192 protein-coding genes, 1 tRNA gene, 3 other RNA genes, 4 pseudogenes and 1 riboswitch (2 of these 201 cut by a window edge) are annotated in these 230,686 nt (G+C 64.8%); of the genes and pseudogenes, 84 read left to right on the top strand and 116 right to left on the bottom strand.

Annotation, left to right across the window (positions count from 1 at the left end):
- Window positions 1–57 carry the end of an SAM-dependent methyltransferase gene (locus ACCQ15_RS06880; protein ID WP_372165619.1) on the top strand. 1,014 nt of this gene lie to the left of the window's left edge, so only the last 57 of its 1,071 coding nucleotides appear in the window; its start codon lies beyond the left edge, outside the window; its stop codon occupies window positions 55–57.
- A 156-nt stretch (window positions 58–213) separates the two neighbouring features.
- On the opposite strand, the gene ACCQ15_RS06875 is transcribed toward ACCQ15_RS06880, so the two are convergent.
- On the bottom strand, window positions 214–561 hold the full coding sequence (locus ACCQ15_RS06875) for a RidA family protein (RefSeq protein WP_008578235.1): 348 nt from the start codon (window positions 559–561) through the stop codon (window positions 214–216).
- 10 nt (window positions 562–571) lie between these two features.
- Window positions 572–1,450 carry a DUF998 domain-containing protein gene (locus ACCQ15_RS06870; RefSeq protein ID WP_318658815.1) on the bottom strand — a complete coding sequence of 293 codons (879 nt, stop codon included), beginning with the start codon at window positions 1,448–1,450 and terminating at the stop codon, window positions 572–574.
- Between the two features lie 92 nt (window positions 1,451–1,542).
- Here ACCQ15_RS06870 and mprF point away from each other — a divergent pair, with 92 nt between their 5' ends.
- Window positions 1,543–4,107, top strand: a complete 2,565-nt coding sequence (gene mprF / locus ACCQ15_RS06865; protein WP_031421814.1) for a bifunctional lysylphosphatidylglycerol flippase/synthetase MprF — start codon at window positions 1,543–1,545, stop codon at window positions 4,105–4,107.
- A gap of 292 nt (window positions 4,108–4,399) precedes the next feature.
- Here the strand turns inward: mprF and ACCQ15_RS06860 are convergent, their stop codons facing one another.
- From ACCQ15_RS06860 to ACCQ15_RS06830, 7 genes are all read right to left on the bottom strand, one after another.
- Window positions 4,400–5,773 (bottom strand): virulence factor, encoded by a 1,374-nt coding sequence (locus ACCQ15_RS06860; protein ID WP_372381360.1) that lies wholly within the window; start codon window positions 5,771–5,773, stop codon window positions 4,400–4,402.
- Between the two features lie 69 nt (window positions 5,774–5,842).
- On the bottom strand, window positions 5,843–6,037 hold the full coding sequence (locus tag ACCQ15_RS06855; protein WP_008578230.1) for an oxidoreductase-like domain-containing protein: 195 nt from the start codon (window positions 6,035–6,037) through the stop codon (window positions 5,843–5,845).
- 63 nt (window positions 6,038–6,100) lie between these two features.
- A complete protein-coding gene (locus tag ACCQ15_RS06850; protein ID WP_136732508.1) occupies window positions 6,101–6,706 on the bottom strand; it encodes an HD domain-containing protein in 606 nt (201 codons plus the stop codon).
- Between the two features lie 36 nt (window positions 6,707–6,742).
- Complete coding sequence (gene thpR, locus ACCQ15_RS06845; protein ID WP_136732507.1) at window positions 6,743–7,345, bottom strand: RNA 2',3'-cyclic phosphodiesterase; 603 nt, start codon at window positions 7,343–7,345, stop codon at window positions 6,743–6,745.
- A gap of 270 nt (window positions 7,346–7,615) precedes the next feature.
- On the bottom strand, window positions 7,616–8,071 hold the full coding sequence (locus ACCQ15_RS06840; protein WP_014089716.1) for a PA2169 family four-helix-bundle protein: 456 nt from the start codon (window positions 8,069–8,071) through the stop codon (window positions 7,616–7,618).
- A gap of 219 nt (window positions 8,072–8,290) precedes the next feature.
- Window positions 8,291–8,461: a hypothetical protein gene (locus ACCQ15_RS06835; protein WP_014089715.1), complete on the bottom strand. Its 171-nt coding sequence runs from the start codon at window positions 8,459–8,461 to the stop codon at window positions 8,291–8,293.
- Between the two features lie 162 nt (window positions 8,462–8,623).
- Window positions 8,624–9,835, bottom strand: a complete 1,212-nt coding sequence (locus ACCQ15_RS06830) for an MFS transporter (RefSeq protein WP_031421810.1) — start codon at window positions 9,833–9,835, stop codon at window positions 8,624–8,626.
- 219 nt (window positions 9,836–10,054) lie between these two features.
- Here ACCQ15_RS06830 and ACCQ15_RS06825 point away from each other — a divergent pair, with 219 nt between their 5' ends.
- A complete protein-coding gene (locus tag ACCQ15_RS06825; RefSeq protein ID WP_031421809.1) occupies window positions 10,055–11,173 on the top strand; it encodes an alkene reductase in 1,119 nt (372 codons plus the stop codon).
- Between the two features lie 546 nt (window positions 11,174–11,719).
- On the opposite strand, the gene ACCQ15_RS06820 is transcribed toward ACCQ15_RS06825, so the two are convergent.
- Complete coding sequence (locus ACCQ15_RS06820; RefSeq protein WP_011346848.1) at window positions 11,720–12,055, bottom strand: zinc ribbon domain-containing protein YjdM; 336 nt, start codon at window positions 12,053–12,055, stop codon at window positions 11,720–11,722.
- 114 nt (window positions 12,056–12,169) lie between these two features.
- On the opposite strand from ACCQ15_RS06820, the gene ACCQ15_RS06815 reads away from it, so the two are divergent.
- From ACCQ15_RS06815 to ACCQ15_RS06795, 5 genes are all read left to right on the top strand, one after another.
- Window positions 12,170–13,219: a cation diffusion facilitator family transporter gene (locus tag ACCQ15_RS06815; RefSeq protein ID WP_071117412.1), complete on the top strand. Its 1,050-nt coding sequence runs from the start codon at window positions 12,170–12,172 to the stop codon at window positions 13,217–13,219.
- A gap of 342 nt (window positions 13,220–13,561) precedes the next feature.
- Window positions 13,562–14,035: an FKBP-type peptidyl-prolyl cis-trans isomerase gene (locus ACCQ15_RS06810; RefSeq protein ID WP_014089711.1), complete on the top strand. Its 474-nt coding sequence runs from the start codon at window positions 13,562–13,564 to the stop codon at window positions 14,033–14,035.
- A gap of 152 nt (window positions 14,036–14,187) precedes the next feature.
- Window positions 14,188–15,564, top strand: a complete 1,377-nt coding sequence (locus tag ACCQ15_RS06805) for an Hsp70 family protein (RefSeq protein ID WP_029818993.1) — start codon at window positions 14,188–14,190, stop codon at window positions 15,562–15,564.
- A 189-nt stretch (window positions 15,565–15,753) separates the two neighbouring features.
- On the top strand, window positions 15,754–15,939 hold the full coding sequence (locus ACCQ15_RS06800; protein WP_008578219.1) for a hypothetical protein: 186 nt from the start codon (window positions 15,754–15,756) through the stop codon (window positions 15,937–15,939).
- A 425-nt stretch (window positions 15,940–16,364) separates the two neighbouring features.
- Entirely contained in the window at window positions 16,365–16,958 is a 594-nt protein-coding gene (locus ACCQ15_RS06795) for a mechanosensitive ion channel family protein (RefSeq protein ID WP_029818992.1), read from the top strand.
- A 183-nt stretch (window positions 16,959–17,141) separates the two neighbouring features.
- Here ACCQ15_RS06795 and ACCQ15_RS06790 read toward each other — a convergent pair whose 3' ends face one another.
- Window positions 17,142–17,408, bottom strand: coding sequence for a DksA/TraR family C4-type zinc finger protein (locus ACCQ15_RS06790; RefSeq protein WP_011346842.1), 267 nt, complete (start codon window positions 17,406–17,408; stop codon window positions 17,142–17,144).
- A gap of 172 nt (window positions 17,409–17,580) precedes the next feature.
- Here ACCQ15_RS06790 and ACCQ15_RS06785 point away from each other — a divergent pair, with 172 nt between their 5' ends.
- On the top strand, window positions 17,581–17,835 hold the full coding sequence (locus ACCQ15_RS06785) for a DUF2789 domain-containing protein (RefSeq protein WP_008578215.1): 255 nt from the start codon (window positions 17,581–17,583) through the stop codon (window positions 17,833–17,835).
- A gap of 158 nt (window positions 17,836–17,993) precedes the next feature.
- On the opposite strand, the gene ACCQ15_RS06780 is transcribed toward ACCQ15_RS06785, so the two are convergent.
- Entirely contained in the window at window positions 17,994–18,167 is a 174-nt protein-coding gene (locus tag ACCQ15_RS06780; protein ID WP_003489471.1) for a DUF1328 domain-containing protein, read from the bottom strand.
- Between the two features lie 278 nt (window positions 18,168–18,445).
- Between ACCQ15_RS06780 and ACCQ15_RS06775 the strand changes: the two genes are divergently transcribed.
- The 4 genes from ACCQ15_RS06775 (at window position 18,446) to ACCQ15_RS06760 (ending at window position 21,785) form a co-directional block, all read left to right on the top strand.
- On the top strand, window positions 18,446–19,075 hold the full coding sequence (locus ACCQ15_RS06775; protein WP_218506932.1) for a YgjP-like metallopeptidase domain-containing protein: 630 nt from the start codon (window positions 18,446–18,448) through the stop codon (window positions 19,073–19,075).
- A gap of 102 nt (window positions 19,076–19,177) precedes the next feature.
- Window positions 19,178–19,255, top strand: a non-coding RNA gene (locus tag ACCQ15_RS06770) — sX9 sRNA.
- Window positions 19,256–19,271: 16 nt separating this feature from the next.
- Window positions 19,272–20,528: a 2OG-Fe(II) oxygenase gene (locus ACCQ15_RS06765; RefSeq protein WP_031421806.1), complete on the top strand. Its 1,257-nt coding sequence runs from the start codon at window positions 19,272–19,274 to the stop codon at window positions 20,526–20,528.
- A gap of 156 nt (window positions 20,529–20,684) precedes the next feature.
- Entirely contained in the window at window positions 20,685–21,785 is a 1,101-nt protein-coding gene (locus ACCQ15_RS06760; protein ID WP_005924809.1) for a Glu/Leu/Phe/Val dehydrogenase dimerization domain-containing protein, read from the top strand.
- Window positions 21,786–21,883: 98 nt separating this feature from the next.
- Here the strand turns inward: ACCQ15_RS06760 and ACCQ15_RS06755 are convergent, their stop codons facing one another.
- Window positions 21,884–24,721, bottom strand: a complete 2,838-nt coding sequence (locus ACCQ15_RS06755) for a S8 family serine peptidase (RefSeq protein ID WP_372381359.1) — start codon at window positions 24,719–24,721, stop codon at window positions 21,884–21,886.
- Window positions 24,722–24,874: 153 nt separating this feature from the next.
- Here ACCQ15_RS06755 and ACCQ15_RS06750 point away from each other — a divergent pair, with 153 nt between their 5' ends.
- The 12 genes from ACCQ15_RS06750 (at window position 24,875) to pdeM (ending at window position 36,396) form a co-directional block, all read left to right on the top strand.
- Window positions 24,875–26,050, top strand: a complete 1,176-nt coding sequence (locus tag ACCQ15_RS06750; protein WP_122273136.1) for a thiolase family protein — start codon at window positions 24,875–24,877, stop codon at window positions 26,048–26,050.
- Window positions 26,051–26,172: 122 nt separating this feature from the next.
- The gene (locus ACCQ15_RS06745; RefSeq protein WP_040231499.1) at window positions 26,173–26,505 is read left to right on the top strand and encodes a hypothetical protein; all 333 of its coding nucleotides are present in this window, start codon (window positions 26,173–26,175) and stop codon (window positions 26,503–26,505) included.
- A gap of 229 nt (window positions 26,506–26,734) precedes the next feature.
- Entirely contained in the window at window positions 26,735–27,061 is a 327-nt protein-coding gene (locus tag ACCQ15_RS06740; RefSeq protein ID WP_011346837.1) for an XAC1346 family secretion chaperone, read from the top strand.
- Between the two features lie 107 nt (window positions 27,062–27,168).
- Window positions 27,169–28,878: a diguanylate cyclase gene (locus tag ACCQ15_RS06735; RefSeq protein ID WP_014089702.1), complete on the top strand. Its 1,710-nt coding sequence runs from the start codon at window positions 27,169–27,171 to the stop codon at window positions 28,876–28,878.
- A 233-nt stretch (window positions 28,879–29,111) separates the two neighbouring features.
- Window positions 29,112–29,669: a bactofilin family protein gene (locus ACCQ15_RS06730; RefSeq protein ID WP_008578206.1), complete on the top strand. Its 558-nt coding sequence runs from the start codon at window positions 29,112–29,114 to the stop codon at window positions 29,667–29,669.
- Window positions 29,666–30,031 carry a hypothetical protein gene (locus tag ACCQ15_RS06725; RefSeq protein WP_008578205.1) on the top strand — a complete coding sequence of 122 codons (366 nt, stop codon included), beginning with the start codon at window positions 29,666–29,668 and terminating at the stop codon, window positions 30,029–30,031. Before ACCQ15_RS06730 ends, ACCQ15_RS06725 begins: the two co-directional genes overlap by 4 nt.
- Before the next feature lie 61 nt (window positions 30,032–30,092).
- A non-coding RNA gene (locus tag ACCQ15_RS06720) (sX9 sRNA) lies at window positions 30,093–30,167 on the top strand.
- 243 nt (window positions 30,168–30,410) lie between these two features.
- On the top strand, window positions 30,411–31,433 hold the full coding sequence (locus ACCQ15_RS06715; RefSeq protein WP_014089699.1) for a ligase-associated DNA damage response exonuclease: 1,023 nt from the start codon (window positions 30,411–30,413) through the stop codon (window positions 31,431–31,433).
- Complete coding sequence (locus ACCQ15_RS06710) at window positions 31,430–31,663, top strand: hypothetical protein (RefSeq protein ID WP_029818981.1); 234 nt, start codon at window positions 31,430–31,432, stop codon at window positions 31,661–31,663. The genes ACCQ15_RS06715 and ACCQ15_RS06710 overlap by 4 nt, the downstream gene beginning before the upstream one ends.
- Window positions 31,660–33,264 carry an ATP-dependent DNA ligase gene (locus tag ACCQ15_RS06705; RefSeq protein ID WP_372381358.1) on the top strand — a complete coding sequence of 535 codons (1,605 nt, stop codon included), beginning with the start codon at window positions 31,660–31,662 and terminating at the stop codon, window positions 33,262–33,264. The genes ACCQ15_RS06710 and ACCQ15_RS06705 overlap by 4 nt, the downstream gene beginning before the upstream one ends.
- The gene (locus ACCQ15_RS06700; RefSeq protein WP_372381357.1) at window positions 33,261–35,762 is read left to right on the top strand and encodes a ligase-associated DNA damage response DEXH box helicase; all 2,502 of its coding nucleotides are present in this window, start codon (window positions 33,261–33,263) and stop codon (window positions 35,760–35,762) included. Before ACCQ15_RS06705 ends, ACCQ15_RS06700 begins: the two co-directional genes overlap by 4 nt.
- Window positions 35,752–36,396, top strand: a complete 645-nt coding sequence (gene pdeM / locus ACCQ15_RS06695) for a ligase-associated DNA damage response endonuclease PdeM (protein WP_071117335.1) — start codon at window positions 35,752–35,754, stop codon at window positions 36,394–36,396. Before ACCQ15_RS06700 ends, pdeM begins: the two co-directional genes overlap by 11 nt.
- A 25-nt stretch (window positions 36,397–36,421) precedes the next feature.
- Here the strand turns inward: pdeM and ACCQ15_RS06690 are convergent, their stop codons facing one another.
- The 10 genes from ACCQ15_RS06690 to rlmD form a co-directional block, all read right to left on the bottom strand.
- A complete protein-coding gene (locus ACCQ15_RS06690) occupies window positions 36,422–37,693 on the bottom strand; it encodes an FAD-dependent oxidoreductase (RefSeq protein WP_029818977.1) in 1,272 nt (423 codons plus the stop codon).
- 94 nt (window positions 37,694–37,787) lie between these two features.
- A complete protein-coding gene (gene cspE, locus ACCQ15_RS06685; protein ID WP_003488188.1) occupies window positions 37,788–37,994 on the bottom strand; it encodes a transcription antiterminator/RNA stability regulator CspE in 207 nt (68 codons plus the stop codon).
- Between the two features lie 87 nt (window positions 37,995–38,081).
- The gene (locus ACCQ15_RS06680; protein WP_011346828.1) at window positions 38,082–38,834 is read right to left on the bottom strand and encodes an S-methyl-5'-thioinosine phosphorylase; all 753 of its coding nucleotides are present in this window, start codon (window positions 38,832–38,834) and stop codon (window positions 38,082–38,084) included.
- Window positions 38,835–38,921: 87 nt separating this feature from the next.
- Window positions 38,922–39,476 carry a hypoxanthine-guanine phosphoribosyltransferase gene (locus tag ACCQ15_RS06675; protein WP_218488365.1) on the bottom strand — a complete coding sequence of 185 codons (555 nt, stop codon included), beginning with the start codon at window positions 39,474–39,476 and terminating at the stop codon, window positions 38,922–38,924.
- Window positions 39,476–40,480, bottom strand: a complete 1,005-nt coding sequence (gene nagZ / locus ACCQ15_RS06670) for a beta-N-acetylhexosaminidase (protein WP_008574267.1) — start codon at window positions 40,478–40,480, stop codon at window positions 39,476–39,478. Before nagZ ends, ACCQ15_RS06675 begins: the two co-directional genes overlap by 1 nt.
- A 109-nt stretch (window positions 40,481–40,589) precedes the next feature.
- Entirely contained in the window at window positions 40,590–42,230 is a 1,641-nt protein-coding gene (locus ACCQ15_RS06665; RefSeq protein ID WP_372381356.1) for a cryptochrome/photolyase family protein, read from the bottom strand.
- Between the two features lie 117 nt (window positions 42,231–42,347).
- Window positions 42,348–43,382, bottom strand: a complete 1,035-nt coding sequence (locus ACCQ15_RS06660; protein ID WP_372165599.1) for an NAD(P)/FAD-dependent oxidoreductase — start codon at window positions 43,380–43,382, stop codon at window positions 42,348–42,350.
- Between the two features lie 16 nt (window positions 43,383–43,398).
- Window positions 43,399–44,082, bottom strand: a complete 684-nt coding sequence (locus ACCQ15_RS06655; RefSeq protein ID WP_218489310.1) for a DsbA family oxidoreductase — start codon at window positions 44,080–44,082, stop codon at window positions 43,399–43,401.
- A 221-nt stretch (window positions 44,083–44,303) separates the two neighbouring features.
- Window positions 44,304–44,801: a CYTH domain-containing protein gene (locus ACCQ15_RS06650; RefSeq protein WP_031421786.1), complete on the bottom strand. Its 498-nt coding sequence runs from the start codon at window positions 44,799–44,801 to the stop codon at window positions 44,304–44,306.
- A 79-nt stretch (window positions 44,802–44,880) separates the two neighbouring features.
- Window positions 44,881–46,215: a 23S rRNA (uracil(1939)-C(5))-methyltransferase RlmD gene (gene rlmD / locus ACCQ15_RS06645; RefSeq protein ID WP_008574275.1), complete on the bottom strand. Its 1,335-nt coding sequence runs from the start codon at window positions 46,213–46,215 to the stop codon at window positions 44,881–44,883.
- Window positions 46,216–46,373: 158 nt separating this feature from the next.
- Here rlmD and ACCQ15_RS06640 point away from each other — a divergent pair, with 158 nt between their 5' ends.
- A complete protein-coding gene (locus ACCQ15_RS06640) occupies window positions 46,374–47,096 on the top strand; it encodes an Hpt domain-containing response regulator (protein ID WP_008574276.1) in 723 nt (240 codons plus the stop codon).
- Window positions 47,097–47,496: 400 nt separating this feature from the next.
- On the opposite strand, the gene recO is transcribed toward ACCQ15_RS06640, so the two are convergent.
- The 10 genes from recO to rpoE all read right to left on the bottom strand — a co-directional run bounded on the left by recO (window position 47,497) and on the right by rpoE (window position 57,286).
- The gene (gene recO / locus ACCQ15_RS06635; RefSeq protein WP_014089687.1) at window positions 47,497–48,219 is read right to left on the bottom strand and encodes a DNA repair protein RecO; all 723 of its coding nucleotides are present in this window, start codon (window positions 48,217–48,219) and stop codon (window positions 47,497–47,499) included.
- Window positions 48,220–48,356: 137 nt separating this feature from the next.
- On the bottom strand, window positions 48,357–48,884 hold the full coding sequence (locus ACCQ15_RS06630) for a hypothetical protein (protein WP_506187853.1): 528 nt from the start codon (window positions 48,882–48,884) through the stop codon (window positions 48,357–48,359).
- A 275-nt stretch (window positions 48,885–49,159) separates the two neighbouring features.
- Window positions 49,160–50,062: a GTPase Era gene (era, locus tag ACCQ15_RS06625; RefSeq protein WP_011346819.1), complete on the bottom strand. Its 903-nt coding sequence runs from the start codon at window positions 50,060–50,062 to the stop codon at window positions 49,160–49,162.
- Entirely contained in the window at window positions 50,059–50,739 is a 681-nt protein-coding gene (gene rnc / locus ACCQ15_RS06620) for a ribonuclease III (RefSeq protein WP_031421783.1), read from the bottom strand. Before rnc ends, era begins: the two co-directional genes overlap by 4 nt.
- Window positions 50,729–51,136 (bottom strand): DUF4845 domain-containing protein, encoded by a 408-nt coding sequence (locus ACCQ15_RS06615; RefSeq protein ID WP_016850781.1) that lies wholly within the window; start codon window positions 51,134–51,136, stop codon window positions 50,729–50,731. Before ACCQ15_RS06615 ends, rnc begins: the two co-directional genes overlap by 11 nt.
- Entirely contained in the window at window positions 51,137–51,937 is an 801-nt protein-coding gene (gene lepB, locus ACCQ15_RS06610) for a signal peptidase I (RefSeq protein ID WP_007970507.1), read from the bottom strand.
- A gap of 105 nt (window positions 51,938–52,042) precedes the next feature.
- On the bottom strand, window positions 52,043–53,833 hold the full coding sequence (gene lepA / locus ACCQ15_RS06605) for a translation elongation factor 4 (RefSeq protein ID WP_008576898.1): 1,791 nt from the start codon (window positions 53,831–53,833) through the stop codon (window positions 52,043–52,045).
- A gap of 252 nt (window positions 53,834–54,085) precedes the next feature.
- Window positions 54,086–55,663 carry a DegQ family serine endoprotease gene (locus ACCQ15_RS06600; RefSeq protein ID WP_218495774.1) on the bottom strand — a complete coding sequence of 526 codons (1,578 nt, stop codon included), beginning with the start codon at window positions 55,661–55,663 and terminating at the stop codon, window positions 54,086–54,088.
- Between the two features lie 109 nt (window positions 55,664–55,772).
- A complete protein-coding gene (locus tag ACCQ15_RS06595) occupies window positions 55,773–56,669 on the bottom strand; it encodes an RseA family anti-sigma factor (RefSeq protein ID WP_372381354.1) in 897 nt (298 codons plus the stop codon).
- Window positions 56,666–57,286, bottom strand: coding sequence for an RNA polymerase sigma factor RpoE (gene rpoE, locus ACCQ15_RS06590; protein WP_372381353.1), 621 nt, complete (start codon window positions 57,284–57,286; stop codon window positions 56,666–56,668). The genes ACCQ15_RS06595 and rpoE overlap by 4 nt, the downstream gene beginning before the upstream one ends.
- A gap of 236 nt (window positions 57,287–57,522) precedes the next feature.
- Here rpoE and ACCQ15_RS06585 point away from each other — a divergent pair, with 236 nt between their 5' ends.
- Window positions 57,523–59,601 (top strand): 3-hydroxyacyl-CoA dehydrogenase NAD-binding domain-containing protein, encoded by a 2,079-nt coding sequence (locus ACCQ15_RS06585; protein WP_014089681.1) that lies wholly within the window; start codon window positions 57,523–57,525, stop codon window positions 59,599–59,601.
- Window positions 59,602–59,816: 215 nt separating this feature from the next.
- On the opposite strand, the gene ACCQ15_RS06580 is transcribed toward ACCQ15_RS06585, so the two are convergent.
- From ACCQ15_RS06580 to ACCQ15_RS06555, 6 genes are all read right to left on the bottom strand, one after another.
- Window positions 59,817–60,782 carry a cation diffusion facilitator family transporter gene (locus ACCQ15_RS06580; protein WP_008574302.1) on the bottom strand — a complete coding sequence of 322 codons (966 nt, stop codon included), beginning with the start codon at window positions 60,780–60,782 and terminating at the stop codon, window positions 59,817–59,819.
- 215 nt (window positions 60,783–60,997) lie between these two features.
- The gene (mmsB, locus tag ACCQ15_RS06575; RefSeq protein ID WP_031421779.1) at window positions 60,998–61,900 is read right to left on the bottom strand and encodes a 3-hydroxyisobutyrate dehydrogenase; all 903 of its coding nucleotides are present in this window, start codon (window positions 61,898–61,900) and stop codon (window positions 60,998–61,000) included.
- Between the two features lie 150 nt (window positions 61,901–62,050).
- Window positions 62,051–63,238, bottom strand: coding sequence for an enoyl-CoA hydratase/isomerase family protein (locus ACCQ15_RS06570; RefSeq protein ID WP_122273571.1), 1,188 nt, complete (start codon window positions 63,236–63,238; stop codon window positions 62,051–62,053).
- The gene (locus tag ACCQ15_RS06565; RefSeq protein WP_011346809.1) at window positions 63,238–64,035 is read right to left on the bottom strand and encodes an enoyl-CoA hydratase; all 798 of its coding nucleotides are present in this window, start codon (window positions 64,033–64,035) and stop codon (window positions 63,238–63,240) included. Before ACCQ15_RS06565 ends, ACCQ15_RS06570 begins: the two co-directional genes overlap by 1 nt.
- Window positions 64,032–65,213 carry an acyl-CoA dehydrogenase family protein gene (locus ACCQ15_RS06560; RefSeq protein WP_219196783.1) on the bottom strand — a complete coding sequence of 394 codons (1,182 nt, stop codon included), beginning with the start codon at window positions 65,211–65,213 and terminating at the stop codon, window positions 64,032–64,034. The genes ACCQ15_RS06565 and ACCQ15_RS06560 overlap by 4 nt, the downstream gene beginning before the upstream one ends.
- 10 nt (window positions 65,214–65,223) lie before the next feature.
- Window positions 65,224–66,729: a CoA-acylating methylmalonate-semialdehyde dehydrogenase gene (locus ACCQ15_RS06555; protein WP_136733454.1), complete on the bottom strand. Its 1,506-nt coding sequence runs from the start codon at window positions 66,727–66,729 to the stop codon at window positions 65,224–65,226.
- A 138-nt stretch (window positions 66,730–66,867) separates the two neighbouring features.
- Between ACCQ15_RS06555 and ACCQ15_RS06550 the strand changes: the two genes are divergently transcribed.
- The 4 genes from ACCQ15_RS06550 to galA all read left to right on the top strand — a co-directional run bounded on the left by ACCQ15_RS06550 (window position 66,868) and on the right by galA (window position 75,421).
- A complete protein-coding gene (locus ACCQ15_RS06550; RefSeq protein WP_218506807.1) occupies window positions 66,868–68,253 on the top strand; it encodes a helix-turn-helix domain-containing protein in 1,386 nt (461 codons plus the stop codon).
- Between the two features lie 517 nt (window positions 68,254–68,770).
- Window positions 68,771–71,464 carry a TonB-dependent receptor gene (locus tag ACCQ15_RS06545; RefSeq protein ID WP_372381352.1) on the top strand — a complete coding sequence of 898 codons (2,694 nt, stop codon included), beginning with the start codon at window positions 68,771–68,773 and terminating at the stop codon, window positions 71,462–71,464.
- A gap of 184 nt (window positions 71,465–71,648) precedes the next feature.
- Complete coding sequence (locus ACCQ15_RS06540; RefSeq protein ID WP_372381351.1) at window positions 71,649–72,860, top strand: glycoside hydrolase family 53 protein; 1,212 nt, start codon at window positions 71,649–71,651, stop codon at window positions 72,858–72,860.
- Window positions 72,857–75,421, top strand: a complete 2,565-nt coding sequence (gene galA / locus ACCQ15_RS06535) for a beta-galactosidase GalA (RefSeq protein WP_372381350.1) — start codon at window positions 72,857–72,859, stop codon at window positions 75,419–75,421. The genes ACCQ15_RS06540 and galA overlap by 4 nt, the downstream gene beginning before the upstream one ends.
- Before the next feature lie 236 nt (window positions 75,422–75,657).
- On the opposite strand, the gene ACCQ15_RS06530 is transcribed toward galA, so the two are convergent.
- Both ACCQ15_RS06530 and ACCQ15_RS06525 read right to left on the bottom strand, forming a co-directional pair.
- On the bottom strand, window positions 75,658–76,011 hold the full coding sequence (locus ACCQ15_RS06530; protein ID WP_136733451.1) for a hypothetical protein: 354 nt from the start codon (window positions 76,009–76,011) through the stop codon (window positions 75,658–75,660).
- A 166-nt stretch (window positions 76,012–76,177) separates the two neighbouring features.
- Complete coding sequence (locus tag ACCQ15_RS06525) at window positions 76,178–78,106, bottom strand: alpha-L-fucosidase (RefSeq protein WP_109290624.1); 1,929 nt, start codon at window positions 78,104–78,106, stop codon at window positions 76,178–76,180.
- A gap of 175 nt (window positions 78,107–78,281) precedes the next feature.
- Here ACCQ15_RS06525 and ACCQ15_RS06520 point away from each other — a divergent pair.
- The 5 genes and pseudogenes from ACCQ15_RS06520 to ACCQ15_RS06500 all read left to right on the top strand — a co-directional run bounded on the left by ACCQ15_RS06520 (window position 78,282) and on the right by ACCQ15_RS06500 (window position 82,023).
- A protein-coding gene (locus ACCQ15_RS06520; RefSeq protein WP_372166127.1) for an IS3 family transposase occupies window positions 78,282–79,384 on the top strand; the annotation gives its coding sequence in 2 pieces (ribosomal slippage) (window positions 78,282–78,540 and window positions 78,540–79,384; 1,104 coding nt in all).
- 30 nt (window positions 79,385–79,414) lie between these two features.
- Window positions 79,415–79,657 (top strand): annotated as a pseudogene (locus ACCQ15_RS06515) (hypothetical protein); the annotation flags it as partial.
- 181 nt (window positions 79,658–79,838) lie between these two features.
- Window positions 79,839–80,189, top strand: a complete 351-nt coding sequence (locus ACCQ15_RS06510; RefSeq protein WP_372381349.1) for an HNH endonuclease — start codon at window positions 79,839–79,841, stop codon at window positions 80,187–80,189.
- Window positions 80,183–80,740 carry a hypothetical protein gene (locus ACCQ15_RS06505; RefSeq protein ID WP_218505364.1) on the top strand — a complete coding sequence of 186 codons (558 nt, stop codon included), beginning with the start codon at window positions 80,183–80,185 and terminating at the stop codon, window positions 80,738–80,740. The genes ACCQ15_RS06510 and ACCQ15_RS06505 overlap by 7 nt, the downstream gene beginning before the upstream one ends.
- 47 nt (window positions 80,741–80,787) lie before the next feature.
- Entirely contained in the window at window positions 80,788–82,023 is a 1,236-nt protein-coding gene (locus ACCQ15_RS06500) for an HNH endonuclease (RefSeq protein ID WP_372381347.1), read from the top strand.
- Window positions 82,024–82,034: 11 nt separating this feature from the next.
- Here ACCQ15_RS06500 and ACCQ15_RS06495 read toward each other — a convergent pair whose 3' ends face one another.
- The 6 genes from ACCQ15_RS06495 to ACCQ15_RS06470 all read right to left on the bottom strand — a co-directional run bounded on the left by ACCQ15_RS06495 (window position 82,035) and on the right by ACCQ15_RS06470 (window position 90,691).
- Window positions 82,035–82,661: a hypothetical protein gene (locus tag ACCQ15_RS06495; RefSeq protein WP_218505454.1), complete on the bottom strand. Its 627-nt coding sequence runs from the start codon at window positions 82,659–82,661 to the stop codon at window positions 82,035–82,037.
- A 64-nt stretch (window positions 82,662–82,725) separates the two neighbouring features.
- Window positions 82,726–86,685, bottom strand: a complete 3,960-nt coding sequence (locus ACCQ15_RS06490) for a hypothetical protein (RefSeq protein ID WP_372381346.1) — start codon at window positions 86,683–86,685, stop codon at window positions 82,726–82,728.
- A 37-nt stretch (window positions 86,686–86,722) separates the two neighbouring features.
- Complete coding sequence (locus ACCQ15_RS06485) at window positions 86,723–87,361, bottom strand: DUF1629 domain-containing protein (protein WP_039431892.1); 639 nt, start codon at window positions 87,359–87,361, stop codon at window positions 86,723–86,725.
- A 128-nt stretch (window positions 87,362–87,489) separates the two neighbouring features.
- On the bottom strand, window positions 87,490–87,951 hold the full coding sequence (locus ACCQ15_RS06480) for a hypothetical protein (protein WP_372381345.1): 462 nt from the start codon (window positions 87,949–87,951) through the stop codon (window positions 87,490–87,492).
- A gap of 72 nt (window positions 87,952–88,023) precedes the next feature.
- Window positions 88,024–89,126, bottom strand: a protein-coding gene (locus tag ACCQ15_RS06475) for an IS3 family transposase (RefSeq protein WP_372166127.1) whose coding sequence is annotated in 2 segments (ribosomal slippage) — window positions 88,024–88,868 and window positions 88,868–89,126 — 1,104 coding nt in all. Because the reading frame shifts where the segments join, the coding sequence is not laid out codon by codon here.
- Window positions 89,127–89,170: 44 nt separating this feature from the next.
- Window positions 89,171–90,691 carry a DUF4011 domain-containing protein gene (locus ACCQ15_RS06470; RefSeq protein ID WP_372381344.1) on the bottom strand — a complete coding sequence of 507 codons (1,521 nt, stop codon included), beginning with the start codon at window positions 90,689–90,691 and terminating at the stop codon, window positions 89,171–89,173.
- Window positions 90,692–90,830: 139 nt separating this feature from the next.
- Between ACCQ15_RS06470 and ACCQ15_RS06465 the strand changes: the two genes are divergently transcribed.
- Entirely contained in the window at window positions 90,831–91,580 is a 750-nt protein-coding gene (locus tag ACCQ15_RS06465) for an abortive infection family protein (protein WP_218505964.1), read from the top strand.
- Window positions 91,581–91,815: 235 nt separating this feature from the next.
- Here ACCQ15_RS06465 and ACCQ15_RS06460 read toward each other — a convergent pair.
- Window positions 91,816–91,959: pseudogene (locus ACCQ15_RS06460) on the bottom strand (transposase); the annotation flags it as partial.
- Between the two features lie 180 nt (window positions 91,960–92,139).
- Window positions 92,140–92,832, bottom strand: a complete 693-nt coding sequence (locus ACCQ15_RS06455; RefSeq protein ID WP_218505963.1) for a hypothetical protein — start codon at window positions 92,830–92,832, stop codon at window positions 92,140–92,142.
- Between the two features lie 197 nt (window positions 92,833–93,029).
- On the opposite strand from ACCQ15_RS06455, the gene ACCQ15_RS06450 reads away from it, so the two are divergent.
- The gene (locus tag ACCQ15_RS06450) at window positions 93,030–93,233 is read left to right on the top strand and encodes a hypothetical protein (RefSeq protein WP_218505962.1); all 204 of its coding nucleotides are present in this window, start codon (window positions 93,030–93,032) and stop codon (window positions 93,231–93,233) included.
- Window positions 93,234–93,238: 5 nt separating this feature from the next.
- Here ACCQ15_RS06450 and ACCQ15_RS06445 read toward each other — a convergent pair whose 3' ends face one another.
- From ACCQ15_RS06445 to ACCQ15_RS06435, 3 genes are all read right to left on the bottom strand, one after another.
- Window positions 93,239–93,754, bottom strand: a complete 516-nt coding sequence (locus ACCQ15_RS06445) for a hypothetical protein (protein WP_218505960.1) — start codon at window positions 93,752–93,754, stop codon at window positions 93,239–93,241.
- A gap of 145 nt (window positions 93,755–93,899) precedes the next feature.
- Entirely contained in the window at window positions 93,900–94,646 is a 747-nt protein-coding gene (locus ACCQ15_RS06440) for a nucleotide-binding protein (protein WP_218555442.1), read from the bottom strand.
- Window positions 94,639–96,540: an integrase gene (locus ACCQ15_RS06435; RefSeq protein WP_347134920.1), complete on the bottom strand. Its 1,902-nt coding sequence runs from the start codon at window positions 96,538–96,540 to the stop codon at window positions 94,639–94,641. The genes ACCQ15_RS06440 and ACCQ15_RS06435 overlap by 8 nt, the downstream gene beginning before the upstream one ends.
- A gap of 202 nt (window positions 96,541–96,742) precedes the next feature.
- On the opposite strand from ACCQ15_RS06435, the gene mutS reads away from it, so the two are divergent.
- From mutS to katG, 3 genes are all read left to right on the top strand, one after another.
- Window positions 96,743–99,298 carry a DNA mismatch repair protein MutS gene (mutS, locus tag ACCQ15_RS06430; RefSeq protein WP_343230689.1) on the top strand — a complete coding sequence of 852 codons (2,556 nt, stop codon included), beginning with the start codon at window positions 96,743–96,745 and terminating at the stop codon, window positions 99,296–99,298.
- Window positions 99,299–99,585: 287 nt separating this feature from the next.
- On the top strand, window positions 99,586–100,200 hold the full coding sequence (locus ACCQ15_RS06425) for a DUF937 domain-containing protein (protein ID WP_011346797.1): 615 nt from the start codon (window positions 99,586–99,588) through the stop codon (window positions 100,198–100,200).
- Window positions 100,201–100,632: 432 nt separating this feature from the next.
- Window positions 100,633–102,879, top strand: coding sequence for a catalase/peroxidase HPI (gene katG, locus ACCQ15_RS06420; RefSeq protein ID WP_372381343.1), 2,247 nt, complete (start codon window positions 100,633–100,635; stop codon window positions 102,877–102,879).
- 81 nt (window positions 102,880–102,960) lie between these two features.
- Here katG and ACCQ15_RS06415 read toward each other — a convergent pair whose 3' ends face one another.
- The 3 genes from ACCQ15_RS06415 to ACCQ15_RS06405 all read right to left on the bottom strand — a co-directional run bounded on the left by ACCQ15_RS06415 (window position 102,961) and on the right by ACCQ15_RS06405 (window position 105,003).
- Window positions 102,961–103,368, bottom strand: coding sequence for an RNA-binding S4 domain-containing protein (locus ACCQ15_RS06415; RefSeq protein WP_029818945.1), 408 nt, complete (start codon window positions 103,366–103,368; stop codon window positions 102,961–102,963).
- 224 nt (window positions 103,369–103,592) lie between these two features.
- Complete coding sequence (locus tag ACCQ15_RS06410; RefSeq protein ID WP_277574935.1) at window positions 103,593–104,249, bottom strand: glutathione S-transferase family protein; 657 nt, start codon at window positions 104,247–104,249, stop codon at window positions 103,593–103,595.
- Window positions 104,250–104,307: 58 nt separating this feature from the next.
- Complete coding sequence (locus ACCQ15_RS06405) at window positions 104,308–105,003, bottom strand: helix-turn-helix transcriptional regulator (RefSeq protein ID WP_031421633.1); 696 nt, start codon at window positions 105,001–105,003, stop codon at window positions 104,308–104,310.
- A gap of 390 nt (window positions 105,004–105,393) precedes the next feature.
- Here ACCQ15_RS06405 and ACCQ15_RS06400 point away from each other — a divergent pair, with 390 nt between their 5' ends.
- Window positions 105,394–106,887 (top strand): MATE family efflux transporter, encoded by a 1,494-nt coding sequence (locus ACCQ15_RS06400; RefSeq protein WP_372381342.1) that lies wholly within the window; start codon window positions 105,394–105,396, stop codon window positions 106,885–106,887.
- 268 nt (window positions 106,888–107,155) lie between these two features.
- On the opposite strand, the gene rplS is transcribed toward ACCQ15_RS06400, so the two are convergent.
- The 7 genes from rplS to ffh all read right to left on the bottom strand — a co-directional run bounded on the left by rplS (window position 107,156) and on the right by ffh (window position 112,866).
- Complete coding sequence (gene rplS, locus ACCQ15_RS06395; RefSeq protein WP_003484215.1) at window positions 107,156–107,563, bottom strand: 50S ribosomal protein L19; 408 nt, start codon at window positions 107,561–107,563, stop codon at window positions 107,156–107,158.
- Between the two features lie 145 nt (window positions 107,564–107,708).
- Window positions 107,709–108,467: a tRNA (guanosine(37)-N1)-methyltransferase TrmD gene (gene trmD, locus ACCQ15_RS06390; RefSeq protein ID WP_014089658.1), complete on the bottom strand. Its 759-nt coding sequence runs from the start codon at window positions 108,465–108,467 to the stop codon at window positions 107,709–107,711.
- A gap of 65 nt (window positions 108,468–108,532) precedes the next feature.
- Complete coding sequence (gene rimM / locus ACCQ15_RS06385; protein WP_008571121.1) at window positions 108,533–109,045, bottom strand: ribosome maturation factor RimM; 513 nt, start codon at window positions 109,043–109,045, stop codon at window positions 108,533–108,535.
- 43 nt (window positions 109,046–109,088) lie between these two features.
- A complete protein-coding gene (rpsP, locus tag ACCQ15_RS06380; RefSeq protein WP_003484223.1) occupies window positions 109,089–109,346 on the bottom strand; it encodes a 30S ribosomal protein S16 in 258 nt (85 codons plus the stop codon).
- A 97-nt stretch (window positions 109,347–109,443) separates the two neighbouring features.
- Complete coding sequence (locus ACCQ15_RS06375) at window positions 109,444–110,241, bottom strand: aminotransferase class IV family protein (RefSeq protein ID WP_008571120.1); 798 nt, start codon at window positions 110,239–110,241, stop codon at window positions 109,444–109,446.
- Window positions 110,232–111,302, bottom strand: a complete 1,071-nt coding sequence (locus ACCQ15_RS06370) for an NAD(P)H-dependent flavin oxidoreductase (protein ID WP_122272230.1) — start codon at window positions 111,300–111,302, stop codon at window positions 110,232–110,234. The genes ACCQ15_RS06375 and ACCQ15_RS06370 overlap by 10 nt, the downstream gene beginning before the upstream one ends.
- Window positions 111,303–111,489: 187 nt before the next feature.
- Complete coding sequence (ffh, locus tag ACCQ15_RS06365; protein WP_008571118.1) at window positions 111,490–112,866, bottom strand: signal recognition particle protein; 1,377 nt, start codon at window positions 112,864–112,866, stop codon at window positions 111,490–111,492.
- 370 nt (window positions 112,867–113,236) lie between these two features.
- Here ffh and ACCQ15_RS06360 point away from each other — a divergent pair, with 370 nt between their 5' ends.
- Window positions 113,237–114,028, top strand: coding sequence for a cytochrome C assembly family protein (locus ACCQ15_RS06360; protein WP_008571117.1), 792 nt, complete (start codon window positions 113,237–113,239; stop codon window positions 114,026–114,028).
- Between the two features lie 264 nt (window positions 114,029–114,292).
- Here ACCQ15_RS06360 and ACCQ15_RS06355 read toward each other — a convergent pair whose 3' ends face one another.
- Window positions 114,293–115,342, bottom strand: a complete 1,050-nt coding sequence (locus ACCQ15_RS06355; protein ID WP_011346786.1) for an aldose epimerase family protein — start codon at window positions 115,340–115,342, stop codon at window positions 114,293–114,295.
- 237 nt (window positions 115,343–115,579) lie between these two features.
- Here ACCQ15_RS06355 and ACCQ15_RS06350 point away from each other — a divergent pair, with 237 nt between their 5' ends.
- A complete protein-coding gene (locus tag ACCQ15_RS06350) occupies window positions 115,580–117,163 on the top strand; it encodes an alpha-N-arabinofuranosidase (protein ID WP_122272229.1) in 1,584 nt (527 codons plus the stop codon).
- Between the two features lie 224 nt (window positions 117,164–117,387).
- On the opposite strand, the gene ACCQ15_RS06345 is transcribed toward ACCQ15_RS06350, so the two are convergent.
- Together ACCQ15_RS06345 and ACCQ15_RS06340 are read right to left on the bottom strand one after the other, a co-directional pair.
- Window positions 117,388–117,756, bottom strand: coding sequence for a response regulator (locus ACCQ15_RS06345; protein WP_014089653.1), 369 nt, complete (start codon window positions 117,754–117,756; stop codon window positions 117,388–117,390).
- Window positions 117,749–118,912, bottom strand: a complete 1,164-nt coding sequence (locus ACCQ15_RS06340; RefSeq protein WP_372381341.1) for a PAS domain-containing hybrid sensor histidine kinase/response regulator family protein — start codon at window positions 118,910–118,912, stop codon at window positions 117,749–117,751. Before ACCQ15_RS06340 ends, ACCQ15_RS06345 begins: the two co-directional genes overlap by 8 nt.
- 159 nt (window positions 118,913–119,071) lie before the next feature.
- On the opposite strand from ACCQ15_RS06340, the gene ACCQ15_RS06335 reads away from it, so the two are divergent.
- From ACCQ15_RS06335 to trxC, 6 genes are all read left to right on the top strand, one after another.
- Entirely contained in the window at window positions 119,072–122,245 is a 3,174-nt protein-coding gene (locus ACCQ15_RS06335) for a response regulator (protein ID WP_218195469.1), read from the top strand.
- On the top strand, window positions 122,218–123,066 hold the full coding sequence (locus tag ACCQ15_RS06330) for a CheR family methyltransferase (RefSeq protein ID WP_372381340.1): 849 nt from the start codon (window positions 122,218–122,220) through the stop codon (window positions 123,064–123,066). Before ACCQ15_RS06335 ends, ACCQ15_RS06330 begins: the two co-directional genes overlap by 28 nt.
- Window positions 123,063–123,647: a chemotaxis protein CheB gene (locus ACCQ15_RS06325; protein WP_372381339.1), complete on the top strand. Its 585-nt coding sequence runs from the start codon at window positions 123,063–123,065 to the stop codon at window positions 123,645–123,647. The genes ACCQ15_RS06330 and ACCQ15_RS06325 overlap by 4 nt, the downstream gene beginning before the upstream one ends.
- Window positions 123,644–124,774, top strand: coding sequence for a hybrid sensor histidine kinase/response regulator (locus ACCQ15_RS06320; protein ID WP_008571106.1), 1,131 nt, complete (start codon window positions 123,644–123,646; stop codon window positions 124,772–124,774). Before ACCQ15_RS06325 ends, ACCQ15_RS06320 begins: the two co-directional genes overlap by 4 nt.
- Window positions 124,775–125,140: 366 nt before the next feature.
- Window positions 125,141–125,506, top strand: a complete 366-nt coding sequence (locus ACCQ15_RS06315; protein WP_008571105.1) for a DUF1428 domain-containing protein — start codon at window positions 125,141–125,143, stop codon at window positions 125,504–125,506.
- A gap of 173 nt (window positions 125,507–125,679) precedes the next feature.
- Window positions 125,680–126,126, top strand: coding sequence for a thioredoxin TrxC (gene trxC / locus ACCQ15_RS06310; protein ID WP_029818931.1), 447 nt, complete (start codon window positions 125,680–125,682; stop codon window positions 126,124–126,126).
- Between the two features lie 117 nt (window positions 126,127–126,243).
- On the opposite strand, the gene ACCQ15_RS06305 is transcribed toward trxC, so the two are convergent.
- Complete coding sequence (locus ACCQ15_RS06305) at window positions 126,244–128,613, bottom strand: TonB-dependent receptor (protein ID WP_372381338.1); 2,370 nt, start codon at window positions 128,611–128,613, stop codon at window positions 126,244–126,246.
- Between the two features lie 257 nt (window positions 128,614–128,870).
- Here ACCQ15_RS06305 and ACCQ15_RS06300 point away from each other — a divergent pair, with 257 nt between their 5' ends.
- Window positions 128,871–130,556, top strand: a complete 1,686-nt coding sequence (locus tag ACCQ15_RS06300; RefSeq protein ID WP_372381337.1) for a glycoside hydrolase family 43 protein — start codon at window positions 128,871–128,873, stop codon at window positions 130,554–130,556.
- 92 nt (window positions 130,557–130,648) lie between these two features.
- Here the strand turns inward: ACCQ15_RS06300 and ACCQ15_RS06295 are convergent, their stop codons facing one another.
- From ACCQ15_RS06295 to ACCQ15_RS06255, 9 genes are all read right to left on the bottom strand, one after another.
- Complete coding sequence (locus ACCQ15_RS06295) at window positions 130,649–132,604, bottom strand: response regulator (protein WP_014089647.1); 1,956 nt, start codon at window positions 132,602–132,604, stop codon at window positions 130,649–130,651.
- Window positions 132,594–133,469: a sensor histidine kinase gene (locus ACCQ15_RS06290; protein WP_008571099.1), complete on the bottom strand. Its 876-nt coding sequence runs from the start codon at window positions 133,467–133,469 to the stop codon at window positions 132,594–132,596. Before ACCQ15_RS06290 ends, ACCQ15_RS06295 begins: the two co-directional genes overlap by 11 nt.
- Window positions 133,466–134,464, bottom strand: a complete 999-nt coding sequence (locus ACCQ15_RS06285) for an ATP-binding protein (RefSeq protein ID WP_372381336.1) — start codon at window positions 134,462–134,464, stop codon at window positions 133,466–133,468. The genes ACCQ15_RS06290 and ACCQ15_RS06285 overlap by 4 nt, the downstream gene beginning before the upstream one ends.
- A 2-nt stretch (window positions 134,465–134,466) precedes the next feature.
- Window positions 134,467–134,862, bottom strand: coding sequence for an ATP-binding protein (locus ACCQ15_RS06280; protein WP_008571097.1), 396 nt, complete (start codon window positions 134,860–134,862; stop codon window positions 134,467–134,469).
- Window positions 134,859–135,221: an STAS domain-containing protein gene (locus ACCQ15_RS06275; RefSeq protein ID WP_003484273.1), complete on the bottom strand. Its 363-nt coding sequence runs from the start codon at window positions 135,219–135,221 to the stop codon at window positions 134,859–134,861. Before ACCQ15_RS06275 ends, ACCQ15_RS06280 begins: the two co-directional genes overlap by 4 nt.
- Before the next feature lies 1 nt (window position 135,222).
- Window positions 135,223–136,065: an STAS domain-containing protein gene (locus tag ACCQ15_RS06270; RefSeq protein WP_014089644.1), complete on the bottom strand. Its 843-nt coding sequence runs from the start codon at window positions 136,063–136,065 to the stop codon at window positions 135,223–135,225.
- 660 nt (window positions 136,066–136,725) lie between these two features.
- Entirely contained in the window at window positions 136,726–139,050 is a 2,325-nt protein-coding gene (locus ACCQ15_RS06265; protein ID WP_372381335.1) for a tetratricopeptide repeat protein, read from the bottom strand.
- 25 nt (window positions 139,051–139,075) lie between these two features.
- Entirely contained in the window at window positions 139,076–140,944 is a 1,869-nt protein-coding gene (locus ACCQ15_RS06260; RefSeq protein ID WP_008571094.1) for an ATP-binding protein, read from the bottom strand.
- A gap of 211 nt (window positions 140,945–141,155) precedes the next feature.
- Complete coding sequence (locus ACCQ15_RS06255; RefSeq protein WP_017156588.1) at window positions 141,156–142,511, bottom strand: helix-turn-helix transcriptional regulator; 1,356 nt, start codon at window positions 142,509–142,511, stop codon at window positions 141,156–141,158.
- 904 nt (window positions 142,512–143,415) lie between these two features.
- Between ACCQ15_RS06255 and ACCQ15_RS06250 the strand changes: the two genes are divergently transcribed.
- Window positions 143,416–144,207: a response regulator transcription factor gene (locus ACCQ15_RS06250; protein WP_011346768.1), complete on the top strand. Its 792-nt coding sequence runs from the start codon at window positions 143,416–143,418 to the stop codon at window positions 144,205–144,207.
- A gap of 524 nt (window positions 144,208–144,731) precedes the next feature.
- Here ACCQ15_RS06250 and ACCQ15_RS06245 read toward each other — a convergent pair.
- From ACCQ15_RS06245 to murJ, 13 genes are all read right to left on the bottom strand, one after another.
- Complete coding sequence (locus ACCQ15_RS06245) at window positions 144,732–145,118, bottom strand: DUF805 domain-containing protein (protein ID WP_008571090.1); 387 nt, start codon at window positions 145,116–145,118, stop codon at window positions 144,732–144,734.
- Between the two features lie 411 nt (window positions 145,119–145,529).
- A complete protein-coding gene (radA, locus tag ACCQ15_RS06240) occupies window positions 145,530–146,921 on the bottom strand; it encodes a DNA repair protein RadA (protein ID WP_008571089.1) in 1,392 nt (463 codons plus the stop codon).
- Between the two features lie 240 nt (window positions 146,922–147,161).
- Entirely contained in the window at window positions 147,162–149,042 is a 1,881-nt protein-coding gene (locus tag ACCQ15_RS06235; RefSeq protein WP_372381334.1) for a M61 family metallopeptidase, read from the bottom strand.
- Window positions 149,043–149,210: 168 nt separating this feature from the next.
- Entirely contained in the window at window positions 149,211–149,546 is a 336-nt protein-coding gene (gene cyoD, locus ACCQ15_RS06230) for a cytochrome o ubiquinol oxidase subunit IV (RefSeq protein WP_003484294.1), read from the bottom strand.
- The gene (gene cyoC / locus ACCQ15_RS06225; protein ID WP_008577121.1) at window positions 149,546–150,178 is read right to left on the bottom strand and encodes a cytochrome o ubiquinol oxidase subunit III; all 633 of its coding nucleotides are present in this window, start codon (window positions 150,176–150,178) and stop codon (window positions 149,546–149,548) included. The genes cyoD and cyoC overlap by 1 nt, the downstream gene beginning before the upstream one ends.
- Entirely contained in the window at window positions 150,175–152,175 is a 2,001-nt protein-coding gene (gene cyoB, locus ACCQ15_RS06220; RefSeq protein ID WP_003484298.1) for a cytochrome o ubiquinol oxidase subunit I, read from the bottom strand. Before cyoB ends, cyoC begins: the two co-directional genes overlap by 4 nt.
- Window positions 152,175–153,110 carry a ubiquinol oxidase subunit II gene (cyoA, locus tag ACCQ15_RS06215; RefSeq protein WP_011346764.1) on the bottom strand — a complete coding sequence of 312 codons (936 nt, stop codon included), beginning with the start codon at window positions 153,108–153,110 and terminating at the stop codon, window positions 152,175–152,177. Before cyoA ends, cyoB begins: the two co-directional genes overlap by 1 nt.
- Window positions 153,111–153,470: 360 nt before the next feature.
- Window positions 153,471–153,546: transfer RNA gene (locus tag ACCQ15_RS06210), tRNA-Thr, on the bottom strand.
- 90 nt (window positions 153,547–153,636) lie between these two features.
- Window positions 153,637–154,587 (bottom strand): 4-hydroxy-3-methylbut-2-enyl diphosphate reductase, encoded by a 951-nt coding sequence (gene ispH, locus ACCQ15_RS06205; protein ID WP_011346754.1) that lies wholly within the window; start codon window positions 154,585–154,587, stop codon window positions 153,637–153,639.
- Window positions 154,588–154,653: 66 nt separating this feature from the next.
- A complete protein-coding gene (gene lspA / locus ACCQ15_RS06200; RefSeq protein ID WP_057680962.1) occupies window positions 154,654–155,172 on the bottom strand; it encodes a signal peptidase II in 519 nt (172 codons plus the stop codon).
- Window positions 155,173–155,250: 78 nt separating this feature from the next.
- Window positions 155,251–158,082, bottom strand: coding sequence for an isoleucine--tRNA ligase (gene ileS, locus ACCQ15_RS06195; protein ID WP_218488356.1), 2,832 nt, complete (start codon window positions 158,080–158,082; stop codon window positions 155,251–155,253).
- 6 nt (window positions 158,083–158,088) lie between these two features.
- Window positions 158,089–159,141: a bifunctional riboflavin kinase/FAD synthetase gene (locus ACCQ15_RS06190; RefSeq protein WP_372184237.1), complete on the bottom strand. Its 1,053-nt coding sequence runs from the start codon at window positions 159,139–159,141 to the stop codon at window positions 158,089–158,091.
- A gap of 186 nt (window positions 159,142–159,327) precedes the next feature.
- Window positions 159,328–160,920: a murein biosynthesis integral membrane protein MurJ gene (gene murJ / locus ACCQ15_RS06185; RefSeq protein WP_008577111.1), complete on the bottom strand. Its 1,593-nt coding sequence runs from the start codon at window positions 160,918–160,920 to the stop codon at window positions 159,328–159,330.
- A 116-nt stretch (window positions 160,921–161,036) separates the two neighbouring features.
- Between murJ and rpsT the strand changes: the two genes are divergently transcribed.
- The gene (gene rpsT, locus ACCQ15_RS06180; RefSeq protein ID WP_003484323.1) at window positions 161,037–161,306 is read left to right on the top strand and encodes a 30S ribosomal protein S20; all 270 of its coding nucleotides are present in this window, start codon (window positions 161,037–161,039) and stop codon (window positions 161,304–161,306) included.
- A gap of 91 nt (window positions 161,307–161,397) precedes the next feature.
- On the opposite strand, the gene obgE is transcribed toward rpsT, so the two are convergent.
- The 3 genes from obgE to rplU form a co-directional block, all read right to left on the bottom strand.
- Window positions 161,398–162,465, bottom strand: a complete 1,068-nt coding sequence (gene obgE / locus ACCQ15_RS06175; protein ID WP_011346750.1) for a GTPase ObgE — start codon at window positions 162,463–162,465, stop codon at window positions 161,398–161,400.
- A 246-nt stretch (window positions 162,466–162,711) separates the two neighbouring features.
- Window positions 162,712–162,972: a 50S ribosomal protein L27 gene (gene rpmA / locus ACCQ15_RS06170; RefSeq protein WP_003484326.1), complete on the bottom strand. Its 261-nt coding sequence runs from the start codon at window positions 162,970–162,972 to the stop codon at window positions 162,712–162,714.
- A 12-nt stretch (window positions 162,973–162,984) separates the two neighbouring features.
- Window positions 162,985–163,305, bottom strand: a complete 321-nt coding sequence (gene rplU, locus ACCQ15_RS06165; RefSeq protein ID WP_003484328.1) for a 50S ribosomal protein L21 — start codon at window positions 163,303–163,305, stop codon at window positions 162,985–162,987.
- Between the two features lie 292 nt (window positions 163,306–163,597).
- Here rplU and uvrA point away from each other — a divergent pair, with 292 nt between their 5' ends.
- Both uvrA and ACCQ15_RS06155 read left to right on the top strand, forming a co-directional pair.
- Window positions 163,598–166,564, top strand: coding sequence for an excinuclease ABC subunit UvrA (gene uvrA / locus ACCQ15_RS06160; protein ID WP_008574733.1), 2,967 nt, complete (start codon window positions 163,598–163,600; stop codon window positions 166,562–166,564).
- Window positions 166,564–166,968, top strand: a complete 405-nt coding sequence (locus tag ACCQ15_RS06155; RefSeq protein WP_007967522.1) for an acyl-CoA thioesterase — start codon at window positions 166,564–166,566, stop codon at window positions 166,966–166,968. The genes uvrA and ACCQ15_RS06155 overlap by 1 nt, the downstream gene beginning before the upstream one ends.
- 113 nt (window positions 166,969–167,081) lie before the next feature.
- On the opposite strand, the gene ACCQ15_RS06150 is transcribed toward ACCQ15_RS06155, so the two are convergent.
- Window positions 167,082–167,510: a copper chaperone PCu(A)C gene (locus ACCQ15_RS06150; RefSeq protein ID WP_014089634.1), complete on the bottom strand. Its 429-nt coding sequence runs from the start codon at window positions 167,508–167,510 to the stop codon at window positions 167,082–167,084.
- A 65-nt stretch (window positions 167,511–167,575) separates the two neighbouring features.
- Between ACCQ15_RS06150 and ACCQ15_RS06145 the strand changes: the two genes are divergently transcribed.
- From ACCQ15_RS06145 to ACCQ15_RS06125, 5 genes are all read left to right on the top strand, one after another.
- Complete coding sequence (locus ACCQ15_RS06145) at window positions 167,576–168,319, top strand: enoyl-CoA hydratase/isomerase family protein (RefSeq protein ID WP_372381333.1); 744 nt, start codon at window positions 167,576–167,578, stop codon at window positions 168,317–168,319.
- 69 nt (window positions 168,320–168,388) lie between these two features.
- Window positions 168,389–169,294: an acyl-CoA thioesterase II gene (gene tesB / locus ACCQ15_RS06140; protein WP_372381332.1), complete on the top strand. Its 906-nt coding sequence runs from the start codon at window positions 168,389–168,391 to the stop codon at window positions 169,292–169,294.
- Between the two features lie 233 nt (window positions 169,295–169,527).
- Complete coding sequence (locus ACCQ15_RS06135; protein ID WP_011346745.1) at window positions 169,528–170,040, top strand: putative signal transducing protein; 513 nt, start codon at window positions 169,528–169,530, stop codon at window positions 170,038–170,040.
- Between the two features lie 109 nt (window positions 170,041–170,149).
- Window positions 170,150–171,343, top strand: coding sequence for an RNA polymerase sigma factor (locus ACCQ15_RS06130; RefSeq protein WP_303400633.1), 1,194 nt, complete (start codon window positions 170,150–170,152; stop codon window positions 171,341–171,343).
- A 259-nt stretch (window positions 171,344–171,602) separates the two neighbouring features.
- Entirely contained in the window at window positions 171,603–172,088 is a 486-nt protein-coding gene (locus ACCQ15_RS06125) for a hypothetical protein (protein ID WP_008574722.1), read from the top strand.
- Between the two features lie 167 nt (window positions 172,089–172,255).
- On the opposite strand, the gene ACCQ15_RS06120 is transcribed toward ACCQ15_RS06125, so the two are convergent.
- Window positions 172,256–172,846, bottom strand: a complete 591-nt coding sequence (locus tag ACCQ15_RS06120) for an EF-hand domain-containing protein (protein ID WP_277574924.1) — start codon at window positions 172,844–172,846, stop codon at window positions 172,256–172,258.
- 40 nt (window positions 172,847–172,886) lie between these two features.
- Between ACCQ15_RS06120 and ACCQ15_RS06115 the strand changes: the two genes are divergently transcribed.
- The 4 genes from ACCQ15_RS06115 to ACCQ15_RS06100 all read left to right on the top strand — a co-directional run bounded on the left by ACCQ15_RS06115 (window position 172,887) and on the right by ACCQ15_RS06100 (window position 177,037).
- Entirely contained in the window at window positions 172,887–173,801 is a 915-nt protein-coding gene (locus ACCQ15_RS06115) for an arginyltransferase (RefSeq protein WP_127170706.1), read from the top strand.
- The gene (locus ACCQ15_RS06110) at window positions 173,755–175,086 is read left to right on the top strand and encodes an endonuclease/exonuclease/phosphatase family protein (RefSeq protein ID WP_372381331.1); all 1,332 of its coding nucleotides are present in this window, start codon (window positions 173,755–173,757) and stop codon (window positions 175,084–175,086) included. The genes ACCQ15_RS06115 and ACCQ15_RS06110 overlap by 47 nt, the downstream gene beginning before the upstream one ends.
- Before the next feature lie 255 nt (window positions 175,087–175,341).
- Entirely contained in the window at window positions 175,342–175,956 is a 615-nt protein-coding gene (locus ACCQ15_RS06105) for a hypothetical protein (RefSeq protein WP_011346740.1), read from the top strand.
- Window positions 175,957–175,984: 28 nt separating this feature from the next.
- Window positions 175,985–177,037 (top strand): XVIPCD domain-containing protein, encoded by a 1,053-nt coding sequence (locus ACCQ15_RS06100; RefSeq protein ID WP_011346739.1) that lies wholly within the window; start codon window positions 175,985–175,987, stop codon window positions 177,035–177,037.
- Window positions 177,038–177,167: 130 nt separating this feature from the next.
- Here ACCQ15_RS06100 and purT read toward each other — a convergent pair whose 3' ends face one another.
- Entirely contained in the window at window positions 177,168–178,370 is a 1,203-nt protein-coding gene (purT, locus tag ACCQ15_RS06095; RefSeq protein ID WP_277574922.1) for a formate-dependent phosphoribosylglycinamide formyltransferase, read from the bottom strand.
- Window positions 178,371–178,653: 283 nt separating this feature from the next.
- On the opposite strand from purT, the pseudogene ACCQ15_RS06090 reads away from it, so the two are divergent.
- The 4 genes and pseudogenes from ACCQ15_RS06090 to ACCQ15_RS06075 form a co-directional block, all read left to right on the top strand.
- Window positions 178,654–179,364: pseudogene (locus ACCQ15_RS06090) on the top strand (SPFH domain-containing protein); the annotation flags it as partial.
- A gap of 156 nt (window positions 179,365–179,520) precedes the next feature.
- Entirely contained in the window at window positions 179,521–179,805 is a 285-nt protein-coding gene (locus ACCQ15_RS06085; protein WP_008574709.1) for a hypothetical protein, read from the top strand.
- Window positions 179,802–179,984 (top strand): type II toxin-antitoxin system antitoxin, encoded by a 183-nt coding sequence (locus ACCQ15_RS06080; RefSeq protein WP_008574708.1) that lies wholly within the window; start codon window positions 179,802–179,804, stop codon window positions 179,982–179,984. The genes ACCQ15_RS06085 and ACCQ15_RS06080 overlap by 4 nt, the downstream gene beginning before the upstream one ends.
- 126 nt (window positions 179,985–180,110) lie before the next feature.
- Window positions 180,111–180,908 (top strand): M15 family metallopeptidase, encoded by a 798-nt coding sequence (locus ACCQ15_RS06075; protein WP_039418947.1) that lies wholly within the window; start codon window positions 180,111–180,113, stop codon window positions 180,906–180,908.
- Window positions 180,909–180,990: 82 nt separating this feature from the next.
- Here ACCQ15_RS06075 and ACCQ15_RS06070 read toward each other — a convergent pair.
- From ACCQ15_RS06070 to ACCQ15_RS06050, 5 genes and pseudogenes are all read right to left on the bottom strand, one after another.
- Window positions 180,991–181,656, bottom strand: a pseudogene (locus ACCQ15_RS06070) (DNA-3-methyladenine glycosylase family protein); the annotation flags it as partial.
- Window positions 181,657–181,658: 2 nt separating this feature from the next.
- The gene (locus tag ACCQ15_RS06065; RefSeq protein WP_008574702.1) at window positions 181,659–182,045 is read right to left on the bottom strand and encodes a DUF423 domain-containing protein; all 387 of its coding nucleotides are present in this window, start codon (window positions 182,043–182,045) and stop codon (window positions 181,659–181,661) included.
- Window positions 182,046–182,126: 81 nt separating this feature from the next.
- Complete coding sequence (locus ACCQ15_RS06060) at window positions 182,127–183,308, bottom strand: polyketide cyclase (RefSeq protein WP_011346734.1); 1,182 nt, start codon at window positions 183,306–183,308, stop codon at window positions 182,127–182,129.
- Window positions 183,309–183,658: 350 nt separating this feature from the next.
- Complete coding sequence (locus tag ACCQ15_RS06055) at window positions 183,659–184,300, bottom strand: response regulator (protein WP_008574699.1); 642 nt, start codon at window positions 184,298–184,300, stop codon at window positions 183,659–183,661.
- Window positions 184,300–185,496, bottom strand: a complete 1,197-nt coding sequence (locus ACCQ15_RS06050; RefSeq protein WP_008574698.1) for a sensor histidine kinase — start codon at window positions 185,494–185,496, stop codon at window positions 184,300–184,302. The genes ACCQ15_RS06055 and ACCQ15_RS06050 overlap by 1 nt, the downstream gene beginning before the upstream one ends.
- Before the next feature lie 236 nt (window positions 185,497–185,732).
- Between ACCQ15_RS06050 and ACCQ15_RS06045 the strand changes: the two genes are divergently transcribed.
- The 5 genes from ACCQ15_RS06045 to ACCQ15_RS06025 all read left to right on the top strand — a co-directional run bounded on the left by ACCQ15_RS06045 (window position 185,733) and on the right by ACCQ15_RS06025 (window position 188,747).
- On the top strand, window positions 185,733–186,332 hold the full coding sequence (locus ACCQ15_RS06045) for a GNAT family N-acetyltransferase (protein ID WP_008574695.1): 600 nt from the start codon (window positions 185,733–185,735) through the stop codon (window positions 186,330–186,332).
- A 3-nt stretch (window positions 186,333–186,335) separates the two neighbouring features.
- The gene (gene minC, locus ACCQ15_RS06040) at window positions 186,336–187,082 is read left to right on the top strand and encodes a septum site-determining protein MinC (protein WP_372381330.1); all 747 of its coding nucleotides are present in this window, start codon (window positions 186,336–186,338) and stop codon (window positions 187,080–187,082) included.
- A gap of 35 nt (window positions 187,083–187,117) precedes the next feature.
- The gene (minD, locus tag ACCQ15_RS06035) at window positions 187,118–187,927 is read left to right on the top strand and encodes a septum site-determining protein MinD (protein ID WP_005930297.1); all 810 of its coding nucleotides are present in this window, start codon (window positions 187,118–187,120) and stop codon (window positions 187,925–187,927) included.
- 2 nt (window positions 187,928–187,929) lie between these two features.
- A complete protein-coding gene (gene minE, locus ACCQ15_RS06030; protein WP_003484370.1) occupies window positions 187,930–188,187 on the top strand; it encodes a cell division topological specificity factor MinE in 258 nt (85 codons plus the stop codon).
- A 68-nt stretch (window positions 188,188–188,255) separates the two neighbouring features.
- Window positions 188,256–188,747 carry a hypothetical protein gene (locus tag ACCQ15_RS06025; protein WP_184422268.1) on the top strand — a complete coding sequence of 164 codons (492 nt, stop codon included), beginning with the start codon at window positions 188,256–188,258 and terminating at the stop codon, window positions 188,745–188,747.
- A gap of 170 nt (window positions 188,748–188,917) precedes the next feature.
- On the opposite strand, the gene ACCQ15_RS06020 is transcribed toward ACCQ15_RS06025, so the two are convergent.
- Window positions 188,918–190,234 (bottom strand): sensor histidine kinase, encoded by a 1,317-nt coding sequence (locus tag ACCQ15_RS06020; protein WP_372381329.1) that lies wholly within the window; start codon window positions 190,232–190,234, stop codon window positions 188,918–188,920.
- Window positions 190,200–190,916, bottom strand: coding sequence for a response regulator transcription factor (locus ACCQ15_RS06015; RefSeq protein ID WP_003484375.1), 717 nt, complete (start codon window positions 190,914–190,916; stop codon window positions 190,200–190,202). Before ACCQ15_RS06015 ends, ACCQ15_RS06020 begins: the two co-directional genes overlap by 35 nt.
- Before the next feature lie 216 nt (window positions 190,917–191,132).
- On the opposite strand from ACCQ15_RS06015, the gene ACCQ15_RS06010 reads away from it, so the two are divergent.
- The 4 genes from ACCQ15_RS06010 to ACCQ15_RS05995 all read left to right on the top strand — a co-directional run bounded on the left by ACCQ15_RS06010 (window position 191,133) and on the right by ACCQ15_RS05995 (window position 197,527).
- Complete coding sequence (locus ACCQ15_RS06010; protein WP_218195457.1) at window positions 191,133–192,866, top strand: ArnT family glycosyltransferase; 1,734 nt, start codon at window positions 191,133–191,135, stop codon at window positions 192,864–192,866.
- A gap of 99 nt (window positions 192,867–192,965) precedes the next feature.
- Window positions 192,966–193,730, top strand: coding sequence for a phosphatase PAP2 family protein (locus ACCQ15_RS06005; RefSeq protein ID WP_029818899.1), 765 nt, complete (start codon window positions 192,966–192,968; stop codon window positions 193,728–193,730).
- Window positions 193,727–195,394 (top strand): phosphoethanolamine transferase, encoded by a 1,668-nt coding sequence (locus ACCQ15_RS06000; RefSeq protein ID WP_372381328.1) that lies wholly within the window; start codon window positions 193,727–193,729, stop codon window positions 195,392–195,394. Before ACCQ15_RS06005 ends, ACCQ15_RS06000 begins: the two co-directional genes overlap by 4 nt.
- Window positions 195,395–195,508: 114 nt before the next feature.
- Window positions 195,509–197,527 carry a M2 family metallopeptidase gene (locus tag ACCQ15_RS05995; RefSeq protein WP_372381327.1) on the top strand — a complete coding sequence of 673 codons (2,019 nt, stop codon included), beginning with the start codon at window positions 195,509–195,511 and terminating at the stop codon, window positions 197,525–197,527.
- A 483-nt stretch (window positions 197,528–198,010) separates the two neighbouring features.
- Here the strand turns inward: ACCQ15_RS05995 and ACCQ15_RS05990 are convergent, their stop codons facing one another.
- The 5 genes from ACCQ15_RS05990 to raxST all read right to left on the bottom strand — a co-directional run bounded on the left by ACCQ15_RS05990 (window position 198,011) and on the right by raxST (window position 204,250).
- Window positions 198,011–198,415: a hypothetical protein gene (locus ACCQ15_RS05990; RefSeq protein ID WP_003484384.1), complete on the bottom strand. Its 405-nt coding sequence runs from the start codon at window positions 198,413–198,415 to the stop codon at window positions 198,011–198,013.
- 16 nt (window positions 198,416–198,431) lie between these two features.
- Entirely contained in the window at window positions 198,432–199,685 is a 1,254-nt protein-coding gene (locus ACCQ15_RS05985) for a multidrug effflux MFS transporter (protein WP_031421558.1), read from the bottom strand.
- A gap of 278 nt (window positions 199,686–199,963) precedes the next feature.
- Window positions 199,964–202,123, bottom strand: a complete 2,160-nt coding sequence (gene raxB, locus ACCQ15_RS05980) for a peptidase domain-containing ABC transporter RaxB (RefSeq protein ID WP_277572830.1) — start codon at window positions 202,121–202,123, stop codon at window positions 199,964–199,966.
- On the bottom strand, window positions 202,120–203,466 hold the full coding sequence (locus ACCQ15_RS05975; RefSeq protein WP_078537057.1) for an HlyD family secretion protein: 1,347 nt from the start codon (window positions 203,464–203,466) through the stop codon (window positions 202,120–202,122). Before ACCQ15_RS05975 ends, raxB begins: the two co-directional genes overlap by 4 nt.
- Window positions 203,447–204,250 (bottom strand): RiPP modification sulfotransferase RaxST, encoded by an 804-nt coding sequence (raxST, locus tag ACCQ15_RS05970; protein WP_372381326.1) that lies wholly within the window; start codon window positions 204,248–204,250, stop codon window positions 203,447–203,449. Before raxST ends, ACCQ15_RS05975 begins: the two co-directional genes overlap by 20 nt.
- A 422-nt stretch (window positions 204,251–204,672) precedes the next feature.
- On the opposite strand from raxST, the gene raxX reads away from it, so the two are divergent.
- The 6 genes from raxX to ACCQ15_RS05940 all read left to right on the top strand — a co-directional run bounded on the left by raxX (window position 204,673) and on the right by ACCQ15_RS05940 (window position 215,259).
- Entirely contained in the window at window positions 204,673–204,852 is a 180-nt protein-coding gene (gene raxX, locus ACCQ15_RS05965) for a RaxX family RiPP (RefSeq protein ID WP_014089614.1), read from the top strand.
- Window positions 204,853–205,104: 252 nt separating this feature from the next.
- Window positions 205,105–205,219: riboswitch (glycine riboswitch) on the top strand.
- Window positions 205,220–205,309: 90 nt separating this feature from the next.
- A complete protein-coding gene (gene gcvP, locus ACCQ15_RS05960) occupies window positions 205,310–208,183 on the top strand; it encodes an aminomethyl-transferring glycine dehydrogenase (protein ID WP_372381325.1) in 2,874 nt (957 codons plus the stop codon).
- Window positions 208,184–208,361: 178 nt separating this feature from the next.
- Entirely contained in the window at window positions 208,362–209,996 is a 1,635-nt protein-coding gene (locus ACCQ15_RS05955) for a carboxylesterase/lipase family protein (protein ID WP_372381324.1), read from the top strand.
- Window positions 209,997–210,053: 57 nt separating this feature from the next.
- Window positions 210,054–210,908, top strand: a complete 855-nt coding sequence (locus ACCQ15_RS05950) for an aldo/keto reductase (protein ID WP_372381323.1) — start codon at window positions 210,054–210,056, stop codon at window positions 210,906–210,908.
- Window positions 210,909–211,115: 207 nt separating this feature from the next.
- On the top strand, window positions 211,116–213,224 hold the full coding sequence (locus tag ACCQ15_RS05945) for a catalase (RefSeq protein WP_372358173.1): 2,109 nt from the start codon (window positions 211,116–211,118) through the stop codon (window positions 213,222–213,224).
- A gap of 799 nt (window positions 213,225–214,023) precedes the next feature.
- On the top strand, window positions 214,024–215,259 hold the full coding sequence (locus tag ACCQ15_RS05940; protein WP_372381545.1) for a type III secretion system effector protein: 1,236 nt from the start codon (window positions 214,024–214,026) through the stop codon (window positions 215,257–215,259).
- A 325-nt stretch (window positions 215,260–215,584) separates the two neighbouring features.
- Here the strand turns inward: ACCQ15_RS05940 and xopP (ACCQ15_RS05935) are convergent, their stop codons facing one another.
- The 4 genes from xopP (ACCQ15_RS05935) to ACCQ15_RS05920 form a co-directional block, all read right to left on the bottom strand.
- On the bottom strand, window positions 215,585–217,735 hold the full coding sequence (xopP, locus tag ACCQ15_RS05935; protein WP_372381322.1) for a type III secretion system effector XopP: 2,151 nt from the start codon (window positions 217,733–217,735) through the stop codon (window positions 215,585–215,587).
- A gap of 116 nt (window positions 217,736–217,851) precedes the next feature.
- Window positions 217,852–219,996, bottom strand: a complete 2,145-nt coding sequence (gene xopP / locus ACCQ15_RS05930; protein ID WP_372381321.1) for a type III secretion system effector XopP — start codon at window positions 219,994–219,996, stop codon at window positions 217,852–217,854.
- 675 nt (window positions 219,997–220,671) lie between these two features.
- Window positions 220,672–221,397: a PAS domain-containing protein gene (locus tag ACCQ15_RS05925; protein ID WP_372381320.1), complete on the bottom strand. Its 726-nt coding sequence runs from the start codon at window positions 221,395–221,397 to the stop codon at window positions 220,672–220,674.
- Window positions 221,398–221,528: 131 nt separating this feature from the next.
- Window positions 221,529–221,990, bottom strand: coding sequence for a hypothetical protein (locus ACCQ15_RS05920; RefSeq protein WP_136733009.1), 462 nt, complete (start codon window positions 221,988–221,990; stop codon window positions 221,529–221,531).
- A gap of 284 nt (window positions 221,991–222,274) precedes the next feature.
- Here ACCQ15_RS05920 and ACCQ15_RS05915 point away from each other — a divergent pair, with 284 nt between their 5' ends.
- Window positions 222,275–222,700, top strand: a complete 426-nt coding sequence (locus ACCQ15_RS05915; RefSeq protein WP_372174231.1) for a hypothetical protein — start codon at window positions 222,275–222,277, stop codon at window positions 222,698–222,700.
- A 226-nt stretch (window positions 222,701–222,926) separates the two neighbouring features.
- On the opposite strand, the gene ACCQ15_RS05910 is transcribed toward ACCQ15_RS05915, so the two are convergent.
- The 6 genes from ACCQ15_RS05910 to ACCQ15_RS05885 form a co-directional block, all read right to left on the bottom strand.
- Window positions 222,927–225,047: an alpha/beta hydrolase family protein gene (locus tag ACCQ15_RS05910; protein ID WP_218195449.1), complete on the bottom strand. Its 2,121-nt coding sequence runs from the start codon at window positions 225,045–225,047 to the stop codon at window positions 222,927–222,929.
- Window positions 225,048–225,200: 153 nt separating this feature from the next.
- Window positions 225,201–225,275: non-coding RNA, sX9 sRNA (locus tag ACCQ15_RS05905), on the bottom strand.
- A 61-nt stretch (window positions 225,276–225,336) separates the two neighbouring features.
- A complete protein-coding gene (locus ACCQ15_RS05900) occupies window positions 225,337–226,173 on the bottom strand; it encodes a transporter (RefSeq protein ID WP_008571897.1) in 837 nt (278 codons plus the stop codon).
- Window positions 226,174–226,878: 705 nt separating this feature from the next.
- Window positions 226,879–228,849, bottom strand: coding sequence for an OPT family oligopeptide transporter (locus ACCQ15_RS05895; RefSeq protein WP_372381319.1), 1,971 nt, complete (start codon window positions 228,847–228,849; stop codon window positions 226,879–226,881).
- 430 nt (window positions 228,850–229,279) lie between these two features.
- A complete protein-coding gene (locus ACCQ15_RS05890) occupies window positions 229,280–230,098 on the bottom strand; it encodes an HDOD domain-containing protein (protein WP_014089602.1) in 819 nt (272 codons plus the stop codon).
- A gap of 209 nt (window positions 230,099–230,307) precedes the next feature.
- Window positions 230,308–230,686, bottom strand: partial view of an alpha/beta hydrolase family protein gene (locus ACCQ15_RS05885; protein ID WP_372381544.1) — the final stretch only. The gene runs 1,214 nt beyond the window's last position; the window shows 379 of its 1,593 coding nt (coding positions 1,215–1,593); its start codon lies beyond the right edge, outside the window — the gene reads right to left on this strand; it ends in the stop codon at window positions 230,308–230,310.

Raw genomic sequence — 230,686 nt, 5'->3', positions numbered from 1 at the left:
GGCTACGACCACGGCCGCGAGTGGGGCGTGGCGCATTACCGCTTCGTCAAACGTTGATTGCACCGCCGGCAGCCGTTGCGAACATGACTGCCGGCCACCATGCACCGCGCGTGCTTGCGCGCACTGCGACAACCGCGCAGCAGTCACCTGGTTGCGCTGAAGCGCTGCGTGCCATCGCGCGCACCGCTTCAAGCGCCGCACCCAGTGGCGCGATCAGCCCGCCGCAGCGGTCACCACGATTTCCACTTTCCACTCCGGCCGCGCCAACTTGGCTTCAACGGTGGCGCGGGCAGGCGTGAAGCCGTGCGGCACCCACTCGTCCCAGGCCTTGTTCATGCCATCGAAATCGGCGATGTCGGCGAGGAAGATCTCCGCACGCAGGATCTTGGTCTTGTCGCTGGCCGCCAGCGCCAGCAGCTTGTCGATCTCGCCCAGCACCTGGCGGGTCTGCCCGGTGATGTCCTGGCTGGTGTCCTCGGCAATCTGGCCGGCCAGGTAACACACGCCGGCATGGACGGTCATTTCGGACATACGCGGACCCGCATCGAATCGCTGCAGCATTTCAGGCTTCCTAGGGTTGATTGACCCCTGCATTGTCCCGCGAATGCGGCAGACGTGCAGCCCCGTCGCGCTCGCAGCGCGCCAACACGGTGCCCGCGCGCACCATCCAGGCCACGATCAGCACGATGGCGATCTTCTGGCTGATGCCCAGGGGTGCGCTGGTCACGGTGACATGGAACAGCAACACCGCAAACGCTGCCCAGCCCAGCAGGAAGGCCGAAGGAAAGTGTGCACGCCACCGCACATCGGCCCGGAAGTACCACGCCTGCAGCAATACCGCGGCAATCACGCACAGAAACGTCGTATCCGCCGACAACACATGCACCATCGCGGCCGCCTCCGGCGCCAGCTCGGGCATCCAGCTGTCTCCGATCGAGACCATGCACAGCCCCACTGCCGCCATCCAGAACAAGCCCAGCACGGTGCGGCTGCGCGCGGCCGGCGCCAACGCCGCATACAGCCCCAGCGCCAGCCACGCCATGCTGGCGGCCAGCAGGCAGTAGGCGGTGCGCAGCAACAGGCCATACGGACCGTGCAGATAGGCGCTCAGTTGCGCATCCACCCACCAGAGATCGCGGCGCAGCCATTGCAACACCAGCACCAGCCCGATGAAGACCATGCCAGCGGCGGCGGCGATGCGGCCGGCGTGGCCGCTCCAGCGCGGCGGCATGGCCCGCGCGTGCGGCGCAAACGTTGGGGAATCGGGTGGAGTGCGCATCAGCAGCCTGTCTGCCTTCCAACTGTCATGGCTGTCCTGTCGTGTTCGTTCGGCACGCGTGTGCGGCTTTGCCCTATGATGCGCGCGGCCGGCCCGCACGGACACTGTGTCGGTACGATCGAACCACGCGTTCACTGGATGTCGGCACCTTCGCAACCACGCTGCATGCACCCTCAACCCGACCGGCCCATGCATTGCAAACGCGCGCGCGGCACACCTCGTGCATGCACCCTCCTTCCCTTTCAGCAGATCCCGTTGCCCTCATGACGGATACCCCCGCGTCTTCCGAAACGTCCGCCAGCGGTTGGCGTCGCGCCTTGCCGGTCATCATCAGCCTGGCGATCCTGGCGATGGCCCTGCATGCGCTGTCGTCGCAGTTCACCGACCACGGCTACCGCCAGATCCGGCATGCGTTCCGTGCGCTGGGCGCGGGGCAGATCGCACTGACGCTGCTGCTCGGCCTGAGCAGCTACGCGTGCCTGGTGGGCTTCGACTGGGTGGGGCTCAAGCGCACCGGCAAGCAGCTGCATCCGGCACGGGTGGGCATCACCGCCTTCATGGCGCATGCGGTCGGGCAGACATTGGGCTTTGCCGCACTCACCGGCGGCGCCGTGCGACTGCGCGGCTACGGCAGCGTGGGCCTGACCCTGGCCGAGATTGGCCAGGTGGTGCTGATGAGCACCCTGGGCTTCATCTTCGGGGCCTGGGTGCTGCTGGGTCTGGCATTGCTGCTGGAACCGGAAGCGGCCGCGCGCGCGTTGCCGATCACTGCGCAGGCCATCCGCATTGCCGGCATCGCCCTGCTGGTCGGCTACAGCGCCATGCTGGCGCTGGTCGGCAAACAGGGCCGCGAGTTCGGCATCCGCACCCACCGGTTCTGGTTACCGGACCGCACCACGGTGCTGGGCGTCACCGCACTGAGCGTGGTGGAACTGGGCCTGGCCGCGGCCGCGTTCTACGTGCTGCTGCCGCCGGACCCCGGTACCGGCTACTTCGGCTTCATCGGCATCTGGCTGGTGGCCGTGGTGGCCGGGCTGATCTCCACCGTGCCGGCCGGCCTGGGCGTGTTCGAGTGGAGCCTGCTCAAACTGCTGCCGCACGTGACTCCCGCCGCGGTCCTGGCCGCGGCGCTGGCCTACCGCGTCACGTACTACATCGTGCCACTGCTGATCTCGGTGGCCATGGCGGCCGCCTCCGGGCTGCGCGCGCCGGTACGCGTCGGCGCCAGCACCGCGCGCACCGTGTGGAAGACCCTGCGCCCGTGGCTGCCGCAGATTCTGGCGTTGGCGGTGTTTGCAGTGGGTGCCGCGCTGGTGATCGACGGCACCCTGCCGACACCGCGCGCGCGCCAGGAAGTGGCGCCGCTGCCGCTGATCGAAACCTCGCACCTGCTGGTCAGCCTGGGCGGCATGATGCTGCTGCTGATCGGCCAGGGCCTGCAGCGCCGCAGCCATGCGGCCTGGGTGCTGGCGCTGGGCGTGTGCTTGCTGCTGCCGCCGTTGGCGCTGCTGCGCGGCAGCCATATCTCGGTGTCGTTGTCGGCGGCGCTGGCAGCGGTTGCGCTGTGGGCGGCGCGACGCGAGTTCTATCGCCAGGGCGCGCTGCTGGACGAAGCCTGGTCGTGGCGCTGGCTGAGCAACCTGGGCCTGGTGCTGGTGGCCACGTTCTGGCTGCTGTTCTTCGTCTACAGCCATGTCGAATACAGCAACGATCTGTGGTGGCAGTTCGCCACCTCGGCCAATGCGCCGCGTGCATTGCGCGCCGCGCTGATCCTGTGCGTGGGCGTGATCGTGTTCGGCATGGCGCGCCTGCTGCGTGGTGGACGCAGGCCGATGCCGGCGGCCGATGCGCAGACGCTGCAAACGCTGGCACCGATCCTGGCCACCAGTACCGATACCCAGGCCTGCCTGGCGCTGACCGGCGACAAGGCGTTTTTGTTGGATGAGCAGCGCCGTGGCTTTGTGATGATGCAGCGCTATGGCGGTTCGTTGATTTCCATGGGCGACCCGGTCGGCCCGCCGGAGGTGGCGTGCGCGCTGATCTGGCGCTTCCGCGAAGAGGCCGACCACATGGGCCTGCGCCCGGTGTTCTACCAGGTCGGCGAACGGTACTGGCAGACCTATCTCGACATGGGCCTGACCCTGGTCAAGCTGGGCGAAGAGGCGATCGTGCCGCTGGAGGGTTTCACCCTGGAAGGCCGCGACCGTGCCGACCTGCGCCAGGCCTGGAACCGCGGCAAGCGCGGCGGCCTGAGCTTCCGCATGCTGCCGCCCGAACAGGTGGAGGAGGTATTGCCGCGCCTGGCCGAGGTGTCGGAACAATGGCTGGAAGAAAAATCCGGCGAAGAGAAAGGCTTCTCGCTGGGCAGCTTCGATCCGGATTACCTGCGTCGCTTCCCGGTGGCGGTGGCCGAGGTCGAAGGCCAGATCGTGGCATTTGCCAACGTGTGGTGGGCACCGGCCGGCGGCGAACTGTCGGTGGACCTGATGCGGCACAGCGCGCAGGCACCGAAGGGCACCATGGACTTCCTGTTCATCGAGTTGTTCCTGTGGGGCCAGGCCAACGGCTACACGCGGTTCTCGCTGGGCATGGCGCCGTTGTCGGGCCTGGCCGAACATCGCCTGGCCGGGCGCTGGAACCGCTTCGCCAGCCTGGTCGCGCGGCACGGCGAGCGTTTCTACGGATTCAGCGGTCTACGCCGCTTCAAGTCGAAGTTCGCCCCGACCTGGCGTCCACGCTACCTGGTCGCCCCCGGCGGCATGCATCTGCCGGCCGCCTTGCTGGATGTCACCCGCCTGATCTCGGCCGATCCTGGGCGGCAGGAGTAAGCCCGCGCGCGACGCTGGCGCCGAACATGCAGGTCCGGCCGCCTTTGCTGGCGCCCACCGGAGCGGATTGACAACGCAGGAGCACGCCGTTTCCGGCAATCCTGGTGTGCGGAGCAGCGGTCGCAGACCGTGAAAGCGCGGTGCCACCTCCGCGGGCCAGCGCATGTGGGGCGGCATGGATGCCGCCATCGAGCTTCCAAGGATGGATTCACAGCGTGTCGCGATTCCGGACCCGGCACCGTGCCGCCGACCAGGACACGGTCGGCGCACTCAGATCAAACACTGTCCGGCCTTACGGCTTCGACAGCGTGTGCAACTGGTCCATGATCGTCTTGGCCAGGGTCGTGTAATCGCCCTTGAAATGGTGATCGCCTGGCAGTGCGACCCGCTTGGCCACGTTTGCGGGCAGGTTCGGGCAAAGCGCATCGTCGTCGTCCTGGCCGTAGATGCACACCGTCGTGCCGGCCGGCAGACGCTGGATCTCCGGCGCGATCGGCAGGCCCTCGTCGTCCGAGCCCAGCCAGTTGCTGACGTGGAACTCGTAGTCGGCCAGCTTGCCGACCGACAGCAGCGCCGTCATACGCAGGTTCTGCTTGGTCGCAGCGGGCAGTTTATTGATGGCCGCCGGCAGCACGTCGGAGCCCTGCGAAAAGCCGATCAGTACCACGCGCTGGCGATCCCAGCGCTGCGCATAGATGCGGGCAATGCGATCCAGGTCGTCGGCAAAGCCTTGCGGGGTGCGTTCGGTCCAGAAGTAACGCAGCGAATCCAGGCCGACCACCGGAATGCCTTGCGCGGCGAGTGCATCGGCCACCTCTTCGTCCAGGCCTGCCCAACCGCCATCGCCGGACACGAAGATCACGAAGGTGTCGTCGTCGCTGTCGCCATCGGGCTTGGCCGGCAGTTCCACCACCGGCAGATCCGCCAGACCGCCCGGCGGCGGCGGCAACGCCACGCCCTTCTGCTCGCCCAGCGAACGCACCGCGGCGCGCAGGCCGGGCAGGATGTCGCCTTTGGCAGAGCGCCGGAAGGTTCGCGCCTGCGGCACCTGCTTGAGGAAACCCTCTTCGGCAGCCGCCGGGCAGCGTTTGTCCTGGCTGGCGGCAAGCACCCAGGGAATCTGCAACGGCACCGGCAACAGCGTGTTGGTCCCGGGGCGTACACCCGGCTGGCAGATTGCCTGGTTGGACACGGTGGCCGGGCAGAGCCCGTCGGTGAGCACGCCGGCCAGGACGTGCGGCTTGGCCTGAGCCGCGATCGCGTAGGCCAACGCGGCGCCCTCGCCATCGCCCACCAGCAGCGGCAGACGATAGGTGGGGATGTGATAGAAGGCCTGCACGTAACGCGAGAAATTTTCCACGTCGCCGACCGAGAACGTGCAGGTGCCGCCAGCCTTGCGCAGCACTGCGTACAGGTGCGCGGTGTCCACCACCGCCACCATCGCACCGTCGGCGCGCAGGCTTTCTGCCTGGGCCTGGCGCTTGGCGGCATCGCCCGCACCGGCCAGCCAGATCACCACCCGTTGCGGCTCGCCCTTGGGCATCAGCACCGGCACCTGCTCGAAACGGCCGTGGCTGACCGGTTCCGGCGCCTGCGCGGCGGCCATGCCCGACAGCGTCAACATCGCCGCGCCGCAGAGCGCGCTCCACATTTCAAGTCGTCGCATGTCGCACCATCGGGAAAAGTGGTTCAAAGATAATCGTTCCGGACTGCAGCGCGAAGCGCAGGACCTGGCTCATTGCGCCTCGGGGCGGCTGACCGCCGGCTGGCGCGCTTCCCACGCTGCCAGGGCCTGGCGGTAACGCGTCAGCTCCTCGGCATACAGATCGTGCACGCACAGCGGGCAGCCGCTCTCACAGCATTCGTTGGGCGCAGGCGGCTGCGGGGCGATCGGGCGTGGGTCTGGGCGGGAAGCAGCGCTGTCGTGCATGCGGCCATTGTAGCGTGCGCATCGGACTCAGCCGGACATGCAGCCGGGCCGGGGCATGGCCGCTCAGCGCCCCAGCCGCCGGCGCAGATTGGCGCGCGCCGCGGTGTCGTAATGGGTATGGAAGTAGTCGCTCAGGAAGATGCGCGGCTGCTTGAGCACACCGGCCAGGAACCGGCGGCGATTGACCCGGAACAGCACGCTGGGCACGTGCCCGCGATACTCCTCGGCGATGGCCTGATCGTAGGCATCGAATACAGCCGCGGGCGCGGCCAGGATCGCCATGTCGCAGTCCAGGAACAGCGCGGCGTCTTCATCCACGTCCTGCGGCTGCACTTGCCCATGCCGGGCCGTGAGCAGGATCAGCGCCTGCACCCGCTCGACCTCCACCCGCGCCTGCGGCCACCAGCGCGGGATGGCTTCGGCCGCCATCAGTGCCGATTGCGCCTCGTTGTCACGGCGTCCGGGCTGATACACCGCATCATGGAACAGCACCGCCAGCCAGACTTCTGTCGGCTGGCGCCAGCCCGGCCCGGCCGCGACCTCGGCGTAGTGCTGCAGCACCGCGCGAACGTGGCCGAAGTGGTGGTAAGCGCGCGGCGGGGCGGCATAGGCCTGTTCGAGCGCGGCCAGGTGGTCGGCGTGCAATGGCAGTGGCGTGGCGATGTCCATGTCCGCATGGCTACCGCGTACGCGCGGCCATGCACATCAGCGCAGCGACCAGCGGCCTTCGATCTGGTAGCGCGACTGGCCAAGAAAGCTGCGCACCAGCGCGAAGTCGCGCACGGTCCAGGCAAGCGCATCGCAGCGCCGCTGCGGCACCGCCTGATTGCAGTACAGCAGCGTCATGTGCGGCGTGTATTGCGCATCGCCGGCAATGCCCACATGCGCCAGCTGCTTTCCCAATGCGCCCTGCAGCTCGTAAAGCCCACGCACCTGCTCTTCGCCACGCAGCACGCAGGGAAGTTGCGAGCGCCTGCCGCCGAAGGTGCCGACGCGATCGAACTCCACCTCGAACGCGTCCATTTGCACGCGCGTCGCGGCCTGGCTGGCGCGGCTCACCAACGATGGCGGCAGACCACCGGCGTAATCGCCCAGATGATGCAGGGTCACATGCAGCCGTTCGCGCGCAAGCGCCTTGCCTTGGGCGTGCCCGCCTTGCAACAGGCGGTCGGCAATGCGCGCTGCATGCTCGGCAGTGGACGTATCGGCCATCACCGCGAAAAACAGACGTTCGGTGGTCTTCTCTTCTCCAAGCCCGAGCGACAGCTGTGCCTCGGCCGATGACAGATACAGGAACTGTTGCTTCATGGGTGGATGCCACGACCGCGCAACGCGGGCCTGCCTGAAGAAGGGCGGCGGATACTAGCAGACCCAACGCGTGCCGGACATGCCGGCATGCATGCGCGGGTGTGGAACCTCTTGCATTGCGTGGAACTGCGATTGCGGCCTTGCGCCATGCATGCGCGCCTGCGGCGACACACAAAGAAACGGGCAGCATGCGCTGCCCGTTTCCGCCTTTATCGTCTTACTCCGGAGCTGCATCGGATCGGTGACGATGCACTCGGTTCAACGCGCAGCTTATGCGGCGCTCTTCATCGCATGCTTGCGGTTGCGCATGACGTCATGGCAAGCGCGTACCTCAGGCAGCAGGCGCAGCGCGGCTTCGCGTGCAGCGGCCGGGGTGTCCTGGTCGGCGATGGTTTCGTCGAACGCCTTCAACAGACGGTCTTCGGACTCTTCCAACTCGGCCACATAGCCGTACTTGGTGTCGCCCAGGGTTGCGCGAACCTTGCCGTAGAACTGCTGCATGCTGCCCACCATGGTGCCGTGCTGTTCCGGCGTGCCACCGGCGGCGGCGACCACACTGCTCAGGCTGCTGACGATGTCGGTCTTGACGCCGGCGATGCGGCGGAACAGCGTCGCGAGCTCCGCGTCGCCCACCTTGGCCGCGGCTTCTTCGTAGAAGTCCTTGCCGTCGCGCGAGATGGCGATGAGGTCGTTGAGGCTATGCTCAGTTTTGCTCTGAATGCTCATGTGTGGCTCCTTGTTTGGATGGACCGACGCCGCGCGGTGCGATGACTGCGCGTGCGGCGGGTTGAGTCAATCGATGGGTTGATTGCAGTGCCGTCGCGTTGTGTACGGCCTCATCCTCGCGTCGCCCGCATAATCGATATGTGAGCGATGTGGGCATCGTCCTCACGCCATCATGCAGGCGATGAATTGCAATTCATCCATGCCAACAGCGGGTCAAGATCACTTCGGCTGGCGACTGGCCCACATGTTGTCGACCAGATTCGGATACGGCCGCCCTGCCTCTTCGGCGCGTTGCTTGGCGGCTGCTTTTTGCGCATCGGTCAACGGTGTCGACTTCGCCTTGCCCTTGGGATTGGAGCGCTTCCACGGCGGTGGAGTGAACTCGTTCATGGCACTGTTCGGTCCGCTTGATGGAGCACGAAGTCTCGCCGGCGCCCCGTGAGATGGCTGTCGTGATGGCACATGGGCCGTGCGAATCGCTGCATGGCGGCGCAAGCTGCCACCGGAGCGAAACGGCGCCGCGGGCGCTTGACGCATCGCGGCACCGGCAACTCAGCAATTCGTCAGCACCGCACGTTGCTGATGGCGTTCCTGCCACACCGCCGCTGCATAGACCAGCAACCCGCCGAGCGCGGTGGCCGCGCCGACGTAGCCGGTGGAGGTCCAACCCCAGCCTGCCGTGATCGCCATGCCACCCAGCCATGGACCCAATGCATTGGCCGTATTGAACGCTGCATGGTTGGAGGCTGCGGCCAGGGTCTGCGCTTCTGCCGCCACGTCCATCAAGCGCGTCTGTAAGGCCGGCGCCAACGCCCCCATGGTGCCGACCGCCACAATCGAGACGAACACCCACACGCCTGACTGCGCTGCCAGCGGAAACGTCAACATCACCACCACCGACCACAGCAGCAACACCGGTACGGCGCGGAACTGCATGCGATCGAACAACCAACCGCCCAGGATGCTTCCCAGCACCCCGCCCACGCCGAACGCCACCATCGCCAACGGGATGCGTGCTGCGGTCACGCCGGTCACCGCAGTCAAGGTCGGCGCAAGGTAACTGAAGACGCAGAACATGCCGGAAAAACCCACCGCCCCGATCGCCAACGCCAGCCACACCTGCGGCTGATTGAACGCGCGCAATTCGCGCAGCGGCTGCTGGCGCGGCTCCTCCGGCTGCGGCGGCAACAGGACCGCCACAGCGGCGACCGTGCCCAGCGCAATCACCGACACCGACGCATAGGCCCAGCGCCAGCTCACGATTTGCCCCAGCCAGGTTGCCAGCGGGTTGCCCACCAGCAGCGCAACGCTCAGACCCAACAACACGCGCCCCACTGCAGTGGCACGTTGATTGGGCGGGCTGATCGATGCGGCCACCAGCGACGCAACGCCGAAGTAGGCGCCATGCGGCAGTCCGGCGATAAAGCGGCACAGCAGCATGGCGTGGTAGCTCGGTGCCAATGCGCTGGCCACGTTGCCCAGCGCATAGAAGACCATCAACAGCAGCAACAAGGTGCGCCGTGGCCAGCGCGCGCCCAGGATCGCCAGCAAGGGCGCACCCACCACCACGCCCAACGCATACGCGCTGATGACGTGACCGACCTGCGGCTCGGTGATCTGCAAGCCCTGCGCAATCTGCGTCATCAGGCCCATGGTGGAGAATTCGCTGATGCCGATCGCAAAGCCGCCCATCGCCAGCGCAAGCAGGATCAGCACGTAATCGCGCCGGGACACGCGTGGCGAAGAAAGGTCGGTATCGGTCATGCCCGACTCCAGAGTGGCGGGGCGGCCTATTATTGTGCAATGCAGCACAGCAGGAAAGCGCGACACCAGGGGCGGTTCAGCGCCAGCGCCCACTCCATCACAGTTGCAGCGCGTTGGACGCGACAGGGACGCTGTGTCCTATCTACATCGCTCGAATCTGCTTGAGTCCGCCACCATCGCTACCGGGCACCGCGATCGGCGCGGCGTCGCGCCTGGCGCGTGATCAATTTCGACTGGTTGCTGATGTCCAAATCCACTCAATCCCCCTTGTTCTCGCCGGTGCGCCTGGGCGCGCTGGAGCTTGCCAACCGCGTGATCATGGCCCCGCTGACGCGCAACCGCGCGGTCGCCGGCCAGGTGCCCTCGCCGCTTGCCGCTGAGTATTACGGCCAACGCGCCACCGCCGGCCTGATCGTGGCCGAAGGCACCCAGATCAGTCCGCTGGGCCAGGGCTACCTCGATACGCCCGGCATCTACACCAAGGAACAAATCGAGGGCTGGCGCGCCGTCACTGACGAAGTGCATCGCCGCGGCGGCAAGATCGTGCTGCAGCTGTGGCACGTTGGCCGCGTCTCGCACACCAGTGTGCTGCCGCCGGGCGAAGTGCCGGTTGCGCCCAGCGCCATTCGCGCGGAAGGCAAGACCTTCACCAAGAACGGATTCGAGGACGTGTCCGAGCCGCGCGCGCTGGCATTGGATGAAATCCCCGGCTTGATCGAGGACTACCGCATCGCGGCGCGCAACGCGATCGATGCCGGCTTCGACGGCGTGGAAGTGCATGCGGCCAACGGCTATTTGTTGGACCAGTTCCTGCGCGACAGCTCCAACCAGCGCACCGATGCCTACGGTGGCGATATCGAAAACCGTACCCGCCTGCTTGCCGAAGTGGTGCAGGCGATTGCCGATGAAATCGGCGCCGAGCGCACCGGCGTGCGCTTGTCGCCGGTGACCCCGGTGTACGGCGCGCACGACTCCGACCCGCAGCCGCTGTTCGAACGTGCGGTCGAGCGCCTGAACCTGATCGGCGGGCTGGCCTTCGTGCACGTGATCGAGGGCGCCACCGGCGGCCCGCGCGACAACATCGCCTTCGACTATGCCGCGCTGCGCGCCAAGTTCGACGGCGCCTGGATCGCCAACAACGGCTACGACCGCGGCATGTCCGAACAGGCCATCAGCAGCGGCTACGCCGATGCGATCGCCTATGGCCGCCCGTTCATCGCCAATCCGGACCTGGTGCGTCGCCTGCGCGAGAACGCGCCGCTGGCCGAGATCGACCAGGCCACCATGTACGGCGGCGGTGCCAAGGGTTACACCGACTACCCCGCTTTGCCGGAGTAATCGCCTGATCAGCCGCTGACCAGGCGACCGCACCTGCCGGCTGGCACGGTGCGGTCGCCGTGGGTGACGCCGATGCACTGCATGCTTGCTGTTGGCCGATAAGCAGCGACCGGTCTTGCATGCGCGCCGCTGGCCATGCGGCCGCTCGGTGATTGCCAGGCGGACCGCTGCCGGCATCCTGCACATCGCCTGCGCGCACCTGGTCGTGCGTTATTGGCATCGAGTTTTTTGCCGGTTGCCATGCGCGCCCGACACTCGTCACCCTGCATCATCTGATCCGCAACGCCACCCCATCACCACACGTGATTTCGCAGCGGCGCATGCGCGCTAACCGTCGCGATTGCCAGTACGCCAACGCTGCCGAGGATGCAGCTATCTCATTGCCAAGGCTCTCGCGCATGCGACAGGGCTGCATGGTGGCGGCGGTGTATCCGCGCGATTAGCGCAACGGGCCTGCACTGCCCTATCCGCAGGTGCGCTGCGCATTGGGGCGAGCGCGCCCCGGCTTCCGCCAACGCACACTGCCGCGCCACGGGGTCACCGCGCTTACGCCTTGCGCAGGAAACAGGTCTTCAACACCAGGCCCTTGATCTTTTCCGAGTTGCCCTCGATGTGCTCGGCATCGTCTTCGACCAGGCGAATGTTGCGGATCACCGTGCCCTGCTTGAGCGGGATCGAAGAGCCCTTGACCTTGAGATCCTTGATCACGGTCACCGTGTCGCCGGCCTGCAGCACGTTGCCGTTGCTGTCGCGCACCACCGTCGTGTCTGCCGCGGCATCGCCTGCGCTCCATTCGAAGCCGCAGTCGGCGCAGATCGACATCGCGCCATCGGCATAGGTATTTTCCAGTCCGCATTGCGGACAGGCGGGGACGGTAGGCATGCAATTCCTTGATCGAAGCGGGCGTGGATTGTAGCCGCCCGGGTGCGCGATCACGCACCCGGCACGGGGATGGGGCGATAGTGCGGCGCTTGTCGAATGCCCCGCAGGTCGCGCGTGTCCAATCAGCCAGTGTCCACTCCCCCGCGCACAACGCCGCCCTCCCCTCACACCCAACAAAGCGACCCCGCCGCCAGCGACAATGGCCCAGGCAAGCCCAAGGGTTCGCACGTGGTGGTGTACGTGGCACTGGCGGGCAATCTGGCCATTGCCGTGGCCAAGTTCATCGCCGCCGGCATTTCCGGCAGCTCGGCCATGCTCAGCGAAGGCGTGCATTCGCTGGTGGACACCGTCAACGAAGTGCTGCTGCTGTATGGCTTGCGCCGCGCTGCGCAGCCGCCCACCCCGACCCATCCGTTCGGTTACGGGCGCGAGCTGTATTTCTGGAGTTTCATCGTCGCCCTGCTGGTCTTCGCGATGGGTGCAGGCGTGTCGCTGTACGAAGGCATCGTGCATTTACGCAACCCCGAGCCGGCCAAGAGCCATCTGATTGCCTACTGCGTGCTCGGCGTATCGATCGTGTTCGAAGGCATTTCATGGGTGGTGGCGGTGCGCGAATTTCGCTCCAAGAAAGGCCGCATGGGCTATTTCCAGGCATTTCGCCAGAGCAAGGACCCCACCACCTTCACCGTGTTGCTGGAAGACAGCGCTGCGTTGATCGGCCTGCTGATGGCACTGCTCGGCCTGGCCGGAGCGCAATTGTTCGACATGCCCGAACTCGACGGCATCGCCTCGATCGGCATTGCCGGCGTGCTGGCGTTTACCGCGTTCCTGCTGGCGCGCGAAACCAAGGGCCTGCTGATCGGCGAGCCGGCGCATGCGCATGTTACCGACTCGCTACTGCGCATCGCCGCCAGCGACCCGGACGTGCGTGCGGCCAATGGCGTGCTCACCATGCAAATGGGCCCCAACCAGGTGGTGGCGGCGTTGAGCGCCGAGTTCGAAGACAGCCGCACCACACCGCAGATCGAGGCCTGCGTCGGGCGGATCGAAGCCGCCGCCAAGCAGCAACATCCCGAACTCACCGCACTGTTCATCAAGCCGCAGACCCCGGAAACCTGGCGTGCACGGCGTGCGCAGATCGAGAGCGGAGCAGCGCCGGACTGAGGGAGACCGAAGCGTGCGGCATGCAGATGTCGTGAAGCATGCCCGTGGGTCACCGCGTCGCTGCGCGTTGGTCCATCGAACGCAGCGCCAACGCCGCAATCGCCGATCGCGCCGCGGACGGTCGGCCCAACGCACTCCACGCTCCACTCCGTCTTCGCGCTGAGGCAGCCGGCGCGAGCCTGGTCGTGGCGGTCGTGCCGCCAAGCTGATCCCCGCCTCAACCGCAAACCTGGCTGCGGTTGCATGATCCGGTGCGATTGCCTACGGTGTGCGTGCGGCACCTCTTCGCATCGTGAATCAGCCGATGCATTCCCCTCGATCACCCATTCATGGAGGTTTCCAATGGAAATCAGCCAGGGTCGCGTTGCGACCATCCACTACACCCTTTCCGACGACAACGGCCAAGTGCTGGACCGCTCCACGCCCGACACTCCGCTGAGTTATCTGCATGGCGCCGGCAACATCGTGCCCGGCCTGGAGCAGGCACTGGAAGGCAAGCGGCTGGGCGATACGCTCACCGCCGACGTCGTGCCCGAACAGGGCTATGGCCCGCGCCACGAGCAGCTCATCCAGCAGGTGCCGCGCGACGCGTTTCCGACCGATGTCGACGTGGTACCCGGCGTGCAGTTCGAGGCGCGCACGCAGCAAGGCCCGGTCCTGGTCACCGTGACCGCGGTTGGCCCCGATCAGGTCACCGTGGACGGCAACCACCCGCTCGCCGGGCAAACCCTGCACTTCGCGGTCGAGGTGGTGGCAGTGCGCGAGGCCACCACGCAGGAATTGAACGACGGTCACGTGGCCGAGCTGGCCGCCTGACCCGGCGCGCGCCGCGCGCCCTCCTGGCTGCGGCGCGGGCCAGTGCGTAACACAGCGCTCGCGCTGGGCCATGGCGTCACCGACGCTGCCGATCTCGACGGCAGGTGCGGCGGGCGTAGTAAAGTGCGCGGCCCGCTCCCAGACCTGTCTGCATGAAACTCGGCATCGACTTCGGTACCAGCAACTCCGCCGCCGCGGCGATCGTCGATGGGCAAGTGGTGCCGGTGCGCTTCGGCGAGGCCTTGCAGTTCCGCACCACGGTGTATTTTCCCGAGACCATGCGCGACCCGGACGATTTCAGCCTGACGCCAGCTCTGGAGTACGAGGTAGAGCGGCTCATTGACTCGGGCCGGCGCGATGCATTGGCCGCCGGCGGCACCCCCAACACCGACCGCCTGCGCCGCGATGCGATCCGCATCGTGCGGCGGCAGTGGATGGAAGAGCAGGTGCGTGAGCCACGCAGTTCCGCCGCCCTGCTGCAAAACGCCGTCTACGGCGACGAAGCGCTGGATGCGTATTTTCTCGAAGGCGAAGGCAGCCTGGTGCAAAGCCCCAAGTCGATGCTGGGCTACAACCTGCATCCGCGCGCACGCCAGACCATTACCGGCATCGCCACCCATGTGCTGGAACACATCCGGCTGACAGCCTCGCGCCAGTTCGACATCAACATCCGTCACGCCACGCTGGGCCGGCCGGTGCAATTTCGCAGTTCGATCGGTGAGGCCGGCAATGCGCAGGCGCTGGAGATCCTGCAGACCGCCGCGATCGCCGCCGGTTTCGACAGCGTGGACTTTCTCGAAGAACCTGCAGCGGCGGCGATGCATTACCACGTCAGCCACGACAGCCGCCACGACACCGTGGTGGTGGATATCGGCGGCGGCACCACCGACATTGCCCATGCCAGCGTCGGCGGCAGCGCTGCGCCGCAGGTACACCGTGCCTGGGGCATCGCGCGTGGCGGCACCGATATCGATCTGGCGTTGAGCCTGGCGGCCTACATGCCCCTGTTCGGCCGCGGCATCACGCGCGTGCCCACCCACCATTACGTGGAGGCGGCGATGGTGCAAGACATGACGCGACAGCGCGAATTCCGCCTGCACAAGTACCAGGACGTGCCCGCCCCCTTCGACAAGCGCCTGCAGGCCTTGCAGGACACCGGCAACACCGCGCGCCTGTATCGCGGCGTGGAAACCTGCAAGATCGCGCTCAGCGAGCTGGATCGGCACCAGGCCGCGCTCGACTTCATTGAGCGCGGCCTGGGCGTGGAGGTGCACGCCAATGCATTGGTTGCGTCCGCTTCCAGTTATCTGGGCGAACTGGCAGGGCTGCTGGCACAGGTGCGCGCCGACATGGCCGCCGCACCGACGACGGTGTTCCTCACCGGCGGCATGTCGCGGGCGGGCTACATCCGCGAGACCGTGGCCGCTGCGTTCCCCGAATCGCGCCTGGTGCATGGCGATCCGTCATTCGGTGTGGTCCAGGGATTGGCCTGGGCTGCCGCGCAGGTAGCCCACTCGTCGGACGATTAACACGCGCTGCAACGTCATCCCCTATAATGCACGGTTGCTGCTCGACGCCCAGCCGTCTTGCCTGCAACGGCACGTACACCGTGCCGCCGCGACGGCGCACCGAACGCCGCCGCACTCTCGACACCGCTTCCGCGCGCGCCACCCTAGCCGCACGCGGTGTCACCGCACTTGCCCGCTACAGGAGGCCACATGGCACGTCCCGCGACCAAGCAGAAATCCCAGCCCAGCATCGCTCGCAGCGAAGGTAAGTCGCAGCCGCTCAGTCGTGAGCGCATCGCTGCCGACATCGCCGCGTTCCGCAAGACCGGCGGCCGGATCGAAGTGCTCACCACCAACTTCGGCCCGGCGCGCAACGACGGCGACAAGAGCGCCTAACGCCACCAACACCGCGGCAGGTTGCAATGCATGTTGCCGCGAAGTTGCATTGGTGTACCAACATGCCACCGCAAGGTGGCATGTTTGTGTCTGGCTTCCGCCGATGTCATTCATACGCATCGCGCAGGACTGCAACTCCAATGCGGCCTCGTGTCGCTTCTGGCGATGACCCGCACAATGACTTCGCACAGGCCGCCGATGCGTGGCAACCGAACGCTGCGGACGCGTCGGCGCCTTGCGCTGCATCCGCGCAAAAACTCCAGGCGTGTACCCACGACTCCATCCGCATGCGCGCGTAGGCATGCATTGAACGCATGCAATCTGCCGCACTTCTGCGTTCGCAGACGAGCATGCATTCACTCTGCACACCGACAGCGCAGAGTTGGCCCGCTACAATGGATTCCCCTTTGATTCTGCACGCCGTGATGCCTGCCTCCGATGCGTTGCCCGCCATGATCCGCAGCCTGTTGCCCCATTGGAATCCCGAATGGCTGGCGATTGCGGTACCGACGGTCAAGATCGTGCTGATCCTGGCAGTTGCCGCGTTGGTCCGCCTGCTGCTCCGGCAGTTGCTGCGGCGGCTGTGCACGCGTTACAGCGTGCCCGCCGAAATGATGATCGGCATCCGCCGCGTCGGCAGCTTCGTCATTTCGGTCAGTGCCTTGCTGATGGTGCTACGGGTCATCGGCGTCTCGGGCGGCACGTTGTGGACCGCATTCACCGGGTTCGCAGCCGTCGGCGCAGTGGCGTTCTTCGCTGCATGGAGCGTGCTGTCCAATATCTTCTGCACATTCCTGATCATCACCACGCGGCCATTTCGCCTGCACGATCACATCGAGGTTCTCGAAGGCGGCGACAAGCCCGGCTTGAAGGGACGTGTGATCGATATCAACGTGATCTACACCACGCTGGAAGAAACCGGCGAGCGTGCCGGCAGCGTACTGCAAGTTCCCAACAGCCTGTTTTTCCAGCGCACGACGCGTCGCTGGCGCGAGACCGGCAGCTTCAACGCCAACTAGGCGCAAGGCCAAGACGCGGTACTGCGGCGAGTTCGCCAGTGGCAGAACCCATACACGGCGATATCGGCAAGCGGCAACCTTCGACGACCGCAGTAGGCTCCACTGCGGCGCACGCTTGCGATAGCGGCGCCGTCTGCGGGGATTGCAGTCGCGGTCGCATCGCGGGCATGACCCATCAGCCACTCAACGCAGCTGACTGTCCTTGCTGCCGCGACGGTTGTAGCCGCTTTGCCCAGCCTGCTCCAGGTCATGCGCCTCTTGGCAGTGCACGCACAAGTGCACGCCGGGCACCGCCTTGCGGCGCGCCTCGGGAATCGGTGCCTCGCACTCTTCGCAGTGCGTCAGGCTCGGGCCGTGATGCAACTGACTCCGCGCGCGCTTGATCGCATCGTCGACAGTGGCATCGATCTGGTCCTGTACCGCTCCATCACCCGCCCATCCGGTCGCCATGATCGCCATACCTCGCTGGTCTGGACACATATATGGTCACTCGCGCAGGCAAATCCAAGCCGCGTGTGCACAGTACGCTCAAGCTGGTTGAACTAGCATCAAATCAACACCGCCGGCCGCCGCGCGCGGCAGTGACCAGTACTCCGCCATCCGCACCCACGAAGGAACAGCAATGGAACAGCCCGTCCACCCGTTTTCCGAACTCTTCGCCCAGCTTGGCCTGCCGTCCGACGAAGCCAGCATTCGCAGCTTCATTGCCGAGCACTCCCCGCTGCCGGGCGATATGCGCCTGGAAGAAGCGCCGTTCTGGACGCCTGCCCAATCCCAGCTATTGCGTGAAGAACGCCTCGACGATGCCGACTGGATCGTGACCATCGATCAGCTCAATATCGCCCTGCATACCACTGCCGACGATACCGGCGTTTGAGCCAGGCACGAGCTCGCGTGCGCCACGCTTGAGATCGCCTGCGGCTGACATGCTTGCCAGCGCATTGGTGAAAAAAAAGGAGCGGCCAATGGGCCGCTCCTTTGCATCGCAGGCAGGACAGCGGGCAGCCACGCGCGTGCCCGGCCGTGCAACCTGCGTCAGGTCACTTTCTTGGCAATCGTCATGCCCAGCACGAACAGCACGATGGCGATGATGATGCCCGCCCAGAACAGGAACTTGGCGATACCCATCGCCGCGCCGGCCATGCCGCCGAAGCCCAGCGCACCGGCGATCAAGCCGATAATTGCGAAAATAATGGCCCACTTGATCATGATGTTGTCTCCTCATCGGCACCGTGCCGTTGTTCGATCGTGTGCTTGCGGCGCAGCGCCGCAGAACATGCACCGCACGCTACCGATTCGAATGTGCCGCACTCGTGAATACGCCTGACACACACTGCAATACACGCGTTGCATTCAGAGAGTAAGCGCCGTGTCCACGCGAGCGCACGCGCCCCTGGAGGGATCATCGCAGCTGCGCGCGGGGCCGTCCTTGCACGACGAAACACCACATGCGCATGGCATCGTGCAAGCCGCACTGGGCGCAACAGATGCACGCGCTTGCCACGTCGACTCTCAGCGCGCATGCGCGACTGGTTCGTAGTCACGCATCTGCACGGATGGATTGGTCAGTGGCCGACACATCGGCGATCATGCGCGCCTGCCCGCGACAGATCGCCATGGACACTCTTCGCTACCTCACCGGCTACCCGCCCGCCGTCCTGGATCAGGTGCGCGAGCTGATCGCCCAGGACAAACTCGCCACCGTACTGGCGCGACGCTACCCCGACCGGCACGCGATCCGCACCGATCGCCATCTCTACGAGTACGTCAAGGCGATGAAAGAGCGCTACATGCGCTCATCGCCGACCCTGCACAAGGCGACGTACGACAATCATCTGCACGTGGTCAAGCACGCCCTGGGCACGCATACGGCGATCTCCCGCGTGCACGGCGGCCGCCTGAAGGCCAGCCGCGAGATCCGCATCGCATCGGTGTTTCGCGACGCGCCGGAGCCGTTCTTGCAGATGATCGTGGCGCACGAACTGGCGCACCTGAAGGAGGCCGATCACAACAAGGCCTTCTACCAGCTCTGCAACCACATAACCCCGGACTACCATCAGCTGGAATTCGATCTGCGCCTGTATCTGACGCAATTAGCCCTGTCTGCCGATCGCTGAGCGTGCAGGACACGCGCAGGACTTGGCGCGGCTGACCGAACCACTGCGCTCACCGACAGGCGGGCGCGCACGCCATCGGTGCCCGGAATCGGCAAGTCTCCTTCGCACACTCTCGTACACTGCAGTTCCGAGCGCGCCGCCCACCTCCACCTGACGACCGCTCGCCACGTGGTGTTGGCCACTTTAGGATGCGCGCATGCAGCCCTCCTCTTTTGCAGACCTCACCCGCGCGGCGCAACGCCAGCAACCCGGCGCGATCAACGCGCTGGCCCAGGCGCTGGTGCGTGCCGGCCAACCGGAAGAAGCGCTTGTCTGGTATTTGCGCAGCGCGGCCGCCGGCGATGCGCTGGCGCAGGTCGAAGCCGGGCGCATGCGGGCCTATGGCGTCGGTTGCGAGGTGGACGTCGGTCAGGCGCGTGCGCACTGGGAGCTGGCCGAGCGGCAGGGCGCGGCAGCAGCACGCTATTTGCTGGCGACCCTGGCTGTGGGAGAGCAGCCGCTGACCCTGGCCGGCACTGCGCAGGATCGACTGCAGTCGGCAGCCAATGCCGACTACCCGCCAGCACTACGCGCCATCGCCATCCAGCACGGACGTGTGGCGCATCCGGAGCGGCAACGGCAGTGCGTCGCCTTGCTGGAACGCGCGGCGGCCGGCGGCGATGCCGTGTCGGCCGCCCTGTTGGCCGAGCGCCTGCTGCGCGGCGAAGGCGTGCCGCCCCAGCCCGATGCCGCTGCACAGCTCTTGCAGCAGTTGCAGCCCCTGGGCATGACCGCGCTACCGCCGGTGGACGTCGCGCCGCCGGACCCCGCAGACGACACCGCCGGTCACCGCATCGCATTCGCGCCGCGTGTTGGCCCGGTGCGACGCCACACAGCCCCACGCATCGAAGAATATGCCGCAGTCCTGTCGGCCGACGAATGCCGCTTGCTCATGCTGCTGGCGCGACCCCATCTGCGTGCCTCGAAGGTGATCGATCCCAACGATGCCAGCACCGGGCGCGCGCCGGTCCGCACCAGCCACGGCGCGACATTGGACCCCATCATCGAAGACTTCGCCGCGCGTGCCGCACAGTCGCGGTTGGCGGCCTGCGCGCAGCTCCCGCTCGCCCACGCAGAACCACTCTCGGTGTTGTGTTACGCACCGGGCGAGCAGTACCGCGCGCACCGTGACTACCTGCCGCCCGGAACGATCGCCGCCGACCGCCCCACCGCCGGCAACCGCCAGCGCACCGTCTGCGTCTATCTCAACGACGTCGGCGCCGGTGGCGAGACCGAATTCCCGGTCGCCGGCGTTCGCGTGCGGCCACGTCCCGGCACACTGGTCTGCTTCGACAACCTGCATGCCGATGGCCGCCCGGACGCCGATTCGCTGCACGCCGGCCTGCCGGTCACGGCAGGCAGCAAATGGTTGGGGACGCTGTGGTTCCGCCAGCAACGCTACCGGGATTGGTGAACAGATTCATACACACCCCCCTGCCGACGTGGTTTAAAATGTTGCAGCGCGACGTGATCGGACAGGATCTGCAAACGTCGCGTTTTTTGTTTCCCACGGCACGGGTGCACGCCCGGCTTCAGGGAAGGCACATCACGCAGCCCCGCGGAGCCTTCGATGCTTTTCGAAACCCTCGATACCACCGGCCACGAGCAGGTGATTTTCTGTCACAACCGCGACGCCGGGCTCAAGGCGATCATCGCCCTGCACAGCACGCGCCTTGGGCCAGCGTTGGGTGGCGTGCGGATGCGCCCCTATGCCAGTAGCGAGGCGGCACTCAACGACGCGCTGCGGCTGAGCCGCACCATGACCTACAAGAACGCCCTGGCCGGCCTGAATGTCGGCGGCGGCAAGGCGGTCATCATCGGTGACCCTCGGACCGACAAGACCGAAGCGCTGTTCCGCGCGTTCGGCCGGTTCGTCGATACCCTCGGCGGGCGCTACATCACCTCCGAGGACGTCGGCACGGACGTCAATGACATGGAGCAGATCTACCTGGAAAGCGAGTACGTCACCGGTGTGCACCAGGTGCACCGCGGCTCCGGCGACCCTGCCCCGTTCACGGCCTACGGCGCCCTGCAGGCACTGATGGCCTCGCTCAACCGCAAGCTCGGCCACGAAGAAGTCGGCAAGGCCAGCATTGCGATCCAGGGGCTGGGCCATATCGGCATGGAGTTGGTGAAGCTGCTCAAGGAGCGCGGCGCAAAACTCTATGTGGCCGACCTGAATCAGGCGCTGGTGGACCGCGCAGTGGCCGAATACGGCGCAGAAGCGGTGCGCCCGGATGAAATCCATCAGGTATCGGCCGACGTATTTGCTCCCTGCGCGCTGGAAGGCGCCATCAACGAAGACACGCTACCGCAGCTCAAGGCCAAGATCATCTGCGGCACCGCCAACAACCAGCTTGCCAGCGCCGCCATCGGCGAAGAGCTGCACCGACGCGGCATTTTGTATGCACCCGATTACGTGGTGAATGCCGGTGGGGTGATGAATGTGTCGCTGGAGATCGACGGCTACAACCGTGAGCGTGCGATGCGGCTGATCCGCAGCATCTATCACAACCTGGAAAAGGTCTTCGATCTATCCACGCAGCTGGACGTTTCGCCGCAGCAGGCGGCCGATCAGATTGCCGAAGCGCGCATTGAGGCCATCAGCAAACTCAAGCTGCCGCTGGGTCGTACTGCGCCGCGCTTCCTGCACAAACTACGCGGCGAGTAACTGGCAACAGATAGATTGGGCGTAGCGATCAGCGCAGTACGAGATTGCCGCTGAAAACGCCACGCCCGGGCATTGCGCCCGGGCGTCATGCACGCCGATCAGAAATCGGCGCTGTACTTCAGGCTAAACGCACGGTCGTCGCCGCGCTCGCCCACCCGCTGGTCGTAACCGAAACGCAGCTGGCTCTGCTGGCCAAGCGGTGCTGCAGCGGTGATGCCGAACAGACCACCCGAACGTGCCGGTTGCATGCCACGCAGCGGTGCCCACGCATCCACCCCCACGAAGCTGGCATCTAGCGTCAAGCCATCGCTGCTCAGCGCCTGCTGCCATTCCGCATAGCCGCCCAGCTGGATACCGCGCCAGCGATACGCCGATCGCACACCGGCAAGCGCCTGCGTGCGCGATGACGTATTCGCGTCGGCACGCAAGCCGAAGCCATCGCCGCCGCTTTCGCGGAAACCGTCGCTGCGCAAACGCACGTAATCCAGGCCCATGTACGGCGTCAGGCTTGCATGCGCGCCACCCAGGCGGTACCCGGTTTCCAGATTGCTGCTGAGGTAACTGCCGCTGTAGTCGCTGAAGGCGCTGCTGCGGTCTTCGCCCAGCTGCAGGATGCGCTCGATCTGCCGATTGACGTTGCCAAAGCCCACTTGGCCCAGCGTGTACGCAGCGCCCAATGTCGTGCCCCAATACAGCTTCGCCTGCACCTGACGATCGCGCCCGCGTGCCCCATCCAGGTCGCCCAGGCTGCTGGAGCGCGTTTCGCCGAACGCAAAACCGGTGGCCGCACCGGAAGCCAGACGCACATCGTTGCCCATCATCCAGCCGGAGGTGGCAAAGCCCGAAGTGGTTGCACCGCCCTCGCCCGGCCCGCCGAGTGCCCGTTGCCAGTTGCCCAACAGACGCGGCTGTTGCGAGAGCCCATCGAAATGCGCTGCCAGCGCGCGGCGACCCAGATCGATGGTGTCGAAGGTCATCGCCGCAGAGTCGGCATGCGCACGGCCGGATAGGCTGCGCAGCGAATCCGCCGCGGCCTTGGCGGTTGGCGATTGTTGCAAGGCAGCTGCAGCGCGAATGAAGCCGCCGCTGAGCGCACCATTGCCCTGGAACTGCTGCGCATCGACCTGCTGGAACGCCTGCTCGACGCGGATGGCCGAATCCATCGACGCGGTGCCGATCGCGCCCAGCGACGCAGCGACCGCGGTGACATCCATGCGCTGCAGCGACACATACGCGGTGTTGGCGTCGTAGCTGCGCGTGGCGCTCAGAAAGGTCACCGCCGGCCCGCTGCTCAGCGTGTCGAATGTGCCTTGCAAACCATTGGTCGCCTGCAGCACCGCGTAGGTCGTGTTGTTGGCGACGTAGTCGCGCCGACCGAGCAATTGCAGGTCGCCGGCGATGGTCGCCGTGCCCGCGACATTCAACCGGTCACCCACATTCAGTGCCAGGCGACCATTGCTGGCCTGCGTGTAGTTGCCGGCAATGGAGGCGGTCGCGCCGTTGACCTGCAAGGTCCCGGCGTTGTCGACCCGACCACCGATGTTGCCCGCGCCAACCAGGCGCGCGCCATTGGCGACGCTCACTCGCGCGCTCTGCAAACTGGCGGTCTGCAAGGTGCCGCCAAGGACCTGGGTGTCGCCGCTAAAGGTATTGGCCGTGCTGCTCAATACCAAGGTGCCGGTGCCGCGCTTGGTCAGGCCGCCGGTGCCACTGATGTCGTTGGCCCAAGTCGAACGCAGGGTCGTGACATTGACATCCACCGTGCCCCAATCAAAGCGTGCCGGCCCCAATACTGCCTTGCCGACGTTGAGCAGGCCGTAGCCGAAGACCGGATCCACGCCAGCAGCCCCCAAGTCGGTGGCGGTTCCCAGCAAGGTCTGGCGCACCAGATCATTGTTGAAATACGGAAATGCCTGCCACACCAGCGCAGCCGCACCGGAGACCAGCGGCGCTGCGAACGAGGTGCCGCTGCCGTAGAAATAACGGATGTTGCCGGCAGTGGCGTCCGGGTCGATGAACAGCGAAGTGCCTGGCGCGACCAGGCAGTAGCGCATCGCCACACCACAGGCGTTGGAGTACGACGCCAGTTGCGTCGGGTTGGCGGTATCCAGCGCGCCGACCACCAACCAACCGCGCTCCAGATCGGCCGCCGGTAGCGTCCCGTTCGGGCCAGGCTGACTGGGCAGCGCCGCCGTATCGGAGGGCTGCGAGCGCGATTCATTGCCCGACGCGAACACCACCAGCCCATCGTTGCTGAGGATGAAAGGGCGGTATTCCTGGGCAATCTGATTGGTCACCGTCGGGTCGTTCCAATACAGGCCGCCCCACGAATTGTTCATGATGCGCACACCGGCACTGATCAGATCGGCATGCACCGGCCCCAGACCGAGCGGTCCATCGACCTCGTTGCCGTCGCCGCTGCCGTCATCGTCCGGCGCACGGTCGCTGATGATGCGCGCAGACACCAGGCCCGCACCCGGCGCGATGCCGCCGGGCCATTGCCCGACCGCACGCCCGGCGGCCAGCTCGGCCACCGCGGTCCCGTGCCCGACCACATCGCCCACTGCGGTGTTGTTGGTGCGTGGATCCACATAGATGAAGCTGTCGCTGACGCGTCCCTGCAACGCCGGATGATTGGCATTGATGCCGGTATCGATGACACCGATGCGGTACCCCGCGCCGGTAAAGCCAAGCGCCTGAGCCGCACGCGCGTTGGTCAGCGCCAGATGCGCATCGATCGCCGGCTCCGGCGTCGTTGGCGTTGTCACCGGTGGCGGCGGTGATGTTGGCGGCGGAGGCGGTGGTGGCGAGGTCACCGGCGGTGCGGCCGGGGTGCTTGGACGGATACCACCTCCGCCACCACCACCGCCACACGCGGTCAACGCAACAGCCAGCGCCGAGGCCAGCACGGTCCTGGCGACGTCTTGCTTCTTCATTGGTGTTCTCCCCGAACCCATTCCATGGATGGGGCCCAATCGGGCCCGAATAACGCTTTGCTTACTTTAATCGGAAAGCGTGCGCGTGGGGCGCGTGCTGGCGCGGCGCCGCCATGAGGCAGATAATCGTTTCACTTTAAACGGTATCTGCTCATGTCCGACATCGTCATCGTTGCTGCCAAACGTACTGCCATCGGCTCGTTCCTCGGCCAATTCAACGCGGTGCCGGCACCCACGCTTGCCGCGGCTGCCATCCGGGGGGCGCTCGCGCAATCGGGTATCGCGCCTGCCGATATTTCCGAAGTCATCGTCGGCTGTGTGCTGCCGGCCAATCTCGGCCAGGCACCTGCGCGCCAGGCCGCGATTGCCGCAGGCATTCCTACCTCGACCGGCGCCACCACCATCAACAAGGTGTGCGGCTCGGGCATGAAGGCGATCATGTTGGGACACGACCTGATCAGGGCCGGCTCGGCCAGCATCGTGGTGGCCGGCGGCATGGAGTCGATGAGCAATGCCCCGCATCTGCTGCCCAACTCGCGCACCGGCAACCGCTACGGCAATTTCCAGGCGGTCGATCACATGGCCTGGGACGGCCTGACCAACCCGTATGACGGCCAGGCCATGGGCGTATTCGGCGAAGCCACTGCGGAGAAGCTCGGCTTCAGCCGCGCCGACCAGGATGCGTTCGCGATCGCCTCGGTGGAGCGCGCGCAGGCGGCGCAGCGCAGCGGCGCGTTTGCCGACGAAATCGTGCCGGTGACGGTCGCCACGCGCAAGGGCGAAGTCGTCGTGGACAGCGATGAGCAGCCGGGCAAATCCGACGTGGCCAAGATTCCGACGTTGAAGCCAGCCTTCAAGAAGGACGGCAGCGTGACCGCGGCCAGTTCCTCGAGCATTTCCGATGGCGCGGCAATCACCGTACTGATGAGCGCGGACGACGCGCAACGCCGCGGCGTGACGCCGCTGGCGCGCATCGTCGGCCATGTCACCCACTCGCAGGAGCCGGAATGGTTCACCACCGCACCGGTCGCTGCGATTCAATCGCTGCTCGGCAAGCTCGGCTGGCAATTGGACGATGTGGACCTTTTCGAAATCAACGAAGCCTTCGCCGTCGTGGCGATGGCGCCAATCAAGCAACTTGGCATCGCGCACGGCAAGGTCAATGTGCATGGCGGCGCCTGCGCACTGGGCCATCCGATCGGCGCATCCGGCGCGCGTTTGGTGGTGACATTGGTGAACGCGTTGCGCAGCCGCGGAGGCAAGCGCGGAATCGCAACGCTATGCATCGGCGGCGGCGAAGCGACCGCCATCGCTATCGAATTGATTTAATTATCTTTAACGGCGATTTTGCAAAACTGAATGCGCGTGCGCTTGACACTCGTCTTGTGGCCGTCATCATGTCGGGGGCGCGCAATAGCGCGTTGCCTAATCTAACGACGAGGATTGAAACAATGACCATCAACAAGCTGCTGATCGCAATGGCTCTGGGCCTGGCCCTGACCGCTTGCTCGAAGCCGGAACAGGCTCAGGACGCTGCTGCTTCGGCTAACGAAGCTGCTGCCGACGCTCAGACCGCTGCCGACCAGGCTGCTGCCTCGGGCTCGCAGTCGGCTGACGCCGCTCAGGCTGCTGCCAACACCGCTGCTGCTTCGGCCGACACCGCTGCTCAGGCTGCTTCCGGCGCCGCGACCGACGCTGCTGCTGACCAGGCTGCCGACGCTGCCAAGACGGCTGAAGACACCGCCAAGGCTGCTAAGGACACCGCAGAAGAAGCCAAGAAGTAATCACTTCTTGACTCCAAGCGAGTTCGGAAAAAGCCGCTGGTTTCCAGCGGCTTTTTCTTTGCCTGCGGTGCAAGCCTTGCACGCCGTACCTGCCGGCAAGACCACCGACAACCTGCACGATTGCGTCTGTCTCCCCGGCGGCTGAATGGCCAGCCACGCATTGACGCAGACTGCATCGCCTCCTACATAAGCTCCGGCTTCCAACACCGGAACAGGAACAGGACCACCCATGAAGACGATCCGCATGCTGTCGTTGAGCGCCATCGCCGCCCTCACCCTTGCTGCCTGTCAGGGCCCGGATGCCGAGCAGGCGCGCCGCGATGCCGCTTCTGCCGCCAAGCACGCCGCCGCCGCGACCGAACAGGCCGCCGACCGTGCGGCAGTGGAAGCGAAGGCCGCAACTGCCGATGCACGCGTGGCTGCGCGCGAGTTGGCCGCAGACGCCAGCCGTGCCACCGCCAATGCGGCCGATGCCACTGCCGACAAGACGCGCGAAATGGCCAACAAGGCCGAACAGAACGCCGACAAGCACGACGCCGACCACGCGCAGCACTGAGTCGCTCCCCTCTCACAGCACCCGCAACGCGCCGGCCATGTGCCGGCGCGCTTGTCTCGGCCGACGGGTGGCTCGTGTTGTCGAGGCCGGCAGGCTAGCATTCGCATATGTCCTCTTCTTTTACGTCGCGCCGGCGCAACCAGCTGGCGCTGATTTTTTCTGCGCTGATCTTCGTCGTCATCGGAATCGGCATCTTCGTCGGTGCCCGCCGTTCGCTGGCCGATGCCGCGCTGGTGTCGCACACCCACGAGGTGATCGGGCGGGTCGACGAGATCCAGGCGCGCCTGCTCGATGCCGAGTCGGCGCAGCGCGGCTTCCTGCTCACCGGCAACGACGCCTACCTGCTGGGCTACCAAACCAGTGTCGAACGTCTGCCGATCCTGCTGGACAACCTGCGCCGCCTGATCGTCGACAACCCCGCACAGGAGCAGCACCTGGCGCAGTTGCAACGGCTGGTGGAAACCCGCCTGCGGCAGATTCAGCACGTGCTCGACATTTATACGCAAAGTGGGCTGGAGCCGGCACGTGCCGACATCCGGCAGAGCGCCTTCCGCACCACCAGCGCGATCCGCGAGCTGGCATTGGCGATGGTGCAGCGCGAACAGGAGCTGCTGGCACAACGCGCGCGAAGCAGCGAACAAAGCGCCAACCTGTTGCTGGCACTGGCATTGGCCGGCATTCCGTTCGGGCTGTTGGTGGTGGGCATGGTCTATGCGCTGTTGATGCGCGAACTGCGCCACCGCGCGCAGGCAGAACAGCTGGCGGCGCAGGCCAATCGCGAGTTGGGCGAGAGCATCGAGGCACTGCAGCGCAGTACCGCCGATCTCAACCTGCTCAGCCGTTACACCGGCCTGCTGCAGAGCTGCATCAGTGCCGAAGAAGCGTTGATGGTCAGCAGCCGTACCCTGGCCGGCCTGCTGCCGGGCGTGGCGGGAAGCGTGTACCTGCTGCGCGCCTCGCAGGACCGCGCCGAGGCGATCAGCCACTGGGGCGAGCCGCTGGTGCGCAGCGCGCCGCATCTGTCGCCCGAGCAGTGCTGGGCGCTGCGCCGCGGCCAGCCGCATATCGTCCAAGACCTGGGCCGGGATGCGCTGTGTGCGCATATCGAAGAACCCGCACACGATGCATCCGTCACCACCGCGTGCCTGCCGATGTCGGCGCAAGGCACCCAGCTCGGGTTTCTGTTCCTGTCTGCCGCCGGCCCGGGGCCGATGCCGCGGCTGGAAATCGCCGAGGCGGCCGCCGAACAGTTGTCGTTGGCGCTGAGCAACCTGCGTCTGCGCGAGTCGCTGCGCCGGCAGTCGATCCGCGATGCGCTGACGGGGCTGTATAACCGCCGCTATCTGGAAGAATCGCTGAGCCACGAGTTGGCGCGGTGCGCACGGCGTGGTCTGCCGTTGTCGGTCTTAATGCTGGACGTGGACCATTTCAAGCAGTTCAACGACAGCCAGGGCCATGCCGGCGGCGACCTGTTGCTGGCAGCGGTGGGCGAATTGCTGCTGACCCGCCTGCGCGCCGAGGACGTGGCATGCCGCTACGGCGGTGAGGAATTCACCGTCCTTCTGCCCGAAGCCGATGGCGAAGAAGCCATGCGCGTGGCCGAGCAGATTCGCAGTTACATCGCCGCGCTGGCGGTCAGCGACGGTGCGCGCGCCTTGCCGAAGGTGACGGCCTCGATCGGCGTGGCCAGCTTCCCTGCCGATGGCGAACAGGGTGCGAGCCTGATCCAGAAAGCCGACGCAGCGCTGTATCGGGCCAAGCATGCTGGGCGCAACCGGGTCGAGCGATACGGTGCTGCTACGGACAGTGCGGACTGAAGGTAGCTGACAAGGCCACGGCGGGCAGCCAGGCGCGGCCGCGCCCGAAGCCGGGAGGTAGCACGCGGAGACTGCGGCCCTGGTGCGCCGCGCGCACCCACTTGACGGCTGCTCGCAGCGTTTGCCGACAGCTTCGGCACGCGCGCCGCCCATCCCGGTTTGCGGAGTCCGTCACACAAAAGATCCAGTTGCGCAGCGATAGTCGGCCTCGACCCCTAAAGCGAGGCAGTCCGATGTCGATGTGGCGCGATCAAGGTCCCAACAAGAAAGACGGCGTTCCGGTCACCCCCGAGGTTCCTGCGGCCGATGGCAGGCTCTTCACCGCCGAGGCCAGCCCCACACCGCCGGTGCCCGCCGCCGCAGCGCCCAGCGTCGCGCCGGCAGCTGCGGCCACGCAGCGTCACAGCGAAGCGAAAGAGTCGCTGATCGCTGCCGACATCAGCATCGAAGGCAAGATCGAGGGCGCCGGCCACGTGCGTCTGGCCGGCCGCTTCAAGGGCGATGTCAACGTCAAGGGCGATCTGACCATCGAACGCGGCGCCAAGCTCAATGGCGGCGTGCGCGCCAACAAGGTGATCATCGCCGGCGAGCTGGAGGGCAACATCGAATCTGCCGCGCAGGTCGAACTGCAGACGTCCGGTGTGTTGGTCGGCGACGTCAAGGCTGGCAGCCTCACGGTGGCCTCGGGTGCGCGCATGCGCGGCCAGGCCGATTTCGGCTGGGGCGATGATGGCGGCAAGCCGGTCACTGCCAGCAAGCCGTTGGTCAGCGGAGACAGCGACGCCACATGAGTGCACCTCGCCCGGGCACGCCCGGCGCCACGCGCAGCTGCCCGCACTGCAAGGCGACGATCCTGGAAAGCGCCAGCGTCTGCCCTGCGTGCAAGCACCACCTGCGCTTCGATTCAGCGGCTGCGCAACACGCGCAGCCGGCGCCGATCGTGCCGCTCAAGGTCGACGGCACCATCCGCCACCCGGCCGACGGCGATCCGTGGGAATACACGGTGGTGGTGGTGGTGCGCAACGGGAAGGGCGAGGAGATCCGTCGCCAGGTGGTCGATGTCGGCGCCATGCACGGCGGCGAAGAACGCGGCTTCACCCTGGCGGTGGAAGCGAGCGCGGTGCGTTCGCCCGGGCGGCGTACGCGGCATTAAGAACAGCTAACAAAACGACTGCGCAGCGGCCAGGCGGGCGCGGCCGGTGCTCGGAATCGGCATGTACCACGCGTACACCGCGGCTCCTTCGTAGCGTCCACGCCACCTGACGGCCGCTCGCTACGTTTTGTTGGCCGCTCTGAGGCGTCCACGATCCACGCGGCCGCCAACACTCTAAACGCGCACTGCCGGACGAACGTGGCGGTGAGTTCATTGGTATGTGCCACGTGCACCCGTAGCCTCCTCGCACCGTCCACGCCCGTCCGGCGGCTGCTCGCGAGGGAGTGGCACCTGCCGGTAAGCGCGCGCCGCGCGAAGGCACCGCCGCACGCGGTTCCCATTCTCAGGATCTGCACACCGGCTTGGCCAGAGTTGCCGCATGCGCAACGGCAACGATGAGACATCTCACACACGCGGCGATCTGGTGGTGCTCGGGCCGGAGGGCCTGTATTGCCCGCAAGGCGATTTCCATATCGACCCGTGGCGGCCGGTGCCGCGCGCGGTGATTACGCATGGTCACGGCGACCACGCCCGCAGCGGCATGGGCGAATACCACTGCACGCGCGAGAGTCTGTCCATCCTGCAATGGCGCCTGGGCGAACAGGTCTATCACACGCATGCGGACGGTGAAGCGTTTCAGTTGGGGCGTGCGCGCGTGTCGCTGCATCCGGCCGGACACGTGCTGGGATCGGCGCAGGTGCGCATCGAAGTGGATGGCGAGGTCTGGGTCGCCTCCGGCGACTACAAGCGCCAACCCGACCCCACCTGCAAGCCGTTCGAAGTGGTGCCATGCGACACCTTCATCACCGAAGCGACCTTCGGCCTGCCGGTGTACCGCTGGCCCGACACCTCCCAGGTTGCGGCCGATATTTCTGCCTGGCGCCGCGAATGCGCCGAACGCGGCGAAGCGGCCATCCTGTACTGCTATGCGCTGGGCAAGGCGCAGCGCGTATTGGCCGAATTGCGCGCGTGGGAGACGCAGCCGGCATTGCTGCATGGCGCGGTCGCGGTGGGTGTGGAGGTCTATCGCCAGGCGGGCATCCCGATGCTGGATACCCAGCCGGTCAGCGAGCATGCGCGCGGCGCCGACTATGCCGGGCAATTGGTCATCGCGCCGCCATCGGCGGCCGGCAGCGCCTGGATCCGCCGTTTTCGCAGCGCACAGCAGGGTTTTGCCTCGGGCTGGATGCGCATCCGCGGCAATCGCCGCAGGCGCAATTACGATCGGGGCTTTGTGGTCTCCGACCATGCCGACTGGCCCGACCTGCTGCGCACCATCGAAGAAACCGGCGCACAGCGCGTCATTGCCACCCATGGCAATACCGATGCATTGATCCAACACTTGCGGGAACGGGGCGTCGCAGCAGAAGCCTTCCGCACCGATTTTGGAGCCGAGGAATGAACCCGCTGCCCGCACGTCGTTATGTTCGCGCGCGTCCGCGCATTCGCTTGAGCGGCGCGCTCGCGTTCCGCCGTCATGCCTTGGCGTTTTGCGTGCATCGCAACGCGCCAGCGGCCACCATCGGCCCACCGCGACCGCTGCGGCGCCCACGCGTGCTTGCCGCGTTTACCCGACGCGCACTGGAGCTGCGTGCTGCCGACAGGCGCGCAGCGACACAGGCGCTGCCGTGAAGCGTTTCGCGGCGTTGTACCGCACCCTGGACCGCAGCACCGGCACGCTCGACAAGCGCGCTGCGCTGGTCGCGTATTTCCGCGATGCGCCCGCGCTGGACGCGGCATGGGCGCTGTATCTGCTGGCCGGTGGCAAGGTAGCCAGCGCGCGCATGCGCATTGCCAGCAGCGGCGAACTGCGCGAATGGATCACCGACACCGCCGGCGTTGCCGATTGGCTGGTCGCCGACAGCTACGACCATGTCGGCGATCTGGCCGAAACCCTGGCCTTGCTGCTGGACGACCCGGTCGCCGAGGCGGCCGATCTGCCATTGGCAGAATGGATCGAACAGCGGCTGCTGCCGATCGCCAACCAGGACGTGCAAGTCCGCAAGGCCTGCATCGTGCAGGCGTGGCGCAGCCTGGCCTTCGACGAGCGGCTGGTGTTCAACAAGCTGCTGACCGGCGCATTGCGGGTTGGGGTGTCGCAACGGCTCGTGCAGCAGGCGCTGGCCGAATTGTCGGGGGTGGATATCGCGCGCATTGCGCAGCGCATGCTCGGCAGTTGGCGGCCGCATCCCACCTATCTTGCAGACCTGTTGACCAGCGAAGAACTGCCCGGCGACCGCCAGCAGCCCTATCCGTTCTTTCTGGCATCGCCGCTGGAAGCGGAGGTCGACACGCTGGGCGCCATCGACGACTGGCTGCTGGAATGGAAATGGGACGGCATCCGCCTGCAGCTGATTCGCCGCGCCGGCGAAGCGGCGCTGTGGTCGCGCGGCGAAGAGCGTCTGGATGGACGTTTCCCCGAAATCGAACACGCCGCACTGCAATTGCCGGACGGCACCGTCATCGATGGCGAGCTGCTGGCCTGGCAACCCGAACAGCCCCTGCCAATGCCGTTTACCGCGTTGCAGACGCGCATCCAACGGCTCAAGCCCGGGCCCAAGACCTTGGCCGCCGCACCTGCGCGCGTGGTGGCCTACGACCTGCTGGAACTGGCGGGCGAAGACCTGCGCGAGCGCCCGTTGCAGGAGCGGCGCGCACTGCTGGAAGGCGTGCTCGCCACGCTGGCAGATCCGCGCATCGTTGCCTCGCCGCTGGTGCAGGTCAGCGATTGGCAGGCCGCAGCGCAGGTGCGCGTGGAAGCGCGCGAACGCGGCGTGGAAGGGCTGATGCTCAAGCGCGCCAGTTCGGTGTATCAATCCGGTCGCCGTCGCGGCGATTGGTGGAAATGGAAGATCGACCCACTGACCATCGACGCGGTGCTGCTGTACGCGCAGGCCGGCCACGGCAGACGCAGCACGCTCTACACCGACTACACCTTCGGGCTATGGCACGAGGGCCAACTGGTGCCGATCGCCAAGGCCTATTCGGGCCTGGACGACAAGGAAATTCTTCAACTGGATCGCTGGATCCGTGCCAACACCACCGAGCGCTTCGGCCCGGTGCGCGCGGTCACCGCCCATCATGTGTTCGAGCTGGGATTTGAAGCGGTGAACCGCAGCGCGCGGCACAAGTCCGGCATCGCGGTGCGCTTCCCGCGCATCCTGCGCTGGCGTCACGACAAGCCGATGGCCGAAGCCGATCATCTGAGCACCCTGCAGGCACTGGCGCGGTGAGCGTCACGCAGCACACGTATGGCACGCCACTGCAACAGTGGCGTGCCTGGTTCGCGCAGCGCGGCTGGGCGCCACTGCCGTTTCAACGCGATGTGTGGAAGCGCTATCTCGACGGCGAATCGGGCCTGCTGCATACGCCCACCGGCAGCGGCAAGACGCTGGCGGCATTTGGCGGGCCGTTACTGGAGGCATTGGCCGCGCGTGGGCGCAAATCCCCGCGCAAACCGGGCAAACCCACCTCCCCTGCGCGCCGCCAGCCGCAACGCAATCTGCAAGTGTTGTGGATCACGCCGCTGCGTGCACTGGCCGCCGACACCGCACGCGCGCTGCGCGAGCCGGTGGACGCATTGGGGCTGGATTGGCAGGTGGGCCTGCGTACCGGCGATGCCAGCGCGCGCGACAAGCGGCTGGCACGCAGCGGCAAGCTCGACGTGCTGGTCACCACGCCCGAATCGCTGGCCTTGCTATTGTCGTATCCGGATACCGCGCCGCAGCTGTCGGCATTGCGCTGTGTGATCGTCGACGAATGGCACGAGCTGCTGGGCAACAAGCGCGGCGTGTTGCTGCAATTGTGTCTTGCGCGCTTGCGCGGATGGACGCCGCACCTGCGCATCTGGGGGCTGTCGGCGACGCTGGGGAACTTATCGCAGGCACGCGATGTGCTGTTGCCGCATCGCCCCGAGGCGGCGCTGGTCTCCGGCGTCAAACCGCGCACGATGACGCTTGAAACCTTGCTGCCGGACAGTGGCGAGCGCTTTCCCTGGGCAGGCCACCTTGGTCTGGCGCAACTGGCGCGCGTGCTGCAAAAGATCATGCAACAGCGCACCAGCCTGGTGTTTACCAATACGCGCGCGCAGGCCGAGTTGTGGCATCAGGCTTTGAGCGCGGTGTGGCCGGAGGAGTTGGCCACGCTGGCGCTGCATCACGGCTCGCTGGATCCATCGCTACGCGCGGCCGCCGAACGCGGGCTGGCCGACGGCAGCCTGCGCTGCGTGGTCGCCACCTCCAGCCTGGATCTGGGCGTCGACTTCCCGGCCGTGGATCAGGTGCTGCAGGTCGGCAGCCCGAAAGGCATCGCGCGCCTGCTGCAACGCGCCGGGCGCGCACGCCATCGTCCCGGCGAATCCGGGCACGTGGTGTGCGTGCCTTCGCATGCGCTGGAATTGGTCGAATACGCCGCGGCACGTCGCGCGCTGGTGCACGGCCATATCGAAGCGCGTCTACCGCCACGGTTGTCGCTGGACGTACTGGCGCAGCACTGCGTCACCCTCGCCCTCGGCGGCGGCTTCCACGCCGATGCGTTGTTCGAGGAAGTGCGCGGTACCGATGCCTTCGCCGCGCTGGAGAAAACCACCTGGAACGCGGTGCTGGATTTCATCGTGCAAGGCGGCAGCGCGCTGGCGCATTACCCGGACTTCCACAAGGTGGTGCGCGACGACGAGGGTCTGTACCGCGTGATCGACCGACGCGTCGCGCTGCGGCACCGGCTGTCCATCGGCACGATCACCAGCGACGGCAGCGTGCGCGTGCAGTTCCTGCGCGGCGGGCGGCTGGGCGCGGTGGAAGAACAATTCATCGGCCGCCTGCGCCGCGGCGACCGCTTCCAGTTCGCCGGCCGCCTGCTGGAACTGGTGCGCCTGGAAGACATGACCGCCTACGTGCGCGTGGCCAAGGGCGGCAGTGGCGTGGTGCCGAAATGGATGGGCGGGCGCATGCCGTTGTCGTCGGCGCTGGGCCGCGAGGTGGAAGCGGTGTTCGCCGACCCTGGCGATGCGCCGGAGATGCAGGCACTGGCGCCGTTGCTGCACCTGCAGGCGTCGCTTTCTTCGCTGCCTGGGCCGGACCATCTGCTGGTGGAAAGCGTCAAGGCGCGCGACGGCCGCCACGTCTTCGTCTACCCCTTCGCCGGCAGGCAGGTCAACGAAGGCCTGGCCGCGTTGCTCGCGGCACGCTGGGGCCGGCGCCAACGCAATACCTTCAGCTTCGCTGCCAACGACTATGGATTTGTGCTGTCGCCGGCGCAGGATGTCGACATCGACGCCGATGTACTGCAAGCCCTGCTCTCGCCGGTGGGCCTGTTCGACGATCTGCGCGACAGCCTCAATCTGGGCGAGTTGGCGCGCCGGCAATTTCGCGAGATCGCGCGCGTGGCGGGATTGTTGTCGCCCTCGTTGCCTGGGCGTGCGCCGCGCAGCCTGCGTCAGCTGCAGGCCTCCAGCGGCTTGCTGTACGACGTGTTGCAGCGCTTCGACCCCGATCATTTGCTGCTTGCGCAAGCCGAACGCGAAGTGTTCGAAGGCCAGCTCGAACTGGCGCGGCTTGCACATGCGCTGGAAGACTGCGCGCGCCGCGCGTTGCGCCTGTGCAAACCGCGCAGCCTCACACCATTATCGTTTCCGCTGTGGGCAGAACGCGTGCGTGGGCAACTGAGTACCGAAGACTGGAAGGCCCGCGTCTTGCGCGCTGCCCAACAACTGGAGCGCAAGCATGGGCGATAGCGTGCAGCTGCAGCTGGCCGGCGAAACCGTGGAATTGCTCGGCGAACGCGCGTTGTATCGGCCGGCACAACGTGCGCTGTTGATCGCCGATCTGCATCTGGGCAAGGCCGATGTGTTCCGACGTGCCGGCATCGGCTTGCCGGCCGGCGGCACCGCGCACGATCTGGAACGGCTGGATGCGTTGCTCGATCAACGCGATGTCCAGGCGCTATGGATTTTGGGCGACCTTTTGCACGGCCCTGCCCCACGCGCGGCCTGGCACCGACGCTGGAGCGCATGGCGCGAACGGCATTGCGCGTTACGCGTGATCGCCATTCGCGGCAATCACGACCGCGCCCTGGCCGGTGCGGAGTTGCACGTCGAAGCGGCCGGCGAACAGGTCGAAGATGGCCCGTTCGTGCTGCGCCACGACCCGTTGCCGCATCCCAGCGGCCACGTGCTGTGCGGGCATCTGCATCCATTGGCCAAGCTACCGGGGCTGTCACGGCGCTGGCCGGCGTTCTGGTTGCGCGAGCGCGTCACCATCCTGCCGGCGTTCTCGCAGTTCACCGCAGGCATCGTGCCGACGCTGGCCGAAGGCGAGCGCCTGGTTGCCTGCGTGGAAGGCGATGCGCTGGCACTGCCGGTGCGTTAGCCAATGACGCACGCACCGGCCGAAGCTACGACTGCGCAGCTGCTTCGGCGTTAGCGTCGGCCAGCCGCGCGACTGGTCGCGCCAAAGCCTCGACGAATTCCGGCGCCAGCGCCAGCTTGCCGAACCAGCCATGCTGGGTGCCGCTGAGCACGCGCAGCATGTGCCCGCGCCCGCCCGGCACGCGCCCCATCGGGCGTAGCAGCAGGTCGCGGCCATGTGCCCACAGATCGCGTTCGGACTGGAACAGCGGCGTCAGCCAGCGGCTCCAGCGGTGATAGATCGCCACGTGCGCCTGGCGTTCGCGCTGGTAGCGCTGCAAGGCAGCGTCCAGATCGGCGCTGGCGCGCAAGGCATCGCGCATCGCCAACGCATCCAGCAGCGCCATGTTCACGCCCTGCCCCAACTGCGGGCTCATCGCATGCGCGGCATCGCCTGCAAGCACGAAACGGCCGCGATGCCAGCGCGACACCACCGCATCGCGATAGCTCGCGCGCGCCAGAGCACCATGCACCTGCACCGTGGCAAGCCGCGCATGCGCCTCTGGCCACATCTGCGCCACCTCATCGCGCCAGGCGGCAATGCCGCGCTGTTCCCACGCAACGAAATCGCTGCACGGCAGGCTCCAGAAAAAACTCAGCCGCGGCGTGTCGTCGCCCGGGCGCGTGCCCACCGGCAACAGGCCGATCATCTTGCGTGCGCCGATATAGCGCTGGCGCAATTCGTCTACAAACGGCCAGTCTTCGCGCGGCAACAGGCACCACAGCGCCCCCCATGGATACACCCGATCCAGCTGCGTTCCCTGTGCCTGCGCACGCAACGTGGAAGCCGAGCCATCGGCGGCGATAATCAGATCGAAGGGGCCATGCCACTGCCCACGTTGATCCTGCACGCGCACGCCCGCGTGATCGATCGCGGTGATCTGCGTATCCACATGCAGTTGCGCGTGCTGCGGCCAGGCCTCGCGCAGCAGCGTAAACAACGCGCCGCGCTGCATGCCCACACCCATCAGGCGCGTATCCAGATCGCGGTACTGCATGTCCATCACCGCGCGCCCGCACGGCGTGTCGCCATACAAGCGGCGCACCGGCGCGCCATGCGCGAGCGCCTGCGGCAGCAAGCCCATGTTCCAGAGCACCTGCAACCCGCTGGGTTGCAGCAGAAAACCGGCGCCCACCGGCCCGGGTGCAGCTGCGCGCTCGAATACCTCCAGCTGATGCCCATCGGCGCCCAGCAGCACGGCCAATGCCTGCCCCGCGGTTCCGTAGCCCACCACTGCAATACGTAATGCTCGTTGCATCGTCCCTGCTCTGTTTGGCTATTGCTGCCCGCGCACAACCGGCGCAAAAAAACCCCGCCGTGGCGGGGTTTTTCAACCGCACAATCGAGTCAGATTACTCGACCGGCGTGATGTTCGAAGCCTGGGCACCCTTGGGGCCCTGGGTCACGTCATAACTGACGCGCTGGCCTTCCTGCAGGCTGCGGAAGCCCTTGGAATTGATCGCGGAGAAGTGCGCGAAGACATCGGCGCTGCCGTCCTCCGGTGAGATGAAGCCAAATCCCTTGGCGTCGTTGAACCACTTGACGGTACCGTTCGGCATGGTGATGCGAGACCTTTGCAATAATTAATGGGTGGTGTACGGCGGTGCGTACGCGCCGAGTATGCAAAGCTTATGCCCCGATGACAATCACCCGCGTGCAAGTTCGCCAATCAGCTCGGGCAGCCCGGACGACGCCGCATCGACGTTGGCCAAGACTTCGGCCATGGTGATTTCCAGCGCGTCGCCACAGCCGGCCGCCCAGTTGGCCACGATCGCCAAACACGCATATTCCAGGCCTTTTTCGCGCGCCAGGCCCGCTTCGGGCATGCCGGTCATGCCCACCAGATCGCAGCCGTCGCGACGCATGCGTGCGATCTCTGCAACCGTTTCCAGTCGTGGTCCCTGCGTTGCGCCGTAGCAGCCGCCGGCCACCAGCGTGACGCCGGTCACCTTGGCTGCCGCAATGACCTTGCTGCGAAACATCGGCGAATACGGATGGCCGAAATCCACATGCTGTACCTCGCTGCCGGGCTCTTCGCAGAAGGTGGACACGCGGCCCCAGGTGTAATCGATCAACTGATCCGGGCACGCCAACACGCGCGGGCCAAACTGTTCGGTGATACCCCCCACGGTGTTGAGCGCCAGCACGCGCGAGGCGCCGATTTGCTGCAATGCAGCGATGTTTGCGCGGTAATTGACCTTGTGCGGCGGCAGCGAGTGGCCTTCGCCATGGCGTGCCAGGAAGGCGACGCGATGGCCGAGCAGCATGCCGACGCGGATCGGCCCGGACGGCGCGCCATAGGGCGTTTCGACGTCGTGCGACTGCACATCGTCCAGCTGCGCGAGCTTGTAGACACCAGTGCCGCCGATGACGGCCAATGCGATGGAATTTGCGGACACAACCGACCTCTGCAGCGAAAGACATGATGGGGCGCGCAGGCGTGCGCGCCGATCTGCCCGCAACGATGCGGGCATGGATTTGCAGCGTTACTGCTTCATCGCATAGATGGCAGGAATGCCGCGCAACTGCTCGTTGACGTCCATGCCGAAGCCGAACACGTAACGGTCGGGCACTTCCACGCCCACGTAGTCGGCAGTCACGCCCGGCACGCACCGGTCGTGCCGCTTGACGGTCAACACCGCCACGCGCACGTCGGTGGCGCCCTGCTCCAGGCACCACTGGCGCACGCCCTGCAGCGTGTAACCCTCGTCGAGAATGTCGTCGACCAGGATCACGCGGCGGCCGAACAATGCGGTGGCCGGGCGGTGCTTCCACACCAGTTCGCCGCCGGTGGTTTCGCCGCGGTAACGGGTGGCATGCAGGTAATCGAACTGCAGGTCCTGGCCACGTGCGCCCAGCTCCAGCGCCAGCTGGCCGGAGAACGGCAGCGCACCGTGCATGATGGTGAGATACACCGGCACTTCGCCGGCATAGTCGCGTGCGATCGCATCGGCGATGGTGGCAACGGCGGCATCGACGGCCGGACGGTCGACCAGCAGATCGGCTTGGGCCAGGGCCTGGGAAATGGTGAGCGTGGACATCAGGCAGTTGTTCCGAAATGGGCAGAAGGAGGAGTGGTAAATGAGGCGTCGGTGCCGGCGAGCAGGCCATCCCAGCCTAGTGCGCCGCGGCCGATCAGGCCGATCAATGCAGCGGTATTGAGGCTGCGGCCCTGCACGGCCTGCAGCGATTCGGCGACCAGCTCCGGATGGCACACCAGCACCACGTCGCAGCCGGCATCCAGATGCGCATGCACCCGGCCCGCCACACCGCCGGCACTGAACGAGGCAGCCATGCCGATGTCGTCGGAAAAGACCACGCCGCGGAAGCCCATCTGGCCGCGCAGGATCTGCTCGATCCAGCGCTGCGAATAGCCGGCCGGCTCCGGCGCGACCTGCGGGTAGACCACGTGCGCCATCATCACGGCGTCGGCGCCGGCCTCGATCCCCGCCACGAACGGCACCAGGTCTTCGGCCTGCAGCACCTCCAGCGGCCGCGGGTCGCTGGCGTGGTCGACATGGGTGTCTTCCAGCACGGTGCCGTGGCCGGGAAAATGCTTGAGCGTGGCGGCCATGCCGGCGCCGTGCAGCGCCTGCACATAAGCACGCGTGAAGGTGGCCACGATCTGCGGGTCGTCGCTGAAGGCGCGATCGCCGATGGCGCGGTTGCCGCGCCCCAGGTCCACCACCGGGGCAAAGCTCAGGTCCACGCCGCTGGCGCGGACCTCGCTGGCCATCAACTGCGCATGCGCGCGCGCGGCGGCCAGTGCAGACTCCGGGTCATGCGCGTACTGCGCACCGAAGCTTTGCAGCGGCGCCAGCGCGCTGAATCCTTCGCGAAACCGCTGCACGCGCCCGCCTTCCTGGTCCACGCAGACCAGCACCGGGCGTGGCGCGGCGGCGCGAATGGCAGCCGACAGCTCGGCCACCTGGGTGCGCGAGGCGAAGTTGCGCTTGAACAGCACCACGCCGGCAACCGCATCGTGCTGCAGCCAATCGCGTTCCTGTGCGCTGAGTTCGGTACCGGCAACGCCGATCAGAAGCATGTTGGGGGGACTCCCGGGCCAGGCGCCACGGTGGCGCAGCGCGGCATTGTCGCAGATGCGCGTGGCAGCGTCAGATCGCGCATTCAGCTGCGCGACCCTGCGGGCAGGCTTACAGCACCTCGAGGTGGGCGCGCCAATGCGCGGCCTGGGCCTGCACCTGTGCCAGCACTTCGGGGGCCATACCGTCGAGCTGGCGGTACGGCAGCGCCAGGCGTTCGTTGACGCCCAACAGCGGGCGCTGGCGCTGCAGAAAGTCCCAGTACAACGCATTGTACGGGCAGGCGTTCGGCCCGACCCGCAACTTGCGCTGATACCGGCAGCCACCGCAGTAATCGCTCATGCGATCGATATAGGCCGCACCGCTGATATACGGCTTGCTACCGAGCAGGCCGCCATCGGCGAACTGGCTCATGCCCACCGTATTGGGCAGCTCCACCCACTCGAAGGCGTCGATATACACGCCCAGGTACCAGCGATGCAGCGCCTGCGGGTCCAGCCCCGCCAGCAGCGCGAAATTACCGATCACCATCAGCCGCTGGATGTGATGCGCATGCGCATTGGCCAACGAATTGCCGATCGCATCTGCCAGGCAGCGCATGCCGATCTGCCCGTCCCAGAACCAGTGTGGCAGCGCTGCATGCTGATCGAGATGATTCGATTCCGCGTAGCCGGGCATCTGCGACCAATACACACCGCGCACGTACTCGCGCCAGCCCAGAATCTGCCGAATGAAGCCTTCCACCGCCGCCAACGGCGCATGCCCTTGCCGCCATGCAACTTCGGCGCGCGCGATCACTTCGCGCGGGTGCAGCATCTTGACGTTGAGCGCGAATGAAAGCAGCGAATGGAACAGGCGCGGGCTACGCGTGCTCATCGCATCTTCGTAGCGGCCGAAATTGGGCAATGCATGCGCGATGAAAGCGTCCAGATGCTGCAAGGCTTCGTCGCGATCCAGCGGCCATGGCAGTGCGTGCGCATTCGGTGCGCCAAAACTGCGCACCCCGGCGGCTTCGATCGTGCGCCACAGCGCGCTGTGGTCGTGGGTCGTGCGCCAATCCTGTGGGGCAGGCGGGTCGCCCGGCCACGGCGCACGGTTGTCGCGATCGAAGTTCCAGCGCCCACCTTCCGGCTCGCCCGCGGCATCGAGCAGGATGCGATGCTGGCGCCGCATGCGCCGATAAAACACTTCCATGCGCCACGGGCTGCCGGCGCGAAAACAGCCGGCGACTTCACTGCGTGCGGTCAAAAAATGTTCGCTGCCGACCATGCGCGTGGCAAAGGGCTGCGCGGCGCTCCAGTGCTGTAGTGCTTCGTCCAGCCGCCATTCGTCCGGGGCCTGGTATTCCAGATGGCCGGCGCGGTAATGCGCCATCAACGCCTCGAGGTTGTGCGGGATCGACTGCCGGTTGCTGGCATTGTCGATGGTCACATAGCGCACCCGATGCCCGGCACGCCGCAGGCCCGCAGCGAACGCGCGCATGGCCGCGAAGATCGCCAGGACCTTCTGCGCGTGATGCAGCACGTAGTCGGTTTCCTGCCGCACTTCCATCAATACATAGACCACGCCTGCATCGCGCGTCGCGAACCAGCTGTGTTGCGGATCGAGCTGGTCGCCCAGAACCAAACGCAGCGTATGGGCCGGCGTTTGTGGGGTGGTTTGCGCGACAAGTGCGCTGGAATCATGCATCAAAGTGACGCCCGATGATGCGGGGCGCATGGGCGCGTCCGTGCCGACGCGGCGCGTGGGCATGTCTTGGACCCGAAAAAAACACTCGAATCACCGGCAACGCATGCACCAACGACTGCCATGACCGCGGTATGGACTTGCATCGCACTGCCCTTTAGTTCTGCGCTGCCTGGCACAGCGTCAGTGGCCAGCGCTGTACAGCACATCGCCGGCAGACACGCGCCGGGCCAACGCCATTGCGCTCTGCCATGCGCCCTCCACCTTGCCGCCGGCCAGCCAGTCGCCGCACATGCCCAAGCCCAGCTGCGCATCCCAGACGCAGCCAAGCTGCAATGCCGGGTCGCTGCTGGCAACCTTCCAAAAAAAAGCATCGCAGGACTGCGGCACTGGCAACCCGAGCGCTGCAAGCTCCGGCACCAGGCTGGCGCTGACGTGCCCAGGCATGGCATCGCACTGCGCCTGGCTCCACTCGGCCGTTGCATGCGCCAGCCAGGTCTCCGCACCCGCACGCGCGGGCTTGCTGGAGTTGCGCGCCACCCAGCGTAACGCGCCGGCATTGACGAACAGCGCATCGTAGCCCGGATCGATGGGCGCATCGAAGTGCGCCATCACCGCCCACGCAGGCTGCATGCGCACCTGCTCGGCAATCGTCGCCAACGCAGGCGCAGCCTGCGCGAGTAACCCAGCCGCACTCGGCGCCGGGACGGCCAGCAACACCGTATCGAACAGATGCTCTGCAGCGGCTTGCGACACCGACAGGCGCCATCCCTGCCGGCTGCGCCGCAGCGCGCGCACCTCGGCACTCAGACGCGTATCCAGCTGCGCGGCAAGCGTACGCGCGGGCGCGGTCATCTCGGGCACACCCACATAGCGCATCAGCGCGCTCTGGGATCGGCGCAACTGCGTGCCGTCCCAGCTTGCGATGCGCGCCTGCCAGGGCGCGGCAATACCGGCATCGATCCAGGCATCCACGACCGCTGCAAATGCAGGATCGCGCGCAGTGAAATACTGCGCTCCGTGATCGCATTGCCACTGCTCGGCGCTGTAGTGGCGCATGCGGCCGCCCGGGTTCTGCGCCTGATCGAACACCGTCACTGCATGGCCTTCCATCTGCAGTTGCTGCGCGCAGGCCAACCCGGCCAGCCCGGCGCCGATCACGGCGATCGTCTGTGCGCGGTCGGGCAGTGTCATGCCATCGCGCACGTGCCGGGGCATGCGGCAGGCATGCGGGTCACACCGCGCAGCCGTCAGGCCCGCAGGCATCGGGCCCGCCGACTGGCGTCGATTCGGCCGCCAATTGCAGCAGCGCCTGCGCAAAACTTTCCGGCGGTTGCGCGCCCTGGATCAGCGCACGGCCGTCGATCACGAAACTGGGCACTGCACGGATGCCCAACGCGGCGGCCTGCGCTAGCTGCGCTTGCACCTCGACGGTGCCTTCGCCCGATTCCAGCATCGCCTGCACACGCGCCGCCGTAAGGCCACCGGCCTCACCGGCACGCACCAGCGTGTCGGGCGCGCCCACGTTTTGGCCTTCGGCAAAATGCGCATGGAACAGCGCTTCCATGACCGCATCCACATCGCCCTCGTGGCTGGCCAGCCAGATCAAACGATGCGCACGCAGCGTGCTGACCTGCACCTGCCCACGGCCGAAATCCAGCGGCAAGCCTTCCGCCTGCGCGGTGGCCTGGGTCTGCGCCAGGATCTGTTCGACGCGTGCCGTACCGCCGAACTTCGACGCCAGGGCCGCGCGCAATGGCGTGGGCTCCAGGCCGGCATCCGGATCAAGCTGGAACGCGTGGTAATGAATGTCCAAGGCTGGCGCCTGCGGGCCAAGTGCCGCAAGGGCGGCCTGGAAACGGCGTTTGCCGATCCAGCACCAGGGGCACACTACGTCGGACCAGATGTCGATGCGCATGAGCTGGGATTCGTTTGTGGGATTGGGATTGGCAGAGCATAGACGGGATTCTGCAATCGCAAAGCGTTTGCCAATGCCGAAACCGGGGAGCGATGATCAAGCGTTGCAAGGCGGCCTGGCGCCGCGCACTCATCTGTTCTACGCATCAGCGATCCACCTCACGCATCAGGCCTCCAAGGCACCGGGCTGCGTGTCCGCCTTTGCGAGTCCCAGATCCCGCATCACAAATCCTCTTTCCACTGCTTGAATGGATGCGAGGCCAGGGCCAGGTTGTAATAGCGCACGTCGTCGGTGACTTCGGCCCCAATCCATTCCGGCGTGGCGAATGCTTCGTCGGAGCGTTCGAGTTCGATCTCGGCCACGATCAGGCCGGCGTTGTCGCCGATGAATTCGTCCACTTCCCACACATGTCCCTGGTAGGCGACCAGATGCCGGCGTTTGTCGATCAGGCCGCCTACGCACAGCGCCAGCAATGCGCGTGCATCAGCCAGTGGAATCGGATATTCAAACTCCTGCCGCGTATGCCCTACCTCGCGCGATTTCAGATTGAGAAATGCGCTTTCGCCCTGAATCCGTACCCGTACCGAGGCATTTTGCGTGCCACTGCGCAGCGCCGCCTGGTCGTTGATATAGCCCTGCACCATCGGAATCACCGCATGCGCGGCGTCGCGCCAGCCATCGCCGGTAACCAGGAATTTGCGTTCTATCTCTACAGGCATGGGAATCGGGAATCGAGAGTCGGGAATGGCAAAAGCATAAGCCGTTCGCCGTTACGATTCCCGATTGCCTCCTCCCGATTCACCGCCTCTCAAACACCGCGATGCTTTCCACGTGCGCGGTGTGCGGGAACATGTCCATCGCGCCTGCCGAAACCAGCGTGAAGCCCTGCTCGTTGACCAGATAGCCGGCGTCGCGCGCCAGCGAGCCCGGGTGGCAGCTCACATAGACGATGCGATCGAACGTTTTCAACGGCAGCTGCTGCAGCACTTCCAGGGCGCCGGAGCGCGGCGGGTCCAGCAGCAGCTTGTCAAAGCCCTGGCGCATCCAGGGTGCGCTGCGCTGATCCTGGGTCAGGTCGGCGGCGTGGAACTGCGCATTGTCCAGGCCATTGCGCTGGGCGTTCTCTTTGGCCCGTGCCACAAGTCCGGCGTCGCCTTCCACCCCCACCACCTCACGCACCACGCGCGCCAGCGGCAGGGTGAAGTTGCCCAGGCCGCAGAACAGGTCCAGCACGCGGTCGTCGGGCTTGGCCTCCAGCAGCGCAACCGCATGGGCGATCATCTTCTGATTGAGCGACGCGTTGACTTGAATGAAATCCAGCGGCCGGAACGCCAGTTCCACCTCCCACTGCGGCAAGCGGAACGATAGCGGCACGTCCTGCGGCCACAGCGGATGCACGCTGTCCACCCCGCCGGGCTGCAGGAAAATCGCAAAGCCGTGCTCCTGGGCAAAGGCGACCCAGGCCTGGCGATCGCGCTCGCTGAGCGGCTGCATATGCCGAATGGTCAAGGCCACCGCATCGTCGCCGGCGATGAATTCGATCTGCGGAATGTCGCGCTTGCCGTCCATGCCTTCGATCAGCGCGGCAAGCAAGGGGATCTTCTCGCCGATCTGCGGAATCACCGTGTAGCAGATCGACAGATCGGCCACGAACCGCGGGTCCAGCTCACGAAAGCCGACCAAGGTCTTGTCCTTCTTCTCGACGCGACGCACCGAGAACCTGCCCTTGCGCCGATACCCCCAGTTGTCGCCGGTCAGCGCGGGCAGCACGGCTTGCGGAGTGACGTGACCGATACGTTCCAGGTTGTCCATCAGCACGCGCTGTTTGGCCACGATCTGCTGCGACTCCTCCAGATGCTGCAACACGCAGCCCGCGCAGACGCCAAAGTGCGGGCAGCGCGGGGTGACCCGCTGCGGCGAGGCCTCCAGCACCTCCACGGTCTTGGCCTCATCGAAATGCCGGCTACGGGCGGTGGGTTCGGCGCGCACCAACTCGCCCGGCAAGGCGCCGCTGATGAAGGTGACCTTGCCGCCCTCGCCGTCGCGGCGGGCGACCCCGCGGCCGTCATGGCTCAGGTCGGTGACCGCGGTCTGGAAGGGGGTACGGTCGAGACGGTTTCTGGTTCTGGCCACGTGGCGACAAGCTGCGGGCAAAAAGGGTGCGTATTGTCGCAGATGCGACCGACGGAGGCCGCGCCGGTCAGCGCAACAATTGTCGCGCCCCGCAAACACAGGCAAACTTCCGCTGCGCGCGACAAATCAGGACGCGGCATCGCTGACAAGGAGGCAGCATGAACATGGCCACACGCCAGGAACCCCACCCACGCCTACTGCTGGTGGAAGACGACCCGATCAGCCGCGGGTTCTTGCAGGCTGTGCTTGAAAGTCTTCCGGCCACGGTCGACTGTGCCGATTCCCTTTCTTCCGCACTCGACCGCGCGCGCGAACGTCGCCACGACCTCTGGCTGATCGACGTCAACCTCCCCGATGGCACCGGTAGCGGGCTACTGCGTGCATTGCGCCTGCTGCACCCGGACGTGCCGGCACTGGCGCACACCGCCGACGCGACCATGTCGATGCAGCACAGCCTGCAGTCCGACGGGTTCCTGGAAATGCTGGTCAAACCACTGACCTCCGAGCGCCTGCTGCAGGCGGTGCGGCGCGGCCTGGCACGCGGTCGCTATAGCGTGGCCCCGGTGGGCGTGCTGGACATCGCCGCCAGCGACTGGGACGAGACCGCTGCGCTGAGCGCGCTCAACGGCCAGCAGCATCATCTCAATGCCCTGCGCGAGCTGTTCCTGGCCGAGCTGCCGGGCACCCGGGATGCGGTGGATTCGGCCTTGCAGATCAGCGACGAACAGGCACTGCGCAGCCATCTTCATCGGTTGCAGGCCAGCTGTGGCTTCGTCGGCGCGGCGCGGCTTGCCGGCGCAGTGCGCCTGCTGCGCGGCGACCCGCACTCGCGGACCGCACGCACCCAATTCCACGCGGCGGTGGCTGCATTGCTGCATTGAGCGAATCGAGCGCAGCACCTCCTTGCCAGACGAGGTGTGCCAGACGCCGGCGCCGGTGCGCTTCCGGCTCGCCGCCGCGGTCGATGCATCGTCGTCCTGTCGATCGAGCTGCGTATGGCAGGCAGCACCGGCTCCAGTTGCTGGCGATTGACTGCCTGGATGATCTACAGCTCGACGCAGGGCGTATGCAGTTGCTGCTCGCCCGGTCCATGTCGGTGACGAGAGTAGCGCTCGTGGTCGAGGGCAGGCGAAGGGCTTTCTAAACCGACGGGCACGGGTGCTGCCTGCCGGTTTTCCGAGCGCCCGCTTCGCTCAATTCGCTGCTGGCTCGTGGGATCGCCGGTCGCTGCTGGACTTTTGTCCAGCGCTATCACGCATGGGCCTCCAGCACTCCGCGCCATTAGCGGCGGCGCGCCAGGTCCTCGAGCATTTCCCAGGATTTCAGACCACGCCCGCCCAGATGGTGCAGCAGTACCCCGCGCATGCTGCGCCGCAGGCCTGGCATGTCGTCGGCATCCGGCATGACGTCTTCGCCCAGCGCCAGCAGCGCCGCACCGGTGACGGTTTCGCGGCGGTCCTGGGCTAGCCGTTCGCTCAACACACGCAAGGCACCCTCCTGCGGATCCAGCCGATACCGCGCCGCCGGGTCGATCGGCTGCCCGTCGCTGTCATGCTGCAGATCGAAGGCGAACCCCAGCCCGTCCAGCACGTCGCGCTCGAACCGGCGCAGCCCCCACGCCAACGGCAGATCGGACGCCAGGTAAGTACGTGCCTGCGCATAACAGGCATAAAGTTCGGGCACCGGATCGTTACGCGGGGCCAGGCGCAGCAGCAATTCGCTGATATAAAAACCAGCCAGCATGGTGTCGCCGACCAGTCGCGGCGCGGTGTCCAGCGCTTCGGCCTGGCGCAGCTGGGCCAGCTCGCCGCGCTGCACGGCACTAAACTGGATCAGCTGCAAGGGCTGCAAGGCCGCGCGCAGCGCCTGCTTGCGCGGCCCCTGCACACCGCGCGCCAGCAGTCCCACCCGCCCGTGCTGCTCGGTCAGCACTTCCACCAGCAGGCTGGTCTCGCGCCAGGCCCGTACGTGCAAGACGAACCCGCGCTCGTGCTCGATCAGCATCTTAGGTCCATGCGTTGCAGCCCTCGATCAGCCGAAGCCGTGCAGGACCATCCCATTCCCAGGAACCAGGGTCCTCACGCAGCCGTACGTCCCACATGCCGAAGACGGTCAAGAAGGACACACGACACAGGATTCCGCTACGACATGCCATCTGCAGCAATACACTGCCTCAATCGATCTCTGGCTTGATGACCATCGTGCCACTCGATTTCGAACACCTGCTTTTTATCGATAAGTAATTTGTAATGCGCCTTATCCTCTATCCCGCCAAGCAATCCCTCGGCACTGGGGACTGCGAACGCAATCGTGGCTAAATCCGTGCCTGGAGTGAGGTAGTGAAACGCGCGCACGGTTTGCGGCCTTCCGTCGCCATCGTCCAGAGTGACTTTGATCACACCGTCTTTCTTAGGCTGCGGTAACCCGGCTCCAGTGAACGCCATCGTTGCACGGCGATAGTCACCCGCAGGGCCGGCCAGGGTCACGACGCCCTGCAGATTACCGTAGGCCGCAACGCAGTTATCGCCAGGTTTCGAACCTGCATGGGGCTCGAAATGCTGCCAATAGCCATCACGGAAACGCCGATAATTCGGATCGCTCGCGAGCTTGGCTTTCTCGCTCAATAGCATCTGAGCCATACCCAGGGCAGCGGTTGCCCGTGCCTTCAACGGATCAGGTTCTGGCTGCGCCGCAGCTGTTGAGGCGGCATCGTCACGAACACATAGAGGTGTAGGCGCGACACCAGGCCCACCCGGTGCCATCCCCACCCTTCGCTCACCTGATCCGGCCGAATTTGAGCATGGAAAGGTCTGTGCGTGACTGGCAAACGGCAGCAACAACAAAAACAGCGCCGCAAATAGCGTCCGACTCGCACCACAGGACTGCACACCGCAAAAGTTCGTCTTACTGCACCACATTGTGAACCTCCTTGTTTTTACCGAAATTATTCGCTGTAGCCGAACGCCTTCAGCGCAGCCTCGTCGTCCGACCAGCCTTCGCGCACGCGCACCCAGGTTTCCAGGAACACCTTGGCACCGAACAGGCGCTCCATCTGCAGGCGCGCCTTGCCGCCGATTTCTTTCAAACGGGTGCCGCCCTTGCCGATCACGATGGCCTTCTGGCCTTCGCGCTCGACCCAGATCACCGCACCGATGCGCAGCAGCGCCCCATCTTCGGCGAAGCGCTCGATCTCGACGGTGGTGGCGTACGGCAGCTCTTCGCCGAGCTGACGCATCAGCTGTTCCCGCACCAGTTCGCCAGCCAAAAAGCGCTGGCTGCGGTCGGTGATCTCGTCTTCGCCAAACATCGCCTCGGCTTCGGGCACGAGCTTGAGCAGGTCGCCGACCAACGCGTCCAGGCCCTTGCGCTTGAGCGCGGACACCGGATGCACGGCGGCGAAGGTGCGCCCCTCGCTGACCTGGGCCAGGAACGGGAACAGCGCGGTCTTGTCCTTGAGCCGGTCGACCTTGTTGACCACCAGCACCACCGGCACGCCGGCGTCGCTGAGCACGCGGAACGCCAGCGTGTCTTCCTCGTCCCAGCGGCCGGCTTCAATCACCAGGACCGCCGCGTCCACGCCCTCGAGCGAGCCGCGCGCAGCGCGATTCATCACCCGGTTCATTGCGCGCTTCTGCTCGCGGTGCAAGCCCGGTGTGTCGACCAGCACCAGCTGCCCTTCCGGGAAGGTGGCGATGCCCAGCAACCGATGACGCGTGGTCTGCGGCCGGTTGGAGACGATGCTGACCTTCGCGCCGACCAGGGCGTTGGTCAGGGTGGACTTGCCGACGTTGGGCCGGCCGATCACCGCAACGCTACCGCTGCGGTGGGGGGAAGAGGTTTCGCTCACGTGTTTGAATCCAGTTGTGCGATGACAAGAGTCGCCGCCTGTTGCTCTGCGAGGCGACGCGAAGTGCCCTGGCCCTCGGCGCGGGCGATGGGCTGCTCCAGAATGCAGGCGACGTGGAACTGCTTGGCATGCTCGTCGCCGCTCTCGCTGATCAGCGCGTAGGTGGGCAGCGGCAGTTGCCGTGCCTGCAGCCACTCCTGCAGCCGGGTCTTGGGATCCTTTTCTGCCTTGCCCACCGGCAATGCCGCCAGCGACGCTTCGAACCACGGCAGCACCACTGCACGGCAACGCTCGAAACCGCAGTCCAGATAGATGGCTGCGACGATCGCCTCGACCGCATCGGCCAGGATCGAATCGCGCCGGTGACCTCCGGATTTCAGCTCGCCTGGCCCCAGCGTGAGGCGCTCGCCGAGGTTTAACGTGCGTCCGATCACTGCCAGCGCACCTTCGCGCACGAGCTCGGCACGTGCACGGGTCAATGCGCCTTCGTCGGCCTTGGGCCACCGTTGATACAGCGCCTCGGCGATCAGCAGGTTGACGATGCCGTCGCCGAGAAATTCCAATCGCTCGTTATGCGGCGTCCCGGCGCTGCGATGCCGCAGCGCCTGGGCGAGCAGAGCCGGATCGGCGAATGCGTGCCCGATCGGATCACCGCGTTGGAAGGTTCTATTCGACACCGCGCTTCGTCAGATCCTGTGCCGTATCGAACTTGCCGACCACATCCAGATTGCCAACCAGCTCGCGGCGGACTTCGTAATTGACCTTCATGCGCCAGCCGCCTTCGATCCGCTCGAACTTGACGTCTTCCTTTTTGACATTTTCAGAATAGTTGATGTACAGGCGCTTGAAGAACATGTCCTGCAACTTGGACGGATCCATGTCGGAAGTGCCTGCTTCATTTGCCAAGCCCTTCATCGACGTACGCACTGCGTAATATTCCTGATACATCGGGAACAGCTTCATCCCGATGTACAAACCGAACCCCACTACCGCCAGCACCACCACGAACGACGTCAACGTCATACCGCTTTGCTTGCGCTTCATTGTGCTTCCCCTGGCACGCCGTGCGTGCATTTACTGGATTCCAGTCCCGATCCGCGATGGATCGAAACTCCCCTTGCAGAACCACCCTTCGCAATTGAGCCAGATCAGGAACGCCTTGCCGCGCAGATTGGCTTCCGGCAGAAAGTGCGTCTGGGTCCAGAACCGGCTGTCCTCGCTGTTGTCGCGATTATCCCCCATCACGAAATAGCTGTCCGCCGGCACGGTCCAGTCGCCCTGCCCGGCCGGCATGTTGCGGTCCAGCCATTCCAGCACGGTGTGCGTGCGGCCCGGCAGGTCCTCGACCAGAAGCGTGGTGCCGGTCATCTCGGCGCCCTTGCCCTTGCCGATGTACTCGCCCTTGACCGTGTAATGCATCGGCTTGTCGTTGATGTACAGCGTATCGCCGTGGAAGCCGATCTTGTCGCCCGGCAGGCCAACCACGCGCTTGATCCAGTTCTGGTCCGGCGCGTGCGGCGGCTTGAACACCACCACGTCGCCGCGCTTGGGCTCGCCGGTGGGAATGAACTTGGTATTGGTGATCGGCAGACGGAAGCCGTAGGCGAACTTGTTGACCAGGATGAAATCGCCGATCAGCAGGTTGGGCATCATCGAGCTGGACGGAATCTTGTACGGCTCGGCCACGAAGCTGCGCAGGATCAGCACCACCGCCAGCACCGGGAAAAAGGCGCGCGAGTAATCGATGATCGCCGGCTCGCTGTCCAGCAACCCGGCACGCGCCGCACGGCGCTTGGCCAGAAACAGCTTGTCCAGCAGCCAGATGAAGCCGCTGCCCAGCGTCAGGACAACCAGGATGATTTCAAACCATTTCATTGATGTTCCTTCGGAACGGGATTCGAGATTTGAGATTGGGGATTAGTAAGAGCAAGAGGATGGGCAAGCCGTTGCCAATCCCGAATGACGAATCCCGAATCCCTGCTACTTGTCCATCTGCAGGACGGCCAGGAAGGCTTCCTGTGGAATCTCCACGCGGCCGACCTGCTTCATGCGCTTCTTGCCTTCCTTCTGCTTCTCCAGCAGCTTTTTCTTGCGCGAAACGTCGCCACCATAGCACTTGGCCAGCACGTTCTTGCGCATCGCCTTGACCGTGGAGCGCGAGATGATCTGCGAGCCGATCGCGGCCTGAATCGCCACGTCGAACATCTGCCGGGGAATCAGGTCTTTCATCTTTTCGCACAGCTCGCGGCCGCGACGATCGGCGTGGCTGCGGTGCACGATCAACGACAACGCGTCGACCTTGTCGCCGTTGATCAGCACGTCCACGCGCACGAACGGGCCGGCATCGAACCGCACGAAGTGGTAATCCAGCGAGGCATAGCCACGGCTGACCGACTTGAGCTTGTCGAAGAAGTCCAGCACCACTTCGGCCATCGGCAGCTCATAGCTGATCTGTACCTGGCTGCCCAGGTAGTTGATGCCGATCTGGGTGCCGCGCTTTTCCTCGCACAACTTGATGATGTTGCCGATGTACTCCTCGGGCGTGAGGACGTTGGCGCGAATGATGGGCTCGCGGATTTCCTGCACCAGGTTCAACTGCGGCAACTTGGCCGGGTTGTCCATGTTGATGACCGTGCCATCGGTCTTGAGCACCTCATACACCACGGTGGGGGCGGTGCTGATCAGGTCCAGGTTGTACTCGCGCTCCAGGCGCTCCTGCACGATTTCCATGTGCAGCATGCCCAAAAAGCCGCAGCGGAAGCCGAAGCCCATCGCTTCGGAGCTTTCCGGCTCGAAGCGCAGCGCGGCATCGTTCAAGCGCAGCTTGTCCAACGCTTCGCGCAGATCCGGGTAATCCTCGGCATCGACCGGAAACAGGCCGGCGAACACGCGCGGCTGCATTTCCTGAAAACCGGGCAAGGCGTGCGGCGCCGGGTCGGCCGCCAGGGTCAGCGTGTCGCCGACCGGTGCGCCGTGCACGTCCTTGATGGACGCGTTGATCCAGCCCACTTCGCCGGCGCCCAGCGCGGGCAGCTCCTTACGCTTGGGGGTGAACACGCCAACCTTGTCGACCAGATGGGTGCGCCCGGTAGACATCACCAGGATCTTGCTGCCGGGCTTGATTTCGCCCTGCATCACGCGCACCAGCGAGACCACGCCCAGGTAGTTGTCGAACCAGGAATCGATGATCAACGCCTGCAGCTTGTCGGTCTCGCGCGGCTTCGGCGGCGGGATGCGATGCACGATCGCTTCCAGCACCAGATCGATGTTCAGACCGGTCTTGGCGCTGACAGCGACCGCGTCTTCGGCATCGATGCCGATCACCGCTTCGATCTCGGCCTTGGCGCGGTCGACATCGGCGGTGGGCAGGTCGATCTTGTTCAGCACCGGCACCACTTCCAGCCCCTGCTCCACCGCGGTATAGCAGTTGGCCACCGACTGCGCTTCCACGCCCTGCGCGGCATCCACCACCAGCAGCGCACCTTCGCATGCAGCCAGCGAGCGGCTGACTTCGTAGGAGAAGTCGACGTGCCCGGGGGTGTCGATGAAATTCAGGTGGTAGGTCTGCCCGTCCTTTGCCGTGTACGGCAGGGACACCGACTGCGCCTTGATGGTGATGCCGCGTTCGCGCTCGATCGGGTTGGAGTCGAGCACCTGGGCTTCCATCTCGCGCGCCTGCAAGCCGCCGCACAGCTGGATGATGCGGTCGGCCAGGGTGGATTTGCCGTGGTCGACGTGGGCAATGATGGAGAAGTTGCGGATATTCCGCATTGAATCAGAGGACATTGAGGTGGGCGCCGGCGCAGCCGTCGTCAGGGTAACGCAGCATTATCGCACGGCCGACCCCTCTGGGGCCGGGAATTGGGAATTGGGAATTGGGAATTGGGAATTGGGAATTGGGAATTGGGAATTGGGAATTGGGAATTGGGAATCGGGATTCGGGAATCGCAAAAGCAGGGGGGCCGCGTAGCGCGGACCCGCTGCTGCCAATCCCGAATCCCAAATCCCCAATCCCGGCCGCCCTTAGCCGCCGGCCTTCAAGGCCACGTAGCTGGTCGCCTTGCCGTCAGTCACCAGCAGCATGACCACGTCACCCTTCTTGTAGCTGGACAGGGCGCGGTTGAGTTCGGCGACGCTGCCGACCTTGGTCCGGCCAACGCGGGCGATGACCAGGCCCGGCGACAGCGGCGGCTGGGTGCTGCGCGCCGCCGCGCCGGTGACCGCCGCAATGCGCACGCCCTCGCCCGCCTCCAAGCCCAGACGGCTGCGCTCGGCGGCGGTCAGGTCGGCAACTTGCAGGCCGAGCAATTCCACGCTGGCCGGGGCGCTGGGCTTGGCCTCATCGGCGGCGGTGCGCGGTGCGGCGTTCTCGCCGCCGTCCTGCAACGGTGCAAGGGTGACCGTCACCTTGCGCGGTTTGCCGTCGCGCAAGACGTCCAGGGTTACCTTGGTGCCAGGCGCCATCAGCCCGATCATTGGCGGCAGATCGCTGGCGACGTCGATCGACTTGCCGTTCACTGCACGGATCACGTCGCCCACCTCGATGCCGGCCTTGGCTGCCGGGCTGCCGGCCGGGATGTCGTTGACCAAGGCACCACGGCTGTCCGGCAAGCCCAGACCCTGGGCCTTGAGCGAGTCGATCGGGCCGACCTGCACACCCAGCATGCCGCGACTCACGTGGCCGGTGGCCTTGATCTGCTCGGCCGCGCTGAAGGCCAGGTCGATCGGGATCGCAAAGCTAATGCCCATGTAGCCGCCCGACGCGGAGAAGATCTGCGAATTGATGCCGACCACCTCGCCACGCGTGTTGAGCAGCGGGCCGCCGGAATTACCCTGGTTGATCGCCACGTCGGTCTGGATGAACGGCACGTAGCGCTGGTCGGCGTAGGGATTGCTGCGGCCGGTGGCGCTGACGATGCCGGCGGTGACCGAGTGATCCAGGCCGAACGGCGAGCCGATCGCCACCACCCACTGCCCCGGCTTGAGCGTGTTGGAATCGCCCAGGCGCACGGTCGGCAGGCCCTTGGCCTCGATCTTCAGCAGCGCCACGTCGTATTGCTCGTCACTCCCCACCACCTTGGCCTTGAATTCGCGGCGATCGGTGAGCTTGACGGTCACCTCGCTGGCGCCATCGACCACGTGGTGATTGGTCAGCACATAGCCATCGGCCGAGATGATGAAGCCCGAGCCCATCGACTTGCCGGCGATGCCGCCGTCGTCATCGCCGCCACCCGGCCCCTGCCGCGGACCGCCCGGCATCTGGAAATCCGGCCCGAAGAAGCGGCGGAAGAATTCCGGCATCTGATCGTCATCCGGCATTGCACCGCCACCGCGACCACCCGGGCCGCTGCGCTGCTGACGCGCCATGGCGTCCTTGCGGGTGATGGTGGTTTCGATATTGACCACGCCCGGGCCGACCTGCTCGACCAGATTGGTGAAGTCCGGCAGCCCCGCCACCAGCTGCGGCGCCGGCGTGGCACTGCGGTTGGCGGCAATCGGGGCGAGGTCCTTGGCAGCAGGTGCGGGCTGCTGCGCGCAGGCGGCCAGCGGCAGGGTCATGGCGATCAGGCCGAACATCTGGTTGCGGATGCGATGGTTCATCAGGTTGCCTCCGATGGCAGGGCGACAGGGGCCAGAACCCGCGTAGCAACACGGGCCCGGCACGATAACGGGAGGGAGATTGCCGAACGGATGAAGGCCGGCGACAGGGTCAGTCCTGCGGGGCCTGCGCCGGCGCCGGCCGGTTCGGCGCCGGGCTGGTAACGGCCTGTGGCGCGGGTTCGAACGGATAGAACGCCGTGCCGGGCTGGCTCTGGCGGAAGCTGGCATTGAGCGAGCTTTCGCCAGCCCCGGACAAGGCCGCGCGCGGCCACGGGCGTGCTTGCAGCGTGGTATCCGGATGCGTGAACGGGTTGGACGGCGTCGCCGCAACCGCAGGTGCGGTGCCCGTGGATGCCGGTGCTGCCGCAGCGACCATACGGGTCGGCGCCTGCTGCTGACGCGCAGCCGCACTGCGTGCGACTTGCTGATTGCGGGTTGCCGCGCCGCGCCGAGTAGACGCCAGCGCAGCGGCAGGCACGGCTGCAGCAAGCGCGGCCACCTCATCCGGCGTCCCAGGAGCCGGTGCGGCCGGCACCTTCGGTGCCTCAGGTCCCTGCGGCGCTTGCGAGGCGGGCGGAAGCTGCGCAGCGGTGGCATAGACGGGGGTTGTTGCAGCACCCGGCGCGGTGGTGTCGGGCAGGCGCTCGCGCGCCAGGAACAAGGCAATCGCCGCGACCGAGGCGGCAATCGCTGCACCGCCGCCCCAGCGCCAACGTGCACCAGGGCGGGTCGCCGGTTGCGCTTGCGGTGCCGGCTCCTCGGCAATGGCGCTGCGCACACGCGCCGCAAAATCCAGCGGCGCCGGCGCACTGGCCGCACCGCGCAGCACATCGCCGCACAACTGCCAGCGCTCGTGGCAGCCGGCCAAGTCTTCGTCATGGGCCAGACGGCGCAGCAGGAAGCGCGACTCGTCGGCGCTCAACTCGCCGTCGACCAGCGCAGACAGCTGCTGGCGATAGTGAAGCTCGAATTTGTCGGTGGTGGACATGGCAGGGTTCTGGTTCATACGCGGTGTCGCTCACGGGTAGCGCTTTCGGTCTCCAGCAGAGGCCGCAGCTCGATGTCGATGGCCTCGCGCGCCCGGAAGATGCGCGAGCGCACCGTTCCGATCGGGCAATCCATCTTTTGCGCGATTTCGTCGTAGCTCAGGCCCTCCACCTCGCGCAGGGTGATGGCCAACCGAAGTTCTTCCGGTAGCGCTTGGACCGCGCGCATCACCGTTTGTTCCAGCTCCTGTCGCATCAATTCACGCTCCGGGGTATCGGTGTCGCGCAACCGGGTCGCTCCATCGAATTGCTCGGCATCGCTGATCTCGATGTCGTCGGTGGGCGGGCGGCGGTTGTGCGCAACCAGATGGTTCTTGGCAGTGTTGACGGCAATGCGGTGCAGCCAGGTGTAGAACTGGGCGTCGCCACGAAAACTGTTGATCGCGCGGTAGGCGCGCACGAACGTGTCCTGGGCAACGTCCTGGCATTCGCTCCAGTCGGCGATGTAGCGCCCGATCAAGGTAACGATCCGATGCTGGTATTTGCGCACCAGCACATCGAACGCCGCGCTTTCGCCGCGCTGCACGCGCCGGACCAGTTCCAGGTCCAGCTCCTGAGGTGTATCGACTTCGGCCATGTCGGGCCGCACTCCTGTCAGCCCACCGAAGTCGGGCAATGAGACCGCCATTGAAAAGAAAAGTTCATACCGATCCGTACGACCGTCACGCATCAGGGTAGCGGCAGCGATGCACCGCTGGCGACGCCGCGCGCAACGCACGGATCTCCCCTGTCGACAGGTATGGGTATTTGACGTGAAGGAAACAACCTCTGGATGATAACGACCTTTCCTTCTATTGCCGGACGGCCAGACGCATGCTTCCAGGTTTCGACGGGCTCCGATTCAGCCATTGGCAGGCCGATCTGCGCGAGGACGGCGTGGTGGTGCTCAGCCTCGATCGGCAGGGCGCACCGGTCAACGCATTTTCGCAGGAGGTGCTGCTGGAGCTGGGCGCCGTGGTCGAGCGGCTGGCACTGGATCCGCCAAAGGGCGTGGTGCTGCGCTCGGGCAAGCCCAACGGCTTCATCGCCGGCGCCGATCTGAAGGAATTCCAGGAATTCGATCGCAAGGGTACGGTCAACGATGCCATCCACCGCGGGCAGCAGGTCTTCCAGAAGCTGGCCGAACTGCCCTGCCCGACCGTCGCGGCGATTCATGGCTTCTGCATGGGCGGCGGTACCGAAATCGCGCTGGCCTGCCGCTACCGCGTGGCCTCCGATGACGGCAGCACCCGCATCGGGCTGCCGGAGACCAAGCTGGGCATCTTTCCCGGCTGGGGCGGCAGCGCCCGCTTGCCGCGCCTGATCGGTGCGCCGGCCGCGATGGATCTGATGCTCACCGGCCGCACGGTATCGGCCAAGGCTGCGCGCGCGATGGGGCTGGTCGACAAGGTCGCCGCGCCTGCCGTGCTGGTGGATGTGGCAGCCAGCCTGGCGCTCGCCGGCACCACGCGTGCGTTCAAGCAGCGCGCCACTGCGTGGGCCACCAATACCTTGCTCGCGCGCAAACTACTGGCGCCGCAGATGCGCAAGCAGGTGGCGCGCAAGGCGCGCAAGGAGCATTACCCGGCGCCCTACGCCCTGATCAACGTCTGGGAGCGGGCGGGCGGCAGCGGCATCCAGGCGCGCCTGGCGGCCGAGCGCAAGGCGGTGGTCAAACTTGCCAGCACGCCGACCGCACGCAACCTGATCCGCATCTTCTTCCTGACCGAGCGCCTGAAAGCGCTGGGCGGCAAGGACGCAGCCGGTGCGGCGGCCCCGATTCGCCATGTGCATGTGATCGGCGCCGGCGTCATGGGCGGCGACATCGCGGCGTGGGCGGCTTACAAGGGCTTCGAGGTCACGTTGCAGGACCGCGAGCAGCGTTTTATCGATACGGCGCTGACGCGCGGCGGCGAACTGTTCGCCAAGCGCGTCAAGGACGACGCCAAGCGGCCGGCCGTGGCCGCGCGCCTGCGCGGCGATCTGGCCGGTGCGGGTGTGACGCAGGCCGATCTGGTGATCGAGGCGATCATCGAAAACCCGCAGGCAAAGCGCGATCTGTACCAATCGATCGAGCCGCAACTCAAGCCGGATGCCTTGCTGACGACCAATACCTCGTCGATTCCGCTGACCGAATTGCGTGGCCACATCCAGCGCCCAGCGCAATTTGCCGGCCTGCATTACTTCAACCCGGTGGCGATGATGCCGCTGGTGGAAATCGTGCAGCACGATGGTCTGGATCCGGCCAACGTCGCGCGCCTGGCTGCGTTCTGCAAGGCCTTGGACAAGTTCCCGGTGCCGGTGGCTGGCACGCCGGGATTCCTGGTCAACCGGGTGCTGTTCCCCTACCTGCTCGAGGCGGCCACCGCGTATGCCGAAGGCATTCCTGGCCCGGTGCTGGACAAGACGGCGGTGAAGTTCGGCATGCCGATGGGGCCGATCGAACTGATCGACACCGTGGGCCTGGATGTGGCGGCGGGCGTGGGCGCGGAGCTGGCGCCGTTCCTGCGTTTGCCCATCCCGGCGGCACTGGCGACCGTGGAAGCCGGCAAACGCGGCAAGAAGGACGGCCAGGGCCTGTACAAGTGGGAGAACGGACGCGCCGTCAAACCCGAGGTTGCCAGCGGCTACACCGCACCGGCGGATTTGGAAGACCGCCTGATCCTGCCGCTGCTCAACGAAGCGGTGGCCTGCCTGCACGATGGCGTGGTGGCCGACGCAGACCTGCTGGACGCCGGGGTCATCTTCGGCACAGGTTTCGCACCTTTCCGTGGCGGCCCGATCCAGTACATCCGCAGCGTCGGCGCAGACGCGCTGCTGGAGCGCCTGCACGCGCTGCATGCACGCTATGGCGAACGCTTCGCGCCGCGCCCGGGTTGGGACTCGCCGTTGTTGCGGGAAGCGGTGGCCTGAGGCCGGCAGGCATCTATCGACAAGTCTGATTTGCAAGAAGGCTGCCGTTGGCAGTCTTCTTTTTGCGTCAGGGCCGCAGCGTGCAGATGCTGGCACCGATTACCTGGCAGTCGGAGTCGATCTGGATATGTCGCGCCAGGGCCGGACAGGTGCGGTGGATTGCGCAGGTCGAAACGCGCTGATTCGATGACCTGCCGACCTGCTGCTACCAGAGGTTAATGATGGGAATGCCCATGCGCATGCCTGTGCCCATGGTGCGCGTCATGGCCAGCGTCTGCAGCCGGCTTTGGTGTGCCGCAGGGTTCAGTGCCGCAGTGGCCGCTTTCCACCTGCAAGGTGACGTGGGCGATGTCGAAGCGGTCGTGCAACAGGGCGCCGAGCGCATCACGCAGGCGGTCGCGGTCGGTGGCCTCATTGACCACCACGTGCGCTGTGAGCGCGGGCGTGCTGGAGGCCAGCGCCCAGACGTGTAGGTCATGCACGTCTTCGACGCCGGGATGGCTGGTGAGTGCCTGCTGCACCTGGGCCAGGTCGATCCCCTTGGGCACGCCTTCGAGCAACACGTTGATCGCCTCGCGCAGCAACACCCAGGTGCGCGGCAATACCCACAGGCCGATCAGCACGGCCAGCACCGGGTCGATCCATTGCCAACCGGTCCAGCGGATCAGCAGGGCACCGATGATCACTGCCACCGAGCCGAGCATGTCGCTCCAGACCTCCAGATAGGCACCCTTGACGTTAAGGCTTTCGCCGCTGCCGGCGTGCAGCAGCTTCATGGCGACCAGATTGATCACCAGGCCGAAGCCGGCGATCAGCAGCATGCCGCTGTACGCGATGTCCTGCGGAGCGCGGAAGCGTTGCGCGGCCTCCCACAGGATGTAGCCACCCACTACGAACAACAGCGCGCCATTGGCCAGTGCGCCAAGCGCTTCGAGCCGCACATAGCCATAGGTGCGACGCGCGTCGGCCGGACGACGACTCAAGCGCACCGCGACCAGCGCGATCATCAGGCCGACGGTGTCGGTGGCCATATGCGCAGCGTCGGACAGCAGCGCCAGGCTGTTGGTCACGAATGCGCCGATGATCTCTGCCAGCAGGAAAGTGGCGGTCAACCCCAGTGCCCACCACAAGGGGGCTTCGTGACGGATTTCGCTGGGTGCGTGGTTGTGGTCGTGTCCCATGGGTGTCGTGGCCTGCTGCAATGCGCGCACCTTAGGCGCACGCGATGGCGGAGACTATTACACCTGCGCGTAATGACATCACATCACGCGAGCCGTGCGGCGGGCCGCACAAGGCGCAGTGGTTGCGCTATTTGCGGGGCGAAAGAAGTCACGCTCTGGAAGCATGCCCCCTCGCACCGCCAATCCAACACTCCGCGGCGCGAGCGGATCGCCTGTTATATCTTGGCGACCAGCTTGACCACGCTGGAAAAATCCAGCGCCCCGTTGCCTGCCTGGCTGTTCATCGCATACAGGTTGCGCGCCAGCTCACCGAGCGGAATCGAGACGCCGGCCTGCACCGCCGATTCGGCAACCAGGCCCAAATCCTTGAGCATCAGGTCGTTGCCGAAGCCGCCGCTATACCCACGCGACGCCGGCGCATTGGGCAGCACGCCGGGCCACGGGTTGCACACCTCGGTGGCCCAACTGCGCCCGGTACTGACCGCCATCATCTGCGACAGCACCGCAGGGTCCAGGCCCTGCGCGACGCCAAGCGCCAGCGCTTCACCGGTGGCGGCCATGATCACGCCCAGGGCCATGTTGTTGCATAGCTTGGCGACCTGCCCTGCCCCGTTGTCGCCGACATGGAAGATGTTCTTGCCCATGGCCTGCAGCACCGGGCGGGCGCGCTCCAGCGCATCGGCAGCGCCGCCGACGATGAAGGTCAGCGTGCCGGCTGCAGCCCCGGCCGTGCCACCGGAGACCGGGGCGTCGAGCATCGTCAGGCCACGCGCCTTGGCCGCATCGGCCACCCTGCGCGCAGACACCGGCGCGATGGTGCTGCAGTCGATGACTAGGGCGCCATCCGGGATCTGCGCCAGGATGCCGGATTCGCCCAGGTACACACCTTCGACGTGGCGGCTTGCAGGCAGCATCGAGATCACGACCTCGGCATCGGCCAGCGTGTCCTGCGCGGAGCTGGCAGCATGCGCACCAGCCGCCGAGGCAGCCTCCAGGGCGGCCGGTGCGAGATCGAATACCCGCAGCTGATGCCCGGCCTTGATCAGATTGGCAGCCATTGGCCCGCCCATATTGCCCAGGCCGATAAAAGCGATCTTGCTCATGGTGTCGGTTTCCAAAATAGGACCATCTTCAACAGATGGCCGGGATCATCGCGGATTGCGCGCGCGGAGCCACCGCCGGTTTTCAGCTGCGATGACGCAGGTCAGAGATGGCAACCGCACTGCAATCCGGCGTGAGCCGAACGCGCTTCGCAAGTTGCCAGCCACTCACTGCACACCCAGCTCGCCTGCCCCCAGATCGGCAAGCGGATGCGATGTAGGCGACCAGGGCGCAACAAAGAAGGCTGCGGCCCACTGCGCATCGGCTGCTTCCAGCGACGCCGGTTGCCAGTGCGGTTGACGATCCTTGTCGATCAACAGCGCGCGGATGCCTTCGGCAAAATCGCCGTGCGCCGCCGCATGCAATGCGACCACGTATTCGGTACGGAAGGTGTCGGCCAGCGTCGTGGTGCCCGCATGGCGATGCAGCTCCCAGGCAAGGCGTGCCGAGCCCGGAGCACCCGCGGCCAAGGTGGCACGTGCAGCCTGCAGCCAGCCGTCTTCGCTTTGCAGCGCCAGGATCGCAGCGACAACGTGCTCCAGTGATTCGCCGGCCACCAACTGTTCGATCAACTGTGCGTGGACTTGTAGCGGGCCCGGCTCGGTCGGTTGCGCGATGCCATGCAGAAATGCACTGAGCTGGTTGCGGTCGTAGTCCGCATTGCCTGTCCATGCGTGCGCGCTCAGCGCATCCAGCACTGCTGCGTACTGCGCATGCTCCAGGCGTACATCTGCCAGCCCCGCGTAAATGGCATCACTGGCATCCAGCGGCGCGCCAGTCAGCGCCAGAAACAGGCCGGCCCCCTGGGGCACGCGGCGTAACAGCCAGCTGCCACCCACATCGGGAAACAGCCCCACGCTGATCTCCGGCATGGCAAGTCGCGAGCGTTCGGTGACCACGCGATGGCTGGCGCCGGACATCAAGCCGATGCCACCGCCCATCACGATGCCGTGGCCCCAGCACAGCAGTGGCTTCGGATAGGTATGGATGCGGTAGTCGAGCCGGTATTCCTCTTCGAAAAATGCGGCCGCCTGCGCGTTGGCCTGCGGCGCTGCGCGTCGCGTTGCACTGTCGGGCACTGCATCGCGGTGCGCACGCATGCTCTGGTACAGGCCATGCAGATCGCCACCAGCACAGAACGCTTTTTCGCCGGCGCCACGCAACACCACGCACGCGATCTGCGCGTCGTCGGCCCACGCGCGCAACTGCGTCTCCAGTTGCCGGGTCATCTGCAGCGACAGGCCGTTGAGCGTCTTGGGCGCATTCAAGGTGGCAATGCCGATGCGATGCCCATCGGCGCACGCACGCTGCTCGAACAGCACCGGTGCCTCGTCGGTTGCGCTGACCTGCCCCATCAGCGGTTGCTCCACTGCGGCGCGCGCTTGTCCAGAAACGCGGCCACACCTTCGGCCTGATCGGCGTGCTCGAACAGATCGACGAAGGCTTCGCGCTCGGCAATCAACGCCGCTGCGTGGGTGCCATGGCGCGTGGACTGCACCAGCTGCTTGCACGCCGCCACACTGACCGGGCTCTGCTTGCCGGCACGTTGCGCCCAGGCAACCGCCAGCGCGCGCGACTCGCCCTTGCCGACCACCTCTTCCACCAGGCCGATGCGCTGCGCGGTTGCCGCATCGATACGTTCGCCCAACAGGATCATGCGCTTGGCCCAGCCCTCGCCCACCAGACGCGGCAGGTTCTGGGTGCCACCGGCACACGGCAGCAAGCCAACGCTGGCTTCGGGCAACGCGAGCTGTGCATGCTGCTCGGCAATGCGCAGATCGCAAGCCAATGCGCACTCCAGCCCGCCGCCCATCGCATAGCCGTTGATGGCGGCAATCGACACGCCGCGGAACGCACTCAAGGCTTCGAATGCTTCGCCGAACCGGCGCGCGGCCTGGCGTGCATTGGCCTTGTCGCCATCGGCGAACTGCTTGAGATCGGCCCCGGCGCTGAAGAACTTCTCGCCTTCGCCGGTGATCACCAGCGCATAGATGCTGCGGTCGGCATCCAGTGCGCGCACCAGGTCGCGCAGGGCCGCCAGGCTGTGCACGGTCCAGGTGTTGGCCGGTGGGTTGCTCAAGGTCACGATGGCCACGTGCCCATCGCGCTCGACCTGCAGACCGGTATGGAGACGTCCTTCCCAATCGCTCATCGCAATTCCTCCTCGCCATTGAGCAGGTGACGCGCCACGATCATGCGCATCACCTCGTTGGTGCCTTCCAGAATGCGGTGCACGCGGCTATCGCGCAGCAAACGCTCGATCGGGTATTCGCGGATATAGCCGTAGCCGCCATGGATCTGCAAGGCATCGTCGCAGATGGCAAAGCCGGCATCGGTGGCGAAGCGCTTGGCCATCGCACACCACACGGTGGCGTCGTGGCTGCCGGCATCGAGCTTGCGCGCGGCGGTGTGCACCATCTGCCGCGCGGCCACCAGCTGCGTGGCCATGTCGGCCAGCTTGAACTGCAATGCCTGGAAATCGGCCAGTTTCTTGCCGAACTGGCGCCGCTCGCCCATGTAGCGACGTGCGGCATCCAGCGCGCCTTGCGCGGCGCCCAACGAACATGCGGCGATATTGATGCGGCCACCATCCAGCGCCTTCATCGCCATCTTGAAACCTTCGCCTTCCCTGCCCAGCAGGTTCTCGGCCGGAATACGCACGTTTTCGAAGCTCACACCGCGCGTCGGCTGGCTGTTCCAGCCCATTTTCTCTTCCTTGCGACCGTAGCTGATGCCAGGCGCATCGGCCGGCACCACGAAGGCGCTGATGCCACGCGCACCGTCTTCGCCGGTGCGTGCCATCACCACCAGCACGTCGGTTGCGCCAGCGCCGGAAATGAAGGCTTTGCTGCCATTGAGCACATAGCTGTCGCCGTCGCGCTGGGCGCGCGATTTCAGCGATGCCGCATCCGAGCCGCTGCCCGGTTCGGTCAGGCAGTACGAGCCCAGCTTGGCGCCGCTGGTCATCGCCTGGCCCCACTGCGCGCGCACCGTCTCGGTGCCGTAGCTGGCGATCAACCAGGTGGCCATGTTGTGGATGCTGATGAACGCCGAGGTGGACGGATCCACCGTGGCCAGTTCTTCGAACACCACTGCGGCATCGAGGCGGCGCATGCCCAGGCCGCCCACGCCTTCGTCGGTGTAGAGACCGCAAAAGCCAAGCTCGGCGGCCTTGGCGATGGCCTCGCGCGGGAAGTGACCTTCTGCGTCCCACTGCGCTGCATGCGGGGCGAGTTCCTTGTCGGCGAAGTCGCGCGCGGCAGCGCGGAAGGCTTCCTGCTCGTCGTTCAAATCGGCCGCGTTGGGGTGGAGCTGGATGGCTGCATTCATGGCGATCGGGTCACTTGAGGGAGATGGTGGTGTTGACGCCATGGGCCAGCGTCTGATCGTCGAACCAGCGCGCGGTCACGGTCTTGGTCTGGGTATAGAACATCACCACCTGCTTGCCGTACGGGCCCAGGTCGCCGAGCTTGGAAGCGCGCGAGCCGGTGAAGGAAAACAATGGCACCGGCACCGGAATCGGCACGTTGATGCCGACCTGACCTACATCGATGTCTTCCTGGAAACGCCGCGCAGCCGCGCCGGATTGGGTGAACAGCGCCGTGCCGTTACCGTTGGGGTTGGCGTTGACCAAGGCAATGGCCTCGTCCAGCGTGGCGGCTTCCAGAATCACCAGCACCGGCCCGAAGATCTCTTCGTCGTAGATCCGCATGCCGGGTTTGACGCCGGAAAAGATGGTCGGGCCAACAAAGTTGCCCTGCTCGAAACCCGGCACCTGTGGCGCGCGGCCATCCAGTTCCAGGGTGGCGCCCTGCTCCACGCCGGAGGCGATCAAGCCTTCCACCCGCTCGCGTGCGGCGCAGGAAATCAGCGGACCGACCTCGGTGCCCGGCGCGTTGCCGGCGCCGATCTTCAAACTCTTGGCCTTGGCCACCAACTCCGGAATCCAGGTACGGGCGTCACCGACCAGGACCAGCGTGGAGGCGGCCATGCAGCGCTGCCCGGCGGCGCCGAACGCGGCACCGACCATCGCATTGAGCGTCTGCTCGCGGTTGGCGTCGGGCAGCACCACGGCGTGATTCTTGGCGCCCATCATGCATTGCACGCGTTTGCCGGCCAGCGAGGCACGTCGATAAACGTGCGTGCCCACCTTGGTGGAACCGACAAACGACAACGCCTTGATGTCGGGGTGATCGCACAGCGCATTGACCACTTCCTCGCCGCCATGCACGACGTTGAGCACGCCCTTGGGAATGCCGGCTTCCAGCGCAAGTTCCACCAGCCGCATGGTCACCATCGGGTCTTGCTCGGAGGGCTTGAGCACGAAGGTGTTGCCGGTCGCAATCGCCATCGGAAACATCCACAGCGGAATCATGGCCGGGAAGTTGAACGGGGTGATGCCCGCGCACACGCCCAACGGCTGCAGCAGGCTATAGGTATCCACGCCGGTGGCGACATTGTTGGCCAGCTCGCCCAGTTGCAGGTTGCCGATCGCCGCGGCGTGCTCCACCACTTCCAGGCCACGGAACACATCGCCTTCGGCATCGGCCAGGGTCTTGCCCTGCTCGGCGCTGAGCAGCGCAGCCAGTTCGGGCATGTGTTCCCGGATCAGCTGCTGGTATTTGAGAAAAATACGCGCCCGGGTGCCAATCGGCGTCTTGCGCCAGGTCACGAAGGCGCGGCTGGCCGCCGCCACTGCGGCATCCACTTCGGCGGTGGTGGCGAACGGCACCTGGGCCAACACCGATTGGTCGGCCGGGTTGACCACGTCCTGCCACTGCGTGCTGGCGGACGCCACCATTTCGCCATCGATCAACAGGGAGACGCGGGGGACGGACTGGCTCATTGCAGGGCTCGCTTGTTGAGAAGGACATCGGGCCGTTGCAGGCCAATACTTCGCATTGTTTGCATCGACACCCTCCATTCCCAGCCCGCGATTGCTTAATCGCGCTAAGCTGGCGACACAATTTTGCGAATCTTGCGAATGCCCCAGTCGCACGCTCAACTCCGCCACCAGCTTGGGCTGCGCCTGCAGCGGCTGCGCCAGCGCCATGGCCTGACCCAGGCCGAGCTGGCGCGCCGGCTCGAACTGTCGCCGAGCTATCTCAACCAGATCGAGCGCAATCAGCGCCCGCTCACCCTGGCCATCCAGCAGCGGCTCAAGAGCGCGCTGGGCGACCTGGACGGCCTGCTGGACCTGGACGACCCGGCCGCACTGGTCGAGCCGCTGGACGCATCGCTGCGCAGCCTGGGCCATACGCTGTTGCCGGCCGAGCTGCGTGCGCTGACCGGCAATCTGCCGCAGGTAGCGCAGGCGCTGCTGGACCTGCACCGCGCCCATCAGCATCTGCTCGAACGCAACGCGGCGCTGGAACTGCAGATCGGGGTCGAGCACGCGGCAATCCCATCGCTATCGCCCGGCGAGCAGGTGCGCGACTACTTCAACCGCGCGCACAACTATCTGCCCGAACTGGACGAGCGCGCCGAAGCGCTTTACGCCGAACTCGGGTTGACCCCGGAAAATCTGCCGCTGCGGCTGCGCCAACGCCTCGCCGATCGCCACGGCCTGCTGGTGCAGGATGCCGCCGATCTGCACAGCGACAAACGCAGCATGGATGCGCAAGCCCGTGTGCTGTGGCTGCCGGCGCACTTGCGGCCGGGCCAGCAGGCATTTCAGATGGCCGCACAGCTGGCCTTGCTGGAATGCGCGCCGCTGCTGGACGCGCGCATTGCCGATGCCGGTTTCGAGGACGCCGAGCGCATCGCGCTGTCGCGGATTGGCCTGTCGAACTATTTCGCCGGCGCGCTGGTGATGCCCTACAGCGCGTTCCTGCACAGCGCGCAAACCTCGCGCTACGACATCGAATGGCTGGCCGACCGCTTCGACGTGGGCTTCGAAGCGGTGTGTCACCGGCTCAGCACCTTGCAGCGGCGCGGGGCAGCCGGTCTGCCGATCTTCTTCATGCGGGTGGACCGCGCCGGCAATGTCTCCAAGCGCCACTCGGCCACCGATTTCCATTTCTCGCATGTCGGCGGCGCCTGCCCGCTGTGGATCGTGTACGAGGCGTTCAACCAGCCTGACCGCATCCTCACCCAGATCGCGCGCATGCCCGACGGCCGGCGCTATTTCTGGCTGGCCCGCCAGGTCAGCAGCGGCCCGCCCGGGTATGGCCGCCCGCGCAAGACCTTTGCCCTGGCAATGGGCTGCGACCTGCGCCACGCCGATCAGTTGGTGTATGCGCGGGGTTGGGATCTGAACGCGGTCGACGATGCGGTACCGATTGGCCCGGGCTGCCTGACCTGCGAACGCAGCGACTGCGTGCAGCGCGCGTTTCCTGCGCTGCCGCGCCTGCCGGCGCGCGCGCGTTAGCGAGTTGGCGGAAGTGGATCTGGTCGTCGGACGTAGCCGTGCGTCGGCCCGCGATCGCAATGACAGACCCAATGCACCTGAGTTGGTTGCATTGGCCACTCTGGCGCTCCCGCCGCGTGCACAAGCGGCAACAGCCTTGGGCAATCGCATCAGTCCACGTCAGCCAAGCACCCGCCCCGATCCCAAAGCTTCTGCCGCATCACCGCCTTACCTTCAGGGGCCAAGCAAGCGCGAGTGCCGCAGCGCAGCATTCCAAGCCGAGATAGCTGCCGCAAAATGCTTCATTGGAATGGAATGGCTTGCGCTTCTACCCTGAAGCGGACACATGCAAGACAGGGGGGACGCCAGCGCGCCGCAGCGCGCGTGCGGCGTCACGCACCGAACGACCAACAGCGATCACGCAGCACAGCACCACTGGCCACACACCCGCGCAGATGCGCCCGCCCCGCTCCATGCGGCTGGCCGCACCCGCAGCTACCACCGTATTCGGTCACTTTGTCCTGGGAGGGATCAACCGATGCCTGTTCACCATACCGGCCACCCGGCCAGTCGGCGCCTGCGCCGCACGCCCGTTCGCGCCATCCTGTGCACCACCATCGCTTGCGTGCTGGCCACCGCGTTCGGCGCGCATGCACAGGACACTGCACCCGCCGCGCCGCCGGCCAACGACACCAGCAGCGCCGCCAGCAATGGCCAGGCGCCGGTCACGTTGGACAACATCACCGTGATCGGCCAGCGCGCCAGCCTGAATCAGGCGGTGCAAGCCAAGCAGATGTCCGATCATGTCGTGGAAGTGATTTCCGCAGACAACATGGGCCAGATGCCCAACGTCACCGTGGCCGAGGCGCTGGTGCGGCTGCCCGGCGTCAATGGCACCCGCGACCGCGGCAACGAGAGCCTGGCCACCGTGCGCGGGCTGGGCCCGCGCATGACCATGGGCACCGTCAACGGGCGCGAAATCGCCTCGTCCGAGCCCAACCGCGCAGTGCGTTGGGAGGTGTTCCCCACCGAGATCGTTTCCACCGTCAAGGTCTACAAGACCCAGTCGGCGGATCTGGTCGCCGGCGGTCTTGCCGCCACCGTGGACATCTCCACCATCAGCCCGCTCGACTACACCGGTCCGGGATTCGTCGGCACCGCCGGCCCCGTGTTCTACGACCACGCCAAGGATGTGGACGGCTACAGCCCGTGGGGCAGCCGCTTCGGCGCCAGCTGGGTGCACAAGCTCAACGACAACCTGGCGGTCGCCTTCGGCGCCACCTACCAGAAGCAGAAGAACGCCAGCTCGTCGATCGGCAGCTGGGGCTATACCGATGCCACCACCTCGCGCGATGTGGATGGCGACGGCACCGTGGACCCGACCCCGTGGGGCGCGGCCGACCAGCTCAAGCTGATCGACCAGACCCGCACCGGCGCGATGGGCACCGTGCAGTGGCGCTCGGGCAATCTCGAATTGAAATTCGACGGCCTGTATTCGCGCATCGAAATCGACGAAGACCAGTTGCAGAACTGGTTCAACGGGCTGGCCTTCAGCACCTTCTCCGGCAGCACCAATCCATACACCACGCCGGGCTCGTCCTACACCATCGTCGATGGCGATGTGGTGGCCGGCACGCTGGCCAATTCGAACCTGCAGGTCGACCATGTGGTCAGCCACTACAACGAGGTCAAGACACTCACCGCCGGCGGTTTGAACGCCAAGTGGAGCGGCGATGTATGGACCTTGGGCAGCGACCTGTCGTTTTCGCAGGCCAAGCGTGACAACACCTGGCAGGCGGTGCGTTTCGGCAGCAACCCGGACACCATCTCGTTCGATTTCCGCCGCAGCGTCACCCCCACCATCCGCACCAGCTCGGACACGCCCGAATACGGCATTGCCGGGCAGACCGAGCCGCAGGCGCTGCGCGACAAGATCGCTGCGCTGGCACTCAACGCCAGCCGCGCCGTGGATGCCGGCCCGTTCACGTCGCTGGAACTGGGCGCACGCGTCGCGCGTCGCGAAAAGCAGAACCGTCGCTTTCTCAGCAACCAGTCCGGCTACGATCAGCCGATCTCGGCGTATCAGGACCTGATCTACCCGGTCACCATGCCCGACTTGAACGTGCCCACGCTGACCGGCGGCAACATGGCCGAGATCGCACGCATCGGCTTTGGCGGGTTCGATCCGAGCACGCTCGACGAACAACTGCTCGACCATTGGAACGTCAAGGAAGACGTGCGCGAAGCCTTCGCCAAAGCTGTCTTCAGCTCGCAACTGTTCGGCACCGATGTCACCGGCAATGTCGGCGTGCGCCTGGTCAACACCAGGACCACCAGCGAGGGTTTCGATTCGGTCGGCAGCACCATCCAGCCCAGCACCGGCAGCAAGGAATACACCGACGTGCTGCCCAGTGCCACGCTCAATTTCCTGATCGACGACCAGCGCATCCTGCGCTTTGCGGTGGCCAAGGTCATCGCGCGTCCGCCGCTGGACGAACTGCGCACCGGCCGCCGTCTGGACGACCCCAGCGTGACCGTTGGCCAGCTCACCGGCAGCGGCGGCAACCCGCAGCTGGACCCGTTCAAGGCCACCCAGGTCGATGTCTCTTACGAGTGGTACTTCCACACCGAAGCGCTCGCCGCCCTGGCGGTGTATCGCAAGGAAGTGGATTCGAGCATCGGCTACCGCACCGACCGCGAAACGATCAACGGCCTGGATTACCTGGTCAGCGCGCCGTTCAATGGCGGTGGCGGCTACATCAATGGCGTGGAGCTCACCTTCCAGACGCCGTTCTACTTCATCCCGCACATGGAAAACTTCGGCGTCTACTCGAACTATTCGCTGGTCGATTCCAACCTCAAGGAATTCTCGCCGGAAGACAACCCGCTGCCGTTGAGCGGGCTGGCACGCAAGACCGGCACCTTCGACCTGTGGTACAGCAACGGCACCTTCGAAGCGCGCGTGGGCTACAAGTACCACAGCCCCTACACGGTGGTGTACGGCTGGAATGCCGCACGGCTGGCGCGCCTGCAAAGCGAAGGCACGGTGGATCTGAGCTTGAACTGGCAGTACAGCAAGCAGCTCGGCTTCCGTTTCCAGGCCAGCAATCTCACCAACGAGCCGTTGCGCGCCTATACCGACAACAAGCCCAACCGGCTGGCCAATCAGGACGATGGCGGCTACCAGGTATTCGGTCGCCGTTACCAGTTGGAAGCAACCTACAAGTTCTAGGCGTCGCTTGATCGGCTGCACATGCTGCTGCGCAGCCGATCTGATTGCACCTGCATAACACCGCAGCTACTAGGTGGAATCCAATCTGCAAGCCACGTTTGGACTCTGCACAGCGGCCGTGCAGCAGCACGGCCGCCTGCGGCATGCTGTCACCCGCTCCACGTTGTCTCTGTCGAGGAATTGCATGCGCTCACCACGCCGTCTCTGGACACCCGCGCTCCTGGCGCTGGCCATTTCCACCTTCGCACACGCCGCCCCGGCTCCGGCCACGTTGTATCTCGGCGCGGACCTGTCCTACGTCAACGAGATGGAAGAATGCGGTGTGCAATACCGCGAGAACGGCGTGGTCAAAGATCCGTTCGAACTGTTCCATGCGCACGGGGCCAATCTGGTGCGCGTACGCTTGTGGAACGATGCGCGCTGGACCCGCTACAGCGACCTGTCGGACGTCAAGAAGACCATTGCACGTGCACGCGCGCAAGGCATGCAGGTGTTGCTGGATCTGCACTACTCCGACGATTGGGCCGACGGCGAAAAGCAATTGATCCCCAAGGCCTGGGCCAGCATCACCGACACCGATGAACTGGCACGCACGCTGTACGGCTTCACCTATGACACGCTCAGCGCGCTCGACCGTGCCGGTCTGATGCCCGAGCTCGTGCAAGTGGGCAACGAAAGCAATTCCGACCTGATGGACAGCACGCCCTGGGACAAAAAGCGCCCCATCAACTGGCAGCGCAATGCCAAGCTGTTCAACGCCGGCATCAAGGCAGTGCGCGACATGAGCGTACGCTCGGCGATCAAACCGCGGGTGATGCTGCATATCGCCCAGCCGGAAAATGTGGAGCCGTGGTTCGCCGACGCCACCAAGGCCGGCGTCACCGATTTCGATCTGATCGGCATCAGCTACTACCGTAAATGGTCCACGCAATCGATGGCCGAGCTGGGCAAGACCATCAGGCGTTTGCGCGGCCGCTACGATGCCGATGTGGTGGTAGTGGAAACCGCGTACCCGTGGACGCTGGACTCCGGCGACACCTCGCACAATCTGCTCGGCGAGGATTCGCTGATTGCCGGCTACCCGGCCACGCCGCAAGGCCAGGCGCGCTACATGGTGGACCTCACCCAACTGGTCATCGATACCGGCGGCGCCGGCGTGGTGTATTGGGAGCCGGCATGGACCAGCAGCCATTGCAAAACGCGTTGGGGCACCGGCTCGTCGTGGGAAAACGCCAGCTTCTTCGACTTCAAGCACGGCAACGAGGTGTTGCCGGCGATCGACTTCATGCGCCACCCGTATACCGGTGTGCCTGCATCGCGTGCATCCGACGCGGGCAAGCATGATGCGAGCGCGCCAGAGAGTTCGGTAGATGCCGGCAAAAGGACGCAGCCATGAGTGGTATCAATCGACGCGAGTTGCTGCGCGGCATGCTGGCCAGTGGGGTAAGCGCCGCACTGCCGATGGGCGCAGCCGGCACTTTGGCATCGCCTGGCGCGATGGCTGCACCTGCGGCCAAAAACACCGTATCGACAGCAGCGCTAGGCGATGCAGCGCTGGCACCGCGGGAGCGTCTGCTGTTCGACTTCGGTTGGCGCTTCCACCTGGGCCATGCCAGCGATGCCGCGCGCGATTTCGAGTTCGGCACCTTCCAGCGCACCTTCGCCAAGGCCGGCAAGGACACCGCGACCGCCGCGCAACTGGCATTCGACGATAGCGCCTGGCAGCAGGTGGACTTGCCGCACGACTGGGCCGTCGGTTTGCCATTTCGGCAGGAGCCGATCTCGGCCTTCATGACCGAGGAAGACCCGGCCGCCGCGCACGGCTACAAGCCGCTGGGCACGAGTTTCCCGGAGAACAGCGTGGGCTGGTACCGGCGCACGCTGCAGATTCCGGCAAGCGATCTGGGCAAGCGCATCAGCCTGGTGTTGGATGGCGTGTTCCGCGAGTGCATCGTGTTCTGCAATGGCCACATCGTCGGCCGTCATGCGAGCGGTTACTGCGGCTTCGAAGTCGACCTCAGCGAAGTGCTCGACTACGGCAAGCCCAACATCATCGCCATCCGCGTGGATGCCACGCTGGGCGAAGGCTGGTTCTACGAAGGCGCCGGCATCTACCGGCATGTGTGGCTACAGAAGACCGACCCCCTCCACATTCCGCAAGACGGTGTGTTCGTACGCGGCAGCGTGCAGGACGGCAACGCCACTGCGCAGCTCTCCACCGAAGTGCGCAACGACGGCACCGCGCCACGCCAGTGCGTGGTGCAGGCGCGCATTGCCGCACCGGATGGACGCACCGTGGCGCAGGCGGCCAGCGCAGCGATCACGGTCGCGCCCGGCCAGGTGCAGGTGGTCGAACAGACCTTGCCGCTCGGGCAGGCGGCGCTGTGGTCGATCGACACCCCGCAGCTCTACAGCCTGACCACCAGCGTGCACAGCGACGGCACCGCGCTCGATGCGCTGGTGACGCCGTTCGGCGTGCGCAGCATCGCCTTCGATGCGCAACGCGGTTTCCTGTTGAACGGCGCACCGCTCAAGCTGCATGGCACCAACAATCACCAGGATCATGCCGGTGTCGGCACCGCCATTCCGGACGCCTTGCACGCCTGGCGCCTGCGCCAGCTCAAGTCGATGGGCTGCAACGCGTATCGCAGCTCGCATAATCCGGCCACGCCGGAATTGCTCGCGCTGTGCGACCGCCTCGGCATGTTGGTGATCGAAGAAACCCGCCGCATGTCGACCGACCCCGAAGCGATGGGCGAACTGGAAACGATGGTGCGGCGTGGCCGCAATCATCCCAGCGTCATCCTGTGGTCGCTCGGCAACGAAGAGCCGCAGCAAGTGACCGAACGCGGTGCACGCATCGTGACCCGCATGCAACAACGTGTGCGCCAGCTCGATCCCACCCGCCCCACCACCTTCGCGATGGACAAGGGCTTCGGTGATGGCGTGGGCCAGGTGGTGGATGTGGTCGGCTTCAACTACCGCACCAGCCAGATGGATGGCTTCCATGCGCAATATCCCAACATCCCGATCTACGGCAGCGAAACCGGCAGCACCGTGTCAGTGCGCGGCAACTATCAGCGCGACGACCAACGCGGCTATACCCGTGCCTACGACCTGGACCACCCCTGGTGGGCCAGCACCGCCGAAGCCTGGTGGAGCTATGTCGCGCAACGCCCATACATTGCCGGCGGCTTCATCTGGACCGGCTTCGACTATCGCGGCGAGCCCACGCCCTACAACCGCTGGCCGAATGTGGCTTCGCAATTCGGCGTACTCGATAGCTGCGGTTTTCCGAAAGACAACTACTGGTACTACCGCGCGCAGTGGACCAGTGAACCGGTACTGCATCTGTTCCCGCACTGGAACTGGGACGGCTTGCTGCAGCCCGACGACAACGGCCGCATCGCGGTCTGGTGCCACAGCAATCTCGAGGCGGTGGAACTGCTGGTCAACGGCGTCAGCCAGGGCACGCAGCAGGTGCCGGCCTACGGCCATGTCGAATGGCGTGTGCTCTATGCGCCCGGCATGATCGAAGCGCGCGGCTATCGCGGCGGCAAGCTGGTGCTGAGCGAGCGTCGCCAAACCACGGGCAAGCCGGCGGCGATTCGCTTGAGCTGCGATCGCAACACGCTACGTGCCGATGCCGAAGACGTCGCAGTGGTCAAGGTGGAAATCGTCGACGCACAAGGCCGCCTGGTACCGACTGCCGACAACCTGGTGCAGTTCGCGCTGCGCGGACCTGCACGGCTGATTGGGGTCGGCAATGGCGATCCCAGCAGCCACGAAGACGACAAGGCGCCGCGGCGCAAGGCATTCAACGGCCTGTGTGCGGCGCTGCTGCAAACCACGCGCAGCAGCGGCGACATCGTGCTGCAGGCCACCGCGCCTGGCCTGACCGCATCCACGTTGCGCCTGCCTGCCGAGCCCACCCGAGCGCGCGCGTCGGTGGCTTGAAACGCAGTCGCTGCGCACGACAACGGAACGTGCTGCGTTACCTGGGCCAGTGGTGGCCTCGGTAGCGTCGCGATGCCATACGCGAGTCGAAGGCCAGCCATCGGCATGTGTGCTGACGGGGATGGCCGAGCAGGTGATCCCAGGTAGAAGATCGCATGCGGGCGTTGGCCGCGGCCAGAACATCGTCGGCAGTGCTGACCGGTCAGCTCGCGACCGTTCGCGTGATACCGGCAACCTCAGGTCTGCGCACTTCCGGCAGCCGGGTCGCGCGGAAAATAGCGGTTGAGTTTTTCTTCCCACGCGCGGAATTGCTCCAAGGTCTGGGCATCCATCGGACGCGGGTCGTCGGCCAGCGCCTTCTTCTGCGCCACATAGGCGATGCGCTGGGACGACAGTTCATCCCACGCCTTCCTGAGCATGACCGGATCCGGATGCGAGACCAGCATCGCCTCCAGCAGCGTGGCCTGGGCCACGCGCGCGGCCAGCAGATCGCTGAGCGCCTCGGTCACGGCCTGCATCCACTCGTGTTGTTTCTGTTCCATATCCAGCCAGCTCGCTTGCGTAATGCGCCGCGCACCATAGCGCCTGATCTGGAACGGCGGCGTGCAAGGCAGGTTGAAGATTCAGATCACCGCGTGGTGCGACTGCGGCCAGCGCCCTCTCCATCGCTTCGCTTGACGTATTTCGACGCACGAAACTGTCGCCACCCAGCAATCCCCTCCCACGCGACGCACGGCCGCGCGGGAGTGCAGGCTCTCATCGCAAGCGTGAGAACGCGCCGATCCCTGCGATCGCCAGCCGCTCGGCGGGCACGGCCGTCTCCGCGAACGACAGCCGCAGATAGCGGATCTGGCGGACTTCGGGGAAATTCAGCCGCTGGGTCGAGAGCGCATAGGCGATGTTGGAGAGCTCGCCCGCGCCGGCCGGCTGCCAGTGCTGGCCATCTTCGCTGGTTTCTGCGCGATAGCCCTTCGGCGGCGCCGCACCGGTCATCACTGCGCGCGAGGGCGTGAGGCTGAACCCGGCAACCTGACGCGAGCCGCCGAGGTCGATGGTTACCTGCACGGGATGGCCCGGCGTCGGTGCGGGCGTGATCCAGATCGTGCTGGCATCGTCGTCGAGCAACGTCTCCGCCCCTGGCGCGCTCGCCTCGACGATGCGCCAGCCGGCGGTGGACAGCACGTCCGGCGCTGTCGCCGTCGGCCGTGCGACCGGCACCGGCGCAACGGCGCGGAACAGGGCAAATTCGCTGATCGCCGGGCAGACCGGCGCCTCGAGCACGACCAGGCGCACCCGGCGTGCGGCGATCGGGCGCTCCAGACGCACGATCCGCTGTGCACCGATGCACTGCGCCTCGGCCAGCCGCCGCCACTGCCCATCGACCTCGGCTTCGACCGCGAAGCGGGTGACGCGCACGCCCAGCGGCAGATACTCCCGCAACCGGATCAGGTCGAAGCTGTGCGCGCTCGACAGTTCCAGCGTCAGCGTCGGCGTGGTGACCTCGTCCGGCGTGGACCAGTAGCTGTCCGGCTGGCGATCGAGTACGCGCGCCGGCTCGAACCCGGCACCGCGCGAGGCGCTGGCGCTGGCCTTGGCGCCCTTGGCCAGGTCGATGGCGAAGCTGGCGCGGATCGCGTCGCCGAAACTCTGCAGCACCGCCACGTCGTGGTCGGGGATGCGGCCGCGTCGGTCGGGCGGCAGATTCAGGTTCATGTTGGTACCGCGCGCCACCGAGGTGTCGAAATAGCGCACCAGATTCTCCGGGCTCCGCACCTTGCCGTCTTCGTCGGCGTGATAGAACCAGCCCGGACGGATCGACGTATTGGTTTCGGCCGGCCACCACAACGCCCCTCCGCGCACGCCGGAATTGCCGTTTTCCTGGGTGTACGGCGCATTGGGCATGGTCGGCCAGGACGGATCGCCGGCAATGCCATCTTCGTTGCCGCCCCACCGGATATCGGCGCCAAGCGGATCGAAGGTACATGCCATAGGCTGATGCCGATGCACCAGCTCGATCATCCGCGGCCAGTTGTAGTACGCAGGCGCATCGATCTTGCGCGATTCGCGCGCCCCACCGTAATAACCATCGCCGCCATTGGCGCCGTCGAACCAGAACTCGAACAGATCCCCGTAGCCTGTGCAGAGTTCGACGATCTGCTTGCGGAAATAGTCCAGATAGCCAGGGCGGCCATATTCGGCGTGGTTGCGATCCCAGGGGGACAGATAGATGCCGAAGGCCAGGCCGGCGCGTCGACACGCCGCGGCCATCTCGCCGACGATGTCACCCTTGCCGTCTTTGTAGGGCGAATTGCGGATGCAATGCTCGGTCAGGCGTGTCGGCCACAGGCAGAATCCATCGTGATGCTTGGCAGTGAAAATAAGCCCTTTCAGATTGCCGGCCTTCGCAGCAGCGACGATCTGGTCGGCTGAAAAATCGCTGGGATCGAATTTGCGCGGATCCTCGTCGCCGTAGCCCCATTCCTTGTCGGTGAAGGTGTTCATCGCAAAATGCACGAAGGCATATTGCTCCCACCGATGCCAGCGCAGCTGGCGCGGGCTGGGCACCGCACCCCACGGCGCCGGCCCGCTGGCACGCGGCGTCTGCGCGATGCGCGCTGCCGACGCGCCGAAGCTGGCGGCAGCGGCCACCACACCCGTGGCAAGAAAGGTACGACGATCGATCATTGGCGACTTCCGACTTTGCACAAGTTTCGATCTTAGCTTTTCCGACGGCGAAGAGTCCCAAAACAACAGCCGGTGTGTGCAATGCGCCGCGCACACGCAGGCATTTGCGACGTCCCCCCAATTTTGAGTAGCACCTCAGTTTGGAGTCCAATTCCCTACCCCAAGGAGATTGGACGTGAAGAAGCGTTTTTCTGAAGAACAGATCATCGGCTTCCTGCGCGAAGCTGATGCCGGTGTGGCGATCAAGGATCTGTGCCGGCGGCATGGCTTCAGCGAGGCCTCGTATTACCTGTGGCGCAGCAAGTTCGGCGGAATGAGCGTGCCCGACGCCAAGCGGCTCAAGGATCTTGAGGCCGAGAACGCGCGGCTAAAGAAGTTGCTGGCCGAGCAGTTGTTCGAGAACGACCTGATCAAGGATGCGTTGCGAAAAAAGTGGTGAGCGCACCGGCGCGTCGTGCGCTGGTGCGCGAGTGGATCGGGCGTGGTGCCAGCGAGCGTCGCGCCTTGGCGGCGATCGGCATGAGCGCCAGCGCGCTGCGCTATTGCCCACGCCAAGACCGCAATGGCGAACTGCGCGAGCGCATTCTTGCGTTGGCGCATCGCCATCGCCGCTACGGCGTGGGGATGATCTATCTCAAGCTGCGACAGGAAGGACGCCTGGTGAACTACAAGCGCGTGGAGCGGTTGTATCGCGAGCAGCAGCTACAAGTGCGGCGCCGCAAGCGCAAGAAGGTGCCGGTTGGCGAGCGTCAGCCGCTGCTGCGGCCAGCGCAGGCCAACCAGGTGTGGTCGATGGACTTCGTGTTCGACCGCTCCGCCGACGGCCGAGTGATCAAGTGTCTGGTGATCGTGGACGACGCAACGCACGAAGCGGTCGCCATCGAGGTGGAACGCGCGATCTCCGGGCACGGCGTTGCGCGCGTGCTGGATCGGTTGGCACACAGTCGCGGTTTACCGAAGGTGATCCGCACCGACAACGGCAAGGAGTTTTGCGGCAAAGCGATGGTCGTCTGGGCACATGCCCGTGGTGTGCAACTACGGCTAATCCAACCCGGCAAGCCAAATCAAAACGCCTATGTTGAATCGTTCAACGGCCGACTACGCGACGAATGCCTCAACGAGCACTGGTTCCCGACGTTGCTGCACGCGCGCACCGAGATCGAACGCTGGCGACGCGAATACAACGAGGACCGACCGAAGAAAGCAATTGGCGGCATGACGCCGTCCGCTTATGCCCAACATCTGGCAAACACCGATATCATCAACCCCGGACTCTAAACCCGACCGCTACTCAGGGCGGGGGGACGTCGACAGCGCCAAGCGGTGAAGGCCAAGGAGATGCAACGCCGCGAAGAAGCCAAGCGACGCACACGGGTGGCAGAGCTCGTGTTCCTTGCAGGAGCAGAGTCGCTGGAGGATGCCGAGTTGGTGGGTGCGCTTTTGGCGCACGTAGGAAATCGGACCGACGCGGCAATCCGTAACCAAGCGAGCTCCCTCGGCGCGTTGCGAATGGAAATCTCGAACGCCGAAGAAGGTCACAGCACGCATTGAGCCTGCTCGCCCGCCCTGCCCATCGCGCGCCAAAGAGTTGCAGCCGCACCGATGGTCGGTTACAACGTGTCTGCCAGTGGGGGCATCCCCCGGTGTTGTGCCCGCATAGCCTCTAGGCTCCGGGTGCCCGAGGTTCTCCACTAGGAGGCACGGGAATCTTCTTTTGATTCCGGAGCCCTCTATGAGCAACAAGCGCCTCAAATCTCTTCGCACCCATGCCTTCCATACACAATCTGGCCGTTGCTACTACTGCGACCGCCCGATGTGGCTATCCTCACCCAGCGAGCTGGGCTTACGTCCCCGCTCTGCACGTCCCTACCAGTGCACGGCCGAACACTTGATTGCTCAACAAGACGGCGGCTTGGATGTGCCCGAGAACGTGGTGGCCGCGCACACACGCTGCAATCAAGGACGCCACAAGCGGCGAGGGCCTGCTCCATCTCCTGACGTGTTCAAACAGCTGGTTCGAAAGCGACTTGCAATGGGAAGATGGTGGCCCACGCCTCCAACTGGAACTCACATCGGATGTTGATCCGTCGCCTGCTCCCCAGTGCCGTTTTGCTGCTGACCGCGTGCTCCCAATCATCTCCGCCTCCGGCCGAGCCATCGCCCACGAAAAGCTCAACGCAGCAGCCGGCCGATCGTTCCGTGGTCACGCCCTTCCAAAAAGAGGTCGAGCGCAGCAAGGCAGTGCTTTCATGCAAGTCAACCAAGATCACGCCAGGAAGCTCAGGCTGGGGGGCCCTGTTTGGCTGTATCGGCGGCGAGGCCGAGACAGTCAAGTTCTTTATCAACGAAGAGCCGGAAACCGGCAGGGTCTCCACCACGAAGTTCCTATGGAACGACTGGTTCAAGGATCGCGGTTATGGGCTCCACGCTGACGCTAAAGCTGCGGACAAGATGATCCACGACCTCATCAAACTTTATCCCAGCGACCACGACAAGGCCTTGCTTAAAGCGTTCAAGAGCAAGAAGAACCTTACCTTGGAAGGCAATGGCTACCGCTTCGAATACACGTTCGACCGAGGGCCAGCCATTGACGAACGCATGATTGTGGTCACGCCGATTGGATTGACACCATAACGCCACGCCTGCACACCCGTTGCCGAGGACACTGACACCCCATGCGAATGAGCGATGCCTTTCGCCGATATGGCGTTGAGATCAAGGACCCGCAGTTCAACTCGTCCGCCCTGTCTAAGAATCCGCGCCAGGTAATTTTGAGCCTGTGGTCACACAACTTCTCTCCCGACATGTCCCGCTACGCGATGGAGACCGCCCATTGGAAGGGCAGTGGCAAGCACACTTTTCGCACTCATCTCGAACAAGCCTGGGCGGAAAAATTGCCAATCCGAGTCGTGGTGGCTACCTCCGACAACCCGGCAAAAGTTAGGGCTGGCAATGCCGCACGTGCCACCAACGACTTCGAGCCGGACTTCAGCCTGGTCGGGCAGGTCGTATCGCTCGCGGCCAATTCTTTTGAACTTGCGTTTGAGCGCACTGGCGAGATCCCTGAAAGAGAGATGGTCCTGCGCGACCGGGCTACCGTGAAATACTGGCACGTGGCCGAAGCCGTGCAAGCACTGGCCAGGCCCTCCTCCACCGCAGAGATTCGAGAGTGGCTCGAAGGACGCTACCCAGGCGAGGACCACTCAGACTTGGGAGCCAACCTTTCATTTTTGACGGTCAACGACACTAATCGGCGGCATTACGACAAGACGCGGAAGGATTGGCGCTCAAACTCCAATCATCCTCGTGATCTCCTTTTCCGGCGAGGCAAATCCCGAGGCGTGACGTATGAGCCCTTTCGGGCAAACATCCATGGCCACTGGACTTTGCAGCCAAACGACGGCGGCGTTTGGGAGGCTGTGCAGTTACCCGCCACCCCACAATCGAGAGCCGAGGCCGAAGGGCAGGAAGCGGCATTTGCGCATCTGCCTCCATTGGATTCAGACCATGACGCACGTGTCTGGACCATGCGTGCAGTAGCCCAGCGCCGCGGTCAATCTTTTTTCCGGAACCAATTGCTGGACGCGTATGGCGGCCGTTGTGCCATCACAGGCTGTTCGGCGAAGGAGGTCTTGGAGGCGGCGCATATATTGCCTTACCGAGGAGACCACACCGACCGGGTGGACAACGGCTTGTTGCTCCGCGCCGACCTCCACACCCTTTTCGACTGCCTGCTGCTCTGGATCACCCCAGAGAACAAGGTCGCGTTGGCTCCGTCGTTGCTTACCACTGACTACCTTGCTCTCATAGGCCAGACTGTGCGTCAGCCGGAGTCAAAGAAGAACCGCCCCAATCCCGACCATCTGAGCGAACACGCCCGGCGTTGTCAGGAGCTCGACGGCGCACCAAGCCCATAGGTCGACGAGCATCAGCGCGCGTCTGAGGTGCTGCGCAGGCTAACGGCACGGTATTGCTTCTGGCTGCCGAAACGTGGGCCGTTCTTTTCGAGCGTGGCGCAGATTCTCCCCTCGCCACAAGGTGCTAGGTCAGCGCGCGCAACCCGCTCCCAATAGTCGATTGAGGTGCGGAGCTGCACCAGCTCGCTGCGCTTCTCATTGATGATGCCCAACGAGTAAGCCACCGCCCCCAGTCCTAAGACGCCCGCCAAGAGCATCGTGGCCGATGCTATCCACATGCGCCGAGTGCTCCGCGTTTCCAGGGACTGCTGGACCTGCGCGTAACGCCGAGTGGCTTGCTGCAACGTCTCGTCCGCATGGGCCATCTCTTTGTTGAACCGCTTGGCGGCCGGTTCCAGCGTCTGCGTCAACGCTTGATTGGTCAGCTGCGTCAGCCTCGGCAGTGCGTTTTCTAAAACTCGATTGACCTTGGCATCGGCGTTGCTGGCCGCGTGTTGGACTACCTGAAGTTGCTCGGCAACCACCTCGCGCAGCCGTTGTTCGCGCTGCTGCATGAATGCAACCAGCGTCGTCAGCACTTTGACCGTCTCCTGCAACGACGCGTTCGATGCATTCAACGTCGCCATCATTTCCGCCATTACGGCCGCGTCTTGCCTATCCATGAGGTTTCCTGAGCTCGGCTGGTCACGGAAGCGATTTTGACTAACCGCCGCCCCCTCCACCACCACCGCCTCCTCCCCCGCCGCCACCGCCGTCTCCACCCCCACCACCGTCCCCTTGGGCACCGCTCTGCATCGGTCCCTTGGCAAACTCCGGCAGCGTCATCACCATGACCGGCCCGCGGCTGGTGTTGATTTCCGCTGAGACATCCATCCCCAGCGCCTGACGTGTGGCGGCGAGCTCCTGGGCCTCCTGCTGGGCTTGCGCCTCCAGGAACTCGTTGCCTCTTTTGATGAGCGCCTGCGTCGCTGCGCTGTTGGCGACTCGGTTCAGCGCTTGCTCGATCGCCAACTCGTTCTTGCTGTCGAGCGCGTAGAGCACTTCGTCCACATCCGGGTCGCCCGTGATCGATTTGCGCTCAGCTTTCGACGAGTCATTTGGTGCATTCCCTTCCCCTGGACCCGCAAAGCGCTGAACTGGAGATTGGAAGGCATCGGCTTGCTCAGCCGCTTCACTGGGCGAGCGGCGACTTGGTTGGTGCGCGCTGAATGCATCCATGCTGCCACCCTCTTGGTCTAGCGCCCTCTTTTGAGCGAAGGGATAAGGTTCTCCGCGCTCGCGATACTCCTTCCATTCCTGGTGGAAGCGTTCGTCTTCCCGATCCGCCGCCTCAATTTCCTGTTGCAGCTGGCGCAGCGAGCGCATGGTCTCTTCCAGGAACAGGGCGCCACCCGGGTCTGCGGCGCTGTGATCCTGCGCTGGGGTTGATTGCGTTTGTTGGTTTTCTGCGTCAGCAGACCCGACGGACACGCGAGTGGCTGCACTGCTTGCCAATGACTCCTCACGCGCTTGCGCGAAGTGTTCTGCGGGCAACACCGGTGCACCATGATCAGCGAGCAAAGCCTTTGAAGGACGGGGATGTTCAGCATCGGCTTCTCGCTCAGGCGTAGTAGACGCTCTGGAAAGTGATGCCGTCAACGGCTCTGCTGTTGGGGCCATGGCCCGAACCGGTGTTGCCTCCTGCTCACGCGCCACGTCTTGCTGACGGGCCGACGCTTGCTCCATCTCGGCCTGCTGCGGTTGCACCTGGCGATACAGCGCCAGGGACACCGCATCGGCCTCCGCGCTTTGCAAAGGTTGGTTGCCGGATTTCTGGCCCTCGGGTGCAGGAATCGGCAGGCGCGAGGCATCGCGGCTTTCCACTGCCTGCATTTCCAGCGCGCGTCCCGCTTCTCTTGCTTGATGCGGCTGCGTCCGTGGGTCAGAGGTGGTGTGAGCCGCGCGTTCGCCTACCTCCTGGTTATGCGCCTCGATCTGCTGGTGGACGTCTGCCTGCTGCAAATCGGGCTGCGGCGTTTGCTGAGCCAGCGCCGCATTCGGAGCGTGCGGCTGAGGATCGGCTTGTTGCCAGGCGTGCTGGCTGGGGTCTTGCTGCGCTTGACGTTCCTGGACTTCAACCCGCGTGGCTTCTTGAGCTTGGCGGTCTTGCTGCTCCCGCTGCTGGTTGTCTTGGGCTTGGCGCTCCTGCACCTGACGTTCCTGGACATCCCTTTCCTCACGCTCCTGCAGCTCGCGTTGCTGGCTGGTCTGTGCCTGCCGCTCCTGCACTTGCCGCTCTTCTAGCTCACGCTGCTGCTCTGCTTGTCGCTGACCCTCCAGCACCGCGTGCGCCTGGACCGATCGTTCGCTTTTTGAGCTGTCTTCGTGCTCAGGCTGTGCCTGCTGGAGGTGCTCGCGCACTTGCGCGACGTGTTGCTCTTGCGCAAGACGATCTTGCTGTTCGCGTTCTTGCCGCGCCTGCGCCGCGACAGAGGCTTGCATGCGCGCCTGGATATCCAGCACCTGCTGCGGATTGGACGACTCGGAGGCCGAGGTGTCCGCGTCTGCCGTTCCCTCAGGCACGCGCCCTAGGCTTGGCGACTGTAGTCGATTGCCTTGCGCCTCGCTCAACGCCTGCCGGATGTCCTCGCTGCTGGTCACCGCCACCACACGAGTGATTCCATCGCTGCCGCGCTGTAGGTGCGCGATGGGGCTGTCATAGCCGTATTGACCGGACTCATTGCGTTGTAGCTGCTGCATGGTCGGCCCGGTGATGCCATTGGCTTCCATAGTCCGCCGTGCGGCCAGCTCCACGGCCTGCTGGGTCTGCGGGTTGACGTTGAGATCGACGCCTGCGGCCCGGTAACGGTGCAGCAGCTCGTTGTGATCCATCTGCGCCGCCGTGGGCGCGGGAAGCGCCTGGAGCGCTGCCAGGGTCTCCTGGGCACGCTCCAACGACGGCTGGCGCACCTGATTCGTCAGCTCCAGTTCGACCGCCAGATTGCCAGTGGCCTCCCCATCCCTGCCGGCCCACTGCCCGGCCTCGTTCCGCTGGTAGACCTGCCTGTCGTGTCCCAGCACGAGACCTTTCTTGGCGAGGGCGCTTTCCACGGCTGCCGGCACCTCCACCCCATAGGCCTGGGCGCGCTGGGCAGCATGGTTTTCCAAGTAGGCGGCCGCGATGGCTTCGCGCCCGGTGGCAATGTTGCTTTCGATGCGGCCCAGCGCTTCTTGGTTGAGCTGCTGCGCGCGTTCCGGAGAGGCGGTCTGGTGCTCGTAGCTGCCCCGGTCGTTGGCACCGGACACGGCGGTTTTGACTTGGCGTTCCCATGCCTGGCTCTCAGGATTGCGGTGCCAGTTCTGGTTGTCCAACCCGACTTGGTCGCTGGCCCGTGCAGGGAGGTTGAACGGGTCTTGCGGTGGAGGAGCCTTGCCCAGCGCCAACTCCACTGCCTTGGCGTTGGCCAGCGCGCCCAGTTCCTGGGATTTTTCATAGCTGGCGACCACGGGCTGCTCGCCGCTCGTGCGCCGGCCATCCGGAGCGAGCTCGATGGCCGCTTCGCGCTGCCAGTTGCGACCGTTGAACTGCCACTCCACGCCAGCCTTGTCGGTCTGGTGGTAGATGGCGCGGTTGTCCAGCAGATCGGCGCCCTTGTCGAACGCCTTGCTCATCAACAGCGCATCGCCTACCACCAACGCCGCAGGCACGAAGCCGCTGCCGCCCAACGCTGCTGCCGTGGATGCACCTCCAGCCCAGCCGCCGACGTTACGGGCCAAGGCATGGGTGACCTCGGACTGCGCGGCGGTGGCATTGCCTTGTTCCAGCAACTCGGCCGAGCGGCGGGCGGTCACCACCGCATCGGCACCGGTCACCAGCAAGCCGCCCGAACGCACCAAGGTGCTGGCCGACGCATTGCCCAGCAATACTTCCATGGACGCTGCACCGGTTTGACCGCGAGGAACTCGCAAAGGCCTGGCGGCTTCCTCCCCCAAGGTGTTCTCAACCAGGGCCACGCCCCCCGGCGATATGGTCAAGCGTCCGCCGTGGTAAGCGTTTGAGATGGCTTGAGACAGACCATGTCGCTGAAGCTCGGCCGCGCCACCACGGGTCAGGGGGTTGGGGACACTCTGGATATGCTGGAGCGTGCTCGCCACACGGGCTTCTGTATGCGTCACCGCCGCCCAGCCGTTATCCACCGCCGCATAGCCCTTCAGACTATGAAGTTGCACGGCATGGGCTTGCCCATAAGCGACTTCGTTGCGAAAGAAGTTCTGGACGCCTGGACGGATGTCGTCAGGCCTCAACCCCAATGGAGCGTTGGTGTGCAGGTCGCCTCGAATGAGGCCCACACGGACGGTATCGCGCAGCGTTTCCACACGCCCGGCGATGCGCTCCAGAGCATCCGCATCGCCCGCTAGCGCTCCCACTCCGTCTGGGGTCTGCTCCAAGCGCCATAACCTCTGCCGTAGCCCGACTTGGTAGTCAGCGATAGGCCCCCCGCTATGCGGGGTGATGCCCAGGGTCTGCGCAAACGCGGGGTTCGATGGCAGGAACAGTCGGTTCTCCGGCGCGTGAATATCGAAATGCCCCGCGTTCGACAACGCTTTGAGCAAGGGGCTTCGATCCAGTGTCTGTTGCTCGATGGCGTGGTGGTCTTGGAAAACAGGCCTGCTGCGAGGCATGGGTCGGGTTCCTTCCTAAACCGTCGGGCTTGCGCGACTAGATATCCGAAGCGTCGATCAGCCAAAGGCCGTCGGCGTCAGTATCGGTCGCCATTCCGGCCGCCGTCACGGCGTCCTTGAACACCTGATCGCAGAAGACTGCACCGGTGTAAGGGGTCTTGAACACGTGAGCGTCGCCCAAACGCTGGCGGTCAAAGGTAACGCTGGCCCCGCCCGTCAGATCGTAGAACTTGCCGTTAACGAACGGCTCTGTGGTGTCAACAAAGAGTTGTGAGGCCACTTCATCCAACGCGTCGATTTGTTGGACCACGTCGCAAAGGAAATGTCGCGGACCAGCACTACCGTCGGCAAGGCGGTAGTCCACTTCTGCGAATGCAAACGCGTGGGGATCGACCGTTGCCATGACTTGCTGGAGCCGCTCAGACACCAGCCAGTAGCCGCTGAACCCAGGTTCTAGGTCCAAAGGTGGCGGGCCTTTGCTGGGGTTGTAGACCAAGCGCGGGGTCTCGCGAAGGGGTGGGAAGCCGCCACCTTCGGGGAGCAGAATCAACCGCGGTGGCGAAAGCAGCCGGTCTAAATTTTCGAAGACCACGCCGTTGGTCGGCCCGTTTATCTTGCCCGCCTCAAGGATGAAAAACTCGCCGGACTTTGGACGACCGGAGGTTGTCGATTCCATATGCAACATTCCACCACCTCTCAGCTGACCAAGAATCTTACCGCCGCGTCTTCATTACGCCAATACGCCTGCTGAAAAGAGCACCTCGCTAGAGAAGCCACGTAGAATTTCCCAACCATCAAACGCGATTATTTCAGTCCAGCTCGAACCATCAGATCCAAAACCTTTCCTCCAGGGGATAGGCTAATCGAGGCGTGACGATGCGCTAGTGCAACGGGAACGATTGCACTTTCATACAAATCCATCTCGAAATGCCTAATGAGGTCGCAGGCCTGCTGGATCAAGGTCCCATAACGCACCGACTCGACCTTAGCCTTGGAAAACCCCGATCCACCTTTAGCACAGGTCTTGTCTTGAAACGGATAGGGTATTGCAAAGTTGAAAATCCGCCCACTTTCAGTTCGAAATAGAAAGTCCTGCCCGTAATAAGTCTCATTGCCGAAGTTATCAGACGGCGATTCAGCACCAGTGATGTATTGATTTCGATACTCATCGTCAACCACCCGCAACGATCCAGGTCTAATATGCTCTTCAATCAACTTTGCGTGATCCATCAAACCCCCAGTCTTCTGAAGACCCAAGACAAGCATGGGCCGAAGATTCCGACACGCAAGCTCTTCGTTGACTTGGCGACGTCCCCCCGCCCTGAGTAGCGGTCGGGTTTAGAGTCCGGGGTTGATGATATCGGTGTTTGCCAGATGTTGGGCATAAGCGGACGGCGTCATGCCGCCAATTGCTTTCTTCGGTCGGTCCTCGTTGTATTCGCGTCGCCAGCGTTCGATCTCGGTGCGCGCGTGCAGCAACGTCGGGAACCAGTGCTCGTTGAGGCATTCGTCGCGTAGTCGGCCGTTGAACGATTCAACATAGGCGTTTTGATTTGGCTTGCCGGGTTGGATTAGCCGTAGTTGCACACCACGGGCATGTGCCCAGACGACCATCGCTTTGCCGCAAAACTCCTTGCCGTTGTCGGTGCGGATCACCTTCGGTAAACCGCGACTGTGTGCCAACCGATCCAGCACGCGCGCAACGCCGTGCCCGGAGATCGCGCGTTCCACCTCGATGGCGACCGCTTCGTGCGTTGCGTCGTCCACGATCACCAGACACTTGATCACTCGGCCGTCGGCGGAGCGGTCGAACACGAAGTCCATCGACCACACCTGGTTGGCCTGCGCTGGCCGCAGCAGCGGCTGACGCTCGCCAACCGGCACCTTCTTGCGCTTGCGGCGCCGCACTTGTAGCTGCTGCTCGCGATACAACCGCTCCACGCGCTTGTAGTTCACCAGGCGTCCTTCCTGTCGCAGCTTGAGATAGATCATCCCCACGCCGTAGCGGCGATGGCGATGCGCCAACGCAAGAATGCGCTCGCGCAGTTCGCCATTGCGGTCTTGGCGTGGGCAATAGCGCAGCGCGCTGGCGCTCATGCCGATCGCCGCCAAGGCGCGACGCTCGCTGGCACCACGCCCGATCCACTCGCGCACCAGCGCACGACGCGCCGGTGCGCTCACCACTTTTTTCGCAACGCATCCTTGATCAGGTCGTTCTCGAACAACTGCTCGGCCAGCAACTTCTTTAGCCGCGCGTTCTCGGCCTCAAGATCCTTGAGCCGCTTGGCGTCGGGCACGCTCATTCCGCCGAACTTGCTGCGCCACAGGTAATACGAGGCCTCGCTGAAGCCATGCCGCCGGCACAGATCCTTGATCGCCACACCGGCATCAGCTTCGCGCAGGAAGCCGATGATCTGTTCTTCAGAAAAACGCTTCTTCACGTCCAATCTCCTTGGGGTAGGGAATTGGACTCCAAACTGAGGTGCTACTCAAAATTGGGGGGACGTCGCCACTCCAAAGGTCCCTCTAAAACAAAGCGCTGAGTCGTGAGTCCTTGCCGGCGCAGTCCGACCAGATGGCCAAACACTTGATACGGCGTCAGCTCGGACGGAAGGAGCGGCAAGTGCATTCGATGAGCATGAGCGTTAAGCGCATCACGCCGCTCAGTGAGCTGCTCAATGATGGGTTTGGTATTCTCCCGCTTGGGATCGCCAAGGCTGAGCGTTTGACGGAGCTCTTCCAGCAATGTTCGCTTGTTAGCCTTGTTGCTGTGCAGCTCAAGGCACGCCACGCCGACACCCACGTAGTCCAAGCGCCGTTTCACGACTTCCAACGCAGCCATCTTCTCCGCAACGAAGAGCACCTTCTTCTTCTCAGAGATGGCGGCAGAGATGATGTTTGCGATCGTTTGTGACTTGCCCGTTCCTGGCGGCCCTTGCACCAAGATGCTGTTGCCCTGCAGAACGTCATGGACAACGAGCGCCTGTGACGAGTCGCAGTCGACAACGTGAAGCATCTTCTCGATGGAGATGATTTCATCGACGTTTGCGTCTTCGCTAGTGATTTCTGCGCCCGGGAACCCATCGGTCACCACGCCACGAAGAGACGCAATCGCCTGCATGCCGCCAAAGCTCTCCCACACGGCTGGATCCAGGTCGCGATACATCATGAACTTCGCGAAAGAGAACAAGCCGAGAACAGCATCGTTGGGGCAGACATCCCATCCGATGCGTCCTTCCGTCATCTCCTTCACAGACCCGATATATGCATCGATATCTAGGGTTTCGAATTCCTCGATGTTCGGCAGACGCAAGCCAAACTCGCGGTGCAAGAACAACTGAAGGGAGAGATTCGCTTGGATGTCGTCCCCGGACCACTTCAGGTGGAACTTTTCACCCGCTGTGCTGCGTTCGAGTTGCACAGGGATTAGAACCAATGGCGCATAGCGATCGGTCTGCGGCGTAGAGGTAGCACGCCACTTCATATAGCCAACCGCTAGATAGAGAACATTGACGCCCTGCTCTTCTTGGAGCGTTCTTGAATCCGTGTAGAGATCCAGCAAGCGCTTCTGTAGTCCCGATGAGGTCAGCCTCGTCGAAAGGTTCGCATCCCAGTGACTCAGGACGCGCCCTTCTTCGTCCAACTCAAAGTCAGGCTGCTCAACCAAGGTGGGATCTTCCAACCCCTCGTCAAGATAGGTAATGGACTCAGATGGCATCTCGCTCAGATCCAAGCCTTCACCCTGCTCCTGCTGGGAAGGGTCTTGCTTGCCTGGAATGAAGGTGAAACGCTTGCCGTCCACGACCAAAGTTTGATACATGGCCTTGGCGAGCTCGTTTACGACCTCAATGGTGCGAGCACGGCCGCCGCGCGGCGTATGAAGAAGCCGATTGCGCGTAGACAAATCCAAGAGTTCGAGCCTAGCCCTCTCGACCTTGTCCTTCAGCGTTCCGCTTCCCCGGAGGGAAGAACTCTCTTCCGTGCTTTGCACTGACACCTGATCCATCGCAATCCCTTCTGTGGAAAGGGGCGGAGGTGCCAACCAGATGTGGCGGTCGAAGTGCGCCGCCCCGAACGGCCCAGCGCTATAATGCGCGCAACGCCTCGCGCAATCCATACCGGGGGCAAGCTGCCAGCGGGGGCGTATGGGCGAGCTTCGGAGCACCGAAATCCACTGGGTCGTATCCAGCTACATCGGCGTGGAGGGCGGTTACTTGGGTGACTTCACCTACCGGACCCACAAGGAGTTTTACAGCGCCTACTGTGACCTGGATCTTGACCCAGAAGCTTTCCCTGGCAATACGACCCGCGAGCGCTTCATCGCAGTCTTAAAGGCGGCACCCGCGCTCACGCAAGCAGCGATCTTGCGGGGGATAGCACGGAAATATCCACCGGGAACCGAACATCAGCGCACCGCGTCCGCTTATCAAAAGCTTCTTGCGCTGGCAAAGCGCTGCGCCGACGGCCTATCTGTAGAGACTGTCAGCCCGCAAATCAGCAGCGATCTGTTGCAGCGCGCCTTAGCTGATGCGGCCACGCTGATGGGCACAAGCGGACCCACACATGCGGTAGACCGTGTGCATACCGCGATGCACGCCTACCTCAAAGCGGCCTGCCGAGCTCAGGACATCGAGATTCCGCCCGGCGCAACGATCACGAGTCTGTTCAAGTTGCTGCGGCAACAACACCCTGGCCTCACGGATCTGGGCCCACAGCCCGACACCATGATCAAGGTGCTCTCATCCCTGAGCAATGTCATGGATTGCCTAAATCCAGCTCGAAACAATGCGAGCTTGGCTCACGCGAACGATGAGCTGCTCGAGCGCGATGAGGCGTGCCTGGTCATCAACTCCGCGCGCACGATTTTTCAATACCTGGACGCAAAGCTTCGCTGATGACCAAGTAGAACTTTCTAGCAGGCTGCCGTCCTCGCACGACGCGTTGATAGGGACAGGGGGGCCGCAGCAGTTGCAGAACGGCAGAGGCATTTGCTTCACAGATGTTACGACTTCAACGCATTTATCTAACGATCTCCAGCACATGGAGCCTGGTCACAACTTTGCCAATCCGCGGTTGACCCGCTCAGCTCGCTGTTAGATACATGTCGCAACCGCGTGCCACTCCGTGGCAAAGCCCACCGTATTTCTTGCGCCACACATAGAACGTCGCCTCCGCAATGCCCATCTTGCGACACACCTCGCCAACCGCCATCCCCAGCTCGACCTGCTTGAGCGCGTATGCGATCTGCTCTTCGGAAAATCGGGACTTCTTCATCGCCTGATTCCTCGTGATCCACGGGGCCCATGCGGGGCGAAGTCTCTACTTTACGTCGGCACGGTTTTTTTAGGGGGTGGGTCAATTTAGCCATCAACAAAAACGGCGCTTCCTTTGTCGCAGAGAGACAGCTAGCCAATGATACATGCGCGTCTTGAGCGGAGTAGCCCGGTTGGACAGCTAGTTCTTGGCGCGAGCGTTGCTCAGCGGGCCACCATGTCTCTCTCTGTAGAGTCTTTCTGCCAGTCCTGGCATACGAACCTCTCTGCGACTCGGTGATCCGGCCCACAAATCATAGGCGCAAGGAATTGCCGCAAATAACCCGACAGCCAAAGGAGCCCATTTCTGCCAATGCGCAACTGCGGCAACCGTGGCGCCAGGAACAAACGAGCCAAGAAGCACGAGCGCGACAGCCGTCCACCCTGCCCGCACAGTTGAGTCCCAACGCATCTCTTCTTCAGCGATTTCCGCCATCTGCTTCTCAACATCCACTCGACGCGAGCCTTCTGGCGCATCAGCAAGCCATCTGTCCGCCTCAGTCCACGTAACGTAAGTCAAGGACTCCGCGCCCATTCGGTTAGGCGCCGTGCCGGGAATACGCTGAATCCACTCAACCAGCAAACCGAGGACGGACAGTAATGGCGGCAACAGGAGAGGCACCACGATCCTCACCAAAGCACCGTAGGCCAGCACGACCAAGACGAGGGCGGCAGGCCGGTCGGAGATCGTCGACCAACGAAGATTCCAAACATTGGTGCCTGTGGAAAGGACAAGAACTACGTCCGCAAGAAGCACAAAACCGAATAGGCGCAGTTGAGCTCTAAAGTCATGCGCCTTCTCCAAAAAGTTCCACTTATCCGTATCGACGTCCACACCTTACCCCAGTCACATAAAATTTAATACAGATAACATCAACCATCCCATTCATCCTTAAGAAGCAACACACCATCTTCAGCGAAGATGACTCCTCGCAACGAGGCAAGACTGCTCACCCCAAAAAACCTCGATACCAACCCTTGACAGAAGCCTGCAAAGTGCTATCAAAGAAAAGAAACTAAGGATACATCAACATGACCATTGAAGATTTCTGGAACAAAGCATTCCTGTCAGCTCTTGCGAGGCTGCCAGTAGAAGAAGCCAAACGAACAGCAGACGATGCTGTGGAGGCAGGCATTGCACACTGGCAGCAGCACATCCATGACTGGTCCGATCCAGGCATCACGCTTTGGAAGGACCAAGAAATCTCCGAGGTTCCGTATAGCTCCGTTGGATGAAATAGCTATCTCGGACCGCGCCCACGGACAGATGGCTTTACGTGCTTCGATCTCTGCAGGCTGTTATACAAAGCTACTGCGGCTGTGAACTCGGCCTCATTGATAACCAACCTGGATTTCAACTTAACAGTGTCGTAGATGACGAAGCACATCACTGGCTGTTCGGCGGGCTCTAAGGGCTCACCGAACTCATCTACGATCACGATGCGAAAAAGGGAAAAACCACTGTTAGGATCGAATGATTTTGGAACCAAAGTCTCAGATGACCTTTTCCGCCTTTCAGCGATCCGCTTCGCCAGCTCTGGGGAATCCGCAGCCCTTTGCGCCCAAAGCTCTCTCACACCAGCCGAAATTATCGACCATCCTCCGCTCTGTATTTTTGAAAACAGCTCATCGAATTCTCCTTCCACTAGCCGAACCAGACCAGGGATCTTGACGTCAACGACAGCCAGCCCATCATTTTGCCAACTACCATCTGAGGCTTGAAGCTGCCTCTGACCGATTACGACTTTACCCGGCATAACCACCTCTCCTTTATGATCTCAAATCCGTCTTGATGAAGGGAATTGTTTAAGCACATTACTTCAGCTAACTGGAAAGGAAATCACTTTCGTGTGAAGCGCTGGAATCAGACCTCTGCGCACACTCCATCAGGAACGGAAAGTATCAAAATACCGATTTCATGATTCGTTGCGGCGAAGGAAGCTGTGCATCCAAGTCTCTCATGCGCTGAGCCGAGCGCTCTTGCCTCAGCTGTTCTGTGACGTCTGAGAATGCCGCTTCAATCCGCATAGCAAAATTTTCGCGAGCGCCGACGTCAGCCCAAGGCCACATCAGCACGTCACCAAGCGTCATCTCTACGATTCCCCCGGCGTTCAGCCCCTGAGCAAGGACCATTTCCGGAACCGTCAGCACGTGCCCCATGACCAAGCCGTCCTTGACCACCCATTGATGCGCAACATCCAAGCATTCCCTCGCCGTCTCCAAGGCCAGAATCCGACCAGCCTTCTTCGTCATTCGAGCCAACTGCTCCCTAAGGGCTCGAAGCTCAAGCTCCATCTCAAGCTCCCGCACCCGTTGTTTGTAAAGCTCCAGTTCATCGACCAAAAGTCGTTCTTTTATGGTCTTCACTGCTCGAGCTGACTGCCATTCTTCCAAATCGGCAAACCGGTATCGGACATGCTGATTGGCTCCACCATTCGCGCTTCCTGGCCCCTTCTGAAAGGCAGGACCAAGAGGCGGAGTCCGCCGCCGCCATTGTCCGAGCGTGTCCACGTGGACACCGAGAAATCGAGCTGCCGCCTTGCTGCTCACGGATGGGGTCAGGCCGGCCTTGGCCCGTTCCAACTCCCTGTCCAATGCAGCATCGGCCAGCGCGCGGTATTGCTCCTCGCTGCGAACGACCTCAATCATCCAGTGCGATCCTTCGGTTCCTGGGAGCGAAGATAGTAACGGGTTCGTCGCTCACCTCGTCTAAGCGCGGCCGATCCGTCCCCTTTAGCCTGTTCCACACTCGCGGGCTCATGGCGATCATGCTCTCCTCCACCCGGCCCATGGCCTCCCGGAGCTTGAACCATTCCTGCTCTGTGTAGCGTTCGGAGACCGCGGCCATGCGATCCGTTCCGACATCGGGCGTATGGTGGTGAAGCAACTGCGAGACGATCCGGCTCTCCCCAAACAGCAGCGCTGCATAGCGGCCCAGGGTTCGTCGGAAATCGTGCGTGGTCAGCCCGATGTCCACTTCGGCCCGCACATCCACGAGTCCAGCATCCCGGCGGACGTTGGCCACGATGCTCTTACTGTCGGAATAGTGTCCCGTCTTGCTGCGATGGGACCTAGCCGGGAAGACGAAGACCGACCGAACCAACGCGCGACGCGCCTGCTCTACTTCTTTCTCCAGCCTGTCTACCAAGTCAACACGGGCTCCGTTGGTCTTGGCAGCCTTCAGCAGCGCCTCGGCGTCTACCAATGCCTTCCTCGCCTCCACTTCATCAAGGCGCTCTTCGAACCGGCGCTCCAACACCTTTTGAGCGAAGTAAGTCACCGGCAAGTAGCGCTCCTCCCCGCTTTTGGTGTCGAACAGGTAGACCTGCGAGCCTGCACGGCGGGTGTAGGGGTTCACCTCGTCCGGCCCCGCCAGCCAGACCCAGGACACCTCCGACTGCCGCAGCTCACCAGGCGAACACCGGTCGAACCATCGAAGCTGCGCAGCCTCGCTGCGGCGAGTGCCCCACAACAAGGTCAACAGCAGATAGTCCGCCCCTGTGGCGTTCAATCCACCCTGCTCGTCCCGCCGAGCCAAAATCACCTTCAGCACCCGTGGCAGCGTGTCGTCGCCCAAAGGGTTTCGGACTTCCGCCCGCTCGTAGTGCCGGCGTAGCTCCTGGGCATCCCGGAGCATGTCGTCGTCGTGGATGACCTGAAACGGGTTGTAGCGCAGCACCGGCTCCCGCTGTTCCCGGGCAGCCGCCTTCCGTTCGCGCTTGAGCACTAGGTCAACCGCCCGCTTGGCATCGGTGAACGAATGTTCGGTGGAAGCCCGCCCGGCCGCCTTGACCCGCTGAAGGTATCGACCGCTGATGCCCAAGGCCTCCAGTTGCTGCGTCGAAAGCTCCGCCCAATCGGGATGATTGGCCAGCACAGTCCGCATCGGCGTCGGGATCCGATTGGACCGCACCATCGAGGATTTCCTCAGGTTCTCGAACGCCTGATGGATATCCCTATCCGTCAACCGCAGGATGGCCTTGTCTGCCAGCCCAACCTCAGCGCGCGCAAACCGAGCCAAGCTGTCCTGAACCGCGCGAACGCTGGCGGGCTTGGCCTTCTTGTTGCGGACCCGCTTCTCAAGATCTTCAATGTAAACGGCGAAGCAGTCCGCAAGCGTCAATCCCTTCAGTTCGACCAAGTGCTCGCTTCGAGCTTCCTGCCGAGACGGGTGCTCGCCCGTCTCTCGGACCACGGCCAGCTTCTGGCGGGCCAGTTCATAGGCCTGTTCGGGCCCCATGTCTGCGACGTTCCCAAGCGAGAACCGCCGCACTCCTGAGGGCCCTCTAACCACGACCTCGTAGGTCGTGCGGGTGGTCCCGACATAGAAGCCGAACCCCGTCGGGGCTCCTTGATTGCCATCCAATACGCGATAGGGCTTTCCAACATCTGCAGCCGGGCGCGGACCGATGACGGCCCTGCCCTGCTTGCCCTCAAGCGGGCCCTTGGCCACGCTCAACTCGCAGATCTGCCGGTAGGACAGCTTAAACTTGTTGCCTCGGCGACGCGGGGCATCAGCCTCCGTCGCAACAACCGTATCCATGGTCGATCCGCTCTGTGTCCGTCGCAACATCGATTTGATCCCGTTTGAGTGACCGCCGCAACAGCGGCGCAACAAAGAACACCGTTACTTGCCGTCAGTGACCCGGATTGACCGCTACAAACCGTAGGAAAGCTTCTTGCAAACCACTGATTCCACTGCAAAACCCTCGCTGAGCAAGGCAAGTGCCGAGCACACGCCCCTCATGAAGCAATTCTTCGCAGCCAAATCGGATTACCCCGACCTGCTGCTGTTCTTCCGCATGGGCGATTTCTACGAGCTGTTCTACGACGACGCGCGCAAGGCCGCGCGGCTGCTCGACATCACCCTGACCCAGCGCGGTAGCTCCGGCGGTGCGCCGATTCCCATGGCCGGGGTGCCGGTGCATGCGTATGAAGGCTATCTGGCGCGCTTGGTGGCACTGGGCGAGTCGGTGGCGATCTGCGAGCAGATCGGCGATCCGGCGCTGGCCAAGGGGCTGGTCGAGCGCAAGGTGGTGCGCATCGTCACGCCGGGCACGGTCACCGACGAGGCGCTGCTGGACGAACGTCGCGACACCTTGTTGATGGCCATTTCGCGCAGTAAACACGGCTACGGCCTGGCCTGGGCCGATTTGGCCGGCGGGCGCTTCTTGGTCAACGAAGTGGACAGCGTCGATGCGCTGGAAGCGGAAATCGCGCGCCTGGAACCGGCCGAGCTGTTGGTGCCCGACGAAGACAACTGGCCGGACTTCCTGCGCGGACGCATCGGCGTGCGGCGCCGGCCGCCGTGGTTGTTCGATGCCGACAGCGGGCGCCGACAGCTGCTGGCGTTCTTCAAACTGCACGATCTGTCCGGCTTCGGCATCGACGACAAACCCTGTGCCACGGCCGCCGCCGGCGCGCTGCTGGGCTATGTCGAAGAGACCCAGAAACAGCGCCTGCCGCATCTGACCTCGATCGCGATGGAAGTGGCCAGCGAGGCCATCTCGATGAACGCGGCCACGCGCCGGCATCTGGAGCTGGACACGCGTGTGGATGGCGATACGCGCAACACCTTGCTCGGCGTGCTGGACAGCACCGTCACGCCGATGGGTGGGCGTCTGCTCCGGCGCTGGCTGCACCGTCCGCTGCGCCTGCGCGATGTGCTGTTGCAGCGCCACCATGCGGTCGGCACGCTGATCGATGCAGGTGCCGATGCCGATCTGCGCGAAGCCTTCCGTGCGCTCGGCGATCTGGAACGCATCCTCACCCGCGTAGCGCTGCGCTCGGCGCGGCCGCGCGATTTTTCCACCTTGCGCGATGGCCTGGCGCTGTTGCCGAAGGTGCGCACGATCCTGGCACCGTTGGATTCGCCGCGCCTGCAGACGCTGCATGCCGAACTCGGCGAGCACGATGCCACCGCGCATCTGTTGATCAGCGCAGTTGCCGAGACGCCGCCGCTCAAGCTCAGCGACGGCGGCGTCATCGCCACCGGCTACGACGCCGAGCTGGATGAGTTGCGCCGCCTATCCACCAATGCAGATCAATTCCTGATCGACCTGGAACAACGCGAGCGCGCCAGCAGCGGCATCGCCACGCTCAAGGTCGGCTACAACCGCGTGCACGGCTACTACATCGAGATCAGCAAGGGCCAGGCCGAGAAAGCCCCGTTGCATTACAGCCGCCGGCAGACGTTGACCAACGCCGAACGCTACATCACCGAAGAACTCAAGAGTTTCGAAGACAAGGTGCTGTCCGCGCGCGAGCGTTCGCTATCGCGCGAAAAACTGCTGTACGAAGGTCTGCTCGACGCACTCGGCACCGAGCTGGAAGGTCTCAAGCGCTGCGCGGGTGCCTTGAGCGAACTGGATGTCCTGGCCGGCTTTGCAGAACGCGCGCAGGCGCTGGATTGGTCGCAGCCGGAACTCGATCATGCGCCGTGCCTGCGCATCGAGCGCGGCCGTCACCCGGTCGTGGAGGCGGTACGCGAGCAACCGTTCGAGCCCAACGATCTGGACCTGCACAGCGATCGCCGCATGCTGGTGATCACCGGCCCGAACATGGGCGGTAAATCGACCTACATGCGGCAGAACGCGCTGATCGTGTTGTTGGCGCATATCGGCAGCTATGTGCCGGCCAGCCGTGCGGTGATCGGGCCGATCGACCGCATTCTCACCCGCATCGGCGCCGGCGACGACCTGGCGCGCGGGCAATCCACCTTCATGGTGGAAATGGCCGAAACCAGCTACATCCTGCATCACGCCACGCCGCAATCGTTGGTGCTGATGGACGAGATCGGCCGCGGCACCTCCACCTACGATGGCCTGGCACTGGCCGATGCCGTCGCGCGCCATCTGGCGCAGACCAACCGCTGCTACACGCTGTTTGCCACGCATTATTTCGAGCTCACTGCGCTGGCCGACGAATCGCATGCCGGTGGCGCCAGCGGCATCGCCAACGTGCATCTGGATGCGGTCGAACATGGCGAGCGTCTGGTGTTCATGCATGCAGTGAAAGATGGCCCGGCCAATCGCAGTTTCGGCCTGCAGGTGGCGGCGCTGGCCGGCCTGCCCAAGGCGGCGGTGACGCAGGCGCGGCGGCGGCTGGTGGAACTGGAACAACGCGGCGGCGAAAGCCACAGCGCGCAGATGGCGCCCACCGCGCTGGATGCGCCACAACAGTTCGGGCTGTTCACCGCACCCTCCTCCGCTGCACAGGAAGCCTTGCAGGCGCTGGACCCGGATGAGCTCACTCCCAAGCAGGCGCTGGAGGCGCTGTATCGGTTGAAGGCGTTGCTTTGAGGTGCCGGGATTGGGGAGTCGGGATTTGGGATTCGTAGGAGCGGGGCTGCATGGCTGACGTTTGCTGCGCGTGCGGATGCTTTGCCATGCGGGAATTGGTGATCGGCTTGATGCTGTTTTGCGGAGGTTTGTTAGCAGAATTTGGAAACCGTCGAGGCATGGTTGCGTGATTGCGATGTCCTGCATCGCGCCGTGCGTAACGCGCGGCGTGTGCTTGCCGCCGGATTGATCTGTCGGCGCGACGGGCGCACCCTGCCGCAACGCTTCGCCAGACAGGAAACCTTCCGATGACCATGTCCGCTTCGTTGACCGATCAACTTGCCGCGCAATTGCAGGGCCCGCAGCTGCAGCAACTCGCCGGCCGCCTGGGCATTGCGCCTGAGCAGGCGCAGTCGGCAGTGCAGGCCGCGCTGCCGTTGCTGATGGGTGCGCTGGGCCGCAATAGCCAGCAGGCCGGTGGCACCGACGCGTTGCTGGGCGCACTGCAACGCGACCATGCCGCCAGCCCGGACCTGGGCAGCTTGCTCGGCTCGTTGTTGGGCGGCTCGGCCACCGGTGCGCAGGGCAACGGTGCCGGCATTGTCGGCCATCTGTTCGGCGACAAGGCGCCGCAGGCCGCTGCCGGCCTGGGCCAGGCCACCGGGCTGGAGACCAGCAAGGCCAGTCAGCTGTTGCAGTTGCTTGCCCCGATCGTGATGGCATATCTGGCCAAGCGCTTTCTGGGCGGCGATGCCACAGCCAGCAGCCAGCTCGGGCCTGCGCTGGCACAGGAACATCAGCAGGTGCGCAGCCATCCCGACGCCGGCGGGTTACTGACCAGCGTGCTGGACCAGGACGGCGACGGGCAGCTGGGCATGGGCGACGTCATGAAGCTGGGCGGCAGCCTGTTCGGCAAACGCTGAGCCAGCAGGCCAACCGGGCGGCCGCCTCTGTTGCAGATGCGGATGACGGCCTGCAACCCCCATGCAATGGGCGTGCGGCACGCCGGTCGGGCACCGGCGTGCTATCCATAGTGGCACGCTATCGATATGGTTGAATAATTCGAATTCACCAAATGATCGATGCTCCTTATCGTGTGCGCAACGCCGCCATGATGAGCCCGCCTGATGCGCGTCCTTGCGATCTCCGCCCGCTCCCGGTCGACCTATTCCGGGCCTTCCAGGCAGGCGCTAGCATCGACGAACGCAGCGGCCACGTCAGACCGGTATCGCTCGTACCTTCCCGCAATCCCGATGACCCAGCCTTAAGCCCCGTCCGCCACTTCGACTCCAACAGCACGTGTCTGCAACCTTCGGCACGCAGCTCCCCAAGTGCTCCCGCACACAGGTATTGCCATGACCACCGAAGCAAAGTGCCCGTTCAACCACGCCGTCGTCGGTACCGGAACCACCAATCGCGATTGGTGGCCCAAGCAGCTGCGCGTGGATCTGCTCAGCCAGCATTCGAGCAAATCCAACCCGCTGGGCCAGTCGTTCAACTATGCCGACGCATTCAAGCGCCTGGACCTGCAGGCGCTCAAGCGGGACCTGCATGCGTTGATGACCGATTCGCAGGACTGGTGGCCGGCCGACTTCGGCCATTACGGCCCGCTGTTCGTGCGCATGGCCTGGCATAGCGCCGGCACCTATCGCATCGGCGATGGACGTGGCGGTGGCGGACGTGGGCAGCAACGCTTCGCCCCGCTCAACAGCTGGCCGGACAACGTCAGCCTGGACAAGGCGCGTCGCCTGCTGTGGCCGATCAAGCAGAAGTACGGCCAGGCCATTTCCTGGGCCGACCTGATGATTCTCACCGGCAACGTCGCGCTGGAATCGATGGGCTTGAAGACCTTCGGTTTTGCCGGTGGCCGCGAAGACACCTGGGAGCCGGATCAGGACCTGTACTGGGGTCGCGAAACCAAGTGGCTGGGTGGCGACGACCGCTACTCGCGCGGTTCGCCGGGCGTGGACGAAGCGCACGGGGTGCTGGTGAAGGACGACGACAGCCAGGTGCCGCATACCCGCGACCTGGAAAACCCGCTGGCCGCGGTGCAGATGGGCCTGATCTACGTCAATCCGGAAGGCCCGGACGGCAACCCCGACCCGATCGCCTCCGCGCGCGACATCCGCGACACCTTCGCGCGCATGGCCATGAACGATGAAGAGACCGTGGCGCTGATCGCCGGCGGCCACACCTTCGGCAAGACCCACGGTGCCGGCCCGGCCAACAACGTGGGTGCCGAACCCGAAGCCGGCGAGCTGGAAAGCCAGGGCTTGGGCTGGCATAACCGCTACGGAAGCGGCAAGGGCGCCGACACCATCACCAGCGGCCTGGAAGTCACCTGGACCACCACGCCGGCGCAGTGGAGCAACGATTACTTCGACCATCTGTTCGGTTTCGAGTGGGAGCTGAGCAAGAGCCCGGCCGGCGCGCACCAATGGGTGGCCAAGAACGCCGACTCCATCATTCCCGACGCGCACGACGCCTCCAGGAAGCATCGCCCGACGATGCTGACCACCGATCTGGCGCTGCGCTTCGACCCGGTGTACGAAGCCATCTCGCGGCGTTTCCAGCAGCATCCCGAACAATTCGCCGATGCCTTCGCACGCGCCTGGTTCAAGCTCACCCACCGCGACATGGGCCCGCGCTCGCGCTACCTGGGCGCTGACGTGCCTGCTGAAGAGTTGGTGTGGCAGGACCCGGTGCCGGCGGTCGATCACCCACTGGTCGATGCGCAGGACGCCGCCGCGCTCAAGCAGACCATTCTGGCCTCGGGCCTGAGCGTGGCGCACCTGGTGTCCACTGCGTGGGCGTCGGCCTCCACGTTCCGCGGCTCGGACAAGCGTGGCGGCGCCAACGGTGCGCGCATCCGCCTGGCCCCGCAGAAGGATTGGCAGGCCAATCAGCCCGAGCAACTGGCCAAGGTGCTCGCAACGCTGGAACGCATCCAGGCCGACTTCAACGCTGCGCAATCGGGTGGCAAGAAGATCTCGCTGGCCGACCTGATCGTGCTGGCCGGTAACGCCGCAGTGGAACATGCAGCGCAAGCCGCCGGCCACCAGGTCACCGTGCCGTTCGCACCCGGCCGTACCGATGCGTCGCAGCAACAGACCGATGTGGAATCCTTCGCCGTGCTAGAACCGGTGGCCGATGGCTTCCGCAACTTCGCCAAGCGTCGCTACGCAGTGCCGGCCGAAGCGCTGTTGATCGACAAGGCCCAGCTGCTCACCCTCACCGCGCCGGAGCTGACCGTGCTGGTCGGCGGCCTGCGCGTGCTGGGCGCCAATGTCGGCGACTCGAAGCATGGTGTGTTCACCAGCCGTCCCGGTGTGTTGAGCAACGACTTCTTCGCCAACCTGCTCGACATGCGTACCGAGTGGAAGGCCACCTCGGAGGCGAGGGACGAGTACGAAGGCCGCGACCGCAGCACCGGCGAACTTCGCTGGACCGGCACGCGCGTGGACCTGGTGTTCGGCTCCAACTCCATCCTGCGTGCGGTGGCCGAGGTCTACGCCAGCGCCGATGCGCAGGAAAAGTTCGTGCACGACTTCGTTGCCGCCTGGACCAAGGTAATGCAGCTGGATCGTTTCGATCTGGCCTGAGCGTGCTCACTCTCACGCACCTGCCAACACGCAGGTGCGTGTGCCACCTAATGCAAACGCCCCGAATCGCCGGGGCGCGCGCTACAACGCGTCGATATCGCCCAATGCCGTGATCAGGCGGCGCGCACGCTTGTCCGGTTTACCCTCGGGCGCACGGTAACCGGTGCGCTCGGCCGCGCGCTGCAGGCGCCATTGCGCGCGGGCCTCGCGCGAACTGTCGGTTTCGATGTAGAGCGCCTGTGCGACCGGGGCCGGGCCGCGCACATCGCTGAGCGCGGCAACGGTGATCTCGAAGATTTCGCCGCCGCGGTCGATACGCAGTCGTTCGCCGCTGCGCAGCGCACGCGACGGCTTGGGACGCTGACCGGCCACGTCGACCTTGCCGGTCTCCACTGCATTCTTGGCCAGGCTGCGCGTCTTGAAAAAGCGCGCTGCCCACAGCCAGACATCCAGCCTGACCGTCATCGCCCGTTCCAGCTCTAGATTCATTCGTCTCGCGGTCTCGTGTCGTGCGTTGGCTAGCGCAGCACGCCTTGCATGCGTGCAAGCGCTGCGATCTTGCGCAAACGCCGGCTCGCTTGCCGGCGCCTTCGGCGACGATGGTGTGCGCCACACCCGATGTTTGGGCAACGACTGCGGAACTCAAGCGGGCAGAACCAGGTGCGGCCTGGTCCGCACCGCAGGGCAGCACCGCCAGCGGACCGTCGCCGCCGCTAGGTGTTCGTCGTGTCCACGGTGCGCGGCATGTCCGGGTTCGGATGCGCCGCAATCAACGCATCGTCGGCAGCGTTGGCACGCAGTGCCGCAGGTCGGGCGGCATGCCGTTGCGCGAAGGCAGTAAACGCAGGCCGCGGCTCCAGCATGCCGGTACGCGTGTAGAAACCCACCACCGCCGCCATGTACAGGTCGGCCGCGCTGAAGCACGCGCCGGCCAGGTATTCGCGGCCCGTGATGGCCTGTTCCAGGGCCTGCAGCACGTCCGCTTCGTGGCCGTAGCCGGCGCTGCGTGCCGGTGCCAGCACGCCGCTTTCCTTCGCGGTCAGCAGCGCCTCCACTGGGCCGGCCAGGAAAAACAGCCAGCGGTAATAATCGGCGCGCGCCGGCGATCCCGGCGGCGGCGCCAGATGCCGCTCCGGCACCAGGTCGGCCAGGTAGGCACAGATCGCCGCGTTTTCGGTGACGACCGTCTCGCCATGGCGCAGCGCCGGCACCTTGCCCATCGGGTTGATCGCCAGATAGTCCGGCGCCTTCATCGTGGTGCCGTAGTCGAGGATGACCGTCTGGTACGGCAGGCCGGTCTCCTCCAGCATCCAGCGGGCGACACGGCCGCGTGACAACGGGTGGGTGTAGAGCACGATCTCGGTGGACATGGGCAGACTTTCCTGGTGGACAGCCTGCAGTCTGGTCCTGCCCTGCTGACAGGTGCTGTCAGCAGTCGGCTCCGTAGCCGGTCGCCGCGCGCCAGCGCTTGATCAGCAGATGCCGGCGCGAGGGATAGCGTTCGCCATCGTCGGCCAGGGCCAGCACCCGGTCGGCGCGGAAATGGCGGAAATCGCCGCGCAGTTCGCACCACGCGGCGATCATGCCGTAGCCGCCAAGAAAGGCCATCGCGAACGGCCAGACCCGCCGTTGCGAGGCAGCGCCTTCGGCATCGGCATAGTCCATCCGCAGCACGTGTTCGAGCCGGATGCCGCGACGCAGGATCGGCAGCCACGGTGCGGGCGGTTGCGCGGCATCGGCCGCAGGCACCAGCAGCCCGCTGGTCTCGATCGATGCGCGCAGATTGCCGGGCAGCGTGGCGGTGATGCGCGCTACCGCACGCTGCGCCGCCTGCGCCAGTTCCGGATCGGCCTGGCGCGCCACCCAGCGCGCGCCCAGGGTCAAGGCCTCCAGTTCGTCCTCGGTGAAATTCAGTGCCGGCAGCAGGAAGCCTGGACGCAACACATAGCCGACGCCGGGATCGCCGAGGATGTCGGCGCCCTGCGCGCGCAAGGTGGCGATATCGCGATACAGCGTACGCAGGCTGACGCCCAGCGCAGTGGCGAGCTGCGCACCGGCCACGGGCCGACGCCGTCCGCGCAGGGCGTCGAGCAGATGCAGCAAACGGGTCGCACGGATCACCATCGCGACAGCATAGTGGGCTTTGCGTCCTTGCTGCCTTGGGCAGCATAGCGATCCTGCATTCGGGTCTTAGACGAACGGGCGCACCAATAGGAATCCAACCGCGATGCAGCGATCGGCCGGCGCATCAGCAGGCCAACTGTCGAACACGTCCGACCTGGCTGCGCCCCAGCCGACGCGCACTCCCCCATCCTCGCCAGGCTGCACCTGCCGCGTTGCCTATGCGGGCGCAAGCCTGCGGCAACTTCGCATGCCGCCGCCAGACAAAATGCGCAGCGTGCTCCACGATCAGCGCGCCCCACGCCGCCTCGCCGCCTCGCCGCAAGTGCGCTGCATCCGGGCTCACCTGGGCAATGCTAGTGTGCGCACCTTCTGCGCGACGATACGACTGCGATGCCCAAATCCGCTGTCCTGACCGAAGGCCCGATCGGCAAGAACCTGCTGTTGTTCGCGCTGCCGATCATGGCCGGCAACATCGCCCAGTCGCTCAACGGCTCGATCAACGCGATCTGGATCGGTCGCTATCTCGGCGAAGAAGCGCTGACCGCGGCGGCCAATGCCAACAGCATCATGTTCTTCCTGATCGGCTCGGTGTTCGGCATCGGCATGGCCTCGACCATCCTGATCGGCCAGGCGATGGGCGCACGCGATATCGCCCAAGCGCGCAAAGTGATGGGCACCAGCGCAAGCTTCTTCGGCGGGCTGTCGGCCGTGATTGCCGTGCTCGGCAGGTACCTGGCGCCGCATCTGCTGACCGCCATGGGCACGCCCGCCGCCTCGCAAACGCTGGCCGAAGACTATCTGCGGGTGATCTTCCTGGCGATGCCCACGCTGTATCTGTTCGCCTTCCTGTCGGCGGCCTTGCGCGGCACCGGCGATGCGCGCACGCCGTTCCGTTTCCTGTTGCTGTCGGTGCTGCTGGATATCGTGTTCAACCCGCTGCTGTTGTTCGGCATCGGCCCGTTTCCGGCATTGGGCATTGCCGGTGCGGCCTGGGCCACGTTGATCGCGCAGGTCGTCGCACTGGCCGGGTTGCTGGTGTATCTGCGCAACAAACGCCATGTCTTGTGGCTGGGCCGGAGCGACTTGCGCCTGTTTCGCATCGACCCAGCCATCCTGCGCGCGTTGATCGTCAAAGGCGTGCCGATGGGCCTGCAGATGGTGATGATCTCGCTGTCGATGATCGCCATGTTGTCGCTGGTCAATGGCTTCGGCACCGAAACCGCTGCGGCATTCGGCGCAGGATTGCAGCTATGGAACTATGTGCAGATGCCGGCCATGGCGGTGGGCGCCGCTTGTTCGTCGATGGCCGCGCAGAATGTGGGCGCCGGCCTGTGGCCACGCGTGGATGCGGTCGCACGTACCGGCATCGCCGCCAATTTCCTGATGACGGGCCTGCTGATCGTGCTGCTGATCCTGTTCGATCGCTGGACCCTGGCCCTGTTCCTGCCCGAAGGCAGCGCCACGCTGGAGGTTGCGCGGCACCTCAACCACATCGCGATCTGGTCGTTCCTGCTGTTCGGTGTCAGCTTCGTGGTCTCGGGCGTGGTACGCGCCACCGGTGCAGTGATTCCGCCGTTGTTGATCCTGGCGTTTTCGCTGTGGGGCGTGCGCGTGCCGTTGGCCAACGCGCTGCTGCCGCATCTGGGCGCCGATGCGGTGTGGTGGAGCTTTCCGATCAGTTCGGCCTGTTCGATGCTGCTGTCGCTGGCGTATTACCGCTGGGGCGGCTGGCGCAAGGCGCGCATGCTGACCGCACCCACGCATCCGTCGGAGCTTGCGGCTGCAGCGGAAGTACCCGCGCATCCGGCCTCACCGGTCGCCGACCCGGCCCCGCTCACCGACGCACCAGGCGCGCAGCAAGTACCGCGGACACCGCAGCGTTAGTTACGTTGGCGGCAGGCGTACCGCCGGGTCCGCAGCCATCCCGGGCGCATGCGCTTGGAACCGTCATGGGATCAGGGTAGCCAGCCTCCGTATCTCGACCACCCGCGATCGAGAACACGGGGTTGCTGAAGAATTCCCGCAAGGCGCAGTGTGCATCATGCGTGGATGCCGCAACCGGACAGGCATTCCCACAAACCATTCCCACAAACGCAAACAGCCGCCCGAAGGCGGCTGTTTGGCAGTGGCGGGACAGGCCCGCCAATGTGGCTCACTCGGCCTTGGCAGCAGCCTGGCGAGCGGCCTTGGCCTGCGCAGCGGCGGCCAGATCTTCCTTGATGCGGGCAGCCTTGCCTTCCAGACCACGCAGGTAGTACAGCTTACCGGCGCGCACCTTACCGCGACGCTTCACTTCGACCGAGTCGATGATGGCGCTGTGGGTCTGGAACACGCGCTCGACGCCGAAGCCGTGCGAGATCTTGCGCACGGTGAAGGAGGAGTTCAGGCCGGCATTCTTGGTCCCGATCACCACGCCCTCATAGGCCTGCACGCGCTCGCGGTTGCCTTCCTTCACCTTGACGTTCACCACAACGGTGTCGCCCTGGTTGAATTCCGGCAGCTTGCGCTGGATCTGGGCGGCTTCGAAGTCAGCCAGGATGGTCTTGTTGAGTTTGCTCATGGTGGGCACCGCGTGTCTGGTGATATTGGACCGGCAGTCGCCGCACGGCGATTGCTCGAGGTTCGTAGGAGGGCCAGACGCAAGGCTGGCCAGCAAGCCGCATATTGTACCCCAATCAATCTTGCAAGAGCTAGGGGTGAGCCCTTTATTTCTCGTCGTCCGGGGCGAGTTCGCGGCGAAACTCGTCCAGCAGACGGCGATCGTTCTTCTCCAGCCCCGCCTCGTCGAGCAGGTCCGGGCGGCGCAGCCAGGTCCGGCCCAGCGATTGCTTCCGGCGCCAGCGCGCAATTGCCGCATGGTTGCCCGAACGCAATACATCGGGCACATCGCCCCATGCATGGGTCGCCGGATGGCTGTAATGGGGGCAATCGAGCAGGCCTTGCGGGCCTTCGAAACTGTCCTGGGCGGCAGATTCGGCATCGTTCAATACGCCGTCCTGCAACCGCGCCACCACGTCCACGACAACCGCTGCACCCAATTCACCGCCGGACAATACGTAATCGCCGATGGAGATTTCCATCTCCACCGCCTGCGCCAGAAAGCGCTCGTCCACGCCTTCATAGCGGCCGCACAACAACACCATGCGCGGCAACTGCGCCAACTCGCGTGCGAGCGCCTGCGTGAGCGGACGCCCCTGCGGGCTGAGGTAGATCACGGGCGCTGGCCGCGTATCTGCGGCCTGCACCGTCTCCAGGCAGGCCCGCAACGGCTCGATCAGCATCACCATGCCGGGCCCGCCACCGAACGGACGGTCGTCCACGCGGCGATAGTTGCCCTGCGCATGCTCGCGCGGATTCCAGCCCTGCAATTCCAGCAAGCCGCGCTCCTGCGCACGCCCGACCACGCCGAACGCCGCGCATTGCGCGATGAACTCGGGGAACAGGCTGATGACGTCGATGCGCACTGGAGAATCGGGAGTCGAATTGGGGAATGGGTAGAGTCAAGCGCAGCGCCGAAGCACCGCTTTGATCAGAAATCCGGATCCCAGTCCACCACGATCAGGTTGGCGTCGAAGTCGACCGACTTGACGAAATCCGGGAACACGAACGGAATCATCCGCTCGCGATCGCCACGCACTACCACCACGTCGTTGGAGCCGGTGGAGAACAGGTGCGACACCGTGCCCAGCTTGACGCCTTCGACGGTTTCCACCTGCAACTCTTCCAGGTCCACCCAGTAATATTCGTCGGGCTTGGGCGGCGGCAACGCACTGCGCGCGACATAGATTTCAGTCCCGTGCATGGCTTCGACCGTGTCACGGTCGGTGACGCCGGGGAACACCGCAATCAGATTCTTGCCCTGATCGCGCCCACGCACGCCGCTGACCACCGACTCCTGTCCGGATGGCGCGCGCACGATCCACGGCTGGTACCGGAAGATAGCGGTTCGTGGCTCGGTCCAGGATTCGAGCTTCAGCTCACCCTTGACACCAAAAGCGCCGACAATCCTGCCTAACAGGATGCGGCGCTCGGTCTGCTTCATCTGCGTCGACTCTGGGCCAGGTGGCGACACCCGGCCCTCAAGATCAGGCCGCAGCGGCCTGAGACTTGGCTTCGCGATACAGGTTACGCACCTTGTCGGTCAGCTGCGCGCCGTTGCCGACCCAATGGTCGACGCGTGCGACGTCCAGCACGATGCGCGGCTCTGCGCCCTGGGCAACCGGGTTGTAGTAACCCAGGCGCTCGATGTTGCGGCCGTCGCGCGCGCTGCGCACGTCGGTCACGATGATGTGGTAGAACGGACGCTTCTTGGCGCCGCCGCGGGTCAGTCGGATCTTGACCATGGTGTTGTTTTCCTGAGTTGCCCAGTCGCCAGAGTGGCGCGGTAAGCCGACGATTATAGCGGGCTCCGGCGGCGAAGCCAAGTCACCCCTGAACCGCTCAGATCGCTTGCCAGGCCTGGGTTTGCAGGGCCTGCTCCAGAATTGCCAGCTGGGCGGCGGCGTCCGGCCACTGCACAGACCCGACCGCCGCCAACGCCTGTTGCCCACGCGCATTGCAGCTGAAGCCGCCATCGAATCCGTGGAGTTCGTCCAGCGTGACGGGGCGCGTGTCCTGCTCGATGCCAATCGCTTGCAGCCCGGCCTGCAGCAGCCGCTGCCGGGTGCCGGGCAAGGCCGGCCCCCGTGGCCACACGACCCTGCCCTGCTGCCACAGGCCCAGATTCCAGAATGCCCCCTCCACGAGCCGGCCTTGCGGATCGATCAGCAGCGCGTCGTCGAACCCGGCAAGCATTGCCTGACGGCGCAGTTGCAGCAGCGCAAAGGTGCCGACGTGCTTTAACAGCGGCTGCTCGCGCACGTAGCAGGCCGGCTGCGCGCGCACAGCAGTTGCTGGCATCTGCGCAGCGGGCGAGAGCGCGATCAACACATCCAGTGCAACGACGCGCGCTGGATCGCGCAGGTCGAAATCCTGCGAAAACACCGTGATGCGCACGCTCGCATCGGCACTGCCGGCGACCGACAATGCGGCCCGCAACTGCGCGCGAATGGCCTCAATATCGACGGCAGCACCAAACAGGGCTGCGCTGTCGTGCTGCAGCCGTTGCAGATGCAGGTCCAGCCCAAGCGCAGCGTTGTTGCGCACCTGCAGCGTGGTGAAGTGGCCGTAATTGTTCAACGCCGCGGCACTGAGCTGCTGCGCGGTGGCGGCCATGCCATTGCAGAAGATCAACGGCACAACAGCGCCTGCGCCTGTTCCCACCACTGCGTCACGACATGCGCAGCCGGCTGTGCAGGCGCCATCCAGGCGGATTGGCCGGCCCAGGCCTGCATCGCATCCAGACGGTTATCGCGCGCGGCCGCCTGGCGCATCGGCGCGGTGAGCCCGCGCTGCACCGGGTACGGCGCGGGTGGCGGTGCGTCTGCAGCGCTTGCTGCACTGACATACGCTGTGGTCAGCGCGCGCCCCAACCGGCCCGAGAATGCACGGGTTGGCTGGGTGTGCTCCGGCTCTGCCTGAGATAACGCGTCGGCCCAGGCGCTTGGCAATGCAGCTTCGGGCGTGCGTAGCAAGCCGGTGCCGATCTGTACCGCGCTTGCGCCCAAGGTCAGCGCTGCCGCGATGCCGCGCGCATCGGCGATGCCGCCGGCCGCGATGACCGGGACATCGAGACGATCGACCAGACGCGGCAACAACGCCAACAGCCCGGTCATCTGCTGCGCTGCGCGGCCGGCCTCGAACGCACCGCGATGACCACCGGCCTCGGCCCCTTGCGCAACCACTGCATCGGCGCCTGCTGCCTGGGCCGCAAGTGCTTCGTTCAAGGTGGTCGCGCAGGCGAACCAGGCGATCCCGGCATTCTTGAGACGTTCCACCTGATCGGGCCGAAAGACACCCATGATCGATGAGGCAACTGCTGGCCGCGCAGCGAGCAAGGCATCCAATTGCGCATCGAAATCGGCAGGTGTCGCATCGCCCGCTGTCTCCGCCACCGGCGGCCCCCACTGCGCAAGAAACGCGCGCAGCCGCGCCTCGGTGGCCGCATCGCGTGCAGGTGTCGGGTCGGGAATCCATAGATTGATCTGCGCAGGCCCTGCGCTGGCCTCACGGAATGCCGCCATCCACGCCACGATGTCATGCGGCTGCGATAACACCGCACCCATCGCGCCCATGCCACCGGCGTTGGCAACCGCCGCCGACAACGGCACCGGGCAGGCGCCGGCCATGGGACTGAGCAGGATCGGAGTCCGCACCCCAAAGCGCTGCTGGAAGGCATCGACGTTGGAAAACCTGGTCATCAATCACTTCGCACACCATGAGATGGCGCATGGTAACCGCGATGGAGAAACGCTGATGCCGGCACGGGCACGGGCACCTGCCGCGCCCGTCTACCTTGAAGTGGTCTGCCACGCCAGCACAAGGGCCAGCGCAAGATGCACGCAGTGCGCCTGCGAATGTCTTCGCAGCGCGGCGTACGCAGGTTGCTCAGCGGAACGGCATGCCGCCGCGGCCGCCCATGGCGCCCATCATGCCCTTCATGTTGCGCATCAGGCCCTTCATGCCGCCGCCGGCCAGCTTGCCCATCATCTTTTCCATCTGCTGGTACTGCTTCATCAGCTTGTTGACGTCGGCCGGCTGCATGCCGGAGCCGCGGGCGATGCGGGCGCGGCGCGAGCCATTGAGCAGCGCGGGGTTGCGGCGCTCTTTCTTGGTCATCGAATTGATGATGGCGATCATGCGCGGCACTTCCTTGCCGGTGACCTGCTGCTTGACGTTATCCGGGATCTGGCCCATGCCCGGCAGCTTGTCCATCAGCCCATGGATGCCGCCCATGTTCTGCATCTGCTCGAGCTGTTCCTTCATGTCGTTGAGGTCGAACTTCTTGCCCTTGGCGACCTTGGCGGCCAGTTTGGCGGCCTTTTCCTGATCGACGCTGTGCTCGACCTGCTCCACCAGCGACAGCACGTCCCCCATGTCCAGGATGCGGCTGGCGACGCGATCGGGATGGAACACGTCCAGCCCGTCGGTCTTTTCGCCGGTACCGACGAACTTGATCGGCTTGCCGGTGATGTAGCGCACGCTCAGTGCCGCGCCGCCGCGCGCGTCGCCGTCGGTCTTGGTCAGCACCACGCCGGTCAGCGGCAGCGCCTCGCCGAACGCCTTGGCGGTGTTGGCCGCGTCCTGGCCGGTCATCGCATCGACCACGAACAGGGTTTCGGTGGGGTTGACCGCGGCGTGCAGCGCCTTGATCTCGTCCATCATCGCCTGATCGATCGCCAGGCGGCCGGCGGTATCGACCAGCAACACGTCGACGAACGACTTCTTCGCATCGGAGATGGCCGCGCGCACGATGTCCACCGGCTTCTGCGAGGCGTCGGAGGCGAAGAACAGCACGCCCACCTGTTCGGCCAGGGTCTTGAGCTGCTCGATCGCGGCCGGGCGGTAGACGTCGGCCGAGACCACCATGACCTTCTTCTTGCGCTTTTCCTTCAGGTGCTTGGCGAGCTTGCCGACCGTGGTGGTCTTGCCTGCGCCCTGCAGACCGGCCATCAGCACGATCGCCGGCGCCGGCACGTTGAGGTTGAGGTCGGTGGCGGCCGCGCCCATGACGGCGGTGAGCTCGTCGCGCACCACCTTGATCAGCGCCTGGCCCGGGGTCAGCGACTTGAGCACTTCCTGACCGACTGCGCGCACCTTGATGCGCTCGATCAGCGCCTGCACCACCGGCAGCGCCACGTCGGCCTCGAGCAGCGCGATGCGCACTTCGCGGGTGGCTTCGCGGATGTTCTCCTCGGTCAGGCGGCCGCGGCCGCGCAGGCGCTCCATGGTGCCGGAGAGACGTTGGGTAAGGGACTCGAACATGCGCAAAGGACCGCGGAGGGGAAACGGGTGCCGATTATAGCGGCACCGGCTGGCGGCCGGCCCCAGCCCCGGAAACGTGACCTTTTAAGGAACTCTTCGACCGCACCGCGCGGCGGGCAATCCGCCGGGACCGGGACTGCGACGAGCAGAACGGCAGCAAGGCCGGTAATAGACGCTCTACTGCATACCCGGCGCACCCCCGCTTCATGCGAGGTACCGCCCCCCTTGCCGGCCAGCAAAACCCAAGCGACCCATTGCCAGGCTTCCCCGATTCCCCGATTCCCCGATTCCCCGATTCCCCGATTCCCCGATTCCCCGATTCCCGATTCCCCAATCCCCAATCCCGGCCCCACCATGCGAAACTTCCACGATGACAATCGTTCTCATCGCGTTCGCCCTGTATCTGCTTGCCACGGCACTGCTCACCCGGGCGGTGTTGCGCGATGGCAACCAATCGCCTGCGCACTGGCTGGCGCCCGCATTGGCTGCAGTGGCCTTGCACGCCGGTTACCACGTGCTGGTGGCCGTGCGCACCGCCGGCGGGCCGGACATGCACTTCTTCGCGGCCTTGTCGTTGTGCGGGCTAGGTATGGCTGCGCTGACGGCGGTGTTCGGCGGCCGCGGGCGGATGGCGGCGGTGGGTGTGGTGGTGTTCCCGCTGTCGGCGATCCTGCTGGCCAGCTACCACGCCTACGGCCATGAGCCCAGTTCGGATCTGGGCTGGCGACTCGAATTGCACGCGTGGCTGGCCTTGCTGGCCTACGCCACGCTGGGCATCGCTGCGCTGCTGGCAATCATGCTGTGGCTGCAGGAACGCGCGTTGCGGCGGCGCGATTTCCATAGCTGGCTGCGCGCACTGCCACCGCTGACCGAGCTGGAAACGCTGCTGTTCCGCACGATCACGGTGGGCTTTGTGCTGTTGAGCCTGACCCTGCTGACCGGCCTGTTGTTCGTGCAGGACTTCCTGGCGCAGCGGCTGTTGCAAAAGACCGTGCTGAGCATCCTGTCGTGGATCGTGTTCGGTGCGCTGCTGATCGGCCGCTGGCGCAATGGCTGGCGCGGCACCAAGGCGGTGCACTGGACGCTGACCGCGATGGCGCTGCTGGTGCTGTCGTTCTTCGGCAGCAAGTTCGTCATCGAGCTGGTGCTGGGGCCGCGTTGAGCGCGGTTGGCCTAGCCCAGCGTCTCTGATGTGAAATCGAACACGGCGAAGTGCGATCGCCTGGATTGCACATCCTGGCCGGTGCGCTGGCCGCGCGCATGGATCGAACTTCTGCGGCCTGCTACGGGCAGGCACACCAGAGCATTGGCAACCCAGGCTTGCGGCAACTGAAGGTCTTGCAACTTCAGAGTGGGCACTGCGATCAGCGGTGCCGGGTCGCGCCCGCACGACGCAGCTCAGCCAACCCCCAAGCGCTGAAATCTCTCACGCATCCAGCGCGGCGCGCACGGCGTCCCAGGGCTGGTCCGGCCCCGCCTTGGCAAAGCGATAGCTGATACTGCGGCGGTAGGTCTGACCCGGCCGCAGGATGGTCGAAGGGAAGTTGGGGTGGTTGGGAGCGTCCGGATAGTCCTGCGGCTCCAGGCATACGCCACGGCCCAGTCCGGGATGGTGGGCGTCCAGATGCTGGCCTTCGTACACCTGCACCGCCGGGGCATCGCTGCTGATGCGCAGCGCCACGCCACTGTGCGGGGAGTACAGCTCGGCAACGCAGTCCGCGTCGGCGGCCAGCACCAGACACTGGTCGTAGCCCTTGCCGAGGATGATCTGGGGATGCGCCGGCTGAATGTTGTCGGCCAGCGCAGCAGGCTGGCGGAAATCGAATGGCGTACCGGTCACCGATGCGATCTCGCCCGTGGGGATCGACTCGGCATCCACCGGCAGGTAGCGATCGGCCGGCACGCGCAGCACCTGCGCTGCGGCCCGCAGCTGCGGGTCGCCGGACAGATTGAAATACGGGTGGTGGGTAAGGTTCAACGCAGTCGCGGCATCGCAGTGCGCTTGGAAGTTCAGCTGCAGGCTCAGCCCGTGAAGCTGTAGGTGCGCGCGCACATGCAGATTGCCGGGGTAGCCCTCTTCGCCATCGGGTGAGTCGTAGCCCAGCAGCACCTGGTCCGGCGCCTGCTCCAGCACGCTCCACACCCGTCGCCCGAAACCGCGCAGCCCGCCGTGCAACTGGTTACGCCCCTCATTGGCGGCCAGCACGTGGGTGACGCCCTCCAGGGTGTAACGCGCACCGGCGATGCGGTTGCCGAAGCGGCCCACCAGAATGTTGAGGCTGTCGCCATCGGCAGCATAGGCGGCTAGATCCGGCAGGTTCAGCACTAGCGGCACGACACCCTGTGCGGTGGTCAACTGCAGCGTATGCAGGATGCCGCCGTAGGTGAGCACCTCCGCCTGCAGACCAGCCTGGCTGCGTAGCGTGAGCGCATGGATTTCGACACCGTCTGGCAACTGCCCGAACACTCGCTGCATGGATCGTCCTGCCGATGAGGTAGCCCGCGAGCATAGCCGCATGCGATGGCTGCCGACCATGCCGCCGCGCACATCCTGGCCGGCGAGGCGATTGCAGTGGCGAAGCGACTGCCGCGCTCGCCTGCAGCGGCCGCGCTGCAGCAATACAAAGGGCGGCCACCGGCACTACGCTAGCCGCGCACTTCCCATCGCAGCAGCACCCACCCGACCATCGACCAGCACAGGAGCACCGACCCGATGCAGTGGATTTCCCCCGCGTTGCAGGCATCGCGCAGGCAGCTGTTGAACGCCGTTTTCGTCGCCGCCGCGCTTGCCAGCGTGCCGGCCAGCTTCGCTGCCGAGGTCAAGGTCAGCGGCACCTTGCGCGTGGACCAGCCCGGCGCGCAGGTGTCACGGCAACTGTTCGGCCAATTCGCCGAGCATCTGGGCACCGGCATCTATGGTGGCGTGTGGGTGGGCGAGGAATCGTCGATCCCCAATACGCGCGGCTATCGCAACGACGTGGTCGCCGCGCTGAAAGCCATTGCCGTGCCCAACATCCGCTGGCCTGGAGGTTGCTTCGCCGACGAATACCACTGGCGCGATGGCGTCGGCACGCCGGGCAAGCGCCCGATCCGGGTCAACACGCACTGGGGCGGTGTGGAAGAGTCCAACCGTTTCGGCACGCACGAGTTCATGGACTTCACCGAATTGCTCGGCACCCAGGCCTATGTCGCCGGGAATGTGGGCGATGCTGCGCCGGAGGAGATTGCGCAGTGGACCGAATACATGACCGCGCCGACACGCTCGAGCCTGGCCAACGAGCGCCGCGCCAATGGCCGCGATGCGCCCTGGCAGGTTCCCTACTTCGGTGTGGGCAACGAGCTGTGGGGCTGCGGCGGCAATATGCGCGTGGAGTACGCAGCCGATGTGTTTCGCCGCTACCAGACCTTCGTCAAGTCGCCGGCCAACCAGAAGATTTTCAAGATCGCGCCCGGCCCAAGCGACGACGACTATCACTGGACCGAGGTGATGATGCGCGAGGCCACCAAGTTCATGGATGGGCTGAGCATGCACTACTACACCATTCCCGGTGGCTGGCCGCCGCGCGCGTCTTCGACCACGTTCGACGAAACCGCGTGGATCCAGACGTTGTCACGCACGCTGGTGATGGACGAGCTGATCACCAAGCACAGCGCGATCATGGACAAGTACGACCCGGCAAGGAAAGTGTCCCTGGTCGTGGACGAATGGGGCACCTGGTATGCGCCATTGCCAGGCACCAATCCCGGCTTCCTGCAGCAGCAAAACAGCCTGCGTGACGCGCTGGTGGCGTCGCTCAACTTCGACATCTTCAGCCAGCATGCCGAGCGTGTGCGCATGGCCAACATCGCGCAGATGGTCAATGTGCTGCAGGCGATGATCCTCACCGATGGCGAGAAGATGGTGCTGACGCCGACCTATCACGTGTTTGCGCTTTACAAGCCCTACCAGGACGCCACACACCTGCCGCTGCAATTGCAGACACCTGCGTATCGTCATGGCGACACGCAGGTGCCGGCCGTGCACGGCTCGGCGGTCAAGGCGAAGGACGGCCATGTGTATCTCGCGCTGACCAACCTGGACGCGACTGCGGCGGCGGCTGTGAGCGTGCAGGTGGAAGGGCTGCCGCTGCGTGCGGTGGAGGGACAGATCCTGACCGCACCGGCGATCACCACGTACAACACCTATGCGCAGCCACAGGCCGTTGCGCCGGCGGCATTCAAAGGCGCACGTGTCCAAGGCAAGGCAGTGAACGTGGCGCTGCCGGCGCATTCGATCGTGATGCTCAAGTTGCGATGAGCGATCGGATGCAATGCACAGGGCCTGCCCAGGCGCATGACGTGTCGGGCACAGCCAGCCGTGTGGCGCCGCGTTGCCGCGTGCGGGCGCGCCTTCGAACCGGGCGATCGTTGCATCTGATGTGCCTGTGGTCACGTCGCCGTGCCGGCGTGACACTCCGGGTTGAAGGCGCCATCAACAAGGCGCACTAGCAGCGCCGTCGATGCCGCACGCCCAGCCAACGTTTACGCGTTGGCGGCGGTACTCTTGAGCATGTCGATGAGCTGGCGCAGGCGGTAGGGTTTGGGCAGGAAATCGACCTGAGCCGGCAACGGCGGCAACTGCGCCTTGGCAAATCCCGAGGCCAGAATCACGCGTGCCTGCGGCAGCAGTTGCGCCACCTGCTCGCTCAGTTCAATGCCCGACATGCCGTTGGGCATGCGGATATCACTGAACACCACATCGTACGGGCCGCTGTCGCGCACCATGCGCAACGCGCTGTGACCATCATCGGCGGTGTCGACGCTGATGCCGGCATCGCGCAGCGCTTCGCCGATCAGTTCGCGCAGTTCTTCTTGGTCTTCCACCATCAGCAGGCGAAGGGATTCAGTCATGCTCGGCCTCCTCGACGGCCGGGAGAAACACGGTGACGGTGGTGCCGCGTCCAGGTGCGGTCTCAAGCTCGACGAAGCCACCGGACTGGGATGCGAAGCCATAGACCTGGCTCAAGCCCAGGCCGGAGCCCTTGCCGACATCTTTGGTGGTGAAAAAAGGTTCGCTGGCGCGCTGTGCAACGTGGGCGGACATCCCCGGACCATCGTCGCGTACCGCAAGGGCGACGTACGGGCGAAGGACGCCTTGGTGGCCTGAGGGTTCGGGTCGTTGCGCAGCAGAAGCAAGCAACACGATGCTGCCGCCAGCGGGCATCGCATCGCAACTATTGAAGACCAGGTTGAGCAGCGCCGCCTCCAGCTGTCCAGGGTCGACGCGCACATGCGGCAGTGCGTCGGCGAACTGCAACGCCAAGCTCACACCCGGCGGGCAAGCACGCCGTAACAGTTCCAGCGAACGGGTCACGATGTCGTTGACGGGGTGGCGCTCGGGGTTCAGCTGTTGCCCGCGCGCGAAAGCGAGCAGTTGCCGCGTCAACAAGGTGCCGCGATCCACCGCAGTTTGCGCCACTTCAATCAACATGCGGGTGCGCGCATCTTCACCAGCGCTCAGCGCTATCAGGTCCAGGCTGGTCACCATCACCGTGAGCAGGTTGTTGAAATCGTGGGCCATGCCCAGCGTCAACCGGCCCAAGGCTTCGACCTTCTGCGATTGCAGCAACGCCTGCTGCGCCTGTTGCAGCAACTGCTGCGCTTCATGGCGCTCGGTCAGATCGCGGGTGACTTTTGCAAACCCGACCAGCACGCCGAATTCCAGCACCGGTTCGATCACCACGCTGGCCCAGAACCGGCTGCCGTCCTTGCGCAGGCGCCAACCTTCGGCAGCGAAGCGCCCTTCTTGCTTGGCAATTTCCAGATTGCGGCTGGGTTCGTCGCGTTGCGCATCCTCGGGCAGGTAGAACCGCGAGAAATGCGTGCCCAGGACCTCGCTTGCGCTGTAGCCCTTGATGCGCTCGCCGCCGGGGTTCCAGCTGCAAATATGCCCACCAATATCGAGCATATAGATCGCGTAATCGGACACGCTCTGTACCAACAGCTGACACTGCCGGCTGTCGTAAGAAAGCGGCCCTGCGCTGTCGACGGCCGTTTCCGCATCCATCGCGCGATGATTCTCCGGAAAAGCGCGGGACCATATTGATAGCGACGTGAAGGCTGCGTGCAAGCCAACCCGGCAGCAAAAAGCGTCAATTTCCCGGCGATTTGTGCGTGAAAGTTATCGGCTACCATGACCGCCCTTCCAGTTCGGTCCACGCACCTTATGCACACCATCTCGACCACACGCGACCGCTGGGTGTGGGTCATCGCGGGGGCCTTGATGGCTGGAACGCTGGGCATGGAACTGGTGACCCCGCTCGGTTATGCAGTGTGGCTGACCTACTTCGTGGCAGTGGGCGTGACGGTGTTTCAGAACCGCCCGCAGGTGCCACTCATCGTCGGCGTGCTGTCGTGTGTCTTGCTGGCGATCGGTTTTCAGCTCGCGCCACCAAGCACGAATTCGAGCTTTTCCTCGGTCAATCGCAGCATTGGCGGCGTGTCGTTCCTGGCAATGGCGTTGGTGGTGATGCAAGCGATCCGCGCACGCCGCCAGGCCGAATTCGCACTGTGGCTGCAGCAGGCAGAAAACACGGTCGAAGCCAGTTTGCGCGGCGATCAGGCACCGCAGGAGCTGGCCGACGCCGCGGTGCGCGCACTGTGCCAGACACTGGATGCGCAGGTCGGCGCGCTGTATCGCATCGAGGGCGACCGTCTGCGACTCACCGGTGGTGCGGCGTTGCCGCCGGATCTGCCGCAGACGCTGCCCACCGCAGCCGGCCAGCTCGGCGAAGTGCTGCAACGTGGCACGGTGCGTCGCATCCGTGGCATGGACGCCGGGCATCTGCAGATTGCCTCCGGGCTGGGCCAGAGCAGCTGCCAGGAGCTGCTGCTGGCGCCGATCACCGCCGACGACCGGGTGATCGGCGTCATCGAGCTCGGGCGCGTGACCGACCCACGCACCGCCGGCTCGCGCGAAGAAGAACTGCTGGCACGCTGCGGCGAGAACATCGGCCTGGCACTGCGCACCGCGTTGCTGCGCGCGCAGCTGGTGGCCTTGCTGGAAGAAACCCAGCGACAGAGCGAGGAACTGCAGACCCAGCAGGAAGAACTGCGCGTGGCCAACGAGGAACTCGAAGAACAGAGCCGTAGCCTGCAGCAGTCGCAAAGCGACCTGGAAGTGCAGCAGGCAGAACTGGAACAGACCAACGTGCAGCTGGAAGAGCGCACGCAGGCGCTTGAGGCGCAAAAGCAGGCCTTGTTGATCGCGCAGAATCAGCTGGTGCGCAATAGCAACGAGTTGTCCACTGCATCGCGCTACAAGTCGGAATTCCTGGCCAACATGTCGCACGAGTTGCGCACGCCGCTCAACAGCGCCTTGATCCTGGCCAAGTTGCTGGCCGACAACAAGGACGGCACGCTCAGCGCCGAGCAGGTGAAATATGCGCAGGCGATCCTGTCGTCCAACAACGACCTGCTGGCGCTGATCAACGACATCCTGGACCTGTCCAAGATCGAAGCCGGGCACGTGGAGCTGGCCGACGAAACGGTCGTCACCGATTCGGTGCTGCAACGCCTGCGCGAAACCTTCGAACCGCTGGCGCGACAGAAGGGTCTGGCATTGGAGATCGCGGCAGCTGCCGGCGCGCCGGCACAGTTGGTCGTCGACAACCAGCGCCTGCAGCAGATCCTGAAGAACCTGTTGGCCAACGCCATCAAGTTCACCGAACACGGCAAGGTCAGCTTGACGGTCCAGGCGCATGCGCCCGGCCGTGTGCACTTTGCGGTGACCGATACCGGCATCGGCATCGCGCGCGAACAGAGCGAGGTGATCTTCGAAGCGTTCCGTCAGGCCGACGGCAGCACGCGCCGCCGTTATGGCGGTACCGGGTTGGGTCTGTCGATTTCGCGCGACCTGGCCCAACGCATGGGCGGCAGCATCAGTGTGGACAGCGAGCCCGGGCGCGGCAGCTGCTTTACGCTGGAATTGCCGACCGATGGCGCACCTGCGGAGGTGACCGGCCCTGCCGATACAGCTACGAACGCCGCCGCGGTCGCAGGCCCGGCGTCTGCTGCCCATGTGCAACAACGCAACGGCAGCGCGATGGGTGCGCAATCCGGCGCATCTGGTGGTGCGGTGGCCCACACGGTGCCGGTGCCAATCGCATCGCCCAACGCTGCACCGATCCAACGGGCCGACGACGATCGCGACCAACGCAGCCGCCCCGGCCGGCTGATCCTGGCGGTGGAAGACGACACCCGCTTTGCGCAAGCACTGGTGGAACTGGCCCACGAACTGGATTTCGATTGCGTGGTGGCCCCCAACGCAGAAGAGGCCCTGCGCCTGGCCGCCGAGATGCGCCCGAGCGGCATCCTGCTGGACATCGGCCTGCCGGATGCGTCCGGTCTGAGCGTGCTCGAACGCCTCAAGCGCGATCCGGCCACTCGCCATGTGCCTGTCCACGTGGTGTCCGCGCTGGAACGCAGCCAGATTGCGCTGGAGCTTGGTGCGGTTGGCTACCTGATCAAGCCGGCCACGCGCGAACTGCTGGCCGGTGCGATCCGCCAGCTGGAAGAAACCAATGCACGCGCAGTGCGTCGTTTGTTGATCGTCGAAGACGACAGCGCATTGCGCGCGAACCTACAATTGCTGCTGGCGCGCGACCAGCTGGACATCGTCGCGGTCGGCAGCATTGCCGAGGCGATGGATCAGCTGGCAGGCTCCACCTTCGATTGCATGGTTACCGATCTGGCCTTGCCCGACGGCAGCGGCTACGACCTGCTCGAACGCATGGCCGGCAACGATGCGGTCGCCTTCCCTCCCGTGATCGTCTACACCGGGCGCGCCCTGACCCGCGACGAAGAACAAGGCCTGCGCCGGTATTCCAAGAGCATCATCATCAAGGGCGTGCGCTCGCCGGAACGCCTGCTCGACGAGGTGACGCTGTTCCTGCACAGCGTGGAAGCCTCGTTGCCCAGCGATCAGCAGCGCCTGCTGCGCGAAGCACGCCGCCGCGACGCGGTGCTGGACGGCGCCACCGTGTTGCTGGCCGAAGACGACGTGCGCAACATCTTTGCGCTCTCCAGCGTGCTCGAACCGCTGGGCGTCACGCTGCAGATCGCACGCAATGGCCGCGAGGCGCTGGAGCACCTGGCCAAGCACGAGGTGGACCTGGTCCTGATGGACATCATGATGCCGGAGATGGATGGCATCACCGCGATGCGGCAGATCCGTACGAACCGTCAATGGCAGGATCTGCCCATCATCGCGCTGACCGCCAAGGCCATGGCCGACGACCGCGAACGCTGCCTGGAAGCCGGCGCCAACGACTACATCGCCAAGCCCATCGACGTGGACAAGCTGGTCTCGCTGTGCCGCGTGTGGTGCTCGCGGCAATGAACGCGGTAGAGCTGTTCGACCTGGAACTGCGCGTGCTGCTGGAAGCGGTATTCCAGCGCTATCACTACGACTTCCGCGACTATGCGGTGTCGTCGTTGCGACGGCGCATGCGCCACGCGATGGCGCGTTTCGACTGCGCGCGCGTGGCCGATCTGCAGCACCGTCTGCTGCACGAGCCGGACACCTTCGCGCAGGCGATGCAGTTCTTCACCGTGCAGGTCTCGGAGATGTTCCGCGACCCGGCATATTTCCGCGTCCTGCGCGAGCATGCGGTGCCGGTCTTGCGTACCTATCCCTCGATCAAGCTCTGGGTGGCAGGCTGCAGTACCGGTGAAGAAGTCTGGTCCCTGGCCATCCTGCTGCACGAAGAAGGCCTGTTGGAAAAGGCGGTGATCTACGCCACCGACATCAACCCCGAAGCGCTGGGCATGGCCGAAGCCGGCGCCTATGGCATCGATCGTATCGCGCAGTTCAGCCGCAATTATCTGGACGCCGGTGGCCGCACCTCGCTGTCGGACTACTACACCACCGCTTACGACGGTGCGGTGTTCGACCGGCGCCTGAAACGCAATATCGTGTTCGCCGATCACAGCCTGGCCACCGACACGGTGTTTTCCGAAGTCCACCTGGTGTCATGCCGCAACGTGCTGATCTATTTCAACCACAGCTTGCAGGATCGCGCGGTGGGGCTGTTCTACGACGCATTGGTGCATCGCGGATTTCTCGGATTGGGCAGCAAGGAGTCGCTGCAGTTCGGCGCGCACGCGCAGGCCTTCGAAGCCTGCGCGCGCGAGCAGCGGCTGTATCGGAAGGCCGCATGAGCCGCGCGTCTGCAGCTCAGCGTTTCGATGCGATCGTGATCGGTGCCTCCGCCGGTGGCGTGATGGCCCTGCAGGCGTTGTTGTCCGGGCTGCCGGCGGATTTGCCGATGCCGGTGTTGGTCGTGCTGCATCTGCCGCGCGACCGCCCCAGCCACATCGCCGAGCTGCTGGATGCGCGCTGCGCGTTGCCGGTGCGCGAGGCCGACGACAAGCAACCGCTGCTGCCCGGCACCGTCACCATCGCCCCGCCCGACTACCACCTGCTGGTGGAAACCCGCCACAGCCTGGCGTTGTCGATGGATGCGCCGGTGTTGTTTTCGCGCCCGGCGATCGACCTGCTGTTCGAATCGGCTGCCGATATCTTCGGCGAACGCCTGCTGGCGATCCTGCTCACCGGTGCCAGCAGCGACGGCAGCGCCGGGGTGGCCGCGGTGCGTGCGGTGGGCGGTACCGCCTGGATCCAGCGCCCCGATGACGCTGCCGCCTCGTTGATGCCCGCCTCCGCTCTCGCCCACGCCGGCGCCGATGCGGTGCTGACCTTGCAAGCCATCTGCACCCGACTGGAAGCTTTTCACGCATGAACCTCACCGCGACCGGCCTGGCTGCAAGCAGCGACGACACCGAATCGACCAAGATCCTGATCGTGGACGATGTGCCGCAGAACCTGGTGGCCATGGAAGCGCTGCTGCAACGCGACGGCATCCGCGTGCTATGCGCCGCCTCCGGTGCGCAGGCGCTGGAACTGCTGCTCGAACACGACGTGGCATTGGCGCTGCTGGACGTGCACATGCCGGAAATGGACGGCTTTTCACTAGCGGAATTGATGCGCGGTTCGCAGCGCACCCGGCATGTGCCGATCATTTTCCTGACCGCCTCGCCAAACGATCCGATGCGCGCTTTCCAGGGTTATGAAACCGGCGCCGTGGATTTTCTGCACAAGCCGATCGAGCCGCACGTGATCTTGAGCAAGGTCAACGTGTTCATCGAGTTGTACCAGCAGCGGCGGCTGCTCAAGGCGAGAAATGCCTCGCTCGAACGCGCGCTCACGCTCAACGAAACCATGATGGCCGTGCTCACCCACGACCTGCGCACGCCGCTGTCGGTGATCCTGCTGTGCGCCGACAAACTCGGCCTGGATGTTGATGCCGACAGTTCGGCGGCGCGCACGCTGGAACACCTGGAAAACAGCGCGCACCGCATGTCGCGCATGGTCGAGCAATTGCTGGATTTTTCGCGCCTGCGCACCGATGGTTTGCCGATGCAGTTCGGCCCATGCAACCTGGGCGAGGTGGTGCACAGCGTGGTAGGCGAAGTGGCGCAGGCCAATCCGCACACTACGATCGACCTGCGCACCGAGGGCGACCTGGATGGCGATGGGGATGGCGACCGGTTGGCGCAGGTCGTGTCCAATCTGGTCGGCAACGCCGTCCTGCATGGCGGACGCCATCCGGTGCAGGTGCATCTGGATGGACGCGAACACGACACCCTGCGCCTGTCGGTGCGCAACGCCGGCAGCATCCCCGACAGCCTGATGCCGCGCCTGTTCGAACCGTTCAAGGCCAGCTTCCATGCCAGCCAAGGACTGGGACTGGGCCTGTTCATCGCCGACCAGTTCGTCAAGGCACACGGCGGCACGCTGCAGGCGCGCAACGAGGACGGCGATGTGGTCTTCGAAGCACGACTGCGCCGCCACAACCTGGCAGCCTGACCGCCGCACGTTCCCGGCAACTGCAGTGCCGGTGCGCACGCGGGTGTAGTACGACCAGCGCATCTTGGCCGATGCATTGCCACGGCCTCCAGCAAGAGGGGCCAACAGCGCGCTGCCGTCGATCGACGCACAACAGATCCGCTGCCGCCGTGTCAGCGAGCCCGACAGCCAGGGTCTTGGCAGTGCGCCAGGCGGCCCAGGTGACAGCCAACTCAAGCAGTGCCGTTGCACCCCATGCGCCGTATGCTCGTGCGGCCAGCGCGCTGGACGCACGCTCCTGCCCCACTGCTCTCCAGTTCTTGGTCGTACCAACATCCCTTGGTCATCCTCGGGTGCACACCGTGCACCCCGTCTGCGGAGGTGGTTATGTCGTATATCGATGGTTTTGTGCTTGCCGTCCCCACGGCCAACAAAGAAGCATTCATCGCGCATGCCCGCATGGGCGATGCGGTCATCATGGAATACGGTGCGCTGCGTGTAGTGGAGTGTTGGGGCGACGATGTCCAACCGGGGCAATGGACCGATTTCTATCGCGCCGTGGATGCCACCGCCGAAGAGACCGTGGTGTTTTCCTGGATCGAATGGCCGGACAAGGCCACCCGCGATGAGGGCATGCGCAAGATGATGGAAGACCCACGCATGGACCCGTCAGTCAATCCGATGCCATTCGATGGCAAGCGCATGGTCTACGGTGGCTTCGTGCCGATCGTGGCGCTGGGCCAATCGGCGTGAGCGGTGTGGCGCGTGGCGGCCCGCAGGAGCTTGGCCAGGCATGCGCAGGCTGGTGCCGCCGCTGGCATTGGGCACGGAATCGCTGGTGGTGATCGCTACACTGGCCGCATGCAGCATGCGCCGCCAGCGATGGCCGAAGACAGCGCAGGCAGCGCCGCCGACTGGAGACCCACATGACCGATGCACCACTACTGATCGCGTGCCCGAGTTGCGCTGCGATGAACCGTATTGCGCCCACGCGCCTGCGCGATGCGCCCAACTGCGGCAGCTGCCATCAGCCGCTGTTCCTGGGGACGCCGGTGGCTTTGTCGGCTGCAGATTTCGACAAGCATGCGGTGCGCAGTGCACTGCCGCTGGTGGTGGATTTCTGGGCACCTTGGTGCGGGCCATGCCTGAGCATGGCGCCGCAATTTGCCGCAGCCGCTGCAGCATTGGAACCGCAGGTGCGCCTGGCCAAGGTGGATACCGACCTGCATCCGGCGCTGGGCACGCGCTTTGGCATCCGCAGCATTCCCACCTTGCTGGTCATCCAGGGTGGGCAGGAACTAGGCCGTCATTCCGGCGCAGTGAGCAGCGCGCAAATCGTCAACTGGGTGCGCTCTGTCCTGAGCAAGCGGTGAAACGACACGACGGCCAGCTGCGCATACACGCAGTTGGCCCATCCACCTGCAGGAAACATCACTGCGGCGCAGTTGCCGCAGTGACTGCATCAGCCGATCAACCAGGCGATCAACCGGTTACTGCCAGTTGACATTGACCGACACCCCAACGACACGCGGCTCGTTGTAGACCGCGGCCATGTAGTTTTCGATCACACCCTTGAGGTTCTTTTCGTTGGTGATGTTGCGCGCGAACGCTGCCACTTCCCAGGCACCGTAGCCACCGGTGTAACCCAGCTTGAGGCCACCTTCGAAATTGCCGTCGGAACGGAACTCGGTGGAGTCGTACAGCACGAAGCTGGTCTGGCCCTGCTTGTTCCAGTCGGTGGACACGAAGAACGCGCCGTCGTTGCCCACCGGGATGTCGTAGCGCGCGGCCAGGTTGAGGTTGTACTTGGGCGCGTTGGGCAGCGGGTTGCCGTCGATCTGGGCGAAGGTGTTGGCACCTACGCGGATGGTCGGGTCGTTGACGGTGCACACCACCACGCCATTGAGCGCGCAGGCCTGCGCAAACACGCGCTTATCGTGGATTTCGCTGTGCAACAGGCTCAGGCCGGCGGTGATCGACAGGTTGGAGATCGGGCGCCAGTCCAGGTCCGCTTCCATGCCGTAGGCCTTGGCCTTGTCGGCATTGAACAGCACGCCATTGCCGTCCGAGTCGTTGCCGTTGAGCTGGATATCGTCGACCGTGTAGGTGAAGCCGCTGACATTCAGGCGCAGACGGTTCTCGAACAGGCTGCTCTTGATGCCGGCTTCCCACGACAGGATGGTTTCCGAATCGGCGGTAGTGAAGTCCGAATTGAACACCGCGCTGCGGCCCTGGATGGTGGGGCCACGGAAACCGCGCGCCACGCGCGCATACACGCTCAGCTGGGGGTCGATCTCATACATCGCGCTCAGATCCCAGCTGGGCTGGGTGTCGGACATGCGCACATCGCGCCGACCGCGGTAGGTCACCACACCGGCTGCGGTATCGGCGGTCTTGAGCAGACGGGTTTCCTTGGTGTCCTTGGTCTGGCGGATGCCGGCGGTGAGCGTCAGCGCGTCGGTCGCCTTGTAGCTGATCTGCCCGAAGCCGGCCCACGAGGTATTGGTATTGCGCAGGCGCACCCAGTTATTCGGGTTGCGCGCGGCGGTCTGCAGGAAATAGGCACGCTGATAGAAATCGGTGGTGTCGCGGCCGTCGAAATAGAACGCGCCCACCTGCCACTGCAGGGCCTCGTCGCCTTCGCTGGCCAGGCGCAATTCCTGCGTGTACTGCTCCAGGTCGCGGATCTGTCCCATCGACTGGCCAAAGCCGTTCGGCACGCCATTGACCGGGTAATTGGCGGCAGCACCGCCATCGGTGTCGCCACGGCTGTAGCCGGAAGTGGTTTCGTAGGCGGTGATGGAGGTCAGCGACACGCCACCGAAGTCGTAAATCGCCTTGAGCGAGCCGCCATCGGTTTGATACGCCTGCGGGTTGTCGTGCCCCTCATCATAGGCCACACGGTCGCGCGGCACGTCCACCTTGTCGCTGCCACGCGTGATCGCGTTGCGCAGGAACAAGGTGGAAGTGCTGTCGTAATCGCGCGTGTGCACCGAGCCCAGCAGCGAAAACGCATCGTTGGGCTTGAGCAAGACCTGCAGGCGCGCATTGCGGTCGTTGTAACCGCCCATCGCGTCCTTGCGTGGGGTGCGCGTGCCATCGGCGCTGCTGCCGGCAAAGGTGTTGTCCACCCAATCGTCGCGGTGCTGGTACAACGCGGACACGCGGAACGACAGCACGTCGTTGATGGGGCCACCGAAGCCGCCATCCAGCGAGATGGTGTTGTAGCTGCCGTAGCTGGCGTTGACGCGACCGGTGTAGGTGTCGCTGGGCTTGACGGTGTCGAACTTGACGATGCCGGCGGTGGTGTTGCGGCCGAACAGCGTGCCTTGCGGACCGCGCAGCACTTCGACCTGGTCCACGTCATAGACCGGATTGGATTTGAGCACGACATGCTCCAGCACCACATCGTCCTGGATGATGGAGACCGGCTGCGAGGCACCCAGGTAGAAATCGATATTGCCCAGGCCACGGATATAGAAGCGCGGGAAGATGCGCCCGGTGGTGGTTTCGGCATAGAAGCCCGGCACGCGGCCGGACAGCGCCAGCAGCGTGTCATCGCCACCGGCGGTGTAGTCGCGCATCGCTGCGCCCTGCACCACGCCGACCGAGACCGGCACGTCCTGCAGGTTCTGCTCGCGGTGCTCGGCGGTGACGGTGACCGTGTCCAGCGCGGTCGGGCTGGCTTCGCCCTGGGTCGCCGGCGCTTGCTGCGCAGACGCGGTTGCCGCCAGCGAGGCTAGCAACAGGCCGGCGCAGGCACGTGCCAGCGGCGTGCGCTGCAAGGCGGTGCGGCGGCGCGCAGCGACCTGTGCAATAGCGGACACCGGCGACGGAAAGACAGGCGAGTACAACGACATGCGGGTTGATCCTAGGTAGTGATGCGAGGTGATGACACAGCGTCGAAGCCGTTTGGCATGGCACGCCGGTTGGCGGCGCCGCTTGGCGCCGCGCGCACGATATGTCAGCAATGTTGCAGCGAAGTGGCAGCGCCCGTTCCACACACCCCGCCACGCGCGTGGAGGCATGCCACCATGCAGCGTTGGCATCGCAAAACGTCATGCCACGCCGCCCTGCGTGCTGTCATGCTGGTGTCGTACTGGCGTTGCGCCAGGGCATGGCACGAGGGGATCTCTTGAAACGACTCGCATGGGTGGCCGGCCTGCTGGCCGCATTGAGCTGTCAGCTGGCGCATGCCGGCACCGCGTTGATCACGCAGATCGATTACCAGGGCGACGACGGCGGCCCCGCGCCAACCGCCGCGCAGTACCGCAACCCGGTCGTGGCCGGTTTTCATCCGGACCCATCGGCGGTGCGCGTCGGCGACGATTTTTATCTGGTGAATTCCAGTTTCGGCTATTTCCCCGGCCTGCCGGTCTTCAAGAGCAGCGACCTGGTGCACTGGAACCAGATCGGCAACGCGATCGACCGTCCAACCCAGATCAATTACGGCAACGACGAACTGACCCGCGGCCTGTTTGCCGCCAGCATCAGCTACCACGCTGGCACCTTCTATATCGCCAATACCTGTTTCTACTGCGATGGCGGCAATTTCCTGATCACCGCCACCGATCCGGCCGGGCCGTGGTCGGATCCAATCTGGCTGGACGCCAAGGGCATCGACCCCTCGCTGTTTTTCGATGACGATGGCAGCGCCTGGCTGGTCAACAACGACGTGCCGGCCGGCAAGCTGCGCTACGACGGGCACCGCGCCATCTGGCTGCAGCGGATGGATCTGGCCAGCATGAAGTTGGTCGGCACCCGTCAGGTGATCGTGGATTCGGGCTTCAAGCCGGCCACCAATCCCGAACACATCGAAGGCCCGCACCTGTTCCGCCGCGATGGCCACTACTACCTCACCGCGGCCGAAGGTGGCACCGGCGAGCAGCATGCGCAGATGATCTACCGCAGCCGCCAGATCACCGGGCCATACGAAACCTGGAGCGGCAATCCGGTACTCACCCAACGCGACCTGGACCCATTGCGCAATGCGCCGATCACCTCGGCCGGGCATGCACAGTTCGTCGAACTCAAGGACGGCACATGGTGGGCGGTGTTTCTCGCAACGCGCCCTTACCGCGGCAATCACTACAACCTGGGCCGGGAAACCTTTCTGTTGCCGGTGCAATGGCGCGATGGCTGGCCGGTGGTGCTGCCGCACGGCGCCGCGGTCCCTGTCGTGGCAGCGCGCCCACCCTTGCCGGCGGGCACGCAGCCCCTGCCGACCACCGGGCCAATGCAGTGGAGCGAGCGCTTCGGGGATGCGCGCGTGCCGATGCAATGGATGACCATCCACCCACCCATCAGGCCGTGGTATCAGCCCGGCGCACAAGGCTTGCGCGTGACGCCGGCAAACATTGCGCTGGGCGATATCGGCCGTGGTCAGCCGGCCTATCTGGGTCATCGCCTGCAGCATCATCACGCCACCTTGGTCGCCAGCGTGGATGGCAGTGCGCTGGCACCAGGCGAACAGGCCGGTCTGGCGATCGTGGCCAAGGAGAGCAACTTCCTGGCAGCAATGCTGGTGCGCGAGGACAGCGGCGCTGCGGTGGTGCTGTGTTGCCGCGCCGGAGCGCAACAGCCCGGCACCGGCACCGAACTGGCACGCGCGCCACTGCCCGATGCCACGCAACCGGTGAAACTGCGCTTTGCGCTGGATGCCGCACGCGTGCGCGTGGATTACGCCGTCGGCCAGGGGCAGTGGCAGACGCTGCTCGAACAAGGCGATGCAAGTGTGCTCAGTACCGAGTCGGCCGGCGGTTTTCTTGGCGCCACATTCGGGCCGTACGCGTATGCGCGCTAAGCGAAATGCAGGAACGTGGCTGCACGCCCGCTGCATGCGCAGGCCGCGCCCGCCCCGCAGCGACGCATGCGTGTTTGGAGCCGCTTAACGCCCTACGCCCGCGCCAGGACACTGCTGTCGAGCATCTGCACCACCGTGTTGAGCAGATCGTTGAGGCTGAAAGGCTTGGGCAGCAAGGCCATGCCCTCTGCCAGAAATTCTTGCCGCGTGGCCGCGTTTTCGGCATAGCCGGTAATGAACAGGATCGGCAGACCCGGGCGTAGCGTGCGCGCCACATCGGCCATGTCGCGCCCGTTCATGCCGGGCAGGCCGACATCGGAGACCACCAGATCGATGTGCGCCTCGGTGCGCAAGTGTTCCAGCGCGCCGTTGGCATCCTCGGCTTCGATGACCTGGTAGCCGGCATCGCTGAGCACTTCGCTCACCATCATGCGCACCACGTCGGTGTCGTCCACCAGCAGGATGCGCTCGTTGCGCGTGCGCGGCGCGCTGGGCGCCGGTGCCGGCAGCATTTCGTTGGCCGAGAGCCCGCGCGGCAGCAGGAGCGCCACCGTGGTGCCACGACCCACATCGCTGGTGATGCGTGCGGTACCGCCGGATTGACGTGCGAACCCGTAGGTCATCGACAGGCCGAGACCGGTGCCTTCGCCGATGGGTTTGGTGGTGAAAAACGGCTCGAACACCTGGTCGAGAATGGCCGGCTCGATCCCGCTCCCGTTGTCGATCACCTTCACCGCGACATAGTCGCCGTCGTCCAGTTCCGGATCGTTGTGCGCGGTGTAGGCCGCGCTCTGGATGCGGATGGTGCCCTGCCCTTTCAAGGCATCGCGCGCATTGATGACCAGGTTGAGCACCACGTTTTCGAGCTGGTTGGCATCGGCAATGGCCACCAGCGGCGTGGACGCAAGATCCAGCTCCAGCGCGATGTTTTCGCCGATCGAGCGTTGCAGCATGTCTTCCAGCGAACGCACACGGGTGTTGACGTCGAACGGTTGCGCGTCCAGCGATTGCTTGCGTGCGAACGCCAGCATGCGCTGGGTCAGCGCGGCGGCGCGGTGCGCCGAGCCGTTAGCGATCTCGGCCAGGCGCGGCACGCGTTCGATGCGATTGGATTCCACTGCGAGCTGGATCATGTCCAAGCCGGAAATGATGCTGGTCAGCAGGTTGTTGAAGTCGTGCGCGATGCCACCGGTGAGCTTGCCCAGCGCTTCCATCTTCTGCGCCTGCAGCAGCTGGATTTCGGTGTGCTGACGCTGCGCGATCTGATGCGCGAGCTCGCTGGTGGCGGTATCCAGTTCCTGGCGCTGCTCGCGCTCGCGCAGGCGCTGCTCGGTCACGTCTTCCACCAGCAACAGCCCCAGATCCGGCTCGCGGTAGGGCGACACGCGCCATTCGGTTTCGCAGAGCTTGCCATCGCGCAGCAGCGACAAGGTGCCGCTCCAGCGCTCGCGTTGCGCCAACGCAGTGGTCAGTGCGTGCACGGCGGCGGCCTGATCCAACCCGGCGGCATGGATCGCAGCGCCGGGTGTGGCGCTACCGATCAAGCGTTGGAATGCGGCATTGGCCTCGTGCATGTGCAGGTTGGCATCCACCACCGCAATCGGCGCGCTGATGTGTTCGAAGATTTCGCGGAAACGCGCCTCGCTGACCCGCAACGCCTCCTCGGCGCGGCGTGCGCGTAACAGCGTGCGCAAGGTGGCCAGCAACACGTTGGGGTCGACCGGATGGATCAGGTAGGCGTCGGCGCCGGCATCCAGCCCGGTGATCATGTCGCCGGTGGCGATCGAGGCCGCCGAAACATGCACCACCGGCAGCAACGCGGTGCGCGGCTCGGCACGCAGCGTCCGCACGATATCGAAGCCGCTCATGTCCGGCAGGTTGACGTCCAGCACCACCGCAGAAAACGTCTGCGCGGAAAGTTTGGCAAGACCCTCGGTCCCGGTGCCGGCTTCTTCGACCGCGAACTGATGGTGTTCGAGCACGCGCCGCACCGAATAACGCGTCACCGCGTTGTCGTCGACGACCAGAATGTGGTGCTTACTGCCCACGCGTTTCCTCCGCTGCCAGTGTCATCGGCAGCACCACGTAAAATTCAGAACCCTGCCCGACCACGCTGTTGATCCCCACCCGGCCGCCCAGCAATTCGGCGAACCGTTTGCAGATCGACAACCCCAGGCCGGTGCCGGTCAGGCGTTTTTGCAGCGGCGAGTCCACCTGTACGAAATCTTCGAACAAGGCCTCGTGAAGCTCGGCCGGAATGCCGATGCCGGTGTCGTGCACGCCAAAGCGTACATGGCTGTCGCCTTCCAGCTGCGCAAACACGCGCACCTGCCCCTGCGGGGTGAACTTGAGCGCGTTGGAAATGAAATTGCGCAGGATCTGCGCCAGCTTCTTGTCGTCGGTGTACAGCAGCGGCAGCACCGGCGGATCCTCGAAGATCAGCGTGGTCGTGCCCACATCGGTGAGCGGACGGAACATGCCGCGCAGCGCCGCGAACAGGTCCATCAGGTCGAACCAGCCCGGCGAGATAGTGATGCGCCCGGCTTCGATCTTGGCCAGGTCCAGCAGGTCGTCCACCATCTCGGTGAGCTCGCGCGCCGAACCGCTGACAAAGCGCACCTGCTTGAGCTGCTCTGCATTGAGCGGCCCGTCCATGCCATCCTCCAGCAGCCGGGTGATGCTCAGGATCGAGCCTAGCGGGGTGCGGAACTCGTGGCTCATGTACGACAGAAAGCGGCTCTTGAGTTCGGACACCTCGCGCAGCTGTTCGGCCTGTTGGTCGAGCTCGGCATACAAGGCCAGCACGCCCTGGTTGGTTTCTTCCAGCTCTTCGCGCAAGGCCTGGTTCTGCTGGCGCAAGCTTTCCAGTTCAGCCATCGCCTCGGCTGCCGGCATCTTGGTGGTTGAATTCATTGCATGCCTCCCAAGCGCATGACGAACACGCAGCAATCGTCGCGGCCGCGCGCGTAATCGCGCGCCAGCACTGCGGCAATGATGCGTGGATGGCGCGACAGCAGGCCCGGATGATCGCGCAGGGTCCAGCGCGATTGCAGGCCGTCGCTGTGCATGACCAGTAACTTGCCGGCGGCGCGTGGAAAGTCGAACGGTTGCGCCTTGCGGAACTGCACCCCGACGATGCCCGGGTGCGAGGGCATGCCGCGCACGCCGTCGCCATCGCACAACGAGGCGACGATATTGCCCACCCCGGCAAAGCGCACCTGGCCGCTGCCGGGATCGAACTGCATGACCGCCGCCGCGCCGCCGCGCGTGCCGCTCATGCCGGCATGCAGGCGCGCGATGCGTTCGCCGGGTTCGCCACGGGCCGCTGCCGCAGCGCGCGTCCCCGCATCGGCGGCATCGGCCGCGCCCGCTCCGTGGCCCAGGCCGTCGATCATGCTCACGGTCACGCCTTGCGCATCGATCGCCAGATGCCAGCCATCGCCGCAGACCGTTTCGTTCTGGAGCGGCACACGCAGCGCGCCGTAGGGCAGGTCGGGCATGCTGTCGGCGTCGGCGTACACGCGCGCCAGGACCACGGCCCCCCGGGCATCGGAATAGGCGTCCAGCAACGCGGCATGTCGCTGCACCGTGCCCAGGCCGTTGCCAGGCGTGCCGCCGGTGGAATATCCGTCCGGCAGACAATCGGCCAGCACGAATCCGCGCCCCTGATCGAGCGTGCACAACTCGATGCCCAGACCATCGCGGCCGGCGACGCTGCACAGCTGCATCTGCCCGCCACCGGCATGGTTGAGCAGGTTGGTGCACAACTCGGTCGCCACCAGGGCCACGCGGCCACAGCCGTCTTCATCGAAACCGCAGGCCTGTGCAAGCGCCACCGCTTCGCGGCGCACCTGCCCGACCTGGGTGCCCTCTTCGACGCGGATCACCTGGGTGAGCGCGCCGGTCATGGTTACTTCCATTTGGTGATGGTGATGCGGGTGCCCTTGCCGGCTGCGCTATCGAGCACGAAATCGTCCACCAGCCGCCGGCTGCCGGACAGTCCCAACCCCAGGCCACTGCCAGAGGTCCAGCCGTCGGTCAGTGCAAGCTCCAGGTCTGCAATGCCCGGGCCCTGGTCGCGGAACGTCAGCTGCACGCCCTTGCGGATGCCGCTTTCGACCAGTGCCCAGTCCATGTCGCCGCCACCGCCGTAGATCACCGTATTGCGCGCCAGTTCGCTGGCCGCGGTGACCAGCTTGGTTTGATCGACCAACCGCAGCCCGCATTGCACCACCAGCTTGCGCACGGTCTGCCGCGCCAGCACCACATCCTGCTCGGTGCGCACCGGTTGCGAGCCGACCGTCATGGAGCCGCATCGGGTTGTTGCAGCAGGCGCATGCCGCGCTCGACATCGAGCGCGGTGCGCACCGACGGCAAGGTCAGCCCCAACTCCACCAGGGTGATCGCCACCGCCGGCTGCATGCCCACCACCACGGTTTGTGCGCCCATCAGCGTCGCCAGCCCGGAAATGGTGCTGATCATGCGCCCGATGAACGAATCGACGATATCCAGCGCGGAAATGTCGATCAACACGCCACGCGCAGAGGTGGCGCTGATCTTCTCGGACAGGTCGTCCTGCAGTTGCAGCGCCAGTTGGTCGTGCATGTCCACCTGGATGGTGACCAGCAACAGATGGCCCATCCGCAGGATCGGAATACGTTCCATGTCAGTCTGCCTTGCTGACGGTCACGCCGGTGCGCTTGAGCGCCAGCGCCAACGCATCGGCCAGGTTGGCCTTGGTCACGATCCCCTGCAGGTCCAGGCCCAGATGCACGATGGTTTGCGCAATCTGCGGGCGCACGCCGCTGATGATGGCGTCGGCCCCCATCAGCCGGATCGCGGTAACGGTCTTGAGCAGATGCTGTGCCACCAGGGTGTCCACGGTGGGCACGCCGGTGATGTCGATGATGGCGATTTCCGAGCCGGTGTCGACAATGCGTTGCAACAGCGACTCCATCACCACCTGGGTGCGCTGCGAATCCAGTGTGCCGATCATCGGCAGCGCCAGCACGCCGTCCCACAGCTTCACCACCGGGGTGGACAGCTCCAGCATCTCTTCCTGCTGACGCACGATGATGTCTTCGCGGGTCTTCTGGAAGACCTTCACGGTGTACAAGCCCAGGCGGTCGAGCAATTCCGACAACGCCCACAACTGCTGGCCCAGTTCTTCCGGGGTACTGGCGTATTCGCGCTGCACCAGCGCAAACAACACGCGCTTGAGCGAAAAGATGAAGTTGGCGGTTTCCTGCGAATCGAAACCACGGGTGGCGCGGTCGCGCGAGAGATGTTCCAGGAAGCGACGCACCTCGCTCCATTCGGCACTGTCCAGGCTGCTACCGTCGTGCTTCAACGACGCCACCAGCAAGCGCAGGAATTCGCCGGCCTGCGCTTCGAATTCCTGCCGCGACAGACGCGCATCGTTGCCCAGGCTGGACTCCAACCATGCGGTCAGCAACGCATGTTCCTGGCCACCAATCGCATCGATCGAGCGCTGCTGCAATGCCACCATGAGATCACCCACCAAAAGAAAAGAGGTTGGGCATGCGGGCTGGACTGCGCCCTGACCGACGCGGCGCCCCCACGCCGATGCGCAGCAGAATAAAGCAATTCAGATTGACCAACCAGCGAGCCAACCTGTAGCAGTCATCCGCCCACGGGCGCAGTGTGACATTGCCGCGCGCACGCCGAACGTGCGCCGGTCCACGCCTGCGGACATGCACTGCACCAGCGCCCGTGCAAGGCAACACGCCAACCGGTCGGCGTGCCATCACCCCGGGCCCTGGCGATGGCCGATCGACGGCGCGTCACTGCGTTTTGAGCCTGCGGCGATGCTCTTCCGATCGGCATTGCCACTGCCATGGCGAGCTCCATCAGGACACTGGAGACCAAACAGGACCAAACGCCGCAGAAACGGCAGTGCGTGGCGCTGCGCCCTGCGCCTGCACGCAGGGCATGCACTTGCGTCATCGCCCTGCCGACGGTGTGGCGGCACGTCCAAAGCGGGAGGGTGTGCCGGCGTGAATGCCGCCGCGTTGCGGAAGGGCAATGAGCGTGTTCTTGATGCCGGATGCAGCGCCGCGCATCCAGCGTGGCGCCCGAACGCACGCCACGATCGCCAATGTCCACCCACCCCGGCGACAAACGCCGTTGGATCAAGCCGATCGCCGCCCTATAGTCCGTAACGCTCCACCGCATCCAGATGCGGCTGCGGATCCTGGCCGCAGGCCTCGGCAAGCCGCAGCCAGCACATCGGATGCGACCAGCGCGAGGTCGTGCATCGCAGGACGCGATGCAGTTCCTGCGGGGCGACGTTTTCCGGAAGGGCCACGGTGAACAACACGCCCGGCAGTCCGGATGTTGCATCCTCCGGGTTGAACGCGTCCGGATGGTCCGGGTCGACCACGCGGTAGTCGTCGCGACTGTGCAGCCACATCTTCCAGCCGCGCATTTCCAGGTCTGCACGCATCGCCTCGATCACCTCGTCGCCAGGATGCACGCCGTCCACCAGCCAGCTATTGGCATAGCCACCCGGTTGCAGCACATGCACCTGCGCGTAGGTCGGCACGAAACGCTCGCGTTCGGCTTCGTCTTCCGGCGGCGGATACAACAGTTCCGCGTCGAACACCACCCAGTCGCCGACATGCTGGCGCCGATGCGCAGGCGCGTTTTCGACGATGCGTGCAGTGACCGGGCCGGTGCGGCGCGCGTAGTACTCGGCCACTTCGCCGTCATCCATGCAACGAATGATCACCCAGCCCCAGGTCTCTTCGACTACGCCGCTGGTGCTGCTCAGCTCCATGCCAATGGCCTGCGCAGAGGCACGCACCGCGTCCCAATCCTGCGCCGCACTGGCCGCCGTCATGTGATCCCAATGCGCAGAACGCGGTTCTTCCAGCAGCTCGGTAAGTTGCCGATAGACCGCGGCGGCCTCGGCAAACCGGCCGGTATCGAGATACATGCGCGCCAACAAGCCGCGTGCGCCGTGCGAGCCGGGCGATAGCTCCAACAGTGCCGTGCTGGCCTGCTCCAGCGCCGGCCAGTCGCCCAGCCGCTGCGCCAGCTGCGCCTCGCACCACAATGCCGCCACCGGCGCCTGTGGGCGATACAGCTGTGCCAGCCGGCGCACACCGGCTTCATCGCCGCGGCCCAGCAACAGATTCATCAGCCGGAAGGTGGGGCTGGTTTCGCGATCGGCATGCCGCTGCACGAATGACCACAGCAACGCGATCGCTTCCTCGTCGGCCGCACAGGCACTCAAGGCAGAAGCAGTGGTGTCGACAAGCTCGGCATCGTCCGGACAGTCAGTGACGGCCTGCAGCAACCACTGCGCTTCGCGCTCGGGATTGCGCACCACATCATCGCCCTGCGCGTTCAACCATTCCAGCAACTGCGCGGCAGCGACCGGTGACTCCTCGCCCACCGATACGGCTGCGATGCGCGCAGCCCAACCGTCCAGCGCCAGCGTGGCACCACGGTCCTGTCGCAACTTGGGCAGATGCGCACGTGCAAGCGCCAGATGCCTGCGCGCGGTCCACACCGCGCCGCGTTGCAGCGCCAGTCCGATCGCAAGCTCGGCCGCTTCGATCAGGATGCGATGCGCGCCAACCTGCGCGTAATGGTCGAGCATCTGCTGCACGCGGCTGCCCAGGTCCCAGCTATTGCGCTCGGGCGCGCGCGCCACCAGCACCGCCACCGCACGCAGCCAGTGCAGGCGATAACGCGGCGCAATCTCGCGCCATGGCAGCAACGCTTCCATGGCTTCGTCATCGCGCTGCAACAGCGCCAACGCGCGTGCCTTCTGCAGGCGCCGCGGCTGGCTGCAATTGGCCCACTCGGCACCTTCGCGCGCGGCGTCGCGTTCGCGCTGTTCCACCAGCGCCAGCGCCTCCTGCGCACGCCCAAGCGCAAGCAGGATCGAGATGCGCATGTCCGGCACGCCGTCGTAGATTTCGCCGCCATGGTCCAGGATGGCCTGCGACTGCTGCTCCAGGTACTGCAGCGCCGCGTCACCGCGCCCGTCGTCGAGCAATGCATCGGCTTTTTCGCAGCTCAGGCACTGGTAACACGACCAGCTCGGGTCGATGCGGCCCAGGGTTTCGTCGCACACCTCGATACGTTCTTCCACCCAACCCGGGCCATCGATGTTGGCATAACACGCGGCCAGGTCCTGGGTCACGCAGACCGATTGCGGGCACTCCACTGCGTCGGCGCGATGCGCACGCTCGAACAGCGCCACCGCATCGCCCAGCGCACGCTCGCCTTCGCACAGGTTGCCGACCCGGTTGCGCATTTCCCAATGCCCGACGAACACCTCCAGCCACGGGTTGGCCAGCGTCTTGCCCAGCGCACGTGCCTCCGGCAACAAGGCCTCGGCGCGGTCGATCTGCAGATCGCAGATGTGGTCGGTCAGCCGCGTCAGCAACTGCGCATTTTGCGGCTGCCCGGCTTCGCCCAGATCGTCCTGCAGTTTTTCTACCCAGTTCCAGATTTCCATCGTGCCGCTCCTGCGATGCGGCGCTTCAGCGCGCCAGCAATTGGGTCACGGTCTCGGCGAAATCGCCGAAGGCCTTGTTGAGATCGGAAACACCTGATTCGGTGCTGCCCGGCTGCGGCTGCGTACGCCCCTGCGCCGCGACGATCACCTTGAGCGCACGCAGCAAGCGCGCCGCCACCGCGGCCTGCGGGTTGCCTGCGCGCTGCGCGCCCAGCAAGGCCTGCAGCGCCGGATTATCCAGATTCAGATACAGCCGCTGGGTCTGCCGCGCTTGGATGCGCGCGGTGAATTGCCGCGCCAGGCGCAACGCGGCGGTAGAGACACGCTTGTCGTTTTCGTCCTGCTCCAGGCGGCGTTTGAGCTCGGCCTCGCGGTCGGGCACTACCACCAACGGCAGTTCCTGCGGGCTGAAACGCGCCGGCACCAGCGCTTCGCCATCGCCCAGGTGCTGTTCCAGCCAGGCCAGTTCATCGGCCGGCAGCGTGTCCAGCTGGAACAACTGGCGGTTGCCCTGCTCGGTGCCCAGCTCGACCAGACGCACACCCTTGACCTGCGCCCAGCGCCGCAGAAACGGCACCACCGCATACCGGTTGCCGTAGGCCACCGGCACGCCCATCGCACGGAACAGCATTTCTTCGAAACCGCTGTCGCTGTCGAGGATCACGTGCACCGCACCGCGCGATGGCAATTGCTGCGCCGGCAGATCGCCTTGCGACGTCGGTACCCGCACGTGTTCCAGCAGCAATTCGAACAGGCGCTCATCGCACAGCGCCGCGCCCAGCAGAGCTTCGTTATGACGCAACAGGATGCGTCGCCATGCCTCCGGTTGCTGGCGCGCCACATCGGCCAGGCCTTGCACCAAGGCCTCGGACAAGGCGTGCTGCACCGCGCTATAGACCGTATCGCGCTGCAGGTCTTCGCGGCTTGCGGTAGGCGTCAGCCGATTGGATTCGATAACCCCACCGATGAAGCCCGCCCACGGCGGCAGCAGTTCGCGCGCGTTGTCATCCAGCAACATGCCGCGCAGGAACACCGACAGATTGCGGTTGTCGCTGGTGCCGTAGGTCGCACCGTCCTGCACCCACAACAGGCCGACCGCATCGCTGCCCTCTTCCGCACGCACCGGCATGCAGCACAACGGCTCGAAATTGCGCTCAAAGCGCGCGGCGAACTCGCGTTGCCGGCGCCAGGCCTGCACCGGATGCAACGGTACGGCGTCCTGCACGCGCCACGGCGGCGGCTCGGGATTGATCGGCTGCGTTGCGGCGCCGATCCAGATCGGCTCGCGCAACAGCGCGCAATAGCGCGACAGAATCTCGCGCAGCCGCCCTTCCTGAGCCAACGACAGATAATCGCCGTGTAGTTCCAGCACCACCTCGGTGCCCACCTGCGCACGCGCAGGAATCGGGCTGACCGTGTACTGCTCGGCGTTGCTGGAGATGTAGCAATAGCCCAGCGTGGGAGACTGGTAGGAGGTGGTGCGCACGGTCACCCGCCGCGCCAGCACGAAGGCGGACAAGAAGCCCAGCCCGAACATTCCGATCAGGCCGCTGTCCTCGTGGCCGCCCTGGCGCAGCCCACGCGTATAGCCCACGCCCACGGTGGCCAGGTAGTCGTGGATTTCCTGCTGGGTCAGTCCGGCACCGGTATCGACGATGCGCACGATGCCTTGCGCGGTATCGGCATGCACCTCGATGCGCGATTGGCCGTGCCAATCGGGTTGTTCCAGACGACGACGCAGGATGGAATCGTGCGCGTTCTGCACCAGCTCGCGCAGCGCCACCACCGGGGTGGAGTACAGGTGCTTGCCTAGGACCGACATCAGTCCATTGAGATCGACGCCTGCCCGGCGGATCTGCGAGGCGTCGGTCGCCTCGGGAGTGGGATCTTGCATGATCGGTCGTCGTTTCCTTGGCGACGACGCCCATCCTCGGACGCGTCCCCCTGGGTGCCAGTGCCAGCCGGAAAGGATAGCCGGAACCCACATTGCACGCACGTCTCAGTTTGACCCCTGCCCTCCGTTGCGTACAGCGACGCGCACTGCACCGCACGCCGGGTTGACCCACCACGGATCGGTAGCGCTACCAATCCGTGGGTTGCGGAGATTAACGCTGCAGGGTCTCCATCGGCGCCTCATTGAAGTGCTGGCGATAGCCCTTGGCCAACGCCGAACGGCTGCCGACGCCCCAGCGACTGGCCGCCTGCAACACACTGCCGCAGCCGCCTTCGGCCAGCAGTTCGTCGCGGATGCTTTGCATCCGGTAACGGCGCAGCACCTGCGTCGGTGACAGTCCGGTAGCCGACTTGAACGCTTGCTGCAGCGCGCGCCCGGTGACCCCGATCTGTGCGGCCACTTCGTTGATCGACAGATCCGAGCGATGCGCATTGGTGATCATGTAGCTGTAGGCGCGCCGATACTTGGCCGGCAACCGGGCGGAGATGTCGTCGCTGACGTGCGCAGGGGTGCCGCTTTCCAGCAAGCGCGGTGCTTGCACTTCGCTGCGCAGGCACTGCACCGCGCCCAGCGCGTAGCGGTTGTAGAGCAGCAACGCCTGTTCGGTGCGCCCCATCGCCTGGCTGATCTTGGCCTGGCAGTACTCGAACTCCAGGTTCCAGCGCGGCGCATGATGCCGACCGGCACCGGCCAGTGCACGCTCGGCCAGATCGGCACGGCCCACCGCCAATGCCGCCAGCGCCAGTTCCACCTGCGCGTCTTGACGCGCGCACGGCGGGCAGCCGGTGGCTGCGGCCGGCAATGCGTCGATCTGCGCGTCGAAGCCGAAGGTGTCGCCGCCGGCAATACGCAACAGGCTGCGTACATGCCGCATGCGCTGCGCCAGCACCGGCATGCTCTCTGCCAGATCGGCGATGCAGGCGCGCAGGTCGCTGGGCTCGAAGGCATGCGTGGCATCTTCCTGGCGCAGCGTGGCTTGCCAGAACACATGGTCGCTCATGCGGTCGGAGCGACGGATACGCAGCTGCGCAATCATGTCCAGACGCAGCGCAGTGGCAATCCGCAGCCAGTCCGACGCGCCGCTCTCCAGGTCGGCCAGCACCTCGCGGGCACGCTCCAGGGTCTGTAAGGCCAACGTGCTCTGGCCCAGATGGAAGTGGGTCAGCGATTTGCCCAACAGGCTCTCGCCGCACAGGCTGGGCGGCGTTTCGCGGTCCATTGCCAACTGCGCGAAGCAATTCAACGCCGCGCTCAGGCGCCGCTGGCTCAGCATCAACCAGGCGGTGTTCCGGCACGACAGCAGGCGCAATTGACGCTGATGCCCGCGCATGGCCTTCAAGGCCTGCCGATACGCATCTTCGGCCTCTTCCTGATATTCCAGGATCAGCAACGCATCGCCGCTGGCACCGAACAAGCTGACCTCATCGTCGGCGCCATCCGCTGCGCCCTGTCCGTCGCGTCGCTGTTGGAGATGTTGCAGTCCCTGTGGCCAAGCACCAACCAGCATCCTGCTCGTATAGGTAGGAAGACGTTCTGCGTATGACAACGCAGAGATCGCTGCAAAGTAGGTGGAAAGGATCATGCCGGTCTCTCTCTTTGGGGGGCGGAGCAAAAGACAACAGGCGCCGAACTCGCTGGCGCAAACGATTGTATGCAGCGGATCCAATAGAATTTCTCTCTGAAAGCCATTGAAAAAATCAAAAAAGCTCACTCTGTCAAACAACCATGTGATGCGTTTTCTCCCGACGCAAAGCGCATTTGCACATCGTCGGCCTTGTCGTACGCCAGACATTTCGCGCCATCCGGTTGAGTATCGATATCGCCGGTCTACGCCAATCCCCAGGCACAGTCGGACAACGTCTGCGAACGCGCCGCTTCCATGCGCATTGATGGTCATCGGCGATGGTCAACACGATGCACCGTGACTGTACGGACACGTACGCCGAAGAGTTTTTGATCGCGAGAAGCAGGCATGCCGCGACGGAAAATCGCTGCCGACCTATTCCAGCCGCGCGCGATCCCACGACCAATCGCAATAGATTGGTCTAGACCTCGGCAACCGGATGTCTCTGCCCACGCACGTCGGTCCATGCTTACTCGCTACTGCATGACGCGCATGGCGCAATGGCACGCGGCCCAGACATGCCCGCTATGTAAGAGCTCTGTTACGTCTAAATGAGCGCGAGTTAAAGCCGATGTCGACAAATCCGAAGACGCGTACGCAAGCGTGAAACTTTTGGTCTCTGCAATGGTACATACCATTCGTCCAGCTCCACTGGACTCTCCCCCGCCAACCGACTGGTCCGACGATGCAGCGATCTTTGAAGATGGATTTTGTCCTGGCATTGGCCGACCTACACCGGCGCCCGTCCCATGCGTGGCTTGTACGCCGACACGCGAAGGCCGCCTGAATGAACGACCACTCCCCCTCCAATGCCGGATCGGTGTTCCTGTTGACGCAGGACGCGCGCCTGACCTCGCAGGTCAACGCCAGCCTTGCACCGCTCGCACGCAACGTCTCGACGTTTTCCGATGAACTGGAGCTCCTGCGCTCGCTGCGGCATTCGCCGTGCGAGCTGCTGATCTTCGATGCCAGCTGTGTCGCCGCCGATGACAGTTCACTGCTGGCCTGGCAGCGCTGCCATAGCGGCCAGCCCACGCCGCTGATCGTGCTTGGCCGTTTCGATTGCGCCGACAACATTCTGGCCTGGTATCGCGCAGGCGCGCAGGAGGTCCTTGCGCTGCCTTTCAATTCGCATGAGTTGCACGTGCGCGCGGCCCTGGCGATATCGCCGGTGGCGCATGCCTGCCCGGAGACGCAGCACCTGAGCGTGGGTCCCTACAAGCTGATCCGCGATGAAAATACCGTCTATCTGGAAGGCAAGCCGATCGCGTTGACCGCACGCGAGTTCTCGATTGCCTGGCTGCTCTTTTCCAGCCCCGGCGTGTGCTTCCGGCGCTGCCAGCTGGCCAAGGCGGTCTGGGGCAGCCATACCGAATTCACCGACCGCACCATGGAGCAGCACATCTACAAGTTGCGCAAGAAACTGCAGCTGAGCGGTGACAGCAGCGCGGTACGCATCAGAACCGTCTATTCGCACGGCTACAAGCTGGAGCTCGCGTTGCACGATACCGAGGCAACGACAATGAGCAAGGCCGTTAGCCCAAGTCTTGGCCCTGCACATCACGCAGCCGCCTGCTGAGCAAGCGCACCGCTGCAGATGCGACCTGCGACCTGCATTGCGCAGTCTCGCCTGCGTGACAGCGAAGGGTGCTTGATGACAGGACGGGCGTCGGCACGGCATCGACGACGGAGCGGCCTGCACGCGCGCACTCGGCCCGCAAGCTGTGCCGTCATTCAAGTTCTGCAGGTACCGGCCATGCGGCTGGCTGCATCGTTCACTGCACAGCGTGGGGTGCACGCTGATCGGCGTTGAGCGACGTCGCTGCATCCGTGAGCAGGCGTGGCAGCGACGAATGCGGCGCTGCCTGCTGCGCCGGGACTGTCCAGCGAAACACGCTTCATGCATGTCGCTGTGTCTCCGCCGTCCATCTCTGGGGATCGGATGCGGACGCCCACTCTGCAGAGCGCAGACTTGGCAACTCTCACGCACGCAGGCCTTGACCTTGCGCCTATGCGCCATACGCAATGGCACGATTGGCACATTCACACACGACAACGGCGCAGGGAACTCCTGCGCCGTTGTCCGCTTTCATAGCGCGCGAATTACTGCTTAGGGTTTTCGCCGTACTGGTTCGGGCCGGGCGTGCCTTCGATGCACATGAAGACCAGCAACACGAAAGCACCGACGTACGGCACCAGGCTGATCAGATAAAACCAGCCGGACTTGTCCTGGTCGTGCAGGCGGCGCACCGTGACTGCAATACCGGGCACGATCAACGCCAGACAAACGATCACCATGACTGCACAGATCAGCCAAGCCAGCGCGCCCGGGCCGTTCTCGTTCCCCATCGCCACTGCCGCGACGGCGAACAGGCCGCCAAACACGAACAGCACCAGGAGCTGCATCAGCGCGAACATCCAGTATTCCTTGCGGCGCGAGCGACCGTTGAAGTCGGCGTAACGCTTGAGCGGCAGCAACATCCATTCCATCGTGATTCTCCTGAAAACGCAGTGAGTGGTGTCTGTGGTCCGGTGCACAGTGCAACGGGCCGCGCATGTTGCCATAGCCCCACTCTTTCTGAAAACGCTTTCTCGACAACCAACTACCAAATCCCGGCGTTTGTCCGACAAACGGCTTGCGGGCGTCAGGTCGCCCCGCGACGCATGCCATGCGCGCCTCCCGCAGCACGTCTGAAAGGCACGCGATGACCTCTGCACTCAGCGTTTCTTGAGGGTGGCGGCACGGCCGCACCAGTGGTGACCAAGCCGGACGATCATCGATGGTCGCCCGGCAGCCGGCCGAGACGATGGCGGCAGGCTGGCCCCGGACATGGCAAAGACTTCCGGCGCATTCGCAGGTCGCCAACCCGGCCTATCGCAACATCCGCGCGGTACGCGGCTTCAGTCGGCCGCCGCTTCCAATGCCTGGCTCAGGCGCTCCACGGCAATGATTTCCATGCCCTTGATGCTGGTGGTCTTGGGCGCATTGGCGCGGGGCACGATGGCGCGCTTGAAGCCATGCGTCGCCGCTTCCTTCAGGCGGTCCTCGCCATTGGGCACCGGGCGGATTTCGCCGGACAGGCCCACTTCGCCGAACGCGATGGTTTTTTCGGACAGCGGCCGGTCGCGCAGCGACGACAGCACCGCCAGCAGCACCGGCAAATCGGCCGCGGTTTCCTGCACGCGGATGCCGCCCACCACATTGACGAACACGTCCTGATCGCCCACCACGATGCCTCCATGGCGATGCAGTACCGCCAGCAGCATCGCCAGCCGGTTCTGCTCCAGACCCACCGCCACCCGACGCGGGTTGGACAACGGCGAGGCATCCACCAGCGCCTGCACCTCCACCATCAGCGGGCGGGTGCCTTCGCGGGTGACCATCACGCAACTGCCCGGCTGCTGGGTGCTGCCGCCGGACAGAAAGATCGCCGACGGGTTGGAGACTTCCTTGAGGCCCTTCTCGCCCATCGCGAACACGCCCAGTTCGTTGACCGCACCGAAGCGGTTCTTGAACGCGCGCAACAGGCGGAACCGGCTACCGCTCTCGCCTTCGAAATACAGCACCGCATCGACCATGTGCTCGAGCACGCGTGGCCCGGCGATGCCGCCTTCCTTGGTCACATGGCCGACCAGAAACACCGCGGTACCGGTTTCCTTGGCGTAGCGCACCAGTCGCGCTGCGCTCTCGCGCACCTGGCTCACCGAGCCCGGCGCTGCGGTCAACGATTCGGTCCACAAGGTCTGTACCGAATCGGCCACGATCAGCTTCGGTCGCGCCACGCTGGCGTGCTGCAGGATGTTTTCGATGCCGGTTTCGGCCAGGGCGTTCAGGCCTTCCAGCGGCAGGTCCAGGCGCACCGCGCGCCCGGCCACCTGGGCCAGCGATTCCTCGCCGGTCACATACAACACCGGCAACGTGGAGGCCATGCTCGCCAGCGCCTGCAGCAGCAGCGTCGACTTGCCGATGCCGGGATCGCCGCCGATCAGCACCACCGCACCTTCCACCAGCCCGCCACCCAGCACCCGATCGAACTCGCCGATACCGGTGGACACACGCGCCTGCTCGGACTGCTGCACGTCCTTGAGCGCAGTGATCTTGGGCGCCTCGGCCTTGCCGGCCCAGCCGCTACGCCGCGATGCCGCTGGCGACGCCTTGCCGCCCGGCGCGGCGCTCTCGAGCACGATTTCGCTCAGCGTGTTCCAGACACCGCATTCGGTGCACTGACCCTGCCACTTGGTGTACTCGGCACCGCACTCGCCGCAGACATAGGCCGTTTTCGCCTTCGCCATCGCTCTTGCCCATCGTTATTGAAGCAGCAGGATAGTGGCTGACGGTCTCAGTGTGCGCGACGCAGGACTTTGCGGATTCGGGATTCGGGATTCGGGATTCGGACAAGTCGACGATTTGCTGATGCGCAGTGCAAGCGGTGATCGGCTACGCTCACACAACGGCGGCATGACCGTGACGACCGGCCATGCCGCTTGGATTCCACTGATCCCACGTCGGGCAACGACGTGGGCGTGTGCCACTCAGCGCGCCTTGTACAACTCGCTCAGGCGATCTGGCTTGCCGGCGATGCGCTCCAGATGCGGATACAGCAGACCGCCGTGGTAGTCGATACGGACGGTTTCGTAGCGGTCGCCGCGCTTGACCAGCAGTTCGATCGGTGCAGTGGTGCCCTTGGCCGCCTTGATCGCATCCTTGATCACATCGGCGCTGAAGGCGCGGCCGTTGACGGCCACCAGGGTATTGCCGTTGATGATGCCGGCATTGAATGCCGGGCTGTCCCACAACACCTCGTTGACTTCGCCCGAGCCCTCCAGCGACAGGCCCAGCGAATAGGTCAGGCTGACGTCGTTTTCGTTGCTCTCGTAGGCCTTGATGGCCAGGTTCGGTTCGTCGTTGTAGACCAGCTTCCAGCCATTGGCTTCGATGCCGCCATTCAACGAACCGTGCCCGTCCATGCGCTCGCGCAACAGGCTGGCCCAGTCGTAGGCGGCCACGCCGTTGAGCGTGCTGACGATGTCGTCGAAGGTATACGGATTGACGTCCCAATCGCCGTTCTTCATGCCGAAGAACGCCTTGGCGAAATCGTCGATGGAACGCTTGTTGTTGGTGAGCGCGCGCAGCTTGCTATCCACTTCCAGCCACATCATCTGGCCGCCGGAGTAGTAGTCCTCGCTCATCTGGTAGCTGCGGTACGCCTTGGGACGCCGCATCGACATGGTCGGGTCGTTGGTGGTGTCCTGCACCGTGCGCCAGGCCATGCCGGGGCGGCCGCGCTCGTAGGTTGCCGCCACGCCGGCCAGCATGTCGCGCGCCTGGTCCTGCGTCCACAGGCCGGAACGTGCGGCCACCACTTCGCCCCAGAACTGGGTCTGGCCCTCGTACAGCCACAGCAGGCTGTCGCCCATCGGCACGTTGAAGTTCGGCGTCGCCAGGTCGGCGCCACGGCGGTACTTGCCGTTCCAGGAGTGGTTGAACTCGTGCGCCAGCAGGTCGCGCATGGTCCAGCTCTTGTCCCACTCGGTGAAGTAATTCGGCGGGCCGCTGTTTTCGCTGGAACGGTGATGCTCCAGGCCGATGCCGCCCAGCTTCTTGGTCAGCGCCAGCAGGAATTCGTAATGGTCGAAGTGACGCGCGCCGTACAGCTTGTCCATCTGCTGCACCAGCGCGGCGTGTGCCTTGATCTGCTCGGGCTTGGCCTCCAGCGATTTGGCTTCATCGGCGAACACGTTGAGGTAGACCGGCTGCTTGCCGGTGCTCAGCTCCACGCGCTTGTAGTACTTGCCGGCGAACATCGGCGAATCGACCAGGTCGTCGAAATCGATCGGCTTGAAGCTCACCGTGTCGCCGACGCGGCGATCGGTTTCCAGTGCCGTGGCATAGCTCCAGCCGGCCGGCAGCGTGACGCTGGCCTGCGCCTTGATGTTGCGCGCGAAATAGCCGGCCGGATACAGCGCCGTGGTGTTCCACTGCAGGTTGAGCATTTCCGGGGTCATCATCACCCGGCCCTGGTTGCCGGCCTGCGGCGAGAGGAACTTGAACTCGGCCGTCAGCTCGGTGGCGCCCTGAGGCACGTCCACCTTGAACGCATAGACATCGAATTGGTCGCGTTTCCAGGGCACCACCTTGCCATCGACCTTGATCACCAGACCGGCGAGCTTGTCGATCGGTCCGGTCGGCGAATGGTTGCCGGGAATCCACTGCGGGTACAGCAGCGTCATCGGGCCCGGCTTGGCCCGCATAGTGGCCTTGACCTTGAAGATGCGGTGCGCCAGATCGGTGGCGTCCACGTCGATCTTCAAGGTGCCGTCGAACGGCACGTCCTGCGGCGGTGCGGTTTGCGCAGCCGCAGGCAGCGACAACGCCGCCAACAACGACACGGACAACAGGGTGGGCATTTTCATCGCAACTCCGCAGGTGACCTGGACAGGCAAGCCCACGATGCTAAGCGCCTGCCTGTGCTTGACCGTATGCCATTGGTCATGCTGCGGGCGATTGACGCGTAAAAAAAAGGCCGCCAATCACTTGGCGACCTCTTCTTCAACGTTGCGGCGATTCGGCGTGTCGCCGTCTCAATGCATCATGTTGACATTCATGTTGTGCAGCACCCACAGCGAGCCGACGATCACGATGCCGATGATCAGCAGCGAGAACAGGCCCACCTGCACGTTGGAGCGCTGCTCGGGCGTGCGGTCCATGTGCAGGAAGTACACCATGTGCACCAGCATCTGCACCGCGGCCATGACCGAGATCACGACGATGGTGACACCCTTGGAGAACGCGCCGCTCATCACCATCGCAAACGGGATGACGGTGAGGATCACGGCCATCACAAAGCCGATCAGGTAGGACTTCAGGCCGCCGGCATGCGCATCGGCAGCGGTATCGGTGTGGTGGTGATTGGCCATTACAGCGCTCCCAGCAGATAGACGACGGTGAACACACCGATCCAGATGATGTCCAGGAAGTGCCAGAACAGGCTCAGGCAGGCCAGACGCGTGCTGTTGCGCGCGGTCAGGCCGTTCTTGGAAATCTGGATCACCAGCACGGCCATCCACAGCAGGCCGGAGGCCACGTGCAGGCCGTGCGTGCCCACCAGGGTGAAGAATGCCGACAGGAACGCACTGCGACCCGGGCCGGCACCCTCATGGATCAGGTGGTTGAACTCCCATACTTCCATGCACAGGAAGCCGATACCCAGCAGCGCGGTGACGGCCAGCCAGCCGTATAGGCCGCCCATCTTGCGCTTGTGCGCGGCAATCATCGCAAAGCCGAAGCTCAGGCTGCTGAACAACAGCAGGAAGGTTTCCACCAGCACGAACTTCAGATCGAACAGCTCCTTGGCGGTCGGCCCGTCCACCGTGGCGCCGGAGAGCACCGCATAGGTGGCGAACAGACCGGCAAACAGCAGGCAGTCGCTCATCAGATAGACCCAGAACCCGAAGACGGTGTTGCCACCGCCGTCGTGATGCTCGTGGTCGTGATCGTGGCCGCCCGCGTGGGCGGCGTGGTCAAGCGTGGTCGAGGAAGCCATGGTCATACCACCTTCGCGGCCTGCGCCGCCTGTTGCTGTTCGAGCAGGGCGAAACGTGCGTTTTCGATGCGCTCCACTTCGTCGGCCGGCACCCAGTAATCGATGTCGTCATCGAAGGTGCGCGCGATGAAGCTGCCGATCATGCCCACCAGGCCGATGATGGCCAGCCACCAGATGTGCCAGATCAGACCGAAGCCCAGCAGCACACTGAAGGCACCGATATAGACGCCGGCGCCGGTGTTACGCGGCATGTGGATCGCTTCGTACTTGGACGGACGCACCCAGCCCTTGCCATTCTGCTTGTCGGCCCAGAACTGATCGCGGTCGTCGATGTGCGGCAGCACGGCGAAGTTGTAGAACGGCGGCGGCGAGGAGGTTGCCCATTCCAGCGTACGGCCATCCCACGGGTCGCCCGTGTAGTCCATATGCTCCTTGCGCTTCCACACGCTGTAACCGATCTGCACCAGGTTCAAGAAGATGCCCATGCCGATGATGGCAGCACCCACCGCGGCCACGTACAGCCACGGCGCCCACTCGGGGTGGTTGTAGGTGTTCATGCGACGGGTCATGCCCATGAAGCCAAGCACGTACAGCGGCATGAAGGCCACGAAGAAACCGATGATCCAGCACCAGAACGAGGCCTTGCCGATCTTCTCGTTGAGCTTGAAGCCGAACGCCTTCGGGAACCAGTAGGTCAGGCCCGCCAGGTAACCGAACACCACGCCGCCGATGATCACGTTATGGAAGTGCGCGATCAGGAACAGGCTGTTGTGCAGCACGAAGTCCACGGCAGGAATCGCCAGCATCACGCCGGTCATGCCGCCAATGGTGAAGGTGATGATGAAGCCGATCGTCCACAGCACCGGCGAGGTCATGTGCACGCGACCGCGGAACATGGTGAACAGCCAGTTGAAGATCTTCACGCCGGTCGGGATCGAGATGATCATCGTCGTGATGCCGAAGAAGGCATTGACGTTGGCACCCGAGCCCATGGTGAAGAAGTGGTGCAGCCACACCACGAACGACAGCACGCCGATGCACGAGGTGGCGTACACCATCGAGGTGTAGCCGAACAGGCGCTTGCGGCTGTAGGTCGCAATCAGCTCGGAGAAGATGCCGAATGCCGGCAGGATCAGGATGTAGACCTCCGGGTGACCCCAGATCCAGATCAGGTTGACGTACATCATGGCGTTGCCGCCACCGTCGTTGGTGAAGAAGTGCGTGCCCAGGTAACGGTCGGCACCCAGCAGCGCCAGCGCCACGGTCAGGATCGGGAACGCGGCGATGATCAGGATGTTGGTGATCAGCGCAGTCCAGGTGAAGATCGGCATGCGCATCAGGGTCATGCCCGGCGCGCGCATGCGCATGATCGTCACGAAGAAGTTGATGCCGGTCAGCAACGTGCCTAAACCGGACACCTGCAGCGCCCAGATGTAGTAATCGACACCGACCCCCGGGCTGTATTCCAGCCCCGACAACGGCGGATAGGCCAGCCAACCGGTCTGCGCGAATTCACCGACACCCAGCGAGATGTTGATCAGCGCCGCGCCGGCCACGAACAGCCAGAAGCTCAGCGAGTTCAGGAACGGGAACGCCACGTCGCGCGCGCCGATCTGCAGCGGCACGATCAGGTTCAACAGGCCGGTCATGAACGGCATGGCCATGAAGAAGATCATGATCACGCCGTGCGCGGTAAAGATCTGGTCGTAGTGATGCGGAGGCAGCACGCCTTCGCCACCGCCGCCGGCCAGCGCCTGCTGGGTGCGCATCATCGCCGCGTCGGCGAAGCCGCGCAGCAGCATGACCAGCGCCACGATGATGTACATCACGCCGATGCGCTTGTGATCCACCGAGGTGAACCACTCTTTCCAGAGATAGCCCCACAGCTTGTACTTGGTGATGGCGCCCGCGATGAGCAGGCCGAGCAGGCCGGCACCACCCAGCGCGACCATGATGATCGGCTCGTGGTACGGAACTGCCTCGATGGTGAGTTTGCCTAGCATCACTTGTCTCCAGAAGTGCACATGGCGACCGGCTCCGTAGCCGATGCCTGATGGTCGCCGTGGCCCTTACTGTGGCCCGGACCATTCATGTATTTGTCGACCAGCGAGCGGAACATGCCGTCCTGCACCGACGAGTAGTAGGTGACCGGATACTGTTCCTTGTCGTTGCGATTGGCTGCCAGCACCTGGTACTCGGCAGCGTTCAACGCGGTCGGCGATGCCTTGACCTTGGCCACCCAGGCCTCGAAGCCGGCTTGATCGACGGCGTGCGCCTTGAAGCTCATCTTCGAAAAGCCGTGGCCGCTGTAGTTGGTCGACAGGCCGAAGTATTCGCCCGGCTCGTTGGCCACCAGGTGCAGCTTGGTTTCCATGCCCGCCATGGCGTAGATCATGGTGCCCAGGTGCGGGATGAAGAACGAGTTCATCACCGTGTCGGAGGTGATCTTGAAGTTCAGCGGCGTATGCACCGGGAACGCGATCTCGTTGACGGTGGCGATGTTCTGGTCGGGGTAGATGAACATCCACTTCCAGTCCAGCGACACCGCTTCGATGTTGATCGGCTTGACGTCCGAATCCAGCGGCCGGTACGGGTCCAGCGCGTGCGACGAGCGCCAGGTCAGCACCGCCAGCACCAGGATGATCACGCACGGGATCGACCACACCACCACTTCGATGGCAGTGGAGTGCGACCAGTCCGGCTCGTAGCGCGCCTTGGTGTTGGATGCGCGATATTTCCATGCGAACGCAATCGTCATCACGATCACCGGGATGACCACGATCAGCATCAGCACCACCGAGGTGATCAGCAGTTGCTTTTCGTCGTGGCCGATCTGGCCTTTCGGATTGAGGATGGCCGAGTTGCAGCCTGCCAGCAGCAGGAAGGGCAACATCAGACCTGGACGAAGTAAACGCCCGAGCTGTTTCAGCGGAATCATCGGTCGATCCAAGTGCGAAGGAACGCCAGCCTCGTTCGTCGTATCGGTCGCGGGATGTTCCCGACGCAGCTGTCTTCCTGGGGGAGATGAACTGCGCAGACCGAAGACACGGGTTAGCGCGCTAATTTTAGTCTTTGCTGCACCTGCACGAAACCCATTGGCAATGATCTGACGCAATAAAAGCGCGCCAATTTGTGCGACATGTTGTCGCAGCGCAGCGCGAGGCAAGAATTGCGCCGTTGCGGCCGCCGAACGGGAAGCGCCTGCGCGGCTGCAACACACGCGGGCAATGCGTGAAACGCGGCACTCGACGCCTCAAAACGCAACTGGGCCGGCACAGGCCGACCCAGTCTTGAAGCGTGGTGCCGGAAATAGGAATCGAACCTACGACCTACGCATTACGAATGCGCCGCTCTACCAACTGAGCTATTCCGGCGAGCCGTGAATTGTAGGAGCGCAGCCGCCCCCGGGTCAATCGCTGCAGGCACCGCGTCGCGCCTGCACCGTCATGCAGCAAGCAATCGCGTCAGCTGACCAGACGCAAGCGCAGCTCCTTGGGAAGCGCGAAGACCATCGATTCCGGCTCGCCTTCCAGTTCGGAGACGCCGGCTGCGCCCAATTCGCGCAAGCGCGCCAGCACGCCATCGACCAGCACCTGCGGCGCAGAGGCGCCGGCGGTCAGGCCGATATGCTGCTTGCCAACGATCCAGGCCGGGTCGATCTCGCTGGCGTTGTCGATCAGGTAGGACTCCACCCCGTCGCGCCGGGCCAGTTCGCTCAGCCGGTTGGAATTGGAGCTGTTGGGCGAACCGACCACCAGCACCAGATCACACTGGCGCGCCAGATCGCGAACTGCGTCCTGGCGGTTCTGGGTGGCGTAGCAGATGTCGTCGTGGCGCGGCCCCTGCATGGCCGGATACCGGGCCCGCAGGGCTTCGATGATGCCCATGGTGTCGTCCACCGACAGCGTGGTCTGGGTGGTGTAGGCAAGGTTATCGGGTTGGCGGACATCGAGCGTGGCGACCTGTTCGATGTCTTCCACCAGGTAGATCGTGCCCGCTCCGCGCTCGCGGCTCCACTGCCCCATCGTGCCTTCCACTTCCGGGTGCCCGGCGTGGCCGATCAGCACCACGTCGCGGCCGGCCCGGCAGTGCCGCGCCACCTCGAAATGCACCTTGGTCACCAGCGGGCAGGTGGCGTCGAACACCCTCAGTCCACGCCGCTCGGCCTCCTGACGCACCGCCTGCGAGACGCCGTGCGCGCTGAAGATCACGGTGGCATCGTCGGGCACCTCGTCGAGTTCTTCGACGAAGATCGCGCCACGCTGCTTGAGGTCGTCGACCACGAAGCGGTTGTGCACGACCTCGTGCCGCACATAGATCGGCGCGCCCAGCGTCTCGATCGCACGCTTGACGATCTCGATTGCACGGTCGACACCGGCACAAAAACCACGGGGATTGGCGAGCAGGACATCCATGGCGGGCATTCTACGGGAATGAGGGATGCGGGGTCGGACCGGGCGGCATGCGCCTGCAGGCAGGCTTCAGCGCAGATTCCCGGTTCCCGGCTCCTGTTTGCCGGGTTTGTCGAACAAGCCGAACACGGCAATTCCGATCGCGCCGCCCACGATCGCCGAGTCGGCGATATTGAACGACGGCCAGGTATGGCTGCCGATGTACCACTGGATGAAATCCACCACGTGGCCGTGCATCAGCCGGTCGATCACATTGCCGATCGCCCCGCCGATCACCAGCGCATACGGCAGCGCGCTGCGCCACTGCCCGCGCGCGGTGCGCGAGAGCCAGAACGCCAGCAGGCCGCTGATGCCCACCGCCAATGCAGTGAAGAACCATAGCTGCCAGCCGCCGGCATCGCTCAGAAAGCTGAAGGCCGCGCCGGTGTTGTAGGTGCGGTACCAGTTCCAGAAGCCGTCGATCACCGGCACCGGGGTGTACTCGGGCAGGCTGGACAGCACCCAGGCCTTGCTCCACTGGTCCAGGCCGACCACCAGCACAGAGAGCAGCAGCCAGATCAGGGCCGACGGGTTGGGGCGTTGACTCATGTCGAAAGATCGCAGTTGGTGGCCGCTGCTCCGATGCCGGAGAAGACGCCTGGGTGGGAGACAGTGACGGCAGCGGCGTCAGAACCAGCGCCGCTGCTCGCCCGGACCTTCGATATTGCTGACGCAACGGCTGCACAGTTCCGGGTGACGCGGGTCGCTGCCCACGCTGGCCTGGTGGTGCCAGCAGCGCACGCACTTGGCCTTGGTGGTGGGCTGCGCACTGACGAAGATGTCGTCGGTGCTGGCTGCGGTCACGGTGACATCGCCACTGATGAACAAAAAGCGCAGTTCCTCGGCCAGCGGCTGCCAGCGCGCAGCGGTCTGCGCATCGGCGGCCACGGTGATCTCCGCTTCCAGCGCCGCACCGATCGCGCCATTGGCACGCATCGGCTCCAGCACCTTGGCCACCTGCTCGCGCAGGACCAGCAACTTGTCGAAATCCGCACCGGTCAATGCAGCATCGGCCGGCAACGGCGCAAGGCCGTCGTACCAGGTGGCGAACAGCACGTTGTCGACATGCTGGCCCGGCAGGTAGCCCCACAGTTCCTCGGCGGTGAAGCTCAACACCGGCGCGATCCAGCGCACGAACGCCTCGGCCACGTGGTACATCGCGCTCTGCGCCGAACGGCGGCCGCGTGCGTCTTCGGCCATCGTGTACAGGCGGTCCTTGGTGACGTCCAGGTACAGCGAGCCCAGGTCCACGCTGCAGAAATTCAGCAGCGCCTGCACGATCTCGGCGAAGTCGTAGCGCGCGTAGGCGGCCACGATCTTTTCCTGCAGCGCGTGGGCACGATGCACGATCCAGCGGTCCAGCAGCACCATCTGGTCCAGCGCCACCAGGTGCCGCAGCGGATCGAAACCATGCAGGTTGCCGAGCAGGAAGCGCGCGGTGTTGCGCAGCCGGCGGTAGGCATCGGCGTTGCGCTTGAGGATCTCCTGCGACAGCGACATTTCGTTGCTGTAGTCGGCAGAAGCGATCCACAGGCGCAGGATGTCCGCGCCCAGCGTCTTCATGATGTCCTGCGGTTCGATGCCGTTGCCCAGCGACTTGGACATCTTGCGGCCGTGCTCGTCCACGGTGAAGCCGTGGGTGAGGCACTGTTTGTACGGCGCGGCCTTGTCCATCGCCACGCCGCTCAGCAGCGAGGACTGGAACCAACCGCGGTGCTGGTCGGAGCCCTCCAGGTACAGGTCGGCCGGCTTGGGCAGGCCACGATCCGGAAGCACCGCTTCGTGCGTCACGCCGGAGTCGAACCACACATCCAGGATGTCGGTGATCTTCTCGTAGTCGGCCGCCTCGCTACCCAGCAGCTCGGACGCGTCCAGCGTGTACCAGACATCCACACCGCCCTGCTCCACGCGGTCGGCGACCTGGCGCAGCAACTCGGTGCTGCGCGGATGCGGTTCGCCGGTTTCGCGATGCACGAACAAGGCGATCGGCACGCCCCAGGTGCGCTGCCGCGAAATGGTCCAGTCCGGGCGCCCGTCGACCATGCCGGCGATGCGCGCCTGGCCCCAGGACGGATACCAGTGCACGTTTTCGATGGCTTTCAGCGCATCGGCACGCAGGTTGGCCTGCTCCATCGAGATGAACCACTGCGGCGTGGCGCGAAACGCGATCGGCGTCTTGTGCCGCCAGCAATGCGGATAGCTGTGCTCCATCTTGCTGGCCGCCAGCAGCACGCCGGTGCCGCGCAGTGCGTCGATGATGACGTCGTTGGCCTTCCAGATATGCAGGCCGGCCAGCGCGGTATCGCCCAGCGGCGGCGTCGACGGCAGATACACACCGCGCCCGTCCACCGGATTGATCTGCGCGGCGCCATAGCGCTCCAGCAGACCGTAGTGCCTGGAGACCTGATAGTCCTCCTGGCCGTGACCCGGTGCGGTATGCACGGCGCCGGTACCGTCCTCGGCCGACACGTGATCGCCCAGCAGCAGCGGGATCTCGCGTTCGGCATAGAACGGGTGGTTCAGCAGCATCTGCTCCAGCGCGGCGCCCTTGGCGTGGCCGTGCACCACGACCGCATCCACGCCGTAGCGCGCCAGCGCCTTGGCAGCCAACGCTTCGGCGATCACCAGCCAGCGCGGCTGGCCGCGATCGGCCGGGCCTTCCACCAGCACATAGTCCAGCTCCGCGCCCAGGCTCACCGCCAGCGACGCCGGTAGCGTCCACGGCGTGGTGGTCCAGATCGGCACCGCCACACCCACGCCACTCGGTAGCGTCGCGCCGAATGCGGCAGCCACTGCACCTGGATCGCGCGCCGGATAGGCGATATCCACCGTCGGCGACACCTTGTCGGCGTATTCGATCTCGGCCTCGGCCAGCGCCGAACCGCAATCGAAGCACCAGTGCACCGGCTTGACGCCGCGGGTCAGATGGCCGTTGTCGACCACCTTGGCCAGCGCGCGGATTTCGTTGGCTTCGAAGCGGAAATCCAGCGTCTTGTACGGGTTGTCCCAATCGCCGATCACGCCCAGGCGCTTGAAATCGCGTCGCTGCAGATCGATCTGCTCGGTGGCGTACTCGCGGCATTTCTGCCGGAATTGGGCCGCATCGAGCTTGACGCCGACCTTGCCGTATTTCTTTTCGATCGCGATCTCGATCGGCAGGCCGTGGCAATCCCAGCCCGGGATGTACGGCGCGTCGAAGCCGGCCAGATACTTCGACTTGACGATGATGTCCTTGAGGATCTTGTTGACCGCATGGCCCAGATGGATCTGGCCATTGGCATACGGCGGGCCGTCGTGCAGCACGAACAACGGGCGGCCGGCGGCATTGGCACGCAGCTGCGCGTAGAAGCCCTCGCGCTCCCAGCGCTCCAGCATCGCCGGCTCGCGCTTGGGCAGGTCGCCGCGCATCGGAAATTCCGTCGCAGGCAGATGAAGAGTGGCTTTGTAGTCTTGGGTCACAGGAATCTACCGTTGCGCTGGATTGCTTGAGAAGTCCGCACATGGATGTGCGGGCTCTTGCGAGGGACTCGCATTATCTTCGGGCTCTTGCGAGGGACTGGCCGTAGTCGAGGGTTGTTGCTCAGCACGCATATGCGCCGCCAGCACCTCACGTGCCTGCTCGGCATCGCGGTGCATCTGCACGGTCAGCGCCTCCAGTCCATCGAATTTTTCTTCGTCGCGCAGCTTGGCGACGAATTCCACGGCAATGTGCCGGCCATACAGATCGCATTGGAAATCGAACAAGTGCGCTTCCAGCAGCGGCTCCACGCCCGCTACCGTGGGGCGCGTGCCGAAGCTCGACACCGACGGCCACGGCCGTTCGGCCACGCCGTGCACCCAGGTTGCATAGATCCCCGACAACGCCGGCGTGCGCGGAAAGCGCAGGTTGGCGGTGGGATAGCCCAAGGTCCGGCCAAGCTGCTTGCCGCGCACGACCCGGCCACCGATGGCGTACGGGCGACCGAGCAAGTCGCCAGCGTGGGCAAATTCGCCGGCGCCGAGCAGTTCGCGAATCCGCGTCGCTGAAATCCGCTCCCCATGCAGATGCACCGGCGCAATCTCGCCCGCCACAAACCCATGCTGCTCGCCAAGCGTACGCAACAGGCCGATGTCGCCGCTGCGTCGATGGCCGAAACGGAATTCCGGGCCAATCCAGACTTCGCGCGCGCGCAGCCGGCCAACCAGCGCCAGCCGCACAAAATCTTCCGCACGCATCTTGGACAGGCGACCGTCGAAACGGATCATGCCCACGCTGTCGGCGCCGAACCCGTACAAGCCTTCGATCTTGGCGCGCGCCAGGGTCAGACGCGGCGGCGGCGCGGCGGGTGCGAAGAATTCACGCGGTAGCGGCTCAAAGCTCACCGCCACTGCCGGCACACCGAGTGCGCGGGCACGCGCCACGGCGTGTTGCACCAGCGTCCGATGCCCCAGATGCAGGCCATCGAAGGCACCGATGCAGACCACGCTTCCGCGCGGGAACAGCGTCCCGCCTTCGACGTCTCTAAACAGCCTGCTCATTCCTCGATCCAAACAGATGCCGGCCCGCCGGCCAACCCTCGTTGATACATAACCTGCAAGTATAGCCGTGCCTGTCAAGCCGTATGGGCACCTTGGCGTGGCAGTGCGCCACCGCCTGCGGTGCGCGGGGATGCGCGATCTCTGGACAGTGCGGCCGGCCGGCAGCGCACGCGTTCGGCTGTCGCCTCAGCCTTCGCGCAGATGCCGCGGCCGCAGCCCCAGCGCCAACTGCGCGACCAGATACGTCGCCCCGCCACTGCCCACCAGTACCGCCAGCCAGCCGATGCGGTTCCACTTGTCCATCTGCGTAAACGACGGCAGCCACCACAGCAGGCTCAACAGCACTGCCACCATCGCCGCGCACGCCAGCAGCAGACGCAGCGTATAGCCCCCCCAGCCCGGGCGGCGCTGGTACACGCCGGACTTGCCCAGCCAATACCACAGCAATCCCAGATTGAGATAACTCGACAATGCACTGGCGATACCCAACGCCAGATGCAGGCCCGGCTGCTTGCCCAGCGCCTGCATCACACCCTGCGCCTTGAGTTCGGGCGGCACCATGATCTGGTACACGACCGCCAGCAACGCGAAGTTGAACACCATGTTGGCGATCAGCGCCGCCACGCCCGCACGCACCGGGGTGCGGGTGTCCTGGCGTGCGTAGAAGGCCGGCAGCAGCACCTTCAGCATGGCGTAGGCCGGCAAACCGAAGCTCAGACCGTAGACCGACATCGCCGTCATGCGGGTGTCGAACGCGGTGAACTGGCGGTACTGGAACAACGTCGCCACCAACGGTTCGGCCAGCAGCAGCAGGCCGAGCATGGCCGGCATCGCGATCAGCAAGGTGGTGCGGAAGCCCCAGTCCAGCGCGCCGGAGAACGCGCTGCGATCGGTCTTGACGTGATGGCGCGCCAGCGCCGGCAGGATCACCGTGCCCAGCGCCACGCCGAACACACCCAGCGGCAGTTCCAGGAACCGGTCAGCCAGCGACAACCACGACTGCGACCCATCGGCCAGGCGCGCGGCGATCACCGTATCCAGCATCAGGTTGATCTGCGCAATCGACGAGCCGAACAAGGTCGGGATCATCAAGGTCAGCACCTTGCGCACATCCGGGTGATTCCAGCCCCAGCGCGGCAGCGTCAGCAGGTCGATACCCTTCAGCGCCGGCAACTGGAACAGCAACTGCAACGCACCGGCCACCAGGACCGCCCAGCCCAGCGCCAGGATCGGGACCTCCAACCGCGGCGCCAACCACAGCGCGCCGGCAATCATGCACAGATTGAGGATGACCGGCGTCAACGCCGGAATGGCAAAGCGCTGGAAGCTGTTGAGCGCGCCGCCGGCCAGCGCCGTCAACGAGACGAACAGCAGGAACGGAAAGGTCAGCCGCAACAGATCGACCAACAAACCGTATTTTTCAGGATCGGTGGCCGCGCCATCGGAAAACACCGCGGCCAGTTGCGGGGTGAAGATCAGCCCCAGTGCGGTGATCAGCAGCAACATCCCGCCTAAGGTGCCGGACACGCGCGCCATCAGCTCGCGCAGGTCGGCATGCGGGCGGGTCTCCTTGACCTCGGTGAACACCGGCACGAACGCAGTGGCGAACGAGCCTTCGGCGAACAGCCGGCGCAGGAAATTGGGAATGCGGAAGGCCACCCAGAACGCGTCGGTCACCGCATTGGCGCCGAAGGTGGTGGAAATCGCCTGATCGCGGATCAGGCCCAGCACCCGCGAGATCATGGTCATACTGCTGAATGAGAGCAGGCCTCTCAACATGCCGGGCTTGCTCACTCTGCATCCCTCTTGACAACTGACTTGACGTACATATCCGGGTCCATCATACTTTCGCGCTTGCTTTTTCCACCATACCGATTTTTCAGGAACCCACCACCGTGGCCAATATCAAGTCCGCCAAGAAGCGCGCCAAGCAGACCATTGTGCGCAATGAGCGCAACACCGGTCAGCGCTCGATGCTGCGCACCGCCGTCAAGAAGGTGATCAAGGCCCTTGACGCCAACGATGCTGCAGGCGCCGAAGCTGCTTTCGCCGTTGCCCAGCCCATCCTCGACCGTTTCAGCGCCCGTGGCCTGATTCACAAGAACAAGGCTGCACGTCACAAGAGCCGCCTGACCGCGCGCATCAAGGCCATCAAGGCCGCATAAGCGATCGGTTTGCGCATTGCCGGGAGCCTGGCTTCCGGCAATACAGAAAAACCCGGCCTTGGCCGGGTTTTTTGTGTGCCTGCGCCTGCACTCAGCCTGCATTGCGTGCATCGAGCTCGTCTTCGCGCTGGCGGTCGAAGAACGCCATCACGTCCTTCATGATCGGGAACGTGCCGTCACGCCCGAGAGCGGACACCAGGTACCACGGCGCCGTCCAGCCCAACTCGGCCACGATGCTCTCTGCGGCGGCACGCGCCTCGTCTTCGAACATCAGGTCGGCCTTGTTGAGCACCAGCCAGCGCGGCTTCTTGAGCAACTCGGGATCGTGTCGTTCCAGTTCGCGTTCGATGGTGCGCACCTGATCGGCCGGCGATACGCCGTCCACACCACCCTCGCCATACACGCCCAGCGCAGGCGAAATATCCACCAGATGCAGCAGCAGGCGGGTGCGCTGCAGATGGCGCAGGAACTGCGTGCCCAGACCGGCACCGTCGGCAGCACCTTCGATCAGGCCCGGAACGTCGGCAATGACGAAACTGCGGTACGCCTCGACACTGACCACGCCCAGATTCGGGTACAGGGTCGTGAACGGGTAGTCGGCCACCTTCGGTGTGGCCGAGGACACTGCGCGGATCAGGGTGCTCTTGCCGGCATTGGGGAAACCCAGCAGGCCAACGTCGGCCAGCAGCTTCAGTTCCAGCTTGAGCAAACGCTCCTCGCCCTCCTCACCGGTGGTGGCCTGGCGTGGCGCACGGTTGACCGAACTCTTGAAATGCATGTTGCCCAGGCCGCCCTTGCCGCCCTTGGCGACCAGCAAGCGGTCGCCGTGCCGGGTCAGATCGCCGATCACTTCGTCGGTCTGCACATTGATCACTACGGTACCGACCGGCACCACGATGATGCGGTCTTCGCCGCCCTTGCCGTAGGCCTGACGGCCCATGCCGTTCTCGCCGCGCTGCGCCTTAAAGGTGCGCTCATGGCGGAAATCGACCAGCGTGTTGACGTTCTCGTCGGCCACGATCCAGACGCTACCGCCCGCACCGCCATCGCCGCCATCGGGCCCACCCAGCGGAATGAACTTCTCGCGGCGAAAGCCGACACAGCCGTTGCCGCCATTACCGGCGGTGACCAGGATTTCTGCTTCGTCGACTAACTTCATGGGATGACAACCGGGAATGGAGAATGGGGAATCGGGAATTGGCACAGCGAGTGGCCGCCTCCTGCCAGCAAGAATGCTTGCCAGCACAGCCGTGGAATCCGGTCGGGGTGCAGAATCGCTTTTCCGATTCCCTACTCCCCATTCCCAATTCCCGGCCTTCAAACGAAAAACCCCGCAAAAGCGGGGCTTTCCGTCTTGCCCGTAAGGCATTACCGCCTCATGGACTGGCCTGCATGGAGCGGGCGATTACGCCTCGGCAACCACGCTGACGGTACGACGCTTCTTCGGACCCTTGGTGGAAAACTCCACCTTGCCGTCGACCAGCGCAAACAGCGTGTGGTCACGACCCAGGCCGACGCCGGCGCCCGGATGGAACTGGGTGCCGCGCTGACGCACGATGATGTTGCCGGCGTCGATGGCCTGGCCACCGAAGATCTTCACGCCGAGGTACTTCGGATTCGAATCGCGACCGTTGCGCGAGGAACCTACGCCCTTTTTATGTGCCATGACTGGTTCTCCTTACTTCTTGTCGCCACCGGCAATGCCGGTGATCTCGATTTCGGTGTAGTGCTGACGGTGTCCCTGACGCTTCATGTGGTGCTTGCGGCGGCGGAACTTGATGATGCGCACCTTATCGGCGCGGCCGTGGGCCACGACCTTGGCGGTGACCGAGGCGCCCTTCAGCGCATCGCCCAGCTTGATGCCATCGCTATCGCCCAGCATCAAAATGGTGTCGAACTTGATCTCGTTGCCAGCTTCGACTTCGAGCTTTTCCACGCGGAGCGTTTCGCCCTGCGCGACGCGGTATTGCTTACCGCCGGTTACCAGAACTGCGTACATGACCAGGTGTTCCTCTGTAGTTATTATGGTCGCCTGACTTACCCGTGGGGCAGACAGGAGCGGAATTGTACTGGCCTAGCCGGTTTCGGGTCAAGTCGCAAGCGGCCTGGCCGCGACTGGCCCGCATTGGGCTGGTAGAACGCATCATCCGGCCGCCACAACGGCCCCGGCAGACTGGCATTTGGGGCAATTGCCCTCACCTAGGTCGGCGGGTAGGCTGATCGACTGCCACTCATTCCTGCTGAGCACGCTCGCACCACTGCCGGTTCGCCGGCCCGACATCGGATCCCCCATGGCGATGGATTTCATCCGCATCCGCGGCGCGCGGACGCACAACCTCAAGAACATCGACCTCGACCTGCCCCGCGACAAGTTGATCGTGATCACCGGCCTGTCCGGCTCGGGCAAGTCGTCGCTGGCGTTCGACACCATTTATGCAGAAGGCCAGCGCCGCTACGTCGAGTCGCTGTCGGCGTATGCGCGCCAGTTCCTCAGCGTGATGGAAAAGCCGGACCTGGACCACATCGAAGGCTTGTCGCCGGCGATTTCGATCGAACAGAAATCCACCTCGCACAACCCGCGCTCCACCGTCGGCACGATCACCGAGATCTACGACTACCTGCGCCTGCTGTACGCGCGCGTGGGCCAGCCGCGTTGCCCGGACCACGGCTTCCCGCTGGAAGCGCAGACCGTCAGCCAGATGGTCGACCACATGCTCACCCAGGATCAGGAGCAGCGCTACATGTTGCTGGCCCCGGTGATCCGCGACCGCAAGGGCGAGCATGCGCAGGTGTTCGAGCAACTGCGTGCGCAGGGCTTCGTGCGCGTGCGCGTGGACGGCGAGCTCTATGAAATCGATGCGGTGCCGCCGTTGGCGCTGCGCCAGAAGCACACCATCGAGGCAGTGATCGACCGCTTCCGTCCGCGCGAGGACATCAAGCAGCGTCTTGCGGAAAGTTTCGAGACCGCGCTCAAGCTCGGCGAAGGCATGGTGGCGGTGCAGTCGCTGGACGACCCGGCGGCCGCGCCGCACCTGTTCTCGTCCAAGTACAGCTGCCCGGTGTGCGACTACTCGCTGCCGGAGCTGGAACCGCGTCTGTTTTCGTTCAACGCACCGGTGGGCGCCTGCCCCAGCTGCGATGGCCTGGGCGTAGCCGAATTCTTCGACCCCGATCGTGTGGTGGTGCATCCGGAGCTGTCGCTTTCGGCCGGCGCGGTGCGCGGCTGGGACCGGCGCAACGCCTATTATTTCCAGCTGATTGCCTCGCTGGCCAAGCACTACAAGTTCGACGTGGACGCGGTGTGGAATACGCTGCCGGCCAAGGTGCGGCAGGCGGTGCTGTTCGGCAGCGGCGATGAGGTGATCAGCTTCACCTATTTCACCGATGCGGGCGGGCGCACCACGCGCAAGCACCGCTTCGAGGGCATCCTGCCGAACCTGGAACGCCGTTACCGCGAAACCGAATCGCCAGCGGTGCGCGAAGAACTGACCAAGTACGTCAGCCAGCAGCCCTGCCCCGCGTGCAACGGCACGCGCTTGAATCGCGCTGCGCGCAACGTGTTCGTGGCCGATCGCCCGCTGCCCGAGCTGGTGGTGCTGCCGGTCAACGAGGCGTTGAATTTCTTCCGCGGCCTGTCGTTGCCGGGCTGGCGTGGCGAGATCGCGGCCAAGATCGTCAAGGAGATTGCCGAGCGGCTGGGCTTCCTGGTCGACGTGGGCCTGGATTACCTCACCCTGGAGCGCAAGGCCGACACCTTGTCCGGTGGCGAGGCGCAGCGCATCCGCCTGGCCAGCCAGATCGGTGCCGGCCTGGTCGGGGTGATGTACGTGCTGGACGAGCCCTCGATCGGCCTGCACCAGCGCGACAACGAGCGCCTGCTCGGCACGCTGACGCGGCTGCGCGACCTGGGTAACACGGTGATCGTGGTCGAGCATGACGAAGATGCGATCCGCCTGGCCGACCACGTGCTGGACATCGGCCCCGGCGCCGGCGTGCATGGCGGCGAGATCTGCGCGCAAGGCACGCTGGACGACATCCTGAAATCGCCACGCTCGTTGACCGGCCAATACCTGTCGGGCAAGCGCCGCATCGAGATTCCCAAGCAGCGCCACAAGCCCAACCCGAAGATGATGCTGCATCTGCGCGGGGCCACCGGGAACAACCTGAAGAATGTCGACCTGGACATTCCCGCCGGCCTGCTGACCTGCATCACCGGCGTGTCCGGCTCGGGCAAGTCGACGCTGATCAACGATACCTTGTTCACCCTGGCGGCCAACGAGATCAATGGCGCCTCGCACACCGTGGCGCCGCATCGCGAAGTCGAAAACCTGGACCTGTTCGACAAGGTGGTGGATATCGACCAGTCGCCGATCGGGCGCACGCCGCGTTCCAATCCGGCGACCTATACCGGCATGTTCACGCCGTTGCGCGAGCTGTTCGCGCAGGTACCAGAGGCGCGTGCACGCGGTTATTCGCCGGGGCGTTTCAGTTTCAATGTGCGTGGCGGACGCTGCGAGGCCTGCCAGGGCGACGGCATGATCAAGGTGGAAATGCACTTCCTACCCGATGTCTACGTGCCCTGCGATGTCTGCCACGGCAAGCGCTACAACCGCGAAACGCTGGAGATCCGCTACAAGGGTTTCAACATCAGCGACGTGTTGCAGATGACCGTGGAAGATGCGCTGCGCCTGTTCGAACCGGTGCCGTCGATCGCGCGCAAGCTGGAAACGCTGGTCGATGTGGGATTGAGCTACATCAAGCTGGGCCAGAGCGCGACCACGCTCTCCGGCGGTGAAGCGCAGCGCGTCAAGCTGTCCAAGGAACTGTCGCGTCGCGACACCGGGCGCACCTTGTACATCCTGGACGAGCCGACCACCGGCCTGCACTTCCACGATATCGAAGCGTTGCTCGGCGTGCTGCACAAGCTGCGCGACGAAGGCAACACGGTGGTGGTGATCGAACACAATCTGGACGTGATCAAGACCGCCGACTGGATCGTGGACCTGGGCCCGGAAGGCGGACATCGCGGCGGCACCATCCTGATTTCCGGTACGCCGGAAGACGTGGCCGCGCATAAGCCGTCCTATACCGGGCAGTTCCTGGCCAAGATGCTGCCATCGGTGAAGGCGCGCGAGACGCGTCCGGCGGCGATGGCCAACAAGCCCGATGCGCGCCCGCCGCGCAAGGTCAAACCGGAGAAGGTGGGCAAGGCCGCCAAATCCGCCACCAAGAAGACTGCGAAGAAGAAGGCAAGCTGATGAGCGAACACAAGGTACTGGCACGCATTCCGATCAGCGTGCGCTGGCGCGACATGGACAGCATGGGCCATGTCAACAACGCCAAGTACATTTCCTATCTGGAAGAAGCGCGGGTGCGCTGGATGCTGGGCGTGCAAGGCGTGGCGATGACCGACCGCATCGCGCCGGTGGTGGCCGCCACCAATGTCAACTACAAGCAGCCGTTGATCTGGCCCAACGACATCACCGTCGAGTTGTTCGTCGAACGCCTGGGCACCAGCAGCGTGACCATCGGCCACCGCATCTTCGACCAGAAGGACGACAGCAAGCTGTACTCAGATGGCAACGTGGTGGTGGTGTGGATCGATACGCAGACCGGCAAGAGCGCCGCGCTGCCGGATGCGGTGCGCGCGGCCAGCAGCTGAATTCCCACCGCCTCATTCGCTGAGGCTGCAGCGCGAAAGATCGGCGGCGGCTCCGTGTGGAGCCGCCGCTTTCATTTCAATGCCGGCGCAGGCGCGCAACAGCCATCAAACACTCAAGACCCGGGCGCGCGCTTGCGTGCTTCCAAGGTGGCCTTGATTTGGCGGCCGTCCTGCAGGGTGAAGCTCACCGGCACCTGCGCGCCCTCCTGCAGCGGCGCAGTGGCGTCCATCAACATCAGGTGCAGGCCGCCCGGCGCCAACGGCACCGATTTGCCGGCCGGCAATGCCAGTTCGGGCACCGCGCGCATGCGGCTGACGCCATTGACCTGGGTGGTTTCGTGCAAGGAGACATCGGCAAACACGCTGCTGTTGGCAGCGGTGATCTTCAGCGGCTGCGCACAGCCGTTATGAAATTGCCCGAACCCGGCCGCCATGCCCATGCCACCGGGCGGCGGGATGCGGATCCAGCCATTCTTGAATTCGGGCAGGCATTGCGCCGACACGCCCGCACTTGCCACCAGCGCCAACGCCGCGAGCACCACGCCGGCACACCTAACCCGCCTGCTTCGACTGCCGTCTATCATGACCTGACCTCCAGGAGCCCCGAATGAGCATCCAGATCTTAGACCATGGCCGTCTTCGCGAAATCCGTCTGGCGCGTCCGCCGGTCAATGCGCTGGACAGCGCGTTGTGCCAGGCGTTGAGCGTCGCGGTCCAGCAGGCGGGCGAGAGCGAGCGGATTTTTTCCGGCGGCATGGATGTGCCGCATCTGCTGGCGCACGGTACCGACCGCGCCGCGCTACTGGCCAGTTGGACCGCGTTCTTCGATGCGGCGCAGGCGCTGGCCAACAGCCGCGTGCCGGTGGTGGCGGCCATCGGCGGGCATGCGCCGGCCGGCGGCTGCGTGCTGGCGCTGTGCTGCGACTACCGGGTGATGGCACGCAGTGCCGATACCGCAAGACCCTATACGATCGGCCTCAACGAGGTGCAGGTTGGCCTTGCTGCGCCAGAGGGGATCCAACGCCTATTGCGCCGCGTGGTGGGCGCGCACCGCGCCGAACGCCTGCTGATCTCCGGGCAACTGCTGCCGGCCGAACAGGCGGTGGCGATCGGGCTGGTGGACGAACTGGTCGATGGCGAGCTGGTCACCGCGCGTGCGGTGGCGTGGCTCCAGGAGCTGCAGCAGCTCCCCCGCCAACCGATGTTGACCACGCGCGCGATTGCGCGTGCCGACCTGCGCGCGGCATTGGCGCTGGAGTTGATCCAGCTGGAGCGTTTCATCGATGGCTGGTACGCGCCGGATGCGCAGGCCGCGCTGCATGGCCTGGTGGCGCGCCTGCAAAAGGCCTGAGCCCTGCCTCGCGGCGCCCATTGGGCGGGCCGGTATACTCGCGTTCCGTCGCATGCCCAGGCCAGCCCCTTGTCCGCCACCGCCGAACCCGTCGTCTCCGAACTGATCAGCCTGCTGTCGCTGGAGCGTCTGGAAGACAACCTGTTCCGTGGCCAGAGCCGCGACATCGGCACCAAATACGTGTTCGGCGGGCAGGTGCTGGGCCAGGCGTTATCGGCAGCGCAGGCCACGGTCGAAAACGGCCGCCAGGCGCATTCGCTGCATGCGTATTTCCTGCGTGCCGGCAGTATCGACCACCCCATCGTCTACGACGTCGACCGCACCCGCGATGGCGGCAGTTTCTCGGTGCGCCGGGTTACCGCGATCCAGCATGGCAAGGTGATCTTTTTCTGCGCGGCTTCGTTCCAGGAGCGCGAAGATGGCGCCGAGCATCAGTCGGCGATGCCGGTGGTGCCGCCACCGGAAGACATCGAACCGGCCGCACCGCTGGCACCGGAAGTGTTGGCCAAGCTACCGGCCAAGGTGCAGCGTTGGCTGTCGCGCGGCGGCCCGTTCGAATTTCGCCATGTCTTTCCACGCGACGAACTCAAGCCGCCCAAGCGTCCGCCGTTCCAGCAGATGTGGCTGCGCCTGAACGATCCCATCGGCGACGATGTGGGCCTGCATCAAGCGCTGCTTGCGTACGCGTCGGATTTTCAGTTGCTCGGCACCTCGACATTTCCGCACGGCATCAGCTATTACACGCCGAACGTGCAGATGGCCTCGCTCGATCATGCCCTGTGGTTCCATCGCCCATTCCGTACCGACGACTGGCTGCTGTACTCGCTCGACAGCCCCACCGCGCAAGGGTCACGCGGCCTGGCCCGCGGGCAGTTCTTCACCCGCGACGGCGTGCTGGTGGCCAGCACCACGCAGGAAGGCCTGATCCGGGTGGTGCCTGACGGCAGCGCGATTGCCGTGCCGGCCAAGGAGTAGACCTCACGCCGCGACGGTAAGGCACGCTGCTTGATGCCAGCACGCACTCTTGGCCGGGTCGAAGGCAGCCGAGCAACGCGCCCCGCGCACTGCAGACACCGCAAGCTGGCATGCTTGCCTGCCATGGGCATGCGCATGCGATCACCTGACCACACCACTCGCACCTTGATGTTTCATCTTGAACTGGCGCCTCAACGGTGCCACCTGTTCCGGACCCAACGGCGTTTTCCACCATGCGCAAGATCTTCAGCAGTCAACGTATCGAAACCGCCGAAGGCGTGGCCAATCTGTTGCGCGATGCGGGAATCGAGATCCGCATCAGCAACGGTCGCTCTTATCAGAGCAAGCGCGGCGGCCAGTTCAGCTACCTGGAGCAGAGCAACGCCCAGGCGCAGCCCACCGTCTGGATCGTGCATGCCAACGACCAACCGCGCGCACGCGAGCTGTTGCGCGACGCCCGCCTGCTGGACACCACCCGTCGCGACCTGCCGAATGTGGAATACACCTTCCGCGACGGCGAAAACGGCTCCAGCTCCAGTGCGCGCAGCTGGGCCTGGCGTATCCGCCTGGTGTTGCTGCTGGTGATCGGCGCCGTGGCGATGGTGGTGGTGATGCGCCATCGCAGCGCGCCGACGCAACTGGCACCAGCAGCCCAGCCGGCATCGCAACGGACGCCGACGCCAGATGGCGCACCACCGGCAGCAGAAGACGACGAAGTGCGCGTACGGATCCAGCCGACCCGCTGAACGCAGCTGGCCAGCGCGGCCATCCGCTGGTACGACAAGCATGCTCGTCGGCGCGGTCACATCCGTTGCCGGCCTGCGTCATGCTGGCACCAGGACATGGATTGCGCCGATGAACGCCGACACGCTGAATCTGATGTTGCAACGCGACCTGCCCAGCGCCGCGGCTGGCTGCCAGCAGGCTTACGGACGCATCGTGCTTGCCTGCCAGAACACGGTGACTGCGATCGCGCTGGCGATCACCCGCGACCTCGCGGCCAGCGAAGACATTGCCCAGGAGGCCTTCCTGCGTGCCTGGCAGCGGCTGGGGCAACTGCATCAGCCGGCCAGCTTCCTGCCCTGGCTTCGTCAGATCAGCCGCAACCTGGCGCGCGACTGGCTGCGCGCCAACCGCCATCGTGCGCTCGGTGGTGGGGCGGCGGAGCTTGCCATCGCGATGGCAGCCGACCCGGCGCCCTCGCCCGCCGACCAGTTGCTGCAGGTGGAAGAAGAGATCGCGGCGCTCGACATCATTTCTGCACTGCCGGAAGAAAGTCGCGAAACGCTGCTGTTGTATTACCGCGAAGGCCAGCGCTCGCAACAGGTTGCCTCGCTGCTTGGACTCAGCGATGCAGCGGTGCGCAAGCGCCTGTCGCGCGCACGTGCCAGCGTACGCAGCGAGCTGCTGCGCCGGTTCGGCGAATTCGCGCGCGGCAGCGCCCCCGGCGTGGCGTTCGCCAGCGCAGTAAGCTCGGCCAGCCTGTTGGGCGCGCCGGGCAAGGCTAGCGCGGCCGTTGTGCTGACGGGCATCGGAGGCGCGGGCAAACTAGGCGCGAGCGGGTTGAGCGGCTCGGCGCTTGGTGGGAGCGGCGCCGCGGGCGCACTCAGCCTCTGGCTCGGCATGCCGGCCCTGTTCGCTGCGTGCGCAGTGCTGGTTGCCGGGATCGGCACCTACTGGTCGTACTGGTACCTGCTGCGCTTCGCACAGAGCGCCAGCGAGGCAGCGGCGATCCGTCGGTTCGTGCACGTCACCACGCTGACCTCGGTGCTGGCGTGCGGCAGCACGCTGGTGCTGAAACACCTGCAGGCGGGCGCATGGGCATCGGTTCTGGCGCTGTGCGCAGGCATGGCGGTGCTCAACTATCAATCCCTGCGCGTCCTGCCACGTGTCATGCGCCCCATGCTCAAGCGCGATGCGCGCAGACGCGGCGTCACCCGGGCACCGCTGTTATACCGCTGCATGTTCAGTCCAGGCGCGATGCTGGTGAGCACTGCGGCTGTCATTGTGCCCGTCGTGCGGCACTACATGCAGTTGGGAATGCTCTGAGCCGACCGGATATCACCGCAGGAGACGATGACACGCCGGTGCGGGCCAAGTGAGCGCAGACGGAGCAACCCTGCGTATGGCAGCCTGGTGGCATGGGCGATGAGAACCGGTTCAGTGCGATGCGCGTGCGGCGGTGAGCCCGTAGCAAGCAACGTCGCATGATCCGAAGTGATGGGTTCGTATCCGACTGTCGCCGTCATCGGGCAGCGCCCGCGCTGCTATAAGCAGGCAGGATTCAACCAGACCACGGAGTCATGAAGTGAAGGCAAGCCTGTTCACCAGTCTGCTGATGATGGTCAGCATGAGCGCGCATGCGGACGGACTCACCAAGTCCCCCGATGGCAAGACGCTATCGGTGAGTTTCGGAGCACCCACCTTCAAGCAGGTGCTTCACTACCGCAAGCTCTACGACAAGAAGCCCTTCCCCGATGCGGAAATCTATTATTTCAGCAACGGCATGTACAAGATCATTTCCCAGGGCGAAAACCATTACGGCGTTTATGTCCTGCAGGGAACATTCGACGACCAGAGCTACACCATCCGGTTCATTTCCCTGCCCTCGGAAGACTGGGGCAACAAGACCGCGTTCCATCAGCTGACCTTCGTGCGCGGCGACAAGCAGAATGTCTTTATCCAGAACGCCATCGTCGACACCGGCGAAGCGATCGCGCAGCAGAACGGCACCTACACGCTGGAGAAGAACACCGTCTCCAATCCGGTTCCCACGTCCTGGAAGCACGACTGAGCGTTGTAGCCGCGCTCAGCGTCTGCCCCAAACGCAAGCGCCCTCCCGCCAGGCGGAAGGGCGCGGTCGATCGGCGCCTTGTTACGTACTGCAAATCGCGGGGTGAACTCACCGCTCACCCAAGCGGCACTCGCCGATACGCAGCGAGCGCCGCACTCGGCGATGCCTCAGCGGTTGGCCGCAGGTGCGCTCGCCGGTGCCGGCTTGCCATCGTCGCCGTGCCTGCCTATCCCACCCGGTCCGTGCCCGCCACGCCACTTGGACGCGGCATCGAACTCGGCCTTGCTCAACTTGCCGTCCTTGTCGGTGTCGGCCTTGGCGAACCACGCATCGCGATGCTGCTGCATGCGCAATTCACGGTCGGCACGGTCGACGAATCCGTCCTTGTTGAGATCCATCTGGTCGAAGCGCGCAGCGAACTTGGGGTCGGCCTTGGCTTCTTCGCGGCTGATACGGCCGTCCTTGTTGGTATCGAGCTTGGCCATCCATTCGCCACGTCCGCCGCGCCCCGGGCCACGATGGTGCGGGCGCTCGTCGCGCGACAGCTTGCCGTCCTTGTTGGTGTCCAACGTATCGAACTGCGCGGCCAGCGTCGGATCGGCAGCCGCTTCGCTGCGGTCGATCACGCCATCGCCGTTCTTGTCGAGCTTGGCAGGCCGCGGCGCATCGCCGGGAGCCGGCACAGTGGCGGCGAATGCGGTGCCAGCGGACAGCGCGGCCAGCACGGCCAGGGCGAGAAAGGGTTTGCGTGACGTCATGAGACACTCCTGAAAGATAGGAACCACACGCGGCACCTGCATGGGCCGCATCGCGTGGGTGGTGCGTGCGGATCATCCGTGCGCTGCCACCAACACCCCCATCAACGAGCCATCGATGCGTGCGTTGACGCCCAGGCCGGACGTATTCATCCGGCGGACAGTCGCCGCTGATGCGACGCTCAGGCGCTATCCTTCGGCCATGGCCATCCATGCCGACACCCACGACGACCTGCGCCTGTTCCAGACCGGCGAGCATGCCTGTGGCTATTGGTCCGACCGGCAGGCGCGCGATCTGGTGCTGGATCCGCACGATCCGCGCCTGGGGGCGATCTATCCGCAAGCGCTGGCATGGGGCTTCCGTCGCTCCGGCGACCTGGTCTACCGGCCGCACTGCGAACGGTGCCGTGCCTGTGTGCCGGTACGCATCGCGGTGGATGCGTTCCACCCGGACCGCAGCCAACGCCGTTGCCTGGCGCGCAACCAGGATCTGGTGGTCCGCGTGGTGGCCGCCGAGCGCACCGACGAACAACTGGCGCTCTATCGCCACTACCTCAAGCACCGACATCCCGGCGGCGGCATGGACGAACATGGCGCCACCGAGTTCGACCAGTTCCTGATCGGCGGCTGGTCGCACGGGCGCTTTCTGGAGATCCGCGAACCAGCCATCGCCCACCTGCCCGGCCGGCTGCTGGCAGTTGCAGTGACCGATGTCACCGGGCATGCGTTGTCGGCGGTCTACACGTTCTACACGCCGGAGGCGGCAGCGCGCAGCCTGGGCACGTTCGCGATCCTGCAGCAGATCCAGTGGGCGCAACGCGAGCGACGCGCGCACCTGTATCTGGGGTACTGGATCGATGGCCACGCGAAGATGAACTACAAGCGCCGCTTCAGTGCACTGGAAGCCTACGATGGTCGCCACTGGCGCGGCTTGCCCGCTCACGCATCGGTCGACTGAACCGCCGGATTGCGACATCGGCGTGTCGCATCCCGCATGCGAGAATCTCGCAATGATCAAACCTTTCCTGCTGCTGACGCTGACCGCCTTGTGCGCGGCCTGCGCCCACCCCGCGCCCTCGCCCAAGATGCAGATCGACACCCTCGCCGCCCGGCCGGCCGCGGCACAGCTGCGCATCGCCACCTACAACACCTCGCTATATTCGGACGAGGCCGGCGGCCTGATTCGCGAGCTGCAGGGCGATAGCGCGCATGCGCGCAAGATCGCTGCGGTCCTGCAGCGCGTGCGCCCGGATCTGGTGCTGCTCAACGAATTCGACTTCGACCCGGAACACCGCGCTGCCGATCTGTTCCAGCAACGCTACCTGCAGGTCGCCCAGCCGGGCGGCGGCGAGGCGTTGCGTTATCCGTACCGCTATCTGGCACCGGTCAACACCGGCGTGCCGAGCGGCCTGGATCTGGACAACAACGGCAGCACCGGCGGCGAAGGCCGCGCGCGTGGCAACGACGCGTGGGGCTACGGGCTGCATCCTGGCCAGTACGGCATGCTGGTGTTGTCGCGCTACCCGATCGATGCGCAGGCGGTGCGAAGCTTCCAGCTGCTGAAGTGGAGCGCGCTACCCGGCGCACTGCGGCCAATCGATCCGGCCAGCAAGACGTCGTACTACAGCGATGCCATCTGGGCACAGCTGCGGCTTTCGTCCAAATCGCATTGGGATGTGCCGGTGCGCACGCCGCTGGGCGTCGTGCATGCGCTGGTGTCGCACCCCACCCCGCCGGTGTTCGACGGTGCCGAGAAACGCAACGCCGCGCGCAACCACGACGAACTGCAGCTGTGGCGCGCGTATCTGGACAACGCACCCGAAAGCCAACGCTGGCTCTGCGACGACAAGGGCGGCTGCGGTGGTCTGGATAGCGATGCGCGCTTCGTCATCCTGGGCGATCTGAACAACGACCCGGTCGATGGTGCCGGCCGGCATGCGGCGATCCGCGCCTTGATCGACCACCCGCGCGTCCTTCACTACCCCACCCCGCGCAGCGATGGCGGCCCGGAAAAAACCGCCGAATACGCCGCACTGGGCATCGCCCACAGCGGCGACCCGCACCAGGTCACCGGCGACTTCGGCCCGCAGGCCGGCACCATGCGCCTTGACTACGTGCTGCCGTCGCGCCAGTTCACCCTGATCGGCAGCGGCATTTTCTGGCCGGCCAGCAGCGCACCAGAAGCGGCGATTGCCGATGGCAGCGACCACCATGCGGTGTGGGTGGATGTGGCTAGCAACTAAGCAATCGTACCGAGGCTCCGAGATGTCACGCTCTGGGCCTGGTGTCGACGGCTGCTTATAACAGTAAGGCCATACGCTAGAAAGGGAAGATTCAGCGCCCCGAGTCCTAACGCCATGCCGGAAGAGCAGACGACTTTCGGAGGCAACTGAGGCAGTGATCGACAAGGCTCCGAGGGCGCCCCCATTGAATCTGGTGGTCCCGATCCGATCGACAGGCTTACACTCCCTCGCAGACAGGTATCGTGAGCAAGTTGAATGAGACTGCATTTCCACGACGCGCGCGGTTTCCTGCGTACTTTTTTTCTGCCATTGGCGCTCGCGCTTCTTGCGAGCGCGTGCAGCGCAAGCAAGCCACCGTCTTCTGAAAAAGAAGACCTTCTCCTCATTCGGCCATTTCCGGTGGATGCCACCGATGCCCATGTGCGCTTCGAATTCGAAGCAACGCCGAAGAATGTAAATCTCACTCAATCCTACATCGTTGGATTGACTTTGAACCGCAAAGGCGAGCTCGATCCAGTCACTTTCTTAAATAACGGGAAATCTCCGCCACGATATGCGGTCCATGTCGAGGCCTGCAAATGGATCGGGGATCAATGCCAAAAACTACCCACTGAAGACGCGTTTCAAGCGTACATCAAGAAAGAACCAGCTAGACGTAAATTTTTTGAATGGCGGTTCGGAAACGAGGAAAAAAAATACATTGACGTCGCCGCACACACCTCAGATACGAGCAACTGGACCGTTTGCTATTTGCCAATAGACAGCTACGGCCGATACCGCGTCGACGTCTCATCTCAATCAGGAAATCCAGCACTCAAAGACCCGTCTGCGCAAATTTCCGTTCAACGGGAATGGACTTCCTCCAAATAATCAAAAATGAATTTGAATGGGGCATCTAATGGACAGGCAGCATTACACAGTAACGGTCGTCATTGCCGCGCCCGGGACGCCCCTTTATACAAAGGGAAAGCAACAATTGGTGGATGGTGAACCAGCCACCTCTGGCCCAGGGCACATGTTTTTCGTACTCGACGATGGCAAAAGCAGGCCAGCCAGCTATGGCTTTGCCCCGATCACTCATGGGCAAATGAACGGCCCAGGAAAAATCTATGACACAGATGCAAGCGAATATCACAGGCCAGCATACTCAAGAACCATCGAAATAAGCAAAGAACAATATGAAAAACTCCATAAATTTGGGGAAGAACCAGAAAAATTTGGTTTTGACACACAATACAGGGACGTACGCAACAATTGCGTCGATTTCACCTGGGCGGCCCTCAATCATGCCGGACTCCATCGAAACAAGAGCATTGATGTAAATGGCTTACTTATTCCAGGAGCCGGGCAACTGCTTCCGGACGTTCGCATCCCTCTGCCGCTAGAAGGGCCTGGAAAAGATGCTTACCGCCCGCTACGCAATATCCACGGTGTAGAGAGCATTGAGGCACCATTTCCTGACAGTCCATTGAACAGGGAAATCCGTAACCCGCTTCCATCGCAAAGGTCTTTGCAGCAGCACATTCTCAGCGAGGAGCGGCACGCGCCATCGTTAAAGGATCCCACGCATCCCGGCTACCAACTGTTTGCACAGGCAAAGGATCACATACAGATACTGGATCGCGAGCACGGACGACAAACGGACGCGCGCAGCGCCAATCTTGCGGGCTGCCTGGCGGTGCAGTCCTGCAAGATGGGAATGGACCGCATCGACGAAGTCAGGCTGAGCGACGATGCCTCGCGCGCATTTGCAGTGCAGAACAATCCTTACTCGGCCGGATCGCACGACCAGCTGCGTGCCCATGTCGATACGGTCGCCGCACTCAATACACCGCTGGAGCAGAGCAGTCAGGAATGGACAAAGGCTGCAGCCGAACGCGGGCAGGCAGAGCAGCATCGGAACTTGCAACAAGAGCAGACGCAGGCACCAGCAGCTCGGACCATGAGCTGACCGCACGAGAGTCGCCAGATGTGCACTCCTGCGCCCGACCTGTTGGCTACTAACTGACTTCTCAGAGCCAGCAACCATAGTCTACGGTGCAGCAACCTTGTCACTGCACCAATGCGAGTCGGCAGGAAACTCAGGCCTGCAGCTGGATCGTCAACGCGGCAGCGGCGACGCGCGTCTTCTCACGCGCCGCATCGATGCTGTCCGCGCGCGCCAGGGTGACGCCGACGCGGCGATGGCCGTCCACCCGGGGTTTGCCGAACAGGCGTAGTGCGGTGTCCGGGTCGCGCAGCGCCTCGGCCACGTTGTCGAACACCGGCACGCCATTGCCGTGCGCCAGCAACGCGCACGATGCCGAGGGGCCGGCCTGACGGATCACGCCGCCGTCCTGCGCGCCCACCGGCAGGCCGAGAATGGCTCGGGCATGCAGCGCGAATTCGCTCAGGTCCTGCGAGACAAGCGTGACCAGACCGGTGTCGTGCGGGCGCGGCGAGACTTCGCTGAACCACACCTCATCGCCCTTGACGAACAACTCCACGCCAAACAGGCCCCAGCCGCCGAGCTCGTCGGTGATGGCCTTGGCGATTTCCTGCGAGCGGCGCAACGCAGCGGCCGACATCGGTTGCGGCTGCCAGCTTTCGCGGTAGTCGCCGTCCTGCTGCCAGTGCCCGATGGGGTCGCAGTACGAGGTGCCACCGGCATGCCGCACGGTGAGCAAGGTAATTTCGTAATCGAAATCGATGAAGCCTTCGACGATGCAGCGACCGGCACCGGCACGCCCGCCGGTCTGCGCATACGCCCACGCCGCATCGATATCGGCCTCGCTACGCAGGGTGCTCTGGCCCTTGCCCGAGGACGACATCACCGGCTTGACCACGCATGGCACCCCCACCGCGGCGATTGCATTGCGATACTCCTCGACGGTATCGACAAAGCGATACGGCGAGGTCGGCAGGCACAGCGTTTCGGCTGCCAGGCGGCGGATGCCTTCGCGGTCCATGGTCAGGCGCGCGGCACGCGCCGTCGGGATGACCTTCTGGCCTTGCTCGCGTTCCAGCGCCACCAGGGTTTCGGTATGGATCGCTTCGATCTCCGGCACGATCAGATGCGGCTGCTCGCTGGCGATCAGCGCGCGCAATGCTGCGGGGTCGAGCATGTCCAGCACATGCGAGCGGTGCGCCACTTGCATCGCCGGTGCATTGGCATAGCGGTCGGCTGCGATCACTTCCACACCGAAACGCTGCAGCTCGATCGCCACTTCCTTGCCCAGTTCGCCCGAGCCCAGCAACAACACGCGGGTGGCGGAAGGCGATAACGGCGTGCCGAAAGTGGTCATGAGCGCGGTCCAGAACGAGAGGGGCCGCCATTCTAACGGTTGCCCACTGCCACGCCGACGAACGGCTGTTGTTTAACTGATATCACATTGATATCTTCTTACCATTCCACAAGGACTCGCGCTCATGAAAGAGAAGCCGATCGGTTCGTTACCCGGCATTCCCGTCGTTCTCGTCGCAGGCGCCGGCCTTGTCGGTACGTCTTGGGTTGTATTGACGATGATGGCCGACAACAGCGTCACGCTGGGCGCGTTCATCGCCGCGGTACTGGTCGCGGCGGCGTGCATTTTCATGCTGGCCGGGCTGTACACGCTGGAGCCCAACCAGGCCGCGGTACTGAGCCTGTTCGGCAAGTACGTCGGCACCGTCAAGGACGCCGGCCTGCGCTGGAATGTGCCGTTCTACGCCAAGCGTCGCGTCAGCCAGCGCGTACGCAATTTCGAAAGCGGGCGACTCAAGGTCAACGAGCTGGATGGCAGTCCGATCGAAATCGCTGCGGTGATCGTATGGCAGGTGCTCGATGCCTCCGAAGCGGTCTACAACGTCGACGACTACGAAAGCTTCGTGCATATCCAGTCCGAAGCGGCGCTGCGTGCGATGGCGACCAGCTATCCGTACGACCAGCACGAAGACGGCCAGATCTCGCTGCGCAGCCATCCGGCCGAAATCAGCGAGCAACTCAAGCGGCATCTGGACGAGCGCCTGACCCAGGCCGGCGTGGACGTGATCGAGGCGCGCATCAGCCACCTCGCCTACGCGCCGGAAATCGCCCAGGCCATGCTGCAGCGCCAGCAGGCCAATGCGGTGATTGCCGCACGCTCGCGCATCGTCGCCGGCGCAGTGGGGATGGTCGAAATGGCGCTGTCGGAGCTGCACAAGAATGGCGTGGTGCAGCTGGACGAAGAGCGCAAGGCGCATATGGTCAGCAACCTGCTTACCGTGTTGTGTTCCGATCGCGGGACCCAACCGGTGGTCAACGCCGGCTCGCTGTATTGAGGGCTGCCGATAAAACACCTGCGCTCACTGCCGCCCGGGCGCAGCCGCGGTTCGGCATCGGCATGCGCCACTCGTACACTGCGCTTGTGGGCGCGCCCTCCACGCCACCTGGCGAGCGCTCGCTTCCGTTGCGTCAGCCACTCCGAGATCGATCTGATGAATATCATGGTGCCCCTGGTGGTTGCGCTTTCCGGCTTGCCCGCGCTTGCCATCGCCGCGTCCATCGGCGCCGACGATGACGACCGTGCACGCGGGCTGGGCCTGCGCTGGGCATTGATCAGCCTGGTGATCCTGGTCGGCGCCGCATGCCTGTACTGGGCTGGCGACAATCGCGCCGGCATCTATGCCGTGGTGATCGGCATGCTCATCGGCGTCAACGCGTTGATCGTGTCGATGGTGATGCACCTGCGCCGTCACGGCGGCCGCAGAGACGGCAAATGAGCGAAAAAAAAGCCTACCCGCTGCGTATCAACGCCGATGTGTTGGCCGCCGTGCAGCGCTGGGCCGACGACGAATTGCGCAGCCTCAATGCGCAGATCGAATACGTGCTGCGCGATGCGTTACGCAAGGCTGGCCGGCTACCGAAACCGCAGGGCGAAAAAGAACAATCCGAAAATTGATCACGCGCCGTCGATCATCCAGACGCGACTGCGCACCGGTGTAGCGGTTCGCCCATCTGGGTCGGTGCGGGTCACAGCGCCTGGCCGGACTGGCAGCGCTCACCAGGCAACCGCTAAGCTGCGTAGATGCATCATCTTCAACGTGTACTCCTCAATACCAGCGCGATCGAGCTGTGGCCGGCCGATCTGCTGCGCGCGCGCGGCAATGCGGATGCGCGTGTGCTGGCACAGGCCGACTGGCTACTGCGGCGCAAACGCGATGGACGCTATCTGGCTGCACATCTTCCGCAGGGTCTGATGCCGCTGATCCCGCGGCTGGCACGCGAGCATGGCCTGGACGAAGCATTGGACCGTCTGCAGACCGCAACCGGCCGCATCGGCCAGGTACGCGACGACACGCTGGCGATCGACGGATTGCAGCGCCGGCTGAGCCAGCTCGGGCTCGCCGCCGACGACTATGTGCAACGGACCGGCCTGCAGTTGATTGCCGAACCGGCCGCACTGCAGTTTGCCGGACGCGATCGCTTCGGCCGCCCGCTATGGCTCAGTGCCGGCGCTGCACGCGCATGGCGACAGATGCGTGCGGCTGCGCTGCGCGCAGACATCGTGATCGATGCGATTTCAGGCTATCGCAGCCACGACTACCAACTGGGCATCTTCGAGCGCAAGTTCGCGCGCGGACTCACCCTGGAACAGGTCCTGACGGTCAACGCAGCGCCGGGTTTCAGCGAACATCACAGCGGCGACGCACTGGATCTGGGCACACCGGGCGAGCCGCCGGCCGAAGAGTCCTTCGAAGCCACGCACGCATTCGCCTGGTTGTGCAGCAACGCACACGCATTCGGCTACCGCCTGAGTTATCCACGCGACAACCCGCATGGCATCGTCTACGAACCGTGGCATTGGCGTTGGTCGGCGGGATGAGCCGGTCGAACGTCATGCGCCACGCAGCGCGGCTGGACAGGACGGCCCGTCGCGTCTGCCCCGCGTGCGTTCGCCCTACTCCTGAACGCGGTGTCGGCACCTTGGTCGCCACACTGAAGTCGGCAATCTTCCACAGATAGAACGCGGCATAGGTGCGGTACGGGCCCCACCGTTCGCCGCGTGCGGCCAGTTCGCTAGGGGTGGGCATCTGCTCCTGCTTGTCCACGCGCTGCGCCCCTTTGCGCACGCCCAGGTCGTCGATGGGCAGCAGATCCGGGCGGCCCAAGCGGAACATCAGCATCATTTCCACCGTCCAGCGGCCGATGCCGCGCACCGGCACCAGCGCCTGCACGATGGCGTCCTCGTCCATGAAAGCGAGCCTGCGCAGCGAGGGAATCTCGCCTTCGCGTTCGCGCCGTGCCAGATCGCGCAACGCCAGCGCCTTGTTGCCGGAAACGCCGCAGGCACGCAGCGCTGCATCGTCGATACGATCGAGGGTGTCCGCATGCAGCCGCTGCGCACCGATCGCCACTTCCACCCGCGCCACGATGGTCGACGCCGCCTTGCCGCTGAGTTGCTGGAACAGGATGGCGCGTGCCAGCGCATCGACCGGGTCGAAGGGTTTGTGCCAGCCCGGTTGCGGGGCGATCGGGCCGATGCGCTTCATCCACGCACCCAGCGCGCGATCGCGCCGGGACACATGCGCGAACGCAGCCTCCACATCGAATCCGCGGGCATGGCACGGCATGCTCAGCGCCTCAGCGCACCAATGGCCAGCACCACCCAGCCCAGCATCAGGCCCACTCCGCCGACCGGCGCCAGGGTGGTCGGCCACTGCAGCAACGCGCCCCCGACCAGGCTGCCGGCAAACAGCAACGTGCCGAGCAACAGCAGGTACAAGCCCACCCGGCCCAGCGCGCGCGTTTCGGTGGCGCCCAGCACGGTGAGGACCGCGCCGTGGCCGAATGCGTACAACGACGCCAGCTGCAGCCGCGACTGCACCACCGCATCGGCAACCCCGTGCGAGGCATAGGCCGATAGACCGACGGCAGTGGCCGCCAGCAGGCCGCCGCAGAACGCCAGCAGCGAGGGGTGTTTCTTGCGACGATCAAGCAAAGACATGCAGGCAACTTCCATGGCAGCGCCGCAGCGCAAAAAAAAACGCGCCGCAAGACTGCGGCGCGTTTTCGTCTGGATCAGCTCATCGTGGTGAGACGATTACTTGATGGCCCAGTAGACGTCGTAGGTGCCGTCCTGGGTGAACGACTTGTCCACGCCACCCTTCCACGCTTCGTATGGACGATCGGTCACGTCCATGCCGCTGGTGGCAGCCCAGGCGCGCAGCGAGTTACGCACTGCGTCCAGACCGGCCATGTGGCCTGCGTAGGTCGCAAAGGCCGAACGGTGCGCCGGAACCCGCTGGTACTTCACCGGTGCTTCGGACGGAATGTTGAGCTTCAACTCGTCGCCCGTTGCAGCCACCGGGGTTGCATCGGCGGGTGCCGCGGCAGCCGCGTCGTCCTTCTTGGCATCGGCCTTGGCGGTGTCGGCCTTGGCGTCGGCCTTCGGAGCACCACCAGCGCGCTTGCGCACCGGCTGCACCACGTCGAAGGCGTACTTGTCCGAAGCGAAGTCGGTGGTCACGATGCGCACCGGACCAACCGCCTCAAGGCCGTTGGAATCCATCACGCGCTTGATCCACTCCTGGTTGTCCTTGATCGACTTCTTGATCGTCTCGTTGTCACGATCGATGTTGCCCGCGGTGACGACCAACAGGTCCTCGGCCGGCACATCGACGATCTTGAGGTCGCTCAACACCGGCTTGCCGTCAAGCTCGGCGCGGTAGTCGAAGTTCGGCACGGTGGCCAGCGCGGTCGCCAGACGCGACAGACCCAGCTTCAGGTCGTCGCCCACGTGACGGCTGACGTACAGGCCGGCATAGCGACCAAACAGGTTCCAGCCGTACTTGACGCTGTAATCCTGGGTGATCTTGACGTTCTTGTTGTTCTTGCCGGTCGGCACCAGGGTGAAATTGGTGACCTTGTCGTAGCCCTTGGTGGGATCTTCGATTGCGATCTCAACACGCTCGTTCTTGACGCTGTTGGTGATCTCCCAGCTGCCGTTGCCGATATAGCCCTCGGTGGAGCTGTATTCGACGCGTGCACCCTTGCCCTCTTCCGGGCCGGCCAGCTTCAGCTGGATCTTCGGGTCACGCAGCACAAGCGGGTTCCAATCCTTGAAACGACGGAAGCTGTTCACGGTGTCGTAAACAATCGTCATCCTGCGGTTGGTCTCAACACTCTCGGACATCTGCCGCTCCGAGGGCAACACCAAGCCCACCACGACAAACAAGCCAGCCACGATCCCCAAGGCGATCAGGAACTCGATAATACGGGTCATTCAGGAGGTCTCCGGGGCCGATCCCACGGCCGGGTTGAGTGAAGCGAAGCCACCATCCTAGCAGGCTTCGAGAAAGATGTTCAGTTGTGCGACGGGTAGCGCGGTCTTGCGGTGTCATTCACCGCGCAACGCAGCGCGTGGGGGATGCGCAATCCCAACCTGCACAAGGGTTTGGGCGATTGCGCGCCGCTATCATGCACATCACGTGCTGCGTGCGTGTGATGTTGCAGTGGCCGGGCGGCACCGGTCCGCCCATTTCGCAGTCCGACCGGCGCCGCAGCGTCCTGAATGCGAGTCCGGTGCCTGCTGCAGGCCGGCTTGGCGTCGAGCTCGCCGGCGCAGGGCCGAGCTCACACCAGCTGCAGTTCGAATGCTTTCAGCACCGCGCGGGTGCGGTCGCGTACGCCGAGCTTGGAAAGGATGTTGGAGACGTGATTCTTGATGGTGCCTTCTGCCACGCCCAGCGAGTTGGCGATTTCCTTGTTGGAAAACCCGCTCGCCATCAGCCGCAGGATCTCGGTTTCGCGGTCGGTGAGCGGATCGGGGCGGTCCAGGCTGACGAACTCGTTACGCATGTGCTCCAGACCCGACAGCAGGCGCTGGGTCACCGCCGGCTGCACCAGCGAGCCGCCTTCGGCGACGGTGCGGATGGCGCCAACCAGTTGTTCCAGCGAGACGTCCTTGAGCAGATAGCCCTTGGCGCCGGCCTTGAGCCCGGCCAGCACCAATTGGTCGTCGTCGAAGGTGGTCAGGATGATCGTCGGCGGCAGGGTGCCGTTGCGCGAGAGCATCTGCAGCGCTTCCAGCCCGGACATCACCGGCATGCGCATGTCCATCAGCACCACGTCCGGCTGGATCTGCGGAATCTGCTCCACTGCCTGCTTGCCGTCGGAGGCCTCGGCCACCACCTCGATGCCGTCGTCCAGCGCCAACAGCGAGCGGATCCCCTGGCGCACCAGGGTTTGATCGTCGACCAGGCACACACGGATCATCACAACACTCCTTGGGTCACGGCCGCAGGCATCAGTGCCGGCGCGCCTGGAACAGCGATGCGCAGGCCAAAGCCCTCACCCCGCCGGGTTTGAATTTCGAGCTTCCCACCATACTGGTTCAGCCGCTCACGCATGCCGCGCAGCCCGTTGCCGGGCGCGACCGCATCGGCGCCGTGGCCGTCGTCGCGGGCGTCGATCAAAACCGTATCGGCATCGCGGCGCACCTGGATCCACAGGTTGCGCGCGCCGGCATGGCGCACCGCATTGGTGATGATTTCCTGGGTACAGCGCAGCAGCACGTGGGCGCGCTCGGGGTCGTCCAGGGTCAGCGGCTGGGCGATGTCCAGGTGGATATCCAGCGACGGCACCTGGGTGACCAGCGGGCGCAGCGCCGCTTCCAGGTCGATCGCGCCGCTGTCGCGCAGATGGCTGACCGCCTCGCGCACATCGGTGAGCAACAATTTGGCCAGCGTGTGCGCCTGGCGCACGTGCTCCTGGGCCTGGCCCTCGGTGATGTGGCCGGCCACTTCCAGGTTGAGGCTGAGCGCGGTGAGGTGGTGGCCGAGCAGGTCGTGCAGCTCGCGCGAGATGCGGGTGCGCTCGTTGATGCGCGCACTCTCGGCCAGCAACGCGCGGGTGGCGCGCAGTTCGGCGTTGAGCCGGCGCTGCTCTTCGCGCGCATCGGTCTGCTGGCGGGCCACCAGGCTGGTGACGAAGATGAACATCGAAAAGCCGCCGTACAACAGCGACTGCATCAGCGCCGCGAACAGGGTGAAGTCCGGGCGCAGGTAGTAGAACACCGGCAGCACCGCCAGCTGGCTCAGCACCAGCCATAGCACGCCCACGCGCAGCGGCAGCAGCCACGGGATCACCCCGGCCGCCACCATCATCAGGATGCTGCCGAGCCCGGTTCCGCTCAGATAGCTCACCGCCAGCGCGCAGATGGTGAGCAGCAACAGGATCAACCGGTCGTACCAGTGCGCGTGGCCGCCGCTGTTCAAGCCGCGGGTCAACCAGAAGTAGCTGGCGCCGAAGCCGATGAAGAATGCCGACATCATCACCGCCTCGGCCACGCTGCGGTGGTCGCCCTCTTCGGCCGGCGGCCAGTAGGTGTACACCAAGGGCATGACGATCATCGCCCAGGTGAACAGGCCGGCAAAGCGCAGGACGCGCGTGTGACTGAGGTATCCCAACATGCCCGCATCTTAGGCGTAAGCGACCGCGCTGCCCTCTTGCCGGAAGTCATGCATGCCGGCAGGTGCACGGGTGGCGGATGTCGGACCCGCACAGCGCCTGTGCCGACGCGCCGTTGCACGCCGGCACCTGCCGCGCGCCGGCCGATCGCATGCGCTGGGTCGCCGCTTCAGGCCCCGCATGTAATAATCCGACGCAGATCCGATTTCGGGTCGACGCGTTACCCCACGGAGTCCCAATGTCGATCGTCATCCGCGACGTGCGCGAGCACGAGCTCGATTCCGTCCTGGCCCTGAACAACAATGCCGGACTGGCGATCCTGCCGCTGGATTCAACCAGGCTGCAACGTTTCTACGAGCAGGCCGAGTATTTCCGCGTCGCCGAGCGCGACGGCAACCTGGCCGGGTTTCTGGTCGGTTTCGGAAGCGGCAGTGCGCACGACAGCAGCAATTTCGCCTGGTTCCGGGACCGTCACCCGGAATTCTTCTATATCGACCGCATCGTGGTCGCCAGCCGCCGCCGCGGCGGTGGCGTCGGGCGGGCGTTCTATGCCGATGTGCAGAGCTATACCGAGCTGCGTTACCCGCAGCTGGCGTGCGAGGTGTTCCTGGACCATGGCGCAGATGCGGCCTTGCTGTTCCATGGCAGCTTCGGCTTCCGCGAGGTTGGCCAGAACACCATGCCCGATGTGGAAGTGCGCGCCAGCATGCTGATGAAAGACATGTGCAGCTATCGGTGGGTCAAGGAGACCTATGGCGGCAAGTTGCCCGACCACTTGCCGTGGGTGGGCCGGCCGCGTCATGCCGCCACCACCGCTAGCCCATCGACGGGGAGCTGAGTTGTGGCAAGTGTGAATGTGGATTTTGAACAGGCCGGCGAACTGAAGATCGGCCAGGTGGGCATCGCCAACCTGCGTGTGCGGACGCTGGATGTGCCGCGGCTGGTGCAGGAAATGCGCGAGCGCGTGAGCCGCGCGCCCAAGTTGTTCGGCCGTGCGGCGGTGATCCTGGATTTCGGCGGGCTGTCGCAGGTGCCGGACCTGGCTACGGCCAAGGCGCTGCTGGACGGCCTGCGCGATGCCGGCGTGCTGCCGGCGGCGCTGGCCTACGGCACCAGCGAGATCGACCTGCTGTCCCAGCAGTTGGGCGTGCCGCTGCTGGCCAAATTTCGCGCGCAGTACGAGCCGACCGCGGTCAGTCCGCCACCGCCACCGCCGCCGCCCGCACGTGCCGAGCCGGCACCGCCGGCCGCGCGACCGGCGCCGGGCCGGATGCAGCGCACCGCGGTGCGTTCGGGTCAGCAGCTGTACGCGGAGAACTGCGACCTGACCGTACTCAGTACGGTCGGTGCCGGGGCCGAGGTCATCGCCGACGGAAGCATCCATATCTACGGTACCCTGCGTGGCCGCGCTCTGGCCGGCGCGCAGGGCAATCCCGACGCGCGCATCTTCTGCCGCGACTTCCACGCCGAACTGGTTGCCATCGCTGGCCACTACAAGGTGCTGGACGATGTTCCCATGGACCTGCGTGGCAAGGCCGTCCAGGTCTGGCTGGAGCAGGATCAGATCAAGATCGCTGCGCTTGATTGACGCGGCCCAACCACAGAAATATTCGGAGAAATCCTTTGGCTGAAATCATCGTAGTCACCTCCGGCAAGGGCGGCGTCGGCAAGACCACCACCAGCGCAAGCCTGGCTTGCGGGCTGGCCAAACGCGGCAAGAAGGTGGCGGTCATCGACTTCGACGTCGGCTTGCGCAACCTGGACCTGATCATGGGCTGCGAGCGGCGCGTGGTGTACGACTTCGTCAATGTCGTGCACGGCGAAGCCACGCTCAAGCAGTCGCTGATCAAGGACAAGCGGTTCGAGAACCTGTACGTCCTGGCCGCCTCGCAGACCCGCGACAAGGACGCGCTGACCCAGGAAGGCGTGGAAAAGGTGCTCAAGGACCTGGCCGCCGACGGCTTCGACTACATCGTCTGCGATTCGCCGGCCGGCATCGAAAAAGGCGCGTTCCTGGCGATGTATTTCGCCGACCGCGCGGTGGTGGTGGTCAATCCGGAAGTCTCTTCGGTGCGCGACTCGGACCGCATCATCGGCCTGCTCGATTCCAAGACCCGCAAGGCCGAAGAAGGCAAGGCCGTGCCGGCGTTCCTGCTACTGACCCGCTACAGCCCGGGCCGCGTGGAAGGCGGCGAGATGCTCAGCATCACCGACGTGGAAGAAGTGCTGGGCCTGAAGGCGATCGGCGTGATTCCCGAATCCGGCGACGTGCTCAACGCCTCCAACAAGGGCGAGCCGGTGATCCTGGATGCCGAGTCCCCGGCCGGCCAGGCGTATGACGACGCAGTCGCCCGCATCATGGGCGAGGAGCGCCCGATGCGATTCACATCCGTGGAGAAGAAAGGCTTCTTCAGCAAGCTGTTCGGAGGGTAAGCATGGGCCTGCTCGATTTTCTCAAGAGCAAGAAGAACACCGCCGAGACGGCCAAGAACCGCCTGCAGATCATCATTGCGCAGGAGCGCAACCACCGCGGCGGGCCGGATTACCTGCCGCTGATGCAGCGCGAACTGCTGGAAGTGATCAAGAAGTACGTCAACATCGATGCCGATGCGGTGCGCGTGGATCTGGTCAAGGACGGCGAACACGACGTGCTGGACATCTCGGTCGCCCTGCCGGAAGACGGCGACAAGTAAGCGCCGACAACGGCACCGCGTTCGCACGGTGCCGTTGTTGCATGTGACCCGACCGCGAGCCATTGCGCGTGACCACCGCCCCCACTGCCACACCCACCGCTGCCGATGTTCTGTGCGTGGCCGATATCGGCCTGGACGCACCTGCCGCCCTGCTCGCGCGCTATGGCTTGCGCCTGCATCGCGTGGACAATGGTGCAGCGATTCCAGGCAGTTTCTGGGGCGAACCGGAGGCCGGCATCATCGGCTGCGACGTTTACGTGCGCGACGACACACCGGTGCATTCGCTCCTGCACGAAGCCGGACATCTGATCGTGCTGCCTGTGGAAAAACGCGCCGCCGTGCATACCGACGCCACCGATTCGGTGGAGGAAGAAGACGCCACCTGTTACCTGCAGATCCTGCTGGCCGAGCAACTGCCCGGCGTGGGCAGCGCGCGCCTGATGGCGGACATGGACAGCTGGGGCTATACGTATCGGCTGGGCTCCACCCGTGCATGGTTCGAGCACGACGCGGAGAACGCGCGCAGCTGGCTGGACGCACGCGGCCTGTTGCCTGCCTGAGCTTGCGCGGCGCGTTCAAGTGGCTGCCCAACCGCAGCGAGCAGTGGTCAGCAGCGACGGGCATCAGGGCGGTGCGGCGTTCGCAGCAGCCACGGCGAACGTGTGGCACCTGCAGTACCGAGTAGCGGACGCACCGTCTGGCCTGAGCGCAGTCGGTCGAGTGATCGGCCTCAGGATCCCGTTGCCGTGGCGCCGGAGAGATCCAGCGTGGCCACCGTGCCCTGCCCTGCATTGGAATCCAGCTGCAGATGCCAGCCCAGGTGCTCGCACAACCGTCCGATCAGCTCCAGCCCGATGCCACTCCCCTGGCGTGCGTTGCCGCGCGCCAGGCGCGTGTAGATGGCGCTGATCTCTTCGGGCGTCATGCCATGGCCGGGGTCGGCAATGCGGACCACGCCGGGCGCCGACAGCGAGATGCGAATGATGCCGCGGTCGCTGTTTTCGATGGCGTTGCGCAGCAGGTTGCCGATGGCCGTCTGCACGATGGCGACCGGGGCGACCAGGCTGCACGGCGGCAACGGGTCCACGACCAGTTGCAGATCCTTGTCGGCGCACAGGTGCGTGTGGTCGGCCACGATGTCCGGCAGCAACTGATCCAGCCGCAACGCATCGCTGCTGCGCACCAGCCGGCCGGGGTCCTTGGCCAGCACCAGCAGCAAGGTGATCAACTGCTCGACCGAGGCGCTGGTCTGGGCAATGCGCTGCAGCTGGTGGCGTACCGCCGGCGGCGTGCCGGGTTGCTCCAGCGCCAGCTCCACCGCATTGCCGATCACCGCGATGGGCGTGCGCAATTCGTGGCTGGCGCTGTCGATGAAGGCCCGCTCTCGGTCGACGAACTGGCTGTTGCGTTCCAGATAATCGTTGAGCGCATCGGCAATCACGTACAGTTCGGCGCTGCCCTGTGGCCCGACCGCAATCTGCTGCGCACGCTGCCCTGGACGCAACGCGCCGATGTCGCGCGCAAGTTCCACCAAAGGGCGCACCAGCCGGGCCATCGCATACGTGCCCATCAGCAAGGTGATGCCGATCAGCGCGATGCCAGCGGCCAGCATCCAGCGGGTCAGGAACTTTTCCAGCGCTTCGAAATCGGTGATGTCCAGCACCAGGGCCAGGCGGCCGGCATGCGCGGTGTCGCGCACCATCACGGCACTCTGGCGGCCGGCGATCTCCAGACCGTCGTGCAGGCCGGGATGCAGGGTGCACAAGACCGGCGGCGTGCGCGCGACATCGTCGACGCGGTACAGCCGCAAGGTGTCCGAGTCCTGCCAGTGATACTCCGGATTCTGCACGCTGCGCTCGAGAATGCTGTCCAGTTCGGAATTGAGCAGCGAGCGCCACACGCCGTGTTCGGCGCGTTCGTGCAGGTACTGCGCGGTGCCGAACACCGCCAGGGTCATCAGCAGCGTGTAGCCGAACAACCACACCAGCACGCGGCGACCCAACGGGCGCTGTTTAGACATCGCTGCAGTCGCCAGCGCCAGGTGCATCGGCCGCATCCAGCTGCGCCAGCCGGTAGCCGAGCCGCGGCAAGGTATGGATCAGTTTTTGCGCGAACGGGCCGTCCACGCTGCGACGCAACTCATAGATATGCGAGCGCAGCATGTCGCCGTCGGGCGGATCGTCGCCCCACAACGATTGCTCCAGGCGTTGCCGCGTCACCGCAGCTGGGCTGGCCTGCATGAGCACCTCCAGCAACTTGCGGCAGGCCGGATACAGATGCAGCACCTGGCCGGCGCGCGTCGCTTCCAGCGTGGCCAGGTCCAGGCGCAGGTCGGCCACTTGCAGCAGTTTGCCGCGGCGACGGCCGTGCGCACGCGCCAGCAAGGCTTCGATGCGCACCTCCAGCTCGGGCAGTGCGAAGGGTTTGGTCAGGTAGTCGTCGGCGCCGGCGCGGAAGCCGGCGATCTTGTCCGGCAGTTCGTCGCGTGCGGTGAGCATGATCACCGGCAATTCGGACTGGTGCTGCTCGCGCAGCCGACGCAGCACTTCCGGTCCATCCATGCGCGGCATCATCCAGTCCAGGATCAATGCGTCGTAATGCTGGGTGGTCGCCAGATGCAGGCCGGTGACGCCATCGGGCGCGGCGTCCAGGGTATGCCCGCGCGCTTCGAAATAGTCGAACAGGTTGGCAACCATATTGCGGTTGTCTTCAATGACCAGCAGCCGCATGAGCGGGGTTCCAGGACGGCCCGGCAGGCACAGTGTGCGCATCCTAACCGAGGCCGGCCAAACGCGACCGCTATCGCCGGTACCGCCTTCCAACCGGTTGCGCTTCGGCAGCAGCGCATGGCGATGCCTGCGCTGCGATGCGCGATCACGCAGGCGCGGCTCCGACAAATTTCCGACCCACTTGCCAGATAGTGTCTGCCCGCATTTACTCAGGGCGTGCGCGTGTCGCCTGCCATCGCTGCCTCCTTATCCCGCCAGCGTGCACTGCTGGCCGCGCTGCTGTTGATCGTCGTCAGCTTGCTGGCCGGGCTGGGCATGCGCCAACCCAATCCGCCGGACGAGCCGCGCTTCGTGCTGGCCGCGCGCACCATGGTCGAGACCGGCCAGTGGCTGCTGCCGCACCGTGGCAGCGAGTTGTATGCAGAAAAACCGCCGGTCTTCATGTGGCTGCAGGCGGCCACCTACGAACTGGTACCGCACTGGCCGGTGGCCTTCCTGCTGCCGTCGCTGCTGGCCGCGCTGGCCACGTTGTGGCTGACCTGGGATATCGCGCGCCGGCTCTGGACGCGGCGCGTGGCGGCCCACGCGGTGCTGGCCTTGTTCACGGTGCTGCAGTTCGGCCTGATGGCCAAGCGTGCGCAGATCGATATGGTGCTGGTGGCGCTGACCACCCTGTCGTTGTGGGGACTGCTGCGGCACCTGCTGCGCGGGCCGGACTGGCGCGCCTGGACGCTGGGCCTGTTTGCTGCCGGCGTCGGCACGGTGACCAAGGGCGTCGGTTTTCTGCCGCTGCTGGTTTTGCTGCCGTGGATGGCGCTGCGGCGTACGCATTGGCGCGTATTGCCGGCGCGCGCGCTGGCAGGACGCAGCTGGGCACTGGTGCTGCCGGCGTTCGTGGCCGGTACGGCGGTGTGGCTGGGGCCGCTGGGCATCGCGCTGTGGCACAGCGACGACCCGCAGCTGCATGCCTATGCGCACGAGCTGTTGTTCAAGCAGACCGGCACGCGCTACGCGCACGCCTGGCATCACGTCAAACCGTTCTGGTACTACCTGCAGGTGATCGCCACCTTGTGGCTGCCCGGATGCCTGTTGTTGCCGTGGCTGCTGCCGGCCTGGTGGCGGCGACTGCGCCGCGGCGACCCGCGCTATGTGCTGCTGCTGGCCTGGAGCGTGCTGGTGCTGCTGTTCTTCAGCGCCAGCCCGGGCAAACGCGAGGTCTATATCTTCCCGATGCTGCCGGCACTGTGCATTGCTGCGGCGCCGTTGCTGGCGGGGTTGTTGCGCCGGCGCGGCGTGCGGGCGCTGCTGACCGGGTATGTGCTGCTGCTTGCCGTCGCCGGCCTGGCGCTGGGCGGCGGCATTGCGTTGCATCTGCACTGGGCCGAGAACACCGCAGTCAAGCGCGGCATGGAGCTTGCCTCGCTGCAGCCGGTGGGTTTCTGGTTGATCGGCCTGGGCGTGGTCGGCCTGGCGGCGAGTGCATGGTCGCGCGGTAAACGCGCGGGCACCGCGTTGGTGGTGATGACCGCCGCGCTGTGGACGGTGTTCGGCCTGGGGTTGATGCCGGCGCTGGATCCTTATAGTTCGTCCTCACGTCTGATGCAGCGCGTGGGCCAGCGCATCGGCCCGGACGCGCAGCTGGGCATGCTGGCCTGGCGCGAGCAGAACCTGCTGCAGGCCGATCGCCCGGTGACCGATTTCGGCTTCAAGGCGAGCTGGCAGGACCAATGGGCCAAGGCCGGCCCGTGGCTTGCGCAAGCGCCGCACACTCGCTGGCTGTTCGTGCTCAAGCAGGCGGTGCCGGCATGTATCGATCCGGCGCAACGCATCGATATCGGCGAGTCCAATCGCAATCAATGGCAGTTGCTGCCCGGCACGGCGTGGCATGCCGGTTGCATCGCCGCTGCGTCCGACGCCGAACAAACCGGTAGCGAAGGCGATGCAGACTGAACGCTTGGTGTCGGGTTAACGGCCGGGCAACCCCGGTCCGACCGCTTTCCGACATCCGGGTTTCGAAGATGTCGGGCATTGACACAGGCCGCCATCTCGATGACAACGCTTCCCATCCGTGCGCCGACCGTGGCGCATACCGCCAGCGGCGTGGAGACGCACTTCCTCGTGCGCCATCTGTGGCTGCCCCTGGCCTGCGTCCTGTTGGCGAGCGCGCTGCTGATGGGCGCCGGTGGCGACCAATGGATCGCCGATGCGCTGTATCGGTTGGAAGGCGGCCACTGGTTACTCAAGGACCACTGGTTCACCAGCGGCGTGATCCACCGCGTGGGTAAATGGTTGAGCACGGCAGCCGGAGTCGGCGTGCTGGTGCTGGCCATCGTTGCGTGGTGCAGGCCGCGCCTGAAGGTGTTGCGCTGGCCGCTGACCTACCTGGCCGCTTCCGTCGCGCTGTCGACCTCGCTGGTGTCGCTGCTCAAGTCGTGGACGGCGATGGATTGCCCATGGGATCTGAGCCGCTATGGCGGTACGCAAGCGATGATCGGGCTATTCGAATCGCGCCACGGCATCGCCGCGTCCGGGTGTTTTCCTGCCGGCCATGCCAGTGCCGGTTATGCGTGGGTGGCACTGTATTTTTGTGCGCTGGCGCTCCGTCCTGCATGGCGGTTTGCAGGTTTGTTCATAGGCTTGGCAGCAGGTCTCATTTTCGGTGTTGCGCAACAATTGCGCGGCGCGCATTTTCTCTCGCATGACCTGTGGTCGCTGGCGGTTTGCTGGGTGAGCGCACTGGCGCTGTACTGCGTGATGCTGCAACGGCCGCGTCGCGCGCTTGGATTGGTGTTGCTCTCGGGGGATGCAGCATGAGTACCTGGTTGCCGGAACCGCGCAGGCGTGGTGGCCTGCGCGCGCTGACGTGGAGTACGCGGCCGACGGTGTCGACCGAAGCTTTGGTGCTGCTGTCGAGCCTGTTTTTTGCGTTGGTGTGCAATCAGTTGTTCTGGCTCACGGCCATGGCCACGCATCCGGGCAGCATCGGGTTTGCGATCTCGTTGATGGCGCTGTTGGTGGCTGTGCATGCGCTGCTCCTGGGCATCCTGGTCTGGCGCTGGAATGCAAAGCCGCTGCTGACGCTCTTGCTGTTCACCACCGCGCTGGCCGCGCACTACATGGACAGCTACAACGTCTATCTGGATGCGGACATGCTGCGCAACGTGCTGCATACCGATCACAAGGAATCGCGCGAGTTGCTCACGCCGGGCCTGATCCTGCCGCTGGTGTGCTACTTCCTGATTCCGACCGCATTGCTGTGGCGCACACGTTTGCGCGCACGCAGTGCGGGCAAGGCGGTGCTGGTGCGATCGGGCTTCCTGCTGGTGGTCGCAGTGGTGGGCGCTGCTGGCGCCATGCTCTCGTCGCAGGATATTTCCGCACTGATGCGCAATCACCGCGAAGTGCGTTATTTGGCCACGCCGATCAATTACATCGTGGCATTGCGGCAAAACCTCAAATCCGAATCGCCGATCAAGCGTGCTCCCAAACAGCCGATCGAACACGACGCCATGGCCACGCCGCGCGCGCCGGGCAGCCGCCCGCGCTTGTTGCTGGTGGTGCTGGGGGAAACCGCACGCGCGCAGAACTGGGGACTCAACGGCTATGCCAGACAGACCACGCCGGAGCTGGCACAGGCAGGGGTGATCAACTTCCCCGACATGCATTCGTGCGGGACCAGCACCGAAGTCTCGGTGCCCTGCATGTTCTCGCCCTACGGGCGTCGCGACTACAACGAAGACATGATTCGTGGCCATCAGTCGTTCCTGCATGTGCTGGAACATGCCGGCATTTCGACGCTGTGGCGCGACAATCAGTCCGGCTGCAAGGGCGTGTGCGACGGGTTGGAGATCCAGAAGCTGGACGATGCCACCACACCGGGCCTGTGCGCCGATGGCCGCTGCATGGACGAGATCCTGTTGAGCGACCTGGCTGCGCAGGTGCGCGCAAAGCCTGGCGACCGCGTGGTGGTGCTGCACCAACTGGGCAGCCATGGCCCGAGCTACTTCGAACGGTACCCGGCGCAGTTCGAACGCTTCAAGCCGGTGTGCAAGACCGCGGATCTGGGCAGCTGCGGCCGCCAGGACATCGTCAACGCCTACGATAATTCGATCCTGTACACCGACCATTTCCTCAATCAGGCCATCCACGCGCTGCGTGGCCTGCCGGACTACGACACGGCGATGATCTATCTCTCCGATCACGGCGAATCGCTTGGCGAAAAAGGCCTGTACCTGCATGGCGTTCCGTATGCCATCGCGCCCAAGGAGCAGACCCATGTGCCGATGGTGATGTGGTTCTCGCCGGAGTTCGCGCGCGATCGCGGCCTGGATGAAGCCTGCCTGCGCCACCGTGCAGGGCAATATACCGATCAGGATGCGCTGTTCCCGTCCGTGCTTGGGTTGATGCAGGTCAAGACCAGCGTCTATGCGCCCGAGCGCGACCTGTTCGCCAAGTGCACCGGCACCACGCTGCGCTGATCGCCAACGCCTGCGTCTGCCCGCGCCGCACATCGCATGCGTGGCGTGCGTTGCCCCTTGCCCTGAACCCCGGCGCGCTCTAGCCTTCGCCGGACTTCACTGCAAGGACCACCCGTGAATCCTCGTTTGCTGTTGCTGGCGTTGGCTGTGGCTGCCGGCACCCTGAGCTTGTCGGCCTGCCGCCGGGATGCGGCACCACCGGACACACCTGTGGCGAGCAAGACCGCGCTGGCCGAAAGCGCCGACCAGTTCGTTGCGCGCATCAGCGCCGAATACAAGGCGGCCTATCCGGAAATCACTGCGGCGCAGTGGCTGTCGTCGACCTACATCAACGGCGATTCGCAGTTGCTGGCGGCCAAGGCCAACGAACGCTCGCTGGCGCAGCTGGACCGGTGGATCGAACAATCCAAGCAGTACGCCGGCACACCGATGTCGGCCGACAGTGCGCGTGCGCTGCAATTGCTGAAATTGATGAGAGCCCTGCCCGCACCGCGCGACCCGGCCAAGCTGGCCGAACTCACCCGCATCGCCGCCAAGATGGAAGGCGATTACGGCGCGGGCAGCTACTGCGTGGGCGAAGGCGAGCAGCGCCGCTGCCGCCAGCTCGGCGAGTTGGAGCAAGTGCTGGCCAGCAGCCGCGACTACAACGAACAACTCGACGCCTGGCAGGGCTGGCACAGCACTGCGCAGCCCATGCGCAAGGACTACCAACGCTTCGTCGAACTGGCCAACGAGGGCGCACGCGGGCTGGGTTTCGCCGACGTCGGGGTGCTATGGCGCAGCGGCTACGACATGCCGCCGGCGCAACTGGCCAGCGAAACCGACCGTCTGTGGGAACAGGTCAAACCGTTGTATGCGCAGCTGCAGTGCTATGCGCGCGGCAAACTCGATACGCAATACGGCAAGGACAAGGGCGAGGTCGCCGGCGGCCTGTTGCCGGCACACCTGATGGGCAATATGTGGCAGCAGGACTGGAGCAACCTGTGGGATCTGCTGCAGCCCTACCCTGGCGCCGGTGATCTGGACATCACCTCCGCGCTGGAAAAGCAGTACCAAGGCAACCTCAGCGCAGTGCTGGCGCGCAACACCGGCGGCGATGGTGGCGCGGCCGCACGCTTCAACGCCGAACGCGAGGCGCAGCTGCGTACCGCCAAGCAGATGACCGAACGCGCGCAGGAGTTCTACACATCGCTGGGCATGCCCAAGCTGCCGGACACGTATTGGCAGCGCTCGCAGTTCATCAAGCCGCTGGACCGCGATGTGGTGTGCCACGCCAGCGCCTGGGACATGAACATGGGCGGCGAGCCGAACCAGAACATCGGCGCGGACGTGCGCACCAAGATGTGCATCAAGCCGACCGAAGAAGACTTCACCACCATCTACCACGAGCTGGGCCACATCTATTACGACCTGGCTTATAACCCGTTGCCGCCGCTGTTTCAGAACGGCGCCAACGATGGCTTCCACGAAGCGATCGGCGACACCATCGTGCTGGCGATGACGCCCAAGTACCTGCAGTCGATCGGCATGGTGGGCGAGCAACAGACCGGCCGCGAGTCGTTGATCAATTCGCAGATGCGCATGGCCCTGAGCAAGGTGGCGTTCCTGCCGTTCGGTTTGATGATCGACCGCTGGCGCTGGGGCGTGTTCGACGGCTCCATCACGCCCGAGCATTACAACCAGGCCTGGTGGGAACTGAAAGCCAAGTACCAGGGCGTGGCGCCGGTCAGCGCGCGCGGCGAAGAATTCTTCGACCCTGGCGCCAAGTACCACGTGCCGGGCAACACGCCGTACACGCGCTATTTCCTGGCGCATATCCTGCAATTCCAATTCTACAAAGGCCTGTGCCAGGCCGCCGGCCATCAGGGGCCGCTGTACGAATGCAGCTTCTACGGCAACAAGGACGCCGGGCAGAAGTTCTGGTCGATGCTGCAGCGTGGTTCCAGCCAACCCTGGCAGACCACACTCAAGGAACTCACCGGCAACGACAAACTCGATGCGGGCCCGATGCTGGAATACTTCGCGCCGATGAGCGAGTGGCTCAAGCAGCAGAATCAAGGGCAGATGTGCGGGTGGCAGGCAACGGCCGCCGCTCCGGCAACCACGACGACTGCGCCTGCGACGGCGCGCTGATGACGCATGGCAAGGGAAAGCGTCGACCACCGGGCAACCGTCGCTTCGGCAGATTGCTCAGGCGCAGCGCTCTCTGACAGCGAGGTGTTGCGTCGATGATCGGTCAGCGTTGCACGCGGTGGTTGCTGGTCTGTATGACGGCAGGTGGGTGCAGCGCAGCGTTGGCGGTGCTGTTGTCGCTGGCGTGGCACCTGACGATTGCTTATTGCTGGCAGTGGCCGGGATTGATCGGCTCGCAACACAGCGCGCAGCTGCCAGCGTTTCCCGCCTGCATGGCGCGGTGGCATCCTGCCACTGATCAAACCGTGATCGCGATGAGCATGCTCATCGCTTTGGCGACCTGCGGCAGGCTGCTGCACCATCTACTTCGGCATCGTCCACCCGCTGTTGCGCGTCCAGTGACACGCCCTGACTGACACCCAACGCTGTCGTGGGCAGCAGACGTGTCAGGCAGTGCGTCTAGCAGCGCTTGTGCCAGCAGGCTCAGTTGAGCTTGGTGCCGCCCTGCAACCGTTCGCTTAACCTGGTCTTGAACTGCTCGAACTCCATGCCGTCGGCACGGGCTTCGGCGTGCGCGGCGTCCTTGAGGGCGTCCGAGTAGGTCAGCCGCACCGGGGTGCCCTGGCGTTCGTGCAACTCGGCCGCGCGCATGATCAGCGCCAGCACCTGGGCGGCGCTGGTGCTTTCGCCGGCGATGCGGCCATCCATGCCCAGCACCCATTCACCGTCGCGGCGGACGATGCCGGCCAACAGGGTGCGTTGCTGGTCGCGGAGTTCGGCATGCGGTTCGATCGGGGACACCGGCGCGGGATTGGCGGCGGCCTGGTTGCGCTGGCGCTCGGCGGCGCGCTTGCGGGCATCACGGCGCAACTTGGAATCGGTGGACATGCAGGCTCCTGTGAGGTCAGAGGTGGTCGGCCGGCTCCAGAGGCACTGCCTCGGTGGCCTGGCGGTGCCGTAGACGGCGGCCGCTGCGGCGCTCCCAGCGCCAGAATAGCCAGCCCAGCAAGAAAAAGCCGGTCATGCCGATCGCCAGATGCCGCGGATGCTCACTCAGCAGCGGCGACAGCACCCCGGCCACCACCGTATTGGTCATCAACTGCGTGAAGGCCTGCAGCGAGGACGCCAGGCCGCGCTGCTGCGGGTACATGTCCAGCACCGCCAGCGCCAGGATCGGGAAGATCAGCGCCATGCCCACGCCGGCCAGGAAGATCGGCAGCACCGCCCACGGCAGCGCGATCTGCGCCACCGCAAAGGTGTAGGCCAGATTGGCCAGCGCCGCCGCCCCGCAGCAGATGAAGCCGATGCGGATCTGGCGCACCGGCTGCATGCGCCCGGCCATGCGCCCGGACAGGAACGAGCCCAGCGTCATGCCGCCGATGGTGGGAATGAACAGCCAGGCGAAATCGCCTTCGCCCAGCTTCAGGTGCTGCATGATCAACACCGGCGCCGACGCGATGTACAGGAAGATGCCGGCGAAGTTGAACGAACCGGCCGCGGCCAGGCGCTGGAAGCGCGGGTTGAAGCCGATGCGCACGTAATCCTGCAACAGGCGTTTGAACTGCAGCGGCGTGCGCGCCTCCACGGGGTGGGTCTCGGGAAGCCAGGTCAGGGTTGCGATGAGCAGCACCAGGCCGAACACCACCAGGAACCAGAAGATCAACGGCCAGCCGGCGCCACTGAGCAGGATCCAGCCGCCGATGATCGGCGCGATGGCCGGCGCAATCCCGAAGATCATCGACACCTGGCTCATCAGCCGTTGTGCGTCCGGGCCATGGAACAGGTCGCGGATCACCGCCCGCCCGACGATCATGCCCACGCCGGCCGACAGGCCCTGCAGCGCGCGGAATGCCAGCAGTGTGGGCAAGTCTTGCGACAGCGCACAGCCGATCGAGCCGGCGATAAACAAGGCCAGCCCGCCCAGGATCACCCGCTTGCGGCCCCAGGCATCGGACAACGGCCCGTGCGCGATGCTCATCAGGCCATACGCCAGCAGATAGACGCTGATGGTCTGCTGGATCGCCACCTGGTCCACCGCCAGGCTGCGGCCAAGCTGCGAGAACGCCGGGAAGATGGTGTCGATCGAAAACGGGCCGAACATCGCCAGCCCGGCCAGCAGCAGCGCCATGCGACGGGTGGAGGGAACAGCAGAAGTCATGCGCAACGGTACCCGGAGGACTCCCCACGCGCAGGCACCGGCAGCGGTGGTCAGGCCAACGAGCGCAGCGGCAGGCATGGGGCAAAGAAGCCGACACTTTACGCCAACTGCCACCGCATGCGGCCAGCGATGGAGCGCATGCGCGGCACGCAGGCACATAAATCGCAGCCGCGTCCGCTTCGTCCTAGCACGGCATCGTCATCCTGCCCAGCCGAGCGGCTGCGCACCCGCCAATGACGGCGCCGGCAGTGCTCGGCGCCAGCGGCCAACGGCAGCGATCAGTCGGCTGCGGCGGAGCGCTCCTGCAGCCGCTGCCAATCGGCGATCGGCTGATCGCTCACCACCCGGCCCTGCTCCAGGGTAATGACGCGCGCGGCCATGGCCACGGTTTCGCACCGATGCGCCACGATGATCCGGGTGACCTGCATTGCCTGGATGGCGCGATTGACGCGCTGCTCGTTCATGACGTCCAGATGGCTGGTCGCCTCGTCCAGCACCAGGATGCGTGGCGACCTGTACAGCGCGCGTGCCAGCAAAACGCGTTGCCGCTGCCCGCCCGACAACCCGGTACCCGCCTCGCTCAACAACGAGGCGTAGCCTAGCGGCATCTGCTCCACCTCCTGGTGCACGCCGGCGATGCGCGCGCAACGTTCAACCTGCGCCTGATCCGGCTCCGGGTCGAAGAAACTGATGTTTTCGCTGACCGATCCAGTGAACAGCAGATCGTCCTGCATCACCGTGCCGACGATGGCGCGATAGGGCGTCAGCGCCGTCTCGCTCAGCGGGCGCCCGCCGATCTTTACGTGTCCGGCGCTGGGTTTCAGCAGCCCGAGGATCACTTTGACCAAGGTGGTCTTGCCGCACCCTGACGCGCCGGTGATGGCCACGCATTCCCCGCTGGCGATGCGCACGCTGACGTCTTCGAGCACGGCCGGGGTATCGTCGGCATAGCGGAAGCCGATGCCGCACAGTTCGATGGTGGTGTCGTTCCAGGCAGGCGCATCGATGCGCTGATCGGCGGCCTCCTCGCGCGGCTGGTGGACGATGTCGGCCACCCGCTCCAGATGGACGCGCAACAGGCGGAACTCCACCAGCCGATCGATCAGCTCTGACAAGCGCATGGCGAACTGCTCGCGATAGGCCATGAATGCCAACAGCATGCCCAGCGAAAGCTCTGCGCGCAGGATCGCGAACGCGGCGAGCCAGATCACCAGCACCCGCTCGCATCCGAACAGCAGGCGCTTGAGTGACGACTGCCAGACCTCGCCCTGCGCCAGGCGCAGTTGTGCATTGGTCTGTTCGGCCAGCAGATGGGTCCAGTCCATGCGCCGCACCTGCTGGCGCCCGAACAGCCGCACGCCCTGGATGCCGCGCACGCTCTCCAGCAGGTGGGTGTGCTGGCGCGCGTCCCACAACAACTGCTCGGCGGCAGCTTCGCGCATCCTCCGCAGCCACAGCCAGCGTGTCGCCGCATACAGCGTTACCGCCACCAGCGTGATCGCGCTGAGGCCGACGCTGTAGACCAGCATCAGGCCGAGGGTGCCGATCACCAGCACGCCATCGACCAGGGTCTGGGTGAATCCGGTCGTCAAGGTGCGTTGCACCTGCACGATCGAGGCGAATCGCGACTGGATTCCGCCGAGGTGACGCTTCTCGAAATACGCCAACGGGAGCGCGAGCAGGTGCGCAAACACCTGCCCCATCCATTGAAAACCCAGCTGTGCCGACACGCTGGCGATCAGCCATCCGCGCAGCAGGGCGATGCAGGATTGCAGGACCACCAGCAACAGGAACCCGGCGCCAAGGACATGGATCAACCCGATGTCGGCCGACGGCACCGCCTGATCGACGATCCACTGCAGTTGGAACGGCATTCCCAGGCTGAGTACCTCGAGCGCGAATGCCAACGCAAGCACCTGCCAGACCGCCCGTCCAAGCCCGTGGACACGACCGATCAACGAGGACAACGCCACTGCCGGCGCCGCAGCTTGCGGACGGAAGTCGGCGGCCGGGCTGAGTTCCAGCGCGATCCCGGAGAAATGCCGGGAGAATTCGCCCGGCGTCAGGCTCCGCGGCCCGCTGGCCGGATCGTGGATCTGCAGACGACGGGTGCCCACCCGCTTGAGCACGACGAAATGATTGAGATCCCAATGCACGACGCAGGGCAGCTGCAACTCCGGCAGCGCGTCCATTTCCAGCCGCAACGCGCGCGCCTGCAGACCGAGCGCCTGCGCGATCGCGACCAGATTGGCCAGGTTGGTGCCCTGTCGCGATAGCAGGAAGCGGCGGCGCAGTTCGGCCAGGCCGATGTGGCAACCGTGATAGTGGGCGATCATGGCCATGGCCGCCAATCCGCATTCGCCGACTTGCCCCTGCAGGATCATCGGCAATCCACGCACGCCGGACGCTCGGCGCAACTGCGCCCACCAGCGGCTCATCGCAGCGTGCCGTGCAAACTGGACAGCGGCTCGAATGCCCACTGCGAGAAGCGCCGCCATTCCAATGCCAGCGTGCCCTGCACGCGCATACCCGGTCGCAGGACCGCCGTGCGTCCTGCACGCAGCGCGGCATCCCCGGCCAGGCGCACCCGCACGCGGTACAACGGCTCGCTTACCGAGACCGAGTCGACACGCGGCGGTTCGGGCGCGACGGCGATCTCGACCACCTGCCCGGCGAACTGACCGTAGTGCTGGTAGGGCAAGGCATCGAAGCGCAGTTGCACCGGCATGCCGGGGCCGATCAGCCCGGCGGCCCTGGAGGGCGCATACAACACGACCTCGGTCGCCATCGACGTCGGCAGCAGATCGGCCAGGCGTTGCCCCTGCGCGACCGCCTGCCCGCGCTGCAGCGGTCGCAGCGCTACACGCCCGGCACGCGGCGCGCGCACTTCCCAACGCGACGCGGCCGCCTGCTCGATCGCCGCACGCCGGTCCTCCTGCAGGCCGGCACCGGCCATCGCCAATTGTTGGCGCAAGTTCGACGGTAACTGCTGCACCTCGGCCTGGGCCTGCGCGAGCGCATCGGCCAAGGCCATGCGCTCGCGCTGCAGCTCCAGGGTATGCGCGCGTTGGTCGAGCACGTCGGCCTGTTTCTCATCGACGAATTGCTGGCTGACCAGGCCGCGCGTCAACGCGGTACGGTAACGTTGCTCGATCGATTGGGTCAGTTGCTGCCGATGGCGCAGCAAGTCCAGCTCGGCGTCGATCTGCTGCAAGCGGTCGCGCAGGCCGGCCAGCGCCCGCGCAGCCGCCTGCTGCTGCACGCGCCCCTGGGCACGCAACTGCGCCATCGCCTCGACGGCCAGGCGCTGCTGTTCGGCCAGCACCACAGCAGCGCGCTGGGTCGGCCGCCCGCGATCGTCGCGATGTTCGGCCGACAACACGAACAGCAGCTGGCCCGCAGCGACGCGCTGGCCCTGCACGGCGCCGACCTGCACCACCACGCCCGACTGCGGTGTGGTGACGGAGATCAGTCCGCCCGCCGGGACGACCGTGCCATACAAGGTCTCGCTGCGCGCGAAGCCCAGGCGGAAGAATCCGACCAGCAGCAGGATCACGGTCGTCATCAGCAGGCCTACGCACCAACGTAGCGCGCCATGCTGGCGCAGCACCACCGGCCCGAGCCGACTGCGCTGCCGGTAGTCCACCGCCTCGCGTCGAAACAGGGTCGTCATCCGCCGGCGGCCGCCGACGCCGGCCCGTGCTGGCCGCCTGCTCGGCAGTGCCGCCGCGTCGCCGTGCGCTGCCACGCCACGCGCCTGCTCATACCAGCAGGGCTCCATGCGAGGGCCCGCGTTCCCAGAAGGCCAGCTCCTGCAACCGCTCGAACAGCGCCGGCGGCAACACGCTGCGCCGGGGGACATACTGCACCCCGCGACGGACGCGATGCAGGCCCGGCATCTGCAACGCGGCATCGAAGCGTTCGGCCTCGGCCTGGACACCAGCATAGTCGTGCGCGAACGCCGGCAGTTGCAGGAAGGCGTAGACCTGCTCCATCGCCTGCGCCGGCCGCTGCGCCAGCGTTTCGTAGCGCAACAGCAGCAGTCGATCGGCATGTTCGCCGTAGAACGCCTGGCGCAGCCCGTCCAGTGCATAGCCCACCACGCCGCGCGGCGCGGTCAGCAGGTCCGCGCGCAACGAGACCGAATCTTCCGGGTCGTAACCGAACAACGCCGACAAGCGCAGCGGCTGGGTCTGCGCCAGGCGCTCGAAGCTATCGACGACCCAGCCAACATCGCGAACGCAACAGATGAGGCGGCTGTGCGGGAACAGCGTCGCCAGCCCTGTCAGGCGGCTGCACCAGGCGCGATTGGTGTCGAACACCGTGCCCAGCCCCTGGCGATCCTGGTAATAGGCGTCGAAGACCGAACGCAGCAGCCGCACCCGCTGTGCGTCGTCGATCTGCACGTTGGAGGGATGTTCCTCGCTCATGCCCATCAGCATCGCCGCGTACAGTCGCGCCACCGGCGAGGTGAAATCGGCGTGCACATGCGGGTTCTGTCGCAGCAACGCGGCCAGCAAGGACGAGCCCGCCCGCGGCAGCCCGGAAATGAAATGGTAGTTCACCTCGCGCCTCCCCTGTCCGATGCTGGTCGGCGGCGGCATGCCGGCCAGACGCATCGCCAGCCAAGCCTGCATCGCGTGCCACTGCACACGCGGACACGCTGCGCAAAGGCGCTGCGCTTTGCGAATGCCAGCGATCCGGCCGAGCGGTCGGGAGCGCTTGCCGTGACCGGCATCACATCGGCACGTGCCGGCACGGACCTGGCGGATGCGACGTTCGTTACCGCGCACACAGCGTCGTGCGCCGGCCCTGAGTCGCAACGGCACCCGCGCACGCTGGATCGCATGGTGCTGTCCCCGGCTCTGCGGTCCAGCGACCACTGTCGCCTCACCGGCCAACGGGCAGATGGCCGAGGCGGTCACGCAGTCGTCCCTTCGGGCGGCGTGACGCTGCGTACGAAGGGAAAACCCGTGAGGACGTCAACATGAATCTGTCGAAAAAATCGCCAACCAATGGTGCGCAAGCGCTGCAGCGGCCCGCCGGGGCCAAGGGCCAGCTGGAGCCCCTGGACCAGCGTCTGTGGAAGCATGTCGGCGGTGGGGACTATCCCCCGCCGGGCGCCAATACCAAGCACGATCCGCCGCCCAAGAACGGGCACCACTGATCCGCCTGCGCGGGCAGTCGCGAGCGGGCGCTGCCGTTGCCGGACCACCCGGTAGCGGAGAACAGCAGCCGCTCAAACCCCGGAGGCCGGACGAGGCGACTCGCCCGGCCTTTGGCATTTCATGGCGCCGAAAAAGCGTTTCGCCAAGCGGCTGGGCGCTGGCTATACTAGCCAGGCAACACGGTGGGAGAAGCGGCACTGCCGCTGCCGAAGGCGCAACAGCCCGTAATCGCTCAGGCCCGATACCATCCGCAGTACAACTCTGGAGAGACCGGCCGATGCCGGCGCCGAAGGGGCACGAAACGCAGGCAGGCCGGGGGCCAGGCCGCGTTTTTAAACTCTCAGGCAAAAGGACAGAGGGGCGCGAGGAAGACCGCTGCTGCGGCAGGTCGTGGTGCGCGCATGCGCGTCATACCGGCCGTGATGCGGGTCGACCATTCGTCTGCCCCTACTCCGGATGCCCGCCATGTCCCAGACCCCGTCTTCCCTGCGCGACCTCGAACACCACAGCGCGTTCGTCGAGCGCCATATCGGCCCCAACGACGCGGAAATCGCCCAGATGCTGGACGTGGTCGGCCACGCCTGCCTGGATGCGCTGACCGATGCCATCGTGCCGGGCAACATCAAGTCGCCGGCGCCGCTGGCGCTGCCCGAGGCGATCACCGAAGAAGAAGCGCTGGCCAAGATCCGCGCCATCGCCGACAAGAACACCGTGTTCCGCAACTTCATCGGCCAGGGCTACTACGGCACCCACACGCCGAAGGTCATCCTGCGCAACATCCTGGAAAACCCGGCCTGGTACACCGCCTATACGCCGTACCAGGCGGAAATTTCGCAAGGCCGCATGGAAGCGCTGATCAACTTCCAGACCCTGTGCGCCGACCTCACCGGCATGCAGATCGCCAACGCCTCGCTGCTGGACGAAGCCACCGCCGCGGCCGAGGCGATGACGCTGGCCAAGCGTTCGGCCAAGTCCAGGTCCAACACGTTCTTCGTGCATGACGCAGTGCATCCGCAGACGCTGGAACTGCTGCGCACACGCGCCGAGCCGCTGGACATCGTGCTGCGCGTCGGCACGCCGGAAGAAGCGCTCCAGGCCGAGTGCTTCGGCGTGCTGCTGCAGTACCCGGACAGCTTCGGTCATATCGGCGATCACGCTGCACTGGCAGACGCCGTGCACGCGCAAGGCGGCCTGGTCGCGGTGGCCACCGATCTGCTTGCACTGACGCTGATCGCCGCCCCGGGGGAATGGGGCGCCGACATCGTGGTCGGCAACTCGCAGCGCTTCGGCGTGCCGTTCGGTTTCGGCGGCCCGCATGCCGCGTTCATGGCCTGCCGCGATGCCTACAAGCGCTCGATGCCGGGCCGTTTGATCGGCGTGTCGATCGATGCCGCCGGCAACCCGGCGTATCGCCTGACCTTGCAGACCCGCGAGCAACATATCCGCCGCGAAAAGGCCACGTCCAACATCTGCACCGCGCAGGTGCTGCTGGCGGTGATGGCGTCGATGTATGCGGTCTACCACGGCCCCGACGGCCTGACCCGCATTGCGCGACGCACCCATCGCCTGGCCGCGATCCTGGCGGCGGCACTGCGCAGCGCCGGTGTCACCGTTGGCGAGCGCTTCTTCGACACCTTGCACGTCAAGGCGATCGATGCCGATGCGATCCATACCCGCGCGCGTGCGGCTGGCATCAATCTGCGTGCCATCGACAGCGAAGCAGTGGGCATCAGCCTGGACGAAACCACCACGCGTGCCGATGTGGTTGCGCTGGCGCAGCTGTTCGGTGCCACGGCGGATGTGGACGCGCTCGATGCCGCCACCGCCGATGCCCTGCCGCAAGGCCTGCTGCGCACCACCCCGTTCCTGACCCACCCGGTATTCAACACCCACCATAGCGAGCACGAGCTGCTGCGCTACATGCGCTCGCTGGCCGACAAGGACCTGGCGATGGATCGCACCATGATCCCGCTGGGCAGCTGCACCATGAAACTCAACGCCACCGCCGAAATGATTCCGGTGACCTGGCCGGAGTTCGGTGCGATCCACCCGCTTGCACCGGCCGAGCAGTCTGCCGGCTATGCGCAGCTGATCGACGAGCTGGAAGCGATGCTGGTCGAGTGCACCGGCTACGACGCGGTGAGCCTGCAGCCCAATTCCGGCGCGCAGGGCGAATACGCCGGCCTGCTGGCGATCCGCGCGTATCACCGTTCGCGCGGCGAAGCGCACCGCGACATCTGCCTGATTCCCGAATCGGCGCACGGCACCAACCCGGCGTCGGCGCAGATGTGCGGCATGACCGTGGTGGTGACCAAGTGCGATGCCAACGGCAATGTGGACGTGGATGACATCCGCGCCAAGGCGGAAAAATATTCCGACCGCCTGGCGGCGCTGATGATCACCTACCCGTCCACCCACGGCGTGTTCGAAGAAGACGTGGTGGCGATCTGCGAAGCGGTGCATGCGCATGGCGGTCAGGTCTACACCGACGGGGCCAACATGAACGCGCTGGTCGGCGTGGCCAAGCCCGGCAAGTGGGGCTCGGACGTGTCGCATCTGAACCTGCACAAGACCTTCTGCATTCCGCATGGCGGCGGCGGCCCGGGCGTGGGCCCGTGTGCGGTGAAGTCCCACCTGGCCCCGTATTTGCCGAAGACGCTGGGCGGCGAAGGCGATGTCGGCATGGTGAGCGCAGCAAGTTACGGCTCGGCCTCGATCCTGCCGATCAGCTGGATGTACGTGACCATGATGGGCAGCGCCGGTCTGCGCAAGGCCACGCAAGTGGCATTGCTCAACGCCAACTACATCGCCAAGCGCCTGGCGCCGCACTACAAGACGCTGTATACCGGCCGCAACGGGCTGGTGGCGCACGAGTGCATCCTCGACGTGCGCCCGCTGGAGAAGACCAGCGGCATCGGCGCCGAGGACATCGCCAAGCGGCTGATCGACTTCGGCTTCCATGCGCCGACCTTGAGCTTCCCGGTCGCCGGCACGCTGATGGTGGAGCCGACCGAAAGCGAATCGCAGCATGAACTGGACCGCTTCATCGACGCGATGATCCAGATCCGCGAAGAGATCCGCGCCATCGAAGACGGCCGCCTTGACCGCGAGGACAACCCGCTCAAGCACGCGCCACATACCGCAACGCAGGTGTCGGCCAGCGAGTGGACGCATGCCTACCCGCGCGAACTGGCCGCCTTCCCGCTGCCCAGCCTCAAGCAGCAGAAGTACTGGCCGCCGGTGGCGCGCGTGGACAACGTCTACGGCGACAAGAACGTGATGTGCGCCTGCATCCCGGTGGATGCATACAAGGAAGACGCCGAGGCCTGATCGCCGTACCCGCGATGGCCAACAAAACCCAGCCGGTGAGACGGCTGGGTTTTTTATTGCGCTGCGTGTGAATGCCCGGATGCCATACACGCCCCAGCGCGCTGCCAGCCGTTTTCCTGGCCTACACGTGCCACCAGGATGATGACGGACGCTTTCATCCCAGAGCAGACCCTGGCGCATGCGTGAACTGAACTTTCTTGGTGCCGTTCTGGTGGCAGCCTGCCTGCTGATTGGCTGCGCACCGCGCCGTCCCGGCGAGGTGCCGGCGCTGGTGCACGCGCCCGATGCGCGTGCCGAAGTGGTGCAGACAACGGCCGGCCCGGTGCACGGTGTGGCCAGTGCACAGGGTCGGGCATTCCTGGGGGTGCCGTTCGCGGCGCCGCCGGTGGGTGCACTGCGCTTTCGCGCACCGCAACCGCCAGCCGCATGGACGCAGGTGCGCGATGCCACCCAGGCCGGCCCGGCCTGCCTGCCGCGCTATCGCTTCGGGCAGAAGCATGTGTCCGAAGATTGCCTCACGCTCAATGTCTACGCACCGCCCGGCCCGGCAGCAGCGCATCCACGCGCGGTGATGGTGTGGATCTATGGCGGTGCGCTGGAATTGGGCAGCAATGTCGACTACGACCTGAGCGCGTTGGCTGCGCGCCAGGATGTCATTGTGGTGGCACCCAACTATCGGCTGGGCGTGTTCGGTTTCTTCGCGCATCCAGGCCTGCGTGGCGAAGGCGAAGGCGCCTATGCATTGCTCGACCAGCAAGCGGCCTTGCGCTGGGTGCAACGCAATATCGCCGCGTTCGGCGGCGATGCGCACAACGTCACCGTGTTCGGCGAATCGGCCGGTGCGTGGAGCATCTGTTATCAGCTCGCCTCGCCCGGCGCGGCGGGGTTGTTTCAACGCGCCATCCTGCAAAGCGGCAGTTGCCTGGCGAGCGATTCCAGCGTGCCACAGCGCGAGGCAGAAAGTGGCGGCGTCCGCATGGCGCAACGCCTGGGTTGCGCGCGCGCGCACGATGTTGCCGCATGCCTGCGCGCACTGCCGGCCGAAACGCTGGCCGATGCAGTACCACAACGGCGCGGCCTGACCGGCAGCGATGCGTGGGCGCCGATGTCCGGCGGCCAGGCGTTGCCGCTGCCGCCGGCCGCCGCAATCGCCAGCGGTCGGCATGCGCAGGTGCCGGTACTGATGGGCACCAATCGCGATGAAGGGCGTTTGTTTGCGCAATTGCTGTCCTACATCGGCAAGCTCAACCTGCGCGGCGGATATGAAGCGCGCGTGCAACGCATGCATGCCTCTCCAGCCCCGGTGCTGACGCAATACGCAGCCGTTGCCGCGCAATCGCGCTGGGAGGCGTTCGCCGACATCGTGACCGATGGCGGCTTCGCCTGCCCCACACGCCGGCTGGGGCGGGCATTGCGCACGCATGCGCCGGTGTACGCCTACGAGTTCGACGACCCGCACGCGCCGTACGGTCTGTTACGCCTGCCGTTTTCGCCTGCATTGGGCGCGTTCCACGCCTCTGAACTGGTGTATCTGTTTCAGCGCCCGTGGGTACTCAGTGGCCGGGCGCAGTTCAGTCCGGCGCAGCAGGCGTTTGCCAATACGGTGCAGGATTATTGGGGTGCGTTCGCGCGCACCGGCGATCCCAACGGTGGCGGGCGGCCGCGGTGGCCGCTGTTTGATGGCGACACGCCGCTGACGCTGTCGCCGCACAGGATCGGCGCAACGCCCGACTTCGTGCAGCGTCATCGTTGTGCGTTCTGGGATGCGCGTGCAGACACTGCGACAACATCGGTGCAGCCATCGTCGCCGTGACAGGGCGATCGGTGTGATGCGACCGCCACCCTCATTCCAACGCGACAGGAACCCATCATGTCCGAATCGTCTTCCCCTTCCTGCGCACAGGTGCGCCTGCGCAACGGGCGTCGCGTGCCCGCATTAGGTCTGGGCTCCTGGAACCTGGGCCAGGGCCGGCATGCGCCCGAGCAGGAAATTCAGGCGCTGCAACTCGGTCAGCAATTGGGGATGCAGCTGATCGACACCGCCGAGATGTACGGCAATGGCCGCTCTGAGCAACTGATCAGCCAGGCCATCGGCCGTGCGCAGCCGCCCTACGTGGTGTCCAAGGTGTTGCCCGACAATGCCAGCGCCCGCGAAATCGCACGCGCCTGCGAAGCCAGCCTGCAACGGCTGGGGGTGCGCACCTTGGATCTGTATTTGCTGCACTGGCGTGGCGGCAGCGATCTGGCCGAAGTGGTGGATGCATTCGAAGCACTACGCGATGCCGGCAAGATCCGCGATTGGGGCGTGTCCAACTTCGATGTCGATGACATGGAGGAGCTCTGGGCAATCGATGGCGGCTCGCGTTGCCTGGTCAACCAGGTGCTGTACCACGCTGGCAGCCGCGGTATCGAATTCGACCTGTTGCCGTGGTGCGCCGCGCACGAGGTGGCCGTGATGGCCTATTCGCCGCTTGGCAGCCGCGCGTTGCTGGATCATCCGGTCTTGCACGCCATCGGCGAGCGTCGTGGCGTTGCAGCCACCGCGGTGGCGCTTGCGTGGGCGATCCGCAGCGGCAATGTCATCGCCATTCCCGAATCCGGAACGCCGGCGCATGTGCGTGCCAATGCCGCGGCCTGCACGCTGCAATTGCACGCAGACGATCTTGCCGAGATCGATCGCGCCTTCGCGCCGCCTACCCGCAAACAGCCGCTGGATCTGCTGTAAAACATGGATAGTCGCGCCCGCTTGTCTGCGCATCTGCACGGCTGCGCGTGTGCGTGCTCGTGATCGCTGCAACATGCAACTGCGACGTCGCGCAATGTTTGCTGCACATGTGAGTTTTCGTTCGCAAGCAGACACATGCAATTAACAGCGCCACTCCCAGGCTTTATTGCTCAGCCCGCATCCCAAGCCCGCCAGAGTGGAGTTCCTATGGCCAAGTCCCCCAGCAAATCCGCGCAGGTCCCTGCCCTCGCACCTGCCAACACCACCGTCGATGGGTCGCGCGGTACTGGCGATGAATTGCACCAGAAGGCAGGCGGCACGCACCCGCAGCTGACCACCAACCAGGGCATTCCGGTAGGTGACAACCAGAATTCGCTCCGCGCCACCCCGCGCGGCCCGACGTTGCTGGAAGATTTCATCCTGCGCGAAAAGATCACCCACTTCGATCACGAACGCATTCCCGAGCGCATCGTGCATGCGCGCGGCAGTGCCGCCCACGGCTATTTCGAGCTCACCAAGTCGTTGAGCCAGTACACCACCGCCAAGATCTTTACCGAGGTGGGCGAAAAGACCCCGTTATTCACCCGTTTTTCCACTGTCGCAGGCGGCGCCGGCTCGGTGGATACGCCGCGCGATGTGCGCGGGTTTGCGGTGAAGTTCTACACCAAGGAAGGCAACTGGGATCTGGTCGGCAACAACATCCCGGTGTTCTTTATCCAGGATGCGATGAAGTTCCCGGACCTGATTCATGCGGTGAAGATGGAGCCGGACCGGGGCTTCCCGCAGGCTGCCAGCGCGCATGACACGTTCTGGGATTTCATTTCGCTGACACCCGAATCGATGCACATGGTGATGTGGGCGATGAGCGACCGCACCATTCCGCGCTCGCTCCGCATGATCGAGGGTTTCGGCATCCACAGTTTCCGATTCCTCAATGACAAGGGCGAAAGCACCTTCGTCAAGTTCCATTGGCGGCCCAAGCTGGGCCTGCAATCGACGATCTGGGACGAGGCGGTCAAGATCGCCGGCGCCGATCAGGATTTCCACCGCCGCGACCTGTTCGAAGCGATCCAGAACGGCGATTTCCCCGAGTGGGAACTCGGCGTGCAATTGTTCACCGAAGCCCAGGCAGCAACGTTCCCGTTCGATCATCTGGATTCGACCAAGGTCATTCCCGAAGAGCTTGTGCCGTTGCAAATCGTCGGCCGCATGGTGCTCGACCGCTGGCCGGACAACTTCTTTGCCGAAACGGAGCAGGTTGCCTACTGCCCGGCCAACATCGTGCCCGGCATCGACTTCAGCAACGACCCGCTGCTGCAAGGCCGCCTGTTCTCGTATCTGGATACGCAGCTGAGCCGCCTGGGCGGGCCGAACTTCCATCAGATTCCGATCAACGCACCCAAGTGCCCGTTCGCCAACAACCAGCGCGACGGTCACATGCAGATGAGCGTACCCAAGGGCCGCGTCGCCTATGAGCCCAGTTCGCTGCAGGCCGATGCGCCGCGTGAAGCGCTGCGTGGTTTCCCCAGCCATGCAACTGGGGCCGAAGAAGGCACCAAGGGCCGGGTGCGTGCAGAAAGCTTTGCCGACCATTACAGCCAGGCGCGACTGTTCTTCCGCAGCCAGACCGCACCGGAACAGGCGCATATCGCCTCGGCATTGGTGTTCGAACTGTCGAAGGTGGAAACCGCCCACGTACGCGAGGCCATCGTGGGTCATCTGCGCCACATCGACCAGGAGCTGGCGCAACGTGTGGCCGATGGCATGGGCATGACCGCCCTGCCGCCAGCACCGCCGGCTGCAGTGGCGCCGATCGACATGCCGCTCTCGCCTGCCTTGCAGGTCATCGGCAAGATGAAGGACACCCTGAAAGGGCGCACGGTGGGCATCCTGATTCACGACGGCTCCGATGCCGCGGCGATCAAGGCCGTACGCAAGGCGGCCGAAGCTGCGGGTGCGACGGTCAAGATCGTTGCGCCCAAGCTCGGCGGCGCCAAGCTTAGCGACGGCAAGCAGTTGGCCGCCGATGGGCAGCTGGCTGGGACGCCCTCGGTGGTGTTCGACGCGGTGGCGGTATTGCTGTCCTCGGAAGCGGCCAAGCTGCTGACACGCGAATCGGCGGCGCTGGATTTTGTGAGCTTTGCCTGGGCGCATCTGAAGGCCATCGCGTTCGACGAAGGCGCGCAGTTGTTGTTGAAGGCCGGCAACGTCGGCAAGGATGCGGGCGTCGTTCCGGCCGCCGATACCAAGGCATTCATTACCGCAGCAAAAACCCGCCAGTGGGCACGCGAGCCGAAGGTGCGCATGCTGGCGTAACCGCGGGAAGACCCGGTACCCGGGCTTGAAACCGAGGCACGCCACGTCCGCGCGCTGGCGGCCCCAAACCCCTCGGCTTTTGCCGCTGCCGCGCGTTTGCGCGGTAGCGGCAGGTTACTGCGCATTTCCACGGCAAGCGCTAGCTGTTTCGCGTTGGCCAAAGCTTCGATCGCGCAACCAGCATGCGCACTGCGCGATGTCCGTTACCAGGCCGCGATGGAGCACCCTGACGCGAGCGAGGTTTACCTGTCGCTCGCGCCCAGGTCATGTAGGTCGGGTCGATGACGACGCTCGATCGCTATTCGCTTCCCGGATGACGATTACGCCAACTGGCGTTGCTTGGGATTGGCCGCATTGCAGAATGTGCCGCTAGTCACTGGAGCACGGTATGGAATCTCGGATCACCCCGACCTCTGGCGCAGCAAACTTGCCGCTTCCTGCAGCCGATGACGCGGCGTTACCACGCAGCCCGGCGACCGACGACGATCGGCACCACCGCACTGATGCCCGATTGGCTGGACTAACGCCCCGCCGCAGCGCGGCGCGGACCAGCGCAGCCACCGCGCTCGATTGCGTAATGCCGGACGCCGCGGGCAGCAGGAGCATCGGTGCGCCTGCCTCGGCTCACGTCGTAAACCGCCTGGATAGACCTCTATTCTCGATCATTCGGCCTATCGCGTTTCTAGCCACCAGGGCCGACATCGGCGGCCATCGCCACCCGATAAGCCTGTCCGAAAGCGCTGTTGTCTTCTCGCGCTCCAAGGCGACATTGGGAGGCAGCGATGTGGGCATGGTCGGGATGCTCGATGGCCAGGAGCATCTTGTCAAAACCGGAATTTCGCGCAGCCTGCTGGGTCAGGCAGTGAAATGTTGCGCGAAGGGGCAAGGCGCGGAGGCCAACAAACGCTTGGGCTACATCGTCGGCTCGGCAGCCAGGCTGCTTGAGGGCAGCATGGACAAGCAGGCCACGCAGCAATGGCTGACACTGGCCTTCCATGCCTTTCTCGATACCGAAAAAGGTAAGAGATTGACGGAAAAAGCGAAGACGGATGCGTTGGACATCGACGATGTCTGCGAGATTCACGAAAGCCTGGTTGCTGCAGATCCTCGTCTACGCAATCCGCTTGGCATCCCGGCCTTGTTTGACATCATCAACGTCGCTGCCGCACAGGATTTGGTCAACGCGCTACAGGCACGCCATCTTCCGCGGCAAAACATTCCGGACTCATCGCTGCTGACACTGCCCGACAACGCCTTCATCGCCTCGCGACTGATTCATGATGCAGAGCCGCTGGATACATTCCTGACCAAGGCGTTCCTGCCGCCTGACGTTTCGCTTGCGCAGGCCAAGCAAGCCGCTGTCCGTGTGAAAAGCGCAGCCGGCAGCGGTGCGCAGGCCGATGAACTCGCCGCAGACCATGCGCTGCTTGCGCGGATCAACGATCCGGTCAATCTTCGTTCGGGCAAACAGGCGTTGATCGATACCTTGCGCCACAGCGGTCTGGACGGGCTGTTCGCCTCGTTGCTGGCCAGGCTGACCCTGGGCGAAGCGTCTGATCTGGGCCCTGACAATATGCTGGTCATTCCCGGAGAAGATGCACGCCACAAGGTCGTCAGCATTGACGTAACCGGCTTTCGCTACGACCGGGAGAAAGATACCCCGGCAAATCCACGAGAACCGCTTCGGTATGGTTGGGGAGACGTCGTCCAGAACCCGGCACGGGCGCTGCAAGTGCTGCTTGATGCCAGCGTGATGAGCAGCCGTTATGCGAAAGGCCTGGATGGCGTACATGCCACGGTGATTGAGGCGATAAGAGAGGCACTTGCCTGGCAAGCCACGCCTGAAGTGGAAATGGTCAAGCAGTGGTACGCCGCGCTCGATGTGGACTCCGCCACGTCCTCCTTGCGCTCGTTGGGCGCTCAGCTGAAAGACATGTCTGGCGCGGGTTGGATGCCGGATGCCGCGCTGGTGAATCAGGTGTTGGCACGCAATTCCTCCTTCCTCAGCAATGTGATTCAAAAATCCCGGACATGACGACTGCGACCAGTACGCGCCACGGGCTGCACGGGCGCGATACCAGTACCGCCCAAGGCGACGGTCAGGCGAACCACGCCTGGCCGCGCGCCAGCGCCTGTGCGTGCACTGGCTCGGGCGTTCGACACCGGCTTTCTTTCAGCACGGCGTTGGCGGGCACAAAGACCGAGCTCCCTGCCCGCCGAATTGCCTCGATCAGATGCTCACCGTCTTCAGGTCCCTGCCTGGCCCGCTGCAACTGGCCACTCACGTTGAGCGATCCGTGGAGCTTTGAGGCTTGTATTCGAGGATCTCTTCCTTGGTGAGGACAGGCGACGCGTCGTAATTAGCGCTGCCCACCAGCGCCAGCCACCCAAAGCTGGCCAAGCAGCTTGGAGCCGATGGTTGCCCGGTGCACCTTGGCCTCGGTGTTTCCGAGGGCGCGCATCATCTCTTCCCAGCGTGCGCCCAGGTTGACTTCTCTCTCCGTCTTCAGGTGGACGGCCGCCAAGTCCTTATAGTCGAGCGCGCGCAGCCCGTCGGGGGTGACCGGTCTTTTGGCATGTACGTGGACGAACCAGGGCCGCGGGATGTTTCCATTCGACTGCGGCGTGTGCTCGATACGCACTTCAAAGAGCCTGCCACGGTCGCCAATGTCGTCCTCCGAGCGAAGGCGGCGCGGCGCCGTGACGCGTGCCAGTCCATTCATCGCCAACAGGCGCTCCAGATGCGGCGCACGTGGCTGCGGATCGGTCTTGAGCGCATCGGCTTCGCGCCGTTTGAAATCGTGCTCGATCCTCTGGAGAAGACGCAGCCGCGTGTCGAGGTGGTCGATGCGCGCGTCTCCTGCACCGAGCTTGCCTTTGAGCTGCAGCACACGCTCACTGGATCCGAACCAGCCCTGCATGGTGATCCTGGCAGAATCGAAGGCCGTCGCCGCGTCATATCTGGAGTCGCCGACCAGGCGCTCTACGTCGGTGGTGTCCTTGCCAAGGCGCTTGGCGAGCGCGATGAAATCACCGCCGAGTTCTGCCACCGGCAACGACTCCAGACGCGTGCCTTTCAGTATCTCGTCGGCCTGCTTTTGCGCTGCGCTGCGCTCATCCATGGCCCGCCGCGCAGGCGCTGCCGCCGAGCTGGAAGCGTCAGGCGTGCGCACGCGTGCCTTGCGCGACCGGCTCGATTTGCCTGTTGTTGTCGTGGTTGTCGGCACGCTTGATGTTGTCGACACCGGTGCCTGCCCGGGCGAGGCCGCTGCTGTGCCAATCAGCTGTCTGTCCTGGACGGCGAATTCACACATGTCAACAATCGCCTGACGTTGGTCGGCAAGTGCCTGTGCAAGATCGAGCATCGTCGGCCATAGATGATCTCTGGCATGTTCACCTGCTTCGATGAGCACGGCGGCATCCATACACAGCTGCGTCGCCGCTCGGCCACGCAGCTCGGCGTATTCGATAAGCACTTGCTTGTACATGGCCAGCATCTGCGGCGTCAGCGAGTGCTCGGTTGAGAGAAAGCGTTCAAGATGGATCTTGGTCAGCTCCGTAAACGCTTGTCCGACCTTGGCTTCCATGCACCTGTCTACTTCTTCGAGCGCGCTCAATCGATCCATCACCTGTTGCAACCCGCAACAACTGGCTTGATCGGAAAGCCTTCTTGAATATATTTCGTACAGCACTCCACGAACGGTTTGCATCCGCGTGTGACAAGATCCCATCGTGATCCTGATGATCGGCAGCTGGGCCTTCAGCACGTCGGGTGGCGCCCGATTCGTCATCGGCGACTTGATACGCCGGAAAACCTCTTCCAATGCTGCAATGACATCAAGAAGATGCGTGCGTAACGCATGCCATGATTCCGGCTGCTGCAGACGGATGGCCTGGACATTAAACCGTGCAAACTGGCTGCTTTCCGCAAGCACAGACCCCAATTCCTGGGTCAATTTGTGATCGATCATTTTTTCGCATGACAGATAGTTCATCGCTGCGGCTTGCCCGAGAGACGAAATCAATCGATCCTCATGGGCTTCGATGTCGGAGGATGACATGCGGCGTTGGATCTTGAGCTCGCTCAGCGCCTGCAAGCCTTGTCGCGCGGATGCGATCGCCGATGCGCCTGACTTGAGCCTTGCTTCAAGGGATCTTGTGTCTGCCACCCCCCTTGGCGCCACGTTTGTGACCAGGTGATTGAACAGTTGCAGCCTGGCCGAGGCCGTGTGCAATACCTCGAGCTGATCTGGTCCTGCTGAGACAGACGCCGAGGTGAAGAGCGGTCCGCGGACGCCCCTGGCGTTAGCGGATGATGATGCAGGCGCACTGGCCCTGGAAGCTCTGGCCGGTCGCGGCGTTCTGATGGCAAGCCCGCTGAGTTGCGTGGAGAGCGCCGCTACCTCGTCAGGCACGCTCGCGTTGGTTGATGCATCCTGTGGCGGCGCCGCTGGTTGAGCGGACCGCGCGGGATCCACTGGGGCTTGATTGGTCGCTCGAACTCTCGGCACGGTGCATCCTCCGACATTGCTATTCTATTGCCACGCATGGACGCCCAGATGCGCCTGTTCTCCGCAGATCCGAGACCTGATGGTCTGGGTATGCGACGGCACCTGGGCCGTTGTGGCTATTGCTGTCCACCAGCGCCAAGCGCCCAAAGCTGGCCAAGCAGCTTGGAGCCGATGGTTGCCCGGTGCACCTTGGCCTCGGTATTTCCGAGGGCGCGCATCATCTCCTCCCAGCGTGCGCCCAGGTTGACTTCTCTCTCCGTCTTCAAGTGGACGGCGGCCAAGTCCTTATAGTCGAGCGCGCGCAGCCCGTCGGGGGTGACCGGTCTTTTGGCATGTACGTGGACGAACCAGGGCCGCGGGATGTTTCCATTCGACTGCGGCGTGTGCTCGATACGCACTTCAAAGAGCCTGCCACGGTCGCCAATGTCGTCCTCCGAGCGAAGGCGGCGCGGCGCCGTGACGCGTGCCAGTCCATTCATCGCCAACAGGCGCTCCAGATGCGGCGCACGTGGCTGCGGATCGGTCTTAAGCGCATCGGCTTGGCGCCGCTTGAAATCGTGCTCGATGCTCTGGAGAAGACGCAACCGCGTGTTGAGGTGGTCGATGCGCGCGTCTCCTGCACGGAGCTTGCCTTTGAGCTGCAGCACACGCTCACTGGATCCGAACCAGCCCTGCATGGTGATCCTGGCAGAATCGAAGGCCGTCGCCGCGTCATATCTGGAGTCGCCGACCAGACGCTCTACGTCGGTGGTGTCCTTGCCAAGGCGCTTGGCGAGCGCGATGAAATCACCGCCGAGTTCTGCCACCGGCAACGACTCCAGACGCGTGCCTTTCAGTATCTCGTCGGCCTGCTTTTGCGCTGCGCTGCGCTCATCCATGGCCCGCCGCGCGGGCGCTGCCGCCGAGCTGGAAGCATCAGGCGTGCGCACGCGTGCCCTGCGCGACCGGCTCGATTTGCCTGTTGTCGTCGTGGTTATCGGCACGCTTGATGTTGTCGACGCCGGTGCCTGCCCGGGCGAAACCGCCGCTGCGCCAATCAGCTGTCTGTCCTGGACGGCGAACTCACACATGTCAACAATTGCCTGACGTTGGTCGGCAAGTGCCTGTGCAAGATCGAGCATCGTCGGCCATAGATGATCTCTGGCATGCTCACCTGCTTCGATGAGCGCGGCGGCATCCACACACAGCTGCATCCCGGCTCGGCCGCGTATCTCGGCGTATTCGACGAGTACCTTTTTGCACCGGGCCAGCCCCTCCGGGGTGAGCGAATGCTCGGTTGAGGAAAAGCGTTCGACATGGACCTGGATCACATGCTTGAGTGCTTCGCCCACCTCAGCATGGTGAAGGCTGTCGATTTCTTCGAGCTCCCTCAGTCCGTCAAGCACCTGGGGCAGGCCGCACTCGCTGGCCTCATCGGCAAGGCGCCTTGAATGTATTTCGACGAGCATTCCGCGGACGGTCTGCATCCGTTCATGGCACGATCCCATCATCGCCCTGACGACCGGGAGATGGTCCTTGAGCGAGTCGCGTGGCCCCTGACCCGTCATCGGCGACCTGATGCGCTGGCAAACCTCCTCCATCGCTGCAAGCGCATTCAGAAGATGCCCGCGTAACGCAAGCCATGGTCCCGGTTGCTGCAGACGCATGGCGTCCGCGGACAACACCACCATCTCGACCCTTTGGGTATTCACATGGCCAAATTCGGTGGCCATTTTCTGATCGATCATCTTCTCGCATGCGCCGTAGTGAAGCGATGCGGCTACTGCGAAATGCGGCACCAGGAAATTCTCGTGTTCTTCGACGTTGTCGACCGGCATGCGTTTTTGGATATTCAGCTCGGCCAGCGCCTGCAAGGCTTGTCGAGCGGATTCGATCGCAGACTTTCCGGATTCGAGTCTTGCTTCCAGCGCTCTGATATCCGCTGGTGCGTCACGTTTTTGTGCAAGGTCGTTGAAGCGTTTCAGCCTGGATGAGGCCTTGCTCAATACTTCGAAAGGATCTGGCCCTTGCGGAACTGGCGCCGCGGCAAAGAGCGCCGCCATGACGTCCTGTGCGTTGGTGGACGATGCCGCTGGAAGATTGGCTCTGGAGGCTCGGCCCAGCCGTCGCGGCCTGATGGAAAGTCCGCCAAGTTGCGCTGAGGGCGCCGCACTGGCGGCAGAGCTACTTGCGGCTGATCCCGAGCCCGATGGTGTCGGTGCAGTTTGAATCAATTGCGCGGGATCCGGTGGGGCCTGCTTGGTCGATTCAATTTTAGGCACGGTGCATCCTCCGATATCGCCATTCGATTTGCTCGCACACCGCGCCCAGTTTTCCCCGTCCCGGAATGTGCGTGGAACGTGGCGGCGCCTTACGCCAGGCCTTGCGAGCCGGCAGCGATGCGTGTTGCCACTGCGTGGCGCAGTCACCGCGTGACCCGTGCCATGGCGCTCGAACCGCCTGCCTCATCGTGTTGCATGCTGCAGTGCCTGCCTCACTCACTGCTGACTCGACCCGGCATTGTTCATCATGCAATTGCGGATGAAGTGCAGCAAAAACCGTGTTGCCGTTTCAACGCAGGAAGCACGACCCACTCATGTCGATGTGCGTGACATCGCTGCCTTAGTAAACCACCGAATGCGGCGCGGTTTGCATGCGGCGCGAATGCGTGGTGACTGAGACGAAGACGAGCCGGCTGCGCATGTAGTTGTTCAATGACCAGACGAGGCGGTCAAGGCATCTCCCAATAACTTGGGCACCTCTCAAGACCCGTCATCATGTCCGATGCCTTTGAATCATCGGCACAACGCTCAGGAATCAAGAAACGACGCAATGTTGCAGATCCGGTGGACGCCTATCCATGGCAAGCCCTAGTTCGGAAACCTCAGCAGGCAGTTCGAGAGAATTTTCAGGCTCAACGCACGTCTTGCGCATGCACGTTGAGATCGCCCCGCCCTCTACAGTGTTTCGGCTGAAAACTGCTGCGCATTCGCCAACGCACGATATTCGCGCGGCGTCATGCCCACCGCTTGCTTGAATTGCCGCGCGAACGCGCTTTGGTCGCTGAAGCCGCAAGCGTGGCCGATTTCGGTAAGGCTCTTGTTTCCGTGCAGCAGATGCATCGCCATCTGCAGACGCAGCTTGGCCAACACTTGCTGCGGCGTGAGCTGGAATACCTTGCGGAACGAGCGCTGCAGCTTGGACATGGAAAACCCGGTGATCTCCACCAGCGCCTGCATGCGGACGTTCTGCGCGTAATTGGCGTTGAGATACGCCAGCGCAAGTCGCAGCTTTTCGTACTGCGATTCGTGCCCGTCCTGCGGGCCCAGATCGCGCGAGATGCCGATGATGCCCTGCACCTTGCCATTCACCAGCAACGGACGCTTGCAGGTCAGGCACCAGCCAGGCTCACGGTTAGCGAACAGGTGGAGCTCCAGCAGGTTGTCGATCACCTCGCCGGCCAGCACCTGCTCGTCCTGATTGGCGTAATTGGCGCCCAGGCCACTGGGATAGACCTCGGCAACACGCTTGCCGATCAGGTCCTTGCGCGATTTCAGCCCCAGCCGCCGCAGCATGGTCTGGTTGACGTGGGTGTAGCGGCCCTCGCGATCCTTGACGAAGAACAACACGTCCGGCACGGCATCGAACAACGCTTCAAGATCGGCAGGATCGATGCTCTTCATGCGAGAGGGTTCATGCAGGGCAAGGTGCTCGAGACCGGGAAAGGCGCATCAGACCAGGCGCGCGATCGAAACGATTGGCCCCTGCCGCGCCATGATACGCCGCATGCGCGATCGGCCTGCGGCCGGAGGACTCAGCGCGAGGTGGTGTTGCCTGCGTCCACTGCCGCCGGTGCAGGCTTGGCATCTCCCGCCGCAGCGGTCGGGTTACCGATGCGATCCAGCGGCACCTGTCGCGCACGCCAGCTCTGCACCACCGCCGCACCGGCCTGTGAGCCCACCTGCACGCGCAGCCGCGCGCTGCCGCCGGGCGCGATGAACTCGATCTCGCAGTCGCCCGCGGCCATGCAGCTATCGGCCGCAAGGGGATCCACCACTTGCCAGCCTTGCTCCATCACCGCCTGCGCAAACGCGCGATACCCCATGCCGGATTTCAGCACGGCCGGCAATGGCACGCTCGTATCGCCGCCTTGCTCGGAAGACGCAACCGCCACCGGGGCGCGCGCGGGCGCAACGGCAGGCCGCGACGCGGCGCCCAGGGCGGGACTGCAGATCAGAGCGATTACCCACAATGCGGGGCGGAACGACGTGCGCATGCAAACGGTCCTTGCGGTCCTGGCAGGGAACTGGGAAGAGGAAGATGCGCTAGTTTGACATGCCTGTGATGCGCTGCGGCAATTGCATTTGGGATGCATTGGCCCGTGATCTGCACAGCGGCGTTGCAACCGGTTCACGCCAAGCGTGCTCATCCAGCGCACGGGATGTCAGTGGAACGGCCAGACGCTCCGGATCGACAATTGCCGCCGGCAGACTCATCGGTATCAGCGCGTCCACCGCCGATCCGGTCGCCATCGTCGCAAGCAAGCTGCATCATTGCGGTTTGCGCGCGGAGTTCCCGATGGCCATTGCCAACGCTTCAACCCCAACGTCTTCAACCTATGCAGTCGGCCAGCTATGGCGCTGCCGCGGGCGCAGTGCCGCCGAAACGCCGCTACTGCTGATCAACCAGATCGATACGCATCCGCAGGGAGGCCAGATCCTGCACGTGACCATCAGCGACGTCCAGGTCCGTCATGCGGGAATGCCCAACGGAACGCTTGACACGCTGCCGCACATTCCGGTGATTGCACAGACGCTGGAGCGCAGCGCTGCCGAACATGTCGGCGACAGCACGCCCAATCAGGCGTATCTGCCCGGGTATGCCGAGTGGAAGGCCGCGTTCGACGCCGGGCGTGCCGGCTCGTTCGGGATTGCGGTGTCGGAAATTCTGGACATCGTGGAAGGCCAGCTGGCCAAGCGCGGCTAGCACTGCGCAGGTGTCAGGTGGGCATGGACTGCCGGCAAGACTGCGGTGCACGCGCGGCAGATGCGAGGTGGAATAACCGCTGCTTGCTCTGGCGGTGCGCGAGCACTCCAGGCGCAACGGGCAGGATGCGGTTGCCGAAACGCTGACTTCGACAACGCCCATCGCCCAGGGAAAGCATTCGCTCAAGCAACCGACACGCCGCGCCTGGCGGCGTGTCGGTCGTCCGTCACTGGCCGATATGCTGCTTCAACCAGCCATTGACGGTGTCATGCCACAGGATGCTGTTGTCCGGCTTGAGTACCCAGTGGTTCTCGTCCGGGAAATACAGGAACTTGGAATCGATGCCCTTGCGCTGCAGCGCGGTGAAGGCAGCCAGGCCCTGTTCGACCGGAATGCGGAAATCCTGCTGACCGTGGATGACCAGCATCGGCACCTTCCACTTGTCTACGTGCAGCACCGGGTTGAACTTCTCGTAGCCGGCCGGGTTCTGCCACGGCGTGCCGCCATTTTCCCACTCGCTGAACCATAGTTCCTCGGTGGCATAGCCCATGGTGCGGTTGTCGAAGACGCCGTCGTGGTCGACCAGGCACTTCCATGGTTGATTCCAGTTGCCTGCCATCCAATAGACCATGTAGCCGCCGTAGCTGGCGCCCAATGCGCAGGCCTTGTCGCCGTTGAGGAAGCCGTACTGCTTCTGCGCGGCGGCCCAGCCTTTTTGCAGATCTTCCAGCGGGCGGTCGCCCCAATGCTGGCTGATGGCGTCGGTGAATTCCTGGCCGTAGCCGGTGGAGCCGTGGAAATCGATCATCACCACCGCGTAGCCCTGGCCGGCGTAGGTCTGCGGATTCCAGCGGTTGCTCCAGCCATTGCCGAAGCTGCCCTGCGGGCCGCCGTGGATCAGGAACGCCACCGGGTAAGTCTTGCCCTGCTGGTAGTTGTACGGCTTGACCACGTAGCCGTGCACGGTGTCGTTGTTCCAGCCCTTGAACTGGAACTGCTCGTAGTCGCCGAACTGCACGTCCGGTAACAATTCGCCCGCGCTCTGGCTGATCGCGCGCAGCCCCTGGCCTTGCGTGTCGCTGACGAAGATCTGGTCACCGCTCTTGAGCGAGTTGCGGGTGAAGGCCAGCGTATTGCCGGCCAGCGTGGGGGCGTGCACGCTACCCTCGCCCACCAGCTTGGTCGCCTCGCCGCTGGCGATGTCGATCTTGAACAGCGGATGCTCGCCGAGTTCGTCGGCACTGGTGTAGAGGCTGGCACCGTCTTCGCTCAACACGATCTCGCCCGCCGAGCGGTCCCACTTCGGCGCGATCTCGCGCGTCTTGCCGCTGACCACATCCATCGCCATCAGGCCGAAGCGGTCGGCCTCGAAGCCCGGGCGCTTCATGGCGCGGTAGTACAGCGTCTTGCCGTCGGTGCTGAACACCGGGCCGGCATCCCAGGCCGGGTTGGCCGCGGTCAGGTTGACCGGCGCGGACTTGCCGGTCGCATCCAGGCGGTACAGATCGAAGTTGGTCTGCCACGGCTCGTCGTTGCCGGTGGGCTTGCCGCTGGCCTTGGCATTCTTGCTCGCCTCCGGGCCATGCGGCTGCGGAATGCGCACGCTGGCCACCACGCTGCTGCCATCGGGCGACCAGGTGTAATCGTCGTTGCCGCCGAACGGCTTGGACGGCGCGTCGCCGGCCAACGTGGCGCTGATCGCCGATGCCCCGACCACTGCCTTGGCACCGGCCGCAGGCAACTCGGCCACGAACAGGGTGTTGCGGCGGCCATCGTTCCAGGTGTCCCAATGACGCACGAACAACTGGTCGTACACCACGCCGCTGGCCTTGTTGTTCTTGAGCTCGCCCAGCTTCTTCTTGGTGCAGCCCAGGTCCGAGCCGCAGTCCTGGAACACGCCCGCGCTGAAGGCGATGCGCTTGCCGTCCGGCGAGAGCTTGTAGCTGTCCACGTCCACCGCAAATGCGGTGAGTTGCTGCGGCGTGCCGCCGGCCATCGGCTGCGCGTAGAGCTGCTGGCTACCGGATTTGCTGCTGAGGAAGTACACCGTCTTGCCGTCCGGCGACAACGCCGGGCTGTTGACGTTCCATCCTTCCGGGGTGAGCCGCTTGGGCGGCGCCAGATCGCGCGTGCGCAGATTGCGCACCCACAGGCTGGTGGCCGGCTTGCCATTGGCGGTCTTGGCCTGGCGCTTGGCGAACAGCACCACGCCGCCATCCGGGCTGAGCGTAGGCGAGGACACCCGGTCCAGCGCCACCATGTCGCGCACATCGAAACCGCGCGCAGCGGCAAGGCTTGGCAGGGCAGCCAGCAAACACAGGGGCAGTACGGCGTGACGCAGCTTCATCGAGATCTCCGGCAACGGCAAAACGTCGATGGTAGGCGTTGCTGCGGCGCACGCGCAAAGGCAGAGAGGTCCTGCGGCGCGACGTGGTGCGCCGCGCACGCATGCGCCGCCCATGCCGCTGCACGCGACACGGGCGGCTGGGCGCTTTAGAGCGGCTTACAACGTAGCGAGCAGTCGTCAGGTGGGTGCGGACGGTGCACTCAAAACCGGCGTGGACGCGTGGTACATGCCGATTCCGGGCACCGGCCGCGCCCGCCTGGCGGCTGCGCAGTCGTTTTGTTCGCTGCTCTTAGAAGCGGTGCGACAAGCCGACGTAGACCTGGGTGTCGGGCGTGCGGTCGTTGAGGCCGAAATTGGCGCCTACGTCCAGCTGCAGGAGCGGATTGAGCAGATACGACGCCGCGATATCGGCCGAGTACTGCTCCACGGTCTGCGCCGGATCGCGGTTGATGGAGGACCACACCTCCACCGCCATCGACAACTTTGGTGTCAGTGGGCGCGCCAGATTGATCACGTTGACGATGGCCACATGCTTGCCGCTGCCATCGCTGTCGGCCAACCAATCCAGTTCCGGACCGAACGTCAGCGAGAAGCTGCTGGGCAGCACGAAGTTGACCGGCAGCGCCAGGCCGCCTTCCCAGGTGTCGTTGCCCAGGCCGGTACGCGCGGTGGGTGCCTTCACGAACGGCAGCAGCGCCACGCTGGCGGTGTCGCTCTCGTACACACGCGCCTTCATGCGCAGATAGAGATCGCCGCCGCCGCTCAGGCTGCTGCGCGCACCGGTGGCGCGGTCGGTGGTCTTGACCTGCAGTTGCGGCGCCCAGTTGAGTTGCAGATCGATGCGGTCGCTGACGCCGTACTTGAGCGTGGGATTGGTGAAGTACGCCGTCTCTGTGCGTGTGCCGGGCTGGCTGTCGCGCGTGTAATTGCCGATGTCGGTTTCCAGTTGCCACTCGCCAGCCGGCACGGTGCAGGTGGCATTGGCCTTGGTCGGCCGATCGGTGCAAAGCGCCGCGTCGGTGGCGTCTTGCGCCTGCGCCTGAACTGCGAGGCTGCTCAGCGCTGCGGTAACGATGACGGCGAGCAGTGTCTTGCGGGAAGACGAGCGCGAGGTGATGGTGGGCATTGCGGTGATTCCAGGGCAAAGCGCGGCACGAATCGCATGACCGTGCCGCGCTGAAGAGTGGGAGGTGGTGCGTTACGACGCGCGGTATGGCGGCGCTGCACTTGGTCTGCAGTGCCGCAACTGCGGTTTTTTCGGGGCGGCGTCGGTGCGGTCGCGATGCGATGCACACGCCCACTGCAGGGAAGTGCGCGGGCCTGCACTGCCAGACACTTGCCTGGCGTTGCGGCGTCATGCACAGCGCATGAGCGCACCACGGTCTACCGCGTGGTTGGGATCAGATCAGTCCAGGCATGCAGCACTCGTAGCGCACCGTTGTGCGGGAGACGGCACGATAAGCAGCAGCGGCATAAAGTCGCTATGCACGGCAGTTGCGCAGGGCGTAAAGCCGGCGCAAAGACATTGAATCTGGATGGCGGGTTAGCGGGTGGCTGTGCAGGCCGCGATGCCCGCATGCGGCAGTGCTGCACGGTTGCATGCGGTGTGCAGGACGCAGTGGCAGCGATGCAATCGAAACGGCGAATCGAGCTCCATCGTGCGCAGGACCTGGCGCCATTGCAGCGCTGGCATGCCTTCGCCAGGTAAAGCCCGGCGGCCCAGACAGCTGTGTGTCGTTCCATCACAGCTGTGCTGGATCAAGCTGCGCACGCCACCAGGCGCCGCTTGCAGATGGCGCATGCGGGGCGCATGCGCCATCTGGCATCACACTCAGGCGACCTGTTCGCCGCGCTTGCCAACGCGATACAGCAGCCAGCCGACCAGGGCCAGAATCGCCAGGCCGACCCACTGGTTGAGCTGCAGCGCGGCCGGCAATGCCAGCACGTCGGCGCGGCTGGACAACACGATCGGCAACGCAATGGCGATGCCCATCAACGCCTCGCCGGTGATCAGGCCAGCGGCAAACAGCACGCCCGGGCGATGCACGCGGTCACGGCCGTCTTCGTCGTCGGCACGGATGTTGTGGAAGCGCTCCACCAGATGCGCGATCAGGCCGCCGAGGAAGATCGGCACCATCAGTTCCAGCGGCAGATAGATGCCGATGGCCGCGGCCAGCACCGGTACACGGAAGCACTTGCCGTTGGCCTTCAACCATTCGTCCAGCGCGATGATGGCCGCGCCCACGCCGGCACCGATCGCGATCATGCTCCACGGCAGCTGGCCACCGAACAGGCCCTTGGCCACCGAGGCCATCAGCGTCGCCTGCGGCGCGCCCAGCGAGTTGGGATGCTGTGGCGTTGCTGGGCCGATGCCGTAGGCTTGAGCCAGCAGGTTCAGCACCGGCGCCATGATCAACGCGCACGAGAACGCGCCAATACCCAGCATCAGCTGCTGTTTCCACGGTGTGGCACCGACCAGATAACCGGCCTTGAGATCTTGCAGGTTGTCCCCGCCCACCGCCGCCGCGCAGCACACCACCGCGCCGATCATGATCGCGGCCACTGCGCCCAGCGGTGCAGCGCCGATACCCACCGGCACCAGGCCGCTCTTGCCGAGCAGCAACACCAGCACCGCCGAGGCGAACAGGATGGTGGAGATGGTGATGCCCGACACCGGGTTGTTGGAAGAGCCGATCAAACCGGCCAGATAGCCCGAAACGGACACGAACAGGAAGCCGGCCACGATCATGATGATGGTCATCGGGATCGACACATGCCACTGCTGCACGATGGCCTGATACAGGCCCAGCAGCGGCAGCGTGCACAGCACCAGCGCCACCAGCATCCACTTCATCGGCAGATCGCGCTCGGTCTCTGCAACCACGCCGCCGCCACTCTTGCGCGCAGCGGCAAAGCCGCTCTTGACGCCGGAAAACAGTGATTTCCGCAGCGAGAACAAGGTCCACACGCCACCGATCAACATCGCGCCGACACCCAGGTAGCGAATCTTCGCGCCCCAGATGCCGAACGCTGCATCGGCAGCCGACGCATCGACCAGGCTCTGCGCCAGGGCCGGGTCCGAGCCCATGAAGAACTGCTGGTACAGCGGGATGGCGATGTGCCAGGACAGGATCGAGCCGGACAGCACCACGATGCCCACGTTCAACCCGACGATGTAGCCCACGCCCAGCAGCGCCGGCGACAGGTTGGTGCCGATATAGCCCACCAGCCGGCTGCTGCCCAGGTAGGTGGCCTGCGCCCAGGTGTCGGGAATCACGCGCAGGCCGCTGGCCGCAGCCAGCTTGACCAGCGCACCGATGGCGCCGGAGATGGCCAGGATCTTCAAGCCCGGGCCGGGATTTTCGCCGGCCTTGAGCACTTCGGCCGCCGCCTTGCCTTCGGGGAACGGCAGCGGGTCTTCGACGATCATCGAGCGACGCAACGGCACCGAGAACAACACGCCAAGCAGGCCGCCCATGCCGGCGATGCCGAGCACCCACCAGTACTTGAAGTCCGGCCAGTAGCCCATGATCACCAGCGCGGGGATGGTGAAGATCACCCCGGCCGCGATCGACGAGCCGGCCGACGCACCGGTCTGGACGATGTTGTTCTCCAGAATGGTGCCGCCGCCCAACAGGCGCAGCACACCCATCGACACGACGGCTGCCGGGATGGCGGTGGCGATGGTCAGGCCGGCGAACAGGCCGAGGTAGGCATTGGCGGCCGAAAGCACGACCGCCAGCACGATGGCCAGCGCGACGGCACGGAAGGTGAGCTGGCGCGGCTGCGCGTCGTGGCTCATTGGGCATTCCCCTGTAGGCAAAAAATTCGCACCACGCTAGCGCCTGCGTCCACGCGAGTCCAGCTGCGGCGCGGCGTGACAGTGTGCGTGCGATGGCGGGTGGACGTCGCAGGGGCAACCGACGCACGCGCTGCCGGCTGGGTTGCAATCTGTCCGATCGCGGCGGTATCCGGCGCGTTGGCTGTTGAGGACGCGGGCATATTTCGAACCACGTTCACCCCCAGCGTCGATACAGGTGCGCCGCGCCGTGCAATTGGCGTCAGCTGCTGCCGGGTGGATGTTATTGCGCTAACGCGCCTGCCGGGATCTGCGCCCGGCGCGGCGATCACTGCACGGCAACAGCCCGACACCGCGCGTGCGACGCCAGGCGCAGAAGAGTGCGCGTGCGCCGCTACGCCGGGAATGACGCAGCAGCGCATCCTGCCGAGGGTTAGTGCAGCAACTCGGCAAAGGCGCGATCAGCCTCGATGACCTCCGGCAGCGCGGCGAACAACGCGTCCAGATCCACGCCGTCCATCAGCGGGCTGCGTATCGCTTCCAATGCCGCCGCGGTGGCGCCGCCGTGCGCATGCAGCGCATCGCAGACCAGTACCGCCTGGGCCACCAGCAATGGCATGCGTGCCCCGTCCGGGGCCGCGGCGGGCCGGACCTGGTACGCGATGGCTTGCTGGATCACCACGGGCAGCTGCCAGCGCCGTGCCAGCTCGGCCCCGACTTCCGGGTAGCCGAAGCCCAGTTGCAGGGTTTCTTCGGCCGCATGACCGGCAGAGGAGGTTTCGTGATTGATGCGGCTGGCGTATTCCGGCGCACCGGACTGGATCAAGAGCTCGCCGATGTTGTGCATCATCCCGCAGGTGAAGGCCGTCTCCGGGTCCAGCCCCTGCTGGCGCGCCAGCAGGCGGCAGATGCCGGCCACTTCGAAACTGTGCCGCCAGAAGGCCTTGAGGTCGAAGCCCGGGCCAGCCCGGAACGCGCCCGTCATCGCCGACGCCAGCACCAGCGTGCGCAGGGTATTGAAGCCCAGCCGCATGGCCGCGTCTTCCACGCTGGTGGAATCGCGCAGGCCATGGAAGCGCGCCGAATTGGCCAGCCGCAACACTTTGGCGGCAATCACCGGATCGCGCTCGATACTATGCGCCAGCGTATCGATATCGGTCTGCGGATCGTCGAATTGACGGATCAGGTCTTGCGCCACCTTGGGCACGGTGGGCAAGGTGTGCAACTGGTCGAACAACGCCTCCAACTTCATGATCGCCTCGTGGGTGAAAGACAAGCCAGCGCGGCTGCGCGGACCTGCATGGTGTAGCACGGACCGGTTCACTGCCAATGACCGACGGCAGGATGATTCACTCAGGCTTCTGGCTGGGTCTGTACAGCGCACTGCCTCACCGCGTGGCCCGACTGACAGGAGAGGCAAGCGAACTGGACAGTTCACCGAGGCGACCGTCTCGGTGACCCTCAGTCGGCCTTGGCGCCACCCAGCGATTTGGATAAAAACGCCAACAGCTGGGTGTAGAACGCGCGTCGATGGGGCTCGGTGTAGAAGCCGTGGCCTTCTGTGTCGAAGTACAGCGTTTCCACTGGGGTGCCGGCCTGGCGCAACGCTGCTTCCATTCGCTTGCTGTGCTGGATGGGCGCGCGCTCGTCTTCGCCCCCTGCAGCCAGAAACACCGGCACCTTGATCTGCCTGGCCAGACTGACCGGCGAACGCGCGGCCAGGGTGGCCGGATCGCCCAACCATTGCTTGAGATAGTTCTCGCCGGAACCGCGCTTCTGGATATCGCCGCTGGTGAACATCATCGGCAAGTCGTAGACGCCCACATAACCGGCCGCGCAC

Origin of the sequence: Xanthomonas sp. NCPPB 1754, assembly GCF_041475725.2 — a bacterium.
Classification (GTDB): Bacteria; Pseudomonadota; Gammaproteobacteria; order Xanthomonadales; family Xanthomonadaceae; genus Xanthomonas; species Xanthomonas euvesicatoria.
The sequence above is the reverse complement of the archived record's forward strand: the minus strand, read 5'-3'. Positions and strand labels throughout refer to the sequence as shown.

Excerpts from the sequence above, each read along its gene's own strand:
- ACCQ15_RS06875 (WP_008578235.1), bottom strand. The coding sequence starts at position 561 with ATGCTGCAGCGATTCGATGCGGGTCCGCGTATGTCCGAAATGACCGTC.
- mprF (WP_031421814.1), top strand. The coding sequence starts at position 1,543 with ATGACGGATACCCCCGCGTCTTCCGAAACGTCCGCCAGCGGTTGGCGT.
- ACCQ15_RS06860 (WP_372381360.1), bottom strand. The coding sequence starts at position 5,773 with ATGCGACGACTTGAAATGTGGAGCGCGCTCTGCGGCGCGGCGATGTTG.
- ACCQ15_RS06855 (WP_008578230.1), bottom strand. The coding sequence starts at position 6,037 with ATGCACGACAGCGCTGCTTCCCGCCCAGACCCACGCCCGATCGCCCCG.
- ACCQ15_RS06850 (WP_136732508.1), bottom strand. The coding sequence starts at position 6,706 with ATGGACATCGCCACGCCACTGCCATTGCACGCCGACCACCTGGCCGCG.
- thpR (WP_136732507.1), bottom strand. The coding sequence starts at position 7,345 with ATGAAGCAACAGTTCCTGTATCTGTCATCGGCCGAGGCACAGCTGTCG.
- ACCQ15_RS06840 (WP_014089716.1), bottom strand. The coding sequence starts at position 8,071 with ATGAGCATTCAGAGCAAAACTGAGCATAGCCTCAACGACCTCATCGCC.
- ACCQ15_RS06835 (WP_014089715.1), bottom strand. The coding sequence starts at position 8,461 with ATGAACGAGTTCACTCCACCGCCGTGGAAGCGCTCCAATCCCAAGGGC.
- ACCQ15_RS06830 (WP_031421810.1), bottom strand. The coding sequence starts at position 9,835 with ATGACCGATACCGACCTTTCTTCGCCACGCGTGTCCCGGCGCGATTAC.
- ACCQ15_RS06820 (WP_011346848.1), bottom strand. The coding sequence starts at position 12,055 with ATGCCTACCGTCCCCGCCTGTCCGCAATGCGGACTGGAAAATACCTAT.
- ACCQ15_RS06810 (WP_014089711.1), top strand. The coding sequence starts at position 13,562 with ATGGAAATCAGCCAGGGTCGCGTTGCGACCATCCACTACACCCTTTCC.
- ACCQ15_RS06805 (WP_029818993.1), top strand. The coding sequence starts at position 14,188 with ATGAAACTCGGCATCGACTTCGGTACCAGCAACTCCGCCGCCGCGGCG.
- ACCQ15_RS06800 (WP_008578219.1), top strand. The coding sequence starts at position 15,754 with ATGGCACGTCCCGCGACCAAGCAGAAATCCCAGCCCAGCATCGCTCGC.
- ACCQ15_RS06795 (WP_029818992.1), top strand. The coding sequence starts at position 16,365 with ATGCCTGCCTCCGATGCGTTGCCCGCCATGATCCGCAGCCTGTTGCCC.
- ACCQ15_RS06790 (WP_011346842.1), bottom strand. The coding sequence starts at position 17,408 with ATGGCGACCGGATGGGCGGGTGATGGAGCGGTACAGGACCAGATCGAT.
- ACCQ15_RS06785 (WP_008578215.1), top strand. The coding sequence starts at position 17,581 with ATGGAACAGCCCGTCCACCCGTTTTCCGAACTCTTCGCCCAGCTTGGC.
- ACCQ15_RS06780 (WP_003489471.1), bottom strand. The coding sequence starts at position 18,167 with ATGATCAAGTGGGCCATTATTTTCGCAATTATCGGCTTGATCGCCGGT.
- ACCQ15_RS06775 (WP_218506932.1), top strand. The coding sequence starts at position 18,446 with ATGCACGCGCTTGCCACGTCGACTCTCAGCGCGCATGCGCGACTGGTT.
- ACCQ15_RS06765 (WP_031421806.1), top strand. The coding sequence starts at position 19,272 with ATGCAGCCCTCCTCTTTTGCAGACCTCACCCGCGCGGCGCAACGCCAG.
- ACCQ15_RS06760 (WP_005924809.1), top strand. The coding sequence starts at position 20,685 with ATGCTTTTCGAAACCCTCGATACCACCGGCCACGAGCAGGTGATTTTC.
- ACCQ15_RS06755 (WP_372381359.1), bottom strand. The coding sequence starts at position 24,721 with ATGAAGAAGCAAGACGTCGCCAGGACCGTGCTGGCCTCGGCGCTGGCT.
- ACCQ15_RS06750 (WP_122273136.1), top strand. The coding sequence starts at position 24,875 with ATGTCCGACATCGTCATCGTTGCTGCCAAACGTACTGCCATCGGCTCG.
- ACCQ15_RS06745 (WP_040231499.1), top strand. The coding sequence starts at position 26,173 with ATGACCATCAACAAGCTGCTGATCGCAATGGCTCTGGGCCTGGCCCTG.
- ACCQ15_RS06740 (WP_011346837.1), top strand. The coding sequence starts at position 26,735 with ATGAAGACGATCCGCATGCTGTCGTTGAGCGCCATCGCCGCCCTCACC.
- ACCQ15_RS06735 (WP_014089702.1), top strand. The coding sequence starts at position 27,169 with ATGTCCTCTTCTTTTACGTCGCGCCGGCGCAACCAGCTGGCGCTGATT.
- ACCQ15_RS06730 (WP_008578206.1), top strand. The coding sequence starts at position 29,112 with ATGTCGATGTGGCGCGATCAAGGTCCCAACAAGAAAGACGGCGTTCCG.
- ACCQ15_RS06725 (WP_008578205.1), top strand. The coding sequence starts at position 29,666 with ATGAGTGCACCTCGCCCGGGCACGCCCGGCGCCACGCGCAGCTGCCCG.
- ACCQ15_RS06715 (WP_014089699.1), top strand. The coding sequence starts at position 30,411 with ATGCGCAACGGCAACGATGAGACATCTCACACACGCGGCGATCTGGTG.
- ACCQ15_RS06710 (WP_029818981.1), top strand. The coding sequence starts at position 31,430 with ATGAACCCGCTGCCCGCACGTCGTTATGTTCGCGCGCGTCCGCGCATT.
- pdeM (WP_071117335.1), top strand. The coding sequence starts at position 35,752 with ATGGGCGATAGCGTGCAGCTGCAGCTGGCCGGCGAAACCGTGGAATTG.
- ACCQ15_RS06690 (WP_029818977.1), bottom strand. The coding sequence starts at position 37,693 with ATGCAACGAGCATTACGTATTGCAGTGGTGGGCTACGGAACCGCGGGG.
- cspE (WP_003488188.1), bottom strand. The coding sequence starts at position 37,994 with ATGCCGAACGGTACCGTCAAGTGGTTCAACGACGCCAAGGGATTTGGC.
- ACCQ15_RS06675 (WP_218488365.1), bottom strand. The coding sequence starts at position 39,476 with ATGTCCACGCTCACCATTTCCCAGGCCCTGGCCCAAGCCGATCTGCTG.
- nagZ (WP_008574267.1), bottom strand. The coding sequence starts at position 40,480 with ATGCTTCTGATCGGCGTTGCCGGTACCGAACTCAGCGCACAGGAACGC.
- ACCQ15_RS06665 (WP_372381356.1), bottom strand. The coding sequence starts at position 42,230 with ATGCCCACGCGCCGCGTCGGCACGGACGCGCCCATGCGCCCCGCATCA.
- ACCQ15_RS06660 (WP_372165599.1), bottom strand. The coding sequence starts at position 43,382 with ATGCCCCGGCACGTGCGCGATGGCATGACACTGCCCGACCGCGCACAG.
- ACCQ15_RS06655 (WP_218489310.1), bottom strand. The coding sequence starts at position 44,082 with ATGCGCATCGACATCTGGTCCGACGTAGTGTGCCCCTGGTGCTGGATC.
- ACCQ15_RS06650 (WP_031421786.1), bottom strand. The coding sequence starts at position 44,801 with ATGCCTGTAGAGATAGAACGCAAATTCCTGGTTACCGGCGATGGCTGG.
- ACCQ15_RS06640 (WP_008574276.1), top strand. The coding sequence starts at position 46,374 with ATGAACATGGCCACACGCCAGGAACCCCACCCACGCCTACTGCTGGTG.
- recO (WP_014089687.1), bottom strand. The coding sequence starts at position 48,219 with ATGCTGATCGAGCACGAGCGCGGGTTCGTCTTGCACGTACGGGCCTGG.
- ACCQ15_RS06615 (WP_016850781.1), bottom strand. The coding sequence starts at position 51,136 with ATGCACGCACGGCGTGCCAGGGGAAGCACAATGAAGCGCAAGCAAAGC.
- lepB (WP_007970507.1), bottom strand. The coding sequence starts at position 51,937 with ATGAAATGGTTTGAAATCATCCTGGTTGTCCTGACGCTGGGCAGCGGC.
- lepA (WP_008576898.1), bottom strand. The coding sequence starts at position 53,833 with ATGCGGAATATCCGCAACTTCTCCATCATTGCCCACGTCGACCACGGC.
- ACCQ15_RS06600 (WP_218495774.1), bottom strand. The coding sequence starts at position 55,663 with ATGAACCATCGCATCCGCAACCAGATGTTCGGCCTGATCGCCATGACC.
- ACCQ15_RS06595 (WP_372381354.1), bottom strand. The coding sequence starts at position 56,669 with ATGAACCAGAACCCTGCCATGTCCACCACCGACAAATTCGAGCTTCAC.
- rpoE (WP_372381353.1), bottom strand. The coding sequence starts at position 57,286 with ATGGCCGAAGTCGATACACCTCAGGAGCTGGACCTGGAACTGGTCCGG.
- ACCQ15_RS06585 (WP_014089681.1), top strand. The coding sequence starts at position 57,523 with ATGCTTCCAGGTTTCGACGGGCTCCGATTCAGCCATTGGCAGGCCGAT.
- ACCQ15_RS06580 (WP_008574302.1), bottom strand. The coding sequence starts at position 60,782 with ATGGGACACGACCACAACCACGCACCCAGCGAAATCCGTCACGAAGCC.
- ACCQ15_RS06570 (WP_122273571.1), bottom strand. The coding sequence starts at position 63,238 with ATGGGGCAGGTCAGCGCAACCGACGAGGCACCGGTGCTGTTCGAGCAG.
- ACCQ15_RS06565 (WP_011346809.1), bottom strand. The coding sequence starts at position 64,035 with ATGAGCGATTGGGAAGGACGTCTCCATACCGGTCTGCAGGTCGAGCGC.
- ACCQ15_RS06560 (WP_219196783.1), bottom strand. The coding sequence starts at position 65,213 with ATGAATGCAGCCATCCAGCTCCACCCCAACGCGGCCGATTTGAACGAC.
- ACCQ15_RS06555 (WP_136733454.1), bottom strand. The coding sequence starts at position 66,729 with ATGAGCCAGTCCGTCCCCCGCGTCTCCCTGTTGATCGATGGCGAAATG.
- ACCQ15_RS06550 (WP_218506807.1), top strand. The coding sequence starts at position 66,868 with ATGCCCCAGTCGCACGCTCAACTCCGCCACCAGCTTGGGCTGCGCCTG.
- ACCQ15_RS06545 (WP_372381352.1), top strand. The coding sequence starts at position 68,771 with ATGCCTGTTCACCATACCGGCCACCCGGCCAGTCGGCGCCTGCGCCGC.
- ACCQ15_RS06540 (WP_372381351.1), top strand. The coding sequence starts at position 71,649 with ATGCGCTCACCACGCCGTCTCTGGACACCCGCGCTCCTGGCGCTGGCC.
- galA (WP_372381350.1), top strand. The coding sequence starts at position 72,857 with ATGAGTGGTATCAATCGACGCGAGTTGCTGCGCGGCATGCTGGCCAGT.
- ACCQ15_RS06525 (WP_109290624.1), bottom strand. The coding sequence starts at position 78,106 with ATGATCGATCGTCGTACCTTTCTTGCCACGGGTGTGGTGGCCGCTGCC.
- ACCQ15_RS06510 (WP_372381349.1), top strand. The coding sequence starts at position 79,839 with ATGAGCAACAAGCGCCTCAAATCTCTTCGCACCCATGCCTTCCATACA.
- ACCQ15_RS06505 (WP_218505364.1), top strand. The coding sequence starts at position 80,183 with ATGTTGATCCGTCGCCTGCTCCCCAGTGCCGTTTTGCTGCTGACCGCG.
- ACCQ15_RS06500 (WP_372381347.1), top strand. The coding sequence starts at position 80,788 with ATGAGCGATGCCTTTCGCCGATATGGCGTTGAGATCAAGGACCCGCAG.
- ACCQ15_RS06495 (WP_218505454.1), bottom strand. The coding sequence starts at position 82,661 with ATGGCGGAAATGATGGCGACGTTGAATGCATCGAACGCGTCGTTGCAG.
- ACCQ15_RS06490 (WP_372381346.1), bottom strand. The coding sequence starts at position 86,685 with ATGCCTCGCAGCAGGCCTGTTTTCCAAGACCACCACGCCATCGAGCAA.
- ACCQ15_RS06485 (WP_039431892.1), bottom strand. The coding sequence starts at position 87,361 with ATGGAATCGACAACCTCCGGTCGTCCAAAGTCCGGCGAGTTTTTCATC.
- ACCQ15_RS06480 (WP_372381345.1), bottom strand. The coding sequence starts at position 87,951 with ATGCTTGTCTTGGGTCTTCAGAAGACTGGGGGTTTGATGGATCACGCA.
- ACCQ15_RS06470 (WP_372381344.1), bottom strand. The coding sequence starts at position 90,691 with ATGGATCAGGTGTCAGTGCAAAGCACGGAAGAGAGTTCTTCCCTCCGG.
- ACCQ15_RS06465 (WP_218505964.1), top strand. The coding sequence starts at position 90,831 with ATGGGCGAGCTTCGGAGCACCGAAATCCACTGGGTCGTATCCAGCTAC.
- ACCQ15_RS06450 (WP_218505962.1), top strand. The coding sequence starts at position 93,030 with ATGACCATTGAAGATTTCTGGAACAAAGCATTCCTGTCAGCTCTTGCG.
- ACCQ15_RS06445 (WP_218505960.1), bottom strand. The coding sequence starts at position 93,754 with ATGCCGGGTAAAGTCGTAATCGGTCAGAGGCAGCTTCAAGCCTCAGAT.
- ACCQ15_RS06440 (WP_218555442.1), bottom strand. The coding sequence starts at position 94,646 with ATGATTGAGGTCGTTCGCAGCGAGGAGCAATACCGCGCGCTGGCCGAT.
- ACCQ15_RS06435 (WP_347134920.1), bottom strand. The coding sequence starts at position 96,540 with ATGGATACGGTTGTTGCGACGGAGGCTGATGCCCCGCGTCGCCGAGGC.
- mutS (WP_343230689.1), top strand. The coding sequence starts at position 96,743 with ATGAAGCAATTCTTCGCAGCCAAATCGGATTACCCCGACCTGCTGCTG.
- ACCQ15_RS06425 (WP_011346797.1), top strand. The coding sequence starts at position 99,586 with ATGACCATGTCCGCTTCGTTGACCGATCAACTTGCCGCGCAATTGCAG.
- katG (WP_372381343.1), top strand. The coding sequence starts at position 100,633 with ATGACCACCGAAGCAAAGTGCCCGTTCAACCACGCCGTCGTCGGTACC.
- ACCQ15_RS06415 (WP_029818945.1), bottom strand. The coding sequence starts at position 103,368 with ATGAATCTAGAGCTGGAACGGGCGATGACGGTCAGGCTGGATGTCTGG.
- ACCQ15_RS06410 (WP_277574935.1), bottom strand. The coding sequence starts at position 104,249 with ATGTCCACCGAGATCGTGCTCTACACCCACCCGTTGTCACGCGGCCGT.
- ACCQ15_RS06405 (WP_031421633.1), bottom strand. The coding sequence starts at position 105,003 with ATGGTGATCCGTGCGACCCGTTTGCTGCATCTGCTCGACGCCCTGCGC.
- ACCQ15_RS06400 (WP_372381342.1), top strand. The coding sequence starts at position 105,394 with ATGCCCAAATCCGCTGTCCTGACCGAAGGCCCGATCGGCAAGAACCTG.
- rplS (WP_003484215.1), bottom strand. The coding sequence starts at position 107,563 with ATGAGCAAACTCAACAAGACCATCCTGGCTGACTTCGAAGCCGCCCAG.
- rimM (WP_008571121.1), bottom strand. The coding sequence starts at position 109,045 with ATGAAGCAGACCGAGCGCCGCATCCTGTTAGGCAGGATTGTCGGCGCT.
- rpsP (WP_003484223.1), bottom strand. The coding sequence starts at position 109,346 with ATGGTCAAGATCCGACTGACCCGCGGCGGCGCCAAGAAGCGTCCGTTC.
- ACCQ15_RS06370 (WP_122272230.1), bottom strand. The coding sequence starts at position 111,302 with ATGACCAGGTTTTCCAACGTCGATGCCTTCCAGCAGCGCTTTGGGGTG.
- ffh (WP_008571118.1), bottom strand. The coding sequence starts at position 112,866 with ATGTTCGAGTCCCTTACCCAACGTCTCTCCGGCACCATGGAGCGCCTG.
- ACCQ15_RS06360 (WP_008571117.1), top strand. The coding sequence starts at position 113,237 with ATGACAATCGTTCTCATCGCGTTCGCCCTGTATCTGCTTGCCACGGCA.
- ACCQ15_RS06355 (WP_011346786.1), bottom strand. The coding sequence starts at position 115,342 with ATGCAGCGAGTGTTCGGGCAGTTGCCAGACGGTGTCGAAATCCATGCG.
- ACCQ15_RS06350 (WP_122272229.1), top strand. The coding sequence starts at position 115,580 with ATGCAGTGGATTTCCCCCGCGTTGCAGGCATCGCGCAGGCAGCTGTTG.
- ACCQ15_RS06345 (WP_014089653.1), bottom strand. The coding sequence starts at position 117,756 with ATGACTGAATCCCTTCGCCTGCTGATGGTGGAAGACCAAGAAGAACTG.
- ACCQ15_RS06340 (WP_372381341.1), bottom strand. The coding sequence starts at position 118,912 with ATGGATGCGGAAACGGCCGTCGACAGCGCAGGGCCGCTTTCTTACGAC.
- ACCQ15_RS06335 (WP_218195469.1), top strand. The coding sequence starts at position 119,072 with ATGCACACCATCTCGACCACACGCGACCGCTGGGTGTGGGTCATCGCG.
- ACCQ15_RS06325 (WP_372381339.1), top strand. The coding sequence starts at position 123,063 with ATGAGCCGCGCGTCTGCAGCTCAGCGTTTCGATGCGATCGTGATCGGT.
- ACCQ15_RS06320 (WP_008571106.1), top strand. The coding sequence starts at position 123,644 with ATGAACCTCACCGCGACCGGCCTGGCTGCAAGCAGCGACGACACCGAA.
- ACCQ15_RS06315 (WP_008571105.1), top strand. The coding sequence starts at position 125,141 with ATGTCGTATATCGATGGTTTTGTGCTTGCCGTCCCCACGGCCAACAAA.
- trxC (WP_029818931.1), top strand. The coding sequence starts at position 125,680 with ATGACCGATGCACCACTACTGATCGCGTGCCCGAGTTGCGCTGCGATG.
- ACCQ15_RS06305 (WP_372381338.1), bottom strand. The coding sequence starts at position 128,613 with ATGTCGTTGTACTCGCCTGTCTTTCCGTCGCCGGTGTCCGCTATTGCA.
- ACCQ15_RS06300 (WP_372381337.1), top strand. The coding sequence starts at position 128,871 with ATGGCACGAGGGGATCTCTTGAAACGACTCGCATGGGTGGCCGGCCTG.
- ACCQ15_RS06290 (WP_008571099.1), bottom strand. The coding sequence starts at position 133,469 with ATGAATTCAACCACCAAGATGCCGGCAGCCGAGGCGATGGCTGAACTG.
- ACCQ15_RS06285 (WP_372381336.1), bottom strand. The coding sequence starts at position 134,464 with ATGACCGGCGCGCTCACCCAGGTGATCCGCGTCGAAGAGGGCACCCAG.
- ACCQ15_RS06280 (WP_008571097.1), bottom strand. The coding sequence starts at position 134,862 with ATGACGGTCGGCTCGCAACCGGTGCGCACCGAGCAGGATGTGGTGCTG.
- ACCQ15_RS06275 (WP_003484273.1), bottom strand. The coding sequence starts at position 135,221 with ATGGAACGTATTCCGATCCTGCGGATGGGCCATCTGTTGCTGGTCACC.
- ACCQ15_RS06270 (WP_014089644.1), bottom strand. The coding sequence starts at position 136,065 with ATGGTGGCATTGCAGCAGCGCTCGATCGATGCGATTGGTGGCCAGGAA.
- ACCQ15_RS06265 (WP_372381335.1), bottom strand. The coding sequence starts at position 139,050 with ATGGAAATCTGGAACTGGGTAGAAAAACTGCAGGACGATCTGGGCGAA.
- ACCQ15_RS06260 (WP_008571094.1), bottom strand. The coding sequence starts at position 140,944 with ATGCAAGATCCCACTCCCGAGGCGACCGACGCCTCGCAGATCCGCCGG.
- ACCQ15_RS06255 (WP_017156588.1), bottom strand. The coding sequence starts at position 142,511 with ATGCTGGTTGGTGCTTGGCCACAGGGACTGCAACATCTCCAACAGCGA.
- ACCQ15_RS06250 (WP_011346768.1), top strand. The coding sequence starts at position 143,416 with ATGAACGACCACTCCCCCTCCAATGCCGGATCGGTGTTCCTGTTGACG.
- ACCQ15_RS06245 (WP_008571090.1), bottom strand. The coding sequence starts at position 145,118 with ATGGAATGGATGTTGCTGCCGCTCAAGCGTTACGCCGACTTCAACGGT.
- radA (WP_008571089.1), bottom strand. The coding sequence starts at position 146,921 with ATGGCGAAGGCGAAAACGGCCTATGTCTGCGGCGAGTGCGGTGCCGAG.
- ACCQ15_RS06235 (WP_372381334.1), bottom strand. The coding sequence starts at position 149,042 with ATGAAAATGCCCACCCTGTTGTCCGTGTCGTTGTTGGCGGCGTTGTCG.
- cyoD (WP_003484294.1), bottom strand. The coding sequence starts at position 149,546 with ATGGCCAATCACCACCACACCGATACCGCTGCCGATGCGCATGCCGGC.
- cyoC (WP_008577121.1), bottom strand. The coding sequence starts at position 150,178 with ATGACCATGGCTTCCTCGACCACGCTTGACCACGCCGCCCACGCGGGC.
- cyoB (WP_003484298.1), bottom strand. The coding sequence starts at position 152,175 with ATGCTAGGCAAACTCACCATCGAGGCAGTTCCGTACCACGAGCCGATC.
- cyoA (WP_011346764.1), bottom strand. The coding sequence starts at position 153,110 with ATGATTCCGCTGAAACAGCTCGGGCGTTTACTTCGTCCAGGTCTGATG.
- ispH (WP_011346754.1), bottom strand. The coding sequence starts at position 154,587 with ATGGATGTCCTGCTCGCCAATCCCCGTGGTTTTTGTGCCGGTGTCGAC.
- lspA (WP_057680962.1), bottom strand. The coding sequence starts at position 155,172 with ATGAGTCAACGCCCCAACCCGTCGGCCCTGATCTGGCTGCTGCTCTCT.
- ACCQ15_RS06190 (WP_372184237.1), bottom strand. The coding sequence starts at position 159,141 with ATGAGCAGGCTGTTTAGAGACGTCGAAGGCGGGACGCTGTTCCCGCGC.
- murJ (WP_008577111.1), bottom strand. The coding sequence starts at position 160,920 with ATGTTGAGAGGCCTGCTCTCATTCAGCAGTATGACCATGATCTCGCGG.
- obgE (WP_011346750.1), bottom strand. The coding sequence starts at position 162,465 with ATGAAGTTAGTCGACGAAGCAGAAATCCTGGTCACCGCCGGTAATGGC.
- rpmA (WP_003484326.1), bottom strand. The coding sequence starts at position 162,972 with ATGGCACATAAAAAGGGCGTAGGTTCCTCGCGCAACGGTCGCGATTCG.
- rplU (WP_003484328.1), bottom strand. The coding sequence starts at position 163,305 with ATGTACGCAGTTCTGGTAACCGGCGGTAAGCAATACCGCGTCGCGCAG.
- uvrA (WP_008574733.1), top strand. The coding sequence starts at position 163,598 with ATGGCGATGGATTTCATCCGCATCCGCGGCGCGCGGACGCACAACCTC.
- ACCQ15_RS06155 (WP_007967522.1), top strand. The coding sequence starts at position 166,564 with ATGAGCGAACACAAGGTACTGGCACGCATTCCGATCAGCGTGCGCTGG.
- ACCQ15_RS06145 (WP_372381333.1), top strand. The coding sequence starts at position 167,576 with ATGAGCATCCAGATCTTAGACCATGGCCGTCTTCGCGAAATCCGTCTG.
- ACCQ15_RS06135 (WP_011346745.1), top strand. The coding sequence starts at position 169,528 with ATGCGCAAGATCTTCAGCAGTCAACGTATCGAAACCGCCGAAGGCGTG.
- ACCQ15_RS06130 (WP_303400633.1), top strand. The coding sequence starts at position 170,150 with ATGAACGCCGACACGCTGAATCTGATGTTGCAACGCGACCTGCCCAGC.
- ACCQ15_RS06120 (WP_277574924.1), bottom strand. The coding sequence starts at position 172,846 with ATGACGTCACGCAAACCCTTTCTCGCCCTGGCCGTGCTGGCCGCGCTG.
- ACCQ15_RS06115 (WP_127170706.1), top strand. The coding sequence starts at position 172,887 with ATGGGCCGCATCGCGTGGGTGGTGCGTGCGGATCATCCGTGCGCTGCC.
- ACCQ15_RS06110 (WP_372381331.1), top strand. The coding sequence starts at position 173,755 with ATGGTCGCCACTGGCGCGGCTTGCCCGCTCACGCATCGGTCGACTGAA.
- ACCQ15_RS06105 (WP_011346740.1), top strand. The coding sequence starts at position 175,342 with ATGAGACTGCATTTCCACGACGCGCGCGGTTTCCTGCGTACTTTTTTT.
- ACCQ15_RS06100 (WP_011346739.1), top strand. The coding sequence starts at position 175,985 with ATGGACAGGCAGCATTACACAGTAACGGTCGTCATTGCCGCGCCCGGG.
- purT (WP_277574922.1), bottom strand. The coding sequence starts at position 178,370 with ATGACCACTTTCGGCACGCCGTTATCGCCTTCCGCCACCCGCGTGTTG.
- ACCQ15_RS06085 (WP_008574709.1), top strand. The coding sequence starts at position 179,521 with ATGAATATCATGGTGCCCCTGGTGGTTGCGCTTTCCGGCTTGCCCGCG.
- ACCQ15_RS06080 (WP_008574708.1), top strand. The coding sequence starts at position 179,802 with ATGAGCGAAAAAAAAGCCTACCCGCTGCGTATCAACGCCGATGTGTTG.
- ACCQ15_RS06075 (WP_039418947.1), top strand. The coding sequence starts at position 180,111 with ATGCATCATCTTCAACGTGTACTCCTCAATACCAGCGCGATCGAGCTG.
- ACCQ15_RS06065 (WP_008574702.1), bottom strand. The coding sequence starts at position 182,045 with ATGGAAGTTGCCTGCATGTCTTTGCTTGATCGTCGCAAGAAACACCCC.
- ACCQ15_RS06060 (WP_011346734.1), bottom strand. The coding sequence starts at position 183,308 with ATGACCCGTATTATCGAGTTCCTGATCGCCTTGGGGATCGTGGCTGGC.
- ACCQ15_RS06055 (WP_008574699.1), bottom strand. The coding sequence starts at position 184,300 with ATGATCCGTGTGTGCCTGGTCGACGATCAAACCCTGGTGCGCCAGGGG.
- ACCQ15_RS06050 (WP_008574698.1), bottom strand. The coding sequence starts at position 185,496 with ATGTTGGGATACCTCAGTCACACGCGCGTCCTGCGCTTTGCCGGCCTG.
- ACCQ15_RS06045 (WP_008574695.1), top strand. The coding sequence starts at position 185,733 with ATGTCGATCGTCATCCGCGACGTGCGCGAGCACGAGCTCGATTCCGTC.
- minE (WP_003484370.1), top strand. The coding sequence starts at position 187,930 with ATGGGCCTGCTCGATTTTCTCAAGAGCAAGAAGAACACCGCCGAGACG.
- ACCQ15_RS06020 (WP_372381329.1), bottom strand. The coding sequence starts at position 190,234 with ATGCACCTGGCGCTGGCGACTGCAGCGATGTCTAAACAGCGCCCGTTG.
- ACCQ15_RS06015 (WP_003484375.1), bottom strand. The coding sequence starts at position 190,916 with ATGCGGCTGCTGGTCATTGAAGACAACCGCAATATGGTTGCCAACCTG.
- ACCQ15_RS06005 (WP_029818899.1), top strand. The coding sequence starts at position 192,966 with ATGACAACGCTTCCCATCCGTGCGCCGACCGTGGCGCATACCGCCAGC.
- ACCQ15_RS06000 (WP_372381328.1), top strand. The coding sequence starts at position 193,727 with ATGAGTACCTGGTTGCCGGAACCGCGCAGGCGTGGTGGCCTGCGCGCG.
- ACCQ15_RS05990 (WP_003484384.1), bottom strand. The coding sequence starts at position 198,415 with ATGTCCACCGATTCCAAGTTGCGCCGTGATGCCCGCAAGCGCGCCGCC.
- ACCQ15_RS05985 (WP_031421558.1), bottom strand. The coding sequence starts at position 199,685 with ATGACTTCTGCTGTTCCCTCCACCCGTCGCATGGCGCTGCTGCTGGCC.
- raxB (WP_277572830.1), bottom strand. The coding sequence starts at position 202,123 with ATGAGCCGCTGGTGGGCGCAGTTGCGCCGAGCGTCCGGCGTGCGTGGA.
- ACCQ15_RS05975 (WP_078537057.1), bottom strand. The coding sequence starts at position 203,466 with ATGGAGCCCTGCTGGTATGAGCAGGCGCGTGGCGTGGCAGCGCACGGC.
- raxX (WP_014089614.1), top strand. The coding sequence starts at position 204,673 with ATGAATCTGTCGAAAAAATCGCCAACCAATGGTGCGCAAGCGCTGCAG.
- gcvP (WP_372381325.1), top strand. The coding sequence starts at position 205,310 with ATGCCCGCCATGTCCCAGACCCCGTCTTCCCTGCGCGACCTCGAACAC.
- ACCQ15_RS05955 (WP_372381324.1), top strand. The coding sequence starts at position 208,362 with ATGCGTGAACTGAACTTTCTTGGTGCCGTTCTGGTGGCAGCCTGCCTG.
- ACCQ15_RS05950 (WP_372381323.1), top strand. The coding sequence starts at position 210,054 with ATGTCCGAATCGTCTTCCCCTTCCTGCGCACAGGTGCGCCTGCGCAAC.
- ACCQ15_RS05945 (WP_372358173.1), top strand. The coding sequence starts at position 211,116 with ATGGCCAAGTCCCCCAGCAAATCCGCGCAGGTCCCTGCCCTCGCACCT.
- ACCQ15_RS05940 (WP_372381545.1), top strand. The coding sequence starts at position 214,024 with ATGCTCGATGGCCAGGAGCATCTTGTCAAAACCGGAATTTCGCGCAGC.
- ACCQ15_RS05925 (WP_372381320.1), bottom strand. The coding sequence starts at position 221,397 with ATGAAGAGCATCGATCCTGCCGATCTTGAAGCGTTGTTCGATGCCGTG.
- ACCQ15_RS05920 (WP_136733009.1), bottom strand. The coding sequence starts at position 221,990 with ATGCGCACGTCGTTCCGCCCCGCATTGTGGGTAATCGCTCTGATCTGC.
- ACCQ15_RS05910 (WP_218195449.1), bottom strand. The coding sequence starts at position 225,047 with ATGAAGCTGCGTCACGCCGTACTGCCCCTGTGTTTGCTGGCTGCCCTG.
- ACCQ15_RS05900 (WP_008571897.1), bottom strand. The coding sequence starts at position 226,173 with ATGCCCACCATCACCTCGCGCTCGTCTTCCCGCAAGACACTGCTCGCC.
- ACCQ15_RS05895 (WP_372381319.1), bottom strand. The coding sequence starts at position 228,849 with ATGAGCCACGACGCGCAGCCGCGCCAGCTCACCTTCCGTGCCGTCGCG.
- ACCQ15_RS05890 (WP_014089602.1), bottom strand. The coding sequence starts at position 230,098 with ATGAAGTTGGAGGCGTTGTTCGACCAGTTGCACACCTTGCCCACCGTG.